Origin of the sequence: Pseudidiomarina tainanensis (assembly GCF_900115255.1) — a bacterium.
Classification (GTDB): domain Bacteria; phylum Pseudomonadota; class Gammaproteobacteria; order Enterobacterales; family Alteromonadaceae; genus Pseudidiomarina; species Pseudidiomarina tainanensis.
Map to the genome: position 1 here is coordinate 1,268,381 of NZ_FOYU01000001.1, position 164,339 is coordinate 1,432,719.

Sequence of the window (164,339 nt, forward strand, 5' to 3'; positions counted from 1 at the left end):
CATGCTCAGCGGCGCTTGCCCGTCAGTTGATTCAAGATGCGTTTGCCAACCAGTTTGGCACTGATGCTGAAGTTGATGCCGAATTAGTGCACCGTTGGTTGGGTACCACACAAGGTATCGTGGCAACGCCACACAGCCAGCGCTCCATTGCACAAGTGAAGGTCATCATGGGTGATAACGTGAGTGAATTGCCGATTATTGCCCTGATTGATGCCATTGAAGATGCGTTGAAGACGCCGGTACAAGCTGCCGTAAAACGCGAAGACGAGCAAGAGTTTGCGCGCCTCAACGGACAAAACTTGATGTTCTGTGAGGACGCTGCGCGCCGCTTACAGCATGCATTGAATTTACAGGCGCAATTCTCTGACTTCTGGGTTCGTGTAAATCACTACGAATCACTCCACGCACATGATGCGGTCAGTATCACCACCAAGGGCGTTCCTGGCGGTTACAAAGCTTAACCAATTTATCGACCTACTAATCCGGCTGCGGTATACTTTGCGGCCGGATTTTTTGTTTTATAACGTAATGAAAACCTTATACGAGAAAGGCATGGAACCTATTGATATCGTTGGAATTGGCAACGCGCTCGTTGATCAGGAATTTGAAGTCACAGACGAATTTCTACAGCAGCATCAAATTGAAAAAGGCATGATGACGCTGATAGAAGATGAGGACCAAGAGCGCCTTATCAAGTTATTGGCTCAACGCGGCGAATTAAAGAAGCAATCTGGCGGTGGTTCTGCAGCCAACTCGTTAGTGGGTTTTGCCCAGTTTGGCGGCAAAGCATTTTATTGCTGTAAAGTTGCTGATGACCACGCTGGCAAATTTTATTGTGAAGATTTGGAGCAAGTTGGCATTACCACCAATACAGGTAGCCAAAAGCACGAAGGTAAAACCGGTCGCTGTTTGGTGATGGTCACCCCAGACGCCGAACGTACGATGCGCACCTACTTGGGTATCACTGCCGATCTATCTGTTGACGAGCTTGATGAAGACGCGATTGCGCGCGCTCAGTATCTCTACATTGAAGGGTACCTGGTCACCTCAATGGTCGCGCGTGAAGCTATCGTTCGCGCGAAAGAGATTGCCCGTGCCAACGGTACGAAAATCGCTGTCACCTGTTCCGATCCAGCCATGGTGAAGTATTTCCGTGATGGCATCGATTTGATTCTTGATGGTGGCGTTGACGTTCTATTCTGTAATGAAGAAGAAGCTGGGATCTTAACGGGCACCACAGACGTACAAGAAGCGCTGCAGCAATTACAACAGCATGCCGATTTGGTCGCGATTACACTAGGCAAGAACGGCGCTTTACTAGGCGACGGCGAACGCCAGGTGGTGATTCCTGGCGTAAAAGTTAAAGCGGTTGATACCAATGGTGCGGGTGACATGTTTGCTGGTGCCATGATGTATGGGCTCACGCGTAATTATTCATTGGCGGCATGTGGTTTGTTGGCGAGCCATGCGGCAGCCGAGGTGGTATCGAATTTTGGTCCTCGGTTGAGTCTTGATCGGCAGCAGCAGTTGTTGATTCGCCTCCAGCACGAACCCGAATTTAGTTAAAAGCAAACATGATATTAGCTATTGGATATTAGATATTAGCCCTGATGTTTCGATTTTCTCTAATATCTAATATCCAATAGCTAATATCGAACTCGCTTTTTGAGTAACGAATTAAGAGGTATTTATGCAAGATTACAAAGTCGCAGACATTAGCTTGGCCGATTGGGGCCGTAAAGAAATTGCTATCGCAGAATCTGAAATGCCAGCATTGATGACCATTCGTCGTAAATATGCTGATAGCAAGCCGTTATCTGGTGCTCGCATCATCGGCTGCATTCACATGACCATTCAAACTGCGGTTTTGATTGAGACCTTGATTGAGCTTGGTGCTGAAGTGCGCTGGTCATCTTGCAACATCTTCTCGACGCAAGACCACGCAGCAGCAGCTATGGCAGCCGCTGGTGTGCCAGTGTTTGCTTGGAAAGGTGAAACTGAAGAAGAATATGAATGGTGCCTCGAGCAAACTTGTCATAAAGACGGTGAGTTGTGGGATGCCAACATGATTTTGGATGACGGCGGTGACTTAACCCTGCTGATTCACGAAAAATATCCGCACATGCTCGATAAAATTCACGGTATCACCGAAGAAACCACAACCGGTGTGCATCGTTTATTGGAAATGCTCAAGCACGGCACCTTAAAAGTACCTGCAATCAACGTGAATGACTCGGTTACCAAATCGAAAAACGACAACAAATATGGTTGCCGTCACTCGTTAAACGACGCGATCAAGCGTGCAACCGACCACTTATTATCAGGTAAGAAAGCTTTGGTCGTTGGCTACGGTGATGTTGGTAAAGGTTCAGCGGCAAGTCTGCGCCAAGAAGGCATGATCGTCAAAATCACTGAAGTGGATCCGATTTGTGCTATGCAGGCATGTATGGACGGCTATGAGGTTGTATCGCCGTACATCAATGGTGTTAACACGAACTCTGCCGATGGCATCAATCGCGACTTGTTGCAAAACATCGATTTGATTGTCACCACCACCGGTAACGTCAATGTGTGTGACCGTCACATGTTGGCAGCGTTGAAATCAACTGCTGTGGTTTGTAACATTGGTCACTTCGATAACGAAATCGACACCAAATTTATGCGTGAAAACTGGCGCTGGGATGAAGTGAAGCCTCAGGTGCATAAAATTCATCGTAGCGATGATGAGAACGATTACTTGTTGTTGTTATCAGAAGGCCGTTTGGTAAACTTAGGCAACGCAACGGGTCACCCAAGCCGTATCATGGATGGTTCTTTTGCCAACCAGGTATTGGCGCAAATGCACTTATTTGACGAGAAGTTTGCTGATTTGCCAGCGGCTGAGAAAGCTGCCAAGTTGCGCGTTGAAGTATTACCTAAGCAATTGGATGAAGAAGTTGCGCGTTATATGGTGCAGGGTTTCGGTGGTGTGATGACGAAATTGACTCAGCAGCAAGCTGATTATATTCACGTGGCTGTTGAAGGACCGTTTAAGTCCGACGACTACCGCTACTAAAATACGAAAACGATATTAGCATTTGGATATTAGATATTAGCGATGCCGCTCTTACTAATATCCAATATCTAATATCTAATATCGAACCTGGTTTTTATGATTGAATATAGACAAATGACGGCCGCTGACTATGCGGCCGTACTTGAATTAGGCAACCGCGTACATGGCGATAACTACTTAACGCCAGAGTCACTTGCGGATTATGATCAGCGCGGCCGCGTTGGCGATATCAACCTGAATTGGTTAGCGTTTGCCGATGGCAAATTGGCCGGTATTCGGCTGACGTTTGCGCCGGGCAACTGGGATATTGATGGCCATTGCAGCCCATCTGATTGGCCAGTGCCAGCTGAACAACTGTGCTACTTCAAGTGTGTGGCCGTTGACCCCGACGTACGTGGCGGTGGTATTGGTCGTGGCTTGCTTGACCATTCGATTGCTGAAGCGAAAAAGCTCGGATGCACGGCGGGTTTAGCACATATTTGGATGCAGAGCCCTGATAACGCGGCGTTCGAATACTTCACCCGCTGTGGAGGTGAATTGATTCAGGAGCACGATAAGCGTTGGTATGACCTATCCATTAACGAAGGCTACCACTGCCCTGTCTGCGACGGTGTGTGCTATTGCACCGCGGGTGAGATGATACTTAAATTTAATTGATTCAATAAGGCCTGGTGCAATGTACGATCCTCTTCACGACAAAAATCCAGGCCCCAATCAACCCTATCCTGCCAGCTATTGGCACGCACACACCCAAACTTCGTGGCCGCAATGCGCCGACACCTTACCTGAACAAGCTGATATTGTGGTGATTGGCGCCGGCTATACCGGTCTGAACGCTGCCCTTGAGCTCGCTGAGCGCTTTCAACAACGCGTTGTTGTGGTGGAGGCGAATCAGCTCGGCTGGGGGTGTTCAACGCGCAATGCCGGCTTTGCAATGCCAGGCACTGGTCGCTTGGGTTATGTTGCTTGGAAGAAACGCTGCGGTGAGGCCGTCGCGCAAGCAATTCAAAATGAATATCAACTCGCCTTTGAACGTCTTGAGCGTCACCTGCAGGCTTGTCCAGAACAGCTGCAAGTGCAACGTGGTGGCTATTTGAAAATTGCTCACAAGTCCGCAGCAATAGGCGAGCTTGAGCAACAATATCGGGCGTTATGCCAATATGAGCCGAACACAAACTGGCTTGATTACGACGCAATTCAGGCCCGAGTGAAAAGTCCACAAGCGTTTGCGGCCATTCACTTTCCGCAAAGTTTTGGAGTGAACCCACTGTTGTTGCTTGCAAGTGTTGCACGGCAAGCAGTCGCTGCCGGTGCCACCCTAGTTGAAAATGCACCAGTTGAACATTGGCAAACACTCAGTAACGGTCAGCATCAATTAACGACGCCACGCGGCAGTATTGTTGCGAACAAAGTGATTGTTGCCACTAATGGTTATACGCCTAACCATTTACACCCAGCCATTCACGGACGCAGCCTACCGGTTCTCTCGAGTGTCTTGGTTACGCGCCAATTAACTGATGCCGAGCGCGCCGCCATTGGTGTTGCTCCGCACGAACTCGTCATGGATACTCGCACACTCAAATATTACTTCCGGCTGTTGCCCGATGGTCGCCTATTATTTGGTGGACGCGGTGCCATCCGCGGCAAAGATGCGCACAAGGAGCGTTATCAGCGCCATTTATTGAGTGCTATGGCTGATACCTTTCCAGCGTTAAAGCAATTGAGCCAAGAGAAACCTGAATACAGTTGGAGTGGTTGGGTATCGGTGGCGCTAGATGACTACCCGCGCATTTATAGCCCAGCCGCAAACGTATTTACGAGCATGGGCTATTGCGGCGCAGGGGTGACGTTTACGCAGTTAGCGGGTCAGCGAGTCGCGGAATTAGCGATGGGCGAGAAGCTTCCAGCGCTACCGTTTTATGAGTCGCCGTTACCGAAGTTTCCTCTGCCGCAACTGCGCCGCCTCGGCCAGTGGCTTTACTATCAAATTCAAAGTCGATATTAGCTATTGGATATTAGATATTCGAAGTGCAAGTTCGATATTAGCTAATGGATAATGGATGTGATGTAAACGGGTATTTATTACTTTTCTAATATCCAATAGCCAATAGCTAATATCGTTTTTGGGTTTAAAGACCGAAGACGACTTTTTCGCTGGCGAGCATCCGACCAATCACGCGAATAATCAACAAACTCACAATTGCCGTTACCACCCCACTCACCACCAACGGCAACCACTGCAACGCCTCGCCCTTAATAATATCGAGTAGCGCTTGGTGTTGTCCCGTCAGCGGCAAATAGTACAGTACAGGGTTCTTAAGGCGCGCAAATTCAACGCCAAATACCGCAAGCATCGGTAACATCAGCAAAAATGAGATATACGTTTGAGCTTCTTTAAAGCTTTTTGCGCGGAAGCTGACAAACAACTGCAGTGCGGTTGCAAATAACGCTAATGGCGCCAGCATCAACACCATCAGCAACATCATCGGCCATTCAATGGCGACGCTAATCCCAATATCGTGTAATGGCAAAAAGCGGAAGATTAGCGGTATCAGCACGACACTCAAAATGCCACCAAACATCGCAAAACAACTCGCTGCAAATGCTTTACCAAGCACCAGCTGATGCGAACTAAGCGGTTGTGACAATAGCAGTTCGAGTGAGTTACGTTCACGCTCACCGGCACTGATATCAATCGCTACATTCATACCTGAAAAGAACACTGACAACAGAATAAATATCAGGACACTGCCCATGAGAATAGCCGAGCGCGAGCCTTTGGTTGCCGTGTCGTGTTTCACTAAGTCAATAGGCTGCACCACGCGTGGGTCGAGCCCGCGCATTTGCATACGAATAAACGAGAGTTTACTCCCGTAGCCTTCAATAGCTTTCTCAATACGGCGAATATCCGAACGTTGTTTAGTCGCACTAAAGTCAGCGGTTAACGTAATCGGCGCCGGCTGCGCTTTAGCGATATCATCGGCCCAACTCTCACCGATCACTAACTCAATAGGTTGCTGCCCTGCTGGCCACGCCTTTTCACGTTCAACAATACCTTGCTGTTGTAAATATTCGATGAGTGCCGGTGCGTGTTCTGCGCCTTTAATATCGATTTCAACATCACTCGGATCCGTCAATTGACTGATCATGACATAAAAGGCAACAGCCATTAACAATGGGCCGAAAAATGCGTAAGACATAGCGGCCATAACTGAGCGTTTATCACGAATAGCGTCTTTTAATTCTTTGCGCCAAACAATTCCTATTGGACTGCGAACAGACTTGCTCATGCAGCGATTCCCTCATCGGTTCCGATTATTTTTACAAACGCTTCTTCGAGCGCTGATTCACCCGTTAACTGACACAGTTCGTCGGTGGTGCCTTGTGCTGCGACTTTCCCTTTCGCGACTACAACAACTTGGTCACAAAGGGCCGCTACTTCTTGCATGACATGGCTTGAGAACAAAATACTGGTGCCTTGACTACGCAGCTCACGTAATAAGTCGCGCAAAATTCGGGTACTCATTACATCGAGACCACGGCTAGGCTCGTCGAGAATAAGATGCTTCGGACGATGCACAATGGCTTGTGCAAGCGCAACTTTCATACGCTGCCCTTGTGAGAAGCCGGTCGCCTTTCGGTCGGCAATCGCAAGCATATCGAGGCGCTCTAAAGCTTCCTGTACAGCCGCCTGCCCGGCGTCTTTTTCAAGTCCATGCAGTGCCGCAAAATAAGCGACTTGTTCACGCGCAGTTAATCGCTCATAAAGGCCGAATTTATCTGGGAAAATACCGATATTGCGACGCGCCTCTAACGGCTGTTTGCTGGCATCGATCCCGTCAATTAATGCTTGCCCGCTGTCTGCTTTTAATAACCCATAAATGGTTCGAAGGCAGGTTGTTTTACCAGCGCCATTCGGCCCTAATAAACCCGTAATTTGCCCTTCTGGGGCGGTAAAAGTAAGCCCGTCTAACGCGGTGACTTTTCCAAATTGTTTACGCAGTTCTGTCACTTGAATCATGGTCGGGTACCTTACAAGCCTTTGCCGTTGGCATTGAGAACAAACGGCATTGGTTTTTGATTTTGCAAACAACTGTCATCCAGTGCCGCAAGATCAAGTGTATTGATAAACTGCGTCGCTAATTTATTCGCGCATGTATGGCCGGCGATCGTATGCGAGCCATTTGGGGCAATCAGATGACGGCTATTGGGTAGCGTTTGCGCTGCTAATGCGCCCCACGTTGGTGGCGTTACTGGGTCTAAACGACCTGACAGTAACAAGCTTGGAATATCACTCGCAACTGGTTCAAACCATGACTCAGGGCGCGGCACCGATGGCCATACCGAGCACATTTCAACAAATGCATCGGCAGTACGCGAACCAATGAAATCGTTATCGCCATCTGCTGCTAACAGCTCATCGGTTGCACGTGGCAAGTCTTCGCTACAAAGTACCGATAAGGTTAATCCCATATACATTTCAGACTGCGACATGCTGCTGCCAATTAATCCCACCAACGGGGTGTAGTTGCCGCGATGCGTTTGTTGAATCGCATAGGGTAATAATTGCCGCGTTACCGGATGATAGAGCCCGACACGCATCACCGACGTAAAACGACCGGCGGTGATCAGAATATCGGTTGGTTCATTGGTAAGCGGGTCGTTCACGGTCAACGGTACCGGCTCGTCTTCGAGTTTTTCTAGGGTTTCCGCGTAAGTATTTTTCAGTTCAGGAAAAGTTGACTGACAAGCCGCTGATTTAGCGCAGTGCTCTAACAACAAGTTGAATGAATCCGCACCATGGCGCCCAAAGGGGCCGACCACAACTTCTGGCGGTGCCACAGCATCTAATACCGCAGCTCGCACAGACTCCGGTGCTTCACGCATGTAGACTAAACCGGCTCGCGTGCCATACGAGCCGCCGTATAAGTTAACTTGCGGGTAACCTAAATGCTCACGCACTGCTTCGAAATCACGAATTGCATTCACGGTGTGGTATTGGGTGAGGTCTTCATCTTTATATTGCGCTAAACATTCGCCTGCGATTCGCGCTAAATCGATATCATCATCCGCTTTGACCAACTCATCAACATGACTAAGCTCGCAACTAAGAGGATTTGATTTCCCGGTACCACGCTGGTCGATTAACAGAATGTCGCGCTGTTTACGAACATCGCTAAACATGCGGTTAATCATAGCAGCTAGCTCAGTTGCAGCTTGCCCTGGTCCACCAGCCAAAATCAGCAACGGATCGGCCTTCTTGTTTTCACTTACGGCAGGTAAAACAGCATAATTAATTGATATTTGGCGCTGCTCTGGTTGGTCATAGTTTTCGGGAACCATGAGTGAGCCACATAAAACTTGCTCGCTAATATTTTTTAAATAGCACGAGGTGAGTTTTTCTTGTTGCTGAAGCGCAGGTGATTCTTGACTGGCATCGTCTTGTGACGCTGCAAAGGCAGCTTCTGGAGTACCGATGTATAGTGTTCCCCCTAGCAAAAGTGCTAGAGCTGATATTCCCTTATTTCGCATGATTTGTTATCCGGTTGTAACAACTGTGCCCAGTCTATCCTTTCTCGGTGGTGAGCGGAAAGCTACAAAAAATAAAAGTTTGTTTTAGTTTATTGAGATACTTGCTGCAATCGTTCTTCGATAACTTGGCGAATGCTATTTTGCTGAGGCAGCTGACGAGCCCAACTCACATCGCCGACATCGTACAAATCACGAATCAGTACACTATTGGCAATAAAGCGGCCGATTTCCGCAGAGCCGCTGTGGTGGGCAAATTGAATCATGCTTTCACCATTACAGCGAATACGTGGGTAAATGTCACGGATGCGCAAGCGATACTCGCGCAGTTTGTTACGGAAATCCTGTGAGTTGTTGTGACGTACTTGGCTACAAAACAGTAGCGCAACATCATCGCCGAACGTCGCGAGTGCTGGCTGTGCGCCGACAGCTCCGCTGGTCAGCAGTAATGCTGTACTCATTACCGTCAGTAAACTCTTTTTTGCCGTACCCAAACCGATCATACACTTTCACTAAATCACTATTTGAAAGGTATGTTAACGACCGCTATCTGCGTTCGCAACGGATTAAAATGTTAAAAAACAACCGCCGTTAACGGGTTTTTTACACTTTATTTGGCTTAGCGGTCAGCTGTTTCGCGCTCGTAAACTTCTGTTACAAATGGGTAGGGATTTTTGTCATCGGCAGGATGTTCAACCGATTCAACCAAATTCCATGTTGCTTGCGCATGATAATCTGGGAAAAACGTGTCGCCGTCGGTTTCTAACTGAATCTGAGTTAAATAAAGACGATGCGCATGCGGTAAAAACTCCGCATAAACATGACCACCGCCAATCACCATCAATTCATCGGTATGACCAGCAGCGTGCACGGCTTGCTCTGGGCTACTGACCCAAATCACACCTTGCTCATCGGTATACGGCTGTTGGTATTTGCGACTTAAGACAATGTTGGTGCGCCCTGGCAATGGGCGCCCAATCGATTCGTAAGTTGTGCGCCCCATAACGACTGGTTTACCGAGCGTCACACGTTTGAAATGTTGAAGTTCTGCAGGGAGATGCCAAGGCATTTTGCCGTCTTTGCCGATGACGCGATTGGCCGCCATAGCCGCCACTAAAGCAATATGCATATCTCTCCCCCTCAGTGCAAAAGCGATATTAGCTATTGGATATTAGATATTAGCGAAACACTAATACCCGATACATCAGTTCCACTAGCCAAGATCGAACTTGCCGCTCTAATATCTAATATCCAATAGCTAATATCGAACTTGTTTTTATTTTTGGTAGATCACTTCCACGTCGTAATCATCGTCGTCGTAGTCATCATCGTCATCATCTTCGTCTTCAAACGCTTCAAGCTGCTGCTTGTGATAATCGTCCCACTTGAACTCAACACTGGCCTTCGCTTCCGCTTCCATTTCTTCTGGCGTTTGCTTTGGCAGTGATTCTAAGTACGCGATGATTTCTTTACATAGCGCATCTGTGCCGATGTTTGATAGGCCTGAGATTTGGTAAACAGGACCATCCCAATCAAGCGCTTGTTTGACGCGTTCGATGCCTTCGGCAATTTGCTCTTTACTTAGCAAATCAACTTTATTGACCACTAACCAACGTGGTTTCGCCGCAAGTTCCGGACTGTATTTTTCTAGTTCGCGTACAATTTTCACCGCTTGCTCAGCTGGATCGGTTTCATCATACGGTGCTAAATCAACGAGATGCAACAATAAACGGCAACGTTCAAGGTGTTTCAAGAAGCGAATACCTAAGCCTGCACCTTCAGCGGCACCTTCAATCAAACCTGGAATATCGGCGATAACGAAGGTTGCATGTGGCACTGGACGAACAACACCGAGGTTAGGAACCAAGGTGGTGAATGGGTAATCGGCTACTTTTGGTTTAGCTGCTGAAACAGAGCGAATGAAGGTTGATTTACCAGCGTTCGGCATACCCAAGAGCCCCACGTCAGCAAGCAACATGAGTTCGAGTTTCAGGGTGCGGATTTCACCTGGTGTGCCCATTGTTTTTTGGCGTGGCGCACGGTTAGTCGAGCTTTTGAAGCGCGCGTTACCCAAACCATGGAATCCACCTTTGGCAACCATACGACGTAAGCCGTGGCGCGTTAAATCGCCCAGCACTTCGCCGGTTTCTTGATCGGTCGCGCGGGTACCTACTGGTACTTTTAAGACTAAATCTGCACCGCGTTTACCGGTACAGTTTTTGCCGTGACCGTTTTCACCACGCTGGGCACGGTGGAAACGCTCAAAGCGGTAATCGATCAGCGTATTTAGGTTTTCATCGGCTTCTAGATAAACGTCGCCGCCATCGCCACCGTCACCGCCATCGGGACCGCCCTTGGGGATATATTTTTCACGTCGAAAGCTAACAACGCCGTTACCGCCGTCGCCTGCTTCTACGCGAATTTCGACTTCATCTACAAACTTCATGATTTTACCTATCTGCTTACATGAAAAAACCCCGCCACTCCGGACGGGGTTTCAATACTTCATTGTTAGCCGTATTTGAGACTTAGCGTAGCTGTGGCGAGATTCACCGTCGCTGCGCCACGTCCCGGCGTAGAACGCCGGGCTACGATTATTCAGTTACGATGCTAACGTATTTGCGGTTCTTAGGACCTTTCTCCGCAAAAGAAACTTTGCCGTCCGCCAATGCGAACAAAGTGTGGTCACGGCCGATACCGACGTTGTCACCAGCGTGGAATTTAGTACCACGTTGACGAACGATGATGCTACCAGCTAAAACTGACTCACCACCGAAGCGCTTAACACCCAGACGTTTACTTTCTGAGTCACGACCGTTACGAGTTGAACCTGCGGCTTTTTTGTGTGCCATGTGTCGTTACTCCTTCAATTAACCTTTAATACCAGTGATTTTCACTTCGGTGAACCACTGACGATGACCTTGACGTTTCATGTGGTGCTTACGACGACGGAACTTGATGATGTTCACTTTGTCTGCACGACCATGGTTTACTACTTCCGCCTTAACAGAGCCACCAGAAACAAAAGGTGCGCCGATTTTCACGTCGTCACCGTTCGACAGCATTAATACTTGGTCGAACTCAACCACATCACCAGTGGCTGCTTCCAGCTTTTCCAGGCGGACGATTTGGCCTTCAGTTACACGGTGTTGCTTACCGCCACTTTGGAATACTGCGTACATGTTTTTCTCCGATTTTCCCCGAGGGGGCTTATTTGAATTAAATTCAGGGCGCGAATTATATGCCCCTACGGGGCGAAATGCAACTACGATATTAGCTATTGGATATTAGATATTAGAAAAGCAAGAACGATATTAGCTGTTAGATATTAGATAAAACACAAATACCCGATACATCAGCTCTAATATCTAATATCTAATAGCTAATATCGCTTTTGTTTTTAAGCGATGCGATCGACGGCGATGGCTGCTAGTGCATGCAGCGCCTCGCGATACGGCGACTCCGGCAAATGCGCCAACTGTTGCTGTGCCAATTCTGCTTCTTTTAGCGCACGGTTACGTGTGTATTCAAGTGCGCCGGTACGTTGCATCGCTGTCAGCACTTGTTGCAATTGATCGCGACCGTCACCTTGTTCAATCGCAAAACGAATCATTGCGGCTTCATCATCATTGCCATGCCACATGGCGTACAACAACGGTAATGTTGGCTTACCTTCAGCGAGGTCATCGCCAGCTTGTTTGCCCATCGTTTCGCTATCCGCGGTGTAATCCAATAGATCGTCTACTAACTGAAACGCGGTACCTAGGTGGCGACCATAGGCAGCTAATGCTTCTTCGACTTGCTGTGGTTGCTCAGCTAACACGGCGCCAAGTTGTGTGGCTGCTTCAAAGAGCTTGCCAGTTTTGCCGTAGATTACATCAAAGTAGCTTGCTTCGGTGGTGTCTGGGTCGTTGCAGTTCATTAACTGCAACACTTCGCCTTCGGAAATGATATTGGTCGCATCGGCGAGAATCTTCATCACCTTCATGGAATTCAACGTCACCATCAGCTGAAATGCGCGGGTATAGAGAAAGTCACCAACCAACACACTCGCTTCGTTACCGAACACGGCATTCGCGGTTTCTTTGCCGCGGCGCAATTCTGATGCATCGACAACATCATCGTGTAATAGTGTAGCCGTGTGGATAAATTCAATGATTGTAGCGAGGGTTAAATGCCCTTGCCCTTCGTAATTTACGGCACGTGCAGCGGTCACGGCAAGTAGCGGGCGCAAGCGTTTGCCACCACTATTGACAATATACAGACCCAATTGATTGATAAGAGCGACATCCGACTGCAGTTCAGCACCAATCAGCTGGTTCACTCCGGTCATGTCGGCGGCCATCAAGGCGTTGATTTCTGATAACTTCATAGCTTCAGTGTGACTGTTAAATTAAGCCAAAGATTGTACACGAAATTAGCGAATGAACACAGTCGATTAGCTACTTGGTATTGCGCTTCAACGCAAGTTTTTCGGCAAAAACTAGACTAACTGCGCCTATCGCCCCGCCGACATGTGCAAATACAGCAATTGCATCGCCTGTTTCTGGTTGATCCCAGTCCATCAAGATTTTTATTACTAAGGCGGCGAACACGACACCGCCAATCCAGTTGCGGTTGAGTGTATCTTTGAGCGCCGCGTAAGCGAACACCCCATAAAGAGTGCCGGAGAAACCAGCGTAGACTTCGTACGTGGGAGCCCCGAAGAGTTCGATAATACTGCTGGAAAGCAAAATTGGGACAATAACGATCCAGTTATGCGGTGTTTTTAGTTGCTCTGGGAATAGTAACCAAGCTATCCAAACACCGGCGATGTTGAACCATAAGTGCGGTGCATCGTGATGCATGAATTGACTGGTTATAAGTTGCCACCAAGCACCATCCATCACGCGCGGATAGCGCATTAATAAATCGTCGTGCCAAGGTGTGAGAAAATAAAAGCAACAAAAAAGCAGAGCACTTATCACGATGGGTGGTAAGACGCTCTGCTTAGGCATTGTGAAGCTGTTCTTATTTAACGAAATCTAAGCCGATTTGAATGTCGTTTTTCAGACCATCCAACATGTCAGCTTTCGCTTTTTCTTCGTAAGCACTGAGTTCGCCATACGACAGAATTTCTTCAACACCATTCGCGCCAAGGCGAACTGGGTGAGCGAAAAACAAAGCATCTTTGCCATCAGTTTCAACGTAGGTGCATTCAACAACGCTGTTGTCGCCTTGCAACGCTTTAACCAACGATAGACAGAAACGCGCTGCTGCTTGACCCATTGATAAGGTCGCTGAGCCGCCGCCAGCTTTCGCTTCAACAACTTCAGTACCAGCGTTTTGGATGCGCTTGGTTAAGGCTTCGATTTGCTCATCAGTGAAGCTCAGGCCAGTTTGTGACAACAATGGCAAAATAGTCGTGCCGCTGTGACCACCGATAACTGGAACGGTTACTTCAGCTGGGTTTTTGCCGTGAATTTCAGCAACAAAAGTTTCTGCACGAATCACGTCAAGTGTGGTCACACCGAACAATTTGTTCTTGTTGTATACGCCTTTTTTCTCAAGAACTTTCTTCGCGATAGCAACAGTTGTGTTGACTGGGTTCGTGATAATACCAACACAGGCATTCGGGCAGTTGTCAGCAATTGCTTCAACCAAGTTAGCAACGATACCAGCGTTGATGTTAAATAAGTCTGAACGATCCATACCTGGCTTACGTGGTACACCGGCTGGAATCAATACGATATCGCTACCAACTAATGCTGATGCTAAATCGTCTTTGCCGTAGCCTTTTACAGACACCGCGGTTGGAATGTGGCTGAGATCAACAGCAACACCAGGAACAACAGGCGCTACGTCATACAACGCTAGCTCAGAACCAACCGGTAATTGGGTTTTCAAAAGTAATGATAGTGCTTGGCCGATACCGCCAGCTGCACCTAAAACTGCAACTTTCATCTCAGACTCCATCCAGTTATGTGGGGAAATTTTAGGCCGAAAACTTTACTCTTTTTACGCCCAAATTACAACCAAGGGCGCTGTTATGCGCGCTCTGAAATCCTTGCGTAACTCTTGCTTAAGTCTGCCGCACGTATATGATGGACGATTATTTTGAGAATTATTTTGCACGAAGAATTGAGCGATTAACATGCCAACTAAAAAAACAGAAGACATGATTGAAGCCTTCAAGGCGCTATTAAAAGAAGAGCGATATGGTTCGCAAGGTGAAATAGTCGACGCCTTGAAGGAATTGGGTTTCGCAAACATTAGTCAATCGAAAGTGTCGCGTATGTTGAGCAAATATGGTGCCGTTCGTACGCGCAATGCACGACAAGAAATGGTCTACTGTTTACCCGCCGAACTTGGTATTCCAAGCACCCGTGCGCCATTAACCCAGCTTGTTTTAGATATACAGCATAATGATGTGATGGTGATTATTCGCACCACACCAGGCGCAGCTCAATTGATTGCTCGCTTGCTTGATTCGGTTGGCAAAAAAGAAGGCGTGTTGGGTACCATTGCGGGCGATGACACGATTTTCATTGCACCGCTGAAGGTGTCGGAGATTGATTTCACGCTACAAAACGTGAAAAAGCTATTTGAACAACAGCAAGAGCGTTGATCGTTATTCGTGCGCTGCGCTGTTCGTCCGTTCGGCTACGCCTCACTGTTCGTTGCGTTGTCGAACAGCGCGAAGCGCGGACGAACAGTGAACGAAGTGAACGTACGAATAACGATTAACGGTTTTTAAGGAACTCGATGGAGGGGGCGAAATAGGCTGCGTTAGCCGTCGCCTCAATGTAATCCAGTAACGGATCATACTCACCCTGCTCGTCCGCAACATATCGATTGCGCAACCATTGCACCACATGTTTTGGCTTACCGGTAAAGTACATCGCCAACTGGCCTTGCTCGCGTAAATTTCCCCACGGCATGTTTTGTCGCAGTAACTCTAATGGCTGATCGTTGGCATCAATTAAGCGCGCTTTTTGCGTGTGGGTGACCATGCTTAAAACCGCTTCGCTAATCCGTTCGCCGGTTACTTTTTTACGCCCCATCACATGCTCTTGAATTTCCGTGCTTAATTGCTCCCAGCGGCGCAAATCATAGCGGAACTTTTGCGTAAAGACATAGCTGCCACCTTTGAAAATAGCATCATCGGCAACCACAGATACTTCGCGTCGACGCATGCCTCGTGGATTGTCAGGCGAGTCAATAAAGCCCAGTAAATCGCGGCCATCCATAAAGCGGAAGGTATTATTTTGTTCGACTAATTCGACATCGTGACCGAGCCACTCCATGAGTGTGCGTGCTGCTTGAAAATTCACATCAAATCGATCAGAGCGAATGCAAAGCAATAAATCAGCTGACTCTCGCGGTGTTTGTCTATCGCCGTCACTCAAATCCGGAAAACTAGCAAGCTGTAGCGGACGCACGTCTGGATAAAGTACATCCCAATAATCACTGCCAATGGCGATAAAGCCGTTGAGCATCGACTCTGAAAAACGTACATCGAGGTCATCGATGAGCTGTGGCACCCGCGCTAATTTACGGCGCATATAATCGGCATCATCGGTCATAACATTCAATAAAAGCGTTATGCCGTGTAGATTGGGTTCTGCATAAATGCCGGTTTGCGCGTTATTCATAGATTCCTCATTGGCCACAATTTAGCGCGGTTCCTCGCCGAAATTAACGCATCAATCGCAATGCTCTTGTGGTAAAGGTTTGGTTGTGCCATAGATTGGTTTTAATTGATAAATGATTTTTACCATAAATTGACACGTTTGTTGATGCTTGTTGATATAAAAGTCTAGCAAATTCATGTCATATTAAAACGTTATAACTCATTGAGCCAACTGCCGGAGATATCATGCGTTCAGATTTAACCGTTGTGTCACGCAAAAAACCACTGTTTCAAGCGACCTTATTAGCAACCTCACTCACTTTTTTACTCGGCGGTTGTGCCGCGACACAAGAACCGAAACCTGATATCGCAACGAAACAAGTTGTTGAAAGTGCAGATAGCCGTTATCAAACGCTGGCCAATGATATTTATGAAAAGCTACAAGCGCAGAATCCATGGCAAAGCGATGCGCTGCCGGATATGTCGGCGGAGTTATTAAAGCAGCGAGCTGATTCACAAAAAGTGTGGCTTGCGCAACTTGAACAAATTGATGTCGAGGCCTTATCTCGCCAAAACCAAATTAACCATCGCATGCTGACCTATCGATTGAAAAACGATATTGATGGTTACACCTACAAAGAACATTACATGCCGTTGAATGCTGAAGGCGGTTTTCATAGTAACTTAGGCTTTATGGTGCGTAATGCTAGCTTCCGTAGTTTCGAAGATTATCAAAATTATCTGCAGCGTCTGCGCTCTATCCCACGCTACATGGCGCAGCAAACTGATTGGCTGAAAGCGGCATTAGAAGAAGGCTACACGCAACCGAAGGCAGCGATGCAAGGCTTTGAAGAAAGCATTGCCGCTTACATTGTGCAAACACCTCAAGACAGCCTATTTTATCAACCGTTTCAGGCTAGCAAGCCAATATTCGTCAACGTCGATCAGTGGCAAGAATTACAACAACAAGCGGCACAAATCATTGATGGTCTCGTGCTTCCTGCTTATCAAGACTACTTTGATTTTATGGTGATGGAGTATCTGCCGAATAGTCGCGAAAGCGTTGGTGCAAGCGAGTTACCAAATGGTCGCGAGTACTACCAAAACCGTATTAAACACTACACCACGTTAGATTTAACGCCTGAAGAAATTCATCAGCGCGGTCTCGACGAGGTGAAACGGATACGCAATGAAATGGCGGTCGTGATTGAAAAAACCGGTTTTAAAGGGAGCTTCGAGGAGTTCACGGATTTCTTACGAACTGACCCACAATTTTATCCGAAAACCGCCGATGAATTATTGAAAGAAGCATCGTTTATTGCCAAAAAAGCCGATGGCGAATTACCGAAGTTCTTTAAACTGCTACCGCGTCAGCCATACGGTGTCGCCCCGGTACCTGCAGAGATTGCGCCAAAATACACAACGGGCCGCTATGCCGGCAGTAATCGAAGTGATCGCGCAGGCTTTTATTGGGTGAATACCTATGCGTTAGATCGCCGCCCGCTCTATCAATTAGAGGCTTTAACCTTGCACGAGGCGGTGCCAGGTCACCACTTACAAGGCGCGTTAGCGCGAGAAATGGACGATCTTCCTGACTATCGTCGCTACACCTATATCTCGGCCTTCGGTGAAGGTTGGGGTTTGTACTCTGAGTGGCTCGGTAAAGAAATGGGCTTTTATCAAGACCCGTACAGTGACTTTGGCCGTCTGAGCTACGAGATGTGGCGTGCCGCGCGATTAGTGGTCGATACTGGCATGCACGCCATGGGTTGGACGCGCGAGGAAGCAATGGAGTTTATGGCTTCGAATACCGCTTTAAGTTTGCACAACGTCAAAACTGAGATTGACCGCTATATCACGTGGCCAGGTCAAGCGTTGTCGTACAAGCTCGGTGAAATGTTAATTCGTCAGTTACGTACCGAAGCCGAAGCGGCACTGGGTGCAGATTTCGACCTACGTGAATTTCACCATGTGGTACTTCGCAACGGCAGCGTCCCTCTCGACATTCTCGAACAAGAAATCCGCAACTGGATAGATGAAACCGTAGCCCGGCGTTCCACGCCGGGTGGCGCGTAGCGCCGTGATTGCATGGGGATAATTCGGTGTTGATGCGCCGGGTGACGCGTAGCGCCGTGATTGCATGGGGATCATTCGGTGTTGATGCGCCGGGTGGCGCATAGCGCCGTGATTGCATGGGGATAATTCGGTGTTGATGCGCCGGGTAGCGCGTAGCGCTGTGATTGCTACTTCGCCGGAAACAGCACTTCCGGAGGGAGCGGTTCGTCAGGGGTAAGGCCGACCCCTTCAGGTAGCGTAGTGCCGCGGCCATCCACCACTTCTTGCGGCGCGTACATTGATAAACCAACCACCCAACCATTGGGTAAGTTTTTCACAGTTGTCGGGGCGAATGCGCCCCGCGAATTCTGCCCGCGCAACACAAAACCACGAAGCCGTAATGCCTGTGCAAGATGTTCGGCTGCACTTGCCGTGACTTCGGTCATCAAAACAGTGCCACGTTGATGAAGTTCGCTTAAGTCAGGCGTGCGCTGCTCATAAACCGCCTGTTGCCGTATTATCGTTAACGGCTCATCGCGACTAACCAAACTATTCGCAAGCTGACTTGCCAGCAGCAAACTGCCACCTTCATTAAAACGCAAATCAATTAGGAGCTTTGGTTTTAAGCCCGTCGCCTGTGCGGTTAAGCGTAGATCGTCTTCAATGTCACGCAGGGCGCGCTGCAAACAGCGTTGTCCTGCCTCGCTATAGGCCGCATCGGCTGCGTATAAATGCAAACGCTGCACACCGATATAATATTCGCCGGACGCTAGTAACCCCCACCACAGCCCTTCGTTGCAACTTTGACTGAGTCGACTATTACGCAAATCTCGCAATAGCTTTTGCCGGGAATGCTCACGCTGGGATTCGCCGACGGCGAAATCACTGACGCGGTGATAACGTTGAATATCGTTTGCCAGCGCAAAGGCGTGTTCATCGCCACTGTCTTCCAAAACCTCACTGACAACCTGAAATAGAGCTAATTTTCGATCCAAACTGGGCATCGATGTCGCTTTATCAAGCAGGCTTGCCTCGTAACGCCAGCGTAATAGGTCTGCTTGTGAGAGGCCATGTTGAAATTGCGCCAGTATTTCGGCAACCGTATCGACGACTGCAACCGCACTGGCATCTGGTGGTGTATCACAATGACGTGGTAAAAACGGCTCACGCGTAAACATCACCGGCAGCCCATCCGACAACCGTTGCAGTACCAACGTGCGCTCACCAGCACCAATCCATGTGTGTTGGCCTGGGTTTTGTGAACTGGAAAATACTCGAGGAAGTAAGCCTGCATCAGCCGCCCAACACTGGCTTGGTGTCCACTGATAACGCGTGACAATTGCATCATCAACAACGAGGTAGCTTTGGTAATGGCTGGACCAATACACGCCGTCATTGAGGGTCAGTGATGGTGGCGGCGTTGAGCTACTGCATGCGGCAAGTAGCCCAATTAATCCGCAGAGAATCCATTTGAATGCGCTCAAAGCACAGTGACTCCTGAGTTTGCTGTGCTTTAGAGCGTAGCGCTACAAATAGCGGTCGTAAAGCATTTGTAGTGTTGCTTGTGCTGCGAGCTGGCCTTGCTCTGCCCATAACTCAAGCTCTTCCTCAATGACTTCATAACCACCCGGTTGAGCTGTCACGCCGGCAACTTGGCGCGGACGTTGCAAATTATAGCCGCCTGCGCCAGCGCGATATTCCATCAAACCTTGTGGAATTGGAATACGATCATCGGCTAACAAGGTGGCATCTTCCAGAGACGTCATCGTGATTTGATAACCAATCGGTTCAAAATTAAGCTTGGTTTCGCGATAAGGCATGACTTCTAGAAGTAGGTTTGTGTGCTTACGCAGCATGTCCATTTCAAGACGTTGATTATCATCTTGTGGATTTCGTTTCGAATCCGCACGAATTTCAGAATCCAATAAGCGCATCGCGACGGCACGATTGACCAAACGCACGCCGTATTGCATCAGGGTACTCTGATAGCCGCGTTGATATTCGTCCCATTGTGCTGCAGTGAGCATCGTTGAACGGCGCGGATTTGCATAGCTGCGTTGTTCGACTCCCACTTGCACACTTTGTGATTCCGGAACGAATGTCCCCTCAGTGCCCGTTGCTTGAGCATTGACACTCACGCGGCGCTGCATGTGCCAATCCGACACCATATCACTGAAAGGCTCCCCCACTAACATCACTAACTTGGGTCGGCCTGCTTTATCGTAAGCCGCCTTAAACGTAGCTTGATCAACATTGAGCAAGCTAACTTGTTGTTCTGCGGTGCGCGCACGATCAAAATAGCTGTCATTCAGCATGGGTTGTGCGGGCGCATCTTGCGCATTGGCAAAGCTGCTACCCAATAAGGTGGCAGCCGCACACAAAGTATAAATATGCACGGCTTTCATATTATCGACCTTCTCTAAGTTCTACCAAGAAATACTCGGCACGATCATTCAATGAGGTTTCTTTATAAATCGCTGTACCATTAGCTGGCACATAGACCCGTCGCCACATCGATTCGTCCATCAGTGGTGCTTGGTTTGCATCAAAAAACAACGCTTTGCCTTCAATCTGCAAATCGTAATCTGTACGGTTGCGGATCATCGTCCAAACTTCGAGTTGTCCCGTCGCTGTGTTACTGATGCCGCTACGATCAAGCGTCACTTTTACTGTATCGCGAACACGTTCACCCAAAAAAGATTTGGTGATATCGGTACGGTTTAAGTTGTGATCAATAAACACAATAGTGTTCATTTCATTGGTGGTTGTGCGCTGTACTGGATGTGCGCCACTATAACCATTTTGAGTGCTACCACAGCCGGCTAACGTGAGTGCGATACCTGCTGCAATCAATAACTTACGTTTCATTGTTGGGTTCCTTATTGTTCTTATCGGGCCCGTGAACTGTGCCAAACGATATGATTACCCTGCGGATCTTGATAGTGTCGAAACACACCAGATTGCAAGGCGACTGGATTGCCATCGATATCGGTATAACTGGCCTGCCATTGCGAGACATCGGCAATGTTGGCGCGCATCGTCGAGGTATGCACCGCGTCAGGTAAACGTGACCAATAGCGAATATCAGCACGCGGCTTCACATTCGCAGATAACGCCATGCTTGCCACACCAATTAATGCCAGTGTATTCCCCACTTGACCACTACTACCGCCAAGTGCCGGTGAAAATACCCGTGCGGTGACGCCAAGCTGAGCTAAATCGCGACCAAGATCTGCGGTGGTATTCGCAAACGCAGCCTTGCCTTCAATAATTGCATCAACCGGACGACCACCTCGCGAGGTTGCTTGCCAATAAACACTCTCAATGGGTGCTAACTCGAGTTGTTCAGCCCCGGTGTCGAGAACAACATGTTTTTCTTTGAAGTTTTTACCCGGGCGGAACACTAATTCATAATGTCCCATGCCATCTGCAAGTTTCCGCGGTGAAAACCCTGTTTCCGCAAGGATCAACACATTGTCATCGGCCGCAGGGATTGGAAAATCAGGACGTAAAGCGCGAAGTTCATCGTAGGCTTCTTCAGCTAACACTGGACTTCCCATTTTCTGAGCTGACCAGCCAGCCAAAAGCATCATGACCGCAAAATCACTACGATTTTGTTCTTCTTCAGCAAATGCATCTTGCATTAGACCACTGACAAAACTCGCGCGGGCATTGTCGTATTCGCCATCGATAAGATAAATGAGGCCGCGATAGTAGTAAGCCATCGCCCGCTCATACGGTTCCCCTTTAAAATCTTTACGACCTTCTTCGTGCCATAAACTGCGTGCTTGTGTCGCCGCTTCATTGTCAGCATAGACCGTTTCAATGGTTTCTAATGCGGCATCAAAATTCTCACGTGCTAGGTCAAGGTCGCCACGATAAAAAGCTGCAGTGCCGATTTCCATGCGATTCAGAACTTCATTACGCTTACCTTCTTGAAACAGCTTACGGTAAAGCGGTTGTAGATAAGCTGGCTTGTCTGCAACGGCGTCTTGTTCTTGTGTGTTTAGCGCTAGTGGTTGGTATTGCGCTGGTCCGGTACTTGTACACCCGGCCAACGCCAATACCAATGCTGCACTAGCGATAGATAACGTCGTCTTGTGCAGTTTTTTGGAATTCATACATGCCACTCCAGACATAGGTTCCGAGTTCAAGGTCTACGAGTTCAAAGGTGATCTGATGATACCGAGAACGCTCTTGGCTACGGGTATCCATGGCATCAAGTGACATGATGCGTCCAACTAAACGAAAATCAGCGCCTGCTGTGGCCTGTGTTGAACGAATTGTGCCGCCATCAACAACGCCCATACGTTTCAACTCGCGCTCTTTTTCAACCATGTCAGCATATTCACGACCGACGAAGACCAGACGCCCATTGGCTGCACGGTTCAAATTGATGCGTAGCCGATCGGTCAACATGTTTTTGTTGATACGAGACGAGCTTTCATTGGTGAAGTATTGGCTATCGATAATGATTCGCGGTGCAACCTCACGACTGACAAGCTGTGGATTGCTGAGCATATCGCGCATCATTTGATCGGTTACTGCCATGATATCCTGCGACTCAACGCCAACCCCTTGCACTTTGCCTGGCGAACGCGCATCTTCATAAACAGTTGCGCGACCCGCGCTATTATCAATCGTCGTACTTGAGCAGCCGGCAAGCACAAGCGTGCTTGCCAAGGCGGCTGTCATCACTAAATATTTCATAACAAATGCCTTTGATTGGTTAACTTAGGAATTAAAAACCTGCTTGTGCAGAAGCTTGATAAAGCGACTGGGTATACACTGTTTTCAATTCTGGGTAGATCGACATCGCAGATTCGAGTGCATCTTGATAATGCGGATGCGCTGAATGTGTGACGTACATCCATACCGAAAGCTCATACAGGCTGTTGAAAGAAATATCTGAAGTACCACGGATAACTTCTTCACCACCGGCCATTTCTAAAGCGACTTCACGGCCAACCGTATTACCGATTTCTTGACCCAACCAACCGCCGATAAATGGAATATTTTCAGCAAGCTTTTGTCCGGCGTAAGCACCGGCCATACCGCCGATTGCAGCGCCCATTTCAGCGTTACGCGCATTGTTAACCCATTCAGCTAACACGCCGTCTGACGTGTACGGGCTCATGTATTCACCACTATTGTCTTGAATAGCTGGAGGAGCCGTTAATTGGTAAGGTTGCGCGAGTTGAGGACCATAAGCGCAAGCACTTAAAGCCAAAGCGGTGAGGGCCACGAGGGCGAGTTTGAGTTTATTCATTGGAGCTCTCCGTGAGCTGGAGTTATTGTTGTTGTTTTACATCTGCGTACTGCCTAAGCAGTTACGTTAAGATTATGCAAAGATTGACTTATGGCAAGTTAAATTTATGATTTTTGTTTAAGGGATTGAATTTTTGAGGAAAAAAAAGGAGCTCGGGAGAGCTCCTTTTGTTGGACTAAGTAGCGAGGTCGCGGACATCGCGGAAGCGAGGTCACGGACATCGCGGAAGCGAGGTCACGGACACCGCGGAAGCGAGGTCACGGACACTGCGGAAGCCCCGGATATTAACGGCGCTTCGCGCCACCCGGCATTTCCTGACCGAAAAACGCCGGGCTACGCCACGTTAATGGTTGGGATGATGTTGGCTTTGGCGGCGGCTTCTGCCTCGCGGAAAGCGTCCATCTGATCGAAGTTTAAGTACTTGTAAACTTCGCCAGCCATGGCGTTAATGTCTTGTGCGTATTCCATGTACTCTGCAGGCGTTGGCAATTTGCCTAAGATAGCGCCTACTGCAGCCAATTCCGCTGAAGTTAAGTACACGTTTGCACCGTCACCTAAACGGTTCGGGAAGTTACGCGTTGACGTCGACAATACGGTAGCACCTGGCTCAACACGTGCTTGGTTACCCATACACAGTGAACAACCTGGCATTTCAGTGCGCACGCCGTTGTTCGCGTAGATGTTGTAATAACCTTCTTCACGCAACTGCGCTTCGTCCATCTTGGTTGGTGGCGCAATCCACAAACGCGTGTTCAACTCTTCGGTGTTCTTCTCAAGCAACTTACCAGCCGCACGGAAGTGACCGATGTTAGTCATGCACGAACCGATGAACACTTCGTCAACCTTGTCGCCAGCAACTTCACTCAAGAATTTCGCGTCGTCTGGGTCATTCGGGCAACAAACGATTGGCTCTTTAATGTCCGCCAAATCAATTTCGATCACCGCAGTGTATTCTGCGTCAGCATCAGCACGCATTAATTGCGGGTTTGCTAACCACTCTTCCATCTTACGTGCACGACGCTCAAGCGTACGTGAATCACCGTAGCCTTCGTTGATCATCCAACGCAACATGGTGATGTTCGAACGTAAGTATTCCGCCACAGACTCTTCTGACAAGTTGATAGTACAACCTGCAGCAGAACGCTCTGCTGACGCATCAGACAATTCAAATGCTTGCTCAACCGTTAAGTGATCCAAGCCTTCAATTTCAAGAATGCGACCCGAGAAGATGTTCTTCTTACCGCGTTTTTCAACGGTCAATAAGCCTTCTTTAATGGCAAACGCAGGAATAGCGTGTACTAAGTCACGTAGCGTGATACCTGGCTGCATTTCACCTTTGAAACGTACCAATACTGACTCTGGCATATCCAACGGCATAACGCCTGTTGCTGCCGCGAATGCGACCAAGCCAGAACCTGCTGGGAACGAAATACCCAATGGGAAACGCGTATGCGAGTCACCACCCGTACCAACGGTGTCAGGTAACAACATACGGTTCAACCAGCTGTGGATAATACCGTCGCCCGGACGCAAGCTGACACCACCACGGTTCATGATGAAATCTGGCAAGGTGTGTTGCGTTTCTATATCGACAGGCTTCGGATACGCTGCCGTGTGACAGAATGACTGCATAGTCAAATCAGCGGTGAAACCTAAACATGCCAAGTCTTTCAACTCGTCACGGGTCATTGGGCCGGTAGTATCCTGTGAACCAACGGTGGTCATTTTCGGCTCACAATAAGTACCTGGACGCACGCCTTCCATACCACAAGCTTTACCAACCATCTTCTGCGCTAAGGTATAACCTTTGCCAGTGTCAGCCGGTTGCTCAGGCTTCAAGAACAAGTCAGATGGACCCATACCTAAAGATTCGCGAGCTTTTTCAGTCAAACCGCGACCGATGATCAGGTTGATACGACCGCCAGCACGAACTTCGTCTAGAATCACGCGTGAAGCGTAGTCGTATTCAGCAATAACGTCGCCCGCTTCATTTTCAATTTTGCCGGCATATGGGTAAATGGTGATCACATCACCCATGTTCATTTTTTCAACGTCGGCTTCAAACACCAACGCACCTGCGTCTTTCATGGTGTTGAAGAAGATTGGAGCAACTTTGCCACCAATACAGATACCGCCAGCGCGTTTGTTTGGCGTACCTGGCATGTCTTCACCGATGAACCAAAGTACTGAGTTGGTTGCTGACTTACGTGATGAACCGGTACCAACAACGTCGCCAACGAATGCGACAGGGTGACCTTTTTGCTTCAGCTCTTCAATTTGCTTCGCCGCATCAGTCACGCCTTCGCGTGGCATTTTGTACATGGCTTTCGCGTGTAATGGAATATCCGGACGTGACCAAGCATCTGGTGCTGGTGACAAATCGTCCGTGTTAGTTTCGCCAGTTACTTTGAATACCGTTGCTTTAATCGCTTCTGGCATTTCGTCACGGCTAGTAAACCACTCGGCATCGGCCCATGATTCAATTACTTCTTTCGCCAATGCGTTGCCGTTTTTCATTTTCTCTTCCACATCGTGGAAGGCATCAAACATTAACAAGGTATGCTTCAATTCGGCTGCAGCTAATTCGCCAAGCTCAGCGTCATCAAGTAGCTCAACCAAGGTTACGATGTTATAACCACCGTGCATGTTGCCGAGCAATGATACCGCAGCATCTTTGCTGATAACTGGGCTGCTAGTTTCGCCTTTTACGATAGCTGACAAGAAGCCTGCTTTGACATAAGCCGCTTCGTCAACGCCAGGAGGCACACGCTCAGAAATAAGCTCAACCAGGAAGTCTTCTTCACCGGCTGGTGGGTTTTTCAATAATTCAACTAAATCAGCAACTTGCTCTGCTGTCAGTGGTTTTGGCGGAATGCCTTCTGCGGCCCGCTCTTCGACATGCTTACGATATTCTTGCAGCACTGGGTACCCCTTTTGCTGTTGCGGTTTAAAAGTGCGCGGAATTATACGAGGTTTTGTGGCTGAATTAAATTCATAAGAGGATATATGCATCAATCTTTGCGATAAAAGCTGTGAATGGAGAGCAAAAGCGATATTAGCTATTGGATATTAGATATTAGAGAAAACATATATACCCGATACATCAGTTCTAATATCCAATATCCAATATCCAATATCCAATAGCTTATATCGTACTTGTCGTTGATAAGTTCTAACATTTTTGTTAAACAGAAGTAGGTGCAATGGCAGTGGTTCGCGCTCAGAACAACAATAAGGATATTGGAATGCGTCGATTCATCCTCACTACTTTAAGTATTTCTGCGATGCTGTGCGCAATGAACATTGCATGGGCGCAAACACAACAAAACTGGATTGAGACTTATCCGGCTAACGTGGACACCTTAGACGCATTCTTCCTAGAGCAAGATTGTGATTTTCTGCAAAATGCTGGTCATGTTTTTGATTTGGCGAGCGAACGTTGGTTAAGTGCTGAAGAAGTCAGTGATAAATTTCCACAAATTTCAGAGCACATCTTCGACTTCGGCTGTGATTTTCAAACCTCGCGAAATGAATTGGAAAAGTTGATCAACTATCCCGATGCCCTGCCAACAAGCGGTTATGCATTAATTTATTTTGATTTGGCTGTCGCCGATAACGGTAAAACTCATATTTCGATGTTTTCTGATAGCTTTATCGCAAACTACAACAAGCGTGTGCAGGTGCTTGGGCAATTCGATAAGACCGTGAATATTCGAGTTCTTCCTAGTTTAGTGGGTACACAATCTCCTTAAGGTGGCAAAGCAATGCTTGAAGTACCTGAAACTGAGTCAAAGGTAAAAAAGACTGTCGTAATTATCGGCGTTATTTCTCTCGTGGCACTTTTGCTATGGGGAGTGACAGCGTCACTCGATACACTGGCTAATGACAGAGCGCAATCGAGCATAGTCGTCACTACCGAACAAGGTGATGTTATCCAAACTGTTGGGGCATATGGACGACTACAAGCAAGACATAGTAGTAGTTTGATTGCCGAAGTTGATGGCGTTATTGCTGACATTGTGCGATTTCCAGGAACCGCCGTCGAACCTGGTGACACCGTTATTATTCTTGAGAATCCGCAGTTGCAACGTGACTTAGAACAAGCACAGCTATCGGTACTAGAAGCAAAGGCGAATCTTGAATTAGTTGAGGCGGCACTTGAAGAACAACGAATTGTGCTACTTAATGAACTCGAAATGATAACGACCGAAATATCTCTCTCACAAAAAGAACTTGATACAAAAAAGTTTCTCTCTGAACAAGGCCTTGTCACACAGCTTGATTTCCTCCGATCCGAAACCAATCTGAAAAAATCAAAATTGAGTCACAGCCTTCTGCAGCGACGCATAACAGCTCTTGAAAAAACTGAGGTCGCTGAGCGAAACATGGCCTTATATAAATTGCAGGAAGCAGATAAGCGTCTCGAATTAGTCAATCAAGATCTCGCACATTTACAGGTCACTGCAAAACGAAATGGACTACTGAGTAACCTTCATGACGATATCAAAATTGGAAACCCCGTCACCCGTGGTCAGGTGCTTGCCCAAGTTACCGATCCCGACAATTTATACGCCGAACTGCTCATGTCAGCAAATGATTCTCAGCTTGTTTCGAGCGGGCAAGAAGTATTGCTAAACATTCGCGATGAAACTGTTCACGGTAGTGTCTTACGGATTTTCCCAACAGCTGAAAATAATCAAGTTCGTCTTGATGTTAAATTGCCGCAGAAACTTCCCCCAATTGCGCGAGCAAATCTTGATGTGTCTGCGAAAATTATTGTTGCCCAGCTAGAGAGTGTCATTAAGGTGAAAAAACCGACGGATGGGCTCAAGCAAGGGTCACTCAATCAGCTATTTGTTCGCAACAATGACAAATTTATCAAACGCGATGTTCAGTTTGGACTTGTTGGCGATAGCAATGTTCAAGTACTCAGCGGCCTGGATGTTGGCGACGAGGTGCTGTTGACGACGAACCCTGAGCTCATTAAGCAATCAGAAATTTCAGTGGACGATGTGCAAGATGAATAAGCTCATTGAGTTGCGAAACATTACTCGCTCTTTTGGACTTAACCAGCAAGTAGCAAAAGTACTGGATTCCATTAATTTAACCATTGATGACGGGGACAAACTTGCTATCGTAGGCCCATCAGGGAGCGGAAAGTCAACCCTCCTCTCAATTATTGGCTTGCTTGATCCGCATTACCAAGGTGAATATTTACTACGCGGTCGTGAAATCACAACGCTTGAGAACAAACAGCTAAGCCAACTACGTAACAATCAAATCGGTTGGATATTTCAAAACTTTAATCTAATTAGTCACCTAACAGCATTAGATAATGTCGCGCTACCGATGCGATATAACCAAAACATCAAACCCAAAGAATATAAAGAACGTGCACTACACGCTCTCGATATCGTTGGCCTTGCGGATAAATATACGTCTAAACCAAGCGAACTCTCAGGCGGTCAACAACAACGTGTGGCAATTGCACGTGCACTCGTGAACGAGCCAAGCTTAATTCTCGCCGACGAACCCACCGGTAATCTGGACTCACACACGTCAGACAAAATTATCGAACTGTTGCTTAATTTACCTACTTCTGGCGCGACGTTAGTTATCGTCACTCATGACACTAATATCGCGCAGCGATGCGACCGTCGCATTAAAATCCACGATGGATCTTTGGTTAATGATTACCAATAACATACTGTTTTCATTGCGTTGCGAATGGAATCGCTGGGACAGTCAGCGCGGTAAATTAGGCGCTATTTTGCTCGGCTTTTCATTTGTATGCATGCTCACAGCTATCTCATTGTTACTTGGTGATAGATTATTTTTCAGTAATCCACCGTGGGTTCAAAACAATGAGCGGTTTTATACGCTTTCAACTGCTTTCGAAGATGGGCGTCAGTCCGGCACGAGTCGACAATCGATAGACTATCTTAGCTCACTAGCAAGTGTTGACGAGGCTTCATGGCTCATGGCAAAGCGCTATGATATTAAGTCTTCAGAACATCAATTAAATACTCCGCTGGCGATTGTTTTCGATGAAGCTCTCATTTCTTTACTGGCGATTCCGTTTCCGAAAAATCAGTCAATTGAAGAAGGCGTTTGGCTGAGTAATCGTTATTGGAAAGAGACATTTTCGAGCGATAGCGACGTTGTCGGCAGTTACCTCTCTCATTCAAGAATTCCGACAGGCATACAGGTTAAAGGCGTTTTGCCACCATCGATGGATTCAATAGGCCCGTGGCAACCTGATATATGGCTTCCCGGTTCGTATCTTCAGTACACAACACCGTTTGCATCGGAAAACGCTGTTCTTATTGATCGGTTTCTTCGCGCGATTCCCGAATACTACGGCGTGTTTACGACCGACCGAGATATTGATGTGACACAACTTACTTCAATTATGAAAGACGCCGATCTATCGGTTTCTGGCATGAGCATGCAGGGAACCGGCGCAGCATTAGAAGTTTTTGAGGGTGTTGAGTTAAACAATCCAGTAACGCAAGCCATGAAGACGCAATGGCAAATATTAATACTTCTCGTTATTACGCTTGCGTTTATTTTCTCCTTAAGCACCATCATGATTCACAGTAGCCGTTCTGTTCTTTTCCAACAGGAATTGCGAACGTTTCATGTATTAGGTGCTCGCTTTCAAGATATTCTAAAATCCTCGGCAGTAGCCAGTGCTATTCAGTTGCTTATCATTGCGATACTTTCAATATTTTTGCTACTCACATTGTATACTGCGACATTGGAGTATTTCGGATTTTTAGAGTTTTCCGCAACAGTTACATCGTTTGATTTATTTAAGTATTGGTTAAGTGCATTCTGCCTTGTTACTGCCATTTTCATATTTTGTACTCTGCTACCAATAACCGCATTAAAAAATCGTATGTTGTTCTCAAGAATGGTTGGAACAATACGAAGTAAAACACAACTGATGTTGGGACAAGTTAATTTGATTATTCAAATAACAGTCGCTCTTGTTGCCCTGAATTTCAGTTTTTCTCTGATTAATAATCAACTCAGTAGTTTTCATTCTCTCGGCTTCAAGCCTGAAACGCTAACGTTTGAGATTAATCGTCAGGGCGGCACGCTACCTTTGCAGACTATGGAAAAAGCCGCGGCTACTCACAACAACCCGATTGAAATTGCCTTCTCAACACGCCCATTTAATGACGCTGTTACTGTTGCAAATGAACAAATAAGCGACCAGGCTCCGCCTCAAATTGACGTTCACTATGTTACGGCCAACTATTTTGACGTTCTTCAAGCTAACATATTGAAATTAGATGAACCTTGGCGTTTTGGTGTTGTTATCAATAAAGCGGCGGCTAATCAATTAGCTCCCGACCAAGAAGTTGCCGCGCTAATCGGTCGACCAATTGAATTGGGTAAAATAATGGGCCGTCAAACTATTATCGGAATCGTCGATGATTTGGCACATACAGGTCGATTCTCGGGCCGCAAGCCAACAGCATATGTGCTAGTTAAAAATGACACCCATTCAGATGTGAATACGGCTTATTTATCGGCAGGCCCAACTCGTCATCAAATTCAAGAAGCTCAGCAAATGTTAGCCGCGACTTTAGTAACACCGAATTTTTCAACGACCAAGCAACTCGGGGAAGTTGTTTGGTCATACGAGCAACGAAACATGAATTTAGTTTTCTTTTCTATTTTGCTTGTACTGACTATTTCATTCAGCATCTTCGTAAACCTTAGCTATCAAGTAAAAATGCGCCTCGCACTCGAGCAGCATCAATATGGATTACTTCGCGCTATTGGGGCTCCTAATAGTTCACTGTTGATGCGCGGATTTCGGCAACCTATTTTAGCTTTAGCCATAAGTACGTTATTGGCGACCTGCCTATTTGCTGGCATTAAATTGATTATCGAGCAATCATCGTTTGCTATCCAGCCAAGCGTTATTGGCGCGTTATTGGCAGTCGGTTTACTGAGCATCATTATTTTGTTGGCGGTGATTCGACCAATGATGAAGTTGATTCGTAAGCCAATTTCAGAATTATTAAAAAACGCATAACGTTTCGGATCCAACGGTTACGCTTTTTTACAATTCCGACATAAACCTTTCACAAATTTGGACTATCTTAATACATGACATCTCGTGGGGGGATTAGTCATGAACACACATCTATTGAAAGGTCTTTTCTTAGCTGCAGCACTTACTTCTGCAGCACCAGTTTTAGCTGAATCCGTCGAGTCAACCGAGTTTGTTGATATGCCAGTGTATCGCTTTGTTTATTCTGCTGAGCGAGCAGTTGGTAGTTGGGATCACAGCGTTGATGTTGCACGAAACGATATTCGTAACGAGACATCGAATGACATTAGAAGCGACTCGCACTTGAGTCTGCAAGCTACTGGGGCGGCATTACGCGTGCAGTTTGGTTACGCAATTTATAAACCAGAAATAAAGCAGCCCTTAATCTGGAAAAAACTTGTTTAAGTGCAAGTTCGATATTAGCTATTAGATATTGGATATTAGAACGAATGTATCGAGTATTTGTGTTTTCGCTAATATCTAATATCCAATAGCTAATATCACTTTTGATTTTCAAAAGTAATCCCAGATTATTTGAGCGGCGGGGCCAGCTATACGCTCGGCTGAACGCACCAAATGCACCTCTAAGTGAACTTGGTTGATGAAATCGGGAATGTCGATTCGCACCAGATCACCGCGCGCCAGCTCATCCACAATAATATCTCCCGGCACGATGCCCCACCCCATACCAGCAACTAATAATTCACGTTGTGCAATGGAATCATTCACACGAATGCGCTGTTGTCCGGGCATACGGATCATTCTATCGAGGTTAATGCCGACGTCTTGGTTTTGCGGCATGAGCATCGGGATATCGAGTAAATCACGGCGTTGCTTGGGCAACCCATGCTTGGCAGCAAGACTTGGTGAGATAGCAACTAAAAGCTCAAAAGGACGCACGAGTTTGGTCTCAAAGTCACCATGTTGCCTAAAGACTGGTAGCCAAGGTGTGAGCGCCAAGTCGGCTTCACCTTCGCGCACAGCTCGCAATGATTTTAATTGCGCTTCGCCATTCAATAATAAATCAGTTGCTGGATAGCGCTCTTGCACGGCGCGCATCGCTTTAAACAAACTGGCCGGCGCACAGGTATGATCGTAAGAAATGCGTAATAGTGGCTCAGCGCCTTCGCGTAATTGTTGCGTTAAGCTTTGCAGACGCTGCTGTTGCCTCAATACCTCGCGCGCCTGCCGCAGAAACTGCTCGCCAAAAGCGGTGAGCTTCAAACGATAACCCTCACGATCAAACAATGGGAATCCCGCCTCGTCCTCAAGCTTTTTAAGTGCCATACTGACAGCAGCTTGCGTTCGGTGGAGTTGCTCGGCTGCACCTTGCAAGGTACCCGTTTCACTTAACGCATTGAGCATTTGGAGCTGCTGAATTTTCATGAGCGATTGGCCTTGTTAAGCTTTTCTGAATAAGTAATCAAGATTAATTCAATATAAATTAACAAGAAACAAGGTAAAATCAAGTGCGATATTAGCTATTGGATATTAGATATTAGGGAAAACACACATACCTGATACATCAGTTCGAGTATCCAATAGCTAATATCGAATTGGCTTTTCTAATATCTAATATCCAATAGCTAATATCGTCGTTGCTTTTAAAGGAGAATTTATGCGCATTCAGGTTTTAGTGCTGACCGGACTTGCCGCCCTCACCAGCTTAGTTGGCTGTAGCGAAGGCGTTGCGCCCGTTGCTCAGGAAGAAGTGGTGCAGCCGGTGAAGCTCTACACGGTTAACTTCTCTGATGATCAGCGGATTCGTCATTTCCCGGCGGTGGTTGAAGCAGCGCAAGTGGCACAATTGGCGTTTCGGGTTGGTGGTGAAATTACTGAGTTTCCGGTGAAGGCTGGTAACGAAGTGAAGCAAGGTGAATTGATTGCCAAGCTTGACCCGACCGACTACCAATTGGTGTTAGATCAAGCGCAGGCACGGTTTGAATTGGCGCAAGCTCAGTTTCGTCGGACCGAAAATCTGGTCGAACAGGGGGTGATTTCGCCACAGCAATTCGATGAGGTGAAGTCCAATTTAGAGGTTGCACGAGCCAATTTGGAGACGGCACGCGCAAATGTGCGTTATACCGAATTACGGGCTCCTTTTGCGGGCACTGTGGCACATGTTTTCGTTGAACGTTACGAAACGGTCCAGCCCCAGCGTGCTATTGCCACGTTACAGATGAATAATGCGATTGATGTGAGTATTCGTGTACCTGAGGGATTGTTTGCACGGGTTCAGCGCAATACGAACTATCAACCGGATGTTATTTTTGCAGCTGCTCCTGAGCAAAAGTTCAAAGCGACACCGAAAGAATGGGACACCACTGCCGACCCGGCGACAAACACCTACAAGGTCGTGTTCACGTTACCCACACCCGAAAATTTAAATGTGTTGCCGGGCATGTCAGCAATGGTCGCGGTGGATGCTCAAGCGGTTTCACAGCAAATGGATGCGGCGCTAATTATCCCCGCATCGGCGTTATTTTCGCCACCAACAAAAGCCCCAGACCAAGGTCATTTTGTGTGGGTATATGACCCGCAAACTGAGCGCGTGACTCAGCGTGAGGTCAACGTGCGTGCGTTGACAAATCGCGGAGCAGAAATTACCGACGGTCTTGCTGCCGGCGAGCAAATTGTAATTGCCGGTGTTCACGCGATTAGCAATAACCAACGTGTACGTCCGTGGGTGAAGGAGCGTGGTCTGTGATGAATATTGCACGCTTCAGTATGAAGCGCAGCACCACGAGTTGGATGCTGCTGCTGATTCTTTTGCTGGGTGGCTTGGTGGCGCTACAAAATATTGGGCGTTTGGAAGATCCGGAGTTCACCTTGAAGCAAGCGATGGTGATTACGCAATATCCTGGCGCCACCGCACAGCAGGTTGAAGAAGAAGTGACCTACCGACTTGAAAACGCGATTCAAGAGCTCAGCTATGTCGACCACATTACGTCGGTCTCACAACCGGGTTTAAGTCAAATCACTATCGAAATGCATAGCACCTTGCGTAAGCATCAAATGCCGCAGGTGTGGGATGAGTTGCGTCGTAAAGTCAGCGACTCACGCAAAACTTTGCCACCGGGTAGCGGCGAGCCGATGGTCAAAGATGACTTTGCCGATGTGTACGGTATGACTTTTGCCATTAGCGGAGACGGATACACGTATCAGGATATTGCCGACTACACCGATTATTTACGCCGCGAGCTGGTTCTCGTTAAAGGTGTTGGCAAAGTCATGGTGGCGGGCAAACAAAACGAGCAAGTCATTGTTGAGGTTTCGCGCGAAAAGCTAGCTAACTTTGGTATCCCGCCTCAACAACTCGTAAATCTGTTACAAACCCAAAACGCGGTTAGCGACGCTGGCCGGGTGCAGGTAGGTCAAGAGCGTATTCGTTTACAAACCAGCGGCGAATTTAATAGTGTGGACGAGCTGGCCAATTTAATGATCAGCAATCCTGGCGCTGACGAGCGTATTTTGCTGCGCGACGTCGCAACGGTAACCCGTGAATACCAAGAGATTCCAACGCACTTAGTACGCTACAACGGGCACGACTCATTATGGTTGGCGCTGTCTTTTGCTGAAGACGTGAACGTTGTTGAAGTTGGTGCGCGAGTAATGCAAAAGCTGGATGAACTGCGCTATGCCCAGCCCGTTGGTATGCAAGTCGACAAAATTTATGACCAACCTTCCGAAGTTGATCATTCAGTAAATAACTTCCTCATCAATCTTGCTGAAGCAGTCGTGATTGTTGTGATTGCGCTACTATTGACCATGGGCTTGCGCTCCGGCGTGCTGATTGGTGGGGTACTCCTCATTACCGTTCTCGGTAGCTTCATTTTTATGTATCTGATGGATATCCAATTGCAACGGGTATCGCTTGGTGCGCTGATTATTGCGCTGGGTATGTTGGTTGATAACGCCATTGTGATTGCCGAAGGTATGCTAGTTGGCGTCCGGCGTGGCTTGTCGCGCATTCAGGCAGCCAGTGACGTCGTCCAACAGAATATTTGGCCCTTACTGGGTGCTACGGCTATTGCCGTGATTGCGTTTGCGCCGATTGGTCTTTCGCGCGACGCAAGCGGTGAATATGCAAACTCACTTTTTTGGGTATTGTTTATTTCATTGCTATTAAGCTGGTTTACGGCGATCACGCTTACGCCGTTCTTAGGAAATATTCTATTCCGCAAAGACGCACGTGCGCGCTCGGCTCGCGAGCAACCTGAAGATGACGACCATGTTTATAACCACTGGGTATTCCGGGGTTATCGTGTGATGCTTCATCGTTTCTTGGCATGGCGCAAAACCACGATTGCGGTCATGTTACTGTTACTCATTGCGGCGGGTTACGGTTTCACGACCATTAAGCAATCATTTTTCCCGCCGAGCACAACGCCCATGGCATTCGTGGATTTGTGGTATCCGCAAGGTACTGATATTCGCGCGACGGCACAGCAAGTGAAACAACTTGAACATTACCTCAACGAACAATCTGACAGCGACGGATTGGTGTTTACCGCGGCAACGATTGGTCAAGGTGCTCCGCGCTTCACGCTAACCTACTTAGTTGAGAAGTCTTACGAAAGTTATGCACAGCTGATACTTCGCGCTGACAACACCGACCAACTCGAACAGGTATTGCTCGATTTCGAAGACTTCTTACGTACAGAGCAACCTGACGTTGAATACAAAATGAAGCCTCTTGAAATGGGCCCGACCCAAGCAGCCAAAATTGAAGCTCGTTTTAGTGGGCCTGACCCTGTGATATTGCGTCAATTGGCTGCGCAAGCTAGAGAAATTATGGCGCAAGACTCAGGCGTTCGTAATTTAAGGGACAACTGGCGCCAGCGTACGAAAGTATTAGTTACCGATTTCAATGAGGCGGCGGCACGGCGGTTGGGTATAACGAAAGCCGATGTAGACGACGTTCTTAAACGCAATTTTGCCGGGCAAACCGTTGGTATTTATCGCGATGGCACCGACTTGCTACCGATTGTCATGCGAGCGCCAGCTAACGAACGTAGTGACATTGATAATTGGCAAGAACTACAAGTGTACAGCTCGGCGCTCCAGCAGCATGTGCCGTTAGGTCAGGTCGTTCGCGATGTGCAACTCATGGCTGAGGATAATTTGATTGTTCGTCGCGACCGCAAACGGACGATTACGGTGATGGCGGATCACAATATTTTTGGCGATGAAACCCCAGCGATGGTGCTTGCTCGGGTGCGCCCTGCGATTGAAGCAATCGAACTGCCAGCGGGTTATGAGCTGACTTGGGGCGGCGAGTTTGAGGCTTCCAATAAAGCCACCGGTGCGATTTTCCAAGCACTGCCGTTAGCGTTTTTGGTGATGTTTATCATTACCGTATTGCTATTTAGCTCGATTCGTCAGGCCGGTGTGTTATGGACCACCGTGCCGTTGAGCGTCATTGGCGTCACCTTGGGCCTTGTGCTGACCAATCAACCCTTCGGATTCATGGCATTATTGGGCTTTCTGAGTCTCTCCGGCATGTTGATCAAAAACGGTGTGGTCTTGCTCGAGCAGGTTCGCGTGGAATTGCACTCTGGCAAAGAAGCGTTGCAAGCGTTAGTTGATGCATCAGTCAGCCGTGTGCGGCCGGTTACAATGACAGCAGCGACCACCATTGTCGGCATGATTCCATTGTTATTTGACGACTTTTTTGTCAGCATGGCCGTAGTTATCATGTTTGGTCTCGGCTTCGCCACCTTGTTAACATTAGTGGTGGTTCCTGTCATGTATGCTTTGGTGATGCGCGTTAAATGAACATCAATGTGTTAGGTGCCAGTGGTGGCTTAGGTGGGCTCACTGGCACTACTTGCTTGCAAGTGAATGAATCGCTCTTGATTGATGCCGGCACTGGCGTCACGCAGTTGTTACTGAAACAAATGCAGCAAGTACGGCATATTTTTTTAAGCCACAGCCACAGTGATCATATCTGCTGTTTACCCATGTTACTGGGTAATCTCTTTAACGTTGCCGATGCCAGCTCGCCAGTGACAGTGTATGGTTCCCACGACACCCTAGAGGCACTGCGAGAACATGTTTTTAATTGGGTGATTTGGCCGGATATGCGGGAGCTCCCGTCCAAAGACAAACCCTTGTTGCGTCTGCAGGAAATCAGCGCCGGTGAACAGATTTGTATTGGTGATGTGTGCATTGAGCCATTTCGTACCTACCACACTGTTCCCACCTTCGGTTTTGCAATCCGCAAAGAGAACCAAACCACGGCGTTTGTAGCCGACACGGGTTATGCCGACAGCGTGATTGAGAATATCAACGCACTGGGGCCACTCGATGACATCATTTTTGAATGCTCATTTCCGAATGAACTTGAATCGGTTGCGAATCAATCCTGCCATTTAACGCCGCAGTTATGTTTGCGATTGCTTGAGGGGCTGCATTCACAGCCCCGCCGCGTATGGATTAATCACTTGAAACCTGATGTGGCTGATGCGGTGCATAAACAACTTCGTGAACTTCAGCCACCGCAAGGGTGGCAGGTGCTGCTTTAAACGTTATTCGTTATTCGTTATTCGTTATTCGTAAGTGGCACTTTAAACAAAGTGATACTTCTTTGCTACGAATGAGAATGTATTGTGAAAGTTGAACTGGTTACTAGCTTGAAGCGCCGAGCTACCAAAATTCCCACGACGTGGTCGCATACCTCCTGAATTACCAAACTCGGTTTATCGTGAATTAGTCGTCCCGCCGTGTCGCATTTTTTGTAAATGCGAACAGCAGCGGGTTATCATTGTGCATGTGATGCGAGACGAGCAACAGTTACGCCTGTTTATGCTCGGCACGAGCTAACGTGTAGCGGTGATACAACCAATACACGGCTGGTAGCACGAATAAGCTAAGTAGTGGCGCAGCGACCATACCGCCAATCATGGGCGCTGCGATGCGCTGCATCACTTCACTTCCGGTACCGTGGGTGAGCATAATTGGCAACAAGCCAGCAATAATAGTAATTACCGTCATTGCCTTAGGCCGAACACGCTGAACCGCACCTTCCATAATCGCATCGTGTAATCCTTGTTCCGAGCGCGACTGACTGTCACGCCAGGCGTTATTGAGATACAACAGCATCACGACCCCGAACTCAGCCGCGACGCCTGCCAGTGCGATCATTCCGACCACGACAGCAATGGATAAGTTGTAACCAAGCAACCAGATGAACCATAAGCTTCCGGCAAGCGCCAGCGGCAAGGTTGCCATAATGAGCACCGCTTGTTTAAAAGAACGGAAAGTTAAGTAAAGCAGGATCAGAATAACCGCTAGGGTGACTGGCACGACTTCTTTGAGTTTCGCTTGAACGCGTTGCATTGACTCATATTGCCCTGACCAACTGACGCTGTACCGCGGTGGAAGTTGGTACTCACTTACAAGAGGCTGTGCTGCTGCTAATACATCACCAACTGCAACATTATCGGCGACATCGACGAAGACCCACCCCGTTGGGCGAGCATTTTCGCTACGGATCATGGCCGGCCCGACGGTAACTTCGACGCTAGCAACTTGTTCCAGCGTTACCCATGCACCATCTTTGCTCACTAAGGGTAAGGTTTTCAAACGCTCAACATGATCACGATCTGCACGCGGATAACGTAAGGTAATTGGATAGCGCTCAGTACCTTCGACAGTTTCCGCAATCGTCGCACCACCGATACCGAATTGGATGGCAGTTTGGATATCGGCTTGGCTTAAACCGTAACGCGCTGCACGAGCTAAATCAGGACGAATTTCAATATAACGTCCGCTTGCTGGGCGTTCCGCAAATACTGATTTAACTCCCGCAACATCCTGTAAGCGCTGTTCTAAGTCGGCGCCAATACGCTGAATTTCACTTAAGTCAGGCCCTGCGATTTTTAGACCCAGTGGCGTTTTCAAGCCGGTTGAGAGCATATCGATACGTGTCTTAATCGGTTGCACCCACGCATTCGTGATACCTGGCACACGTACGGTGGCATCCAACTCAGCGATAATATCGTGAATAGTAAAGCCTTCTCGCCACTCACTTTGCGGTTTCAGCTGAATGGTGGTTTCTAGCATGGTTAACGGCGCTGGGTCGGTTGCCGTTTCCGCACGTCCGGTTTTACCAAACACGGTATCAACTTCAGGTACTTGTTTAATGAGCCGATCGGTTTGTTGTAGCAATTGACCAACCGCCGCAGGGCTAATTCCTGGCATTGTGGTTGGCATATATAGTAAATCACCTTCTTGCATGGTTGGCATAAACTCGCTACCAATCTTGCTATAAGGATAGTAAGCACTCACTGCCGCCAGTATCGCAACGACAATCGTGAATCGCGGCCAATTCAAAACCACGTTCAGTAATGGTCGATACACTGCAACCAGTAGCCGTGTGATGGGATTACGCTGCTCGCTGATAATTTTACCACGTACGAAATAGCCCATTAACACCGGTACGAGTGTAATCGACAGCAATGCGGCCGCAGCCATCGCAAACGTTTTCGTGTATGCAAGCGGTGCAAATAGCCTACCTTCTTGCTGCTCTAACGCGAACACCGGAACGAAACTTAAGGTAATAATGAGTAGCGATAAAAATAGTGCAGGACCAACTTCCGCTGTGGCTTTTGCCATAACCTGCCAATGTTCAGCGCCACGTGGTTCATCGCCATGCTGTTCACGGTAACGCTCAAGATGTTTATGCGCGTTCTCAACCATCACAATGGCAGCATCAACCAATGCACCGATGGCAATCGCAATACCGCCAAGGCTCATGATATTGGCGTTGATACCAAGCCAACGCATCACCATAAAGCTGATCAGTACGGCCAACGGCAACGTAATAATCGCCACCAGAGCCGAGCGCATGTGCAATAAAAACAGCACCGTTACCAGAGCAACAAAGGCCATCTCTTCAATGAGTTTATTGGTTAAGTTGTCGACTGCGCGTTCAATCAATTGCGAGCGGTCATATACCGGCGTAATTTCAACGCCTTCCGGAAGGCCTTGTTGCAGAGTTTTAAGCTTATCGCGCACACGTTCGATGGTTGCTAACGCGTTCTCGCCATGACGCATCACCACAATTCCGCCGACCACTTCGCCTTCACCGTTAAACTCAGCGATACCGCGACGACTCAGCGGCCCACGACGTACTGTCGCCACGTCATCCAATGTGATGGCTGTGCCTGCGCTGCTACGCACATTGAGTGGCAACTGACGTAAATCGTCGAGCGACTGAATATAGCCGGTACCGCGCACCATAAATTCAGCTTCAGCCATTTCCACAATACCACCGCCAACTTCTTGGTTAGCTGCTTGAATAGCTTGACGGATATCAGCAATGGTTAGGCCATAAGTTTGCAGGCGCTGCGGTTCTATGACCACTTGATAGGCCTGCACCATACCGCCCACTGTGGCGATTTCAGATACGCCGCTCACGCTTTGAAGTTCTTGTTTTAAGAACCAATTTTGCAAACTAGTCAGCTGACCCAGATCGTGCGTGCCTGTGGTATCGGTGAGCACATACTGGAATACCCAGCCGACACCGCTGGCATCGGGGCCTAGTTCAGGCGTCACGCCTGCTGGTAGTTGCTGTTGTGCCTGACTCAAATATTCGAGAACTCGGCTACGCGCCCAATAAATATCGGTGCCGTCTTCGAACAGGATATATAAATATGAGTCACCGAAGAATGAGTAACCGCGTACTTCTGATGCACCAGGTACTGCCAACATGACATTTGCTAGCGGCCAAGTGACTTGTTCTTCCACCAGTTGTGGCGCTTGGCCGGGATAATTCGTTTTGACAATCACCTGTACGTCGGAGAGATCTGGTATTGCATCCAATGGTGTGGTGGTCATCGCGCGCCAGCCAAACCACGCCGCAAGCATGGCGGCAATCAGCACCAGCATGCGGTTGCGTAGCGAGGCATTAATGATGTGCGTGAGCATCAGTTGCCTCCTGTTCGCCGGTTGCGCGGCTATTTAACAAAGTCGCTTCTGAATCTAATAAGAATTGACCGGAAACCACGACTTGTTCGCCAGCCTCAAGACCATGCAAAATTTCAGCTTGCTCGCCAATGACGAGACCAACATGAACGTCGCGCTGCTCAAAGGTGTTGTCATTCGTTTTCACGATCACGCGATTGTTTGCACCGGTAACAATCAGGCTACTTAATGGCACCGTCAACGCTTCACGCTTGGGTCCACCATACAACTCAACCTGCGCTTGCATACCAACTAATAAGCTATTACCCACTTGGCTATTGGGTAGTTTTATCCGCACCCGTTGCGTTCTCGCTTGTTCATCCAGCGACGGATAAATGTATTCGATTTCAGTTTCGTAACCGTTGAGGTTCGCCTGTGGCAAAGTCACATCAACCGGCGCGCCCACGCGAAGCCAATCGCTGTACCGCTCAGGCACATCGGCAATCAGCCAAAAACTTTCATCACCTATGAGTGTGAGCATGGCCAAACCGGGCTCAACGTACATACCTTCGGCAACGTTAAGCTGCGTGACAACACCTGCTTGCGGCGCAAACACGGGTACGCGATACATGATTTCGCGACTCTGCTCGATTTCCTTAATAAGTTGCGGAGCAAAGCCAAGTAACTCAAGACGTAGCTTGGCATCGCGCACTAATCTCGCATTGCTCGCGCTGTTGCTCAAAACTTGAAGTAAATCCTGCTGCGCCACCACAAGTTCACGGCTGTATATGTCATAAATACGATCGCCTTTCTGGACTTGCTTCCCTTCGCTACGCACATAAAGCTTTTCGATCCAACCGGCGGCGCGGGCATGCACATGATGGCGCGCGTTATCATTCCAAGCCACCTGCGCGATGGTTGGGTAATAACGCCACAACGTATCGTATGTCACGGCGGTGGTACGAATGGCAAGATTTTGCTGCATCGAACCACTCACTTGCACCGACTTCTCCTCTTGGCGCTGACGCGGCTCAAGATCCATGCCGCAAATCGGGCACGTGCCGGGCTCATCACTGATAATATGACTGTGCATAGGGCACACATATTCGGTGCTTTGTTGAGACTGTTCGCTTTGTTCGCTGTGATTATGGTTGAGTTCGAACTCTTGCGCGTGACCCTGCGGCAACGCGAATGCCAAACACAGTATTGCAGTGAATAAACGTAAAATTGTCATAAGAAAACCTGCCAATAAAAATTAAAACGCACAAGCATCGGTGCTTGCGTTGCAACGAGTTTTAATTAGGCAGACATTGGAGGGCGCAGTTGGCCTTCTTGACGCGACAACGGCACAGCTTGCAGGCTTGGCCATTGCTCGAAAATACTTAGGTTAGTTTGTAATTGAATCGCGGTAATCAAACCACTGGCTGAAGAGCTACAGTGATGCTGACAATCACCGCAACTGTTATCGCAGTTGGTGTGAGGGTTTGCTGAAACTTGTGCCTTTTCAGTATCGCAACAATCGTGATTGGCATGAGTGCCTTCCATGTCTTGATCAGACATTTGATGTTGCATGTGCTGATCTGGCGTTACTGGCATAGCTTCCCATGCTTGCCCCGAAAACGGCGCCAGCAATAAGCTTACAATAATCATCAGTTTCAACAATATTTGCATGGCAGATAGTATAAACCCACTTCTGGGGTAATTACCAGAAGTGGGTTTTGCACTTAATTAGCCAACTTGCCTTACCAAATGGTAACGCGCTCTTCTGGCGGTAAGTACAACTCATCGCCTGGCTTCACATCAAAGGCTTCGTAAAACGCTGGAATGTTAACGACAGTACCGTTAACGCGATAGTCTGCTGGTGAGTGCGGATCGCTCAGCACTTGGTTACGAACGAATTCGTCGCGTGCTTTGTTTTTCCATACTTGTGCCCAGCCTAAGAATACGCGTTGCTCACCGGTAAAGCCGTCCATGACTGGCGATTCTTTGCCGTTCAATGAATTGACATAAGCACGATAGGCAATGGTTAAACCAGCCAAGTCACCAATATTCTCACCCAAGGTCAATTTACCGTTGATGAAGGTTTCTGGAATGACTTCATAGCTGTCATATTGAGCGGCTAATTGTGAACCACGCGCATCAAACGCTTCACGGTCGCCGTCAGTCCACCAGCTATTCAAGTTACCGTCGCCGTCATACTTCGAACCTTGGTCATCAAAACCATGGCCTAATTCGTGACCGATAACCGCACCGATACCGCCGTAGTTCACTGCGTCTTCAGCATTCATATCGAAGAATGGTGGCTGCAAGATACCTGCCGGGAACACAATTTCATTACGCACTGGGCTGTAATACGCGTTCACGGTTTGTGGTGTCATACCCCAGTCTTCTTCTTTAACCGGCTGGCCAATTTCAGCGATGTTCTCTTGGTAGTCAAACGCATACGAACGCTTCACGTTTTCGACCAAGTTATCGTCAGAAACAACCAAGCCTGAATAATCGCGCCATTCGCTCGGATAGCCCACATATGGGGTAAACTTGCTGAGTTTTTCGAGCGCTTTTTCTTTGGTCTCGTCAGACATCCATTCAAGATCTTTAATCGACTCGCCATAAGCCACAATCAAGTTGTCGACCAACTCTTCCATGCGCGCTTTGGCTGCCGGCGGGAAGTATTCTGCAACGTATAACTGACCCAACACTTCGCCTAAAGCGTTGTCGGTTGCGTCTACACCACGTTTCCAGCGCGGCTCTTGCTCTGGCGTACCACGGAGTACTTTGCCGTAGAATGCGAAGTTACGATCGTTGATTTCTTCAGTGAGCATTGACGCAAAGCGGTTCACTGTGCGCAATGTCATGTAATGCTTCCACGTTTCAACGCTCACGTCGTCGAACATGTCGCCAAATGTTTCAAAGTAGCTCAACTGAGACACAATGTATTGGTCAGCAACGTCAATACCGGTGATTTTTGCGTAGGTTGGGAAATCAAAACTACCCATCAACGCAACCATTTCGTCGGTTGATTTTGGATTATAGGTCGCTTCCGCATCACGGCTTTGCACGCGGCTCCAATGTGCTTGAGCAATTTTGGTTTCGAGTTCTAAAATCGCATCCGCTGCTGCTTCGGCTTTTTCGTAATCCACCAACGCCAAAATATCTTTGATATAGGCTTTGTATTCGTTACGAATTTCAACGAATTTCTCTTCGTCTTTCAGATAGTAATCGCGGTCTGGCAAGCTCAAACCTGACTGACCCATATACAGTGCATTGTAATCAGGGTTTTTCTTGTCGCCGTAAACATAGAAGCCAAATGGACCACTGACGCCAATTTTCGCCAGCTCAGCGAAGCGTTCAACGACATCGGCATGAGTTTCAACTTGTGCAATGGCTTGCAAGTCTGCTGCGATTGGCGTGTAACCCAGGCTATTTAACTTTTCGACGTCCATATAGCTGTTGAAGAAGTCACCGATTTTTTGAGCATTTGAGCCCTCTTCCGCTTCTTGTGCTGACGCGGTTTCAATCAGTGTACGTAGACGTTCTTGATTACGCTCACGCAGTTCAAGAAACGAGCCGATACGTGATTTGTCGGCCGGAATTTCTGTATTTTCATACCAAGTACCGTTCACAAATTGGAACAGGTCATCTTGTGGACGTACGTCGGTATTAAATGCATCTAGACGCAAGCCTGAAGTGAGCTGCTGCTGTGGTTGTTCTTGTTTGGCTTGCTGATTTTGTTGTTCGGTTGTTTGTTGTGGCGAGCATGCAGCTACACCTAACGCGAGCGCAACGCTCAGCGCAATGGTACTTACTTTATTCATAGGTTCCCCGTTTGTTTTATTGACCAATCACGTTGTCAGTAAATGTTTAATAACCTTTCTACCTTAAGCCATGCGCCATTTGTGTACAACAGAAATGCTATGCTAAGTACCGCAGTTGCCGGATTTTTGGTCGCAAATTGTTTCGGAGAGGGAAAGAAAAAACCCCGTGAGGTGAGTCACGGGGTTTTGGTAGTTACTTTTTCGCTTTCTTGTTCGGGAGGTCGGTGATTGAGCCTTCGAACACTTCAGCTGCCAAGCCTACTGATTCGTGTAGGGTTGGGTGCGCGTGAATGGTCAGTGCGATGTCTTCTGCGTCGCAGCCCATTTCGATGGCCAAGCAGATTTCGCCGAGTAATTCACCCGCGTTTGAACCAACTATAGCACCACCGATGATGCGGTTGTTTTTATCAAACAACAACTTGGTGAAGCCGTCAGTTGCGCCTTGCGCAATCGCACGGCCAGAAGCTGACCATGGGAATACCGCTGCTTCGTACTCGACGCCTTGCTCTTTCGCTTCTTTCTCGGTCAAACCTGCCCATGCCACTTCTGGATCAGTATAAGCAATTGAAGGAATCACTTTCGGATCGAAGAAGTGTTTCTTACCGGCAATGACTTCGGCAGCAACGTGGCCTTCGTGAACCGCTTTGTGCGCCAACATTGGTTGACCAACGATGTCACCGATCGCGAAGATGTTCTTCACGTTGGTGCGCATTTGGTTGTCAACTTCAATGAAGCCACGGTCAGTCACATTCACGCCAGCATTTTCTGCGCCAAGTTTCTTACCGTTTGGTGCACGACCTACGGCAACCAATACCGCGTCGTACTTCACTGGTTTCTCAGGTGCTTTGTCGCCTTCGAAAGTCACGTGAATGCCGTCTTTCTTGGCTTCAACTTTCGCCGCTTTGGTGTTCAACATGATGTTGTCGAACTTCTTCGAAATCGACTTGGTGAATGCTTTGATAATGTCTTTATCGGCTGGTGGTATCAGCTGCTCGGTCATTTCGACCACGTCAACTTTCGCACCTAATGCGCTGTATACACAGCCCATTTCTAAACCGATGATACCGCCGCCTAAAATCAACATACGACCTGGGACGAATGGTAATTCTAACGCATCTGTCGAATCCCAAATACGCTCGTCGTCGTGCGGTACGAATGGCAATTTGATTGATTGTGAGCCCGCAGCGATAATCGCGTGCTCGAAGTTCACCACGGTTTCGTTGCCGTCTGCGTCTTTTACTTTCAGTTGTTTGTCGCTCGCGAATTCGCCAACGCCATTCACAACTTTCACCTTACGCATTTTCGACATTTGGCCTAAGCCACCGGTTAACTGACCGATAACTTTTTCTTTGTGTGCACGAATTTTGTCGAGGTCGATTTTTGGTTTGCCGAATTCGACACCTTCAGCGCCCATGTGCTTGGCATCTTCAATATGCTTGGCAATGTGCAACAATGCTTTCGAAGGAATACAACCGACGTTCAAACAAACGCCGCCTAAGGTGCTGTAGCGCTCAACCAATACGGTTTCTAAACCTAAGTCAGCAGCACGAAACGCTGCCGAGTAACCACCTGGGCCGCCACCGAGAACGACAACTTGGGCCTTCACTTCTTTGCTCATATCAACCTCGTTAGAATTCGGTAAAAACTCTTCGGTAAAAACGTTGGGGCTGATTATAACAGCCCCGGCACGATTTGTTTAATTTATAGAACTAATTTGCGAATGTCAGAAAGCACCGCGCTTAAGTACACACTAAAGCGCGCGGCTACGGCTCCGTCAATGACACGATGGTCGTAGCTTAAGCTCAATGGCAACATTAAGCGTGGCTCGAAGTCTTTGCCATTCCATTTCGGCTTCATCTCGCTCTTCGATACACCCAAAATGGCAACGTCAGGCGCGTTCACAATTGGTGTAAAGGCTGTACCGCCAATGCCACCAAGGCTAGAAATTGAGAAACAACCGCCTTGCATGTCTTGCGCTTTCAGCTTGCCGTCACGCGCTTTTGCACTGATTTCAAGGAGTTCGTCCGACAATTCATAGATGCCTTTTTTGTCGACATCACGAATCACTGGAACCACCAAGCCATTTGGCGTATCGACCGCGATACCGATGTGCACGTATTTCTTCATGATCAGGTGCTCACCATCGTCCGCCAGCGACGAGTTAAATACTGGATACTCGCGCAATGCTTTGGCAACCGCTTTCATGATGAATACCAACGGCGTGATTTTCACACCGTCTTTTTTCTTCGCTTGCAGCTCGTTTTCCTGCTTACGGAAGGCTTCAAGCTCAGTGATATCCGCTTCATCAAATTGCGTGACATGTGGAATCGTCACCCAGTTGCGGTGCAGATTCGGGCCTGAAATCTTCTGGATGCGCGTTAATGGCACTTCTTCAATTTCACCAAACTTGCTGAAGTCCACTTTCGGTGGCGCAATCACTTGTAAACCGCCAGCACCTTGAGCGACACCACTAGAAGCTGTTGCTTTCGGGCGTGACAATTCATACTTCACGTACTCTTGCACGTCTTCTTTCAAGATGCGCTCTTTGCGACCTGAGCCTTTCACCTGATTCAAATCAACACCAAATTCATGGGCTAAACGACGTACCGCAGGTGATGCGTAGGCCAAGCCTTCGGCTTTCGACTTCTTATCGAGCGGGTGATCCGGAACTGGTGGTTTGCGCTCGGCGGATTTGTCGGGGTCTTTGCCTTCGTTTGATGAATCGGTTTTAGCTGGTGACTTATCGGCGTCTGCTGAGCCGGTAGATTGGGTGTCAGACCCCGCTGGCGCGGCGTCAGACACCGATCCGGCTGCGATTTCAAGTTTTATGACGAGTGAACCTTGTTTGACTTTGTCGCCAACTTTGACTTCCACTGACTTCACCACACCCGCTTCTGGGCTTGGTACGTCCATCGTTGCCTTGTCGGTTTCCAGAGTGATCAAACCGTCTTCAGCATTAATTTCATCGCCTTCGCTAACCAACACTTCGATAACGTCAACTTCGCCATCTTCGCCAATGTCAGGGACTGTGACTTCGATGATTTTTTTCTCGTTGGCTGCAGGCTTGTCTTTGTTTGATGACTCTGCTTCAGCTGGTGAGTCTTCTTCGTTTGCTGAGCCGGTAGGTTGGGCATCAGACCCTGCTTCCGCAGTGTCAGACACCGGCTCGGCGTTGGAATCAGACACCGAGTCGGCTGCTGCTTCGAACATCGCCAACAGGTCGCCTTCTTTGATTTTGTCGCCCACTTTGACTTTCATTTCAGCGACGACGCCAGCAAATGGCGCCGGGATATCCATCGACGCCTTATCGCTCTCAACAGTAATCAGCGAGTCTTCTGCTTCAAGGCTATCGCCTTTGCTAACTAATATCTCGATGACTTCAACTTCATCACCGCCCACATCGGGGGCTTTTACTTCTTTTAAATCTGCCATTATTGCCTCCGCTCCCGGCGCTTACGCGTACAGTGGGTTGATTTTGTTCGTATCAATGCCGAAGTCTTTGATAGCTTTTTCCACTACCTTGGCATCGATATCGCCCGCTTTCGCCAGCTCAGTCAACGCAGCTACTGCAATGTAATGTGCATTCACTTCAAAGTGACGACGTAAATTATCGCGGCTATCTGAACGACCGAAACCATCCGTACCCAGCACACGGTATGGTGTTGGTACCCACGCACGAATTTGGTCAGCGTATTGCTTCATGTAATCCGTTGCAGCAATGGTTGGGCCTTTCGCCTTGCTCAATACGTCAGTGACATAAGCAGTTTTCTGCTTTTTGCCTGGATTGAGCATGTTGTAACGCTCAACGTCATAGCCGTCACGCGCCAATTCGTTGAATGACGTTGCACTGTAGACCTTCGCAGTAATACCGAAGTCATCGGCTAATAATTTCGCCGCTTCGCGTACTTGTTGCAAAATAGTACCCGAGCCTAACAACTGAACTTCACCCTTCGCACTTTTCGCTTTGTGCGTTTCGAACTCGTATAAGCCTTTGAGGATTCCCTCTTCCACGCCCTCTGGCATTTCTGGCTGTTGGTAGTTCTCATTCATCACGGTGATGTAATAGAACACGTTCTCTTGCTCACCATACATACGACGCAAGCCGTCTTGAACAATCACTGCCACTTCATAACCGTAGGTTGGGTCATAAGTAATACAGTTTGGCACGGTGTTGAACAAGATATGACTGCTACCGTCTTGGTGCTGCAAACCTTCACCATTCAGCGTGGTACGACCGGCAGTACCGCCGACCAAGAAACCGCGCGCTTGGCTATCGCCTGCCGCCCATACCAAGTCACCCACACGTTGGAAACCAAACATCGAGTAATAAATGTAGAACGGAATCATCGGCTCATTGTTGGTCGAGTAGCTGGTTGCTGCCGCCACCCACGACGCCATGGCGCCTAACTCGTTGATACCTTCTTGCAGTACTTGGCCTTTTTTATCTTCACGGTAATAAGCAACTTGATCAGAGTCTTGTGGTTCGTATTTCTGACCTTGACTCGAGTAGATACCTACTTGACGGAACAAACCTTCCATACCAAAGGTACGTGCTTCGTCAGGGATAATCGGCACAATACGCTGACCAATTTTCTTGTCTTTTAACAACGCTGTGAGAACACGTACAAACGCCATGGTGCTTGAGATTTCACGCTCACCAGAACCTTTGGTCACTGCCTCAAATGCTTTCAACGAAGGAATTTCAAGCTCAACCGTCGTTTGCGGTAGGCGCTTCGGCATGAAGCCGCCAAGCGACTCACGACGCTCGCGCATATACTTCATTTCTTCGCTGTCTTCAGGGAACTTGTAGAACGGAATGTCTTCAAGCTCGCTGTCTTTAATTGGAATGTTAAAGCGGTCGCGGAAGTGTTTGATCGCTTCCATGTCCATTTTCTTCACTTGGTGCGCGATGTTTTTACCTTCACCCGCTGCACCCATACCGTAACCTTTCACGGTTTTCGCCAAGATAACCTGTGGACGACCTTTGGTGTTCACCGCTTTGTGATACGCCGCGTACACTTTCATTGGATCGTGACCACCCCGGTTCAAGCGCCAGATGTCCTCGTCGGTGAGGTTCGCGACCATGGCTTTGGTTTCTTCCGTTTTACCGAAGAAGTGCTCACGGGTATACGCACCACCTTTCGCTTTGTAGTTCTGATATTCACCGTCAACGCTGCTTTGCATGATGTCGGCAAGTTTACCTTCGGTATCGCGATACAGGAGAGGATCCCAATAGCGGCCCCAAATCACTTTAATTACTTCCCAGCCCGCGCCACGGAACGTGCCTTCAAGCTCTTGAATGATCTTGCCGTTACCACGTACCGGACCGTCTAAGCGCTGTAAGTTACAGTTCACGATAAAGGTCAGGTTATCCAAACCTTCGCGGGTTGCTAAGCCAATTGCACCCAAGCTTTCCGGCTCATCCACTTCGCCGTCACCTAAGAAGCAGTAAACGCGCTGGTTCGAGCAGTCTTTGATGCCGCGGTCGGTCAAATACTTCAAGTAGCGAGCTTGGTAAATCGCCTGCATTGGACCTAAGCCCATGGATACCGTCGGGAACTGCCAGAAATCAGGCATCAAGTGCGGGTGTGGGTACGATGGAATACCCTTGCCATCGACTTCCTGACGGAAGTTATTTAATTGTTCTTCGCTGATGCGGCCTTCAAGGAAAGCGCGCGCATAGATACCTGGACATGCGTGACCTTGAATGTATAGATAGTCACCGCCGTCTTGCTCGGTTGGCGCACGGAAAAAGTGGTTAAAACCGACATCGTACAACATGGCCGATGAAGCGAAGCTGGAGATATGACCGCCAAGCTCTAGATCTTTCTTCGAAGCCCGCAAAACCATCGCCAATGCGTTCCAACGAATCGCCGAACGAATGCGATGTTCGATGGTGCGGTTACCTGGCATTTCCGGCTCTTGGCTGGCCGGAATCGTGTTGAGGTAAGCCGTGGTTGCATTAAATGGTAGATACGCACCGCTACGGCGAGCTTTTTCAATTAAGCTTTCGAGCAAGAAATGGCCACGTTCTGGGCCGTCTTCTTCCAACACGACCTCGAGGGCTTCAAGCCACTCGCGCGTCTCTTGCGGGTCGATGTCGTCTTTTAAATGGTCAGTCATACTTCTGTCCTTACCCTTGCTGAGTTCGGCGTAGCGACCGCTGAATCCGCGACTGTTCACGGTTCGAGGCGAGCAACGCATGTTCAATATAGGCTAGCAACTGATGACAAGCTTCACGCGCTTGTTCGGGTTCACCAGCCGTGATGGCAGCAACAATTTGCTGCCGATGTTCATGTAACTGCTGCATCACTCCAGGCTTGTGCGCGAGGTCATGCAGGTTTTGCTGAATATTTTTCTGCAACAGTGGCAGCATACTGCGTACCAAGTGCAATAGGATCACATTGTGTGACGCTTCGGTAATACGCAAATTGAATTCGGTCAGTGCCTGCGCCTGTGCGGCAAGCTCCCCACCTGGGTCCTTTTGTAATGCCTCAAACGCCGCAGCAATTGCTTCAATATCTGCGGCAGTGCCGCGCATGGCGGCATAATACGACGAGATACCTTCAAGCGCATGACGAAACTCAAGCAAATCAAATTGTGATTCCGGATGTTGCGCCAGTAAGTCTAGCAAAGGTTCAGCAACACGCTCTTGCATGTTATCGCACACGTAGGTGCCGCCACCTTGACGTCGCTCAACTAAGCCGCGAGCTTCGAGTTTTTGAATAGCTTCGCGCAGGCTTGGCCGCGATACCGAGAATTGCGCGGCTAAATCGCGCTCAGACGGGAGCCGCGCTCCTGCTTCGAGCGTGCCGTCGACGATCATGCCTTCAATGCGGTCCATGATGACGTCGGATAGTTTGGTTTGCTGTATGCGCTGGAAAGTCATAGTTAACGTCAAACCCGATATTAGCTATTAGATATTCGAAGAGCCATTTCGATATTTGCTATTGGATATTAGACAAACAACAAATGCCCGATACGTCGGAGCTAATATCTAATATCTAATATCTAATATCGCTCTTGTTGGTTTTTGGTCATACCAATAGACCAGCATTTTAGATCAGTGGCGTAGAAAAGCCAAACAGATTCCGCTTAGAGCCAGCCGCCAATCGTCAATAACGCAACGAAAACGATATATAACAAGAAGTTACGCTTCACAAGCGCGGTAGTGGTCGGAGCAGTGAGGTCCTCGGCAAGCTCTGCAACTTTGGTCAGTGCAATAAAGTTATTTTGTGGTTTATTGCCGATGGAGTTGAGCCACGTTGCCATTGCTTTTGAGAAATTGCCGACAAGTAAGAAGCCTAAGGTCATCAAGCGTGTTGGTAACCAATCAATCAGTTGATTGACTAATTGCCAACGGGAGTTGTGCGGATGGCGCATGTCGCGCAGTGTGGCGTACACCAGCGCGCCAGCTACGCCAAGTAACACGAAATAAATCATCACCGCAAAGTAATGGCGTAAGTGTATCCACAAGAGTAGGTGTTCGACCGGTGCGGCTTCGCTGCGGCCTGATGCTTGTTGCAGCAATCTCAGTTGCTTTGCTTGTTCTGCGCCATCTTCGTCTTGCTCTGCTTGCAGATAGGCTTTGTATGCTGCGCGTGCGGCGGGTGCTTGAATAGCACTGAGTAGTCCGGCGGTGCTGACTAAAAACGTAAGCAGAACGTTGTCGAGTAGCAGCAGAACAAATCCAATCAGCAACGCAGGAATAATCGCCCAGAGCACGTAGCCGAGATCATGTTGCCGCCAGTCTTCCAACTTGGTATTGCGCACTTGCCAGTGTTGCCAGCGCAGAATGATGCGGCGCCAGTGAAGGTTGCGAGTAATCTCGAGCGTTCGTTCTAATGAGTATGCAAGCAATATTGCCAACAAATACATGCTTATACCTTTTCACTAACAAGTTGTTTGAAGTATGACCAATCAAATGCTGGGCCTGGGTCGGTCTTGCGCACCGGCGCGATATGTTGGTGCCCTACTATACGATGCCGCGTTAACGCTGGGTAGTGCTGTAAGAGTTGTTCGACCACTTCTGCTAAACGCTGATACTGTGCTTTAGTGTACGGCTGCTCGTCGGTTCCCTCAAGCTCAATACCAATACTAAAATCATTACAACGGCGGCGGCCGCAATATTGCGAGCGACCCGCATGCCATGCACGACGATGAAATGGGACGTATTGTAAGAGCTCGCCGTCGCGTCTAATTAGGCAGTGGGCGGAAACGCGTAAGCCTTCAAGTATGCTGAAATCTGGATGGGCGGTCGTATCGAGCGTACCCATAAATAAGTCATCAATATACGGCCCACCAAACTCCCCGGCTGGCAAACTGATTCCATGCACCACCAGCAAGTTAATATCTTCTGGATCAGGACGCTCGTCGGCATGCGGTGATTCGCGCTTGGTTGCTTGTTTTAACCAGCCGTTGTTAATCATAGAACATCTCAAAGCCTCGTTGGCAGCATACGTTGATGTATTATTCCGTGAATGACTATGGTGTTTTGCTCAACCATGTAAAAAATTATATGACTCTCAAATGGATAACTCTGATATTTAGAATCTAAATTTATATTCAGTTTCCCTAGTTGAGGAAATTCACATAATAGCTTTATTGTCGATTCGATTTGTTCAATGTAATCATTCGCTTTTAATACTCCCCATCGACCAACTGTATACTCCCGAATTTCCACAAGGTCATCTAGTGCTAACGGCGTAAATTTATAATCAAGCATCAGTCATATTTGCCAGCGAGTATATCCGTGAATACAGTTTGTCCGTCGTGAAGCAGACCTGCTCGCGCTTGCTCTTCAGAGGCTTTCAGCCTTGCTTTCAATGCTTCGAGCTTTATTTGCTCAATTAATTCATATTCTTCAACTGACATCATCACAGCAACAGGCTTACCGTTCTTATTTATTCTTACGGGAGCACTCTGCACACTCATGATGAGTTCGCCGAAGTGTGTTTTCGCTTCATTGGCGGTGACTGTCTTCATATTAACTCCGATTAAATCGAACGATTTAATTAAATTAGTCCATTTCATCAAGCTATTCCACTTTAATTTTTAATAGAAAGACAGCAATTAGTAATTTAATTTGATTACATTTTTATATGTAACTATATTTAATTACTTAATCGCCTTGCTTTATTATCTAAGGAACTCATCACATGCCTGCTCAATTTGCTGTGTTAATGGGAGATATCGTTGAATCTCCTAATCAAAGCGCTGATAGCCGCCGACATCTCGGTGCGCATATTGAGCTTGGGTTGAGGCTGATTCATGACTATATCCCACTTTCATATGAAGTTTTTCGAGGGAGTCGCTTCGTTATCGAAACCGAGCACGCCGAGCAAGCCGTAACTATTGCGTTATTGCTACGCTTATTTCTTAAATCTAAGCAGCAACAAGAAGATTGGGATATACGCATTGGCGTGGGTGTTGTAACTCAATCGGCAAGCGACTACACGACTATTAAACACCGCGCTGAAAAGCTTGCTGAAAAAGCGTTGAGAACAATTAAAAAAGAACGTTTGTGTATTCAAACTGAAAACAACGACCTAAATGAGCGATTATCTCTGACAACCAAATTCGCCGATGCGTTACTTACAGCCTTAACGACGACGCAAGCGCAAGTGCTTAGTTACTATCTGCGATTTATGCCAATGACCCATCAGGCTTTAGCGACCAAACTCAATAAGTCACGCGTTAATGTCACGCAAATACTCAATAGTACGCATTACAAATTGTTTGAACTGTATTTGTTAGAAGCCCGAGAAATTCTAAGTATGCGTGAATAATCACGAAGCGCCTTGTGAGAAGTTGCTGGCCGCCCTACAATAAGCGCAATTTTGAATTCGCTACATATATATGAAGGCACACCGATGGACACTCGAGTCGACTCTACTCTTTTAGCATCTGATCGTGAGCAAATGGTGCAACGCGCCTTGCAGGAAGATTTAAACGGCTTAAGTGCCGAATTAGATATTACCGCGCAGTTGATTCCAGCAACGGAACAGGCTCGAGCCACTGTGATTACCCGAGAAGATGCTGTGGTGTGTGGTGTCGAGTGGGTCAATGAAGTTTTCAAACAACTTGGCGACGCCGTTGCGGTCACTTGGCACGTTGCCGATGGCGACGCCGTTGAAGCCGATACGGTACTATGCGAGCTTGAAGGTCCAGCCCAAGTGATCTTAACCGGTGAACGTACCGCTTTGAACTTTCTACAGACGTTATCTGGTGTTGCCACGACTACGGCACATTATGTTCGCCACCTAGAAGGCAGTGATACGCGCCTGTTAGATACCCGCAAAACAATTCCTGGTTTACGCACCGCATTAAAGTACGCCGTGGTCTGTGGTGGCGGCTTTAATCACCGGATTGGCCTGTACGATGCCTACCTGATTAAAGAAAACCACATCATGGCCTGTGGCGGTATAGTGCAAGCAATACGTAAAGCTCGCGAACTAAATCCAGGCAAGCCCGTCGAAGTGGAAGTTGAAAATTTAGACGAATATCAAGATGCTCTGCAAGCAGGGGCAGACATCATTATGCTCGATAACTTCCCTTTACATGATATTTACACCGCAGTAGAACAACGTACAGGTCAGACCCGCTTAGAAGTGTCCGGCAACATAACGGATAAGCGTTTGAAAGAACTGGCCTTAACCGGCGTTGATTACATTTCATCAGGCGCTCTAACAAAAAATATACAGGCCATTGACCTTTCTTTAAGATTTCAAAAACTTTAGCTATTGACGAATTTAAATCATCTGCTATGTTTTACATGCAATGCGCAACTAAGTGCCAGAAATGGGCTTAGGTGCCAGGCATGCTTTAAAAGGCAAAGCCACCGAGAGGTGGTGACGCAAAACCTCCGGTCCAACTGGGATGCTATATAAATTTCCAGCGGATAGCGGGGCTGCAGGCTAAAGTCTGGTGGATGAAGTAGCTTTCCGATGTATGTCGACAAAGCAAATACCACTTGTTCTTTCGGCTGATGCAGAAGACTTGTAGTGGTCGTTTAAAGCGGCCATCCAAGTGCTGAATTGCATCTGGATGCTACTTTTTAACTACTACAATAACTAAATAAGTTGAAATTACTTTCGGGAGATATTTCATGAAAGCGCAAGTACAAAAAGGTTTTACCTTAATCGAATTGATGATCGTTGTTGCGATTATCGGTATCTTGGCTGCTGTAGCAATTCCTATGTACAGCGACTACACCCAGCGTGCGAAAGCTTCTACTGGCTTAGCTGCTTTATCTTCTTGGAAAACTGCAGTAGCTATGTGTTATCAGCGTGAAGGCGCTCTTGACGACTGTGATGCAGGCTCTAAAGGTATCCCAGCTGCTTATACTCAAGGTGCAAACGCTGAAGATAACATCAACGGTTTAATTTCTGTGGGTGTTACTGATGGTTTGATTTCAGCTCAGTTGGATGCGAATGACGCTGCGACTAACGCGAAAGTTGATGTCGTAATGGTACCAAGCGCTAACACTGGTGCAAACGTTAACTGGGTAATTGGTTGCTCAGATTACGGAACCGATGGATCAGATTCTCGTGTAGATGGTTGCACAATGACTGATGCAGACGCTACCGCTCTATTAACGCCAGAAGTGCCAGCATAAAATTTATAAATTTGTGTTGTAGAATTTAATCGTTCGGTCTAAATCTAACGCTAAGATTTAGACCGAACTTTATGTTATTCACTTGACCCTTAAGCGAATTTAAAATCATGCTGCATCACTCCCTCGCGGCGCTGTTGCTGCGTGATAAATTAATCCCTGAAGATAAGCTCACCAAATGCAGTGAGTATGCTTGGGAAAATAAACTTCCATTTAGTGCCTGCTTAATTGATCAGAAGCTTATTTCGCCAAGCGAACTCGCCAATTTTTGCTATCTCGAATCAAACGCCCCTTGGCTCGATCTCGACGCCTTTAATCCGGATTACATTCCTCAAGAATTTATTAATGAACGCCTGATTCGTAAGAATCATGCGATTCCGCTGTATATGCGCGGCAACGTGTTGTACGTCGCAGTCTCGGACCCGACGCGCATTGAAACGCTTGATGAATTCCAGTTTCGTACCCGCATGCAAGCAGAAGCGGTATTGGTGGAAGAGAGCAAGCTCCAAAAACTCATTGATAGCGTTCTCGAAAATGACTCGTCGGCACTAGGCGTTACCGCAGAAGATGAACAAGAACTGCGGGATATTGACGCTGAAGGCGAGCGCCAAGATGACTCTGGTGCCGTTTCGGCCGACACTAAGAACGATGCGCCGATTGTCATCTATATCAACAAAATGCTCTTGGATGCGATTAAACGCGGCGCATCAGATTTGCACTTCGAACCGTACGAACAGGAATATCGCGTACGATTTCGTATCGACGGCGTACTCCATGAAATTGCTAAGCCGCCGGTTCAATTAGCTGGACGCATCGCCGCGCGTTTAAAAGTAATGTCACAACTCGACATTGCGGAACGCCGTTTACCGCAAGATGGCCGTATCAAACTCAAGTTATCGAAGCATAAAGCGATAGACTTTCGGGTGAGTACCCTACCGACGCTGTATGGCGAAAAAATTGTACTGCGGATACTCGATGCTGCAGCGGCAATGATTGGGATTGAATCACTTGGTTATGAGCCTGATCAGCAAGAACTTTATGAAGAAGCATTGGAAAAGCCGCAAGGCATGATCTTGGTGACGGGTCCTACCGGTTCCGGTAAAACCGTTTCGCTATATACTGGTTTGAACATCTTAAATACCCCTGAGCGTAATATCTCCACCGCGGAAGACCCGGTAGAGATCAACTTGATGGGTATCAATCAGGTACAAATTAATGTAAAAGCCGGCTTGACCTTCGCCGACGCGTTGCGCTCGTTCTTACGACAAGACCCGGACGTGGTCATGGTGGGTGAGATTCGAGACCTAGAAACCGCTGAAATTGCGATTAAAGCAGCGCAAACCGGTCACTTAGTGTTATCTACCCTCCACACCAACTCGGCTGCAGAAACTTTAACGCGCTTGATGAACATGGGTGTACCGTCGTACAACATTGCTGGTTCAGTAACCTTAATCATTGCGCAGCGCCTTGCTCGTCGTTTATGTAACACCTGCAAAGACGAAGAAAAATTGCCCAAAGAAGAAATGCTACGCCAAGGCTTTTCTGAAAATCAGGTAAAGACTGCGAAAATATTCAAAGCGGTCGGTTGCGATCAGTGCACCGGCGGGTATAAAGGTCGTACAGGTGTATACGAGGTTATGCCCATTACAGATAGCATCGCTGATCTTATAATGCAGGGAGCTTCATCGTTAGAAATTGCGAAGCAAGCACGACGCGATGGCATTAATTCATTGCGTCAATCGGCGTTGTTGAAAGTTTTAAAAGGTACCATTAGCCTGGCGGAAGCCAACCGTGTCACCAACTTCTAATTAAAATAATCAGAATAATAAAGGTGCTGTCATGGCCAAAAAGCCGCAAGCCATCAAAGAAATTTCCGAGTTTGCCTGGACCGGCATCAATAAGCGTGGCCAACGTGTCAAAGGTTTGATGCGCGCCGACAATGATAAACATGTCCGCGCCAAACTGCGCGACCAAGGCGTCACCCCAAAAACCGTGAAGAAGAAAGGCAAATCGCTGTTCGGTAATAAGAAAATTACCGGCAGTGACATTGCGCTATTTACTCGTCAAATCGCGACTATGTTGAGTGCTGGCGTACCACTCCTACAATCGTTAGAGATGGTTGCTAAAGGAGTTGAGAATCCGAAGATTCGGGATCTCATGCTCACCATTGCCAACGACGTAGGCGCCGGTTCGCCATTGGCGTCGGCTCTGCGTAAACATCCTGCTATTTTTGATTCACTCTATTGTGACCTTGTAGAATCGGGCGAAGATTCAGGTTCACTTGAAACGATATTCGATCGTATCGCGACGTATCGCGAAAAATCAGAAGCGCTCAAGGCAAAAATCAAAAAAGCCTTAGTGTATCCGGCCTCGGTTATTGTCGTGGCGCTGGTGGTTACCATCATCTTGCTCGTTTTCGTGGTGCCACAATTCGAAGCGGTATTTAAAGATTTTGGTGCTGAGTTACCAGCGATGACACAATTTGTCGTGACGCTTTCTGAAATCGTACAAGCGTATTTTATGTACGTCGCTGCAGGCTTCGTGGTTGCCGGCTGGTTGTTTAAACGGGCTTACGTGAAAAGTCAAAAGTTACGTGATAAAGTGGATGCCTACTCGCTGAAGATCCCTGTCATTAAAGAGATTCTCAATAAAGCGGCGGTCGCCCGATTTGCTCGCACACTGTCGACGACTTTCGCCGCTGGTGTGCCATTAATCAATGCGCTTGAATCTGCGGCCGGTGCGTCAGGCAACGCTGTTTACCGCGATGCCATTTTCCGAATTCGTGAAGAAGTTACTACGGGTATGCAAATGAATACCGCGATGCAATCCCAAGATTTGTTCCCAACGCTTGCCGAACAGATGGTCTTCATTGGTGAAGAATCCGGCTCACTCGACGATATGTTAGCGAAAGTTGCGAGTATCTATGAGCGCGAAGTAGATGACCTCGTGGATAACTTAACCGCCCTACTCGAGCCGATGATCATGGTCGTCATTGGTGTGCTCGTCGGTGGCTTGATCGTAGCCATGTACTTGCCAATTTTCTCGCTCGGACAGGTGGTTGGCTAACATGGAATTTATTGTCGATTACCCAGCACAAACTTGGTGGGTTACGGTTTTCGGTTTGTTGCTCGGGCTTGTTATGGGCAGCTTCTTAAATGTGGTCATTGGCCGTTTTCCGGTCATGATGCAACGCCAGTGGCAGCGAGAGTGCGCAGAAGTGAATGGCGTTGAGCCACCGCCGCATGAAACCTTTAACCTCGCCAAACCAAACTCGCATTGTCCGAAGTGCCAAGCGGCGATTAAATGGTATGACAATATCCCGATTATCAGCTGGTTGGTATTAAAGGCAAAGTGCCGCAGCTGTGGTGTACACATCTCTGCGCGTTATCCGGCCATTGAACTCTTAACGGGCATGATTTTTGCGGTTGTCGTGTGGAACCTCGGCTTTACATTCACGACTTTCGTTTATTTATTCCTCGCTTGCCTGCTGATCAGCATGTTCTTTATTGATGCCGACCACATGCTATTGCCGGACCAAATGACCTACTTGATGCTATGGACAGGGCTTGGGTTTGCTATCTACAGCGGCCACCTTCCATTAAAAGATGCCGTGATCGGTGCAATGGCGGGCTATTTAGCGCTGTGGAGCGTCTACTGGGGCTTTAAACTGCTGACTGGCAAGGAAGGTATGGGTTACGGCGATTTTAAGCTCTTAGCTGCATTTGGCGCGTGGCATGGCTATCAATTGCTGCCGGTCACGATTATTGCGGCCGCTGCCAGCGGCGCCGTGATTGGAATCGTGTGGCAGAGCATCAACCGCAACAAACAAGGTCAGCCGATCCCGTTTGGTCCATTTTTGATTTGCGGCGGCGTGATTGCGATGCTTTGGGGTGAGCCCCTCATGACCAGTTATCTCAACTGGGTTACACGTTAATGTTCGTGGTTGGTGTTACAGGTGGCATTGGTAGTGGGAAAACCACGGTCACTAATTTATTTCAGCAGCACGACATTGTTGTCGTGGATGCCGATGTTATCGCTCGTCATATTATGGATAAAGGTGGTGAAGCACTCGCCGCAGTGAGTGACCGTTATGGTCAGCAAGCATTGTTCGAGGACGGCACCTTAAATCGTGCCTGGCTGCGTGAGCGGATTTTTCAACACCCTGAAGACAAACAATGGCTCAATGAACTCACGCATCCGCTGATTCGGCAGCAAATTCTGACACAATTACAGCAAGCGCAATCACCTTATGTGATCTTATCGGCACCACTATTGGTCGAAAACCGTCTAACGAAGCTGTGTGATCGGGTATTGGTTGTGGATGTAAGTGAAGCGACCCAACTAGAACGCACGCAACAACGCGATGATGTCAGCGCTGATCAAGTGCAATCGATTATGAACGCCCAGGCTTCGCGCGAACAGCGCTTACAGGCGGCTGATAATATTATTAATAATGAAGCTGACGAAGCGCAATTGGTTACGCAAGTCGAAAAACTTCACGAGCTTTACCTACGTTTAGCACTCGCGAAACGCTCAACTCATTGAAACTTCGTAATAAGCGGCTATGATAGTGCAGATGGATAACAATAATAGTCATGCGACCATAGCCTACGAGTACCCGCTTCTCGAGCGGGTGCGCACGTATTTGCGCCTTGAACATATCCTACAGGCGCTTCAACCAGACACACCGGTCACCCTACAGAACTACACCCGATATTTCAGTGCGCTCTTCGCTATTCTCGATTTATGTGAACGCAGTGACGTGCGCACCGACGTACAAAAAGATTTAGAGCGGCGCAAAGCGCAATTAAAAGTTTGGGCGCAACACCCTGATGTGAATCAGGATTCGTTAGAGCAGACTTCAAATCATGTGAATCAAGCCTTGCAGGCGATTCAACCCATCAATCGCGTCGGTAGCAACCTCAAGCAAGATCGGTTGCTCAGTGCAATTCGTCAACGCTTTGCCATGCCGGGCGGCACCTGTAATTTTGATGTGCCGCAGCTGCATTTTTGGTTACATCAACCGCAGCAAGTACGTGATGAAGACGCCGCGCGTTGGTGGTCTGAACTTGAGATTTTGGTGAATGGTCTGCTATTAGAGTTGGAGTTGATGCGCGGTCAGGCACGGTTTCAACCGGTAAGTGCACCAAACGGTTTATTACAAGAAAGTACCGAGCCGCTGAGTCTATTGCGTATTCGAGTGCCTGCGGATTTAGCCGCGTATCCAGTGATTTCAGGCCATAAACAACGTTTCAGTATTCGTTTTTTACGCTATGAACCTATCAACGGCAAAGCATCCGTCGACGAACAAGTCGATTTTGAGCTTGCGCTGTGTCCATAACATCCTGATTTTTACTTTTTCGAATTAGTAACGCGCGTTCTGCGCAAGCAATCGGTCGATAATCGGCTGGTTGGCGGCTGGGAACGGATAAGCGTCGAGTTGATGCAACGGTACCCAAGCCCATTCCTGACCTTCTTGTTGGCGAACAGCACCCTGAAAATCAGTCACCACCCATACATCCAACAAAACCTGCTTATCGGGATAATCAAAGCTAATGGCAGTAAATGGCGCAGCGGCCGTAACCGTAATATTGCACTCTTCAAGTAACTCACGGCAGAGGGCTTGATAGACATCCTCGTCGGCTTCAACTTTACCGCCGGGAAATTCCCATTTGTTACCTTGGTGAAGGTGGGCGTGACGACGACTAATGAACACATCGCCGTCAGGGTTTTGAATCACCCCGACAGCGACGTGGATACGCTTAGATGCGGCCATGGCACTGTTTAAATTTCTTACCAGAACCACATGGGCAAGGATCGTTACGACCCACTTGAGCTGCCGCCGCTGCGGCTTGCTGTGGTGATGGCTCAGCACCGCTGGTTGGCACGCCTTCGTGCTGATATTCTTTTTGCTGAGCTGCTTCTGCGGCACGGCGCTTCGCTTCAACAGCTTCCACGTCTTCTTCGGCACGCACGCGCACTTTGCTCAGAATCGTCACTACTTCAAGTTTCAGCGCTTCTAACATCTCAGCAAATAACTCAAATGCTTCACGCTTGTATTCTTGTTTCGGGTTCTTCTGCGCATAACCGCGAAGATGAATACCTTGACGCAGGTGATCCATTGCTGCCAAATGCTCTTTCCAGTGTGTATCAAGGCTTTGTAACATAATGGTTTTTTCGAACTGGCGAATTACCTGCTCACCAACCATTTGTTCTTTGTCTTTATAAGCTTTTACGAGCTCATCAAGAATACGCTCACGGAGGATTTCTTCATGCAATTTATCGTCTGAATCCAACCACTGTTGAATCGGCAACGGTAACGCGAAGTCGGCACGTAAACGCTCTTCAAGCCCTTCGATATCCCACATTTCAACCAACGATTGTGGCGGAATGTATTCACTGATCACACGGTCGATAACGTCTGCACGAATGGCTTCAATGGTTTCAGAAATATCGCCTTCATCAAGCAACTCGTTGCGTTGCTCGTACACTACTTTACGTTGGTCGTTGGCAACATCATCGTATTCGAGCAATTGCTTACGAATATCGAAGTTTCGACCTTCAACTTTACGTTGCGCGTTCTCAATCGCACGGCTCACCCACGGGTGCTCAATAGCTTCACCGCGCTTCATGCCTAAACGCTTCATCATGGTCGCCATACGCTCAGAGGCAAACATGCGCATCAAGCTGTCTTCTAATGACAAGTAGAAACGTGATGAGCCTGGGTCACCTTGACGGCCTGAACGACCACGGAGCTGATTATCGATACGACGCGATTCATGGCGCTCGGTACCAACAATATGCAAACCACCCGCTTCGATAACGGCATCGTGGCGCTTCTGCCACTCCGCCTTCGCTTGCTCGATTTTTTCTGGGGTTGGGTCTTTCATTTCAGCAATTTCGGTCTGCAAGTTGCCACCCAACACGATATCAGTACCACGACCCGCCATGTTGGTTGCAATCGTTACCGCGCCCGGTAAACCTGCCTGCGCAACAATTTCTGCTTCACGCGCGTGGAACTTGGCATTCAACACGTTATGCGGAATTTTTTTCTTCTTCAACAACCGCGAGAGCAGCTCAGAGCTTTCAATCGAAATGGTACCGACCAATACCGGACGCTTGGCAGTACGGCACTCTTCAATATCAGCCACTATCGCTTCATATTTTTCTTCGGCAGTGATGAAGATTAAATCAGCGCGATCATCACGGATCATTGGACGGTTGGTTGGAATCACCACCGTTTCTAAGCCGTAAATCGACTGGAATTCGAATGCTTCGGTATCTGCCGTACCCGTCATACCTGCCAGCTTGGTGTACAAGCGGAAGTAGTTCTGGAACGTAATCGATGCCAACGTTTGGTTTTCGTTTTGAATCTTCACGCCTTCTTTGGCTTCAATTGCTTGGTGCAAGCCCTCTGACCAACGACGGCCCTCCATTGTCCGACCGGTGTGTTCATCAACAATCACAATCTGGTCTTCTTTGACAATGTAGTCGACATCTTTTTGGAACAAGTGATGCGCACGTAATGCGGCATTCACATGGTGCAATAAGGTAATATTTGCTGCTGAGAACAACGAGTCATCTTCAGCCAACATGCCGCGTTCTTTGAGAATCTCTTCGACATGTTCCTGACCGTGTTCGGTCATATGTACTTGCTTTGATTTTTCGTCAACTGTGAAATCGCCGTCGCCGCGCTCTTCTTCGGAGTCTTCTTTTTCCTGACGCACCAACAGCGGAACAATCTCGTTCATCTTGATGTACATGTCAGAACTATCTTCAGCTGCACCTGAGATAATCAGCGGTGTCCGCGCTTCGTCAATTAAAATGGAGTCAACTTCATCCACAATCGCATAGTTTAAATCACGTTGAACGCGCTCTTGCGGGCTAAACGCCATGTTGTCACGCAAGTAGTCGAAGCCGAATTCGTTGTTGGTACCGTAAGTAATGTCAGCAGCATATGCGGTACGTTTGTCGGTAGGGTTCATACCTGGAATGTTGAAATCAACCGTTAATCCGAGGAATTCAAACAATGGGCGGTTCGTTTCGGCGTCACGGCGTGCTAAGTAATCGTTGACGGTTACAATGTGCACGCCCTTACCGCTTAATGCGTTGAGGTAAGCTGGCAGAGTTGCCGTTAGCGTTTTACCCTCACCGGTACGCATTTCAGCAATGCGGTTGTCGTTTAAGATCATCCCGCCGACCAATTGCACATCGAAGTGCCGCATTTTAAATACACGCTTCGATGCTTCACGCACTGTCGCGAACGCTTCAACGAGTAGATCATCGAGTTTTTCACCCTGCTCGATTCGTTGCTTAAACTCGACGGTTTTTTGTTTGAGTTCTTCGTCGCTAAGCGCTTCAAATTCAGGCTCAAGTGCGTTGATTTGCTGAACTTTCTTTTGCAAACCTTTCAGAATACGGTCGTTGCGGCTACCAAATACCTTGCGGAATATACTACCTAACATGTGAATCTATGTTCCTGTTGTAACAATCGAACGGCCTTAGTCGGCCGAACGATAGACATATTTATATGGGTCGATTTGACGATTGTTGCGCAGCACTTCGTAATGAACGTGTGGCCCCGTAGAGCGACCAGTGCTTCCGAGCAGAGCAATTTTTTGCCCGCGGGTAACAACATCACCTTCTTTCACCAATAATTCTTTGCTGTGGCCGTAGCGAGTTTTCAACCCACCACCGTGATCAATTTCAATCAACTGACCATAACCTGAACGCTCACCAGCCCATGTGACGACACCGGCACCAGTTGCATATACACCCGCACCTTCTTCTAAACTGGCGAAGTCGAGACCTTTATGCATGGCAGGACGACCATTGAATGGATCTTTACGAATACCGTACTGTGACGAAAGCCAACCTGAATCAACTGGACGCCCGGCAATAAAGCTCTCTGCTGAGATATGGTGACTCATCATCACTGACTCAAGTAGCGACAACTGTTTTTGTTTACTGGCAAGTTCACCCATCATGCCTTCGATTTTGTCGATGACATCGCGGCCATCGACTTTAGGCGCATCAGTAATGGACGCTTCAGGTCCCCCCATGATCTCAACCAGCGGTTGCTCAAAGGCAAATTCGCCGTTATCAAGATCAGCAACCGATGCTAGCCGTTTACCAAGTGCATCGAGGCGACGCAGTTGCGACTGCATCTCACCCAAATAGATGGTCATGGCGGTGAGTTTTTTCTCGGTTTCGTCTTTTAGTTCACGTACAGCTTGCTGTTGTGCAGCCAACGCGATTTTCTCTTCTGTAATTTTTGCGCGTGCGGCTTCTGGATTTAATCCCTGCGGCTCCCACGGCTTTGTTACAGCAAGTACACCAAGTGCAGCTAAGCCGGCCAGCGACATCAAGCGTCGACGGCTCAGCTCAAAGCTGAATTTTACTTTGGTGCCTCGGTAGAAGACTGATAAACTCATGCAATCTCTCGCTGCTAATTATAATTAAATGGCACGCAAACATGGCTCGAAAACGACCTCGCGATATCCAACAACTGTTTGGCGGTCAGCGCTTACAGCGTTTTACTGACTTTACAGAGCAATACCAACGCTGGCAACAGCAATTGCAACAATGTTTTGTTGCATTGCAGCTGTCGCCGCTGTTGGCTCATTGTAAAGTGGTGTCGGTTCGTGCGCACACCCTCGTGCTCGAAGCCTCATCGGCAGCCTTAGCCAGCCGCATAAAACTTCAGCAAAGCCGCATTATAACGCATTTTCAAGATGAATCTACGGGGCATATCTCTCGTCTTGAGGTGCAGGTGCGTCCAAAAATCCATACGCCTTCGCCTCAGCCTGCTGAAAAATCAGCGCAACCGACTCAAAACGTGGAAAAAAATGATGATGATACGGTTGCGAAATTAAGGCAACAGGCGGCGTTGTGCGAGGAGCCGTTACGGTCGCAATTGCTTGCGTTGGCGGCGAAATACGAGAAAAACTAAGAGCGTTATTCGTTATTGGTTATTCGTGGACTTCGTTCGTTTGAGAATTTTGCCCAGAGTTAGCGCACTTTTGTTTACGCATGTTTTGGTTTTTCGTTTTTGCTTTTTCGAATAACGAATAACCAATAACGAATAACGGATATTAACGGTGCTTCGCACCACCCGGCGTGAAACGCCGGGCTACGCGATGACTGGGGTGGCGAAAGCGATTGGTGCTGCTTCCGCTTCATCCTCAAAGGTCACAAATTCCCACGCTTCTTGATTCTGCAGAACCGCGCGCAATAACTGATTATTCAGCGCATGGCCTGATTTAAAGGCGCGTAAATTACCCAGAATTGCATAGCCACCCATGTAAAGGTCGCCGATAGCGTCAAGAATTTTGTGCTTAACGAACTCATCGTCATAGCGCAGGCCGTCGCTGTTGAGAATACGGAATTCATCCAACACCACGGCGTTATCGAAGCTGCCACCTAATGCGAGGTTGTTCGCACGCAACATTTCGATGTCTTTCATAAAGCCAAAAGTACGTGCACGGCTAATTTCTTTAATGAAATTGCTACTACTGAAATCAATGCTTAGTACTTGGCCAGTGTCGGCAATCGCCGGGTGGTCAAAGTCGATCGCAAAGTCGATACGGAAACCGTTATGGGGTAACAGTTCCGCCCACTTATCGCCTTCTTCAACCCGAACCGGCTGTTTGATTTTGATAAACTTTTTCGCTGCGCCTTGCTCTTCAATGCCCGCGCTCTGTAGCAGGTATACAAAGGGGTGAGAGCTTCCGTCCATGATCGGGATTTCGTGGCTATCTACTTCAATAACAAGGTTGTCGATGCCCATCGCCGCGACCGCCGCAAGCAAATGCTCAACGGTAGATACACGCACGTTGTCATCGTTAATCAGACAGGTACACATACGCGTATCCCGAACTAACTCAGCGTTAGCAGGAATATCAACCGCAGGATTCAAGTCAACACGGCGAAACACCAGACCTGTATTCACAGGTGCTGGGCGCAGCGTGAGCTGAACCTTGTTGCCTTTATGCAAACCAACACCAGTGGTTGCAATCGGCTGCTTGATTGTACGTTGTTTAATCATGTCTGTTCTTCTCAAAGTTAAAGAAGTTTCTAGTCCTTTGACTAGCAAAAGGCGCAATAGTTTACCGGATTATCTAAAAAACCGCAAGAAAAGCCGGTTTCTAATCGACTTGTCGGCGTAAAAATGCCGGAATGTCGAGATAATCCATATCTTTGCCTTGATTTGCCTGAGGTTTTGACGCTGGCTTCGATGCCACCGGCTCTGCCTCCATCGGCTCTTCATCTACTTCTGGCTCAAGCTGGCGAGCAGTTGCCGTGTTGCTGTAGTTACTGCTACTAGCTGCACTAGTACCGCTACGGCTGCCATAACTTGGCGCTGGTTCGCGACGATTAACCAGCGAAATATCAGGCTTTCGCTCACCACCAATACCGGTTGCAACAACGGTGACGCGCAACTCTTCCGACATATCCATATCGATAACGGTACCGACAATCACGGTCGCGTTTTCAGACACAAAGCCTTTCACGACGTTACCGACAATCTCGAACTCTTCCATGCTTAAGTCCATGCCAGCGGTAATGTTCAACAATACGCCACGCGCACCAGAAAGATCGATGTCTTCCAATAGCGGGCTGTTGATTGCCATTTCAGCTGCTTCTTGTGCACGGTCTTCACCACGCGCCACGCCGGTACCCATCATTGCCGTACCCATTTCGCGCATGACCGCACGTACGTCAGCAAAGTCGACGTTGATTAAGCCGTCACGAGTAATGAGGTCGGAGATACCTTGAACCGCGCCCAATAATACGTCGTTTGCCTTAGCAAATGCATCTAGCAAACTGGTGCCTTTACCTAAAACTTTCAAAAGTTTTTCATTCGGGATGGTAATCAGTGAGTCAACATGACGACCCAGCTGTTCAATCCCCTCTTTGGCAGCAGCCATACGGCGTTGACCTTCGAATGGGAATGGTTTGGTTACCACTGCCACGGTCAAGATGCCTAATTCACGCGCGACTTCAGCAACCACAGGAGCTGCACCGGTACCGGTACCACCGCCCATACCAGCGGCAATAAATACCATGTCGGCACCTTGCAACTGCTTGCGAATTTCGTCGCGTGCTTCTTCAGCCGCTTGGCGACCCACTTCTGGATTGGCGCCAGCACCGAGTCCTTTGGTGATATCACTGCCAAGTTGAATCGTTACGTGAGCGCCGTGATTACGCAATGCCTGCGCATCGGTGTTAGCGACAATAAATTGCACGCCTTCAATCGACTCACTAATCATGTGTTTCACGGCGTTGCCGCCGCCGCCACCGACGCCGATGACTTTAATCACCGCATCAGTATCAAAGTTGTTGAGTACTTCAAACACTTCTTCTGACATGTTAATTCTCCTTTAACCTGCTTATTGTACTACCCCTAAAGTCATATCCAAAATGTTGTTTTAATTAAAATTCACCCTTAAACCAGCTCAATAAACGTTTCCCCATTCCTATAACGTTCGTTGAGCTCGCTTCAGTTTGACGATTTTGGACATCTTGTTGGCCATAACGTAACAAACCAACCGCTGTCGCATAGGTTGGATCTTGTACGTAATCGCTCAATCCGTGCATGCCAAGTGGCTCACCCAAGCGCACTGGCATTTGAAATATTTCTTCAGCAAATTCAATTGCACCTTCCATACGGCCGCAGCCACCGGTCAGCACAATACCTGCCGCTATTTGATCTTCTAAGCCGCTTTGCGTGATTTGATCACGGATCAGCTCAAATAGTTCTTGATAGCGCGGTTCCACCACTTCGGCCAAAATATGGCGCTCCATGCTCCGCGATGGCCGTCCACCTACCGAAGGGACTTCAATATGGTCATCTTTGCCTACTAGTTCGCGTAAAGCGCACGCGTACTTGGTTTTAATTTCTTCGGCATGATTCAGTGGCGTACGGAAGATTTTCGCGATATCGCTGGTTACCTGGTTACCGGCAGCTGGAATCACCGCGGTATGGCGCAATACGCCACCGGTATAGATATTAATATCAATCGTGCCAGCGCCCATATCCACCAACGCCACGCCCAGATCTTTTTCATCGTCGGTTAGCACCGCATAGCTTGATGCCAACGCCGAGAAAATCAGACGGTCGACACTTAAACCACAACGCTCGACTGCCTTTTCAATATTCTTCGCCATGTCATTGGCGCAGGTAATAATGTGAACGCGAGCTTCCATACGCACACCAGACATGCCGATTGGGCTCTTAATACTTTCTTGCGAATCGATAATAAACTCTTGCGGCAACACATGAAGAATGCGGCGTTCTTGCGCAATCGGAACTGATTTCGCGGCATGAATGACGCTATCTACGTCGTCTTGCGTTACTTCCGCTTCATTGATTGGCACCATGCCTGATTCGTTTTGGCAAGCAATATGGCGACCGGAGATATTCAAATAAACCGAAGCAATGCGGCAATCGGCCATGAGCTCGGCTTCTTCTACCGCACGTTGAATCGACTGCACCACTAAGTTCAAATCGTTGACGCCACCTTTATCCATGCCGCGCGCAGCTGCAGCACCAACGCCAATCACGCTGATGTCACCGTCAGGCATCACTTCGCCTATCAGCGCCACCACTTTGCTGGTACCGATATCTAGCCCTACTACCATGTTCCGTTCTGCTGCTTTCGACATGCTACTTTCTCTCTTCTTCTTTCCACGCCACCGCAACGCCGGTGTCATAACGTAAATCCACATAATCTATTGGCTGCGCTTTATGGCGAACGATGGTCGGGAACACATCAATAAAGCGTTGTACCCGTTCCAACAAGCCCTCGCGGCCTAAACGCAACTGAATGCCGGACAGCAACTCGACATCCACTGCAAAACGCTCTGTCAGCGTCAGCGCCACCACTTGGTGGCCGTTAATCTGAAGCAGTTCGCTAACTTGCTGATACTGCTCCACCGTTTCTTTCACTGCGTGTTCTGGGCCATTTAACTTCGGTAACAACACGTCAATAACTGACTTGTCGACCTCGAACACTTCGCCCGCTGCACTCACTAATGCTTGTGGTCGCGTCGCTTCATTCCAGTGGCCAAGCGGCTTTTGCTCAACCAAAAACACTTTTAAAATATCCGGCCATTCTTTGCGCACGGATGCTTGTTCTATCCACGGCTCGGCTTCTAAGCGCTCGCGAATGACATTCACATCCGCCGAGAAGAAACTACCGAGCTCTTCGCCTGCCAGCGCATCACGTACCTGATTGCGCTCTAAAAACCTCAATTCGCCTTGCACCACTAACCGCTTCAATGGCACTTCGTTGGCGTCCATCGCCAAGTAATACAACCACGCGACGCCCGCTATGGCTCCGATGACGACGCTGAGAAAAAAACTAAATCCCAGCCAAAACTGCCAGCGGATTGCCGCCACCCTACACCTCGCTAAGTTCGAGAATGCTTAAAACCAGTTGCTCGAAGCTCATGCCCACCGCTTTTGATGCCATCGGTACCAAGCTCTTGGTGGTCATGCCTGGCACCATGTTTGCTTCAAGTAACTTAAAATTACCGTTGTGATCGCACATCACATCAATGCGACCCCAGCCCTTGCCGCCAACCGCATGAAATGCCGTTACAGCCAATTGCTCTAAGGCGCGTTCTTCAAGTTCGCTTAAACCTGCAGGGCAATGATATTGCGTATCTCCCGCCTGGTACTTCGCGTCATAGTCATAAAATTCATGAGTCGACTGCACACGAATTGCCGGTAAAGCACGGTCGCCGAGAATCGATACGGTATACTCAGGACCACTCAACCAGCTCTCAACCAAGGCTTCACGATCGTATTTGTGTGCCAAAGCAACTGCTTGCTCAAGCTCTGCAGCATTGCGCGCTGGGCTCATGCCAATACTGCTACCTTCTTGGGCCGGCTTCACCATCACCTTGCCGCCCAAATCAGTGATCAGCGATTGCCAATCGATAGCACGCCCACGAGCGATGACAGCACTTTGCGCAACTGGCAAACCAGCGGATTGCCACACTTGCTTCGTGCGTACTTTATCCATCGCCAGCGCGCACCCTAACACGCCACTGCCGGTGTACGGAATGCCTAAATATTCGAGTGCACCTTGAATAGTGCCATCTTCACCACCGCGCCCATGCAATACAATAAATGCCCGGGTAAACTGTTGTTCGACTAACGCCGTCAATGGCTGTTCAGCTGGGTCAAAACCATGCGCGTCAATACCTTGCGCTTGCAATGCAGCGAGAACCGCCTGGCCCGAGCGCAACGACACTTCGCGCTCTGCTGAATGGCCGCCGAACAACACAGCGACTTTGCCAAACTCTGTCTTCGCGACCATTACTTGGTTTCTCCTTGCAATTCTTCAGCTTTCTGACGCAACTCGCTTGGTGCCAATTCAGTGGCAACTAAATCGCGGGCAATCGCGCCAATGTTGCCAGCGCCCTGCGCCAATAACATATCTTGCGGTTGCAATACATCAGCGAGTACTTTGTAAAGTGACGCTCGGTCACCCACATAAATCGGTTCCATTTGCCCGCGCATACGAATGGCGCGCGCTAAAGCACGGCTGTCGGCACCAGTCACCGGTGCTTCGCCGGCACTATACACATCCAGCAGCAACAACACATCAACTTCGCTTAACACATTGACAAAATCATCAAATAAATCGCGCGTACGTGAGTAACGATGCGGTTGAAACGCCATCACGATACGACGATCAGGCCAACCTGCGCGCGCTGCGGCAATGGTCACAGCAACTTCAGACGGGTGATGACCGTAATCATCAACTAACAAAACGTCACCAGTCTGACCATTGTGTTCGCTGGCAAACGCACCGAGGTGCTCAAAGCGACGACCAATGCCACCAAACTTTTCCAATGCCGCAATAATGGCGTCGTCACTGACGCCTTCATCGGTTGCCACAGCAATCGCAGCAAGCGCATTCAAAGCATTGTGTTTTCCCGGCAAATTCACAGTGACTTGCAATGGCTGATGGTGGGGACGATACACGGTAAATGAGCTCTGCCCGCCACGTTGCTGATAATTTGCAGCACGCACTTCGGCATCTTCGCTAAAACCATACGTGATGATTTGGCGGCCAACACGTGGGAGTAAATCGCGCACTACGGGATCATCGACACACATCACAGCCAAACCATAAAACGGTAGGTTGTGCAGAAAATCGATGTAAGTATCGAGCAACTTATTAAAGTCACCACCATAGGTGTCCATGTGGTCTGCTTCAATGTTGGTCACCACGGCCACCATCGGTTGTAAGTGCAAGAACGACGCGTCGGACTCATCGGCTTCAGCAATGAGATATTTGCTGGTGCCGAGTCGTGCGTTCGTACCGGCACTATTAAGCAAACCACCGATCACAAAAGTCGGATCTAACTGGGCTTCAGCAAACACACTCGCAATTAAGCTGGTCGTCGTTGTTTTACCATGCGTACCGGCAATCGCAACGCCATGCCGGAAACGCATCAGTTCAGCCAGCATCTCAGCACGACGAACCTGCGGAATCATCTGTTCCTTCGCCGCAACTAATTCTGGGTTATCCGCCTTGATAGCGGATGAGACAACAATGACATCAGCACCCTGAATGTTTGCCGCAACATGACCAATAAATATTTCTGCACCGAAGTTACGCAAGCGTTGCGTATTGGCGTTTTCAGCAATGTCAGACCCAGCAATGGTATATCCTTGGTTCAGCAGCACTTCAGCGATGCCGCCCATACCGGCGCCACCAATGCCGACAAAGTGAATGCGACGCACGCGGCGCATTTCCGGCACACTGACGACTGTAAATGGGGCTGACTTCTCTTGCTTCATTACTATTTGCCTACGTTAATTTGTTCTGGATTTGCCCAACGCTCACATTGGCTCACAACCACCTCTGTGGCATTCGGATAAGCAGCTTGCGCTGCATTCTTTTGCATCAGTTCGCGGGTTTCGCGATCTTGCAGTAATTCGTTTAGTAGCTGCACTAATGGCGTAATTTCTTGTAATTGCGCTTGTGGCAATAAACGTGCCGCACCAGCGCGAACTAATTCATTGGCATTCGCCGTTTGATGATCATCGACAGCGTGCGGTAATGGCACGAAAATCGCTGGCGTTGCAACCACAGCGAGTTCAGCCACAGTCAGCGCACCTGCTCGGCAAATCACTAAATCAGCTGAGCTGTAAGCGCTGTGCATATCATCGATAAAATCTTCGACGACTAAATTTGCAACAGTTGCATTGCTGTATGCTTGTTGCACCTCATGGCTCCGCCCTTGACCACATTGATGGTGGACGCTCAATTGTTGCTGAAGTTCAGCACTTAACTGCCCGATTGCCGCAGGCACTGCTTGGTTCAATGCTTGCGCACCAAGGCTGCCGCCAACAATAAGTAAGCGCACACTATCACTTGGTGCTTTATTCCCATTTGGCTTCAGCCAGTCAGCACGCAATGGGTTACCGACCACTTCGGCATTTGGTAGTTGCGCTTTTGCCGCCGCAAAACCTACCATCACGTGGTCGGCAATACGCGCTAGTACTTTATTGGTCATGCCGGCTACGGCGTTTTGTTCATGCACCAATAATGGAATACCCAGCGAACGAGCTGCTAGCCCCGCTGGACCACACACATAGCCACCAAACGACAGCAATAATTGTGATTGGTGGTTTTTTAACAAGTGTCGGCATTGACGAAATGCCTTAAATAAGCGCCACGGCGTACCCAACTTGCGCAACAGACCATGCCCACGCACACCTTGCATGGTAATTTGTTCCAATTTAAAGCCAGCGGCTGGTACAACCTTGCTCTCTAAGCGTTGCTCGGTGGTACCTAACCACACGACTTCCCAACCATAGCCTCGAAGTTGCTCAGCAACGGCTAATGCGGGGAAGACATGACCACCGGTTCCGGCAGCTGCGATCATGATGCGATTCATGCAGCACCTCCGGCTTTTGTGGCGCTGCGTCGACGCGGCGCAACTTTAATCTGACTAACGCGAACCTCATAATCGACTCGCAATAAAATGCCGATAGCCACACAGCTAATCAGTAAGCTGGTACCGCCATAACTAATCAATGGCAATGTCAGGCCTTTGGTCGGCAAAATGCCAGCAGCAGCGCCAATATTGACCATGGCTTGAAATGCAAACCAAATCCCAATGCCATAGGCGACAAAGCCACCGTACTGGTGACCCGCATGCAGGGCTTTGCGGCCAAGTTGCATGGTGCGAATCACCAAGGCAAACGACAGCACTAGAATTAATACAATGCCAAAGAAGCCCAACTCTTCGCCGACCACGGCCATAATGAAGTCGGTATGCGCCTCGGGCAAGTACTGTAATTTTTGAATACTGTTACCAAGGCCTTGCCCGAACCAATCACCTCGACCAAACGCCATGAGTGATTGGGTTAACTGATAACCGCTACCGAAAGGGTCTTCCCACGGGTCTAAAAAGGACACAACGCGACGCATCCGATATGGCTCTTTAACAATCAGCAAAACAATTGCCGCTGCAAAAGCAATCATTACGCCGAAGAATTGCCATAACCGCGCACCAGCCAAAAATAGCATCCCCACCGCAATACACGACATGACGACTAACGAGCCAAAGTCTGGTTGTAAGAGCAGCAACCCGGCGAACAAGAACAGCACCAATAATGGCTTCAAGAAGCCTTTGAGGTTTTCTTGTACCTCACCAACTCGGCGGGTTAAGTAGCTCGACATGTAAATAACAAAAAATAGTTTAGCGACTTCGGCCACTTGCAACGTGAGCGGACCGAGTTTAATCCAGCGTTTGGCGCCATTTACTTCATGACCAATAAACAACACCATAATCAGCATGCCCATTGAAATGAGTAACAGCGAGCTACTGCCGCTCGACCACCACTGGATGGGCACTTGAATCACCGTCAACATCAGCGCAACGCCAAGGCCAACATAAATGCCATGACGAATCATAAAATGGAATGGATTACCGGTAAGTCGCTCGGCTACTGGAAACGAGGCTGACGTTACCATGACCAAGCCAATCGCCATGAGCGCCAGTGCCAACCAGAGGAGCATACGGTCATACAAAAGCGTACGGTCAGTGGCGATCCACCAATCACGCCAGCGTTGCCAAGGCGGTACACTCATCGCCTCAAGCGACGACTGGATACCAAGTTCCAGCTGTTGCTCGGCGCTATGTGATGTACGCGCTTTATGCGCTCTTGCGACCATAATGGGCCTCCACTGCGGCGCGGAATTGCTCTCCACGCTGCTCGTAGTTCTTAAACATATCTAAACTGGCGCAAGCTGGTGACAACAGCACCATACTATTTGGCGTAGCCAATTGCGCGGCTGTTTCAACGGCTTCTTCGAGTGTTTTCACCCGCACTGCATGCTCGACTTGATTGGCGATTCGCTCACCATCTTTACCCAGCACAATCAGCACATCCACTTGCTGCAAAGCGGCACGGAAATGAACGAAGTCAGCACCTTTACCATCGCCGCCAGCAATCAGAATCAATTTCCCTTTAACCAACTGGCGGGTACCGAAAATTGCCGCTTCAGCGGCGCCAATATTCGTTGCCTTCGAGTCGTTAACCCACTGTACTTGTTGATACTCACCGATGAGTTCACAACGATGCGGTAACCCTTTGAACTGACGCGCGGCCTCCAGCACCTGTTCTGGCTCAACGCCAAAGGCATACACTAATGCCAGCGCAGCTTGCATATTGAGCAGGTTATGCACACCAGTAAGTTGTAACTCGCTGGCTTTTAATATGGGTTTGCCAGCAAAACTAATCGCGATTTCGCCGTTGTTATCAACGAGGCCAAATTTATCCGTGCCATCTTCAGTGCTTGGCGATAAACCAAAGGTCAACTGTGCATTGAGGGGCACCAATGATGGCGCAGTCATTTCTTGTTCACGATTCCAAACAGCGACATCAACGCGGTTATAAATACGATGTTTGGCGTTGGTGTAATCACGTAAATCGCTGTAGCGGTCCATGTGATCGTCACTAATATTCAAAATAGTTCCGGCACGCAGGTGCAGGTCATGCATCAACTCAAGTTGGAAACTTGAAAGTTCAAACACAAACACATCCGCTGGCTGCCCCACTAAATCTAAAACTGGGACGCCAATATTGCCGCCCATCGCAACTTTCTTGCCCACCGCAGTTAGTAATTCAGTCACTAATCGGGTTACCGTTGACTTACCATTGGAGCCGGTAATACCAATAACCGGCTTGTTAGCATGGCGCGCAAATAAATCCATATCACCAACAACTGGAATTGCGGCGTCTATGGCTAATTGCAAAGCTGGCGTACGCAAATCAACACCAGGACTCACAATCAGTAAGTCCATTGCTAAAACATGTTCAAGTTCGAGCGCGCCGGTGTGTATCTCGAGTTCAACGTCGAGGCTCTGCAATTCTTTCAGCCCTGGCGGCTCTGCACGCGTATCGAAAATAACCGGCGTAATATCGCGCTGCAGCAAATAGTGCACACACGACAACCCAGTCTGGCCGAGGCCGACCACACCGATTGTTTCATATGTATCTAATGCTGCTAGTTTCATCTGTTATCTCAGTTTCAAGGTTGCTAAACCAATCAATACGAACACCAAGCTTAAAATCCAAAAGCGCACGATGACGCGCGGCTCCGGCCAGCCTTTTAATTCGTAGTGATGATGAATAGGTGCCATGCGAAAGACCCGTTTGCCGCGCAATTTATACGAACCGACTTGTAACATCACACTCAGCGTTTCCATCACGAACACACCACCCATAATGAACAGCACGAGTTCTTGTCTCACCATCACCGCAATCACACCAAGTGCTGCACCTAGCGTCAATGAACCAACATCCCCCATGAATACCAGTGCTGGGTAGGTGTTAAACCAGAGGAAGCCGAGACCAGCACCAAATATAGCGGTACATACAATCAGGAGCTCACCGGAGAGCGGTAAGAATGGGATGTTTAAGTAACTGGCAAAATTAGCGTTACCTGAAGCATAAGCGAAGACACCCAATGCACCAGCGACCATTATCGTAGGTACAATCGCCAAGCCATCAAGGCCATCGGTCAGGTTCACAGCGTTACTGGTACCCACAATGACGAAATAGGCCAACAAGATATACATGAGGCCAAGTTGCGGCATAACATCTTTAAAAAATGGTACCAGCAACTGGGTTTCTGCACCCACAGTTGCATGCGCGTATAAATAGACTGCTGCGAGCGTCGCGATAAGCGATTGCCAAAAGTACTTCCAACGTGCCGGCAAACCGCGTGGATTTTTTTGGACGACTTTGCGGTAATCGTCAACAAAGCCCACCGCACCAAAGCCTAGTACTACGGCAAGTACAACTTGCACATAATGATTCGTTAAATCAGCCCAAAGTAAGGTTGAAAACACGATTGAAGCAATAATCAACACACCACCCATGGTTGGTGTGCCGGCTTTGCTTAAGTGACTTTGTGGACCGTCATCACGCACCGCTTGGCCAACTTGTAAACGTTGTAGATATTTAATGAGGGTCGGCCCCATCCACAACGAAATCAATAATGCGGTCAACACACTTAAAATCGCGCGCATGGTGAGGTACGAGATGACGTTAAACGCACTCGCAAATTGCGTGAGGTATTCCGCTAACCACACTAACATGCGTGCTTTCCTTCTGTTGAAGCCATTGGTTTTAATTCTTCCTGACGTTCTTTAAGGGCCTGCACCACGCGCTCCATATGCGCACTGCGTGACCCTTTCACTAAAATAGTAATAGGTGCTGGTGCTTGGTTGACTGTTTCGACAATCGCCGTCACCGCATTTTCCAATGTTGAAAAGTGGCGTCCACCGCGACCATTAAAGACTTCACTCGCACTTTGACTAAGCACGCCTACGGTATATAGGTTATCGATACCGGCGGTAATGGCATAAGCGCCGACTTCTTCATGATATTCGCGCGCTTGGCTGCCTAACTCGCCCATGTCGCCGAGTACCATCATGCGGTAACCGGGATATACTGCGAGCATGTCCAGCGCAGCTTTCACCGAGCCAACATTGGCGTTGTAGGTGTCGTCAATCAGTTGAATATGATCATTCAGACGGATCACATTCAAGCGTCCAGCAACTGGCGTTAATTGCGCTAATGCGGTCTGTGCATCGGCGAGCGCACAACCTACCGCAACTGCAGCACGAATGGCTACTAGTGCGTTGTCAACATTGTGTAAACCAGGCAGGTTCAGTTTAATATGGCCGGTTTGTGGTTGCTCACCAGTCAATTCGATATCGAATTCAGCACAACCTTGGGCGTCAACTTGCACGTTTGTTGCACGTACGGTTGGCTGTTGTTCACCTGAATCTTGCACCCGCCCAAAGGTTTCGTGCTTGGTACCCGCCAGCATTTGCGCCCAACCTTGGGCAAACTGCGAGTGCAATGGCGTGAGTGCAAGACCATGCGGCCCGAGCCCACGGAAAATTTCTGATTTCGCACGATACACACCGTGAATATCACCAAAGCCCTCAACATGCGCCGGTGCCACGTTATTGATAATGGCAACATCTGGTTGCGTGAGTCGTGTCGTGTATGCGATTTCACCCAGGTGATTAGCGCCTAGCTCAATCACTGCAAACTCATGTTGTGGCTCAATCCGCAACAAGGTTAATGGCACGCCAATGTCATTGTTGAAGTTACCGGCTGTTGCGAGCACCTCGCCACGCTGACGCAATATTGCGGCAAGCATTTCTTTCACGGTTGTTTTCCCGCTGCTGCCCGTAATAGCGACTGTTTTTGGTGCGACTTTCGCTTTCACGGCCGCGCCGAGTAATCCCAGTGCATAGCGAGTGTCATTGACAAAAATCTGGGGTGCTTTGGCACAAACGTCATCGGTTAGTTCACGCTCAACCATAATCGCTGCCGCACCGCTTTGTAGCGCTTGCGCAGCGAAGTCATGCGCGTCAAAATTTGGCCCTTTTAAAGCAATAAACAAGCAATCTTGCGGCAGCGTTCGTGTATCTGTGCTGACCTGATCGATCGTGCGGTTAGTACCGACTAAACGCCCTTCAACAGCAGCGGCGATCCATGCTAAATCAATACGAATCATGAGAGCTCCTCCGCGGCTGGTGCGGCGATGATTTCAGCAACCAAGGCTCGCTCGTTATAATCAATACGTTGTTGTCCAATTACCTGATAGTCTTCATGACCCTTACCCGCTAACAGCACAACATCATTAGCTTTGGCTTGGGCAATAACTTGGCGGACGGCGTTTTCGCGCCCCATAATCACCTGCACACGCTGGCGAGTTGGCATACCGGCCACGATATCCTGCACAATTTGCTCAGGTAACTCGGTACGCGGGTTGTCATCAGTCACGACGACCCGATCTGCCATGTCAGCAGCAACCGCACCCATTTGGGGACGCTTGCCGCGGTCTCTGTCACCACCACAACCAAAGACACACCATAATTGGCCAGCACAGTGCCGGCGCAATGCACCAAGAACTTGCTGGAGTGCGTCTGGCGTATGAGCGTAATCAACAATCACCAGAGGTTTGCCGTTGCTACCACCAAAGGCCTCCATACGCCCAGGTACCGCATGTAAATCATTACAAGCAGCGGCTACTTGTTGTGGTTCGTGCCCTAAACTAATCACTGCGGCCATTGCCGCAAGCAAGTTGTACACGTTAAAGCCGCCTAGGAGTGGTGACTGCACTGCTAATGTTTCGCTGTGCTGCGCGTCATAGCGCACATGCAAATTAAACTGGGTGCCGTCATGTTGGTATTTCACTTGCTCAGCCCAGATACTGCGGGCGGCGCTTTGTGGCGTTAAGCTGAAGCGCCAACTATCGCTACGATCAGGTAACCAAGCGGCAACCGCTGAGTCATCTGCATTTAACACGCTAAATTGGGTATCTAACTCGGTGAATAAGCGCCGCTTCGCGCCCGCATAGTTCGCCATAGTGCCGTGATAATCGAGGTGATCACGACTGATATTTGTTGCCACACCAACTTTAAAGTGCACAGCTTCAACGCGGCGCTGTACCAGTGCGTGTGATGACACTTCCATCGCCACCGCCTGCGCGCCTTCGCTACGCATGACATGCAATCGATGTTGCACGGCAATTGCATCGGGTGTGGTGTGTGTTTCAGGTAGCAAGCGACCAGGAAAGCCTGAGCCGGTTGTACCAATCACACCACAAGGCACGCCAAGCGACTCAAGCAATTGCGCCGCAATGTAGGTGACCGAGGTTTTGCCGTTGGTACCCGTCACGCCAATCACCTGTAGCGACTGCGAAGGTTCATGGAAAAAGCGCCCAGCAATGGCGGACAGTTTGTTCTTTAATTGCGGCACTTCAATTACCCAAGTGCGGCCGCGCAACTCCATGCCGACCGTTTCTGAGTCGGCCAATACAACAGCAGCACCGGCTTGAATGGCAGCATCGATATATTGACGACCATCCACTTGATAGCCAGGCACCGCCACAAACGCATCATTCGCTGCAACTTGACGACTGTCGAGTTTCAAACCACCGACTTTTACAGCCGGAAGTTGTAACGGATAATCTGGGAGTAAGGTCATCAGATCAATCATCTGAACCTCCAAAACCGGCAGCTTTTAACTGCGCATCGGCCAAATTATCTGGTGGAATGTTCATCACGCGTAACGCATCACTCACAATTTCAGCAAACACAGGAGCTGAAACCTCACTGCCATAATACTCATCGCCGCTCGGTTCGTTGACGGTTACCACCACCGCTAAGCGTGGATTACTAACTGGTGCAATACCAGCGAATAAGGTCACATACTCTTCGCCATAGCCGCCAGCAATAGCCTTCCGCGAGGTACCAGTTTTTCCTGCCACGCGATAACCGCGCACCTGCGCACGTTTACCTGAGCCATTCGCAACCACACTTTCAAGCATGGCTAACACAGTTTTTGCTGTTTTTTCAGAAATAACCTGCTCACCTTCCGGCGCACCTTCGCGGCGCTGAATGGTCAGCGGAACGCGCTTTCCACCGTTGCCAATTATCGCGTACATTTGTGCTAACTGGAGTGTGGTGGCTGACATACCATAACCGTACGACAACGTCGCAATCTCAAAATCGGACCAGCGTTGCCGATTCTGTAAAATCCCAAAACTCTCACCCAACATGGCGACCCCTGTATCATTCCCAAATCCCACCGCCGCGTAGGTATCTAACATGTTGTTAATTCCCGTAGCTAGTGCGATTTTGGCAGTGCCAACGTTGCTAGAGTTCTCTAAAATTTGTGTAATTGTTTGCTCGCCACGGTTAATCGGGTCGCTCACGCGGCGTCCGCCCAAGCGTAACCAACCCGGACTGGTATTAATCACATCATCAGGTTTAATCGCGCCCGCTTCTAAACCGGCAATCACCGCCAGTGGCTTCACCGTTGAACCCGGCTCATAAGCATCAGTAATCGCCCGATTACGCAGTTTATGTGGCTGCAAATCGTTGCGGTTATTAGGGTTGTAGGACGGGCTGTTGACCATTGCGAGTACCTCGCCGGTTTTCACGTCTAGAATCACTGCCGAGCCCGAAGTCGCCTGGTGATAGCGCACGGCCTTTTTGACTTCGGCATAAGCCAGTGATTGCAGACGTTGATCAATACTCAGCGTCAATTGTTGTGGTTGTTGCGCTTCGGTCACCCGAATTTCTTCAACAACCCGTCCTGCCGCATCCTTGCGATAAACTCGCTCGCCGGGTACACCGGTAAGCACTTGATTGTAAATCGCTTCTAAACCTTCAATACCGAGTCCGTCGATATCGGTAAAGCCCACCACATGAGCGGCAATTTCACCAGCTGGATAAAAGCGACGCGACTCTGTTTTGAGATAAACACCAGGGATACCCAGCTGTCGCACAAAGTCAGCAACGCCAGGTGTCACTTTACGTTCCAAATAAACGAAGCGACGCGACGGATCGGCTACTTTTTCAAGCAAGTCGTTTACATCGGTCCGGAACACTTCAGCAAGCGCTAACCAACGTTCGCGATTCGCCAAGCCGTCCCCTTCATGAACCCGCTTCGGATCCGCCCAAACGGTTTGTACTGGCACGCTGACCGCTAATTCGCGACCATTACGATCTAAAATGCTGCCACGTTGTACGGTGGTTGCATCGGCGCGAAGCGAACGACGGTCACCTTCGTAGATCAAGCGCTCAGGCTCAATCAATTGGATGTATGCGGCACGTGCCACCAGCGAGCCAAACACACCGAATACCACTAACAAGGCGAAGTAGAAACGTCCCTTGCTCAAATGTGGTTGCGCTTTTTTAACAGCGCGGCGGTTTGGCTTCGGTGTTATTGCCATGGCACTAGCACCTCCTGCTCGGCTTCAGCGCGCACCATATTGAGGCGTTGCTCGGCAATACGCTCAACGCGGTTATGTTCGGTTAAGGTATTCTGTTCAATTTGTAAATGGCGCCACTCAATATCAATCTCATCGCGTTGTGAGAGGAGATCATCACGCTCAATAGTCAGTAATCGATGGCTGTGTGAAACGTAAATCACTGCCATGGCGCTACCTATGACCATTAAAAACAGCAAAACCAACACGAGGTGTTGGCGCAAATCTTCAAACAAAACTGTCAACAACGCTGGTACTCGGCTAGCTTTCATAATCTAACCTCGCAGCAATTCTTAGCACGGAGCTCCGCGCTCTGGGGTTCACTTTAATTTCTGCCGCCGATGGTTTGATGGCTTTGCCAACTAGGCGCAAAGTTTGGCCGCGATCGAAGTCCGCGTCTCGGATTGGCAGCCCGGCTGGAATGGATCGGCCCTGTGCTTGCGCTCGCACAAAGCGCTTCACCATGCGGTCTTCGAGACTATGAAAACTAATCACCGCAAGCCGCCCCTCTGGTTTCAAACCACTCACAGCGGCAGTTAAGGCCGTTTCGATTTCATCGAGCTCGCCGTTGATATGAATACGGATACCCTGAAAGCTGCGGGTAGCAGGATGTTTGTGTTTGTCCTTAAATGGCACCGCCTGCGCAATTAACTCGGCAAGTTCACGCGTTGTTGAGAGCGGCTTTTCTTCACGTTGTTTCACAATGGCTTGCGCGATACGCCAAGCAAAACGCTCTTCACCGTATTCACGTAATACAAATGCAATGTCATCAGCGCTTGCGGTATTGAGGAAATCCGCTGCTGTCATACCAGTGCTGGTGTCCATGCGCATATCGAGTGGGCCTTCGCGCATGAAACTAAAACCTCGCTCAGCATCATCCAATTGTGGGGAGGAGACACCGAGGTCAAATAAAATACCGTCGAGCTTGCCGCGCAATTGCTGCGTTTCAAGCACCTCGTCTAAACGAGAAAATGGCGTGTGGATAATGGTAAATCGCGGGTCGTCACGCAAGGCTTCAGCGGCAGCGATAGCGGTGGGGTCGCGATCGAGTGCATAGAGTTTACCTTGCGTGTTTAATTCGGCCAGAATAGCGCGTGAATGCCCCCCTCTACCGAAGGTTGCATCTAAATAAATTCCGTCTGGTTTGATCGCAAGAGCCTCTATGGACTCTTGTAACAACACCGAGACGTGTTGTTGCGCTTCTATTGTCATTATAATGAGAAGTCTTGTAGTCGATCACTGTGTGCCAAGTCGTCTTCTTGCTCCGCTGCCATATCGGCTGCGATTTGCTCTTGCCATGCCGCTTCAGACCAAAGTTCGAACTTGTTGAGCTGACCAATAATCATGATCTTTTTGCTCAAGTCAGCATGTTGGCGCAGTGTTGGTGCGATCAAAATGCGACCATTTTTGTCCATTTGGCAGTCTTCGGCGTGACCCAGTAGCAAACGCTGGAGACGACGCTCCGCGGGGTTCATGCTTGATAAGGTGGTGAGCTTCTGTTCAATCAATTGCCATTGTGGCAATGGATACAGCAATAAACAGGGTTGCTTGATGTCGATGGTGCAGACCATTTGCCCGTCACAATCCAAAAGCAGACTCTTGCGATACTTTGCTGGTATCGCGAGCCGACCTTTGTCATCTAGACTGAGTGCTGCTGCGCCACGAAACATATTATTTGATCCACTATTACCCACAAATCCCCACAATGTGACAGTCTAGGTGCCGATCTTTCCACCTGTCAAGAAAAAATGATGTGTTTGCGATGTGTAACAGCGCTTGACGGAAAGGATTAGGTAAAGGATGATGCGAATACTATGTCAAACAGCATATAATTCTAATAATAAGCTTTCTCATATAAATGAAGCAGATAGATGTTGTGAGTTTTCCAGATAAGTTCGGTAAGCAGTCCGAACGATGGCGTTTATTGCGCTACCTTGTTGTTGTGCTATTTATTGCATCGGCTTTGTTGTACGCGGTGTACTTGGTTGTCGACGGCGAGCGACAGCAGCAACTGGAAATAGAAAAACGTCGAGCTAGCGAACACTTAAGCTCGATGCGCGGCCAAATTGAACAGCGCCTGCAAGCCAACATGCTCGCGTTACGTGCCCTGCGTCCTGAAATTCTATGGCAAGATTCGCCCGACCGTGTTCGTCTTCAACATATCATCGATGAGTTTCTCTCTTCTAATCTCGACATCATGCATGTCGCGCTTGCGCCTGATTTAATCGTTAAGTTTGTTTATCCGGTTGAAGGTAACCAATCCATGATTGGTTTTAATTATCGCCTTGATACCGACCAATATGCAGGTATATTGCGCGCAGTCGCCGTCAAAGATGTGGTATTGACGGGGCCATTGCGACTGACTCAAGGCCGTGATGCATTGATTGCACGGATGCCGATCTTTCGCAACGACCGATCATTGTGGGGCGTCGCCTCTTTAGTCATTGATCATGTGCACTTACTTGAAGGCGTTCGGTTTTATCAACACCCAAATTATTCGTTTGCCATTCGTCATGCAAAAAATGACTTAAACCCGAATCCAATCCCGTTTGCCGGCAATGCCGATGTGTTCAATGCCGACGCACTCACTGCCGATATTTCCTTCCCACGCGGTCGCTGGGAGCTCGCTGCGTTTCCGCGTGATGGGCAATGGGTTGCCACCAACGCCGACTTTTGGTTGCATTGGGCGATTGGCATTGGCCTTACAGCAGTAATCTTATCCGCATTCTTGATGCTGATTTTTACCCAGCATCGCTTACGTGGCGCTATTTCAACGATTGCCTATCAAGCGCGTTACGATGGCTTAACCGATTTACCAAATCGTAATTTCTTCTCTGAACAACTGGGCGCCGATATTCGATCAGCATTGCGCAACCAGCAGAAATTTGCATTGTTAGTGCTCGACCTTGATCACTTACGCGAAATCAACGATGTATTAGGCCATGAAGTTGGTGATGCGCTATTGCAGCGCGTTGCCGAACGTATTCGTACCAGTATTCGTGAAGATGATTTATTAGCACGGATTGGCGGCGATGAATTTGCCATTGTACTGCGTGACCTCAACGACCCGAGTGAAGCGGAAATTCGTGCCAAAGCGATTATGAACGATCTCTTGCACACGCTCGATATCGAGCACAACCATATTAATATGACCGCCAGTACCGGTATCGCGATGTTCCCGCATGACGGCCAAGAAGTGCAACAGCTATTGAAGCACGCCGAATTAGCGATGTACGCAGCCAAAGCGCAAGGCGCAATGAGCGTGCACTTTTTTGATGAGCAACTGCGCCAAAGTACCGAGCGCGATATTAATTTGCACCATCAAATTATTAAGGGCATCGAGGCGGAACAATTTGAAGTGCATTATCAACCTGTCATTGAAACCGAAACTGGGTTACTGACACGTTGTGAAGCGCTCATTCGATGGACTCACCCAGAACGCGGCGCGATTTCGCCAGCGGAATTTATCCCGATTGCAGAAAAAACCGGTGCGATTATTGGGTTAGGTGATTTCGTATTACGTCAGGTGGTACGCGATTGGAAGAAAATGCATGAAGCTGGTCTTGATTTGGCCGTTGCGCTTAACCGTTCGCCGCGCGAATTTAACGACCGCCAAGCAGCAACACACTGGCTTAACGTGATTGCGGCGGCCGATGTTCCAACCAACCGCCTGATGTTCGAAATTACCGAATCAATGCTCATGCGCAATAAAGAACGACAGTTCGCTAACTTAAGAAAGCTGCGCGATGCCGGTATTTCGTTAGCTATTGATGACTTTGGTACCGGTTACTCAAGTTTGAACTACCTGCGCTCCTACCCCATCGATGTGATTAAGATTGACCGTAGCTTCTTGCATAATGTACCGCATCAAGGCCAACAAAAAGCGCTAGTTGAAGTGTTGATTCGTATTGCTCACACGTTGAATATGAGTGTGGTTGCTGAAGGCGTTGAGCATGAACAACAAGTTGAGTTCTTACAACAGCAAAAATGTCATTACCAACAAGGCTTCTTCTACGGCCGAGCGATGCCACTGAACGAGTTTATTCGTTTTACTCAACAATTTAATCGCGATGTATTAGAGGGTCGTTCTGATACTGAAAAAGATGTGTCGGGAGCCAGCCGATAAGCCGGGTTCTGTCGAGGACAATCATTCGTCTAGCCACTAGATCACTCTAGCGTTCAAGCAGTCTACCCGGGTTCAACGCGGGCCGCGCCAATGAACCCCTATTTGACCTTGCTCCGGGTGGAGTTTACCGTGCCACGAACTGTTGCCAGTCGCGCGGTGCGCTCTTACCGCACCCTTTCACCCTTACCTGATCCTACTTGCGTAGGCCATCGGCGGTTTGCTCTCTGTTGCACTAGTCGTCGGCTTACGCCGCCCAGACGTTATCTGGCACCCTGCCCTATGGAGCCCGGACTTTCCTCCCCCTATGCTAACATAGGCAGCGATTGCCTGGCTGACTCCCGGAGCGCATTCTACTGGTTATCTTGCTCGAGCGCCAGCTGATACAGTGTGTTTTTGCGCGCCCCATGAATTTCCGCGGCAAGCGCGGCGGCCTTTTTCAAAGGAAGTTCTTTGCGCAACAAATTTAGTGTTTTTAACGCCGCAGGATTGACGTCATCAGCTTCAACTTCAGGCGCGCCGCCAAGAATTAATACCATTTCACCACGCTGTTGATTACTGTCACTCAGCACTTGCTGTTGTACTTCAGCAATTGTACCGCTTAAATAAGTTTCAAATTGCTTGGTGAGCTCACGTGCCAGAACAAGTGGACGCTCGGTGCCGATCGTTGTGACCATATCCGCTAAGGTGTCGACAATGCGATGTGGCGATTCATAAAAAACCAAGGTCCGTGTATCTGTGGCCACCTGCTCGAGCCGTTTACGACGTTGCTGCGGCTTGGCTGGCAAAAATCCTTCGAAACTAAACCGAGCAGTCGGTAGCCCAGCACCAGATAACGCCGTGACAAATGCACAGGCACCCGGTAATGCGACAACTTTTAGACCGGCTTGACGACATTGTTGGACCAACACATAGCCAGGATCAGAGATTAGAGGCGTGCCGGCATCACTGATAAGCGCAATGGTTTCGCCCTTTTGTAATCGCTCAATGACTTGCTCTGCGCGTTGTCGCTCGTTGTGTTCATGCAATGCAAACAAGTTGGCACGAATACCAAGATGCTGCATTAACTGTCCGCTATGGCGGGTATCTTCAGCAGCAATGGCATCACAAGAGCGTAGGATTTGAATTGAACGCTCCGTCATATCCGCCAAATTACCTATGGGTGTTGGCACAATATATAAACAGCCAACGGTTTCGGTACTCATGTTAACCCCTTGTAAGAACCTCGCGGCGCGATTGTGATGCCTTGCCGTACGGTTTATAGTATGACCCATTGCAGAAACCATGGGTAAATTCAAAATGTCTGTTGCTATTGTGCCAAAGAAGCTCCTGTTGTGCATGGTTATTGTCACACTTTTCAGTGGACTCAATGGCTGTTCGTCGGGGCCGCGAGCGCCATCATCACAACCAGAGGTCAGTGAATCAGCATCTGAGTTTACAGCAGTTCCGTTAGATGAGCGTTTTCGATCTGCACAGAGCTGGCTCGCCAATGCCCGATTGATGACCGGCAGCGAACAAGTTGATGCATTATTACAAGCGGCGGCGACGTTTCAGCGCGACGGCGAATGGCAACAAAGTGCGGCGGTGATTGCGCAAGTTCAACGCCACTTTGAATCAAACGAACTCAGTAGTGCGCAACAACAACTGATGGCGTTGTTAGAAGCGCGTTTCGCTGGCCGCGAAGATCGTTGGACCTACGTCGAGTCATTACTCAAACCGCTTCTTAAACCGCGTTTATCAGTAAATTATCCAACTCAGACTCTCGAGCTTGCATTAAAATCAGCAAGCGCGCAGCAACATTGGGAAGAAGCCGCTAGCTATCATCTACAACTACTCAATGTGGCACCGGAGAGTACCTCACCCGAACAAGTTTGGCGGACCTTGCGTCAAGTGAATAAACCTGAACGTATCGTGCTACCGCCGAGTTTTGAACGCAGTGAAGAAGTAGCTGGTTGGTCGGCATTGGTTAAGTCTTTGCACCAAATTAGTGCAGCGCCTGAACAGCTGGATTCCATACTAACCCAGTGGCAGAGTGAATTTGCTAATCATCCGGCTCAATTCGTCGTTGATAACTTAATAGCGTTGACCGCACAGTCGCGCCAGACCGCACTCGTTTTGCTCCCATTAACAGGCCAATATGCAGAGCAAGGTTTAGCCGTGCGTGACGGTCTAATTAAAGGTTTAAGCCGATTACCGCAAGTACACGCGCAGTTTATTGATACCAATACGCTAGATTTCGCATCGCTACCTGAATTACTCCAGCAATACCAAGCGAATGTGCTAATCGGTCCATTGTTGAAACCGAATATAGCGGCTATTGATGCAACGCTATTACCTGAAGCGTTACCTTGGCTAACGCTCAATGAGCCGAGTGGTCAACTCGCCACCACATTATCGCAACAATACTTTTTTGCGTTAGATGCCGAGACAGAAATTCGTCAAGCCGCCAAACATATGGCGCAACAAGGGCATCGCCATCCCATTGTATTAGCGCCAGCGACGGAACGCGGTTCGCAACATGCGCAAGTATTCAAAACAGCTTGGCAAGAACAGTTTACTGATCCCGCAGCGATTTCAATGGGCGATTATCGCAATACGGAAGAGATGAAATCGGCAGTGCAAGATCAACTGGGGGTAACAGCCAGTGAAGCGCGAATTTACCAGGTAAAAATCGCCGCAGGTAAAATTATTGTGGATGCGCAAGCGCGCAGTCGAGCCGACGTCGATGCAGTTTACTTAGTAGGAGGCATTGAGCAAACCCGCCTGCTTAAGCCTTTTATTGACGTCAACATCTCACCATTTATGAAAGCGCTGCCTGTTTATGCAAACTCGGGTAGCCACACACTGCGTAACGATTTAAGCGAGAATGATCTCGACGCGGTGCGCTTTACCGATGCACCATGGCTATTGCCAGGGCACAGTGAAGCACAACAACTCGAAGATTTACTCGAGTTAAGAAGCAATTGGGGCTACAGTACAGCGCGCTTAGTCGCCTTTGGCCATGATGCGTTACTGTTGAGCCAACGATTGCCACTATTACAGACGATGCCGGGCATTACTGCCCAAGGGCTAACAGGAGAGCTAACCGTTCACAATAACCAAGTGATTCGCGAGTTAAACTGGGCTCGTTTCGACGGGCACGAGGTTGTCGCTGGTCAGTAACTCAATGAGGGGCAAGGAATGTCACGCAAAGATATGGGTAAGGACGGGGAAGATCTTGCCCGTGGATTACTTGAGCGTCACGGTTTAGAGCATGTCGAAAGTAACTATACTTGCGATATGGGCGAAATTGATTTGATCATGCGAGATACGGATACTTGGGTATTCGTTGAAGTGAAAAGTCGCAGTAACGAGCAATTTGCCAGTGTCGTGGAACAGATTACCGCTGCGCAGTGTCAAAGAATCAGACGTTGTGCTCAACTCTTTCTTATACAACAAAATTTGAATGAGCACGTCACGCGCATGCGCTTTGATGTGGTCGCCATTGTCATGGACTATGAGCAAGCGCAGTGGTTGCAAGATGCGTTTTAACGAGGTGATATGCAGGATCCTATAAAAACCTTATTTACTGAATGTATTCAAACTCAAATTGCTGCGGCTGACATGTTGCAAGAGCCCATTGAGTTAGCGTGCAACCTATTAGTCGAATCACTCCTGAATGGACGTAAAGTCTATTGCTGTGGTGAAGGTCTTGCCCATGCAACGTCACGCCATTTTGCGCATATTATGCTGACTGGCTTGAGTTTCGAGCGCCCGCCCTTTCCGGTAACATCATTGCACGCCGACTACGGTGCGCTTGAATACAATCGGATGTTTGCACAACAAATACAAGCGGTAGGCCAGCCGAACGATGTACTTATTGTATTTAACGCCGCGGAGCGTGCTCCGCGTGTTAGCCGTGCGATGGAAGCGGCACTCAGTCGCAATATGCTGATTATTGCACTCACGCAAAATAGCGATGTAGATATTGCCGGCTTGCTCGGTCCTGATGACGTTGAAATTCGTATTCCAACCAGCAATGCCGCACGTGCAAGTGAGCACCTGTTACAAATTTCAAATATGCTGTGCAGTGTCGCAGAACAACGAATTTTCCCTCAGGAGACAGATTAATGACCGAACGTCGGAAGTTTTTGCCTGTAGCGGTATTAAGCACCGCATTAGTTGTGAGTTTAAGTGGTTGTGCCGCGGCACTCGTCGGAGCTACCGCAGTTGGCATTTCAGCTGCCACGGACACCCGCAGTATTGGGACTCAAATTGATGACCAAACCATTGAAGTGCGAGTTATCACCGCACTGAAGGGCGATGATCGCCTCGACGATTCACGGGTACAGGTCGTGTCTTTCAACCGTTCAGTATTGTTACTAGGTCAAGTGACAAATAGTTCTTTGCGCGACTTAGCAAGCCACATCGTGCGCAATACGCAAGGTGTCGACCGCGTTCACAATGAGCTGAAAGTCGCCCCTGTAATTTCGCTCGGTCAGATCAGCAAAGACACTTATATCACGAGTAAAATCAAAGCGAAGTTTATCGCAAATGAAAATATCAAAACCAGTGATATTAAAGTCGTAACCGAAAACGGTGAAGTGGCATTGATGGGGTTGGTTGAGCGTGATATCGCGCGTCAGGCAATTGATATTGCGCGTAACATTAACGGTGTGACTCGCGTCATTGATGCCTTTGAATAAAGGCAATTAGACTCTTATTTAACGACGCGCAAATGTGAACCGGAAGATTTTTTCTTCTGGCTTTCTTTTTTCTGTGGCTTAGCACTTTGCTCTTCAGACTTATTACCGGATTCAACTGGCTTTGGAGAAACCGGCGCTACGGCAGCAGGATTGTCATAAAACGGTTCCGGTTCAAACATGCTCCCGGCGCCATTTTCACGTGCGTACATTGCTAAAATTGCCCCCATTGGGACAATAACTCGGTGTGGGTCGCCCGAGAATCGGGCATTGAATTGAACCGCATCGTTGTCAGCAATGAAGTTAGTGACTGCGGTAGGGGAAATATTCAAAATAATTTGTCCATCTTGGACAAACTGCCACGGCACCTGACAACCAGGATAATCAGCATCTACCGCTAAATGAGGGGTTAGCTGATTATCCAGAATCCATTCATACATCGCCCGCACTAGGTACGGGCGACGTGGTGTCATCGCCTCATCACTCACCGACCTAGATCTCTCTCAACATCGGTAAGCGACTCTTGGAATGACTCACGCTCAAATACGCGAACCATGTAGGCTTTTACTTCCTTCGCACCAGCACCTTCTAATTGGATACCATATAGCGGCAAACGCCACAGCAACGGTGCCAAATAGCAATCGACTAGGCTGAACTCTTCGCTCATGAAGAATGGTGAATCAGCGAACAATGGTGCTAGCGCAAGAATACCTTCACGCAGTTCTTGACGTGCTGCATCTGCGCCTTTACCACCTGCCAAAATTTTATCCGCAAGCGCATACCAATCACGGTCGATGCGATACATCATCAAACGGCTAGTACCACGTGCAACCGGATAAACCGGCATCAATGGCGGATGCGGGAAACGTTCATCAAGGTATTCCATGATGATATGAGCGTTATATAGCACTAACTCACGATCCACCAACGTTGGCAATGCATCCGCATATGGGTTGAGTTGCATGAGATCTTCTGGGAGATTATCTGGCTCCACAAAAGTAATCTCAACGCCCACACCCTTTTCAGCAAGCACGATACGTGTTTGATGGCTGCGTAAGTCATTTACGCCCGAATATAAGGTCATCACTGACCGTTTGTTTGCCGCAACCGACATGTTGTTCTCCATAAAACTTATTTCACATCCTTAAAGAATTCACGTTTCAGCAGTACCGCGAATACTAAAAAGACTAGTAAGAAACCGAACACATACCAACCGATACGACGCTGTTCCAACATCATTGGTTCACCGGTGTAAACCAAGAAGCTAGTTAGGTCGAGTGCGGCTTGATCGTACTCAGCATCTGTCAGCATACCGCTGCCGTCGGTTTTAATGCCTACGTATACATCTTGCATTTCACCGTCAATCATTCGCTGTTCGGTGGTTTTGCGCGGAATACCTTGTAGCTCTTCTAATACGTGCGGCATACCCACGTTCGGGAACACAGCATTGTTTACGCCAAATGGACGTGATTCGTCAACATAGAAAGAACGTAAATAGGTGTAAATCCAGTCCGCACCACGAACTCGCGCTACTAACGTCAAATCTGGCGCTGCAGTACCAAACCAGTTGCCAGCATCTTCAGTGGCCATGGCGTTGGTAATAAGATCACCGACTTTTTCACCCGTAAACTGAAGGTTTTCAACGCCTAACTCTTCTGGGATTTCTAAATCACGGAAAGTACGGTTGTAGCGTTGATACTGCATTGAGTGACAACCCAAGCAGTAGTTCATGAACAATTGTGCACCACGTTGCAACGACGCTTTGTCATGTAAATCAACGTTTGCTTTGTCCAGTGGTACTGTTGGGTCAGCTGCAAAACTTGCAACTGACCACAGTGATGCTGCTACCAGCAGAGTATTTTTGATTAACTGTTTCATCACTTAGTAATCCTCTCTGGAACTGGCTTCGTGTTTTCATTCTTACTGTAGAACCACAGTAAAACGAAGAAGGCGAAGTACAAGAAGGTGAAGATACGAGCGAACATGGTGTAAACCTCTGTCGCTGGCTTCAGACCCAGATAACCGAGTGCAATAAAGCTAATTGCAAATACAGTCAGGTTTACTTTGTGCAACGTACTACGATAGCGAACAGAGCGCACTTTACCGCGATCCAACCAAGGCAGTACAAATAGTGCGACAATGGCACCGAACATCAAAATAACGCCCAGTAACTTGTCAGGTACCGCACGCAAAATTGCGTAGAACGGTGTGAAGTACCATACCGGTGCAATATGTGCTGGTGTCTTCAACGGATTCGCTGCTTCAAAGTTTGGTGGCTCAAGGAACAAGCCGCCCATTGCCGGAGCAAAGAAGATAACGTAACAGAAGAAGAATAAGAAGATTGCTACGCCCACTAGGTCCTTCACGATGTAATACGGGAAGAATGGGAAGGCATCAACAATGTCATACTTCTTAGTGAAGCGCTCATGGAAGGTAAACTTCGGCTTCTCTGAATCTGGCACTGAGCCCTTCGGTTTCTTGATTGAAACACCCTCAGGGTTGTTCGAGCCGACTTCGTGTAGCGCGATGATGTGTAAGAACACCAAAATAACCAGTACTAATGGCAATGCAATGACATGCAGTGCAAAGAAGCGGTTCAGTGTCGCACCCGAGATAACGTAGTCACCACGAATCCAAAGCGTTAAATCATCACCGATGATTGGAATCGCACCAAACAACGAGATAATTACCTGCGCACCCCAGTATGACATTTGACCCCATGGTAATAGATAGCCCATGAAGGCTTCAGCCATTAACACGAGGAAGATCAGCATACCGAACACCCACAGCAGTTCGCGCGGCTTCTGATACGAGCCGTACATCATGCCACGGAACATGTGCAAGTAGACCACCACGAAAAATGCGGACGCACCGGTTGAGTGCATATAGCGAAGCAACCAGCCGTACTCGATATCACGCATGATAAATTCAACTGATGCGAAAGCGCCCTCAGCTGAAGGTACGTAGTTCATGGTTAGCCAGATACCAGTCAAGATTTGGTTGACCAAAACTAACGTTGCTAGCACACCAAAGATGTACCAGAAGTTAAAGTTTTTTGGAGCTGGATATTGAGCTAAGTGGATATTCCACGTTTTGGTCATCGGAATACGTTCGTCAAACCATGCAATGAGTTTATTCATTAGGCTTGCTCCCCATCTTCACCCACCAAAATGGTGTTATCGTTGATGTAGTAATGAGGCGGAACCACCAAGTTATAAGGGGCAGGAACGCCTTGGAACACTCGACCAGCGATATCAAAGATAGAACCGTGACACGGACAGAAGAAACCAGTCTCAGCGCCCTCTACATATTCACCCATTCCCGTATCAAGGAACTGTGGTGAACATCCCAAGTGTGTACAGATACCGACAGCGACAAAGAATTCTTCTTTGCGCGAGCGGTGAATATTCTTCGCATATTCAGGCTGCTGAGGTTCTTCAGAATTAGGGTCGCGAAGTTGGTCACTCACGGCTTCAAGCGATGCCAACATTTCAGGGGTACGACGTACCACCCAAACCGGTTGACCACGCCATTCAACACGAATCAATTGACCCGGCTCGGCTTTTCCAATGTTCACTTCCACTGGGGCACCCGCGTTTTTAGCTTTTTCGCTCGGGTTCCACGACGCAATGAAAGGAACGGCAACACCAACCGCGCCCGCTGCACCGACGACAGATGTCGCGACGGTCAGGAAACGACGGCGGCCTTTATCTACAGGCGCATTGCTCATCCACTTACTCTCCAGTTTGGACGCTTCGCGAGACATCGCCGCGAAGTCAGTAATTAGCTGCTGCGATAGGTTCACCCAAGTGATTTTAGGCGAACGGCAAAAAAATGCCTTCAGATGATAAAGAAATGCCCTGATTTTTACAAGGATAAAGACAAAAAACCCGGCACAAAGGCCGGGTTTTTGATGCAGTCGAGATTTCGAAGAATTAACGCTTCGAGAACTGTGGACGCTTACGTGCTTTATGCAAGCCGACTTTCTTACGCTCAACTTGACGCGCGTCACGAGTTACATAACCCGCGCGACGTAAGTCACCACGTAAAGCTTCGTCATATTGCATCAGTGCACGGGTGATACCGTGACGCACTGCGCCTGCTTGACCACTTGCACCACCACCTTTCACAGTGATGTATAAGTCGAATTTTTCAACCATGTCGACCAACTCAAGCGGTTGACGAACAACCATACGAGCGGTTTCACGACCGAAGTATTCTTCTAAAGTGCGGTTATTGATGCTGATGTTGCCGCTACCTGGACGCAAGAAAACGCGTGCAGTTGAGCTTTTGCGACGACCAGTACCGTAGTATTGATTCTGTGCCATAGTCTTCATGCTCCGTCTTAAATTTCAAGTTGTTTTGGTTGCTGAGCGACATGATTGTGCTCTGCACCAGCGTACACTTTCAGTTTACGGAACATGGCACGACCTAGTGGACCACGAGGTAACATACCTTTCACCGCTTTCTGAATTACCATTTCAGGCTTCTTAGCAATCAACTTCTCGAAGTTGATTTCTTTGATACCACCTGGGTAACCCGTGTGTGAATAGTAGATTTTGTTTTGCGCTTTGCGGCCAGTTACAGCAACTTTTTCAGCGTTAACGATGATGATGTAATCACCAGTGTCAACGTGAGGAGTGTACTCAGGCTTGTGCTTACCGCGCAAACGACGGGCAACTTCAGTTGCCAAACGACCTAAAGTTTTACCTTCAGCGTCAATAACATACCAGTCACGTTGTACTGTTTCTGGTTTTGCAACAAATGTACTCATTGAGAATTACTCTTTCTTTAAGGTTCACGACAGTAGTTCCGGGCTTCCCCGCGAACCACAACAACCGTTGTGGTTGAGCCACAAATTCGGTTAGTTGTACCTGTAACGTGGGCTGCGCGGATTATAGGGAAAAGCGCTTAAAAGATCAACGACGTTATTCGTTATTCGTGCGTTCACTTCGTTCACTGTTCGTCCGTTCGGCTTCGCCTCTCTGTTCGAAGTGTCTCTCCGAACAGCGAAGCGGACGAACAGCGCAGCGCACGAAAAACGAAAAACGCTTTTAGGTTTTGAGGGCGGTGATGATTTCGGCGCTGCGTTCCCACATACTTGCCAACTGCATCAACGCCGCCCCTTCCGTTGGTTCTAACTCGTTTGCTGCGATGCGATTTAACCATGTGTGACGGAGCAAGTTGCGCGTCGCGCGTATCGAGCTCACAAGAGAAGCCCAGTTTGCTTCGGGACGATCTTTCATGTCGGCGCCGTTAAGTAACTCGAGTAACTGTTCGCGGAGTTGGTGGTTCAAACTGGCGTCAATTTGTGTCGGTGTTGCGGCACGTAGTTTTTCGACAATATCACGTAGATCGCGCAAGCGAGCATGGCTGGTATGCAGTTCGGCAAGCAGCAATGCTTCATCGCCATGCAGTTGTTTGGCGCTTAGCTTGGTCAGATAGGTTTGAATATGAGCTAACAATTCACCGGTTGCGATATCTTCCTCGGTTTCCTTTAAAGCGCCTTCATCTTTGAGGAGCATGCGCAGACGTATAACATATTGACGCAATACGCGGTTGAGCTCCTGCTGTATTGCGTTCAGGCCCATTGAAGGAACTTCTAAAACGGTTTTATCGAGAAAACGTGGTTCACCAGAACGTAATGGCGGTAACCGGTACCAGCTCTCAACTCGCCGGAAAATACGCTCATCAAGAAACCACATAAGAACTAAGCCGAGCACATTGAATAATGTATGAAAGATAGCGAGGCCGGTACTAATATTGGTGACCTGCTCGCCCCCTGAAAGGATTTCAGCAACCCACCACATTGGCACGAGCAATATCAATGCCACAACAGCGGTGACAGCGTTCATCAACACATGAACTGCCGACAAGCGCTTGGCGTGAGCAGTCGCACCAATACTCGCAAGTAGTGCGGTCAGTGTGGTTCCAATATTGGCGCCAATGACAACCGCTGCACCGGCTAAAGGTGTAAATGCGCCGCTGACTGAGGCCGTTAAGACAATTGCTAGTGCCGCTGACGAGGATTGCATCAAGGCTGTCAGCAACACACCAGCAAAAACGGCTAATAATATGCTTAATGGCCCACTCACAGAAAACTGCTCTACCGGCATGATAGTGACAAGTTGCTCGAAAGCATCTCGTAAAGTGTCTAAGCCGACGAAAAGAACACCAAATCCAGCGATAGCTAACCCGACACTGCCTGATGGAGAAGAGCGACGCACCAATTGCAATAGCATTCCGAGGCCAATAAGTGGCCATGCAATCATGCCAACATTAAACTTCAAACCAATTAACGCCACAATCCAGGCTGTCATGGTGGTGCCGACATTACTGCCGAAAACAACCCAAGCAGCTTGTTTGAGCTTGAGCATCCCAGCATTAGTAAAGCCGAGCAAAGCGACAACTACTGCGCCAGAAGCCTGCACCAGCGCCGTGACGGTAAACCCGGCAAATGCTGCGCGCAACCGTGTCTGTGTCGAACGCTCTAAAAAGCTTTGCAAATGGGTGCCGGCGGCAGCTTTAAGCCCGTCGGTTAGCAGCTGCATACCAAGGAGTAGCAGGCCAAGTCCACCCAATGCTAAAGTCCAATCAGTCAACGTCATGGTTTATGGGCCAGTCCTAAATATTCGTGGCTTTGCATTTCAAGTAAGCGACTTACACAGCGTTTAAATTCGAAATTCAACTTGCCTTGCGTATACAGCTCGTCCAATGGCGCTGCACCAGACATGATCAATTTGACGCGACGCTCATAAAATTCATCCACTAATGCAATAAAGCGCCGTGCCGCATCATCGTTTTGGGCGCCCATTTGTGGCACTTCGCTAATTAATACCGCATGGTAACACTGCGCTATTTCAATATAGTCGTTCTGTGAACGAGGACCACCACAAATGGCGTCAAAGGAAAATAACACCACATCGTCGCACTCCATCCGAACAGGAATATTGCGATTATTCACTACGATGTACCCACGTTCGTCGCGGTTACAGTGGTCTGGCGCTAATTCAGTAAAATAACGCTGTAGGTTTTCATCGGCGCCGGCATCAGCTGGGGCGTGATATATTTCAGCACGAGTTAGCGTACGCAAACGATAGTCGATACCACTGTCAACGTTGATCACTTGGCAATGCTGCTTGATCAGTTCAATTGCAGGAATAAAGCGCTGCCGCTGCAAGCCGTTACGATACAGCTCATCGGGGACGATATTGGAAGTTGCGACTAACACCACGTTGCGCTTGAACAGCTCTTGCATTAACGTGCCGAGGATCATGGCATCGGTAATATCTTGCACAAAAAACTCATCAAAACAGACCACACGCGCTTCACTGGCAAGCTTATCTGCAATAATTGGCAGTGGGTCGCTACGCCCTTTAAGCTCTTTCAATTCGCTATGTACACGATGCATAAAGCGGTGAAAGTGAACGCGAAGCTTGCGTTCAAATGGCAAAGTTTCGAAGAATGTGTCAACCAGATAAGTTTTACCGCGACCAACGCCACCCCAAAAATAAATTCCCTTTGGCGTGGGCTGACCACCACCAAAAGCCTTCTTCAAGCGACTCAATAAGCTCGACTTAGCTTCAGCTTGATGAAATAAGACCAGTTCGTCATAGAGCCGCTGCAATTCCTCTACAGCTCGACGTTGCGAGGCGTCCGGCTGAAAATTGCCAGTCGCTAAATCCTGCTCATACTTTAATAATGGCGTAAGCTTGTTCGTTGTCACTACCACTTCGACCCTGTTCTGGATTATGCTAGTAGACAGTAGTTTATCATGCGAAATGCATTTTTAAGGAGTTTTTATGAGCTGGATTGTTGGAGTTTTACTCGTCATAGCAGGCGCAATCGTTGGTTTTTTTGTGGCGCGTTACTGGCTCGCAGAGCATTCGGATGAAGCCGAGTTAAACCAACAAGTTACCCAAACCAAACAACAGCTTGCCGATTATCGTCAAGAAGTTGCCGAGCACCTTGCAACTGCTCAAGCTCTGGTAGGTCAACTCGAAGAAACTCAAGACAAGCTAAAAGCGTATTTACATCACAGCGCTGACTTATTACAGCGTGAGCAAGAGCAGCCAAGTCTGCCATTTTTCGCGGAAGATACTATTCGCGAATTGCGAATGGCAAACAAGGTAAAGGGCGAAAAACGCCGCTCGGATGATAAGGCGCCAAGTGATATGCCGCGTGATTACAGCGACACCAAATCCGGCCTATTCAAATAACCCCAAAAAAACGATATTAGCTATTCGATATTAGATATTAGGACTGATGAATCGGGTATTTCTGTTCTCTCTAATATCTAATATCGAATAGCTAATATCGCCTTTATTTTTTGTTTTACATCTTGAAACACATCCACGGTGAACTTATTTAATCTGAGTCAGTCTTTAACTGCATCTACCTGAAATTATTTCGACCCCTGCTAGCGACATCTTCTAGCAGAATTTGCATGTATAGGAGTTAACTCTGATGAAAGTGAAGTTCATTGCGGTTCTGGCATTGGCAAGTGCATTGATTATTGCGCCTGTTTCAGCCGGCATTCCTTTTTTTGGTGACAAAAATGAAACGCCTACGCTGGCCCCTATGCTTGAGGAAGTCACCCCTGCGGTGGTGAATATCTCAGTAAAAGGTAAGCGTGAGGTGCGCCAGCGCATTCCAGATATGTTTCGCTTTTTCTTTGGTCCAGGTGGCCCTCGTGAGCAAGTACAAGAACGTCCATTCCAAGGATTAGGTTCTGGCGTCATTATCGATGCTGATGAGGGTTACGTGGTCACAAATAATCACGTAATTGACGGCGCGTCTGAGATCATGGTGACCTTGAAAGACGGACGCCAATTTGATGCCACGGTTATTGGTACCGATGATCGCTCGGACATTGCACTGCTTAAAATAAAAGACGGCGAGAACCTCACTGAAATTAAAATTGGTAGTTCAGCTGATTTACGTGTGGGCGATTTCGTTGTCGCTATCGGCAATCCGTTTGGTCTTGGCCAAACCGTGACCTCTGGTATTGTCAGTGCGTTGGGGCGCAGTGGCTTGGGTATTGAAGAGATTGAAAACTTCATTCAAACCGACGCGGCAATTAATAGTGGTAACTCTGGCGGCGCATTGGTGACGTTAAACGGCGAGTTGATTGGTATCAACACGGCTATTTTGGGACCAAACGGTGGTAACATCGGTATCGGTTTTGCCATCCCAGCTGACATGATGAAGAATCTTGTTGCCCAGTTGGTTGAGTTCGGTGAAGTGCGTCGCGGTGTGCTTGGTGTTCGTGGTAATGATTTGACTCATGAAATTGCCAAAGCGCTCGAACTGAAGGCGAACCAAGGCGCCTTTATCGCCGAAGTCATTCCGGAAGGAGCGGCCGATAAAGCGGGTTTGAAATCAGGCGATGTTATTGTTGCTGTGAATGGTGAAAAAATTCGAACCTTTGCTGATTTAGGTGCGCGTGTTAGCACAATCGGTGCCGGGAAAGAACTGAGTATTACGGTTTTACGTGACGGTAAAGAGCGTGATTTCGATGTGGTGTTAACTGCTGACGAACAGGCGGTAACGGCGGCGGCTCTGCATCCTGCACTTGATGGTATCACCTTGGTTCCGGACGAACGCGGCGGCCTCAAGGTTACCGAAATTGAAGAAGGTTCATTAGCGGAGCGCTATGGTATTCGCAAAGACGACGCCATTATCGGTGTGAATCGTAGCCCTGTTAATAGTATGAGTGAGTTACGTGAAGCATTAAGCAACGCCGGAAGCGTGGTCGCTCTGAATATTCGTCGCGGAAACTCGCAATTATACCTTGTGTTACGCGGCGGCTAGTTAGTTACGCTGCGAATGTTCAAAAGCAACGTATGACAAAACGAAGGCAGTTGAGATACTGCCTTCTTTTGTAAACAGTGTTATGCTTTGCAGTATTCTTAATCAATAGGTTACAAGTCGCTATGCAGCTACGGCAATTCGCTTGGTATATTGTTCGATCAGTCATTCTTGGCCTCGCAGTCGCAGCTATCGTGATTTATGCCCTACCTCACCTGCGTGAACAGTTCACTGGTGATTCACAGCAATCAGAGCAACCATTTAGCTTCTCCACAGCGGTTCAGCGCGCTGCGCCAGCAGTGGTAAACATCTACAGTATCGGTTCAACGCGTGATTCGTATTACTCGCGCCGACCGAACACGCTAGTGCGCTTAGGCTCTGGTGTTATCATGGATAATCGCGGTCACATACTCACCGCGTATCATGTTGTTGCCGATGTGAATGAAATACAGGTCGCATTGCAGGATGGCCGTAATTATAGCGGTCAAGTAATTGGTTATGATCGGATAACCGATTTAGCGGTGGTACGTATTGAGGCGGATAACTTACCAACGATTCCTCAAAATGAAACGCTGACAACCCAAGTTGGCGACGTAGTTCTTGCCATTGGCAACCCTCACAACTTAGGTCAAACCATTACACAAGGTATTATCAGTGCGACCGGTGGACGTATGGGGGTCATTAACTCTCACGCAGATCTGATTCAAATGGACGCAGTGATTAATGAAGGCGCCTCCGGTGGTGCCCTTATTAATAGCCAAGGTTATTTGGTGGGAATTAACAATGCGCAATTTCGTGACGCCCGCGGCCAAGGCATTGATGGGATTTACTTTGCCGTTCCCTACCCGCTGGCACGTTCGGTGATGGACACGCTGATTCGAGAAGGTGAAGTTGTACGCGGTTATTTGGGTGTACAAGCAGGCGAAACGCCGCAATCTAGTCCCTATACACAGCCCGGAATTTTCATCACTGGCGTCGACCCAAACAGCCCAGCAGAGCGAGCAGGCTTGCGCGCCGAAGATTATATTACGGAAATTAATGGTCAGCCGATGCAGTCGGCAGCAGAGGGCTTAGCACTGGTTGCTAACACCAAACCTGGCACCACTTTGCAGGTTCAGTTTTTACGAGACAATAAAGAAGAAACAACGGCAGTGACGATTACTAAACTGCAGTAAGAAGAAACGCGTGAGATCAACTCACGCGTTTAATATCGGCTCCAAGCGCGGAAAGCTTTTTCTCAATGGTTTCATAGCCGCGATCAATGTGATAAATCCGCTCTACAACCGTTTCGCCTTGAGCAACAAGTCCAGCAATAACCAGCGATGCTGAAGCGCGCAAATCGGTACACATCACCTGAGCACCAGTAAGCTGTTTCACACCTTTCGAAATTGCGGTGTTGCCTTCCAACTCAATGTTCGCACCCATACGACGCAGTTCCGGTACATGCATAAAGCGATTTTCAAAGATGGTTTCACGAACCCAACCGGCTCCATCAGCAATAGCGTTTAGCGCGCAAAACTGAGCCTGCATGTCGGTTGGAAATGCAGGGTGAGGCGCCGTCACGATATTGACTGGTCGCGGACGTTCAGTTGCTTGAATACGGATCCAGTCTTCGCCTTTGGTAATGGTTGCACCGGCTTCAGTTAGCTTTTTCAATACCGCATCTAACATGGTTGGATCGGTATTACGGCATGTGACATCACCGCCTGTCGCCAAAGCCGCGACCAAAAACGTACCCGTTTCAATTCGATCCGGTTGCACGCGATAGCTGCCACCATGAAGTTTTTCTTTACCATAAATGGTGATGGTATCCGTACCAGCGTCACGCACATCGGCGCCCATACTGTTCAAAAAGTTCGCTAAATCTTCAACTTCAGGTTCGCGCGCAGCGTTCTCAATGACAGTGACTCCTTCAGCAAGAGTCGCTGCCGCCATCAAATTTTCGGTACCGGTAACGCTAACCATATCCATCAAAATGGTCGCACCTTTCAAACGGCCGTCAACTTTTGCATTTATGTAGCCATTTTCTACGGTGATGTCTGCACCCATTTGGCGTAAACCTTCGATATGCAGATTCACCGGGCGTGCGCCAATGGCGCAGCCACCAGGCAATGACACTTGCGCTTGGCCGAATTTAGCCAGTAATGGGCCTAATACCAAAATCGATGCCCGCATTGTTTTCACCAAGTCGTAACTCGCGACATGATGATTAATACCTTGTGGCTTAATCAGATAACTATTGGGTCCCAACGTTTCGCTCGCAACACCAAGCTCACCTAATAGCTTCAAACTGGTACGCACATCTTGTAATGCCGGTACATTGTCTAATTGCACATCTTCAGATGGTAATAACGCCGCCATGAGTATCGGCAGTGCCGAATTCTTGGCACCAGAAATAACCACTTCGCCGTGCAGAGGAGTACCGCCGCGGATAACTAGTTTTTGCATCGTTTACTCTGCCGCTTAACTGAGCATCGCGAGCTTTTTCTCGCGTTGCCATTCGGTCGGGGTATAGGTACGAATTGATACAGCGTGCAATTCGCCGCTAGCGATTAATTCTTTGAGCGGTGCATAAACAACTTGTTGCTTTTTAACCCGCGAGAGTTCGGCAAACATTTCACCAACCACGGTAATATTCGCATGGCTGCCGTCAAGCTTTACCAAAACTTCAGTTACATCGAGCTCATCCAACAATCGCTGTTGAATTGATTCTGCTGTCATCATATTCATTTAATCGCTTTTATTTATTTGTGTGTTCATTCAGTTGTAGTAGTGCCGACACACCACTAACCTGCACCATGGCGTGCAGCTGTTGGTTCGCATGAGTTATAGCGAGCTCACGTTGATCTGCTAACACTGCACGTTTGGCTTCAAGCAGCATCGCCACGCCGGCTGAATCTATTTTGGTGACGCCTTGCAGATTTAGAGTAAGCACTTGCTCACCGCTTAGCCAGCTCTTACGTTGCTTCCAAAGTGCAGGTACAGTCATCCGATCCAATTCACCGATGAATTGAATTTCGTTGTCTTCACCACGCTGCCACTCGCAAGTTTTCATTATTCGGCACCTACGCCATCATGCGGCTTCACTGATTCTTGCGCCTTTTCGCGTAACAATGCAATCGTGCCATCAATCCCGTTACTACGGATCACTGCGCTGATTTCCGCTTGCTTACTATTCAGTAAGCTAACACCTTCAACGACGAGATCGTATGCTTTCCAAACGTTATCGCCATTGTCATAACGCATTTTAAAATCCATACGCACGGGTGGACGACCTTCTTCAATCAGTCGCGTGTTAACAACCACCATGCGGCTACCTTCTTCAAACCGACCAGAGTCACCGAACTCGATGGTGTGCTTGGTCTCGTCATATTGGGTAAATGCACCCGCGTATGTGGTGATTAAGTAATCACGAAATACTGTGTAAAATTCTTGCCGTTGCTCTTCGGTAGTATCAGTTAAGTTACGACCTAACACACGCTTGGCGGCGTAAACGTAATCCACATATGGCATCATTTCTTCGCGAATGACGACACGAATATGGTTGATATCTTGATCAATAAGTTCACGATCTTGCTCAATTCGCTCGATAGTTTTATTCGCGAGTTTCTCCAATAAGATGTATGGATTCTCGTCACGAATTAACTCGGCCTGCGCAACACCACTACCGGTAACTGCAACTACCGCAACTACAAGTGCTAACAACCATTGTTTCATACGTACTCCTTAATCTTTACCCTGACTAAATAGGAACTGCCCAATTAAGTCCTCTAATACCAGCGCTGATTTCGTGTCATAAATCTGATCGCCGTCTTTTAACATCTCAACGGTGTCGTCAATAAATCCCGGATTCAAGCCGATATATTGCTCACCTAATATTCCTGAAGTCAGAATTGAGACCGATGTTGTATCAGAAAATTCACTGTATTCTTGGCTAATTGTCATCTCAACCAATGGTTCATAATAATCACCGCTAAGTGAAATCTTGCTGACACGGCCAACAACAACACCGCCCACTTTGACAGGCGAGCGTTCTTTTAGTCCACCAATGTTGTCGAACTTTGCATAAAGTTTATACGTTTCACCATTCGTCACAACACTTGTATTGGCTGCTTGCAAGCCTAAAAACAACAATGCCAGAACGCCAATAATGACAAAGAAACCGACTGCGAGTTGTGTATTTCTTGATTCCATAGCTCTTATCCAAACATCAATGCTGTTAATACGAAGTCGAGGCCGAGCACTGCTAAGGATGCAGTGACTACCGTCGATGTTGTGGCACGACTTATACCAACCGAAGTCGGTGTACAGCTGTAGCCTTTATACAAAGCAATCCAGGTGACCACAAACGCGAAAACTAAACTTTTGATAATGCCGTTGACAATGTCTTGGCCCCATTCCACATTCGACTGCATGACCGACCAGAACGCGCCATCGTCAACACCTAACCAACGTACCCCGACTAAATAACCGCCGTAGATACCAACCGCCGAGAACACCAAGGCAAGAATTGGCATGCTGTAAAAGCCCGCCCAAAACCGCGGTGAAATAACACGACGTAACGGGTCAACTCCCATCATCTCAAGGCTCGACAACTGTTCGGTCGCTTTCATTAAGCCGATTTCTGCCGTTAGTGCTGAGCCAGCACGACCGGCAAACAGCAACGCAGTGACCACTGGACCGAGTTCACGAAGCAACGACAGTGCCACCATCGGACCCAGTGATTGCTCAGCACCGAAGTCCACCAATATGGTGTAACCTTGCAAGCCAAGCACCATACCGATAAATAGGCCGCTGACGACGATTATCACCAACGACAAGACCCCAACCGAGTACATTTGCTGCATCAACAGCGGCCACGATTTACGCAAGGTAGGTTTTCCCACTAACGCTCGCATCAGCATAAAAAACGCTGCTCCGGCACCTGCAATCGTATTTAGGGTGGTTCGCCCTAGTGCGGCAACTCTATCGAGCATTGTCCACCCCCAATAATTCATCTTCGAGCGATGGTGCGGCATAATGAAACGGCACAGGACCATCGGCTTCACCATGTAAAAACTGATGAACCAAAGGATCGTCAGAGGCTTCTAGCTCACTTGGCGTACCATGACCAACAACCTTTTTATCCGCAATAATGTAGACGTAATCGGCAATGGTCATAACTTCCGCAACGTCGTGCGTCACCACAATGCTGGTTAACCCCAGCGATTGATTCAGTTCTTTAATCAACTTCACGATAACGCCCATTGAGATTGGATCTTGTCCAGCAAATGGTTCATCGTACATGATGAGTTCAGGGTCAAGCGCAATTGCCCGAGCCAGTGCCGCACGCCGTGCCATACCACCGGATAACTCAGCTGGCATAAGATGACGTGCACCACGCAAACCAACCGCTTCAAGCTTCAATTTAACGATGGTTTCAATAATTTCTTCAGGGAGCTGGCTATGCTCACGAATTGGAAACGCAACGTTGTCATACACCGTCATATCAGTGAACAACGCACCGCTTTGAAACAACATACTCATTCGTTTGCGCAGTTCGTATAAGTCTGAACGCCCCAACGCATGAATATTTTCACCAGCGAAAGTAATTGTCCCTTGCTGAGGTCGCAACTGTGCACCAATTAAGCGCAACAAGGTTGTTTTACCGATACCACTTGGCCCCATCACAGCCGTGATTTTGCCTTTGGGTATACGCATGGATAAACCGCGATAAACTTGATGAGCGCCGAACCCGTGCGCGAAGTCAATGTCGTCGATAACAACTAATGCTTCGTCGTTACTATGAGTTTGTGGCTGGTTGCTCGTTGATTTTTGAGCCGTCTGCATCGCCTTGATATCTCCCTTTTCGAGCCCGCTAGTGTACCAGATTTAGCGCTTTTTCCAAAGATTAAGGCGGTAAAAATTGTGACAATTCGTTAGTTTCTATGCTTTTTACGTCTGCATTTCGCTTTTCGATCGGTTATTATCTGAGTTTAGGACAAGCAATAGCACATGCCATCACATTGGGTCGGAGCAAAATCAGTTATGACAGATTCCAGCAACCGTTCATTTCGCGAGCTTGGCGAGCGCGTTATTGATATCGAGACTGCCGCCGTTTCTGGTTTAAAACAGTATCTCAACGACGATTTTGAGCACGCTTGTGAGTTGCTCTTAAATTGCCGTGGCCGCGTGATTGTGATTGGTATGGGTAAATCTGGCCATATTGGCGGAAAAATTGCAGCGACACTGGCGTCAACCGGCACACCAGCCTTTTTTGTGCATCCGGGCGAAGCAAGTCACGGTGACCTTGGCATGATAACGGAACACGATGTGGTATTGGCGATTTCCAATTCCGGGGAAACTGGTGAATTGCTGGCTATCGCCCCACTCATCAAGCGCCGCGGCGTTAAGCTGGTCAGTATGACTGGCAACCCGAAATCAACGCTGGCCGACATTGCGGATGTGCATGTTTGTATTGCAGTTGAGCAAGAAGCATGCCCGCTGGGGCTAGCACCCACGTCGTCTACAACGGCGACTTTGGTCATGGGCGATGCCCTCGCTGTGGCACTTTTGAATGCTCGCGGTTTTACTGCTGATGATTTTGCTATGTCGCACCCAGGCGGAAGTCTTGGCCGCCGATTGCTACTACATATTCATGATGTCATGCATGATGGTGAACGCATGCCGATGGTTGCCGAACAAGCGACGATTTCTGAAGCTTTATTAGAAATGTCACGCAAAGGTTTGGGAATGACCGGTGTTGCAAACATCGAAGGAAAGCTCGCAGGTATCTTTACCGACGGCGATTTGCGTCGTATCCTCGACCAGCGAATCGATCTGCACAGTACCCCAATAGCGCAAGTGATGACACGTCAACCTGTAACCATTAAACCCGATGTGCTTGCTGCGCAGGGTTTGAAGTTAATGGAAGACCGTAAAATTAATGGCTTGTTTGTTGTCGATGAAAACGGTATCCCTCAGGGCGCCTTGAATATGCATGACCTTTTGAAAGCCGGAGTGATGTAATGGAAATGATCAGTACCTGGTACGGCGACATTAATGCGACATTATTTGACCGATTCCAGCAAATTAAACTGGTGGTTTGCGATGTCGACGGGGTGTTTTCTGACGGCTGTATCTACTTGGGTAACCAAGGAGAAGAACTTAAAGCGTTTAATACACGTGATGGGTTTGGCGTCAAAGCACTGCTGAATGCTGGCATCGAGGTTGCTGTGATTACCGGGCGACGTTCGGCCATTGTCGAAAATCGTATGACCGCGCTGGGGGTAAAGCATATTTATCAAGGCCAAGAAGATAAATTAACCTGCTTTGAGCAGTTGTTGACCAAGCTAAACTTAGATGCACGTGAAGTTGCCAGTATCGGTGATGATGTACCTGATGTTGACATGCTCAAACGCAGTGGCGTTGGTGTGTCAGTGCAAGATGGGCATCCGTTTGTGCAACAATCGGCAGATTATGTCACCGCACAACGCGGCGGTTACGGTGCCGTGCGGGAATTAAGCGATTTAATTTTGTTGGCACAGGGACAATTACAATTGCACGGTGGAGTGAGCCTGTGAATCGGAATATTCTGGTTATCATTGGCATTATCTTTCTCGCAGCAGCAGTGCTGATTTGGCGACCGTTCGATGACAGCGTGAGTACCGAAGAACAGCAGGGTTATCGAGAAATAAAACCTGACTTTACCGCCAAAGGTTTAATTGTGCGGGTATACGGCGAACAAGGTGAACTTGCTCACAAAATAGCTGCCGAACAAATGACGCACTACAGCCCCATTGGACTAACCGAGTTAATGGCGCCAACTTATATTGTGCAGCTCGATAATAACGGGCCGATGTGGCAAGTTGAAGCCGAACAAGGTTCGTTTTATGCAGATAAAACACTGGTATTAGAACGTAATATTGAAATGACGAGTCTGTCTGCCGAAGAATTTGTCGAACGTATTGAAACCAGTTATTTGACAATTAATACGCGCGAAGAATTGGTTATCACCGAACAGCCGGTGTTAATTATTGGTCGTGACTTCACGGCAAAAGGTGAAGGAATGCGTGCCGATTTGCGCGCCCAAACATTGGAAATGACAAAACATGTTGAAACGATTTATACCGGTCGTAGCGCTACTAGCAATTAATGCTATAAGTGTGAATGAGAGCGCTGCGCAAGGTCGCGAAGACTTTGATAAGCCGATTCAGATTAATGCCGAACGTGAGTCATTTGATGTGGCCAAAAAAGTAGCGGTGTTCGATCAAAATGTCGTGATTCGTCAGGGTAGCTTATCGATTCGTGCCGATCATCTTGAAGTGACACGTCGTGATGATCAAACGGATGTATTCACCGCCACAGGTAGCCCCGCTGTTTATGAGCAGCAGTTGGACGATGGCTCGCCCATCACGGCTGAAGCGGAAATAATTAGTTACGATCAAAGCCAGCAATTATTGACACTCTCTGGCAATGTGAAGGTCTCGCAAGAAAATAGCGTGATACAAGGTAGCGAGATTATCTATAACTTTGCGACGCAACAGCTTTCAGCTAACCGTAGCGAAGATGATGCGGATCGTGTGACCACCATTTTTATGCCAAAGAAAAAGAGCGACAACCAGAATGAGCCGACTAATCGCTGAGCATCTCGCGAAATCGTACAACAAGCGGCAAGTAGTAAAAGACGTCAGTCTAACCGTAGAATCCGGTCAAATTATCGGCTTGCTGGGCCCGAATGGGGCTGGTAAAACGACTACTTTCTATATGATTGTTGGCTTGGTCAACAACGATAAAGGGCGCATCATGATTGATGACGAAGATATTTCGTTGCTTCCAATGCATGAGCGTGCGCGCCGCGGTATTGGGTATCTGCCGCAAGAGTCCTCAATATTTCGAAAATTGACCGTACGTGACAATATCATGGCGATCTTAGAGACGCGCAAAGACCTCGATGCCAATGGCCGTGAAGAACGTTTAGATGGTCTGCTCGAAGAGTTTCATATTGGCCACATTGCGAATAGCCTCGGGATGAGCTTGTCCGGCGGTGAACGTCGTCGCGTCGAGATTGCTCGTGCTCTTGCCGCTGACCCAGCGTTTATTTTGCTCGATGAACCGTTTGCAGGCGTCGACCCCATTTCAGTTCTCGATATTAAAAAAATTATTGAGCATCTGAAAAATCGCGGCATTGGTGTGCTAATTACTGATCACAACGTACGCGAAACCCTCTCGGTTTGTGAAAATGCTTATATTGTTAGCCACGGTGAGTTGATAGCGACCGGTGACGCCCATACCATCTTAAATAACCAACAGGTTAAAGACGTGTATTTGGGCGAACAATTCACCCTCTAGGTGGTTTAATGAAACAAGGTCTGCAGTTTAAGTTCTCTCAGCAGCTGTCAATGACACCACAGCTGCAGCAGGCGATTAAACTGTTGCAGCTTTCAACGCTGGAACTACAGCAAGAAGTTCAACAAGCGCTTGAAGAAAATCCCCTACTTGAACTTGAGCAAGCCGAAGCGGAGGGCGAAACCGCAATCAGCGACGACGATGAATTATGGGATAGTCCTTGTTCTGCTTCTTTAGGTCAGTCAGCATCGAGTTTCGATGGCGAGGATTCAGTATTTGAAGGCGCCTCAAGCACAAGTTTGCACGACCATCTAATCTGGCAAATGCAGCTCTCGCATTTTTCTACTGTTGATGAAGTCATTGCCCTCGCCATCATTGACGCCATTGATGATAGTGGTTACTTAACCGCCTCGCTTGACGACATCATTAGCGCCGTCAATCAGCAGTTAGACGAGCCAGTTGAGCTCGATGAAGTGGCTGTTGTACTTAAGCGTATTCAACATTTTGACCCTATCGGCGTCGGCGCTCGCGATGTCGGTGAATGCCTCGCCTTGCAACTTCTACACTTACCCACCGATACACCGTGGCGCAATGAAGCGTTTACGGCAGTTCGTGAGCATTTAGCTCTTTTGGGCAGTCGTGATTACCGAACGTTGGCGCGGCGATTACGCTTGAATGAAGACGACTTAGCCGCAGTCATTGAGCTCATTCAACAACTACAACCGCGACCGGGCGAGGCGTTCAATCAAAGTGATGACGACTATGTGATTCCGGATATTTTAGTGCGCAAAAAAAATAATCGCTGGATGGTTGAGCTAAATCCAGAAAGTGTGCCTAAACTTAAGGTAAATGAAAGTTACGCGAAGTTATGCCAAGGATCGCGCCAAACTGATGACATGCAATACATACGCCAGCAAACACAAGAAGCCAAATGGTTTATTCGTAGCCTTGATAGCCGCAACGAAACGTTGCTCAAGGTAGCCAACGCTATTGTTTTGCGCCAACAAGGCTTCTTTGAATACGGTGAAGAAGCCATGAAACCGATGGTTTTAGCCGACATTGCCAGTGCGGTTGATATGCACGAATCAACTATTTCACGAGTAACCACGCAAAAGTATATGCATTCGCCGCGTGGTGTGTTTGAATTGAAGTACTTCTTCTCTAGTCAGCTTGGCACTGATACGGGTGGAGAAGCTTCATCAACGGCGATACGCGCGTTGTTGAAAAAGCTAGTTGCTGCGGAAAACCCGAAAAAGCCGCTGAGTGACAGTAAATTGACTGAACTCCTAGCGGAACAGGGTATCCAAGTAGCTAGACGGACCATTGCGAAGTATCGAGAGGCACTCAATATTCCGCCCTCGAGTCAACGCAAACGTCTTATCTGAATCTTGGACAACAGAAGGAAGATGTTATGCAAATTAATCTGACTGGTCATCACGTAGAAATCACTGACGCCTTGCGCGAGTATGTTGATAGCAAATTTAGCAAGCTCGAACGTCATTTTGACCACATAAATAACGTCCATGTCATTTTAAATGTTGAAAAGTTGACGCAAAAAGCGGAAGCTACGCTGCATTTGAATGGCGGCGAAATTTTCGCAGATTCAGAGCATCAAGATATGTATGCCGCCATCGACGGGTTGATCGACAAACTCGATCGGCAGGTTATTAAACATAAAGAAAAGATGAAACGTCACTAAATCATGGATTTATCCACCTTGTTAAGCCCCGACTGCACGCGCTGTGCAGTCGACGGCTCAAGTAAAAAGAAAGTACTTGAGCTCATTGGCCAACTGGCCGCGCCTCGCCTGTCTGGCACAACCAGCTTCGATGTCTTTGAAAGCCTGCTGAATCGCGAACGATTGGGCAGCACCGGTATCGGTATGGGTGTTGCAATTCCACATGGTCGGTTAGCGAGTGCTAACAAACCTGTAGCAATACTCATGACGCTATCAGCACCTATCGATTTCGATGCCATTGATAATCAGCCGGTCGACATTATTTTCGCGCTATTGGTACCTGAAGACCAGCATGAGCAACATTTGCAAACGCTGGCGTCGGTGGCACAACGATTAAATGATAAGAATTGTACGCGGGCTTTACGTGATGCCCAGAGCGATCAAGAATTATATGACCTGTTCACGGGTTAAGTAGAAGCATCATGCAATTAATTATTGTCACAGGCCGATCCGGCTCCGGGAAAACTATTGCGCTGAGAGTTCTTGAAGATCTCGGCTATTACTGTGTCGATAATTTACCGATTACTCTGATGCCTACACTTGTGCATGCAGTCATTGATCAATATGACAAAGTTGCGGTCAGTGTTGATGTGCGCAATTTACCTGCCGATCAAAATGAGCTTACCGAAGCGCTCGATTTTCTGCCCAGCAAAGTTAAACCAGAAATCCTCTACATCGACTCATCGGAAGCAATTTTGCTAAGACGCTTTGGCGAAACCCGTCGCCTGCACCCGCTCTCACAAAAAGAAATGCCATTGGCGGATGCCTTAGCCGCTGAAGCAGCGATGCTTGAGCCATTGGCGGAACGCGCAACTTGGCGTATCGATAGTAGTGATTTGAGTGTTCATCAGCTCAGCGAACAAGTGTCCGAGCGCGTGCTTGGTAAAGCCGCTTCACGATTAATTGTGGTGTTTCAGTCCTTTGGCTACAAATATGGGCTACCGCCTGATTTAGACTATGCATTTGATGCGCGTATTTTACCCAACCCACACTGGGTGCCAGAGCTCAAGCCATTAACTGGCAATGACCCGGCAGTACAACATTTTTTTGAGCAGCAGCCGCTAGTAACTAAGTTTATTCATCAGCTTGAAGTGTTTTTTGAAACCTGGTTACCACATTTTCAGCGGAGCAACCGAAGTTACTTAACCATAGGCATCGGCTGTACGGGTGGCCAGCATCGCTCGGTTTATATTGCCGAACAACTTGCCAAGCGTTTCGCTGAACAACCATTCAAGGTGCAAGTGCGACATCGTGAAGCAAGTCGCCACGCAAAATCATAACGCCTAAAGCTCCTTAAAGGTTTTCTTATGACCGATGTCATCCGTCGCACCGTTACCATCCGCAATAAACTCGGCCTGCACGCACGCGCCGCAACCAAGCTTGCTAAGCTCGCTCATCAATTTGATGCCCAAGTATCTATTGTACAAGGCGAACAGCATGTGGATGCCTCGAGCGTCATGTGTTTACTGCTATTGGCGAGTGGTCAAGGTCGTGAGATTGATATCGTTGCTGAAGGTAACGAAGCAAGCCAAGCCGTTGATGCTATTGCAAACTTAATTGAATCTCGCTTTGATGAAGAGCAATGATGCGGTAAACTTCTCTTATTACTGAGGGTTTAACGTATGCTAGCTGAAGTCGCCGACAAAGAATTTGCCGAACAACGCATTCAGGAAGTTTCTGAATCGTTAGCTCGTGGCATGTACGTGCAGGCGCGACGTCAGCTTCATAACCTGCCGGCCTGGGATGTTGCCCTTCTTCTCGAATCATCCCCGCCTAAAGCCCGTGCCATCATCTGGCAATTAGTTGATGCCGACGAGCACGGTGATATTCTCGAGGAACTCTCGGAAGAAGTTCAGAAGTCCGTTATTCGGCAAATGGCGCCAGAAAAGTTGGCCGCAGCAACCGAAGGTATGGACACCGATGACCTTGCCTATGTTTTACGTGGTCTGCCAGAGCAAATCTATCAAGAAGTTCTAAAATCGATGGACGAGCAAGATCGTCATCGTGCAGAACAAGCTTTGTCATACGCCGACGAAACTGCCGGCGGTATGATGAATACCGATACCATCACCTTACGTCCCGATGTCACCATCGATGTGGTCCTACGGTATTTGCGACTGAAAGGCGAGCTCCCAGAAGCCACCGACAAATTGTATGTGGTTGATCGCGATGACAAGTTTATTGGTGAGATTGGTATTACGCGATTACTTACCGTTGACCCGACCAAGCTCGTTAGCGACGTCATGGATCAGGATATTCAAGGCATTGCGGTCGATATGGATGAGACCGAAGTCGCCAAGCTATTTGAACGCCAAGACTGGATCTCGGCGCCCGTTGTTGATGATGAAAACCGCTTGCTCGGTCGTATCACCATCGATGACGTAGTTGATATCATTCGTGAAGACGCACAACATTCAATGTTGAGCATGGCCGGTTTAGATGACGACGAAGATACGTTTGCGCCAGTACTCAAAAGTACTCGGCGCCGCAGTATTTGGTTGGGCGTTAACCTCATAACCGCACTCCTCGCCGCAGCGGTGAGCTCAATGTTCGAGGACATCTTGGCGCAAATGGCAATTCTTGCCATCTTAAACACCATTGTGCCAAGTATGGGCGGCATTGCCGGTTCACAAACTTTAACATTGGTGATTCGCGGTATGGCGTTGGGGCACATTGGTCAAAGTAACCAACGTTGGTTAATTGGTAAAGAGCTGGCAATTGGTGCGCTCAACGGTGTCATTTGGGCAATTCTCATTGCCGGTGTCGTTGCGCTATGGAAACAAGATCTTGTGATAGGAGGTATCATCGCATTTGCGATGATGGCGAACCTGTTAGCCGCTGGTTTAGCGGGCGTCACGGTGCCGCTGATTTTGAAAAAGTTTGATATCGATCCGGCTTTAGCCGGCGGTGTGATTCTCACCACCGTAACCGATGTCGTTGGTATTTTTGCCTTCCTTGGCACTGCCACTCTATTGCTGGGTTAAACCCCAGCAATACGCATTTCTTCTAGTAAGACCGACCCAGTGCGCACGCCATGCCGCGCATCAACATCACCCGCAATAGCTACAATATTTGCCAACATATCTTTTAAATTGCCGGCAATGGTGATTTCTTCAACTGGGTACTGAATCTCGCCATTCTCAACCCAGAAACCTGCAGCACCGCGCGAGTAATCGCCATTCACAATGTTCACACCCTGCCCCATCAGTTCGGTTACCAGCAATCCGGTACCCATTTTTTTGCACAACGCAGCCAAATCTTTCTCTTGATGATTCACTTCCCAAGTATGAATACCGCCGGCATGGCCTGTTGGCTGCATACCCAGTTTGCGCGCCGAATAACTGGTTAATAAGTAAGTTTGTAGCACACCATCTTGAATGATATCGCGATCATGCGTCGCCAACCCTTCATGGTCAAACGGACTACTCGCCAGTGCACCACGCAAATGTGGACGCTCTTGCACAGTTAGCCAACTTGGCAACACTTGCTTACCCAAGTGGTCCACAAGAAAGCTCGATTTACGATACAAACTACCGCCACTTATACCGGCGACCAAATGTCCAAATAGGCTATTCGCGACATCGGCACGGAAAATCACAGGTACCTTTGCGGTGGCAATTTTGCGCGCATCCAAACGCGATACGGTGCTTTGTACGGCGTCTTCGGCAACCTGTTGCGGTGTCCATAAATCGTCACGATGGCGCGCCACGGTATAGCTATAATCACGCTGCATCGCATCGCCACTTTTCGCAATTAATGAGCAACTTAAGCTATGCCGCGACTGTAAATAACCGGCAACGAAACCATGACTATTACCATACACACGATAGCCAACATGGCTACTGTAGCCAGCACCATCAGAGTTAACGATGCGCGGATCAAGCTGGAGTGCGTGATTTTCACAAGCAAGAGCCTGCTGGAGTGCAAACTCGGCACTCTGATCGGCGGGATGACATAAATCCAAATCAGGGATATCCGTTGCCATCATTTCAGCCGGCGCTAATCCAGCATATGGGTCTGCCGAGGTATAGCGCGCAATATCGTTTGCCTTCTCTACTGCTGCGCGAATCGCTTTCGCGGTCAAGTCGGTGGTAGAAGATGAACCTTTTTGCTGACCCCGAAAAACCGTAATCCCCAGTGCGCCGTCTTGATTGAACTCAACCGTTTCTACTTCACCTAACCGAGTGGCAACGTTGATGCCACTACTGCGGCTCATCGCGCACTCAGCTGCACTTACGCCAAGTTGCTTGGCGTAGGCTATGGCGTCGGTGACAGCCTGCTCGACGTCGTGCAGTTCTGTTTGTAGTTCATTTTTGTCAGGAATCATTACCTCTCCTTTGAAAACCTTACTGCGATATTAGCCATTGGATATTAGATATTAGCGACGACGCTTCTAACCCTGCTTTTTTAATATCTAATATCCAATAGCTAATATCGTTTTTGTATTTATGTCTCTTGTTCGGGTACAATTCGCTCGAAACCACAGAGGCATCCCCATGAGCGAATTTGAGCACGACGATGAAATCGTCAGTAAATCCGAACTAAAACGCGCCGCCGAAGCGCAACAACAGCTGGGCGAACAACTCGTCAGCCTTGCTGAAGGCAAATTAGCGAAAATTCCTCTCGATGAAGAGCTACTTGACGCTATTCATCTGGCACAGCGTATTCGTAATACGCGCGAAGGCTATCGTCGCCAATTACAGCTCATCGGTAAAATGATGCGCCATCGCGATACCGGGCCAATTGAGCAAGCACTTGCTGAACTCGAACATTCGCATCACGAACAAAACGCTTTGTTTCATCAACTTGAGAAACAGCGTGATGCGATATTGGCAACTGGTGATGATGCGATTCAGCAATTCATCGATACTTATCCAAATGCTGACCGGCAAAAACTTCGTCAGTTGTATCGTCAGGCCAATAAACAGGCTGAACAAAACAAACCGCCGACCGCGAAGCGCGAGCTGTTCAAATACTTGCGTGAGGTGGCCACCGCTTAGTCGGTGCCACCCACCGTCATCGCATCTAATTTTAAGGTTGGCTGTCCAACACCAACCGGAACACTTTGACCATCTTTTCCGCACACACCTACGCCTTGGTCTAACGCGAGATCGTGACCAACCATGGATACCTGTCGCATGGCATCTGGACCATTACCAATTAGCGTCGCGCCTTTCACTGGTGCGGTGATTTTACCGTCTTCAATCAAATACGCTTCAGATGCTGAGAACACAAACTTGCCTGAAGTAATATCAACTTGGCCACCGGCAAAGTGCGGAGCGTAAATGCCGCGTTTCACACTACCAATAATTTCCTCTGGATCATGTTCCCCAGCAAGCATGTAGGTATTGGTCATGCGCGGCATTGGTAAATGGGCGTAGCTTTCACGACGACCATTTCCGGTTGGGTTCACGCCCATTAAGCGCGCATTCATTTTATCTTGCATGTAGCCAACCAAGCGGCCCTTTTCAATCAGCACGTTGTAACCCGCTTCGGTACCTTCGTCGTCAATGGCTAATGAGCCGCGACGGTCGGCCAAGGTGCCATCATCTACGATTGTGCACAATTCTGAGGCTACCATTTCACCGATTTTACCGGCATAGGCCGATGCGCCTTTACGGTTAAAATCGCCCTCTAAACCGTGGCCCACGGCTTCATGCAAGAGAACACCCGGCCATCCTGCACCAAGCACCACCGGCATGGTTCCAGCAGGCGCTGGACGTGCTTCTAAATTGACCAACGCTTGGCGAACAGCTTCATCGGCGTAGGTTTGCCAGCGCGGCTTGTCGCTCACATTGGCAGTAAAGTAATGGTAGTCAACACGAGCACCGCCACCAGCACTGCCGCGCTCACGACGACCATTGTGCTCGACGAGTACCGTACAATTCACGCGTACGAGAGGTCGAATATCGGTTGCAAACGTGCCATCGGTTGCGGCAACTAACACTTCGTCATAGCTACCGCTGATGCTGGCGATCACTTCGACTACTCGCGAATCCAGACTGCGCGCATAGGCATCAATTTCACGCAGCAACTCGATTTTCGCTTGCTCATTCAAACTCGCTAATGGGTTCACTGGTGCATATCGCATGCCGACAGGAGCCGAAGCAAATGCTTGCACCTGCTTATTTTGACCAGCTAAGCTGATGCCGCGAGCAGCGGCTGCAGCTTTTTGCAGTGCTTGCGTTGAGATATCGTCGGCGTACGCGAAACCGGTTTTATCCCCATGCACCGCACGTACTCCAAGCCCCGCTTCGATATGAAAGCTTCCTTCTTTGACAATACCGTCTTCGAGAACCCACGATTCATTTACGCTACTTTGCAAATAAATATCTGCAAAATCTATTGCGCCGGTGTAAAGCGTCGCCAACGATTGATGTAATTTGTCACTATCTAATTGGTATTGGTGAAGCAGGTTTTGCTCAACGTTCTGTGCTTGCATGAATAACCTTTTTACTACGGTTGAAGTGTTTCGCTACGGGAATATCTTGGCGGATTTTGTGTAAGCTGTCGGTATTGACCAACGCCGTCGCTAACCCCGGTTGCAGCGTTTCTGTTTCAGCTAATATGCGGCCCCAACCATCAATAACAAGGGCGTGCCCATAAGTCTGACGCCCATTTTCATGTTCTCCAGCTTGGGCGGCGGCGACCATAAAGCATTGTTGCTCAATCGCTCGCGCACGGGTCAGCACATGCCAATGCGCATTGCCGGTAACCTGTGTAAAGGCTGAAGGCAATACGAAAATATCTGCACCAGCATTTCTTAAGGCGCGAAATAGCTCGGGAAAGCGCACATCATAACATACTGCAAGCCCGATCGTACCGAACTCTGTGGTGACCGTAACAACGCTATCACCGGCTTCTGTCCAATGTGACTCTCGGTAGCTTTTGGTTTTGTCGGCAACGTCAACATCAAACAAATGCATTTTGTTATAACGCGCGACGCACTCGCCCTGAGGATTAAATACCAAGCTCGCCGCACTAAATTTTGTATCATCAACGTTGTCGATGAGAGGCATAGTTCCGCCAATTAACCACACGTTAAATCGCTTGGCCAATTCTGCGAGGCCGTCTTGCATTGGGCCTACGCCAGGGAGTTCGGCTATTTCGCGCTGACGTTTGTCACCGGCGCCGAAGCAAAGACAAGCCTCAGGTAGTACCACAAGTTGGGGACGAAAATCTGGGAGTTGTTGTAATTGAGCCTCAATTTCCTGAAGATTCTGTTGCGGTCTCGGGCTGCTGGTTAGTTGCAGCGCCGTCAGTTGTACTTGATGGCTGTTCTGTTTCTGGTTCAACTTGCACCTCCGGTGGAATTGGCGCATCGCGGCTATCTCGCGCGACTTCCTCAATTTGTGGCTCATCCATAGTGCCAGAAATTTTGTATTCAAGACGGCTAATTACTTTGGCGTCGTGCAACATGCGATCAATCACTAACGCAGCTAGCCCTGATGGTGGATTAATCATCCAAGCTAAAATAACTGGCAAACTTGAAGTGACTTTCGGCACAAACTGCAAGTCGTAGTCTAAGCTGCGCGTCATTAAATTGGTTTGGCCTTTCACTTCCATATCGCCCGCAGCACCGTTGAGTTGGGTGTTATCTGTCGCGACAATGCCATTGACGATATTGAAATCCCCACTAAAGTTCGTGTAGAACAAGCCATTTGCGAATACATCACGAAAGTCGAAACGTAATTTGCGCAAAATACTATCGAGACTTAGTAGCGAGAATAATCGCGCACCACGATCACTCACATCATTCAGGTAACCTTGTCCTAAGCGCCAGTTCACGGTGCCATTCAACGAACTTGCTTGTAATTCTTGCGGCGCACCAAGGTAGCTTAGATCAAAAGCAATTGTTGCATTACTATCCCGCACCATTGAGGTGAACTCGTAGTTTTCCAGAAACTCACCAAAATCTGGTGAACTAAATTCACCGGTGATACGTGTTTGCGGGTGCTGTGTCGCTGTTTCCAGCGCCCAGAAACCGCTCGCCTTCAGGGTATGATTGCGATGATTCGCGCTGAATTCAACCAGTTCTAATTGGTTTTCGTCGCCGCGTAAGTGAAGACTCACTTCGCCTAAATCATATACGTTGTAGCGACAGCGTTTGCAGGCTAAATAGATATCAGGCAACTTTGCAAAGCTTTGTGGATAACTGCTTTGCTCTCCTTCGAGTACTTCATCGAGCTTTTCTTCTGGCTGAGCACCCTGTAACTCAATAATGTCAGCGTTCAATAATAACTGCGCACTGCCCGTTTCGGCTGTTGCTGGACGCCACTCAACTTCTGTAATGACTTGCTGAGAATCGATGCGCGCGCGCCAATTCTTTTGTTCTGGCCAACCAACAACAGTCACGTCGTTAAGCACCACACTGCCATAATTTAATTGCGGACTTAAAAGCTGAATATAATCCGGTTGTAACAGCTTAGCGAGTTGGCTTTCACCAGAACCCTCAGGCATAAAACTCAATAAGTGCTCGTAGTGTTCCAGCCACACTTCAACATCACTCGGCGGTAAGTTTGCCTCGACCGTAAACGTTGGATTGAGCCTCAAAACATTTGGGTTTGGCGCTTGTGATACAGCGTTACCAATACGCGCATAACCCGATTGAAGAACATTGGCGGCGCCATCAAATTGCAGCTCCAGCATGGCTCTCTCACCAAGCTCAGCATTGACCAAAATACTATCTTGGCTGCCGGAAACGATGAGCTCTAACTGCTCTGATTCATCGGCAGTTTTAGCAAATGGCGCAGGAACATTAATGACCGTCGGCTGTAAATCTGCGGTTTGTTGCCACCGAAAAGAATAACCACCGTCTTTGGGTAAACTTAAATTGAAATCGGCCTGCCAAGGCATCTCACCGGCAGTAAGCGGAGCAAATTCATCAAGTTGCCACGTGCCCAACGCCGCAACCTCAACATAGTAATCATCTTCGCGTTGTGAGCTATTCAAATTTGCCTGCAACGGAAATCCGCGCCAGGTCATAACCAAATCTTGCGCGTCAATCACATCATTACGAAAATGTACGCGACCGTGTAGATTTCGAAAACTCTCTTTTAAACCACGCACATACATACTGACATCATCTAACTGTGCATAGCCTTCCGCAACAACTTGAGGTGATTCCGCTAACGGAATGGTCAATTTTAGCTGACTCGTCATTGGCCCGCTTAATTGAAGTTCAGCAAACGTGGTACCCAGCGAATTTGCCAGCGGGCTGTCGTCAAAAATTGGTTTTAACTCGTTCGCGTTAGCAGCAATATCGGCGGTAATATCTAAACGCGCTTGCTCACCACCGAGTAAGTCAGGTAGCACCACATCGGCGCGCTCGATTTGCACATTCCCTAACAGTCCATCAGTCGCTTTGATGTGCATGCGCTCGTTACGAAAGTTCACCACGGCGTTGGCATCGTAAATCGGCCGCCAGTTTGGTTGAAACTTATAATTTAATCCGGAGATTCGAGTGCGCGCTTCGAATATCCCTTGATTATCATGATAAGGAAAGTGTTCGACGGCACCACGCCACACCATGGCGAGATCTTGCGCCTGGCCATCTTGTAAGGCCACAGTAAGATAATCATGAAGATTGTCGCCCATAACCACGGGTAAATGATGCCGCAATACTTCAGCATCAATTGGCTCTTGGTTCAAACTCGTTGCGATGGCATCAACATAAACCGACTCGTCACTCGGTTGCAATGTAGCGACGAGGCCAATTGATAAGCCATCTAAATGCAACTCACTACCTGGAGCAACCTGCAAGCGCCAGCCACCATCCTCAAACCATACGAATTGCCCCGACAAGTCGATTTTTGGCAGTGCCCATGGGTCGTCATAATCCAATGCACGGCTAATAAACGAGGCATCCGTACCATCTAACTGCCAACTTAATTGGTTATCGATACCTCGTACGCGTAAATTGACGTTACTTAAGCCAGGAACGCCAGCAAATTGCCCCCAGCTTAGTTTTTCGCCTTGCGCGAACCACCGCGCGCCGGCATTAATATCACTTTCATAAACCACATCAATTAAGCCTTGTGTGTCACGCTCTGCGAACTGCTCGCTGACTTGCGCACCTTGGCTACCGAATAGGTTTAATAATTGAAGTACTGGTGCCAACGGGAGGTCATCGACACTCACAGCCGCTGTTGTCGGCGTCTGTTCCCAGCTAAAGGTTGGTAATTCCCAACTGCGTTGATTGTGTTCAATAGTTAATGGATTTGAATTGACGCGCCAGCCATCACGATAAGGACGCAATTTAAGCTCACCACTCGGAATGCGTAACTGATGTTGCTGTTGATCAACTTCCCAAACTAAGGCCTGCTCACCGAGTTGCAGTAGGCCATCGGTAAATTTATTTTGCTTAAAGTTAAGCCAGAGCTTGTAATTAAATTCAGCCGTTTTGATTTCGGTATCAATAATCTGTTGTTGTACCCAAGGCGTTATATCAAGTTGGTTTGCGGCCACATAGACTTGGCCATTTAATGCGCGTGAATCAGAGCCCTGTACATCGATAATAATATCTAAGGTGTTGTCGGATACCTTAGAAAACGCTAACTTTCCAACACCTTGATGGCGTCGTTGTTGGTTCGACCAACGTAACTCGGTAATATCAATTGTACGTGTTGCACCAACTAAGTTCACAAGCTCCAGCGTACTATCAACAACTTGAATGTAATCAAGCTGTTGCAATAATAAATCGGTCAGGTTATTGGAAAGCTTGAACTGCGTATCGGCGCCATTGCCATAACTGTCGCGAAGGTCGTAATGTAAGCGCATAGCATCCAGTTGGACACGCTCAAATTGAATACTGAATGAACGGGCGCTTGCCCAAAAATCAATCAGCACCCGCGCTTCATTTACTTCTACGCGTGTTGCCTTGGTTGCGTCAGGCCGCACCACTAATTCATGTAATATCAACTCAGGGCCACTGCGTCCCCAGTCAGCACTTATTTGTGCAAGTGAAACTTCGGTTGCATAGTTATTAGCTAGAAACGCTTCGACTTGTTGGGTCACGTCAGGCAGTTGCGGTAGTAAATAGCGAAGCCCACTAATCAGCAACGCAAAAAGCACCAAAGCGATTGCGATAGTGTAAAGTAAAGTTCGGTAGACAAACCCAAACGCCTTACCCGCCATAATTACATCATTACCACGTCAAACTGTTCTTGATGGTACAGTGGCTCAATCAGCACTTTAACCTGCTTGCCAATAAACACCTCGAGCTCAGCAAGCGCATGCGATTCCTCGTTTAACAGCATATCTGCTACTGCTGCAGATGCATAAACCATAAAGTGGTCAGCTGCATAAGCACGGTTAACTCGCACAATTTCTCGCATCACTTCGTAACAAACCGTCTCAACTGTCTTCATTGAGCCGCGGCCACCACATACCGGACACTCTGAGCATAGTACATGCTCTAAGCTTTCGCGGGTTCGTTTGCGGGTCATTTCAACTAAGCCAAGTGAAGTGAATCCGTTAATGGAGGTTTTCGCGCGATCTTTACCGAGCGCTTGTTCAAGGCTGTGCAAGACGCGGCGACGGTGATCGGCATTCTGCATATCAATAAAGTCAATAATGATAATGCCGCCTAAGTTACGTAAACGCAGCTGCCGCGCAATGGCTTGGGTTGCTTCAATATTGGTGTTAAAGATGGTTTCTTCGAGGTTACGATGCCCCACAAAACCACCAGTATTGATATCAATTGTGGTCATCGCTTCTGTTTGATCGATGATAATTGAGCCGCCTGATTTCAACTCAACTTTACGATCTAGCGCGCGCTGCACTTCATTCTCAACATCAAATAAATCGAAAATAGGACGCTCGCCAGCGTAGTATTCCAATGCATTACTGAGCTCAGGAATAAACTCTTTCACGAACTCGTTGAGCAAGTCGAAGGTGACGCGAGAATCAACTCGAATTCGTTCAATTTGCTCGCCCACAAAGTCACGCAAAATACGACAAGAAAGATTTAAGTCCTCATAAACTAAACCAATGTTACGCATGCCTTTGCGACGTTTTTGGATGGTGTCCCATAAACGACGTAAAAACTTCGCATCGCGTTGCAATTCGTCATCACTCGCACCTTCGGCAGCGGTGCGCACAATAAAGCCGCCCTCGTCGTCGCAATACGGCATGGCTGCTTGCTTCAAGCGATTCCGCTCCGCTTCATCCTCGATACGTTGCGAGATACCCACATGAGGCGATTGTGGCATTAACACCATGTAGCGCGATGGAATGGTGATATCGGTCGTTAATCGCGCCCCTTTGGTGCCAAGCGGGTCTTTCACGACCTGAACTAATATTTTTTGTCCTGGGCGCACCAGTTGTGCGATGTCTGCGGCAGGCATGGTGCCACGCGCGATGCCTTCAGCTTGTTCGAGTTGCGTGACAATATCAGAGGCGTGCAGAAACGCCGCTTTGTCGAGGCCAATATCTATAAACGCGGCTTGCATGCCGGGTAATACCCGCGACACCTTGCCGACGTAGATATTACCTACCAAGCCACGTTTGGCTTGGCGTTCAATATGAACTTCTTGCAAAATCCCATTTTCAATTAACGCAACGCGCGTTTCGGTGGGCGTAACGTTCATCAGAATTTCTGCACTCATACGCTCCCCTCAATCGTTTCAATAAGTTGTTCGGTTTCATACATCGGCAAACCTACTACGGCAAAGTAGCTGCCGTTTAAGTGGGTTACGAACTTCGATGCTCGCCCCTGAATACCGTATCCGCCGGCTTTGTCTTGCGGCTCGCCTGAATGCCAATACTGGTCAATTTCACTATCACTGAGCCGTTTAAAATGAACCTCAGCTTGGCTAACAATCACATGTTCTTTTGCTCCCAGCACCGCCGCTACAGCCGTGATGGCAAAATGGCTACGTCCGGAAAGACGCTTCATCATGTCGACAAAATGATCGTAATCGTGAGGCTTTTCGAGCACATCGTCATCGCACACCACTACGGTATCAGCACCCAGAACAAAGCTATTCGGTTCGGCGAGCTCTGCACCAGCGCGCGCTTTGCTCAGCGCCAATCGTTGCACGTAAGCCGAGGCCGACTCGTGGCTTTCTCGCTGTTCAGGAACATTCGGCACCACGACACTAAATGGTCTATCAAGTAACTTCAGTAACTCTTGGCGACGCGGCGAGCCTGAGGCCAATACGAGTGCATTAGCGAACAAGGTAATGCCTCCGGTATTTGCGCAAAATCAGGTAAACCCATGGCCAAGCGATCGCCGAGGATAGAACCGGATAGAGATACGCGAAGTTAAACACAGCATCGTTTAAGACGTGTTCAAGCTCATACACAATCACGCGCTTGATGAGAATTAATACCGCTACCACAAATGCTTGTTGGGTAAATGAGTAGTTGCGAATACGCTGAAAATGCCGAATGGCAGGGTAAGCCATGATTAGCAAAGCGGTCGCATAAATACCAAACACCGAACCCATCAAAATATCGGCAATCAATCCAAGGATTAATACTGTGCCCATACCAACTCGATGCGGAAGCGCCATGACCCAATAAATAATAACGAGACTGAGCCAATCTGGCCGCCAAGCCTCCAAAAACGAAGGCATCGGCATCACCATCAATACTAACGCAATCAGATAGCTCACAAGCAGCGGTATTAAACCCGATTTAATCCACATTGTTGGTGCTCTCCGTGTCGTCGTATACGGGCTGCTCGGTAGCGCTCGGCGGCCATAGTAATAGCACCGTACGAATACGATCGAGTTGTGCAAATGGTCGTGCCGACACGCGCGCATACTGAAGCCGTTCATCTCGGTCAATTTCAGTGATTTCCGCTACCGGATAGCCTTCTGGGTAGACACCACCAAGGCCAGAGGACATCAGCTTATCGCCTACTTCAAGCTCACTTGAGTGCGGGATATACATGAGCTCAAGCCGTTGCAAATCACCAGTACCGCGCGCCAGCACACGAATATCGTTGCGTTCGGCTCGTAGCGATAATGCATGACTTTGATCGCTGATAAGCAACACCCGCGCAGTGCCTCGTCCGACACTCATCACCTGCCCTAAAATGCCGCGATTATCGAGTACCGGTTGCCCTTCATAAACACCGTTAGCACTGCCTTTATTAATCACCACCTGATGCGAGAACGGATCGGTTGCTACCGCAACGACTTCAGCTGCCATACGTCGACTCGCTTGACGAATATCCGAGCCGAGTAATTGGCGCAAGCGGTCATTTTCGTTTTCGAGAAAATTAAGCCGTTGCACCGCCATTTGTAACTCTTGTAGCTCTTGTTTCAGTGCTTTGTTTTCTTCGCGTAACGTAGTGCGCGTAGTTGATAAATAAACGAGGCGATCGAGAACTTGCTCTGGTAATACAGCAAGATATTGAACAGGGGCAACGAGGGTCGATAAAAACGAACGCACCGGCTGCATGGTATTGAGCCGGTGGTCGAGAAACATCAAGGTACTGGCGCAAATTAGCGCCAATATGAGTCGTGTGAGAAGGGTTGGCCCCCGTTCAAAAAGCGACTTCATGGTGTCGCTTACTCATAACTGAACAGGTCACCGCCGTGCATGTCGATCATTTCGAGTGCTTTACCACCGCCACGAGCAACACAAGTTAGCGGGTCATCAGCAACAATTACCGGAATGCCAGTTTCTTCCATCAGCAGTCGGTCGAGGTCACGCAACAATGCGCCACCACCGGTTAACACCATGCCACGCTCAGAAATATCCGACGCAAGTTCTGGTGGTGATTGCTCTAATGCAACCATAACAGCGCTTACAATACCCATTAACGGTTCTTGTAGCGCTTCTAAAATTTCGTTGCTGTTCAATGTAAATGAACGCGGCACACCTTCAGCGAGGTTACGACCACGAACTTCGATTTCGCGAACTTCTTCACCTGGGAATGCTGAGCCAATTTCATGCTTGATACGCTCAGCAGTCGCTTCACCAATCAGTGAGCCGAAGTTACGACGAATGTAATTCACAATTGCTTCGTCAAACTTATCACCACCGATACGCACTGAAGACGAATAAACAACACCGTTTAACGAGATGATGGCAACTTCAGTGGTACCGCCACCAATATCAACCACCATAGAACCCGTCGGTTCAGAAACCGGAAGACCGGCACCAATCGCTGCCGCCATTGGCTCGTCAATCAGATAAACTTCACGCGCGCCTGCACCTAAAGCTGATTCACGAATTGCGCGACGCTCAACTTGCGTTGAACCACACGGCACACAAACAAGAACACGCGGACTTGGACGGAAGTAGTGACTATCGTGTACTTTTTTGATGAAGTGCTGCAGCATTTTTTCAGTCACGTAGAAGTCTGCAATCACCCCATCTTTCATTGGGCGAATGGCTTTAATATTACCCGGCGTTCGACCTAGCATTTGTTTGGCTGCTTGACCGACAGCAGCAACGCTTTTCGGGCCGCCAGAACGTTCTTGACGGATCGCCACGACTGAAGGTTCATTCAGAACAATACCTTCGTCTTTCACATAAATCAGTGTGTTTGCTGTACCCAAATCGATCGACAGATCGTTGGAGAAGATGCCGCGTAACTTCTTAAACATGAGGGGATGTTCCCTTACTCGTAATTTGGTGGACTGAAAAACTGTGTAACTTTACCAAGCTGACATCCTGCGGGCAAGCGTTATACCTTGTATATTAACTGCAATTACCCACCCGAATATAGCCTTGGCTTTGCACGCAAACGCTTCGTGCGTTCGCACCATTTATTTGTAATTCTACTGAGCTTTGACCGCAGTTCTCCGCAGTGGTTGCATGGTTGGTTGAAACCGGACAGCCCAGCGCATTAAAGCGAAACCCAGTCGATGCACTTGGTAATGTCGAAACCACAGTCAGATTATTCGCCTCAGGCAACGTTATAACTCGCGTATTTTCAATGGCTTGACCACAATCAAATGGTGTCACTACGGTACTACTTAGGTTAACTCCGTAACAACGATTGACGACATCTTGCATTGCTTGTTGTTGTTGCAAACGCAGCAGACTTAGCAATTGTCGCTCAGTAACGACTTGATCGACACCGCCTGAACCAAAAATTCGGGGGCCTGCGGTCACAGCCAAAATACCGACCAGTACAATAACAATAATCAATTCAACAAGCGTGAAACCTTGCTGATTATTTACAATTTGGCGCTGTTTGGTCGAGGCAAATCCCATGGTCTCGTTAGCTCTATGTCGTTAGTCATAATTGGCGAACAATTTATGCAGTGTAAACGAAAAAAGTGTAGTATACAGAACAATATATCAACAAATTATAAGAAAAGTAGAAGCTGCGAGGCTTATCTATGCCCAGAACGTCGAGCACACAGCCATTGATGCACTCAACCCAGCGTGGATTCACGCTCGTTGAGATTATTATTGGTATTGTTGTGCTTGGCATTTCCATCGTATTGCTCACGGTACTTGTATTTCCGCAGGCGCAACGAAGCGCCGAACCGCTGTTGCAGCAACGTGCGTCGGCTTTAAGCCAAGCGTTTATCGACGAAATTAGTGCAAAATCGTTTGATGAAAACAGTGACCGTCAAGGCGGGTTGATTCGCTGCGGCGAAGACAGCACAACGTGCACGGTTCCCGCCAATTTGGGTCCCGACGGCGAAACCCGTGATATTTTTGACGATGTTGACGATTACCATCAACTTGAAACCACAGCCGCTACTCTTGAAGATGCGCTTGGCGATGATATCGCAGCCCGCTACCAAGGCTTTAGTTACGCTATTAATGTTTGTTACAGCGACAACGCGGGTAACTGCCAGACGGTCATCACCGAGTTCAAGCGTATTCAAATCACCGTGACCACATCATTCGGACAAAATTTTGTGTTCAGCACGTTGCGAGGTAATTATTGATGCCTCCGTTCGCTTCTGAACTAAACCACAAGAACCGTGGCTTTACTCTGGTCGAGCTGATTATTGTGATTGTGCTACTCGCACTAACTGGGCTGTTTGTGTTTAATTATTTGGGTTTCGGTGCGCAAATATTTCGTGACACGACCGAGCGCGATCAACTGGTATCACAATCAAGGTTTGCGCTAAACCGACTCACCAGCGAACTGCGCAATGCGGTTCCTCGAAGTGTTCGAGTGCGGGCAGCAGATAATCAGCGCTGCCTCGAGTTCATGCCGATTTTAGCTAGCAGCCAATATGTACGGATGCCGCGGCCTGGTCCGCCATCAGTTTCAAACGTGCCGTTTACCGCAATTGAACCAACCTCACTTACTAATTTGGTGGGGGGGTACTTACTGGTTTATGCTACCACCACGCAACATATTTATGGCAATTCGACTCAACGGCGCAAAGAGGTCACTGGCATTTCCACGCCATCCAATAATCTCGTCGAGATTACCTATACACCAAGCACGTTTTTTGTAACCGATAGCCCAGTACGACGTTATTATATCGGCGGTGACCCAGTGAGTTGGTGCTACGACGAAATTAACCACAATCTATTTCGTTTTGCCGGGTATGGGCGCTTGAATAATCAACCAACGCTGGCCGATTTGAAAGCTAGCGCAGCGACGAGTGCCGAAGTGATGGCAGAGAACATCTATAATGATCTCAATAACAGCGAATTCCCATTTCGCGTCTACGAAGCAACACTGTATCGGAACAGTTTAATTCAGCTTGATTGGCGCTTTCGTCGCGCAAATGCACAAGAACCTTTAGAAATATTGCACGAGGTGGCGATACCAAATGTTCCCTAAACGTCAAATACCTTCACCTCAACAACAACGTGGCGCGGCTCTCGCTGTCGCGGTGTTTATTATTGTGGTGATGGGGCTGATTGGTATGGCCATGGTTCGTATCTTAGGTGACGCTTCAAGTGCCACAGTAAGTGAAGTGCTTGGTGCGCGAGCACAGGCGGCAGCTCGCAGCGGTGCTGAAACATTATTAGTTGAATTATTTCCGCTTGGCTCGGCAAACGCCGATATCAACGTGTGCCCAACGAGAACTAGCGGAGTGCCAACATCAGTTGTTGTGCAGACGTCGTATACAATTGACGGATTAGCGAATTGCGACACAACGGTGTTGTGCGACCAAGCAGAGCTCACTGCGCCATATACTGGTGTGCATTTTCGGATATTGGCACAGGGTAGTTGTAGCGCAGGTGACATGACCTATTCAAAGGAAATAATGTTGGAGGCGAGCGATGGGGTTTATTAGATCCTGCTTAGTTGTTTTTGCGTTAACACCGCTTATTGCTCATGCCAACTGGTCTCTCCCAAACGATGCCATTAACAACGTCGGCGATTTTGCTTCGTGCAGCTTTGATGGCGGGCAAACTGTCACCTGTAATAGTGCCATTACGCTGACGACAGTGGATGCCACGTTAAGCCTGACTCAGAATTTGAATTTAGTGATCAATGGCACGTTCACGACTGCTGACGGTATTACGATTAACCCCAGTAATAGCTATGCCTTGGCCATTCAACTTGGTAATAACGACTTCTTTATGAGCGGTGACAACGCGACCATTAACGCCAATATTGCCGCAGGTAATATCACCATCAGTGGATTAGAGACGGTGGTTAATGGCGACTTAACCGCACTAGGGAACGTTTCAGTGCAAGCGGGCCCTACTGTAAACGGCGATATTACCGCAGGTGGCTCAGTCTCCAATAGCGGACTGATAAATGGCAAAGTAATCGCTGCAGGGAGTTTTGTTAATAACTCCGGCGCTGTGCTGAGTGGTCGTGTCGACGCTTCCGGAAGCGTACAAAATAGCGGTACGGTGACTTCCAATATTGATGCGCTAGGTTCTGTTTCAAATAACAGTGGCGCAACCGCGGGTAGTATTAACTCAAGTAGCCCAGTGGTCAATAACGGTACCGTATTAGGCTATATTAATGCGCCAAGTGTTAGTGGAACCGGCACTGCTCCGTTCGCCTGCAGTATTAATTCTTATGTTGGCCCCTGCCCCGGTGCGCAAGATCCAGAATTTGATTATTGCAGTGAAGTGACGTTGCTCACTTCATACGGTGTTGTCGGCAGCGGAGGCTTTACCTTTGGAAACGGCTCTGAAATTAATGGCAACCCGATAGATGGCACCGGGAATACTCCTACACCTGTGGGGCAAGTGGATACCGTTGACTTGGACTACCCGCCTTTAGATCCGTTGGTTTACCCCACATTTAGTGGTGGCGCAGATCTTAATATCAGTAAAAAGAATGACCCTGAAGATATTCCCGCTGGTACCTACGGAACAATTAATGTCGCTGGGGGTAAGAATGGTAATTTCTTGGGCGGCACGTATTACATTGACCAACTCATCGTCGGAGCCACTGGCAGCGGCACGGGTATTACCTTAGGTGCAGGTGATTACTTCATCCGTGAAATCATCTTTAATTCCGGTATTTATGTGAATACCACCAGTGCCGGACCTGCTCGATTGTTCATTGAGACCAGCATTGGCGAAAGTAATGCCAACCAACTTGAACTCAATAGTTCCGGTTCAGCAGCGAACTTTCAGATTTATCTCTATGAAGGTGCCACCATCATGCTCGGTAACGGGAATATGGGTGGTAGCAAAGATACCTTAAATTTTAATGGGACGATTTATGGTCCGTTTCCCGATAACGATATTAGTTTAGGTAATAACAATACGTTACAGGGCAGTATCCTTACTGCTGGGACCATTGATGTAGGTACCGATACGGTATTCAATTATAGTCCGGAAGTTCAGGCAGAGGTCACCGCCTCACTCGGTTGTGCTCCAGTAGACGCCGAAGTACATCATTACCGTTTGCTTCACCCGCAAGTTTTAGTGAGTTGTTATTCAGCAGCAATTGAAGTGATTGCATGTGCCGATGATACCTGCTCGGCAACCTATGATGACCCGGTTACGATTACTATCACTTCAAGCGATGGTGATAGTGTTTGGCAAGGTGGCAATCTTGATGCCACCACCGGCGCTGAAGTTAATTTACTATTTAGCAACGGTAGCGGTAGCAGCGGTCTACGTAATGTGAATGGTGGCACAGCAACATTAACTCTTAGCAATGCTTCGCCAACCGCTGTTGAAGCCACGCAATGTTATGACAGCAGCGGTACGGTACCAACAAGCTGCGAGGTCACGTTTAATACCGCAGGATTAATTATTACAGATACCGATGGAACGAGTCCTCTACCGTCAACCTTTGCCGGTGTAGATTTACCCGCCGCTTTGCGCGCTGTAGAGACCAACACAACCACCGGTGCTTGTGAAGCCCGTCTGACCGGCACTCAAAACGTTAACTTAGGTATGCAATGTTTAAACCCCAGCGCCTGCCAACCCAGCCAGACACTCACCATTGACGGGCAAGCAATTGGACTTAATGCTGCAGGAGGCACTGCAAACACACAAACGCTAGCGTTGACCTTTGATGCAACCGGGCGTGTTGATCATGATTTGCTGATTAATTATTCCGATGTCGGACAAATTCGGTTGTTTGCATCATTACCACTTACCGAAGCGCCTTCAGCCTCTAATCCGGCTCTGAGCGATCCTGACATTGAACTCGTCGGCACCAGTATCAATGACTTTGTCGTAAAACCTCACACGTTGGTAACACGCGCGCTAGATAGCGCCGGCGATCTTTGGACAAGTACAACGAATACCGGCGCTGGATTTACTGCCGCGGCAGCACCATTTAGTATGGTTGTGCAATCACTCAACGCAGCGGGCAACCCGACCCCAAATTTTGGTTTGGAGACAACCTCGGCGGGCGTGCAAGTGCAGTTTCATTCAATGGCCTACCCTAGCCCTGCCGACGTTGATAGTAACGGCTCTAAACTGACTCTGAATAATCCGTTTGTGATTGATCCAACCTATCCAGGTGCAAAACGAACCTCTGGGGCAATTTGGAAGGAAGTTGGCACCGTGAATCTGACCGCACGTTTGACGGCTGATGATTATCTCGGCGCCGGTGATGCTTTCTCACGCCCACCTAGCCCAATAGGTCGGTTTTATCCAGATCGCTTCGCAGTATCTGCGGCCAACGTGCTCAATGCCTGCGCTGGCTTTAGCTACATGGGACAGAATGGCATCAACGTAAGCTATACCGTACAAGCATTGAATAGTTTGGGTGAGGTAACCAAGAATTACGCCAACACTGGCGGTGTACTCTATAACGATACCGCAACCGTGCAAATGCGGGCGGCGAGCCTTACGCCTTCTGACGTTGTCGCTGACGAGTTTTACAATCGGCTTGATTTTCTACCACAAACAACTTGGTTAGCCGGTGAGCTTAGTTTTGCTAGCAGTGCAATAGCGTTTAATCGTCGCACTGATAATGCGCCTGACGGCCCCTATCCCGAACTTCAACTTGGCCTGCAACTCATTGACCCGAGTATTGATGGAAGAAATTTCGCTGCGGCCGATTTGACGATGCTGGTGCAAAATGATCCGTTATTAACTTTACCAACAGTCGCAACACCAATCGGTGGCCTACTCGAACTGCGCTATGGTCGGTTGCGTTTAGAGAACATCTTCGGTCCTGAAAACGAAGATTTACCGATTGTCATGTACAGTGAATATTTCGACGGTAATCGCTTTTTACTCAATGAGCTAGACTCATGTACGAGTGTATTGGCCGCCAACCTAAACATTGTTGAGAACCCCGATGCGATCGACACCACAGCCGATCAAACTACTGGACCTATTTTGCTCACAAATGGTGAACTGAGTTACGGTGATTTATTTTGGCTAGCACCCAATGCACCAAATAACTTTGGTGAGATTGTATTCGAGTATCAGACGGCTCCATGGCTGCGCTATGAGTGGGGCAATGATTCAACTGAAACCAACGAGAATCCGCGCGCAACAGCCGGTTTCGGTCAATATCGCGGTAACGACCGCGTCATCTTCTGGATGGAGCGCCAGTAATCCGGCCAAGGCCGGATTACCGTAGCCCGGCGTTTTCTCCGCAAGGTAATGCCGGGTGACGCGAAGCGGCGTTAATCTCTATTCGTTATTCGTTGTTCGTTATTCGTTATGCGATGTTCGTTATTCGTGCGCTGCGCTGTTCGTCCGTTCGCTTCGCTCACTGTTCATTAAATTACAGGCAATAAAAAAGCGCCCGAAGGCGCTTTTCAACATGTCTAAATGTTTATTAGCAACCAGTTGTCTCAACAGTAATAGTTGGACGCGCACCGGCTGCCGTTACATCAACATACTCAACGTAACATTCAGTGATAGTCGTATGGTCTGTAGGATCTAGTGCCGCAGTACCTGTTGTCGGAGTGGTTCCTGCAGGAGCAAAGCGTACTGTTGCAGCTGCGGTTCCAATTGCTGTTGAAGCTGTGTACGCAATATCCCAGTCATCTGCTGTTATATTTAAAGCTGAAGTAATACCTGCTGCAGTCGCTGCTGGATAACCATAAACTACTTCAATAGTGTCTACGGTGACGTATGCTGGTGTGGTTGCGCCGTCATTCGCATCACCTTCAACGCCTTGAATCGCTGCTTTGCCGAAAACTAAGTCAGCTGCGCCGTTCATTGAGCCTTTAAGACCATTCAGAGTTGACTCGCGTGCATCTGTTGAGAAGTTAAAGAACTGTGGCGCGGCAGTTACGGCTAGGATGCCGAGTACCACGATAACGATGATCAGTTCGATCAATGTAAAACCTTTTTGTGCTTTCATAACGCTTTCCCTTTTAAAAGTAAGGAGTATTCCCCAAAGTATAAATTAATTATTACTAAAAATACTGACCCCACCGGTACGTGGGTTGTAAACAAACACGTTACCGACAGAGAGGTAGTCGGTGCCGCTTGGCGCTGAGGCCAAGTTTTTAATGGTATTTGCGAGATAATAAACGCAAATATCATTCACACCGTTATTTTCGCGGGTCACGTAATAACGGTTTTCACCCAGAAGGGTAAAACTGGTTGTTGCCGTTGGCGCACCTTGCAGTATCGCTTGCATCATGGTGCGGCAATCTTCACTTGTCACGTTTAAATCATGGGCATCAAGATTGTTATCGCCGCTCACGGGATAACCGGTGCTACCGTCAACATTCACGCTGATACCGTCCATCACTACCACGGCGCCAGCACCATCCGCATTACCTTGCGGACGACCACGTAGCTCCCATTCGGCACGCACTAAGCCAACGGCACTTGCAAAGCCGCCAGCCACGCCTTCTACGGCAGCGTCTTCGGCATCAGCCGTCACGCTCGTGAAACGCGGCAACGCTGAGGCTGCTAACAAACCTAGAATGACAACCACAATAATCAGCTCAATCAGAGTAAAACCTGATTGTTTCGCTGTTGAAGTAATTTTTGTCTGCACTGCTTGCATCCCTTATTCCCCGTAGCTTTATTATGATTTTTATGACAAAACCATGCAAATATTAATAGTTATCTACACTTGTTGCATTATTGTTGTGTTAGCGCCCTCGGTATGCATCCATCATTTCCCACATTGGCAGGAATACACCTAATGCCATGATGGTAATAATAACTGCCACGAAAACCAATAAAATAGGCTCAATACGGGCTGTTAAACTCTTGAGGTCATAATCAACTTCGCGTTCATAATAACCCGCCACTTCAAACAACATTTCATCAACACGTCCAGTTTCTTCGCCCACTGCTATCATTTGTAATACTAACGGCGTAAATAGTTCACTACTGCGTGTTGTGCGCGTGAGGCTCTCACCACGCTCAATATTACGGCGCATGTCGTTTATTCGGCCACTCATCCAAGAGTTATCAACTGCTTCAGCAACCAGTCCTAAGCCTTGCGTGAGCGGGACGCCAGCTTGCAACATCACCGCAAACGTTCGAGCAAATCGGGCGAGTAACGAGCGCATAATGATGTCGCCAACTACCGGCATACGCGTTTTAAACCTGTCCCAGGCTAATTTGCCAGGCACTGTTTTCACGTAATTAATTGCGCCAGCAATCGCAATCACCACAGCACCAAGCATTAGTGGCCACCAGTTCACAAAGAAATTTGATGTCGCCAAAATAATTCGTGTTGGCAGTGGCAGCTCGACATTAAAGTTAGCAAACATCTGCGCAAATGGTGGTATCACCCAAATATTAATAATTACCACAGCGGCGACCAGCGCCAACATAATAAATGTTGGATAGCGTAATGCTGATTTAATCGCCTTGCGAGTTTCTTGCTCTTTTTCTAAATAATCGGAAAGCTGTAAAAAAGCTCCTTCTAACTCACCAGTGTTCTCACCAACATGGACAATAGCCACCAATAAGCGTGGGAATACGCGCGGATGTGCAGCCAATGCTGAGGACAATGATCGTCCCCGCTCTAACTGATCCACCAGATCTTTCAAAATGACGCCAAAGCGTTTATTGCTGGTATTCTCTGCTAATCCTTCCATTGCCCGTAACAAGGGGATACCAGCTTTGGTCAGTGAGTACATTTGCCGAGTGAAAATAATCAAATCCACATGGCTAATGCGCGGCTGAAAGAGGCTACCGGATGTCGACGCGGTTTTTGTCTCATTTGCTTCTACTTGTATCGCTAGCGGGGTGATCCCCCGACGCAATAGGCTATCTGCCGCCGAACTCTCGCTGGCTGCTTCAATGACCCCTTGCACTGGTTGGCCGCCGTTATCACGACCACGATACTTAAAGTTCGCCATCGCCCTTCTCTATAGCTGGTGCGGTTATCCGCAACTCTTTCTCTTCTACTGTTTCCGCTAAGAACAATACCTCATCAAGTGAGGTGATACCTTGTCGCGCATACTCTAGCGCCACACTTGCTAACGGTTTAAAACCTTCTGATTGACGTGCAGCCTGAGCGAACTCACGCATATTGCTATCGCGCAGGGCGTCTATCATGGTTTCGTTCATTTCGAGTAATTCAAATACACCGATTCGGCCTTTGTAGCCGGTGTGGTTACAACTACGACACCCCTTGCCCCGCACAAAGCCACTGCCGTCTGCCGGAATACTCGAGTCCATTCGACGCAAAAGCGTTAGCTCTGCCGCTTCGGGCGTATCCGTGGTTTTGCAGTTTTCACACACGCGTCGAATTAACCTTTGCGCTAAGACACCACGTAATGCCGCGCCGACTAGGTAAGGCGCAGCACCCATATCGATTAGGCGCAGCGCACTCGTAATCGAGTCGTTGGTGTGCAATGTCGTTAATACTAAGTGACCGGTAATTGAGCCACGTAAACCGATTTCAACCGTTTCATGGTCGCGCATCTCACCCACCATGATAATGTCAGGGTCTTGGCGTAGTGTGGTACGCAATACATTCGAGAAGCTCAAACCAATTTTACTGTTCACTTGCACCTGGGAAATTCGCGGAAGTCGATATTCCACCGGATCTTCCACCGTAATAATCTTTTTCTCAGCTTGGTTCAGCTCACTTAGCGCGCCATACAAGGTTGTGGTTTTACCCGAGCCCGTTGGACCGGTAACAATCAACATGCCGTATGGACGATGGATCAACCGCCGTACACGCTTGAGAATGTGTTCCGGCATACCCGTTTGCTCTAACTGCAACAAACCGGCTGATTGATCAAGTAAACGCATCACGCACGATTCGCCATACTGAACCGGCATGGTGGACACCCGCACATCAATTGAATGGTCGCGCACCTTGATGTTAAACCGGCCATCTTGCGGTAAGCGTTTCTCCGATATATCTAACCCTGCCATCAGCTTTAATCGAAGCAACAATGCGTTGGCGATATTGGTTTCGGTAAGCACGTTTTCTTGCAAGACGCCATCAACCCGCATACGAATGCGCAAGGCTCGGTCGTCTGGTTCAATATGAATATCTGAAGCTCTTACCTGCACAGCATCGGCAAAAATCGATTGCAGAAGTTTGGCTACCGTCGCTTCGTCATCGTCATCATCGAGTGACAATGCGCCGAGATCGAATTCCGCACCATCTTGCGTTTCGGTTTGTAGCTCTTTCGCAAATTGCGCGATATCTTTGGTGCGGCGATATAAGTTATCAAAGGCTTCAAGCAGCTCGGCATCAGGAACTACCGCTAACTTCATTTCGCGCGGTTGTAAATACTGTGATATCGCATCAACCGCCGCCAAATCAGCCGGATCGCTCATGCCGACCAGAGCCGACTTGTCATCTGCCTCAATCACTAAGGCACGATGGCGACGCGCTTGCACTTCAGGAATAAGATTAACGACCTGCTGTGAAATTTTTCGGTCACCCAGCTCAATCAAAGGAATATTGAGCTGACGCGCCAAAAACTCTAATAAATCATGTTCATCGATAAAGCCAAGATCAATGAGGGTAACACCGAGCTTACGACCATTTTGCTTTTGGTCGGCAAGGGCTTGTTGTAGCTGATTCTCGGTGATCATGCCGTCTTGAACGAGTAAGTCACCAAGGCGCATTTTTAAACGTGGGCGCATCTTAGAATCCCTCCAACACAGCAAGTCGCTGCTCAATGTACAAGCGCGCGTCTTGGCCTAAATCATTTTGCTGTAAGGCTTGTCGATAACTTCGTACAGCGGCATCAAGATTACCGCCATCGTCGTAGGCGACGGCTGCAGCTAACCACCAACGTCCTTCATTAAACTCTGCAGCTAGTGCGGTGTAATCAGCTGCAGCTTCATTAAAATAACCAAGCTGAGTGGCTGCGGCCGCCCGCAACTGCAACAATTCTCGGTGCTCCGGTGCTTGCGGTGAAATTACAGCTAATACTTTGTAGGCTTGTTCAATACGGCCAATGCGCTCGTAAATGCGCGCCAGCAACAATTGCCATTCGGCCTGTTGCGGTTTCAGCTCAAGCCCTTGGTGTAACAGCGTTGTTGCGCGGCTTGTTAGGCCTTTGCCATACCAATATGCCGCTAATTCAGAGCGAACTTGTACGTGATCAGGCTTAACAATTAACGCTTTTTCCAACAATTCTTGGCCGCGTATTTGTTCACCTTTTTGCAAGGCTTCGCGTGCTTTGGCTAAGTTGGTATCAGCCAGTTGCTGCGGTGATAATTGCACACGTTCGACGCTAAACGATGATACGGACTGTTCTTGCGCTGGCTTCTTCCGAACGGCTGGCGTCACTGGTGCTGGTGGCTCTTCAGCCGCGGTTACTGCAGGTTCAGCAGACGACTGCGGTTGCTCTTCATTAATCGCCGCCAACTCTGGTTGCGAGACTGACTGTTGCTCTGATTGCGGTTCTGTTTGTGGCCCTTGTTGCCGTTCTGGTTGCGAGTCAGGTAAACGTTTCACATCGACAATCGCCGTTGACTTTGGTTTTGAAACAACCGGTTCGATAACTTGTTGCGCCGGTGGTGGTGACACACCTTCCGAAGTCGCAAGCGTTTGCTCTGGAGTGGTAACCGGCTCTGAAGAACTGGCACCGTACATCCACCACAGATTCAAAGCGCCGATAATCACCGCGAGGCTTAACAGCAGAATACCCACAATCCAGGCCCAATGAATCGGCTGAGGAGCTACTGCTGCTGGCGTATAAGTTTGCTGATTCTGATGCTGTTGACGCTTATCAAGATCACGTAACATGCGATTAATCACACTCACATGTCACCCCCAACAAACCATTGCTGGTAATACCCCACCGCGGCCACTCCAGCAATTACGGCAGCCCCTAATAACCACCATGGCCAAGTTGCTTTAGGTAAAGTTGCATCCTCGGTATCCTCCACAGCGGTACGAACATGCTTAGGCGTAACCGGATATACGCCCTCGCCGTAGCACAACAGGAGCACTTTGTGACACAGCACATTAGCCAAGCGCGGAATTCCGCGGCTGGCTTGGTGTAGCATACTCACAACACGACCGTTGAAGATTGGTGCACCCTTATAGCCGGCGATATGTAAACGATGAGAAATGTAACGAGCGAGCTCGTGTACTGTCATCGCCTGCAAGTGGTAGCTAAATGAAATGCGCTGACGTAATTGGCGGTGCTCGCGCGCAGCTAAACGTTCATTTAATTCAGGTTGGCCAAACAACACAATGTGAAGTAACTTACGCGTTTCCGTTTCTAAGTTCGAAATTAAGCGCAAAGCTTCAAGCGAATCACTTGGCAATGCTTGCGCTTCATCCAGCACAATCACCACCGTTTTGCCGGCTGCATTAATTTCCATTAAACGTTGCTGAATAGCCTGAGTGACCAGTTGCTGACTGCTCGCCTGAGAAATATCGACTTGTAACTCGCGCGCAATTTGCGCACGTAGTTCGTCTGGATTCAAAAACGGATTTGGAATGTATGCAGTAACATAATTTTCTGGTAATTCATTCAAAAGCTTTCGACACAGCAACGTTTTCCCGGTACCCACTTCACCCACAACTTTGATAAAGCCTTCACCGGTTCGCAGTGCGGTTAACAATACCTCTAACGCTGCGCGATGGCCTTCCAGATCACAATAGAAACTGGTATTCGGCGTTAGCGTAAACGGTAACTCTGTTAAGCCGTAATGCTTTTGATACATGTCAGTCTCAGTTTCCGTACCATTGCTTTAAAATTTCACTGGAACGGTCCAGCTCGTCCTGCCAGGTGTCAACACCAACAACGGTCGGACGAATTAAGATAACTAACTCTTTCTTCTGCTCAACACGACGTTTGTTTTTAAACAGGTTTCCAACTACCGGAATATCGCCGAGCAATGGTGCTTTCGCTTCGGTATCGGTGTACGAGGTTTGCATCAAACCACCGAGTACCACAATCTCACCGTTGCGCGCTTTGACAATTGTATCGCTCTCGCGAATGTTGCTTTGTGCGAGCGGAAGCACAAAGGTGTCGTTATTGAGTTTCACCACTTTTTCTTGCTCTGTGGTTTCGACCACCGACGGGTGGACATGCAAAATCACTTCGCCGTCTTCACTAATTTGTGGTGTGATATCCAGCGAGATACCAGAGAAGAACGGTGTTAATTCAATATTTGGCGTTGATGTTGTTGCCGTACCGGTAACGGTTGTGGTTGAGACGTTAGTGACAAAGTATTCGTCCTCACCAATTTTGATCACTGCTTTTTGGTTATTGGCAGCACTCACGCGCGGATTCGACAAAACTTGCACGTTTCCTTGTGTTTGGAGCAAATTCAGGGCACCGGTAAACTCACCAACATTTAATGTCATGCCAAATACGCCGCCAAGGCCGCTACCGACAACGCCTGACCCGCTCATGCTGATAGAACCAGTAGAGTTTCCGGCTTTAAAAATATCATTCCAATTGATGCCTTGCTGATAGTCATCGTTAAGAGCGACTTCAACAATACGCGCCTCCAGAATCACTTGCCGTTGCAGGCGACGTTGCGCAGATTCAAGAAACTCGCGCGCTGCACGTAACTCACGTGGTAACGCAGTGACTGTGACCAAACCGGCTTGCGGAGCAACCACCACGCGGCGACCATCGCCAGAGCCAATAATTCCTTCAATAATGGCTTGCAGCTCGCTCCACCAATCCGTCTCTGAAGAGCTACTGATGGATGAGCCATTGGTTTGCATACCATTTAAGTTTTGCGACAACGGATTGTTATTCGCACCACCTTGGTTACCTAATAGATTGTTATTGGTATTGCCGCCATATTGATTGTTACTGCCGCTATTACGGTCGTTTTCTTTTACACCACCAGAGCTGACACTCGTTTGTGACAACCCCATACGGCGTAGAGCTAAATAATCCAGAGCAATGGTTTCGCTACGCAAACCGGCAGGGAAAACACGAATCATATTGCGCTCTTTGCGCACTTGATAGCCATAGATATCACTAATCACATCAAGCGTTTCGGTTAACGTGACATCTTTTAGGTTCACTGTAATAGTGCCGCTTACCTCAGGATGAACGACAATATTGTAAGGTGAATCAGTGGTTAACCCAGCAAAAAACTGTGCCGCTGGAACGTCGTTCGCAGCAATTGAAAAACGCGGTTCAGCCAGCAATTGCTCACCGGCTTCACGCACTTGGTTGTTCTGACCACGCAGACTTGCTCGCACTGACTCAGGCAATGGCGGACGCTCTGCGCCAGCACGATCAGACGCGCGCTGTTGCAACGCTTGCTGTGCATCAACAGGCTGCCGCTCAGGTTGATGGGCACAAGCGGCCAACACTAAAACAGCGACACTAATAAGGCCTGCTCGAATCATAAACTGCTCCCTGCTGTCGGATTAACTGGTGTTGCTGAAAAGCCAAACAGCCGTATGGTTAAATCTTTACTGTTACGCGTATCTCGCAAAACTACTTCACTCATATGTATCGCATTCACTCGGTATGGGCCTACACTGTCACCAACTTGCTTCCATGAGCCTTCAATCAGTGCTTTACGTTGTTCGCCAACCCATTGAATAGACTGTAATTTTGGTACAGTAACAGCCGTCGCCGTGCTACCGGCACGCTCCAACACTCTTGGCGGTGCGGTTGGGTCGCGCAATTCTTGCGCCACGAGTGTCGACATGCCTACCAACGGCAAGATTAGTAGCGCTTTAACTCGCCACATAATCACGCTCCAAACTGATGGTATAAATTTCTAAAGTCAGCTCCGCCTCAGGCGCTTCCAAAACTTTGTAATCCAAGCGTTGCCAATAAAACGACCAATCTAACTGCTCCAATTGCTGCAGATAGTTACTCAACGAGTAATAATTACCGCGAATAACCAGTTGTAACCGATGACGAAAAATTCCCGTTTCAGAATCTACTTCATCCTGATAAATTAACTCTGCTGGCAACGCTTGTGCCGACTGTACCTGCACACGACTTGCTTGATTCAACAGTTCTCTTAATAGCGCACGGTTGTCGGCAGCGCTGACATAATTTGCTTCTTGGTTCAGTTGCTGATTCACCTCAAGTAAGCTAGCCTGAAGTTGCTCTAATCGACGCCGTTGGGCAGCCTGAGGATCGCCTGCTAATCGTTGTTGTACCTGGGTGACTTCGCGTGAAACTTGATCAATCTGCGCCTGCTGCGCTTGTTGCTTGTTTCTCTCGCTGGTAATAATTTCCAGCGCTGGACGCACACCAAACCAATAACTGAGATACAAAATCAGAAATACGGCGGCAATCAACCATATGCGTCGCCGCTTGGCATCGACACTTTCAAACTTTTGTTGCCATTGTAGCCATTGCTCTTTCATCGTGCCGACCCCGAATTCATGCGTGGTTGCACCAGCAAACTGCTATGCTGCAAACTCCCCACGGTAAAATCGAGAACGCCACGCGTGTCCACGTCGCGTAGTTCGAATACACCAAACTGACGACCACTCAACGTCTCATAATCAGAGAAGCTGGCTAGCCACAATGGCAGAGCACTCGCATCGGCGGTTTTACCTTGCAGCGTCAGTTGGCCATTGGTAATCAGTATGCGATTTAGCCAAATGGCATCGGTATCGGCGCGCGCCAAATCGACAAGCACGTCAGCAAAGCTCGCATTTGCGGTTTGCGTGACGCCGCGCATTTGTTGCAACAAACGTTGACGTTGCGCGAATTCGAGCTCTACCGTTTCAATTTGTTGCGCAACTTGCGGATCGTTCATCGCGGTACGCAGCTCGTTTTGCTTGGCAACTAATTGCTGTTGCGCCTGACTCAAACTATGGGCCATGCGTTGCGTTGCAATCGTTTGTTGATTGGCCCAGAAATTTAATGTGATGCTAGCAAGAACCCCAACCACCAACACAGCTGCTATAGTGATTGCGACACGCTTGAAAGTTAAGGTTTCACGCTTCGGTTGTAGTTCAGGCACATAGAGGTTCGCTATTTTTTTCATGCGACCTCCGCCTTACTGGCGCGTAAAACTTGCGCCAGCAATACTCCGCCAAGTACTGGAAAATCAGAGAAATCACCGGCGGCCAACTCTTGTGCCCACATTGGGTATTCGGCCCAGCGCGAGGTTAAACCTAAATCTTCGTCTAGCTGCTGCGTGATACCTTGACGGTGCTTGGTACCGACCGCTACCACAACCTCGCGAATCGGACGTTGGCGTAGCTGCCGTTCAAAATAATCTGCAGATCGTTGCACTTCGACGCTCAATGGCGCAGCGCCGCCCAACTGAATTTCATCTGCACTTAACTGCGATAATTGCTCAAGGCTACGCACAACTCGGTTAACCTGTAATTTCCCTTGTTGATAGACCTGCAACAATGCTGGCTCAAGATCGTGCTGATAGGCAATCACGATGGGGTCTTGCTGTTCGCTAAAGAGTTGCGCAATCGCTTGCTCTTCGGAAACGATGCCGACGATATTCTCGCTGATACTGTGTAGCTCAGTGAGCACCGGCTCAAGAATCTTTTTGTCCGCGACAATGGCATTGATCTTGTCTTGCCCAGCAAGTTGCACCGGCGCATCGTAATAGTCCGCAATAATGTCTGCTGGCGGAAGCGTCACTAAATCACGCAAGTTGAAACGTAATGCCTGTGATATTTCTTCAGCAGGAAGGTTTGGACGTTCGAGTTGCACGCTTTGATAGAGAGATGGCCCTAAAACAAGCACCACAGCTGGGTTGGTTTTGGTATAGCGCGCATACTTGGCAGTAAGCGTTTTAATTGCTAAAGCCCAATTACCATCGGCAACTTCAAGGTGGTCAGAAACAATCAAGGCAGGCGCATGACTAGTGTCATCATCGGCATATTCTGCGATCGCTAGAGACACAAAACCTGACGCCAACGCGTACGTTAGCACCAGTCGATTGTTGTGTTTAGCGCGCCACAAACGAATCAAGTTGATTTCCTTTCAAATTATAATTTTTATTATAGTTCTATTTATAAACTCTCAAGCCATATAAGACCATGTCTTGAGGGGGATTACTAGATTGTTAAATTGTTCAACCGATTGTTTATTTTTTGTTGATTATTATTTTAGCTGCCAATTTAACATTTCGCCAGCCCAATATGGCACCATCGGCCCAACGGCTGTCATCACAGTTTCTGGTACTCGCCACGGCGACTTAATTAAAGTAACAGTTGATGTTGCGCGTTTATAACCATAAAAGTCAGCACCAAAGCCACTGGCAAAATCGGCTAATTTATCAAGCGCACCCATTTGTTCAAAAAACTCTGCATACAAAGGTAACGCTGCAGGCGCTGAGTAACAACCCGCACAACCACAAGCATTTTCTTTTTTCGATTGCGCATGCGGTGCAGAGTCCGTGCCGAGGAAAAACTTCGGATTACCGGACACGGCGGCGCGACGCAGTTCCAACTGGTGATCGCGACGTTTCAAAATCGGTAAACAATAATTGTGCGGACGAACGCCACCAACAAGCAAATCATTGCGGTTCATCAACAAGTGTTGCGGTGTAATGGTTGCGGCAACATTGTCGCCTTGCTCTTCAACAAATTTCACTGCGTCAGCCGTGGTGATATGCTCCAACACCAATTTTAATTTCGGATGGCGCTGCAGTAATGGACGCAAATGACGATCAATAAACACTTTTTCACGGTCAAAAATATCGATATCCGCCGTGGTGACTTCGCCATGCACTAATAATGGCACCTGCAGTTTCGCCATTTCAGCAAATACGTCGTCTAGGCCATCAACATCGGTAACACCCGCATCAGAGTTGGTGGTAGCACCTGAAGGGTAGAGTTTAAAACCAATGATGTTGGTATCTGCCGCCGCTGCACTCACCGTTTCTAAGCTGGTGTTTTGCGTCAAATACAATGCCATTAACGGCTCAAAAGAATTTGCTAGCGGGCGCTGTGCGAGAATACGTTGGCGGTATTGTTGCGCTTGCTCCACTGAAGTTACCGGCGGAACTAAATTCGGCATAATCACGGCGCGCGCAAATACATCCGCAGTTGCAGGTACTGTCGTTGCTAACAAGTCGCCATCGCGAAGATGTAAATGCCAATCGTCTGGGGTTGGAATGGTTAGCTCAGTCGCCTGCATGTGTACCTCTATGAATTAAATTTTGGGATGCGATGAATTATCGCACTATTATACCTCGTTTGCGGCGATACAGCGATTCCGTCCGTCAGATTTTGCTTGGTAAAGAGCTTTGTCAGCCCGCGCAAACCAACGGCCGATATCTTTGTCGGTTGATAACAGTTGTGCGATTCCAATGCTTACCGTAACCGGAATACGTTTACCCTGCCATTCGAAACTAGCTTTCTCAACCCTACCACGGACGCGCTCGGCAACCAACAAGGCCTGCTCGATGTCTGCATGAGGGAGTAATATGGCAAACTCTTCACCACCTTGTCGCCCAAGTAAATCGCCATCTCTCAACATCTCTCGAGTAATATCGGCGAATTGCTTCAACACTTTATCGCCGGCCGCATGTCCGTATGTGTCATTCACGTTTTTGAAATGATCTAAATCGATAATCGCAACGCTCACAGGAACGTCGTAACGATGTTGCTCGTTGAATTTTTGCCCAGCCGTTTCAAGAAATATTCGCCGATTCGCGACTTGGGTCAGCTCGTCAATCGTTGCCATACGGCGCAACTCTTCGGTTGCCGATAGCCGTTGCTCCTCGATACGACGGAAGTGCATCAGAGTTCCCAACGTATTGAGTATCGGTTCAAGGGTTAACAACAAATCTCGAGTGTATCCGGTTGAGCTATTCGCCAGTAATAAGATACCAACCACTTCACGATTGAAAAACAGTGGCAGTAAATACGCATTATCAAATTCCGGTAAGTCTATGGGTTGAAGTAACACTTCATCCTTTTGAACCGGATAAGGACAGAGTTGCGCTTCGCCGTCACTCAACACTTGGCGGATGACACGCCCCGTCACCTCAACTTCTAAGCCTTGTTGAATCAGTTTCTGATAGGCTCGATTTTTGTTGTCATCATCGTAGCGACGAACGCCATGCAACCAGAGCAAATCCTGCGTATGTGAATTACCGGGTAGCTCACCGATAATACCAACATCACTCTGAGTGAGCGCCATCAACTGCGGCAATGCGATATCACAGACTTCGCTAAACTCCTTCACGAACAGAAACTCATGTTGTACGGCAGTCACGAGATTTAAGATGGTTTCTTGTTGACGGCGACGTTCCTCGTTAGCAACTTCTGCAGTGATGTCGTGATGAATGCCAACCATTCGCACGGCAAGACCTTGTTCGTCCGACTCAATAACTTTGCCGATACTATGCAGCCAAATATAGTGACCATCGACGTGTTGCAAACGAAAGCGTGCTTCGAAACGCTCATCAAGGCCCTTCAAATGACGTTGCAATGCCGCACGGGTTGCTTGAAAGTCATCGGGATGGATTAATTGCGCCCACCTATTTTGCTGCGAATAGCTTTCATCACGCCCAAGTATTTCATCCCAGGTGTGGTTAACATTGACGGATTGTTTGAGTAGGTGCCAATCCCAGGTGGCTAAGTTGCCAGCCGCAAGGGCTAACGCAAAGCTCTGGTTCGCTTGTTTTAAGCTAAGTTCGAGTTGTTTGCGCTTGGTATTGTCATGCAAATAACCGCGCACTCTAACGATATGCCCTTGGCTGTCATAATCGGCGCGCGCATAATGCTGTACCCAACGAAGCTCATTTTCTGGCGTAATAACCCGATACTCGAGTTCCAACGAAGGTTGTTTACCGTCTAATACCGCATGCATTCGCGTTAATAATTCGCGGCGGTCGGCGCGGTGCACGATGGACTCATAATTGACTGCAGGACTCAGCAAGTGGTCACGCGAATAACCGAGTACTTTTTCCACATTTGCAGCAGCATAAATTAAATGGGCTTCTGGCTCTACTTGCCAAACAACCGCAGCAATTGGTCCTTCAGCGAGAACTTGGCGCTCTTGTTCATAATTACTTATTGCATAGCGATTCGTTAGCTCGTTCTTAACCCATTCAGCCAGACTTTCTAACCACTCTTTTTGCTGCACGGAAAATTGGCGGGGCTTGGAGTCAACAATGCACAGTGTTCCAATAATAATACCGGGTTTGAGTTCCAGCGGCGCCCCTGCATAAAAGCGCACTCCCTCTGCCGCAACAACAAATGGATTATCTGCGAAGCGTTCGTCTTTCGTGGCATCTTCAACCACCATGGTGGAGCCTTGCATAATCGCATGACCACAAAACGAAACTTCGCGCGGCGTTTCACACTCTTGAAAGCCAATTTTTGACTTGAACCATTGTCGTTCGCTGTCGACGAGGGTTATAAGAGCAGCATCAACATCAAATAACTGCTTTACAAATTGCGTAATATTGTCGAATACCGGCTCTGGCTCAGTATCAAGAATGTCGAGCTCATGTAACAAATGCAACCGTTCTGACTCATTGTTCGGTATCGGTGCTGGTTTCATTGACTCTCCACTTTGAGTAAATTCAACTTCTGTTTAAATAGTAGCAGACTTTTCCCAAAGCATTTGATGTGACTAATTATTTTACGATTTAAAGGCCGAGTCGCTCTTTCCAATGTTTACGACAGCACGAGATGTATCGATCATTGCCGCCGATAGCAATTTGATCACCAGCCTTTACTGCGTTGCCTTCGGCGTCGATGCGAAGATTCATGGTGGCTTTGCGACCACAAAAGCAGATTGTTTTCATTTCCGCTAACTTATCTGCCACGGCCAGCAATACCGCACTCCCCGGAAAAGCTTTACCAAAAGCATCGCTGCGAATGCCATAGCACATCACCGGAATATCCACCCGATCGACAACATCGGTTAGCTGCCAAACCTGCGTTTCCGTTAAAAACTGCGCCTCGTCAATCAATACGCAATCAATGTGTTTACGTTGATGCCGCGCTTCAATCAATGCCGCTAAGTCGGTGGTGTTTGAAAACGCCAACGCTTCCCGATCAATTCCAAGCCGCGAAGCAATGCGCCCATGTCCAGCCCGATCATCAATCGACGGCGTTAATAATAAAACGTGTTGATCGCGCTCTTCGTAGTTATGAGCAACTTGCAGTAAAGACGTGCTTTTACCGGCATTCATTGCCGAATACGTAAAATAAAGTGAAGCCATAAGTCGTTATTCGTTATTCGTTGTTGGTTATTCGAAGTGTCTTTCTAATATCTAATATCCAATAGCTAATATCCAACCTTTTTCGCCTTTCTTTTTGATATAATTGCTCAAATTCGAACAGGAGAAGCTCATGACCACACCTTATTCGCACGCCTTTTTAAAAGCCATGCCAAAGGCTGATTTGCATTTGCATTTAGACGGTAGCCTGCGCCCAGACGGCCTGATCGACATGGCGAAACGCAGCGGCATCGAGCTTCCGTCGTATACAGTTGAAGGCTTGTACGATTTGGTTTTTAAAGAATCGTATCAGAATTTAGGTGAGTACTTAAACGGCTTTCAATATACCTGCGCGGTACTGCGCGATATGGAAAACCTCGAGCAAGCTGCGTATGAACTTGCGCAAGACAATATTGCCGAGGGCGTTATCTACATTGAGGTGCGCTTTGCCCCGCAACTGATGATGGATCCAGCTCGCGGTATCGATTTTGATACGGTAATGCATACCACCAACAAAGGCTTAAAGCGCGCCAAAGACGAATACAACGCGCAGGCGGATGTCAAAAACGGCACCAAGCCACCATTTGATTACGGTATGATTAATTGCGCCATGCGCATGTTCGGTAAAAAGGGCTTCTCGCCATACTACACGCAGCTTTTCCAAATGTTACGTAACCATGAGCCGAAGCAAGTGATTAAAACGGCGGCCATGGAAATGATCCGCGCCAGCGTCCGTCTGCGCGATGAAGAAGGCTTACCGATTGTCGGGCTCGATATTGCTGGTCAGGAAATGGGGTATCCAGCGCACGATTTCAAAGAAGTGTACGAATACGCCCACCAGAATTTCTTACTGAAAACCGTACACGCCGGCGAAGCTTATGGCGCCGAGAGTATTTTTGAAGCACTGACACAGTGTTACGCCGACCGCTTAGGTCATGGCTACTCATTGTTTTCACCGGAGATGATCCAAGACCCGGCAATAACTGACAAAGAAGACTATGCGCGGCGGCTTGCATCATTTGTTGCCGATCGCCGCATTGCAATTGAAGTGTGTATCACCAGTAATCTACAAACCAATCCAGACATTGGTGATGTCGCTAACCACAACTTTAAGCACATGTATGCGAATCGATTAGCGACGGTGATTTGTACCGACAACCGATTGGTTTCACGCACAACCGTGACACAAGAATATGAACTGGCCTTAAGTGCCGTTGACGTGCCGCTGAAGCGTTTAAAGGATATGGTCGCCTACGGTTTTAAGAAGAATTTCTTTGCCGGTGATTACATTGCGAAACGAGCCTACGCAAAGCAGGCATTAGAGTACTTCGATAAAGTTGCCACAGAGCATGGCGTTCGTTAAACCGACAACGATGAGAGGCGCAAATTTGCGCCTCTCACGTCTTATTTAGTGAACGTCAGCTTTTTAAAGTCATCGAGTGCCATCGGCTTATGAAAATAGTAGCCTTGGCATACAACCTCCGTTGAAAGGCGTTGTAAGAAATCGAGTTGCTCTTTCGTTTCAACACCCTCAGCAACAATGCGTAATCCTAGGTGTTGCCCCATTGAAATAATTGTCTCAACAATTTTATCTTGGTTCGAGTGGCCTATGCCTTGCACGAAGCCTTGATCAATTTTCAATTCATCAATGGCTAAGGTGGTCAGATAACTTAGCGATGAATAGCCCGTACCGAAATCGTCAATTGAAAACTGCACACCAGTTTCCTTCAGCGTTTTCATTTTCAAAGTAATATCTTGTATATCATCAACCAAGAGGTTTTCAGTGATCTCCAAAATAAGTCGGTTCGGCGAAACACCGCTGCGTACGAGTTGTCGTTCAATAAAATAAACAAAATCATATTTGCGGAAGTGCCGTGGGCTAATGTTTATTGCAACCGTCAAATCCTCCGGCAATTCTGCCGCAATTTCGAGTGCTCGTGTGATAATCCACTTACCAAGTTGCACAATCAGGTCGCTTTTTTCAGCGATTGGGATAAACACGCCAGGCGATACGTTGCCAAGTTCCGGATGCTGCCACCGACAAAGTATTTCAATACCCACAAGCTTGCCATCTGGTAATTGCTGTGGCTGCATATGCAATTGTAATTGCTCAGTGCCTATTGCGTCGCGCAATGCCCGTTCAATTTCAAAGTGTTGTTCCAGCGCGTAACTATAAGACGGGTTATATACCATCAATTGGTTACCGCCAGCTTCTTTGGCATGATGAACTGCGGTTTCGGCGTGGCGAATGATCGACTCTGGCGTATCACCATATTCGGGATACATCACCATACCGGCACTCGCAGTAACAATAATACGTTCCCCGTCGACAAGTAGTGGCTTACTAATTTCATCTAGAGCTTCTTTGATAAGCACTTGGGTGTGCGCAAGCACATGCTCACGCTCGCCAGTCGCAGGCAGTAAAAGTGCAAATAAGTCGCCACCGAGATTACCAAGTGTCGCATTACTTTCATGTTGCACCACTTGGCTGAGGCGGTCTTTGATGGTGAGTAATACCTGGTCACCAAACTCGAAGCCGCGTACGTCATTAATACGTTGCAATCCATCGACATCCAGCAACACAACAGCGCCATATTTTCTGGCTTCACGGCCGCTCAGTAACTGCTGCAAAATTTCTGAACATTTGGTGCGGTTCGGAAGCCCCGTCAGCACATCAAAATACGCCAGATAGTTCACTTGCGCTTCAGCGGCACGACGTTCGGTAATATTCTGTTTACTGGCCAGATAATTTATAACGTTTCCATGATCGTCTCGCAGCGGTGAAATAGTTGCCCACTCGCGATATTCACTACCATCTTTTCGGCGGTTATAGAGCTCGCCCTGCCAAACTTTACCTTCAGTGAGTGCGCGCCACATCGATTCATAGGTCGACTTAGGGGTGTTTCCTGATGCAAGCACATTCGGATTGAGTCCGATAACTTCATCGGCGGTATAGCCGGTGATTTCAGTAAATGTTGTATTGACGTATTGAATACGCGCATCAAGATCAGTAATGACAATACAATCGCTACTTTGCTCTACTGCCGCGGATAAACGGCGTAAACGCCCCTCATACTGTTCACGGGCTTGTGCGGCATTCACTAACGCATCGGAGAGTAAACCGAGTTCGTTATATGCCTTTATTTGTACATCCCCAATTGGCTCACGCCGAGAAAACCGATCGAGTGCTGTCACAATGGATTGCATTGGGCGAACAATCAGCGTTTGTAATCCAAGCCACAACAAGATGCCCAGTGTTGCTAAAACCATGACAAACACACTTAATTCCTGCACAGCGAGCATACTGAGCTGATACCAAGCATCGTCGTGACGGTATTCCACGACAAATAAATTACGTCGTAAAGCTGCACTTAGCTCTCCAGGCGGCACCACCGGTACAATCGCCACAAAGTGCTTGTGCTGAGAATGATATTCAATCGATGTCACACCTGATCGTGAGGCCGACTGAATTTGGTCAATCGATAGCCGTTGAATAAATTCAGGTAGTTCTGGCGCAATTTGATTCATCGCATAAAAGCGCATCAATTCGCCGTTACTATCAAGCAAAAACGCTTTTTCAATACGCGGGTGAACATGCACCTCACTTAACAATTCCGGTACCGACTCCAATCGATTCAAACCAAACATTCGATTAAGTGAACCCTGCGCAACCACGAGCATCGAACGTAACTCAAGTTCCGCTCGCTCAAATGCTTCCTCTTGTTGTGCACGGATAAGATAATGGCTCAAACTTGCCAAAATAATGAATGCGATCACCACAATCGGTACGGTGATTTGTAGGCTTAAACGTTGGTAAAGCGGCAACTTCATCACAAAACACCTTGGCAAGGAGGTAACATTTTCGGCACCTCAAACATACCCGATTCTTGCAAATGAGCCGCGACTTTTTTACTCACATCGCTATAACCGGTTTTCAAAAACTCACGACTTTGGTTCGCATTATAAAACTTCAATTGTGCCATCAAGGTGTTCAGCTCTTCATCTGACAAATCAGATAACTTCATCAAGGCGTTGAAAATATCAGAATTGGGAACTTTTGCTTGAGCCAACGCTGTATCCCAAGATGTGGTGACTAATGGGAGTAAACGATCGTGATACTGCTGCCAAGTCGCTTTTCGAACCACCACGGTGTCTATGATCTCATCGGGTATCTCGCGACTCGAAAAGATAACTTCTGCACCATGCTCCACCAAATTTTGGGTAAATGGCGCATAGGTCGCTATGACATCAACTAGGTTGGTGTTTAAAGCTGTTTCTTGTCCAGGTGGTAAGACAATCATCCGATTTACCCGCGATGGGTCAATGTTATGTTCTTCTAACCACCGCGATACCACATAGCGCGCCAGCGCGCTGTCTTCCATTCCGACTCGAATTGGGGCGTCTGTTTTGAGCTGTGGAACAAAGTCAGGACGAGTCAGAATTGCATCAGCACCATCAGAGCTCGAGAGTGCAAGCGCTATACAAAAATCAAGATCGGTTCGAGAATTTAAACTAATCGCGTTGTCCAAACTCAACATAGCAACACTGGCTGCTTGGTTGGTCAACATCCGAATCACGCTGATATCTGACACCAACATGGTTAGATGAACATTGCTGGGCTGTTGCTCAGGATGCAACACATGCTGGGCATACAACGGTTGGTAACCAAGCCACGAGTTACCAACAACGTTGATAGGTTCTTGCGGCGGTTGGCAACCGACGAGTAAAAAAAGACTAACGGCGGTGAACCATAGATTTTTTTTCACGTAATCACTCCGGACGCCAACGGCTATGCTAAATAACATTCGTTATACTATAACAAGTTGCGGCGCTTGAAAGGAAATTTTGTCATTTGCAGTCAATATAGTTTAGATTAAGACGAAATAAAGAAAAAGTGAGTTTGTATGGAAAACAATGAAACGCTAACCTCCCACTTAAGTGCCATTATTGAGAGCTCCGGTGCTGGCACTTGGCAATGGAACGTGCAAACGGGAGAAACGCGTTTTAATGCGACTTGGGCGGCAATTGTAGGCTACACCTTAGAAGAACTTGCACCAATATCGATCAAGACATGGGAACAACTCAGTCATCCTGACGATCTTGCTGAATCCGCCCGACAATTACAGTTACACTTTGATGGACACGCACAAACCTACCGTTGTGATGCACGCATGCGTCATAAGAACGGACATTGGGTGTGGGTGCGTGATACTGGCCGTGTTATTTCATGGACTGCCGATGGTCAGCCGGAGTGGATGGTCGGCATGCATTTTGATATCACGGCCGAGAAACAGGCAGAACAACAAGCTCGCACAACAGAACAAAATTTGCGTCGCGTGATAGATAGTTCACCAACTACGATATTCGTGTGGGATCTCGATACTGACGAGTTACACCTCTACGGTGAACGTGTCGAATTATTGCACGATAGTGACGAAACCATCATGAATGCATCACGATGGTGGCAGCATAATATCCATCCGGTTGATGGTAAAACCATGCTGCCGAAATTGAGAGAATGGATAAAATCTTGTTCTGAACAGCCATTGTCACGCCGTTACCGTATTCGCGGTGCCAACGGCCAATACTACTGGCTAAAAGAGCGGATGCGGCCGGTGATTGAAGATGGTCGCATGAAACAGGCAATCGGCTCTATTATTAATGTCACCGAATCGGTGAATTTAGCCGAACGACTCGAGGCTCTTTCAAGCTCGATTCCCGGCATGATTTACGATTATCGCTGGTATCCTGATGGACGCTCGTTTTTCCCCTACGCGAGCGAAGGGGTACGACTCATTTACGGCTGTTCACCCGAAGATATTCGTACCGATGCATCATTGGTGTTCAAGCGCATTCATCCTGATGATGTTGAACGCGTCACTGAAAGCGTCTTGAAGTCAGCTGACGAGCAATCCGTTTGGGAGGCTGAATATCGAGTTATTTTGCCGGAAGTTGGTGAAAAATGGGTATCTGGACGGGCTACACCGATTCGATTACCTGACGGAGGAACCAGCTGGCATGGCGTTATTTTTGACGTTACGGCGGAGAAAAAGCTTGAGCTTGAGCTACAACAAAAGCAAATCACTCTCGAACGCGCTCAGGAGATTGGTCAGCTTGGTTATTGGACCTCGAAAATAGGCTTTGATGAATTATATTGGTCGAACAAGATTTATACTATTCTTGGGCTCGAACAGAACGCTATCGCGCCATCAGTCGAGGCCTTCCGCGACTTCGTTCATCCCGATGATCGAGAGTTTTTTGACACAAGTCTTGCTGCTGCAGAGGCGACTGGCACATACAACATTGAACACCGAATCGTCCGCGCTGACGGCCAGCTCCGTTGGGTGCATGAGCTCGCGAGTTTCTGCAAAATTAATAATGAAGACTATTTTGTTGGCACCATGCGAGACATTACGCAAGCCAAAGAATATCAAGCGCAACTTGAAGAACTGAGCGAAACAGACGAGCTAACAAAGCTCTATAATCGCCGATATTTTATGAGCCAAGCAAAGCTTGCCTATTACCATCTTGAGCGATTTAATCATCCGACAACGCTTGTGCTCATTGATATCGATCACTTCAAAAAAGTCAACGATGAGTATGGGCATGACGTTGGCGACATCGTCTTAAAAACATTAGCCAATTATCTAAAACAAGCCGTTCGCCCATCTGATGTGGTTGCCCGACTTGGGGGAGAAGAGTTCGTTTTGTTGCTACACCAAACGGAACTATACCCGTCGTTACCGCGGCTCGAGGAGATTTTGAAAGGTATTGGTAAGCTCGAGATTAAAACAAAAGGCGTTCACATATCAGTGACGGCGACTTTTGGCGTCACCGAAATTAAGCCCGATGATGTTGATGTGAGCGTTGCCCTCATACGCGCCGATCAGGCACTGTATGAGGGTAAACGAAAAGGCAGAAACCAAGTTGTCGTGAACTTGGCGAAGTACTAAGGAGCCTTTGTCAGGGCTAGAACGGAATGTCGTCGTCGAAATCTTGGTCGGGCACAAACGGTTCTTGCTGTGGTTGTTGTGCCGGCTTCTGATTAAAGCTCTGTGCCGGCGCTTGGCGCTGGCCACCTTGTTGACCACCGAAGCCACCTTGACCTTGACCACCTTGAGGCGCTTGACCACCGCCCTGCTGGCCACCGAAACCGCCAGATTGTTGTTGGCCACCACCGTAGCTACCTTGACTGCCACCTGGACGACCATCCAACATTTGTAGATCGTTGATCACAATTTCAGTGGTATAACGCTCAACACCATCTTGACCTTGCCATTTACGTGTTTGTAAACGACCTTCCACATAAACCTTAGAGCCCTTTTTCAGGTATTCACCTGCAATTTCAGCCAAACGGCGGTAGGCAACGCAACGATGCCACTCGGTTTGCTCACGCGGCTCACCAGTTTGCTTGTCTTTCCAAGTTTCGCTGGTAGCAACAGATAAATTAGCGATGGCTGTGTTATTTTGCGTGTAGCGCACTTCTGGATCGGCGCCTAAGTTTCCAATTAAAATTACTTTGTTGATGCCGCGACTGGCCATGCCATCTGCTCCTTCACTTGTCTTTTATGTTCAATACTTATGTTCGGTACGGCGCTAAATGCGCCTCTATTTCAGAATCATTGTAATCGGTTTTATGAACTTTTAAATACACTGTTTGCTCGGCGGCCACAATGCGAACTTCCTCAACACCTGCCACCTGACTAAGTTGTTCAGCGAGGCCATCAGCTTGGTCTGCAGTCAATTTATCGAGCGTGAAACTCACACTTTGCTGTTGCGGTGGTGGTTGCATGCCAAAGCTAATTGCAAACCAGCATACTAGCAGTACCGTGCAGAAAATCCCAACACCTAACAAACCAAAATATTGATAAATTGAACCACCAGCGGCGCCGCCAATAAACGCACCTAAGAACTGGAATGTGGCATAGATTCCGCTCGCACTGCCCTTGCGCCCGGCTGGTGCAAAGCGCGTAAGTGAGCTCGGTAATGTTGCTTCTAAGAAATTGAAGCCGGTAAAAAACAGCACAACAGCTATCGCCAAATAAGTCCAATGCGCTGGAATAAATACGATAACGGCTACCGCTAAAATGACGAGGGCAATTGCAATGCGGAAATAGCGCGGTTGTTGCCGTTGGCGCTCGGCCTTTATCAGCATTGGGATCATAAACGCAAACGATGCAATTAACGTCGGCAAATACAACCAAGCATGCTCATCGGCAGCCAAGCCGCCGCGCATCAGTTGTAACGGTACTACGACGAAAAATGCGGTTAACACACAATGAAGTACCAATACGCCAAGATTTAATCGCGCCAATTGCGGGTCTTTAAATAACTGACTCAGCTCGCTTTTCAATGGAATCAAGTCGCCACGTGCGGACTTTTGTGCAACTTTAGGAACAGCCACAAGCAACACAAAAATGCCGAAAACGGCACTGACAGCCGTGAAATAAAACAATCCGGATAAGCCAATTTGAGCACCAAGCAATGGCCCTAACACGAGAGCCAATGCGAAGGACAAGCCAATAAACATGCCTATTGTCGCCATGACTTTAGGGCGCTGTGAATCGCGGGTAATGTCGGCTGCCAAAGCTAAAATAGCAGCGGCAATTGCGCCCATGCCCTGTAACGCGCGGCCAATAATGACCCCCACTAAGGAGTCAGCCCAAGCCGCCACCAAACTGCCCACGGCAAACACAATCAGGCCGCCGATGATAACGGGGCGACGCCCAATGCGATCAGACAGCATACCTAATGGAATTTGCAACAATGCTTGCGTTAACCCATAGGCGCCAATCGCTAAGCCAATCAGCAATGGCGTGTAATCGGGGTACTGTTGTCCATAAATCGCAATAACGGGCATGATCAAAAACAGCCCGAGCATACGTAATCCAAACACAGCAGCTAAAGCACCAGAGGCGCGCCGCTCAATTGGGGTGAGTCGATTGTCTTGGTTTTGCTGTCGCATGAAATTCTCATAGCTGCAGGAAAAAATCGCTGGCCATTGTACCAGAAGGTACCGGTTGTGCGATAATACTCGTTTCATTCAATTGCTTGTCATTGGCAACGGAGAGTTGTAATTCTCATGGATAAAATAGAAATCCGCGGTGCCCGCACCCACAACCTGAAAAACATTAACGTGACCATACCCCGCGATAAACTGGTGGTCATCACAGGACTGTCCGGCTCGGGAAAATCTTCGTTAGCTTTTGATACGTTGTATGCGGAAGGCCAGCGCCGCTACGTCGAGTCACTCTCGGCCTATGCGCGCCAGTTTTTATCGCTTATGGAAAAGCCCGATGTTGATAGCATCGAAGGCTTATCGCCGGCAATTTCGATCGAACAGAAATCGACCTCACACAATCCGCGCTCAACGGTTGGTACCATTACCGAAATTTACGACTATTTGCGCTTGATGTTTGCGCGTGTGGGCGAGCCACGTTGCCCAACGCACAATGTGACCTTAGCGGCGCAAACCATTTCACAAATGGTCGACCAAGTATTGGCGTTGCCAGAAGGCGAAAAGCTAATGATTGTGGCGCCGATTATTCAAGAGCGCAAAGGTGAACACACTAAAGTTTTAGAAAACCTTGCAGCGCAAGGCTTCATTCGCGCTCGTATTGACGGCGAGCTATGTGATTTAAGTGATCCGCCGAAACTCGAACTACAGAAAAAGCACACCATCGAAGTGGTTGTTGACCGGATTAAAGTACGCGAAGGGCTTGAGTTACGTTTGGCCGAATCGTTCGAAACCGCATTAGAGCTGAGTGGCGGTACTGCGCTTGTGGTGCCAATGGAAAGCGATTCTCAGGTTGAGGATATTGTGTTCTCAGCTAACTTTGCTTGTCCACATTGCGGCTACAGCATGCAAGAGCTCGAGCCACGCTTATTTTCTTTTAACAATCCAGCGGGTGCTTGTGGGTCATGCGACGGCCTTGGTATTGAGCAGTTTTTTGACCCAGCCAAAGTCGTGACGAACCCTGAGCTTAGCCTCACCGGCGGCGCGATTCGCGGCTGGGATAAGCGTAATTTTTATTATTACCAAATGCTGCAATCGCTTGCGCGCCATTACAAATTCGACCTCAATAAGCCATTTGCGAGCCTCGATGAGAAACACCAAAATGTGGTGTTGTTTGGCAGTGGCAAAGAAGAGATCGAGTTCACCTACATGAACGACCGTGGTGATCGCGTTGCGCGTACTCATGCCTTTGAAGGTATCATTCCAAACATGCAACGCCGCTATCGCGAAACGGACTCCATGGCGGTACGTGAAGATTTGTCGAAATATTTGGCGTCACAACCATGTAAAAGTTGCGGCGGTACCCGTTTACGCCAAGAAGCACGACATGTGTTTGTAAACGATACGACATTGCCACAAGTCGTTGAACGCTCGATTGGCGACGCACTCAAGTTTTTCCAAGAACTCGAGTTAGAAGGTCAGCGTGCCAAAATTGCTGAAAAGATTCTCAAGGAAATTAACGATCGTTTAGGCTTCCTCGTCAACGTTGGTTTGAATTATCTGAGCCTATCGCGCAGTGCCGAAACACTCTCCGGTGGTGAAGCTCAACGGATTCGCTTAGCTTCACAGATCGGCGCAGGATTAGTTGGCGTGATGTACGTTTTGGACGAGCCTTCCATTGGTTTGCATCAGCGAGATAATGAACGTTTGTTGAACACTCTCACACGTTTACGCGACCTCGGTAACACCGTGATTGTGGTTGAGCACGATGAAGACGCCATTCGCGCAGCAGATCATGTGATTGATATCGGCCCTGGTGCCGGTGTGCATGGTGGTCAGGTGATTGCGCAAGGCCACTACGAAGAAATTGTTGCCAATGAAGAGTCACTTACCGGTGACTACCTCTCTGGTCGCAAAGCGATTGAGGTGCCCGCAAAACGTCATCAGCCTGGCAAACATTGGGTCAAGCTCAATGGCGCTTCTGGCAACAATCTGAAGAACGTCAATGCAGAAATTCCGGTCGGCCTAATGACCTGTGTAACTGGCGTATCAGGCTCGGGTAAATCAACGCTGATTAACGATACTTTATTCCGTATTGCGCACCGCGAGCTCAATAAAGCGACGGCTAATGAGCCAGCGCCTTATGAGAGCATCGATGGCATGCAATATCTCGACAAAGTGGTCGATATTGATCAAAGCCCAATCGGCCGAACACCGCGTTCAAACCCAGCCACTTATACCGGTATTTTCACACCGATTCGTGAGCTTTATGCCGGTACCGAAGAAGCACGTTCGCGCGGTTATAAAGTTGGTCGTTTCAGTTTTAACGTTCGTGGCGGCCGTTGTGAGGCGTGTCAGGGCGACGGTGTCATTAAAGTTGAAATGCACTTCTTGCCAGACGTTTACGTTCCGTGTGACGTTTGTAAGGGCAAGCGCTACAACCGCGAGACCTTGGAAATCAAATACAAGGGCAAGAGTATTCACGAAGTATTAGACATGACCGTTGAAGATGCGCGTGAATTCTTTGCACCGATTCCAGCGATCGCACGCAAATTGCAGACTCTAATTGATGTGGGCTTGTCCTATATTCGCTTAGGTCAAAGTGCCACAACCTTATCAGGTGGTGAAGCACAGCGGGTGAAACTGGCGCGCGAGCTCTCAAAACGCGATACCGGTAAAACGCTCTATATTCTTGATGAGCCGACGACCGGTCTGCACTTCCATGATATTCAGCAGCTGTTAACGGTATTGCATCGCTTGCGCGATCATGGCAATACCATTGTGATTATCGAGCACAACCTTGATGTGATTAAAACAGCAGATTGGATTATTGATTTGGGCCCAGAAGGCGGCTCTGGTGGCGGTGAGATTTTGACCGCCGGCGCACCGGAAGATATTGTAAAGTGCGAGGCGTCGCATACGGCTCGATTCTTAAAACCAATGTTAGGGTAACTATGACAGCAGATGTGATCAGTGGCGGCCAGTCCATCCACGCTCCGGATAACCTCAAGTCATTGCTGGAAAGTATTCTGCAGCAAGCCTTAACGGTGAACGATGGCAAAGTTGCTGATTACATCCCTGCCCTCGCCGAAGTCAAATCAGACTACTGTGCCCTGACGGTGGCAACGCTTGATGGCAAGGTCACTTCGGTCGGTGATTCAGATAAGTGTTTTTCAATTCAGTCTATTTCAAAAATATTTGGTTTGATGCTCGCAATGGAACGCTTAGGCGATCCACTTTGGGAGCGGGTGCAAATGGAGCCATCCGGTCAGCCGTTCAATTCCATTGTGCAGCTGGAATGGGAAAAGGGCATACCACGCAACCCGATGATTAATGCCGGCGCGCTGTTGGTTAGCGACGTGTTAGTGAGTCATTACTCCGCCAGTAAGTCAGCGCTACTGAGTATGGTTCGCGGGTTATGTGGTAGCGAAGATGTGGCTGTTGATTCACGGGTACACGAGTCGGAACGCACCCACGGCGCGCGCAACGCCGCCCTGGCTTATTTGATGAAAAGTTTTGGCAATATCGAAGCTGACGTTGAAGAGGTTTTAGATCATTATTTTTGGCAGTGCGCATTAACGATGACGACCGAACAGTTAGCGCGCAGCTTGGCCTTTTTAGCCAACCGCGGCAAATGCCCTCGAAGCGGCGCACAAATCACGTCACATCGCGATGCACAGCGCATTAACGCGTTACTGAGTACCAGTGGTATGTATGACCAATCGGGGCAGTTTGCGTTTACTGTGGGGCTACCAGCGAAAAGTGGTGTAGGTGGTGGCATTGTCGCGATTGTTCCCGATTATGGTGTGATCACAGCATGGAGCCCACCGCTTAATAGCTACGGTAACTCAGCGCGCGGCATGTTCATGATTCGTGAATTAGCCAATCACTTAGGCTTAAGTGTTTATTAATCTGATGTATGGATTACCGTTGGTAGCTTAAAGCTTTTAAAAATGGCATTTAGTTTGCCATTTTCTTTTAAACGTCGAATAAGCTTGGCGACATGGGTTGCATCCACGTTTTTGTCTTTATTAATGACCGTGGCCATGTTGAACACGCCATATGGCTTGTTTGAAATGAGTAATTGCCGCTTCACTGCATCTGAAACCATTGCAGCAAGATACTCATCCGATAGCATGACGAGATCGAGACGCTCATTCAATAACATTTGTAGATTGACGCGATGTGAATGCCCTAAATAAATGCCATATTTTTCTTCGAGAATTCGATGGTCTTTTTCGTTTGCTGCAAACGGATAGTGATAGCCCACGATACCGCCGAAACGCAGCCCTTTCATCTCGAAGAAGCGTTGATCACGATTAGGGTGCTGTAGCGCAACAAAGCGCTCTCTGCCCACCAGCAATGGCTTCGTAACATGAAGGTCTATATCCTCATCAGCCCAACCCCACGCAACGTCTTCAAACAGCATCAAATCACAACAACCATCTGGGCCTAGTGCCAAATAACGGGCATTAGGTGCAATCGGTTCAAGAACAAAATGATAGTCTTGTTGAAGTTGATTTAACGCGTTAATGACTTCGCCAACCAAATGCGTCGGCATATTCTCAGAATAGTATGGTGGGTACTCGTAGGCAGCTACTCGAATCTGAATAGGCTCTGCGGCAGCTTTAAACATGAAATTGGCGAGAATGATGATTATTGTTGTTAGATACTTCAACGCGTCGTTTACTCCGTTAACTCTTGTGTATCCTTCACACATCAGCGCTCAAAGTCAAGGGCGATATTAGCTATTAGATATTGGATATTAGAAAAGCGGTCTTGGGCTTTCGTGTTTTCGCTAATATCTAATAGATAATAGCGCTTTTGCTTTTCAAAAACAAAAAAGGGAGCCGAAGCTCCCCTTTTATCAATATCCGTTAACGGATACCGAGGCTATTAAGCGATGATCTTAGATACAACGCCTGCGCCTACAGTACGACCACCTTCACGAATCGCAAAACGAAGACCTTCGTCCATTGCGATTGGGTGAATCAGTTCTACTACGAACTTCAGGTTGTCCCCTGGCATAACCATCTCTACGCCTTCTGGTAACTGTACTGCACCAGTTACGTCAGTTGTACGGAAGTAGAACTGTGGACGGTAGCCTTTGAAGAATGGAGTATGACGACCACCTTCTTCTTTGGTCAATACGTACACTTCAGCTTCGAACTGAGTGTGTGGCGTGATTGAACCTGGCTTCGCCAATACTTGACCACGTTGGATCTCGTCACGCTTCGTACCACGCAACAAGGCACCGATGTTCTCACCTGCACGACCTTCGTCAAGCAATTTACGGAACATTTCAACACCAGTTACAGTCGTCTTCGTAGTATCTTGGATACCTACGATTTCTACTTCGTCACCAGTACGAACGATACCGCGCTCAACACGACCAGTTACTACAGTACCACGGCCTGAGATTGAGAATACGTCTTCGATTGGCATGATGAACGGCTTGTCGATATCACGCTCTGGCTCTGGAATGTATGAATCCAATGCTTCTGCCAATTCGATGATTTTCTTTTCCCACTTCTCTTCGCCTTCCAACGCTTTCAACGCTGAACCTTGGATTACTGGCAAGTCGTCGCCTGGGAAGTCGTACTCAGAAAGAAG

At 48.3% G+C, this 164,339-nt stretch carries 150 protein-coding genes, 1 other RNA gene, 3 pseudogenes and 1 riboswitch (1 of these 155 cut by a window edge); of the genes and pseudogenes, 54 read left to right on the forward strand and 100 right to left on the reverse strand.

The window, feature by feature from the left end:
* The 5 genes from folE2 to BM292_RS06165 form a co-directional block, all read left to right on the forward strand.
* On the forward strand, nt 1-461 hold the final stretch of the coding sequence (gene folE2 / locus BM292_RS06145; RefSeq protein ID WP_233340177.1) for a GTP cyclohydrolase FolE2. It extends 478 nt beyond the left edge of the window; 461 of the gene's 939 nt are visible here — the last part of the coding sequence; its start codon lies beyond the left edge, outside the window; its stop codon occupies nt 459-461.
* A gap of 91 nt (nt 462-552) precedes the next feature.
* Nucleotides 553-1,566 carry an adenosine kinase gene (locus BM292_RS06150; RefSeq protein ID WP_092856367.1) on the forward strand — a complete coding sequence of 338 codons (1,014 nt, stop codon included), beginning with the start codon at nt 553-555 and terminating at the stop codon, nt 1,564-1,566.
* A gap of 124 nt (nt 1,567-1,690) precedes the next feature.
* Entirely contained in the window at nt 1,691-3,055 is a 1,365-nt protein-coding gene (gene ahcY / locus BM292_RS06155) for an adenosylhomocysteinase (RefSeq protein WP_092856369.1), read from the forward strand.
* 96 nt (nt 3,056-3,151) lie between these two features.
* Nucleotides 3,152-3,712: a GNAT family N-acetyltransferase gene (locus tag BM292_RS06160; protein ID WP_092856371.1), complete on the forward strand. Its 561-nt coding sequence runs from the start codon at nt 3,152-3,154 to the stop codon at nt 3,710-3,712.
* 19 nt (nt 3,713-3,731) lie between these two features.
* Nucleotides 3,732-5,060, forward strand: coding sequence for an NAD(P)/FAD-dependent oxidoreductase (locus tag BM292_RS06165; RefSeq protein WP_092856373.1), 1,329 nt, complete (start codon nt 3,732-3,734; stop codon nt 5,058-5,060).
* A gap of 124 nt (nt 5,061-5,184) precedes the next feature.
* Here the strand turns inward: BM292_RS06165 and BM292_RS06170 are convergent, their stop codons facing one another.
* The 11 genes from BM292_RS06170 to mdh form a co-directional block, all read right to left on the reverse strand.
* A complete protein-coding gene (locus BM292_RS06170) occupies nt 5,185-6,345 on the reverse strand; it encodes an ABC transporter permease (protein WP_092856375.1) in 1,161 nt (386 codons plus the stop codon).
* The gene (locus tag BM292_RS06175; RefSeq protein ID WP_092856377.1) at nt 6,342-7,076 is read right to left on the reverse strand and encodes an ABC transporter ATP-binding protein; all 735 of its coding nucleotides are present in this window, start codon (nt 7,074-7,076) and stop codon (nt 6,342-6,344) included. The genes BM292_RS06170 and BM292_RS06175 overlap by 4 nt, the downstream gene beginning before the upstream one ends.
* Before the next feature lie 11 nt (nt 7,077-7,087).
* Entirely contained in the window at nt 7,088-8,587 is a 1,500-nt protein-coding gene (locus BM292_RS06180; protein WP_092856379.1) for an alpha/beta hydrolase, read from the reverse strand.
* An 89-nt stretch (nt 8,588-8,676) separates the two neighbouring features.
* A complete protein-coding gene (locus BM292_RS06185) occupies nt 8,677-9,045 on the reverse strand; it encodes a DUF3718 domain-containing protein (protein ID WP_177203790.1) in 369 nt (122 codons plus the stop codon).
* A gap of 158 nt (nt 9,046-9,203) precedes the next feature.
* The gene (gene folA / locus BM292_RS06190; RefSeq protein WP_092856383.1) at nt 9,204-9,713 is read right to left on the reverse strand and encodes a type 3 dihydrofolate reductase; all 510 of its coding nucleotides are present in this window, start codon (nt 9,711-9,713) and stop codon (nt 9,204-9,206) included.
* Nucleotides 9,714-9,860: 147 nt separating this feature from the next.
* Nucleotides 9,861-11,030 carry an Obg family GTPase CgtA gene (gene cgtA, locus BM292_RS06195; RefSeq protein WP_092856385.1) on the reverse strand — a complete coding sequence of 390 codons (1,170 nt, stop codon included), beginning with the start codon at nt 11,028-11,030 and terminating at the stop codon, nt 9,861-9,863.
* Nucleotides 11,031-11,178: 148 nt separating this feature from the next.
* A complete protein-coding gene (gene rpmA / locus BM292_RS06200) occupies nt 11,179-11,436 on the reverse strand; it encodes a 50S ribosomal protein L27 (protein WP_055439238.1) in 258 nt (85 codons plus the stop codon).
* A gap of 18 nt (nt 11,437-11,454) precedes the next feature.
* Nucleotides 11,455-11,766 (reverse strand): 50S ribosomal protein L21, encoded by a 312-nt coding sequence (rplU, locus tag BM292_RS06205; RefSeq protein ID WP_092856387.1) that lies wholly within the window; start codon nt 11,764-11,766, stop codon nt 11,455-11,457.
* A 218-nt stretch (nt 11,767-11,984) separates the two neighbouring features.
* Entirely contained in the window at nt 11,985-12,956 is a 972-nt protein-coding gene (gene ispB, locus BM292_RS06210; RefSeq protein ID WP_092856389.1) for an octaprenyl diphosphate synthase, read from the reverse strand.
* Nucleotides 12,957-13,026: 70 nt separating this feature from the next.
* Nucleotides 13,027-13,488 (reverse strand): rhombosortase, encoded by a 462-nt coding sequence (gene rrtA, locus BM292_RS06215; RefSeq protein ID WP_177203791.1) that lies wholly within the window; start codon nt 13,486-13,488, stop codon nt 13,027-13,029.
* A 106-nt stretch (nt 13,489-13,594) separates the two neighbouring features.
* On the reverse strand, nt 13,595-14,527 hold the full coding sequence (gene mdh / locus BM292_RS06220; protein ID WP_092856395.1) for a malate dehydrogenase: 933 nt from the start codon (nt 14,525-14,527) through the stop codon (nt 13,595-13,597).
* A gap of 190 nt (nt 14,528-14,717) precedes the next feature.
* Between mdh and argR the strand changes: the two genes are divergently transcribed.
* Nucleotides 14,718-15,191, forward strand: a complete 474-nt coding sequence (gene argR / locus BM292_RS06225; RefSeq protein WP_092856397.1) for a transcriptional regulator ArgR — start codon at nt 14,718-14,720, stop codon at nt 15,189-15,191.
* 115 nt (nt 15,192-15,306) lie between these two features.
* Here the strand turns inward: argR and BM292_RS06230 are convergent, their stop codons facing one another.
* Complete coding sequence (locus tag BM292_RS06230; protein WP_092856399.1) at nt 15,307-16,218, reverse strand: Dyp-type peroxidase; 912 nt, start codon at nt 16,216-16,218, stop codon at nt 15,307-15,309.
* Between the two features lie 224 nt (nt 16,219-16,442).
* On the opposite strand from BM292_RS06230, the gene BM292_RS06235 reads away from it, so the two are divergent.
* Complete coding sequence (locus BM292_RS06235) at nt 16,443-18,272, forward strand: DUF885 domain-containing protein (RefSeq protein WP_092856401.1); 1,830 nt, start codon at nt 16,443-16,445, stop codon at nt 18,270-18,272.
* Between the two features lie 167 nt (nt 18,273-18,439).
* Here the strand turns inward: BM292_RS06235 and BM292_RS06240 are convergent, their stop codons facing one another.
* The 7 genes from BM292_RS06240 to acnB all read right to left on the reverse strand — a co-directional run bounded on the left by BM292_RS06240 (nt 18,440) and on the right by acnB (nt 26,442).
* A complete protein-coding gene (locus tag BM292_RS06240; RefSeq protein ID WP_092856403.1) occupies nt 18,440-19,735 on the reverse strand; it encodes a S41 family peptidase in 1,296 nt (431 codons plus the stop codon).
* 42 nt (nt 19,736-19,777) lie between these two features.
* On the reverse strand, nt 19,778-20,656 hold the full coding sequence (locus BM292_RS06245) for a hypothetical protein (protein WP_092856405.1): 879 nt from the start codon (nt 20,654-20,656) through the stop codon (nt 19,778-19,780).
* Between the two features lies 1 nt (nt 20,657).
* Complete coding sequence (locus BM292_RS06250; RefSeq protein ID WP_092856407.1) at nt 20,658-21,119, reverse strand: putative periplasmic lipoprotein; 462 nt, start codon at nt 21,117-21,119, stop codon at nt 20,658-20,660.
* 20 nt (nt 21,120-21,139) lie between these two features.
* Nucleotides 21,140-22,372 (reverse strand): COG3014 family protein, encoded by a 1,233-nt coding sequence (locus BM292_RS06255; RefSeq protein WP_092856409.1) that lies wholly within the window; start codon nt 22,370-22,372, stop codon nt 21,140-21,142.
* The gene (locus BM292_RS06260) at nt 22,329-22,961 is read right to left on the reverse strand and encodes an LpoB-related protein (RefSeq protein ID WP_092856411.1); all 633 of its coding nucleotides are present in this window, start codon (nt 22,959-22,961) and stop codon (nt 22,329-22,331) included. Before BM292_RS06260 ends, BM292_RS06255 begins: the two co-directional genes overlap by 44 nt.
* 31 nt (nt 22,962-22,992) lie before the next feature.
* Nucleotides 22,993-23,520 carry a hypothetical protein gene (locus BM292_RS06265; RefSeq protein WP_092856413.1) on the reverse strand — a complete coding sequence of 176 codons (528 nt, stop codon included), beginning with the start codon at nt 23,518-23,520 and terminating at the stop codon, nt 22,993-22,995.
* A 333-nt stretch (nt 23,521-23,853) separates the two neighbouring features.
* Entirely contained in the window at nt 23,854-26,442 is a 2,589-nt protein-coding gene (gene acnB, locus BM292_RS06270) for a bifunctional aconitate hydratase 2/2-methylisocitrate dehydratase (protein ID WP_092856415.1), read from the reverse strand.
* A gap of 323 nt (nt 26,443-26,765) precedes the next feature.
* On the opposite strand from acnB, the gene BM292_RS06275 reads away from it, so the two are divergent.
* From BM292_RS06275 to BM292_RS06295, 5 genes are all read left to right on the forward strand, one after another.
* A complete protein-coding gene (locus BM292_RS06275) occupies nt 26,766-27,272 on the forward strand; it encodes a hypothetical protein (protein WP_092856417.1) in 507 nt (168 codons plus the stop codon).
* A gap of 12 nt (nt 27,273-27,284) precedes the next feature.
* Nucleotides 27,285-28,547: an efflux RND transporter periplasmic adaptor subunit gene (locus BM292_RS06280; RefSeq protein ID WP_092856419.1), complete on the forward strand. Its 1,263-nt coding sequence runs from the start codon at nt 27,285-27,287 to the stop codon at nt 28,545-28,547.
* Entirely contained in the window at nt 28,540-29,223 is a 684-nt protein-coding gene (locus BM292_RS06285) for an ABC transporter ATP-binding protein (protein ID WP_092856421.1), read from the forward strand. The genes BM292_RS06280 and BM292_RS06285 overlap by 8 nt, the downstream gene beginning before the upstream one ends.
* Before the next feature lie 109 nt (nt 29,224-29,332).
* The gene (locus BM292_RS06290) at nt 29,333-31,573 is read left to right on the forward strand and encodes an ABC transporter permease (protein ID WP_143434076.1); all 2,241 of its coding nucleotides are present in this window, start codon (nt 29,333-29,335) and stop codon (nt 31,571-31,573) included.
* A gap of 99 nt (nt 31,574-31,672) precedes the next feature.
* Nucleotides 31,673-31,996 carry a hypothetical protein gene (locus BM292_RS06295; protein WP_092856425.1) on the forward strand — a complete coding sequence of 108 codons (324 nt, stop codon included), beginning with the start codon at nt 31,673-31,675 and terminating at the stop codon, nt 31,994-31,996.
* A 108-nt stretch (nt 31,997-32,104) separates the two neighbouring features.
* Here the strand turns inward: BM292_RS06295 and BM292_RS06300 are convergent, their stop codons facing one another.
* Entirely contained in the window at nt 32,105-32,977 is an 873-nt protein-coding gene (locus BM292_RS06300) for a LysR family transcriptional regulator (RefSeq protein ID WP_092856428.1), read from the reverse strand.
* A gap of 232 nt (nt 32,978-33,209) precedes the next feature.
* Here BM292_RS06300 and BM292_RS06305 point away from each other — a divergent pair, with 232 nt between their 5' ends.
* The 4 genes and pseudogenes from BM292_RS06305 to BM292_RS11725 all read left to right on the forward strand — a co-directional run.
* Nucleotides 33,210-34,298 carry an efflux RND transporter periplasmic adaptor subunit gene (locus BM292_RS06305; protein WP_092856431.1) on the forward strand — a complete coding sequence of 363 codons (1,089 nt, stop codon included), beginning with the start codon at nt 33,210-33,212 and terminating at the stop codon, nt 34,296-34,298.
* Complete coding sequence (locus BM292_RS06310) at nt 34,298-37,369, forward strand: efflux RND transporter permease subunit (protein WP_092856434.1); 3,072 nt, start codon at nt 34,298-34,300, stop codon at nt 37,367-37,369. Before BM292_RS06305 ends, BM292_RS06310 begins: the two co-directional genes overlap by 1 nt.
* Complete coding sequence (locus BM292_RS06315; RefSeq protein WP_092856437.1) at nt 37,366-38,118, forward strand: 3',5'-cyclic-nucleotide phosphodiesterase; 753 nt, start codon at nt 37,366-37,368, stop codon at nt 38,116-38,118. Before BM292_RS06310 ends, BM292_RS06315 begins: the two co-directional genes overlap by 4 nt.
* A gap of 130 nt (nt 38,119-38,248) precedes the next feature.
* Nucleotides 38,249-38,416 (forward strand): annotated as a pseudogene (locus tag BM292_RS11725) (type II toxin-antitoxin system RelE/ParE family toxin); the annotation flags it as partial.
* Here the strand turns inward: BM292_RS11725 and BM292_RS06320 are convergent.
* The 12 genes from BM292_RS06320 to BM292_RS06375 form a co-directional block, all read right to left on the reverse strand.
* Nucleotides 38,387-41,524, reverse strand: a complete 3,138-nt coding sequence (locus tag BM292_RS06320) for an efflux RND transporter permease subunit (protein WP_092856440.1) — start codon at nt 41,522-41,524, stop codon at nt 38,387-38,389. The pseudogene BM292_RS11725 and the gene BM292_RS06320 overlap by 30 nt on opposite strands.
* On the reverse strand, nt 41,505-42,734 hold the full coding sequence (locus BM292_RS06325) for an efflux RND transporter periplasmic adaptor subunit (protein WP_092856443.1): 1,230 nt from the start codon (nt 42,732-42,734) through the stop codon (nt 41,505-41,507). The genes BM292_RS06320 and BM292_RS06325 overlap by 20 nt, the downstream gene beginning before the upstream one ends.
* Nucleotides 42,735-42,799: 65 nt before the next feature.
* Nucleotides 42,800-43,150 carry a hypothetical protein gene (locus BM292_RS06330; protein ID WP_143434077.1) on the reverse strand — a complete coding sequence of 117 codons (351 nt, stop codon included), beginning with the start codon at nt 43,148-43,150 and terminating at the stop codon, nt 42,800-42,802.
* A gap of 92 nt (nt 43,151-43,242) precedes the next feature.
* Nucleotides 43,243-45,315, reverse strand: a complete 2,073-nt coding sequence (locus tag BM292_RS06335; RefSeq protein ID WP_092856449.1) for a M13 family metallopeptidase — start codon at nt 45,313-45,315, stop codon at nt 43,243-43,245.
* A gap of 193 nt (nt 45,316-45,508) precedes the next feature.
* Nucleotides 45,509-46,933 carry a dihydrolipoyl dehydrogenase gene (gene lpdA / locus BM292_RS06340; RefSeq protein ID WP_092856452.1) on the reverse strand — a complete coding sequence of 475 codons (1,425 nt, stop codon included), beginning with the start codon at nt 46,931-46,933 and terminating at the stop codon, nt 45,509-45,511.
* Between the two features lie 83 nt (nt 46,934-47,016).
* Nucleotides 47,017-48,747: a dihydrolipoyllysine-residue acetyltransferase gene (aceF, locus tag BM292_RS06345; protein WP_092856455.1), complete on the reverse strand. Its 1,731-nt coding sequence runs from the start codon at nt 48,745-48,747 to the stop codon at nt 47,017-47,019.
* Nucleotides 48,748-48,768: 21 nt separating this feature from the next.
* Nucleotides 48,769-51,438, reverse strand: coding sequence for a pyruvate dehydrogenase (acetyl-transferring), homodimeric type (gene aceE / locus BM292_RS06350; protein WP_092856459.1), 2,670 nt, complete (start codon nt 51,436-51,438; stop codon nt 48,769-48,771).
* A gap of 10 nt (nt 51,439-51,448) precedes the next feature.
* Nucleotides 51,449-52,204, reverse strand: coding sequence for a pyruvate dehydrogenase complex transcriptional repressor PdhR (pdhR, locus tag BM292_RS06355; protein WP_092856462.1), 756 nt, complete (start codon nt 52,202-52,204; stop codon nt 51,449-51,451).
* 206 nt (nt 52,205-52,410) lie between these two features.
* Entirely contained in the window at nt 52,411-53,193 is a 783-nt protein-coding gene (ampE, locus tag BM292_RS06360) for a regulatory signaling modulator protein AmpE (RefSeq protein ID WP_092856465.1), read from the reverse strand.
* A 2-nt stretch (nt 53,194-53,195) separates the two neighbouring features.
* Nucleotides 53,196-53,744, reverse strand: a complete 549-nt coding sequence (gene ampD, locus BM292_RS06365; protein WP_092856468.1) for a 1,6-anhydro-N-acetylmuramyl-L-alanine amidase AmpD — start codon at nt 53,742-53,744, stop codon at nt 53,196-53,198.
* Nucleotides 53,745-53,752: 8 nt separating this feature from the next.
* Nucleotides 53,753-54,040, reverse strand: coding sequence for a type II toxin-antitoxin system RelE/ParE family toxin (locus BM292_RS11865; RefSeq protein ID WP_092856471.1), 288 nt, complete (start codon nt 54,038-54,040; stop codon nt 53,753-53,755).
* Nucleotides 54,040-54,300: a type II toxin-antitoxin system Phd/YefM family antitoxin gene (locus BM292_RS06375; RefSeq protein WP_177203792.1), complete on the reverse strand. Its 261-nt coding sequence runs from the start codon at nt 54,298-54,300 to the stop codon at nt 54,040-54,042. Before BM292_RS06375 ends, BM292_RS11865 begins: the two co-directional genes overlap by 1 nt.
* 173 nt (nt 54,301-54,473) lie before the next feature.
* On the opposite strand from BM292_RS06375, the gene BM292_RS06380 reads away from it, so the two are divergent.
* The 8 genes from BM292_RS06380 (at nt 54,474) to zapD (ending at nt 62,270) form a co-directional block, all read left to right on the forward strand.
* On the forward strand, nt 54,474-55,103 hold the full coding sequence (locus BM292_RS06380; protein ID WP_092856480.1) for a hypothetical protein: 630 nt from the start codon (nt 54,474-54,476) through the stop codon (nt 55,101-55,103).
* 84 nt (nt 55,104-55,187) lie between these two features.
* Entirely contained in the window at nt 55,188-56,054 is an 867-nt protein-coding gene (nadC, locus tag BM292_RS06385) for a carboxylating nicotinate-nucleotide diphosphorylase (RefSeq protein WP_092856483.1), read from the forward strand.
* Nucleotides 56,055-56,135: 81 nt separating this feature from the next.
* Nucleotides 56,136-56,232, forward strand: a riboswitch (cyclic di-GMP riboswitch).
* A 190-nt stretch (nt 56,233-56,422) separates the two neighbouring features.
* Nucleotides 56,423-56,932, forward strand: coding sequence for a pilin (locus BM292_RS06390; protein ID WP_092856486.1), 510 nt, complete (start codon nt 56,423-56,425; stop codon nt 56,930-56,932).
* Nucleotides 56,933-57,039: 107 nt separating this feature from the next.
* The gene (gene pilB / locus BM292_RS06395; RefSeq protein ID WP_092856489.1) at nt 57,040-58,737 is read left to right on the forward strand and encodes a type IV-A pilus assembly ATPase PilB; all 1,698 of its coding nucleotides are present in this window, start codon (nt 57,040-57,042) and stop codon (nt 58,735-58,737) included.
* 31 nt (nt 58,738-58,768) lie between these two features.
* Nucleotides 58,769-59,995, forward strand: coding sequence for a type II secretion system F family protein (locus BM292_RS06400; protein ID WP_092856492.1), 1,227 nt, complete (start codon nt 58,769-58,771; stop codon nt 59,993-59,995).
* A gap of 1 nt (nt 59,996) precedes the next feature.
* On the forward strand, nt 59,997-60,863 hold the full coding sequence (locus BM292_RS06405) for a prepilin peptidase (protein WP_092856495.1): 867 nt from the start codon (nt 59,997-59,999) through the stop codon (nt 60,861-60,863).
* Nucleotides 60,863-61,474 (forward strand): dephospho-CoA kinase, encoded by a 612-nt coding sequence (coaE, locus tag BM292_RS06410; RefSeq protein ID WP_092856498.1) that lies wholly within the window; start codon nt 60,863-60,865, stop codon nt 61,472-61,474. The genes BM292_RS06405 and coaE overlap by 1 nt, the downstream gene beginning before the upstream one ends.
* A gap of 31 nt (nt 61,475-61,505) precedes the next feature.
* A complete protein-coding gene (zapD, locus tag BM292_RS06415; protein ID WP_177203793.1) occupies nt 61,506-62,270 on the forward strand; it encodes a cell division protein ZapD in 765 nt (254 codons plus the stop codon).
* 24 nt (nt 62,271-62,294) lie between these two features.
* Here zapD and mutT read toward each other — a convergent pair whose 3' ends face one another.
* The 3 genes from mutT to BM292_RS06430 are packed head-to-tail and all read right to left on the reverse strand — an operon-like array spanning nt 62,295 to nt 66,363.
* Nucleotides 62,295-62,705 carry an 8-oxo-dGTP diphosphatase MutT gene (gene mutT / locus BM292_RS06420; RefSeq protein WP_092856504.1) on the reverse strand — a complete coding sequence of 137 codons (411 nt, stop codon included), beginning with the start codon at nt 62,703-62,705 and terminating at the stop codon, nt 62,295-62,297.
* Nucleotides 62,692-65,394, reverse strand: coding sequence for a preprotein translocase subunit SecA (gene secA / locus BM292_RS06425; RefSeq protein ID WP_092856507.1), 2,703 nt, complete (start codon nt 65,392-65,394; stop codon nt 62,692-62,694). Before secA ends, mutT begins: the two co-directional genes overlap by 14 nt.
* A gap of 36 nt (nt 65,395-65,430) precedes the next feature.
* Nucleotides 65,431-66,363 carry a M23 family metallopeptidase gene (locus BM292_RS06430; protein ID WP_092856510.1) on the reverse strand — a complete coding sequence of 311 codons (933 nt, stop codon included), beginning with the start codon at nt 66,361-66,363 and terminating at the stop codon, nt 65,431-65,433.
* Nucleotides 66,364-66,404: 41 nt separating this feature from the next.
* Between BM292_RS06430 and BM292_RS06435 the strand changes: the two genes are divergently transcribed.
* On the forward strand, nt 66,405-66,881 hold the full coding sequence (locus tag BM292_RS06435; RefSeq protein WP_092856513.1) for a DciA family protein: 477 nt from the start codon (nt 66,405-66,407) through the stop codon (nt 66,879-66,881).
* Nucleotides 66,882-67,061: 180 nt separating this feature from the next.
* Here BM292_RS06435 and lpxC read toward each other — a convergent pair whose 3' ends face one another.
* The 16 genes from lpxC to mraZ form a co-directional block, all read right to left on the reverse strand.
* Nucleotides 67,062-67,976: a UDP-3-O-acyl-N-acetylglucosamine deacetylase gene (lpxC, locus tag BM292_RS06440; RefSeq protein ID WP_092856516.1), complete on the reverse strand. Its 915-nt coding sequence runs from the start codon at nt 67,974-67,976 to the stop codon at nt 67,062-67,064.
* 100 nt (nt 67,977-68,076) lie between these two features.
* Entirely contained in the window at nt 68,077-69,300 is a 1,224-nt protein-coding gene (ftsZ, locus tag BM292_RS06445; RefSeq protein ID WP_425439080.1) for a cell division protein FtsZ, read from the reverse strand.
* A 64-nt stretch (nt 69,301-69,364) separates the two neighbouring features.
* Complete coding sequence (gene ftsA / locus BM292_RS06450) at nt 69,365-70,597, reverse strand: cell division protein FtsA (protein WP_092856519.1); 1,233 nt, start codon at nt 70,595-70,597, stop codon at nt 69,365-69,367.
* A gap of 1 nt (nt 70,598) precedes the next feature.
* Nucleotides 70,599-71,333 carry a cell division protein FtsQ/DivIB gene (locus BM292_RS06455; protein WP_245751829.1) on the reverse strand — a complete coding sequence of 245 codons (735 nt, stop codon included), beginning with the start codon at nt 71,331-71,333 and terminating at the stop codon, nt 70,599-70,601.
* 1 nt (nt 71,334) lies between these two features.
* Nucleotides 71,335-72,258 carry a D-alanine--D-alanine ligase gene (locus BM292_RS06460; RefSeq protein ID WP_092856522.1) on the reverse strand — a complete coding sequence of 308 codons (924 nt, stop codon included), beginning with the start codon at nt 72,256-72,258 and terminating at the stop codon, nt 71,335-71,337.
* On the reverse strand, nt 72,258-73,751 hold the full coding sequence (gene murC / locus BM292_RS06465) for a UDP-N-acetylmuramate--L-alanine ligase (protein ID WP_092856525.1): 1,494 nt from the start codon (nt 73,749-73,751) through the stop codon (nt 72,258-72,260). The genes BM292_RS06460 and murC overlap by 1 nt, the downstream gene beginning before the upstream one ends.
* A gap of 2 nt (nt 73,752-73,753) precedes the next feature.
* Nucleotides 73,754-74,854: an undecaprenyldiphospho-muramoylpentapeptide beta-N-acetylglucosaminyltransferase gene (gene murG, locus BM292_RS06470; RefSeq protein ID WP_092856528.1), complete on the reverse strand. Its 1,101-nt coding sequence runs from the start codon at nt 74,852-74,854 to the stop codon at nt 73,754-73,756.
* The gene (gene ftsW / locus BM292_RS06475; RefSeq protein WP_092856951.1) at nt 74,851-76,053 is read right to left on the reverse strand and encodes a cell division protein FtsW; all 1,203 of its coding nucleotides are present in this window, start codon (nt 76,051-76,053) and stop codon (nt 74,851-74,853) included. Before ftsW ends, murG begins: the two co-directional genes overlap by 4 nt.
* Nucleotides 76,054-76,117: 64 nt before the next feature.
* Complete coding sequence (gene murD, locus BM292_RS06480; protein ID WP_092856531.1) at nt 76,118-77,482, reverse strand: UDP-N-acetylmuramoyl-L-alanine--D-glutamate ligase; 1,365 nt, start codon at nt 77,480-77,482, stop codon at nt 76,118-76,120.
* 3 nt (nt 77,483-77,485) lie between these two features.
* Entirely contained in the window at nt 77,486-78,568 is a 1,083-nt protein-coding gene (gene mraY, locus BM292_RS06485; RefSeq protein ID WP_092856534.1) for a phospho-N-acetylmuramoyl-pentapeptide-transferase, read from the reverse strand.
* Nucleotides 78,562-80,004, reverse strand: a complete 1,443-nt coding sequence (locus BM292_RS06490; protein WP_092856537.1) for a UDP-N-acetylmuramoyl-tripeptide--D-alanyl-D-alanine ligase — start codon at nt 80,002-80,004, stop codon at nt 78,562-78,564. The genes mraY and BM292_RS06490 overlap by 7 nt, the downstream gene beginning before the upstream one ends.
* Entirely contained in the window at nt 80,001-81,491 is a 1,491-nt protein-coding gene (gene murE / locus BM292_RS06495) for a UDP-N-acetylmuramoyl-L-alanyl-D-glutamate--2,6-diaminopimelate ligase (RefSeq protein ID WP_092856540.1), read from the reverse strand. Before murE ends, BM292_RS06490 begins: the two co-directional genes overlap by 4 nt.
* Nucleotides 81,484-83,232 (reverse strand): peptidoglycan D,D-transpeptidase FtsI family protein, encoded by a 1,749-nt coding sequence (locus tag BM292_RS06500; RefSeq protein ID WP_092856543.1) that lies wholly within the window; start codon nt 83,230-83,232, stop codon nt 81,484-81,486. Before BM292_RS06500 ends, murE begins: the two co-directional genes overlap by 8 nt.
* Nucleotides 83,223-83,540 carry a cell division protein FtsL gene (ftsL, locus tag BM292_RS06505; RefSeq protein ID WP_092856547.1) on the reverse strand — a complete coding sequence of 106 codons (318 nt, stop codon included), beginning with the start codon at nt 83,538-83,540 and terminating at the stop codon, nt 83,223-83,225. Before ftsL ends, BM292_RS06500 begins: the two co-directional genes overlap by 10 nt.
* Nucleotides 83,530-84,480: a 16S rRNA (cytosine(1402)-N(4))-methyltransferase RsmH gene (gene rsmH, locus BM292_RS06510; protein WP_092856550.1), complete on the reverse strand. Its 951-nt coding sequence runs from the start codon at nt 84,478-84,480 to the stop codon at nt 83,530-83,532. The genes ftsL and rsmH overlap by 11 nt, the downstream gene beginning before the upstream one ends.
* Nucleotides 84,480-84,938, reverse strand: coding sequence for a division/cell wall cluster transcriptional repressor MraZ (gene mraZ / locus BM292_RS06515; protein ID WP_092856553.1), 459 nt, complete (start codon nt 84,936-84,938; stop codon nt 84,480-84,482). Before mraZ ends, rsmH begins: the two co-directional genes overlap by 1 nt.
* 527 nt (nt 84,939-85,465) lie before the next feature.
* On the opposite strand from mraZ, the pseudogene BM292_RS11870 reads away from it, so the two are divergent.
* A pseudogene (locus BM292_RS11870) lies at nt 85,466-85,774 on the forward strand (CHASE domain-containing protein); the annotation flags it as partial.
* A 21-nt stretch (nt 85,775-85,795) separates the two neighbouring features.
* On the opposite strand, the gene BM292_RS11750 reads toward BM292_RS11870, so the two are convergent.
* A complete protein-coding gene (locus tag BM292_RS11750) occupies nt 85,796-85,951 on the reverse strand; it encodes a hypothetical protein (RefSeq protein ID WP_177203794.1) in 156 nt (51 codons plus the stop codon).
* Between the two features lie 48 nt (nt 85,952-85,999).
* Between BM292_RS11750 and BM292_RS11875 the strand changes: the two are divergent.
* Nucleotides 86,000-87,229, forward strand: a pseudogene (locus BM292_RS11875) (putative bifunctional diguanylate cyclase/phosphodiesterase); the annotation flags it as partial.
* A 146-nt stretch (nt 87,230-87,375) separates the two neighbouring features.
* On the opposite strand, the gene rnpB reads toward BM292_RS11875, so the two are convergent.
* Nucleotides 87,376-87,733, reverse strand: an RNA gene (gene rnpB / locus BM292_RS06530) — RNase P RNA component class A.
* A gap of 11 nt (nt 87,734-87,744) precedes the next feature.
* Nucleotides 87,745-88,596: a 16S rRNA (cytidine(1402)-2'-O)-methyltransferase gene (rsmI, locus tag BM292_RS06535; protein WP_092856555.1), complete on the reverse strand. Its 852-nt coding sequence runs from the start codon at nt 88,594-88,596 to the stop codon at nt 87,745-87,747.
* 79 nt (nt 88,597-88,675) lie between these two features.
* Here rsmI and BM292_RS06540 point away from each other — a divergent pair, with 79 nt between their 5' ends.
* The 4 genes from BM292_RS06540 to dolP are packed head-to-tail and all read left to right on the forward strand — an operon-like array spanning nt 88,676 to nt 92,076.
* Nucleotides 88,676-90,553 (forward strand): penicillin-binding protein activator, encoded by a 1,878-nt coding sequence (locus BM292_RS06540; RefSeq protein ID WP_092856558.1) that lies wholly within the window; start codon nt 88,676-88,678, stop codon nt 90,551-90,553.
* Between the two features lie 18 nt (nt 90,554-90,571).
* Nucleotides 90,572-90,922: a YraN family protein gene (locus BM292_RS06545; RefSeq protein WP_092856561.1), complete on the forward strand. Its 351-nt coding sequence runs from the start codon at nt 90,572-90,574 to the stop codon at nt 90,920-90,922.
* Nucleotides 90,923-90,931: 9 nt separating this feature from the next.
* Entirely contained in the window at nt 90,932-91,501 is a 570-nt protein-coding gene (locus BM292_RS06550) for an SIS domain-containing protein (RefSeq protein ID WP_092856564.1), read from the forward strand.
* Complete coding sequence (gene dolP / locus BM292_RS06555) at nt 91,501-92,076, forward strand: division/outer membrane stress-associated lipid-binding lipoprotein (protein ID WP_092856567.1); 576 nt, start codon at nt 91,501-91,503, stop codon at nt 92,074-92,076. Before BM292_RS06550 ends, dolP begins: the two co-directional genes overlap by 1 nt.
* A 14-nt stretch (nt 92,077-92,090) precedes the next feature.
* Here dolP and BM292_RS06560 read toward each other — a convergent pair whose 3' ends face one another.
* From BM292_RS06560 to zapE, 9 genes are all read right to left on the reverse strand, one after another.
* The gene (locus BM292_RS06560) at nt 92,091-92,546 is read right to left on the reverse strand and encodes a ClpXP protease specificity-enhancing factor (protein ID WP_177203796.1); all 456 of its coding nucleotides are present in this window, start codon (nt 92,544-92,546) and stop codon (nt 92,091-92,093) included.
* A gap of 11 nt (nt 92,547-92,557) precedes the next feature.
* Nucleotides 92,558-93,187 carry a stringent starvation protein SspA gene (sspA, locus tag BM292_RS06565; RefSeq protein WP_092856573.1) on the reverse strand — a complete coding sequence of 210 codons (630 nt, stop codon included), beginning with the start codon at nt 93,185-93,187 and terminating at the stop codon, nt 92,558-92,560.
* Nucleotides 93,188-93,204: 17 nt separating this feature from the next.
* A complete protein-coding gene (locus tag BM292_RS06570; RefSeq protein WP_092856576.1) occupies nt 93,205-93,951 on the reverse strand; it encodes a cytochrome c1 in 747 nt (248 codons plus the stop codon).
* Complete coding sequence (locus tag BM292_RS06575) at nt 93,951-95,213, reverse strand: cytochrome b (RefSeq protein WP_092856579.1); 1,263 nt, start codon at nt 95,211-95,213, stop codon at nt 93,951-93,953. Before BM292_RS06575 ends, BM292_RS06570 begins: the two co-directional genes overlap by 1 nt.
* Nucleotides 95,213-95,803 carry a ubiquinol-cytochrome c reductase iron-sulfur subunit gene (gene petA / locus BM292_RS06580; RefSeq protein WP_092856582.1) on the reverse strand — a complete coding sequence of 197 codons (591 nt, stop codon included), beginning with the start codon at nt 95,801-95,803 and terminating at the stop codon, nt 95,213-95,215. Before petA ends, BM292_RS06575 begins: the two co-directional genes overlap by 1 nt.
* A 205-nt stretch (nt 95,804-96,008) precedes the next feature.
* Nucleotides 96,009-96,401 (reverse strand): 30S ribosomal protein S9, encoded by a 393-nt coding sequence (gene rpsI, locus BM292_RS06585; RefSeq protein ID WP_092856585.1) that lies wholly within the window; start codon nt 96,399-96,401, stop codon nt 96,009-96,011.
* 17 nt (nt 96,402-96,418) lie between these two features.
* Nucleotides 96,419-96,847: a 50S ribosomal protein L13 gene (rplM, locus tag BM292_RS06590; RefSeq protein ID WP_092856588.1), complete on the reverse strand. Its 429-nt coding sequence runs from the start codon at nt 96,845-96,847 to the stop codon at nt 96,419-96,421.
* 280 nt (nt 96,848-97,127) lie between these two features.
* Nucleotides 97,128-98,681 (reverse strand): Na/Pi cotransporter family protein, encoded by a 1,554-nt coding sequence (locus tag BM292_RS06595; protein WP_092856591.1) that lies wholly within the window; start codon nt 98,679-98,681, stop codon nt 97,128-97,130.
* The gene (gene zapE, locus BM292_RS06600; RefSeq protein WP_092856595.1) at nt 98,678-99,799 is read right to left on the reverse strand and encodes a cell division protein ZapE; all 1,122 of its coding nucleotides are present in this window, start codon (nt 99,797-99,799) and stop codon (nt 98,678-98,680) included. Before zapE ends, BM292_RS06595 begins: the two co-directional genes overlap by 4 nt.
* Nucleotides 99,800-99,875: 76 nt before the next feature.
* Here zapE and BM292_RS06605 point away from each other — a divergent pair, with 76 nt between their 5' ends.
* The 3 genes from BM292_RS06605 (at nt 99,876) to BM292_RS06615 (ending at nt 103,058) form a co-directional block, all read left to right on the forward strand.
* A complete protein-coding gene (locus tag BM292_RS06605; RefSeq protein WP_092856598.1) occupies nt 99,876-100,292 on the forward strand; it encodes a Z-ring associated ZapG family protein in 417 nt (138 codons plus the stop codon).
* Nucleotides 100,293-100,539: 247 nt separating this feature from the next.
* Nucleotides 100,540-101,886 carry a DegQ family serine endoprotease gene (locus BM292_RS06610; RefSeq protein ID WP_092856602.1) on the forward strand — a complete coding sequence of 449 codons (1,347 nt, stop codon included), beginning with the start codon at nt 100,540-100,542 and terminating at the stop codon, nt 101,884-101,886.
* Between the two features lie 122 nt (nt 101,887-102,008).
* Entirely contained in the window at nt 102,009-103,058 is a 1,050-nt protein-coding gene (locus BM292_RS06615; protein WP_092856606.1) for a trypsin-like peptidase domain-containing protein, read from the forward strand.
* Nucleotides 103,059-103,074: 16 nt separating this feature from the next.
* On the opposite strand, the gene murA is transcribed toward BM292_RS06615, so the two are convergent.
* Genes murA through BM292_RS06650 form a run of 7 tightly spaced genes read right to left on the reverse strand, consistent with a single transcriptional unit; the run spans nt 103,075 to nt 107,712 of the window.
* A complete protein-coding gene (murA, locus tag BM292_RS06620) occupies nt 103,075-104,331 on the reverse strand; it encodes a UDP-N-acetylglucosamine 1-carboxyvinyltransferase (protein ID WP_092856609.1) in 1,257 nt (418 codons plus the stop codon).
* 15 nt (nt 104,332-104,346) lie between these two features.
* Nucleotides 104,347-104,613 carry a BolA family protein gene (locus BM292_RS06625; protein WP_325049910.1) on the reverse strand — a complete coding sequence of 89 codons (267 nt, stop codon included), beginning with the start codon at nt 104,611-104,613 and terminating at the stop codon, nt 104,347-104,349.
* A 10-nt stretch (nt 104,614-104,623) separates the two neighbouring features.
* Entirely contained in the window at nt 104,624-104,938 is a 315-nt protein-coding gene (locus tag BM292_RS06630) for an STAS domain-containing protein (RefSeq protein ID WP_092856613.1), read from the reverse strand.
* On the reverse strand, nt 104,938-105,600 hold the full coding sequence (locus tag BM292_RS06635; protein WP_092856616.1) for an MlaC/ttg2D family ABC transporter substrate-binding protein: 663 nt from the start codon (nt 105,598-105,600) through the stop codon (nt 104,938-104,940). Before BM292_RS06635 ends, BM292_RS06630 begins: the two co-directional genes overlap by 1 nt.
* 9 nt (nt 105,601-105,609) lie before the next feature.
* A complete protein-coding gene (gene mlaD / locus BM292_RS06640) occupies nt 105,610-106,077 on the reverse strand; it encodes an outer membrane lipid asymmetry maintenance protein MlaD (protein WP_092856619.1) in 468 nt (155 codons plus the stop codon).
* A gap of 5 nt (nt 106,078-106,082) precedes the next feature.
* Nucleotides 106,083-106,859 (reverse strand): lipid asymmetry maintenance ABC transporter permease subunit MlaE, encoded by a 777-nt coding sequence (gene mlaE, locus BM292_RS06645; protein ID WP_092856623.1) that lies wholly within the window; start codon nt 106,857-106,859, stop codon nt 106,083-106,085.
* Nucleotides 106,849-107,712 carry an ATP-binding cassette domain-containing protein gene (locus BM292_RS06650; protein WP_092856626.1) on the reverse strand — a complete coding sequence of 288 codons (864 nt, stop codon included), beginning with the start codon at nt 107,710-107,712 and terminating at the stop codon, nt 106,849-106,851. The genes mlaE and BM292_RS06650 overlap by 11 nt, the downstream gene beginning before the upstream one ends.
* A 198-nt stretch (nt 107,713-107,910) precedes the next feature.
* Between BM292_RS06650 and BM292_RS06655 the strand changes: the two genes are divergently transcribed.
* Genes BM292_RS06655 through mgtE form a run of 11 tightly spaced genes read left to right on the forward strand, consistent with a single transcriptional unit; the run spans nt 107,911 to nt 115,932 of the window.
* A complete protein-coding gene (locus BM292_RS06655; RefSeq protein ID WP_092856629.1) occupies nt 107,911-108,891 on the forward strand; it encodes a KpsF/GutQ family sugar-phosphate isomerase in 981 nt (326 codons plus the stop codon).
* A gap of 5 nt (nt 108,892-108,896) precedes the next feature.
* Entirely contained in the window at nt 108,897-109,445 is a 549-nt protein-coding gene (gene kdsC, locus BM292_RS06660) for a 3-deoxy-manno-octulosonate-8-phosphatase KdsC (RefSeq protein WP_218151673.1), read from the forward strand.
* Entirely contained in the window at nt 109,442-110,017 is a 576-nt protein-coding gene (lptC, locus tag BM292_RS06665; RefSeq protein ID WP_177203797.1) for an LPS export ABC transporter periplasmic protein LptC, read from the forward strand. The genes kdsC and lptC overlap by 4 nt, the downstream gene beginning before the upstream one ends.
* Nucleotides 109,974-110,507, forward strand: a complete 534-nt coding sequence (lptA, locus tag BM292_RS06670; RefSeq protein ID WP_092856638.1) for a lipopolysaccharide transport periplasmic protein LptA — start codon at nt 109,974-109,976, stop codon at nt 110,505-110,507. The genes lptC and lptA overlap by 44 nt, the downstream gene beginning before the upstream one ends.
* The gene (gene lptB / locus BM292_RS06675) at nt 110,488-111,213 is read left to right on the forward strand and encodes an LPS export ABC transporter ATP-binding protein (protein ID WP_092856641.1); all 726 of its coding nucleotides are present in this window, start codon (nt 110,488-110,490) and stop codon (nt 111,211-111,213) included. The genes lptA and lptB overlap by 20 nt, the downstream gene beginning before the upstream one ends.
* Before the next feature lie 8 nt (nt 111,214-111,221).
* On the forward strand, nt 111,222-112,595 hold the full coding sequence (locus BM292_RS06680; protein WP_092856644.1) for an RNA polymerase factor sigma-54: 1,374 nt from the start codon (nt 111,222-111,224) through the stop codon (nt 112,593-112,595).
* A gap of 26 nt (nt 112,596-112,621) precedes the next feature.
* Nucleotides 112,622-112,909, forward strand: a complete 288-nt coding sequence (hpf, locus tag BM292_RS06685) for a ribosome hibernation promoting factor (RefSeq protein WP_092856647.1) — start codon at nt 112,622-112,624, stop codon at nt 112,907-112,909.
* Nucleotides 112,910-112,912: 3 nt separating this feature from the next.
* Nucleotides 112,913-113,359, forward strand: a complete 447-nt coding sequence (ptsN, locus tag BM292_RS06690; protein ID WP_092856649.1) for a PTS IIA-like nitrogen regulatory protein PtsN — start codon at nt 112,913-112,915, stop codon at nt 113,357-113,359.
* An 11-nt stretch (nt 113,360-113,370) separates the two neighbouring features.
* Entirely contained in the window at nt 113,371-114,228 is an 858-nt protein-coding gene (gene rapZ / locus BM292_RS06695; protein ID WP_092856651.1) for an RNase adapter RapZ, read from the forward strand.
* Nucleotides 114,229-114,255: 27 nt separating this feature from the next.
* Nucleotides 114,256-114,534 (forward strand): HPr family phosphocarrier protein, encoded by a 279-nt coding sequence (locus BM292_RS06700; protein ID WP_092856654.1) that lies wholly within the window; start codon nt 114,256-114,258, stop codon nt 114,532-114,534.
* Nucleotides 114,535-114,570: 36 nt separating this feature from the next.
* A complete protein-coding gene (gene mgtE, locus BM292_RS06705) occupies nt 114,571-115,932 on the forward strand; it encodes a magnesium transporter (RefSeq protein WP_092856657.1) in 1,362 nt (453 codons plus the stop codon).
* Here the strand turns inward: mgtE and pmbA are convergent.
* Complete coding sequence (gene pmbA, locus BM292_RS06710; RefSeq protein WP_092856660.1) at nt 115,929-117,275, reverse strand: metalloprotease PmbA; 1,347 nt, start codon at nt 117,273-117,275, stop codon at nt 115,929-115,931. The genes mgtE and pmbA overlap by 4 nt on opposite strands.
* Before the next feature lie 169 nt (nt 117,276-117,444).
* On the opposite strand from pmbA, the gene yjgA reads away from it, so the two are divergent.
* Nucleotides 117,445-117,948, forward strand: coding sequence for a ribosome biogenesis factor YjgA (gene yjgA / locus BM292_RS06715; RefSeq protein WP_177203798.1), 504 nt, complete (start codon nt 117,445-117,447; stop codon nt 117,946-117,948).
* Here the strand turns inward: yjgA and tldD are convergent.
* The 9 genes from tldD to BM292_RS06760 form a co-directional block, all read right to left on the reverse strand.
* Nucleotides 117,945-119,390 (reverse strand): metalloprotease TldD, encoded by a 1,446-nt coding sequence (tldD, locus tag BM292_RS06720; protein WP_092856667.1) that lies wholly within the window; start codon nt 119,388-119,390, stop codon nt 117,945-117,947. The genes yjgA and tldD overlap by 4 nt on opposite strands.
* Nucleotides 119,371-120,243, reverse strand: coding sequence for a carbon-nitrogen hydrolase family protein (locus BM292_RS06725; RefSeq protein ID WP_245751832.1), 873 nt, complete (start codon nt 120,241-120,243; stop codon nt 119,371-119,373). Before BM292_RS06725 ends, tldD begins: the two co-directional genes overlap by 20 nt.
* Entirely contained in the window at nt 120,152-124,084 is a 3,933-nt protein-coding gene (locus tag BM292_RS06730; protein ID WP_092856673.1) for a YhdP family protein, read from the reverse strand. The genes BM292_RS06725 and BM292_RS06730 overlap by 92 nt, the downstream gene beginning before the upstream one ends.
* A 2-nt stretch (nt 124,085-124,086) precedes the next feature.
* Complete coding sequence (gene rng, locus BM292_RS06735) at nt 124,087-125,556, reverse strand: ribonuclease G (protein WP_092856676.1); 1,470 nt, start codon at nt 125,554-125,556, stop codon at nt 124,087-124,089.
* The gene (locus BM292_RS06740; RefSeq protein ID WP_092856679.1) at nt 125,553-126,128 is read right to left on the reverse strand and encodes a Maf family protein; all 576 of its coding nucleotides are present in this window, start codon (nt 126,126-126,128) and stop codon (nt 125,553-125,555) included. Before BM292_RS06740 ends, rng begins: the two co-directional genes overlap by 4 nt.
* Complete coding sequence (mreD, locus tag BM292_RS06745; protein WP_092856682.1) at nt 126,118-126,600, reverse strand: rod shape-determining protein MreD; 483 nt, start codon at nt 126,598-126,600, stop codon at nt 126,118-126,120. Before mreD ends, BM292_RS06740 begins: the two co-directional genes overlap by 11 nt.
* Entirely contained in the window at nt 126,590-127,462 is an 873-nt protein-coding gene (gene mreC, locus BM292_RS06750) for a rod shape-determining protein MreC (protein WP_092856685.1), read from the reverse strand. The genes mreD and mreC overlap by 11 nt, the downstream gene beginning before the upstream one ends.
* Before the next feature lie 8 nt (nt 127,463-127,470).
* Nucleotides 127,471-128,514 carry a rod shape-determining protein gene (locus BM292_RS06755; protein WP_092856688.1) on the reverse strand — a complete coding sequence of 348 codons (1,044 nt, stop codon included), beginning with the start codon at nt 128,512-128,514 and terminating at the stop codon, nt 127,471-127,473.
* Nucleotides 128,515-128,608: 94 nt separating this feature from the next.
* Nucleotides 128,609-129,127, reverse strand: coding sequence for a type II secretion system protein (locus BM292_RS06760; RefSeq protein ID WP_092856691.1), 519 nt, complete (start codon nt 129,125-129,127; stop codon nt 128,609-128,611).
* 128 nt (nt 129,128-129,255) lie between these two features.
* Here BM292_RS06760 and BM292_RS06765 point away from each other — a divergent pair, with 128 nt between their 5' ends.
* The 4 genes from BM292_RS06765 to BM292_RS06780 are packed head-to-tail and all read left to right on the forward strand — an operon-like array spanning nt 129,256 to nt 134,830.
* Nucleotides 129,256-129,816 (forward strand): type IV pilus modification PilV family protein, encoded by a 561-nt coding sequence (locus tag BM292_RS06765; protein ID WP_092856694.1) that lies wholly within the window; start codon nt 129,256-129,258, stop codon nt 129,814-129,816.
* Entirely contained in the window at nt 129,816-130,670 is an 855-nt protein-coding gene (locus BM292_RS06770; protein WP_092856697.1) for a PilW family protein, read from the forward strand. Before BM292_RS06765 ends, BM292_RS06770 begins: the two co-directional genes overlap by 1 nt.
* Complete coding sequence (locus tag BM292_RS06775) at nt 130,660-131,130, forward strand: pilus assembly PilX family protein (protein WP_092856700.1); 471 nt, start codon at nt 130,660-130,662, stop codon at nt 131,128-131,130. Before BM292_RS06770 ends, BM292_RS06775 begins: the two co-directional genes overlap by 11 nt.
* Nucleotides 131,117-134,830, forward strand: coding sequence for a polymer-forming cytoskeletal protein (locus tag BM292_RS06780; protein ID WP_092856703.1), 3,714 nt, complete (start codon nt 131,117-131,119; stop codon nt 134,828-134,830). The genes BM292_RS06775 and BM292_RS06780 overlap by 14 nt, the downstream gene beginning before the upstream one ends.
* Nucleotides 134,831-135,056: 226 nt before the next feature.
* Here the strand turns inward: BM292_RS06780 and BM292_RS11845 are convergent, their stop codons facing one another.
* From BM292_RS11845 to BM292_RS06850, 14 genes are all read right to left on the reverse strand, one after another.
* The gene (locus tag BM292_RS11845) at nt 135,057-135,587 is read right to left on the reverse strand and encodes a prepilin-type N-terminal cleavage/methylation domain-containing protein (RefSeq protein ID WP_092856706.1); all 531 of its coding nucleotides are present in this window, start codon (nt 135,585-135,587) and stop codon (nt 135,057-135,059) included.
* Between the two features lie 45 nt (nt 135,588-135,632).
* Complete coding sequence (locus BM292_RS06790) at nt 135,633-136,244, reverse strand: type II secretion system protein (protein WP_092856709.1); 612 nt, start codon at nt 136,242-136,244, stop codon at nt 135,633-135,635.
* Nucleotides 136,245-136,332: 88 nt separating this feature from the next.
* Nucleotides 136,333-137,556 (reverse strand): type II secretion system F family protein, encoded by a 1,224-nt coding sequence (locus BM292_RS06795; RefSeq protein WP_092856712.1) that lies wholly within the window; start codon nt 137,554-137,556, stop codon nt 136,333-136,335.
* The gene (locus BM292_RS06800) at nt 137,543-139,306 is read right to left on the reverse strand and encodes a GspE/PulE family protein (protein ID WP_092856715.1); all 1,764 of its coding nucleotides are present in this window, start codon (nt 139,304-139,306) and stop codon (nt 137,543-137,545) included. Before BM292_RS06800 ends, BM292_RS06795 begins: the two co-directional genes overlap by 14 nt.
* A 1-nt stretch (nt 139,307) precedes the next feature.
* Nucleotides 139,308-140,435 (reverse strand): tetratricopeptide repeat protein, encoded by a 1,128-nt coding sequence (locus BM292_RS06805; protein ID WP_092856718.1) that lies wholly within the window; start codon nt 140,433-140,435, stop codon nt 139,308-139,310.
* Nucleotides 140,432-141,346 (reverse strand): ExeA family protein, encoded by a 915-nt coding sequence (locus tag BM292_RS06810; protein ID WP_092856721.1) that lies wholly within the window; start codon nt 141,344-141,346, stop codon nt 140,432-140,434. The genes BM292_RS06805 and BM292_RS06810 overlap by 4 nt, the downstream gene beginning before the upstream one ends.
* A gap of 7 nt (nt 141,347-141,353) precedes the next feature.
* Nucleotides 141,354-143,000 (reverse strand): pilus (MSHA type) biogenesis protein MshL, encoded by a 1,647-nt coding sequence (gene mshL / locus BM292_RS06815; protein WP_092856724.1) that lies wholly within the window; start codon nt 142,998-143,000, stop codon nt 141,354-141,356.
* Nucleotides 142,997-143,350 (reverse strand): hypothetical protein, encoded by a 354-nt coding sequence (locus tag BM292_RS06820; RefSeq protein WP_092856727.1) that lies wholly within the window; start codon nt 143,348-143,350, stop codon nt 142,997-142,999. Before BM292_RS06820 ends, mshL begins: the two co-directional genes overlap by 4 nt.
* Nucleotides 143,337-143,981: a hypothetical protein gene (locus BM292_RS06825; RefSeq protein WP_092856730.1), complete on the reverse strand. Its 645-nt coding sequence runs from the start codon at nt 143,979-143,981 to the stop codon at nt 143,337-143,339. Before BM292_RS06825 ends, BM292_RS06820 begins: the two co-directional genes overlap by 14 nt.
* Nucleotides 143,978-144,610 (reverse strand): PilN family protein, encoded by a 633-nt coding sequence (locus tag BM292_RS06830; protein WP_092856733.1) that lies wholly within the window; start codon nt 144,608-144,610, stop codon nt 143,978-143,980. Before BM292_RS06830 ends, BM292_RS06825 begins: the two co-directional genes overlap by 4 nt.
* Nucleotides 144,607-145,491: a hypothetical protein gene (locus BM292_RS06835; protein ID WP_177203799.1), complete on the reverse strand. Its 885-nt coding sequence runs from the start codon at nt 145,489-145,491 to the stop codon at nt 144,607-144,609. The genes BM292_RS06830 and BM292_RS06835 overlap by 4 nt, the downstream gene beginning before the upstream one ends.
* Nucleotides 145,492-145,692: 201 nt before the next feature.
* Nucleotides 145,693-146,730, reverse strand: coding sequence for a dihydroorotase (gene pyrC / locus BM292_RS06840; protein WP_092856738.1), 1,038 nt, complete (start codon nt 146,728-146,730; stop codon nt 145,693-145,695).
* A gap of 48 nt (nt 146,731-146,778) precedes the next feature.
* Complete coding sequence (locus BM292_RS06845; protein ID WP_092856741.1) at nt 146,779-149,106, reverse strand: sensor domain-containing diguanylate cyclase; 2,328 nt, start codon at nt 149,104-149,106, stop codon at nt 146,779-146,781.
* 88 nt (nt 149,107-149,194) lie between these two features.
* The gene (locus tag BM292_RS06850; protein WP_092856743.1) at nt 149,195-149,773 is read right to left on the reverse strand and encodes a thymidine kinase; all 579 of its coding nucleotides are present in this window, start codon (nt 149,771-149,773) and stop codon (nt 149,195-149,197) included.
* Nucleotides 149,774-149,903: 130 nt separating this feature from the next.
* Here BM292_RS06850 and BM292_RS06855 point away from each other — a divergent pair, with 130 nt between their 5' ends.
* The gene (locus BM292_RS06855; protein ID WP_092856746.1) at nt 149,904-151,133 is read left to right on the forward strand and encodes an adenosine deaminase family protein; all 1,230 of its coding nucleotides are present in this window, start codon (nt 149,904-149,906) and stop codon (nt 151,131-151,133) included.
* A gap of 41 nt (nt 151,134-151,174) precedes the next feature.
* Here BM292_RS06855 and BM292_RS06860 read toward each other — a convergent pair whose 3' ends face one another.
* Together BM292_RS06860 and BM292_RS06865 are read right to left on the reverse strand one after the other, a co-directional pair.
* Nucleotides 151,175-153,601: a putative bifunctional diguanylate cyclase/phosphodiesterase gene (locus tag BM292_RS06860; RefSeq protein WP_092856749.1), complete on the reverse strand. Its 2,427-nt coding sequence runs from the start codon at nt 153,599-153,601 to the stop codon at nt 151,175-151,177.
* Complete coding sequence (locus tag BM292_RS06865) at nt 153,601-154,536, reverse strand: ABC transporter substrate-binding protein (RefSeq protein WP_092856752.1); 936 nt, start codon at nt 154,534-154,536, stop codon at nt 153,601-153,603. The genes BM292_RS06860 and BM292_RS06865 overlap by 1 nt, the downstream gene beginning before the upstream one ends.
* Before the next feature lie 138 nt (nt 154,537-154,674).
* Between BM292_RS06865 and BM292_RS06870 the strand changes: the two genes are divergently transcribed.
* Nucleotides 154,675-156,723: a GGDEF domain-containing protein gene (locus BM292_RS06870; RefSeq protein ID WP_092856755.1), complete on the forward strand. Its 2,049-nt coding sequence runs from the start codon at nt 154,675-154,677 to the stop codon at nt 156,721-156,723.
* A 16-nt stretch (nt 156,724-156,739) separates the two neighbouring features.
* Here the strand turns inward: BM292_RS06870 and ssb are convergent, their stop codons facing one another.
* On the reverse strand, nt 156,740-157,312 hold the full coding sequence (gene ssb / locus BM292_RS06875) for a single-stranded DNA-binding protein (RefSeq protein ID WP_092856758.1): 573 nt from the start codon (nt 157,310-157,312) through the stop codon (nt 156,740-156,742).
* Nucleotides 157,313-157,349: 37 nt separating this feature from the next.
* Nucleotides 157,350-158,735 carry an MFS transporter gene (locus BM292_RS06880; protein WP_092856761.1) on the reverse strand — a complete coding sequence of 462 codons (1,386 nt, stop codon included), beginning with the start codon at nt 158,733-158,735 and terminating at the stop codon, nt 157,350-157,352.
* Nucleotides 158,736-158,852: 117 nt separating this feature from the next.
* Between BM292_RS06880 and uvrA the strand changes: the two genes are divergently transcribed.
* Together uvrA and glsA are read left to right on the forward strand one after the other, a co-directional pair.
* Nucleotides 158,853-161,678: an excinuclease ABC subunit UvrA gene (uvrA, locus tag BM292_RS06885; RefSeq protein WP_092856764.1), complete on the forward strand. Its 2,826-nt coding sequence runs from the start codon at nt 158,853-158,855 to the stop codon at nt 161,676-161,678.
* 2 nt (nt 161,679-161,680) lie between these two features.
* Nucleotides 161,681-162,637, forward strand: coding sequence for a glutaminase A (glsA, locus tag BM292_RS06890; protein ID WP_092856767.1), 957 nt, complete (start codon nt 161,681-161,683; stop codon nt 162,635-162,637).
* Here glsA and BM292_RS06895 read toward each other — a convergent pair.
* Nucleotides 162,634-163,404 (reverse strand): transporter substrate-binding domain-containing protein, encoded by a 771-nt coding sequence (locus BM292_RS06895; protein ID WP_143434079.1) that lies wholly within the window; start codon nt 163,402-163,404, stop codon nt 162,634-162,636. The two genes, glsA and BM292_RS06895, sit on opposite strands and share 4 nt — an antisense overlap.
* Before the next feature lie 218 nt (nt 163,405-163,622).
* Nucleotides 163,623-164,339: EF-Tu C-terminal domain-related protein (locus BM292_RS06900; RefSeq protein WP_245751833.1), on the reverse strand; the 717-nt coding region annotated here is incomplete at its 5' end.

Bases quoted from the DNA above. Each gene is read 5' to 3' on its own strand.
- BM292_RS06150 (WP_092856367.1), top strand. From the start codon at position 553: ATGGAACCTATTGATATCGTTGGAATTGGCAACGCGCTCGTTGATCAG.
- ahcY (WP_092856369.1), top strand. From the start codon at position 1,691: ATGCAAGATTACAAAGTCGCAGACATTAGCTTGGCCGATTGGGGCCGT.
- BM292_RS06160 (WP_092856371.1), top strand. From the start codon at position 3,152: ATGATTGAATATAGACAAATGACGGCCGCTGACTATGCGGCCGTACTT.
- BM292_RS06165 (WP_092856373.1), top strand. From the start codon at position 3,732: ATGTACGATCCTCTTCACGACAAAAATCCAGGCCCCAATCAACCCTAT.
- BM292_RS06170 (WP_092856375.1), bottom strand. From the start codon at position 6,345: ATGAGCAAGTCTGTTCGCAGTCCAATAGGAATTGTTTGGCGCAAAGAA.
- BM292_RS06175 (WP_092856377.1), bottom strand. From the start codon at position 7,076: ATGATTCAAGTGACAGAACTGCGTAAACAATTTGGAAAAGTCACCGCG.
- BM292_RS06180 (WP_092856379.1), bottom strand. From the start codon at position 8,587: ATGCGAAATAAGGGAATATCAGCTCTAGCACTTTTGCTAGGGGGAACA.
- BM292_RS06185 (WP_177203790.1), bottom strand. From the start codon at position 9,045: ATGAGTACAGCATTACTGCTGACCAGCGGAGCTGTCGGCGCACAGCCA.
- folA (WP_092856383.1), bottom strand. From the start codon at position 9,713: ATGCATATTGCTTTAGTGGCGGCTATGGCGGCCAATCGCGTCATCGGC.
- cgtA (WP_092856385.1), bottom strand. From the start codon at position 11,030: ATGAAGTTTGTAGATGAAGTCGAAATTCGCGTAGAAGCAGGCGACGGC.
- rpmA (WP_055439238.1), bottom strand. From the start codon at position 11,436: ATGGCACACAAAAAAGCCGCAGGTTCAACTCGTAACGGTCGTGACTCA.
- rplU (WP_092856387.1), bottom strand. From the start codon at position 11,766: ATGTACGCAGTATTCCAAAGTGGCGGTAAGCAACACCGTGTAACTGAA.
- ispB (WP_092856389.1), bottom strand. From the start codon at position 12,956: ATGAAGTTATCAGAAATCAACGCCTTGATGGCCGCCGACATGACCGGA.
- rrtA (WP_177203791.1), bottom strand. From the start codon at position 13,488: ATGCGCTATCCGCGCGTGATGGATGGTGCTTGGTGGCAACTTATAACC.
- mdh (WP_092856395.1), bottom strand. From the start codon at position 14,527: ATGAAAGTTGCAGTTTTAGGTGCAGCTGGCGGTATCGGCCAAGCACTA.
- argR (WP_092856397.1), top strand. From the start codon at position 14,718: ATGCCAACTAAAAAAACAGAAGACATGATTGAAGCCTTCAAGGCGCTA.
- BM292_RS06230 (WP_092856399.1), bottom strand. From the start codon at position 16,218: ATGAATAACGCGCAAACCGGCATTTATGCAGAACCCAATCTACACGGC.
- BM292_RS06235 (WP_092856401.1), top strand. From the start codon at position 16,443: ATGCGTTCAGATTTAACCGTTGTGTCACGCAAAAAACCACTGTTTCAA.
- BM292_RS06245 (WP_092856405.1), bottom strand. From the start codon at position 20,656: ATGAAAGCCGTGCATATTTATACTTTGTGTGCGGCTGCCACCTTATTG.
- BM292_RS06250 (WP_092856407.1), bottom strand. From the start codon at position 21,119: ATGAAACGTAAGTTATTGATTGCAGCAGGTATCGCACTCACGTTAGCC.
- BM292_RS06255 (WP_092856409.1), bottom strand. From the start codon at position 22,372: ATGAATTCCAAAAAACTGCACAAGACGACGTTATCTATCGCTAGTGCA.
- BM292_RS06260 (WP_092856411.1), bottom strand. From the start codon at position 22,961: ATGAAATATTTAGTGATGACAGCCGCCTTGGCAAGCACGCTTGTGCTT.
- BM292_RS06265 (WP_092856413.1), bottom strand. From the start codon at position 23,520: ATGAATAAACTCAAACTCGCCCTCGTGGCCCTCACCGCTTTGGCTTTA.
- BM292_RS06275 (WP_092856417.1), top strand. From the start codon at position 26,766: ATGCGTCGATTCATCCTCACTACTTTAAGTATTTCTGCGATGCTGTGC.
- BM292_RS06280 (WP_092856419.1), top strand. From the start codon at position 27,285: ATGCTTGAAGTACCTGAAACTGAGTCAAAGGTAAAAAAGACTGTCGTA.
- BM292_RS06285 (WP_092856421.1), top strand. From the start codon at position 28,540: ATGAATAAGCTCATTGAGTTGCGAAACATTACTCGCTCTTTTGGACTT.
- BM292_RS06295 (WP_092856425.1), top strand. From the start codon at position 31,673: ATGAACACACATCTATTGAAAGGTCTTTTCTTAGCTGCAGCACTTACT.
- BM292_RS06300 (WP_092856428.1), bottom strand. From the start codon at position 32,977: ATGAAAATTCAGCAGCTCCAAATGCTCAATGCGTTAAGTGAAACGGGT.
- BM292_RS06305 (WP_092856431.1), top strand. From the start codon at position 33,210: ATGCGCATTCAGGTTTTAGTGCTGACCGGACTTGCCGCCCTCACCAGC.
- BM292_RS06310 (WP_092856434.1), top strand. From the start codon at position 34,298: ATGAATATTGCACGCTTCAGTATGAAGCGCAGCACCACGAGTTGGATG.
- BM292_RS06315 (WP_092856437.1), top strand. From the start codon at position 37,366: ATGAACATCAATGTGTTAGGTGCCAGTGGTGGCTTAGGTGGGCTCACT.
- BM292_RS06320 (WP_092856440.1), bottom strand. From the start codon at position 41,524: ATGCTCACGCACATCATTAATGCCTCGCTACGCAACCGCATGCTGGTG.
- BM292_RS06325 (WP_092856443.1), bottom strand. From the start codon at position 42,734: ATGACAATTTTACGTTTATTCACTGCAATACTGTGTTTGGCATTCGCG.
- BM292_RS06330 (WP_143434077.1), bottom strand. From the start codon at position 43,150: ATGATTATTGTAAGCTTATTGCTGGCGCCGTTTTCGGGGCAAGCATGG.
- BM292_RS06335 (WP_092856449.1), bottom strand. From the start codon at position 45,315: ATGAATAAAGTAAGTACCATTGCGCTGAGCGTTGCGCTCGCGTTAGGT.
- lpdA (WP_092856452.1), bottom strand. From the start codon at position 46,933: ATGAGCAAAGAAGTGAAGGCCCAAGTTGTCGTTCTCGGTGGCGGCCCA.
- aceF (WP_092856455.1), bottom strand. From the start codon at position 48,747: ATGGCAGATTTAAAAGAAGTAAAAGCCCCCGATGTGGGCGGTGATGAA.
- aceE (WP_092856459.1), bottom strand. From the start codon at position 51,438: ATGACTGACCATTTAAAAGACGACATCGACCCGCAAGAGACGCGCGAG.
- pdhR (WP_092856462.1), bottom strand. From the start codon at position 52,204: ATGACTTTCCAGCGCATACAGCAAACCAAACTATCCGACGTCATCATG.
- ampE (WP_092856465.1), bottom strand. From the start codon at position 53,193: ATGTATTTGTTGGCAATATTGCTTGCATACTCATTAGAACGAACGCTC.
- ampD (WP_092856468.1), bottom strand. From the start codon at position 53,744: ATGATTAACAACGGCTGGTTAAAACAAGCAACCAAGCGCGAATCACCG.
- BM292_RS11865 (WP_092856471.1), bottom strand. From the start codon at position 54,040: ATGCTTGATTATAAATTTACGCCGTTAGCACTAGATGACCTTGTGGAA.
- BM292_RS06375 (WP_177203792.1), bottom strand. From the start codon at position 54,300: ATGAAGACAGTCACCGCCAATGAAGCGAAAACACACTTCGGCGAACTC.
- BM292_RS06380 (WP_092856480.1), top strand. From the start codon at position 54,474: ATGCCTGCTCAATTTGCTGTGTTAATGGGAGATATCGTTGAATCTCCT.
- nadC (WP_092856483.1), top strand. From the start codon at position 55,188: ATGGACACTCGAGTCGACTCTACTCTTTTAGCATCTGATCGTGAGCAA.
- BM292_RS06390 (WP_092856486.1), top strand. From the start codon at position 56,423: ATGAAAGCGCAAGTACAAAAAGGTTTTACCTTAATCGAATTGATGATC.
- pilB (WP_092856489.1), top strand. From the start codon at position 57,040: ATGCTGCATCACTCCCTCGCGGCGCTGTTGCTGCGTGATAAATTAATC.
- BM292_RS06400 (WP_092856492.1), top strand. From the start codon at position 58,769: ATGGCCAAAAAGCCGCAAGCCATCAAAGAAATTTCCGAGTTTGCCTGG.
- BM292_RS06405 (WP_092856495.1), top strand. From the start codon at position 59,997: ATGGAATTTATTGTCGATTACCCAGCACAAACTTGGTGGGTTACGGTT.
- coaE (WP_092856498.1), top strand. From the start codon at position 60,863: ATGTTCGTGGTTGGTGTTACAGGTGGCATTGGTAGTGGGAAAACCACG.
- zapD (WP_177203793.1), top strand. From the start codon at position 61,506: ATGGATAACAATAATAGTCATGCGACCATAGCCTACGAGTACCCGCTT.
- mutT (WP_092856504.1), bottom strand. From the start codon at position 62,705: ATGGCCGCATCTAAGCGTATCCACGTCGCTGTCGGGGTGATTCAAAAC.
- secA (WP_092856507.1), bottom strand. From the start codon at position 65,394: ATGTTAGGTAGTATATTCCGCAAGGTATTTGGTAGCCGCAACGACCGT.
- BM292_RS06430 (WP_092856510.1), bottom strand. From the start codon at position 66,363: ATGAGTTTATCAGTCTTCTACCGAGGCACCAAAGTAAAATTCAGCTTT.
- BM292_RS06435 (WP_092856513.1), top strand. From the start codon at position 66,405: ATGGCTCGAAAACGACCTCGCGATATCCAACAACTGTTTGGCGGTCAG.
- lpxC (WP_092856516.1), bottom strand. From the start codon at position 67,976: ATGATTAAACAACGTACAATCAAGCAGCCGATTGCAACCACTGGTGTT.
- ftsZ (WP_425439080.1), bottom strand. From the start codon at position 69,300: ATGTCAGAAGAAGTGTTTGAAGTACTCAACAACTTTGATACTGATGCG.
- ftsA (WP_092856519.1), bottom strand. From the start codon at position 70,597: ATGTCGAAAGCAGCAGAACGGAACATGGTAGTAGGGCTAGATATCGGT.
- BM292_RS06460 (WP_092856522.1), bottom strand. From the start codon at position 72,258: ATGGTCGCGAAGACAGAGTTTGGCAAAGTCGCTGTGTTGTTCGGCGGC.
- murC (WP_092856525.1), bottom strand. From the start codon at position 73,751: ATGAAGCAAGAGAAGTCAGCCCCATTTACAGTCGTCAGTGTGCCGGAA.
- murG (WP_092856528.1), bottom strand. From the start codon at position 74,854: ATGAATCGCATCATGATCGCAGCTGCCGGAACCGGTGGTCATGTCTTC.
- ftsW (WP_092856951.1), bottom strand. From the start codon at position 76,053: ATGAGTGTACCGCCTTGGCAACGCTGGCGTGATTGGTGGATCGCCACT.
- murD (WP_092856531.1), bottom strand. From the start codon at position 77,482: ATGAAACTAGCAGCATTAGATACATATGAAACAATCGGTGTGGTCGGC.
- mraY (WP_092856534.1), bottom strand. From the start codon at position 78,568: ATGTTAGTGTGGTTAGCGGAATACCTCACGCAATTTGCGAGTGCGTTT.
- BM292_RS06490 (WP_092856537.1), bottom strand. From the start codon at position 80,004: ATGATTCGTATTGATTTAGCATGGATCGCCGCTGCTGTTGAAGGGCGT.
- murE (WP_092856540.1), bottom strand. From the start codon at position 81,491: ATGATTGATCTGATGACCTTACTCCCAGATTATCCGTTACAACTTCCG.
- BM292_RS06500 (WP_092856543.1), bottom strand. From the start codon at position 83,232: ATGGCAATAACACCGAAGCCAAACCGCCGCGCTGTTAAAAAAGCGCAA.
- ftsL (WP_092856547.1), bottom strand. From the start codon at position 83,540: ATGAAAGCTAGCCGAGTACCAGCGTTGTTGACAGTTTTGTTTGAAGAT.
- rsmH (WP_092856550.1), bottom strand. From the start codon at position 84,480: ATGACAATAGAAGCGCAACAACACGTCTCGGTGTTGTTACAAGAGTCC.
- mraZ (WP_092856553.1), bottom strand. From the start codon at position 84,938: ATGTTTCGTGGCGCAGCAGCACTCAGTCTAGATGACAAAGGTCGGCTC.
- BM292_RS11750 (WP_177203794.1), bottom strand. From the start codon at position 85,951: ATGCAACCAAAAGTCGGCGTTGGTGGCAACCCATTGCCCATCACGCGG.
- rsmI (WP_092856555.1), bottom strand. From the start codon at position 88,596: ATGAGTACCGAAACCGTTGGCTGTTTATATATTGTGCCAACACCCATA.
- BM292_RS06540 (WP_092856558.1), top strand. From the start codon at position 88,676: ATGGGTAAATTCAAAATGTCTGTTGCTATTGTGCCAAAGAAGCTCCTG.
- BM292_RS06545 (WP_092856561.1), top strand. From the start codon at position 90,572: ATGTCACGCAAAGATATGGGTAAGGACGGGGAAGATCTTGCCCGTGGA.
- BM292_RS06550 (WP_092856564.1), top strand. From the start codon at position 90,932: ATGCAGGATCCTATAAAAACCTTATTTACTGAATGTATTCAAACTCAA.
- dolP (WP_092856567.1), top strand. From the start codon at position 91,501: ATGACCGAACGTCGGAAGTTTTTGCCTGTAGCGGTATTAAGCACCGCA.
- BM292_RS06560 (WP_177203796.1), bottom strand. From the start codon at position 92,546: ATGACACCACGTCGCCCGTACCTAGTGCGGGCGATGTATGAATGGATT.
- sspA (WP_092856573.1), bottom strand. From the start codon at position 93,187: ATGTCGGTTGCGGCAAACAAACGGTCAGTGATGACCTTATATTCGGGC.
- BM292_RS06570 (WP_092856576.1), bottom strand. From the start codon at position 93,951: ATGAAACAGTTAATCAAAAATACTCTGCTGGTAGCAGCATCACTGTGG.
- BM292_RS06575 (WP_092856579.1), bottom strand. From the start codon at position 95,213: ATGAATAAACTCATTGCATGGTTTGACGAACGTATTCCGATGACCAAA.
- petA (WP_092856582.1), bottom strand. From the start codon at position 95,803: ATGAGCAATGCGCCTGTAGATAAAGGCCGCCGTCGTTTCCTGACCGTC.
- rpsI (WP_092856585.1), bottom strand. From the start codon at position 96,401: ATGGCACAGAATCAATACTACGGTACTGGTCGTCGCAAAAGCTCAACT.
- rplM (WP_092856588.1), bottom strand. From the start codon at position 96,847: ATGAGTACATTTGTTGCAAAACCAGAAACAGTACAACGTGACTGGTAT.
- BM292_RS06595 (WP_092856591.1), bottom strand. From the start codon at position 98,681: ATGACGTTGACTGATTGGACTTTAGCATTGGGTGGACTTGGCCTGCTA.
- BM292_RS06605 (WP_092856598.1), top strand. From the start codon at position 99,876: ATGAGCTGGATTGTTGGAGTTTTACTCGTCATAGCAGGCGCAATCGTT.
- BM292_RS06610 (WP_092856602.1), top strand. From the start codon at position 100,540: ATGAAAGTGAAGTTCATTGCGGTTCTGGCATTGGCAAGTGCATTGATT.
- BM292_RS06615 (WP_092856606.1), top strand. From the start codon at position 102,009: ATGCAGCTACGGCAATTCGCTTGGTATATTGTTCGATCAGTCATTCTT.
- murA (WP_092856609.1), bottom strand. From the start codon at position 104,331: ATGCAAAAACTAGTTATCCGCGGCGGTACTCCTCTGCACGGCGAAGTG.
- BM292_RS06625 (WP_325049910.1), bottom strand. From the start codon at position 104,613: ATGAATATGATGACAGCAGAATCAATTCAACAGCGATTGTTGGATGAG.
- BM292_RS06630 (WP_092856613.1), bottom strand. From the start codon at position 104,938: ATGAAAACTTGCGAGTGGCAGCGTGGTGAAGACAACGAAATTCAATTC.
- BM292_RS06635 (WP_092856616.1), bottom strand. From the start codon at position 105,600: ATGAAACAATGGTTGTTAGCACTTGTAGTTGCGGTAGTTGCAGTTACC.
- mlaD (WP_092856619.1), bottom strand. From the start codon at position 106,077: ATGGAATCAAGAAATACACAACTCGCAGTCGGTTTCTTTGTCATTATT.
- mlaE (WP_092856623.1), bottom strand. From the start codon at position 106,859: ATGCTCGATAGAGTTGCCGCACTAGGGCGAACCACCCTAAATACGATT.
- BM292_RS06650 (WP_092856626.1), bottom strand. From the start codon at position 107,712: ATGCAGACGGCTCAAAAATCAACGAGCAACCAGCCACAAACTCATAGT.
- BM292_RS06655 (WP_092856629.1), top strand. From the start codon at position 107,911: ATGACAGATTCCAGCAACCGTTCATTTCGCGAGCTTGGCGAGCGCGTT.
- kdsC (WP_218151673.1), top strand. From the start codon at position 108,897: ATGATCAGTACCTGGTACGGCGACATTAATGCGACATTATTTGACCGA.
- lptA (WP_092856638.1), top strand. From the start codon at position 109,974: ATGTTGAAACGATTTATACCGGTCGTAGCGCTACTAGCAATTAATGCT.
- lptB (WP_092856641.1), top strand. From the start codon at position 110,488: ATGAGCCGACTAATCGCTGAGCATCTCGCGAAATCGTACAACAAGCGG.
- BM292_RS06680 (WP_092856644.1), top strand. From the start codon at position 111,222: ATGAAACAAGGTCTGCAGTTTAAGTTCTCTCAGCAGCTGTCAATGACA.
- hpf (WP_092856647.1), top strand. From the start codon at position 112,622: ATGCAAATTAATCTGACTGGTCATCACGTAGAAATCACTGACGCCTTG.
- ptsN (WP_092856649.1), top strand. From the start codon at position 112,913: ATGGATTTATCCACCTTGTTAAGCCCCGACTGCACGCGCTGTGCAGTC.
- rapZ (WP_092856651.1), top strand. From the start codon at position 113,371: ATGCAATTAATTATTGTCACAGGCCGATCCGGCTCCGGGAAAACTATT.
- BM292_RS06700 (WP_092856654.1), top strand. From the start codon at position 114,256: ATGACCGATGTCATCCGTCGCACCGTTACCATCCGCAATAAACTCGGC.
- mgtE (WP_092856657.1), top strand. From the start codon at position 114,571: ATGCTAGCTGAAGTCGCCGACAAAGAATTTGCCGAACAACGCATTCAG.
- pmbA (WP_092856660.1), bottom strand. From the start codon at position 117,275: ATGATTCCTGACAAAAATGAACTACAAACAGAACTGCACGACGTCGAG.
- yjgA (WP_177203798.1), top strand. From the start codon at position 117,445: ATGAGCGAATTTGAGCACGACGATGAAATCGTCAGTAAATCCGAACTA.
- tldD (WP_092856667.1), bottom strand. From the start codon at position 119,390: ATGCAAGCACAGAACGTTGAGCAAAACCTGCTTCACCAATACCAATTA.
- BM292_RS06730 (WP_092856673.1), bottom strand. From the start codon at position 124,084: ATGGCGGGTAAGGCGTTTGGGTTTGTCTACCGAACTTTACTTTACACT.
- rng (WP_092856676.1), bottom strand. From the start codon at position 125,556: ATGAGTGCAGAAATTCTGATGAACGTTACGCCCACCGAAACGCGCGTT.
- mreD (WP_092856682.1), bottom strand. From the start codon at position 126,600: ATGTGGATTAAATCGGGTTTAATACCGCTGCTTGTGAGCTATCTGATT.
- mreC (WP_092856685.1), bottom strand. From the start codon at position 127,462: ATGAAGTCGCTTTTTGAACGGGGGCCAACCCTTCTCACACGACTCATA.
- BM292_RS06755 (WP_092856688.1), bottom strand. From the start codon at position 128,514: ATGTTTAAGAAGTTACGCGGCATCTTCTCCAACGATCTGTCGATCGAT.
- BM292_RS06760 (WP_092856691.1), bottom strand. From the start codon at position 129,127: ATGGGATTTGCCTCGACCAAACAGCGCCAAATTGTAAATAATCAGCAA.
- BM292_RS06765 (WP_092856694.1), top strand. From the start codon at position 129,256: ATGCCCAGAACGTCGAGCACACAGCCATTGATGCACTCAACCCAGCGT.
- BM292_RS06770 (WP_092856697.1), top strand. From the start codon at position 129,816: ATGCCTCCGTTCGCTTCTGAACTAAACCACAAGAACCGTGGCTTTACT.
- BM292_RS06775 (WP_092856700.1), top strand. From the start codon at position 130,660: ATGTTCCCTAAACGTCAAATACCTTCACCTCAACAACAACGTGGCGCG.
- BM292_RS06780 (WP_092856703.1), top strand. From the start codon at position 131,117: ATGGGGTTTATTAGATCCTGCTTAGTTGTTTTTGCGTTAACACCGCTT.
- BM292_RS11845 (WP_092856706.1), bottom strand. From the start codon at position 135,587: ATGAAAGCACAAAAAGGTTTTACATTGATCGAACTGATCATCGTTATC.
- BM292_RS06790 (WP_092856709.1), bottom strand. From the start codon at position 136,244: ATGCAAGCAGTGCAGACAAAAATTACTTCAACAGCGAAACAATCAGGT.
- BM292_RS06795 (WP_092856712.1), bottom strand. From the start codon at position 137,556: ATGGCGAACTTTAAGTATCGTGGTCGTGATAACGGCGGCCAACCAGTG.
- BM292_RS06800 (WP_092856715.1), bottom strand. From the start codon at position 139,306: ATGCGCCCACGTTTAAAAATGCGCCTTGGTGACTTACTCGTTCAAGAC.
- BM292_RS06810 (WP_092856721.1), bottom strand. From the start codon at position 141,346: ATGTATCAAAAGCATTACGGCTTAACAGAGTTACCGTTTACGCTAACG.
- mshL (WP_092856724.1), bottom strand. From the start codon at position 143,000: ATGATTCGAGCAGGCCTTATTAGTGTCGCTGTTTTAGTGTTGGCCGCT.
- BM292_RS06820 (WP_092856727.1), bottom strand. From the start codon at position 143,350: ATGTGGCGAGTTAAAGCGCTACTAATCTTGCCGTTGGTAGGCATGTCG.
- BM292_RS06825 (WP_092856730.1), bottom strand. From the start codon at position 143,981: ATGAAAGAGCAATGGCTACAATGGCAACAAAAGTTTGAAAGTGTCGAT.
- BM292_RS06830 (WP_092856733.1), bottom strand. From the start codon at position 144,610: ATGAAAAAAATAGCGAACCTCTATGTGCCTGAACTACAACCGAAGCGT.
- pyrC (WP_092856738.1), bottom strand. From the start codon at position 146,730: ATGCAGGCGACTGAGCTAACCATTCCAACCCCAGACGATTGGCATTTA.
- BM292_RS06845 (WP_092856741.1), bottom strand. From the start codon at position 149,106: ATGAAACCAGCACCGATACCGAACAATGAGTCAGAACGGTTGCATTTG.
- BM292_RS06850 (WP_092856743.1), bottom strand. From the start codon at position 149,773: ATGGCTTCACTTTATTTTACGTATTCGGCAATGAATGCCGGTAAAAGC.
- BM292_RS06855 (WP_092856746.1), top strand. From the start codon at position 149,904: ATGACCACACCTTATTCGCACGCCTTTTTAAAAGCCATGCCAAAGGCT.
- BM292_RS06860 (WP_092856749.1), bottom strand. From the start codon at position 153,601: ATGAAGTTGCCGCTTTACCAACGTTTAAGCCTACAAATCACCGTACCG.
- BM292_RS06870 (WP_092856755.1), top strand. From the start codon at position 154,675: ATGGAAAACAATGAAACGCTAACCTCCCACTTAAGTGCCATTATTGAG.
- ssb (WP_092856758.1), bottom strand. From the start codon at position 157,312: ATGGCCAGTCGCGGCATCAACAAAGTAATTTTAATTGGAAACTTAGGC.
- BM292_RS06880 (WP_092856761.1), bottom strand. From the start codon at position 158,735: ATGCGACAGCAAAACCAAGACAATCGACTCACCCCAATTGAGCGGCGC.
- uvrA (WP_092856764.1), top strand. From the start codon at position 158,853: ATGGATAAAATAGAAATCCGCGGTGCCCGCACCCACAACCTGAAAAAC.
- glsA (WP_092856767.1), top strand. From the start codon at position 161,681: ATGACAGCAGATGTGATCAGTGGCGGCCAGTCCATCCACGCTCCGGAT.